This is a genomic window from Actinopolymorpha sp. B11F2 (assembly GCF_040195635.1).
GTDB lineage: Bacteria > Actinomycetota > Actinomycetes > Propionibacteriales > Actinopolymorphaceae > Thermasporomyces.
In genome coordinates this window covers 115,343-346,028 of the sequence record NZ_JBEFTX010000005.1, presented here as the reverse complement: position 1 = coordinate 346,028, position 230,686 = coordinate 115,343, and the positions used below count along the sequence as shown (strand labels likewise).

The window sequence follows — 230,686 nt, the reverse complement described above, 5'->3', positions numbered from 1 at the left end:
AGCGGTCGGATATGCGTGTCGACATACCCGCGGTAGGTCCGCAACGTCGTTCCCTCGACATCGATCAGGTCCAGGTGCTTGTCAAGGAGCTGATCCAGGGTTGCGTTCGTCTTCGGATTCCGCCGTTCGTCGACCTGGTTGAGCAATCGTGTCCTCGCCCGCTCGGCGAGGTCGGCCGCCCGCGGACCCGGATCGATGATTTCGGTGAGGCTGTTCCGGCGCCCAGTCAGCGGGTCGCGGCCAGCGAACACGCGCACCCGAAGGGCGCCGCTAGGGAGCACGTCGATGGACCCGCGCTGCCGCTTGCGGGGTCTGCTCGACCTAGCCATGACACCGAAAGATAGCAGGTTCGTGTCACGATCGGTGTCACGATCATCTGGCCAAATGAAGCGACCTGGACGTTTGCCCAGGTCAGAACGGGTGCGCCGCCAGGGACTCGAACCCCGAACCCGCGGATTAAGAGTCCGCTGCTCTGCCAGTTGAGCTAGCGGCGCGTGAACCTCGGAGAGGATAGCAGCCCGACCCTCAGCCGCTCACATCGAGGACGGCCCTGGCGGCGTTGTGTCCGCCGATGCCGCTCACACCCCCGGCCCGCCGGGCTCCGGCGCCGCAGATCAGCAGGCTGCGGACGTCAGTCTCCACCCCCCACCTACCGGACTCTTCGGGCGTCTCGACCCAAGGCCAGGCGAGGTCGCCGTGGAAGATGTGGCCGCCCGGCATACCGACATCGGCCTCGACGTCGAGCGGGCTCTTCACCTCCAGACAGGGCCGCCCGTCCGCATCGCGGGCAAGACAGTCCTCGATCGGCTCGGCGAGGTGGACGTTGAGCGCGGCGAGGCAGTTCCGCGCCGCCTGGTCGCGGGCGCTGGCGTTGTCGTGGCCGAAGAGCCGGGCCGGGGTGTGCAGCGCGAACGCCGTCACGGTGTGCCACCCTCGGGCGGCCAACTCGGGGGAGAGGATCGACGGATCGGTCAGCGTGTGGCAGTACAGTTCGCTCGGCTGGGCGGTGGGCAACTGTCCCGCCACCGCGTCCTCGTACGCCCGCTGCAGGTCGGCATAGCCCTCGCCCACGTGGAACGTTCCCGCGAACGCGTGTCGCGGGTCGGCGCCGGACCGCAGCCGTGGCAGCCGGGTCAGGAGCAGGTTGAGTTTGAGCTGGGCACCTTCAGGAGCCTCGGCCGGTGGCCGGCCCCGCAGCCGGTCGAGTGTGGCCGGCGCGACATTGGAGAGTACGAAGGACGCGGAGATCACGCGTTCCTCCCCGGCCACGACAGCAGCGACCTCGGCGCCGTCGTCGGAGGCGTCGACCCGGACCACCTCGACGCCAGTGCGAAGGTCGGCGCCGGCCGTGCGCGCCGCGGACTCCAGTGCGGCGGTCACCGCGCCCATCCCGCCGACCGGCACCTTCCATTCGCCGGTGCCGTTGCCGATGAGGTGGTACAGAAAGCATCGGTTCTGCAGCAGGGACGAGTCGTGGGCGTGGGTGAACGTGCCGATCAGCGCGTCGGTGAGGACCACGCCTCGGACGGTATCTTCGGCGAAGGACTCCTCGACCACTTCGCCGAGCGGCCGCCGGAGGAACCGCTCCCAGGCCTTCGTACCGACCAACTCTCGTACGTCTGCCGCCGGCCGCAGTGGCTCCAGCATCGTGGGCGCGAGGCGGCGGGCCACCTCCTCGAGGTCGGCGTAGAAGCTCTGCCAGGCGTCGAACTCCTTGTCATTACCGGTGAGACGCCGGAACGAGTCGGCGGTCGCGGGACCAGGCTCGCGCTCGACCAGCAGGCCGGTGGGCGTGCCGTTACGGACGACCGGGGTGTACGACGCGACCGCGCGTGAGGCGAGGCGTAGGTCGAGCCCGAGATCGCTGGCGATCTGGTCCGGCAGCAGGCTGACCAGGTACGAGTAGCGCGACAGCCTGGCGTCGACGCCGGTGAAAGCCCGTTCGCTCACGGCGGCGCCGCCCAGGTGGTCCAGGCGTTCGAGGACCAGGACCGACCGGCCCGCCCGGGCAAGGTAGGCGGCGGCCACCAGGCCGTTGTGGCCGCCGCCGACCACGACGACATCGAAGTGCTCCACGGCCAGCAGCCTAGGCGGTGCCTGAGCGACGCGGTGTCGAGGCACCGTTCCATGATCATGAAGGAAAAGCGGGCGATAAGCCCCGAAACCCTCATGATCACGGGACGGAAGCGGGGCATCCGGGGCTGTTGGCGGCTGACGGCCCAGGCCCCAGGTTCAGGTGCTGCCGCCCAGGCCGGTGAGGACGAACGCGATCGCCACGCTCGCGGCCAGCGCGACGGCGCCGACGATCGCGAAGATCACGAAGACCGGCTCCGGCCCGTCGCCGCGGAGCAGCATCTTGCCGGGATCGGCGGGGTCGTACCGGACGACCACCTGTTGGCCCTGCTGCGCCCGCCGGGAAACAGTGCCGCGGAAGGACGGGACGTCCACCCATTGGCCGTCCGGCAGTACGTAGCGGACGACAGGGTGGTGGACGGCGATGCCGTCGCGGGTGCGTCTCGTGGTCTCGCCCACGACGACGCCGGACGCCTCCACGCCGGAACGCTGGATCCGGACCACCCTGCGGACTCCGCCCCACCCGATCCCGCCGAAGACCAGCCCCACACCCAGCGGAGCAAGCACCGGCAGCAGTCCCGCCACCGCCGCCCGACCCGACGCCGGCAGCACCGCGAGCGCCGCGGCCACCACCAGCGCGGTCACCCCGACCGCGAGGAAGATCCGGTAGATGCCGCGTTCGAAGCCCGCGACCACCGCGCGCTCCGGCGCCGCCGGGTCGTAGTGGACGACCACCGGCCGCCCCGGGATGTAGCTCGTGTGGGTCGCCTGCGCCGGAGGTCTCACCTGGACAACCTGGCCGGCCCGGGTGGTGAATCGCACGACCGGAGCGTGTGCCAAGCCGCCGCCGCTTGACTCGGCCGACGAGGACAGGAAGCTCGCATCCTGCCCGACCACGACGCCCGTCGCCGTGACGCCCCGACGGCGCAACTGTTCCAGCGTGCGCAGTCGTACGAACGACACACCCGTGAAGAGCACGCCGAGCACGAGGAGGACGAGGCTCGCGGCATACCAGGGGTTCATAGGTCCTCCGGCTGTGAAGGTGCTTGTCCTGCGTACATCCTCCTCACGAGGTCTTCCTCGGCACGCGGCCACTGTCTGCCAGGCTGCCAGCTGCTTGACCTGAACCGCGGTGGAGGTCCTAGGTTGACGGACGTGATCGACATCGCGGCGCTCGCGGCCAATCGGACCATCGACCTCACGACCTGGGGACGCCGGTCGGGTCGACCTGTGCGCATCGAAATCTGGTGGTTCCATGTGGACGGGCGGCTCGTCATCACGGGTACACCGGGCCCTCGGCACTGGTACGCCAACGTGCTCGCCAACCCTGCGGTGATCGTGCACATCGGAGATCGGGATCTGCCTGGTACGGCGCGCCCGATCACTGATCGCCGACTGCGTCACCAGGTGTTCATCGACGTGCAGACCTCGTGGTATCTCAGCCAAGCCCCGCTCGAGGAGCTGATTCAGAACTCACCAATGATCGAAATCGAGCTTGGGTGAACGTCCTGCCTCTACTCCACGCGACAGGGCGGCCGATCCGGAGATCGGCCGCCCTGTCTGCTGGGGTGAGTGACGGGGATCGAACCCGCGACAACTGGGACAACAACTCGTCTGCGAAGTGGGTCCAATCACCCTGGGACCGCCCGGTTGGGCTCCCTACGGCGCACCTAGCGGGCTGCGCCGGGGCGCCGTCCTCGCGCGGGCACGGGCGAGCGACGTTCGACTTTTGCGCCCAGGTCAGCAGATCACGCAGAACTTGAGCCCGTTGGGGTCTTCTAGGACGACGATGCCGTCACGGTGAGGCCACTCGACGCGCCTGGCCCCGAGCCCGAGGAGTCGAGCTACGTCAGCGTCGCGCTCCTCGGTGTCGCCGTCCGATCCCAGCGTGTTGAGGTCGAAGTGCGTTTGATCATTGGCATTGAACGTCAGCCCTACGCCACCAGGACCTGATGGCTGGAATGCCACTGAGTTGGCGGTACGCCAAGCGAGCCGCAGATTGTCAGTGGGCTCAAGGGCCTTGCTCCAGAACTCGGCCGCCCGGTCGACGTCTGGCACGTTGAGTATGACTGTGCTGAGTCGGTACATCGTCACCACCACCTGATCAGTTGGAGGCGCGGCACTCTACGCCGACTCAGCACGGCCAGGCCACCACGAGCCGACCTTCCGGGGTCCCGTCCTCCTCGTTCGCCCGTCTTCGGGCTCCACTACGTGCGTAAGGACGTGTGGTCCGCGACCAACCAGTGCGGCGGCCCGCGCAGGATTGCCTCGCGGACCTCGCAAGGATCGGGTTCGACCTATCGACCCCACCAGGTCGCGCCGGCTGCGGCAAGCGCGGCTATGTCATTCAGATCGTCGGTGCCGCTCACCTTCATATCGAAGTGCTCGGCGCTGCCCTGCTCCTTGGCGACGAGCTCGCAGAGTTCGCGCACGTCATCGGGCGTGATCGCCCGTGGTCCTCTCCGATCGGTCCCTTGTACGGGCAGCATCCGCCCCAGCGAGCACTACGCCGACGTACCCCGGGAACCAGAAGGTCGCCGACGCCAACCGGCAAGGCTGGAGAAGCGCGGACCGCCCGGCCCTGAGTGGGTTCCCGCTCAAGATCACCCCCATGTCGCCCCCAAAACGGCCAACAGGTCCAGAAGACCGGAAAGCCCAGGTCATCATGGCCCTGACCTGGGCTTTCCCCTTGGGGTGAGTGACGGGGATCGAACCCGCGACAACTGGGACCACAACCCAGTGCTCTACCAACTGAGCTACACCCACCACGGCCGTATGCACACCGATCGAGCAGCGCCAAACCGGGGTCCGTACGGACGACTGCCGCGAAGCAGCGCTTCGCGACCCGCCAAGTGTAGCCGGGCGCCCGCCGGCTCCCGCACCGAGATCAGGTGCCCTCGGCGCGTGTCTGCGGACCTGGGGAGTCCGGCCGCGCCGGGGTCGCCCTGGACGGCTCGTCCGGCGCCTCGGCGGGCACGGGTTCGGTCGCGGCGGACACCGGCGGCGCGGGCTGGGTACCGCCGGTCGGCTTGCCGAGGATCTCCTCGGCGATCGTCTTGGCCGCGGCGGAGTCGGGGCCAGGCGCCGGGACGAAGACCGCCGCGCGGTAGTAGCGCAGCTCGTCGATCGACTCACGGATGTCGGCAAGCGCGCGGTGGTTTCCCGTCTTGTCGGGGCTGGCGAAGTAGACCCGCGGATACCAGCGGCGGACCAGTTCCTTGATCGAGGAGACGTCGACGATCCGGTAGTGCAGGTGGCTCTCCAGTGCCGGCATGTCCCGGGCGAGGAACGCCCGGTCGGTGGCGACCGTGTTGCCCGCGAGGGGAGCTTTGTTGGATTCCGGTGCGTACGTACGGACATAGGACAGGACGCGCTCTTCGGCCTCCGCGAGCGAGACCCCGCCCGCGAGCTCGTCGAGCAGGCCGGACGCTGTGTGCATCGTGCGTACGATGTCGCGCATCTGGTCGACCGCCTGCTGTGGCGGCTTGACCACCAGGTCGACACCCTCACCCAGTACGTTGAGGTTGCCGTCGGTGACCAGCGCGGCCACCTCGACGAGAGCGTCGGCCCGCAAGTCGAGCCCGGTCATCTCGCAGTCGATCCACACCAGACGGTCATACATAGCGCTCCACCCTATGCGGTGGCCCCGGCGTGTCGAGCCGGCAGTCAGGCCAGCGCGCAGTCAGGCCAGCGCGCAGTCAGGCCAGCGCGCAGTCAGGCCGACCGGCGGAAGCCGCGGCGGGCCCGGAGGTAGTCGGCCACCACGAAGTCGCCGAGCCGGTCGAGGTCGGGGGTGAAGACTCGGCCACCGTTGCGCCGGGCCACCGCGTCGACGAAGCGCGCCAGCCCCGGGTCCTCGCCGAGCATGAAGAAGTTCAGCGTCGCGCCATAGCGGGTGACCGCGTCGACCTCGTTGATCGTCGCCCGCAGCGTCTCGTGCGTGGTCGGCCAGGAGAAGTACGGTTCGCCGTCGGCCAGCAGGTGAGCGGTGGGTTCGCCGTCGGTGACGACCAGGATCACGGGCTCGGCGTCGGGGTGCCGGCGTACGTGGCGCCCGGCAAGCATCAGCGCATGCTGCAGGTTGGTGCCCTGGATCCAGTCGGGCTCGATCTCGGCGAGCTGGACGGGAGACAGCCGCCGGGCCACCCGGTCGAAGCCGATGATCTCCAGCGCGTCCTGCCGGAACCGCGTCGCGACGAGATGCGAGAGGGCGAGCGCGGTCTGCTTCATCGGACCCCAGCGGCCTTCCTGGACCATGGAGTACGACAGGTCGACGCAGAGCGCGACGGCCGCGGACGACCGGCGTTCGGTCTCGGCGATCGCGAAGTCCTCGACGCTCAGCTGCACCGGTGGTCCCGAGCCACTGCCGGCCGAACGCAGCACGGCGTTGTGGACCGTACGTGTCGCGTCGATGGGATGCTCGTCGCCGAACCGCCACTCGCGGCTGGTCCCGACCGGCTCGTCGGCGGCGCCGGTGCGGTGGTCGTCGTGGTCGCCGCGTCCGGTGGACTCGAGCTGCTGGAACACCCGGCGGAGAGCGGCCTCGCCGAGCCGGCGCAGCGCCTTCGGAGTGAGGCGCAGGCCGTCGGGTCCGCGGGCGATGTAGCCCTGGCGTTCCAGCTCCTGCTCAAGCTGGCGCAACGCCCGCATGTCGACCGTGGCTCCCGGCCCGAGCTGGCGTTCGAGCGCCTCGACGTCGACGTCGTCCAGGGTCGCACCGGGGTGTTCCTGGGCGAGCTGCTCGATCAGGGCCTCGACGTCGGCGAGGTCGGCGACGGCCTCGACCGCCTCGCCGTAGCCGAGCGGTTCCTCCCCGCGCATCCGGGCGCGTGCGTCCCACTCGAGTCCGGGACGCAGGGCGCGAAGGTTGTCGCGGAGCTGCCCCAGCTGCGAGGCCAGGTTGGGATCACCCAGCGCTTCCTGCATGAGCCGGGCCAGTTCGTCGCGTTGCTGCGGCGACAGCGACCGCATCATGCGTTCGGCAGCGGCCGCCCGGCGGGCGAGCAGGTCGATGAGTTCGTCGGTGTTGCGCGGGTTCTCCGGGAAGAACTCGCCGTGCTTGTCCATGAACTCGGCGAACTTGTCGGTCGTGTCCTCGCCCCGCGCGTGCGCCGCGAGCAGGTGGTTGAGGTCGGCCAGCATGTCGCGGACGGCCTCGCTGACGGCCGGGTCCTGTCCGGACAGCGCCTGCTTCATCCCGGCGAACTGGGCGTCGAGGACGTCCCGGCGCAGCATCTGCTGAATCTGTTCGTAGGTCTGCCGCGCCTCGTCGGACTGCCAGTCGTACGACGAGAGCTCCCGCACCGCCCGCGCCGTGTCGTCGGGGAGTGTGTCGAGCTCCATCTCGTGCATCCGGGCGTCGTCACCCGGGTCACGGGCGAGGGTGTCCTTCTCGGCGGCGAGGGCCTGGTCGAGCATCTGGCGTACGCGGTCGAGGGTGCCAGCGAGGTCACCGCGTCGGCGTACCTCCTCGCGGCGCTGGCGCGCACGGGCGAGCAGGTCGTCGAGACCGCGTCGACCCTCCGGGCCACGGCGGAGCAGTTCGCGCAGTGCCTCGCGCAGGCTGGCGCCGGAGAGCACCTCGCGGCCAAGCTCGTCGAGCGCCTCGCGGACGTCGTACGGCGAGGTCAGCGGATCCGGCCCGCCGTCCCACGGCCCGTAACGGAACTTCCGGTCAGGCATCGTCAAGCTCCGTACACGGTCACGCCGTCGACGGTCTCCTTCGCCAGCCGGCGGGTGAGGTGCAGGCCCTCGAGGACGAACTCCACCGCCGACGCGACCTCACCCGGTGATGCGGCGTCGCCGAGTCCGAGCCGGTCGAGGACCTTCGCCAGGCCGGGGACGGTACCCATCTGGTCGAGCAGTTCGTCGCCACGGGTCAGCTCGCCGGTCTCGACCGTCGTACCCTCCTCGAACCGCGCCGTGAAGCCCGCGAGATCGAGGCCACGCAGGCGGTCGCGGAACGTTTCGGCCGTGGCGACACGCAGCTGGTGGGCGAAGATCTCGTGCTCGCGTCCCTCCTCACCCATCTCGAACTCCACCTTGCCGTGCAGGGTGGGGAGTACGCCGGGCAGGTCGCAGATCCGGGCGATCGCCGTGGACTCACCGGTGAGAGCCGACCGCCGCAACGCCGAAGCGGCGACGGTCTCGGCCGCGGTGATGGCGAAGCGTGCGGAGACGCCCGACCGCTGGTCGATCGACGGAGACTCGCGCAGCCCGCGGGCGAGCCGCGCCACGACCTCGATCAGGTGCTCCGGAACCGGCGCGGCGAGGTGGGCCTCCTGGGCGATGAGGCCGATCTCCTCGTCCACCTCGAGCGGGTAGTGCGTACGGATCTCCGCGCCGAACCGGTCCTTCAACGGCGTGATGATCCTGCCCCGGTTGGTGTAGTCCTCGGGGTTGGCCGACGCGACCAGCAACAGGTCGAGCGGCAGTCGCAACGTGTAGCCGCGGACCTGGATGTCGCGCTCCTCCAGGACGTTGAAGAGCGCGACCTGGATGCGTTCGGCGAGGTCGGGCAGCTCGTTGAGGGCGAAGATGCCGCGGTTGGTGCGCGGGACGAGTCCGTAGTGGATCGTCTCCGGGTCGCCGAGTGTGCGACCCTCCGCCACGCGTACCGGGTCGACGTCACCCACCAGGTCGCCGACGCTGGTGTCGGGCGTCGCGAGCTTTTCGCCGTACCTGTCCTCGCGGTGCTTCCAGGCCACCGGCAGGTCGTCACCGGCTTCCGCGGTGAGCCGGCGGCACCGGACACAGCTGGGGGAGTACGGATGGTCGTTGATCTCGCAGCCGTCGATCACCGGTGTCCACTCGTCGAGCAGGCCGACGAGCGTGCGCATCAGCCGGGTCTTGCCCTGGCCGCGTTCGCCGAGGAGCACGAGGTCGTGTCCGGCGAGCAGGGCCCGCTCCAGCTGCGGCAACACCGTGTCGTCGAACCCGACGATGCCGGGGAAGGCATTGCTCCCGTCCGCGAGCGCGGCGGTGAGATTGGTGCGGATCTCTTCCTTGACAGTGCGCTGAACGTGGTCGGTGGCACGGAGTCCACCGAGCGTCGAGGGTCGAGTCACGCCATCGACCGTACGTCGGAGGAGGCGGTTTGGGGGAGCCTTGTCATGTAAACCATTTCCAGGCGCGGGAATTCGCGACCGTCGGAACGGGTCGGACAGGTGTGCGACCGCCGCTCTCGGCCACCGGTGACCAGCAGCGTCAGGAGGTTCGGCCGTCGTACTGCGCCTGGCGTGGTGGTGTCTGGCCCTGCTGGTGGTTCTGCCACTCCGGTGGGTGCGCGTTTCCCTGCTGGTGACGCTGGTGAGGCGTTGGCTGTGGGTCGGAGCCTGGCGGGCGCAGTGGTTGACCGTGGGGTGACCGTCCTGGCGGTGCGTCTCGCGACGGATCCCCTCCCGGGTGGTGCCCCGTGGGCGGCGGCGTCGGGTGGGCGCTGTGCGGCGGTGCGGGGTTAGCCCCCGGTGAGCCCCAGACGGGTCCGTTCGGTGGGACCTGCTGTGGCCCGGAGGACGAGGGCCCGGAGGACGAGGGCCCGGAGGACGAGGGCCCGGAGAACGAGGGCCCGGAGAACGAGGGCCCGGAGAACGAGCCCTGCGGCGCGCGGGGTCCCGGCGAAGCCTGTGGTGGCCCCGACGGCGGTCCGGTGGGAGGGCCCTGGGGTTGGCCGCCTGGTGGGCCCCAGCCTGAACCGCCCTGGGGTTGGCCGGGAGGTGGGCCGATGGGAGGGCTCGGCGACTGACCCAGTGGTTGGCCGGGAGGCGGGCCCCAGCCAAGCGTCCCCTTGGGCGTGGTGTGCCCGGCCGGTGAGGGACCTGGATGGGCGGGCGCTGGTGTGCTCCAAGCGTTGCTCTGGGGCGGTCCTTGCGGGAATCCCCAGCCGGGCGGACGAGCGGGCTGTCCGTAGTTCCAGGTCACCGCCGATGACCCGGACGCCTGCTTGCGCTTGCTGATGATCAGCACAATCCCACCGATGAGCGCCGCGACGACCAGGGCGACGATCACGGCGACGACGAATGCGAAGGCCAACTCTGCTCCTGGAGCCATGACATGCCGGTGGAAAGGTACGCGGGGTGCCTCAAGTCGGACGTAAAAGTCTTTCTGCGACAAAACGGCAGCCACGCGGGCGCCACCCTACTCACCCGCGCCCGGCCGACGCCATGGGTCGCGAGGACAAGATTCGAGGACTGTGCCTACGGCTCGTCAGGCAGCGGGTGAGCGCGGATCTCGACGCGGTTCTTCCCCTGGCGTTTGGCGCGCAGCAACGCTTCGTCGGCGGCCGCCAGCAGCTGGGTCCGGGTGGCGCCGTGCCACGACTGGGCGAGCCCCGCCGTGATCCTGATCCGTCGCCCGGCGGGCAGGCAGTTCCACACCCGTTGTTCGATCCGCTGGCGCAGGCCGTCGATCAGGTCGTACGCCTGCCTGGCGGTGCGGTTGGGCAGCACGACCACGAACTCCTCGCCACCGAAGCGGGCGATGGCGTCGTCGGAGGACAGCGTGGACCGCATCTCCTGAGAGAGCTCACGCAGCAGATCGTCGCCCACGAGATGGGAAAGCTCGTCGTTCACGCTCTTGAAGTCGTCGATGTCGACGAATGCCACCGCGAGCGGTCGACCGGTCGCCGCCGACTCCACCAGGAGTTCGGGAAGCCGGATCTCGATCAGCCGGCGGTTGCCGAGGCCGGTCAGCGGATCACTGAGGTACGCCGCGGCCCGGCGACGCAGCTCGTCGCGGATCCGTTCGGAGTCGAGGCGTTCGGAGAATGACTGCATCCGCGCCCGGCGCTCCTCCCAGCGGTCGTGCACGAGGCGCCAGGTCAGCTGGGCGAACGCGTCGACGGTAGGTGTCGTGCCGTCGCGGGAGCGGAGCAGGTGGGCGTACTCCCAGTAGGCACGGGCGGCCACCACCTGCAGCCGGGGGAGCGTGTCGCCGACCGCGCAGGCCATCTCCGCCTGCTCGAGTGCCTGCCGTGAGTCGCCTTCGTTGGCGTACGCCCGCGCCATCGCGAGATAGCCGATCAGCATCGCTTCCTGGCGCTGCGTGGCGGCGACCGCGCCGATGTTGGCGCGGAGCTCCGGGAGGACAGACTCGCCTTCGCCGAGCATCGCCCGCGCTGCGCAGGCCTGGACGATGACCTCACGAGGCCAGTACGAACGTTCGATGACGTCGACGCCCGCCGGTGCCGCTTCGAAAGCCGTCAAAGTCCGCCGGTAGTGCTCGCGCGCCTCGTCGAGCTGGCCGATGAGTTCGAGCTCGGCTGCCCAGTTGAGCTGGAGCCAGCCGGAGTTGTAGGCGTACAACGTCTGGAGTACGGCGTCGGAGAGCGCTGTCGCCACGTCGTGCAGTCGTTCGAGCCACTGGGTGGCCAGCTCGTAGAGGTCGAGGCGGACCAGGACGAGGACGACCGCGTTGATGGCGTGTCCGACCGCGTAGCTCGGCGTCGTCAGCTCTTCGAGGAGAACGACCGAGCGGGCGAGTTCGTCGTAGGCCGGCTCGAAGCTGCCGCGGAGTAGCAGCGCCATCGCCCGGAGTCCGTGGCCCAACGACTCCCAGATCCGGTCGTCGAACGGTTCGGCGAGCCGGATCATCTCGACCGCCACCTCGTCGGCGCGGTCGTAGCGGCGCAGCTCGTGGAACGCCGCGAACCGGACGAATCTCAGCCACTGGGCGCGGTCGTGGGCATGCTGGACCCGGGCCTGCCCGAGGAGGACCTCGAGGTCGTCCAGGACCTGGCTGGCTTCTCCGGACTGGGCCCGGATCAGCAGTTCGGATATGTCGGAAAGCGCGGCAGGGCGCGGCTTCATCGGCCCCGACACGTTCCGCTCCCTGTCCAGCGGCGTGCGTGTCGGATCAGGCGCCCCGTGGTTCCCCCGGCCGGAACCATGAGTTCGGGTTCTCCCTCCATTGCCACCATCTGCGTAAGACCCGAGGACAGGCTATAGAGCAACCCTGGGGCGGGCGACGCGGGCAGCGGTCCCGGCCCCTGCGTACCCGAACGGCGCGCCGTCGCCCCAGGTGTCGGGCACCTGTCTCGCCGCCCTCGCTGCCGTCTGACCGGTCGACGGATCGGCGTCTGACCCGCGCTCACAGCCAGCTTCGACCATCGTCCGGCGCTGCTGTCAAGGCTAGCTTGACAGCAGTGACCAACGGCGCGTTTCGCCCGTCCTGGTTGAAGGTTCGCGACCACCGACCCGCTCTTCCTGGTGTTGTCATCGTGGTGCGCGGGTAGGGGTACGGGCAGCGTGCGAGGGGAGGTCATGATGCACTCCCGTCGGTCGTCTCCCGCGGTGCCTGACCGATTTCCGCTCGCGCTGGCGGGCCAACTGTCGGGCAGCGTGGCAGGCAAGGTCGTCACCTCGTTTCTCCAGCCGCTGCTGGTCGACCTGATCGCTCTTGTGTTGTATGGCAAGCAGGCACAGTGGCACCTCCACGGCCGGCATGTGCGCGCGATCCGGGAACCTCTGGAGCGGCTCATTGCCGATATACGGGTACGAAGCGACGACGTGGCGCTGCGCATGGTCGTGTTCGGCGCCTGCGTGGACGTGCGCCCTGCGACGGTGGCGACGACGACAGGCCTTCCGGACTTCCCGCCCGGTTTCGTCGGCGAGGACAAGACCATGGGTGCACTCATCGACCAGATCGACTCCGCCATCGCACGAGCCCGAAACGCACTGGGGCCGCTCGCAGCGATCGACCCGGTGAGCCAGACCATCGTCCTCGGCGTACTCACGAGCTTGGAGAAGTCGCGCTGGGAGTTCGCCGCGCAGGTACCGGCCGAGCCGTCATCCTTACCGTCTGACGAACCCTCCGACCAGCCGCACTCGCCGGAATGATCAGGTCACCTTCATCCCAACGCCAGTGCGCGCGCAGGATCGGGCCGTCCGGCTCCGTCAGCGGACTTCTGCCTCCAGCGTGACGGGCGCGTCGAAAGCGGCGCGGCGAGCCGCACGACGAAGCGACACGAGCAGTGGCCGCGCGGCCACCAGCACCAGCAGGACGTTGAGGACCGCGCGAGCGGCGTCCCAGCCGAGCGACGTCGTCGCGTAGAACACGGCGTAGTGGCTGAGGTTGGTGAGGATCGGCCCGCCGGGTACGAACGACGCACCGGCCGGCAGGAAGCTCGCGACCGGCCAGAACCACAGGTTGAGCAGGGCGCCATAGCCGAACCCGCACACGCCGGCGTAGGCCATGAGCAGCCAGCGCTCGGCCCATCCCGACGCCCGCGGCAGGCAGCCGGCGCCCAACCCCACCCACGCGAGCCCGAACATCTGGAACGGCATCCACGGACCAACGCCACCGGTGGTGAGCGCGGTCGCCAGCATGACGACCACCCCCAGTGCGAACCCGAACCCAGGTCCGAACACCCGTCCGGCGAGGATCAGCAGGAAGAACGCCGGATCGAACCCACCTGCCCCGGGATTGAGGGACTGCAGGGCAGCGCCCACGGCAGCGAGAACCCCGAGCATCGCCACCGCCTTGACGTCCATCCCACCGTCGGCGAGTTCGGCGTAGACGATCGCGACGACCAGCAGGAGTACGCCGATGAACAGGTACGGCGCATCGTGGCTGTGCTCACCCATGGCACTGGAAGCGTCGACCACGAACGGCCAGCCGAAGCCGATGAGCCCGACCACGCTCGCCAGCGCGAGAGCCAGGACCGAGCGCGGACGCAGGGCGATGACAGCCGTGCTGTTTCGGATCGTCATCTAGCGGCCTCCTGCACTCAGAGCGATCGTGAGGAGGACGGCGACGGAGGCGAGTTCGACGATCGAGCCGAAGACGTCGCCGGTGACGCCGCCGATCCGGCGTACGACGCGGTGCCGCCACACCTCCGCGACGGCGAGCCCGACGGCGGACCCGGCCAGCAGGCGGAGGGACGTCGCGGGCGCCCCCCACACGAGCGGGACAGCGGCGAGCAGCGCGGTCGTCACGGCGACACCGAGGAGCGCCGTGCGGTCGGCTGATCCGGCAACGAGGGCGCCGAGGCCGGAGGGTCTGGCCGAGGGAACACCGGTGCGGGCGGCCAGGACGACAGCGACTCGTCCGGAGTGTTCGGCGGCGACCAGGGCGAGTACGCCGACACCCGCCCCGTACGCCGTCGAGACCGTGGCAAGTGCCGCCACCTTGATCAGGACGACCAGGACGATGGCCAGGACACCGAACGCGCCGATGTCCGGCTTCCGCATGATCGCCAGCGCCTGCGCCGGAGGAGTCGCACTGCCGAGTCCGTCCACGGTGTCGGCGAGACCGTCGAGGTGAAGGCCACGGGTGGCGAGCGCCAGGACAGCAACGGCGAGTGCGGACCCCAGGACCGCCCCGGTTGCGTACGGAGCGAGGACCATGCTCGCGAACAGGGGTACGCCGGCGACCAGGCCGAGCCCCGCGCCGACGACAGGCAGCCAGCGGAGCGCCTGTGCGGCCAGCTGCCGGTCGAGGTGCCGCGCCGCACGTCGGGGAACTGGAATGGCCGTGAACAGAGCGACCGCGGTCGGAAAGCCCCAGCCATCCCGCCGTTCAGCCTGGTCCGTGGGTGCGCCGGCCGTTGGTTGGTCAGTGGGTGTACCGCCCGCAGGCTGGTCGCTGGGTGCGGCGTCCGTTGGTTGGTCAGTGGGTGTACCGCCCGCTGGCTGGTCGACGGTCATCGCAGCCGCTGGGGAATGCCGGCCGTCACCAGCCACACCTCGTCGGACTCTGCCGCGATCCTGGAGTTGAGCAGGCCGAGCTGGTCGCGGAACAACCGGCCCGAACGGGTCGCCGGGACGATCCCCGACCCGACCTCGTTGCTGATCGCGACGGCCGTCCGGGATGTGCTGCGCCAGGCCTCGACCAGGGCATCGACCTCTGCCGTCACCTTGGCCGCGGCATCGTCGGCGGCCATGCCCGCCGCACCGTCGGCCGTGTCCGGGTCGGCGTCGGCCGCGGCCGTGTCCGGGTCGGCGTCAGCACTGTCATCTCGCCACATGTCGTGGTCATCCATCGTGGCGGCGAGCCAGGTGCCCAGGCAGTCGACGACGAGCGGTTCGTTCGTACCGGTGGCCAGCAGTCCCACCAGGTCACGGGTCTCGACCGTCGTCCAGCGGGCCGGTCGCCGGTCGCGGTGGAGCTGGACGCGTTCCCGCCATTCCGGGTCGTCCGCTGAGGGCGCCGGTCCGGTGGCGACGTAGGTGACCGCGGCAGCCGACTCCACCATGCGTTCGGCGGTCGCCGACTTGCCTGAGCGCGCGCCGCCCAGGACGAGGATCCGACGCCGGATGCCGGGCGCCACGGCGTCGGCGTCGCCCTGCAGGTCCGCCAGCGTGGCGACCTCGTGCAGTACCCGGGCAGAGGCCTGGACGACCGGCAGCGCGAGAACCGCACCGGATCCCTCACCCAGGCGCATCTCCAGATCGAGGATGGCGGCTAGTCCCAGTGTCGACAGGGCAAGGCGGGCGCCAGGCTCGGCCGAGACGTGGCCCGCGATCAATGCCCCCGTCACCTCAGGAGCGAACGCCGCAGCCGCCAAGGCCGCCGCTCCCGCGACGACCCCGTCGAGAACGACCGGAACGCGTCCCGTCGCGGCGCCCAGCAGGAACCCGACCGTCGCCGCGTGCTCGAACCCGCCCACGGCCGCCAGGATCCCCAGCGGGTCGGCGGGATCGGGGTGATGCAGGTCCAGTGCGCGGCGTACGACATCGACCTTGACTGCCCAGGTGGCATCGTCGATGCCGGTCCCGCGTCCGGTCACGTCCTCGGGCGCAGCTGCGGTGAAGGCCGCGATCAGCGCGGCGGCCGGCGTCGTGTTGGCGATGCCCATGTCGCCGGTGAGCAGGCAGCGGCACCCTTCGGCGACGAGATCGGTCGCGGTGTGGATGCCGACCTCGATCGCCTGGGAGGCTTCGTCCCGAGTCATCGCGGGCCCGGTGGTGAGGTCGTGCGTACCGGCGCGGATTCGGCGTTGCGCCAACCCGGGCGCCGGGGGAAGGTCAGTCGCGATACCGACGTCGACGACCTGGACGCGGACGCCGGCCTGTCGCGCGAGCGTGTTGACGACGGCGCGCCCGGACAGGAACGTCGACACCATCGCGGCGGTGATGTCCTGCGGCCATGGCGACACGCCTTGGGCGTGGACGCCGTGGTCGCCGGCGAAGAGTGCGAGCCCGGCCGGTTCGGGCACAGGCGGCGGACATTGGCCGGCGAGACCGGCGAGCTGACGGCCGAGCTGTTCGAGGTGGCCGAGCGCACCACGGGGTTTGACGAGCCCGTCCTGGCGGAGCTGTGCGGCGGCCATGGCGTCACCGTCGAGCGGGCGGATCGCCTCGACGGTGCGGTCGAGCAGCGTCAGTCGTCCGGGCATCGGTGTCTGGCGTCCTCTCCACAGGAACGCCCACCAGCATGGCACGAGTGACGTGATCATGAAGACCCCGCCGACCCCCGCGGGCCGCCGTGGTCCTGCTGGTCGGGGATGCGCGCCGGTCGACGCCGGTGCCGCTCGCCGATGGGCTGCGTTTGGAGTGCAGAACGACGGTCGAATGACAGTCCCTTGTGCGCACGTGAAATGGCAGCGTCCCGGGCCGCACAGTGCCCTCCCGCGAGTCAAGACCCCGGGCAGGGATGTGGGAGCGGCAGGGTGGAGATCAGGTCAAATAGATGGACCGAAGCTCGGCGCGTCGGCGGTAGACCTCTTCACAGGGTGCGCCGCGTCGGCGAGCGCGTGCGACGCAGAGTTCGAGGCTCTGGCCGAGGCGGTCGGCTGCCGAGCCTCGCAACGATGAGATGTCTGCCCAGCGGGAGATGTGTTGCAGGAATGCCGATCCGTCGTCCCGGTCGCGGATCACTTGTTTGACCGCCGCGATCCACATCTTGAAGATCTGGGGCCAGTGGTAGTGCTGCGCGATGTCCGCGCCGGGTTCATGGTCCGAGCTCTCACCACCGATGTCGACGTGCCAGAAGAGCGGGTAGTTCTCCAGGTAGAGGGTCCGGACGTAGGTGTCGGGAAGCCTGTCGAGTCCCCACCCTGCGATCAAGGGTCTTCCGAGCGGGATGAGTAGACCGGGAAGTTTCGTGGCGAAGGCACGGTCCGACAGACCGTCGACGACAGCGACGAGATCGATGTCGGAGTACCGGTCCGAATGGTCGCCGCCGGCTCCGAGACTTCCGTACGGACGCACCTCAACCACGTGTGGCGACTGGAGTAGCAGGTCGCGGACAGCCCTCGCCAGAGCTGCTCGTCGGTCGAGGTCGTCGACGTGCTCTGATCCCACGGCTCGAGGCTAGCCTTTCAACCACTGCCATTTCGCTCTCGCGACCTTGTGCGGGGAACGTGACCAGAGAGCGCTTCTGTTCCCTCTTCGGCGTCGCGTGCCCTATCGTGGCTGCGCGGCCGATCACGCTGGCCGGTCTCCGAGCCGCACCCCACCCACGCTGGGTTGCGGTGACGAGGACAAGGGTCACCGACTCGCGTGCTGCGCGCCGCATGGGATTTGTCTCCGTCATCTGAGCCGGTGGGCGTGGGTCATCGGCTGAACAGGATGACGTCATGACACAGGACAAGGCCCGCAAGAAGGCGATCCGCGCCCGCGTCGCCGCGACCGGCGAGTCCTACACCAGGGCCCGTAGGAGAATTGCCGGTTCCCCGGGAAAGACTTCCCAACCACGTCGCGTCGCGGTCTTTGGCGCGGGGTACGTCGGTCTGGTGGCAGGGGCCTGCTTCGCAGAGATGGGTCACCGGGTCGTCTTGTGTGACATCCAGCCGGACAGGATCCGGCTGTTGCAGGCCGGTGAAGTTCCGATCTTCGAGCCTGGCTTGGGCGACCTCCTGGCCGGTAACAAGGAGCGGCTGTCGTTCACGCTGGAAGCTCAGGAAGCGGTACGTGACGCCGAGGTCGTGTACGTCTGCGTCGACACGCCTCCGACGGCGTCCGGTGATGCGGACCTGTCCCACCTCTGGGCGGTCATCGACGCGCTCGAGGAGGTGCGCTCGGATTACCTGGCCGCGCTGGTCATGAAGAGCACGGTGCCGGTCGGCACGGGGGAGCGCGTCCGCGCCGTGCTGCACGATGCCGGGCTTGCCCATGTCGGTTACGCGGCGAACCCGGAGTTCACCGCTGAGGGCCGGGCCGTGAGCACGTTCCTGCATCCGGACCGGGTGGTGATCGGCGCGGCGGACGATAGGACAGCCCGACTCGTGACGGCTCTGCACGAGGGCGTGGACGGGCCGGTGGAAGTGATGGACATCCCGTCCGCCGAGATGGTCAAGCTGGCCTCGAACGCGCTCCTGGCGACGAAGATCACCTTCATCAATGAGATCGCGACCGTGTGTGAGGCGACCGGTGCCGATGTCGAGACTGTGGCCAAGGGAATCGGCATGGACCCCCGTCTCGGTCCGCACTTTTTGAAGGCGGGGCTCGGGTACGGAGGCTCGTGCTTTCCGAAGGACTCCCGCGCGCTGCGCGCGATGGCCAGCAACACCGGCCATCCATTCCAGCTGCTCAGCGCGGTCATCGAGGTCAACGAACTGCAGCCGCGGCGGGCCATCCAGCGGCTGAAGAACGAGCTGGGAACCCTCAAAGGCCGCCGGATCTGCCTGCTGGGCATGACGTTCAAGGCCGGCACCGACGACATGCGCGAGGCACCCTCCACCGTCGTCGCCTCGCGGCTGCTTGCGGAGGGTGCCGACGTCCACTGCTGGGACCCGCTGGCCCGGCCCGCCGAGACCGAACCGTGGACATCGACGACCCGGCACGCAAGCCCGGGCGAGGCGATCGCTGAAGCCGACGCGGCGATCGTGGTCACCGAGTGGCCGCAGCTCAAGGACGTCGACTGGGCGGCGGCGCGGAACAAGATGCGCAACCCGCTGATCTTCGACGGCCGGAACCTCCTCGACCCGAAGCGAATGCGGGACACCGGCTTCACGTACATGAGCGTCGGTCGGCCATAGGGACCGCGCAGCGGTCCGTCCGGACGCCGGCGCACGTGGGGGTTCACCGCCGTGATTGATCATCGACGGCCTGCCGGGTTTGGCCGGATGCGAGGCCGGTAGGCCAGGATGGCGGTGTGATCGAGGTGAGTCGAACGCGGCGGCCGGTGCTGGCCGCGACTGTCCACGATCCGGGAGTGCCACTTCCTCGCGGCCCTGCAGAGGCAGGCCGTCCCGCTGCGCGACGTCTTCGGAGGATTCGGCGTCCTGGCCACTACCCCGACGTCAAGCGCTGTCATCTCGTTCCTCGAGGACGAGCTCGGCGCCACTGTCAGCCAGGCACCGCCGGCTGCTGAGCACATCGGGATGCATCGCCGAGAAGCGGTTCGGCTGGCCTCGACCCTCGACCCGTCGGTCGTCCTGTACTCCGATCTCGACAACGCCTTGCGTTGGATCGAGGCTGATCGAATCGAAGTCGAACGCCACCTCGAGGAGCTGCCAGCCGACTTCGTCGTGATCGGCCGTACCGACCGCGCCATGAACGCGTGTCCGAGACGTCTGCGCGACACCGAAGCAATCGTCAACCACATCTACCAGCTCGCCACCGGTCGGACCTGGGACCTGATGTTCGCTGTCCGTGCGATGTCGCCCGAAGCCGCCTCGGTCGTGGTCGAGCATGGCAGCGAAGACACGATCGCCAATGACGTGGAATGGCCACTGATCGTCGAGCAGGGTGGTCTGGGCGTTGCCTATCGCGACGCGGACGGGCTTTCGTACCGCATCCGGCAGGACTTCGATGCCGATGCCGACGACCACGATGATGACCCGATCCAGTGGGTGGCTCGGGTCGAGATCGCGAACCTGCACGCTCAGACTCTCAAGAGAATCCTCGACGCATGGCAGCCGGGCCGTCACGGTTGACATCAGCTGTGAACCGGCCGCCTGCCAGGTACTACGGCATGCTGCGCCTGCCCGTGGCCGAGTCGACGGCAGGCACACCGTCGTCGACTCCGACGATCAGGCAGGAGTGGTCCCGCCGCCGGCGCAGGTGGTGGACTGCCTCTTCGACAACGAACCGATCAACGTCCCGTCTTTCCTGGGTGGCTGGGGAGGTAGCCACCCATGGTGCGGAAGTAGTCCGTCGCCGGGAGTTCGTCGCCGTCGTCCGTACGTACGCGCCGAAGAACCAACCCGTGGTGGTGACCGCGCCGGGCGTCCGCACCCGCGACGATCACGACGCCATCACCCTCGCGGATGAAGATCCTCCCCGGAGTACCGCCGTAGCGCCCCTCGGACACTGAAGCCTCCACTACCCGCAGCCGCTTGCCGCGGTGGAACGTGAACGCGTTCGGATAGGGATCGGACTGCGCGCGTACGAGCCGGTCGTCTCCGGCCGGATCGATACCTACGACGTCGCCTGCCTGCACACCGAGCTCACCGACCCCGAACCGCTCGCGGCGTGGCCACCGATCGTCAACGCGAGACTCCGCGGCAGCGCCGAACGGCGCAACACAGGCGGCCAGCAGAACCACACCACGTAGAGGAGAAGGCAGGACCCATGACAAACCCGTTCGATGATCCCGACGGCACCTTCCACGTCCTTGTCAATGACGAGGGTCAGCATTCCCTGTGGCCTTCGTTCGTGGACATTCCCGCGGGTTGGACGCCGGTGGTCCAGGACGAGTCCCGCGAAACCTGTCTCGACTACGTGGAGGAGCACTGGACCGACATGCGGCCGGTGCCGCGGCGGTGGTGTTCGCGGCCCTGGCGCTCAACGCGTTCGCCGACGAACTGAGGCTGTGGGTCGTCTATCTGTGTGCCGCGGCGATCGGTGTCATCGACGGCATCAGCGAGACGGCGCTGCTGGCGATCACGCCCAACCTCGTCACCCCGGACCAGCTGGCGGCCGCTGGCGCGCTCACCGCCATCACCACGCAGTGGGGCACGATGGTCGGCCCGTCGGTTGGCGGCATGATCATCGCGGGGCCCGGTGTCGCCTTCTGTTACAGCATCACCTGCGTCGCCACGGTGATCCAGGTGTCACCGTCCGGGTTCGCCGTCGGCCGCCGACGGCGGTCGAGCATCGGCACCCGATCCGGGCGATGCGGGAGGGACTTTCGTTCATACGCCGGAATCGCGTCATCGCCGGGTTGCTCCTGATGGACGTGGCGGGCGGACTGTTCGCGTTGCCGTACGCGGTCTTTCCCGAGATCGGCGAGCGGGTCCTGCACGGCGACCCGCGCACGATCGGCCTGCTCTACTCGGCTCCTGCGGTCGGTGCGTTCCTGGGTGCGGCGTTCAGCGGATGGGTGGGTCGGGTCCGCCTGCCTGGCCGGGCGTTGACCGGGACGATGGCACTGTGAGGACTGGGCATGGCGGCATTCGGATTCAGCCGGTATCTCCCACTGGCGTTGGTGTTCCTGGGTGTCGCGGGTCTGGGGATGATTTTGTCCGAGATCCTGCAGCGCTCGTTGTTGCAGCGTCATACGCCTGACCACCTGATGGGCCGGGTGAGCAGTTTCTGGCTCGCGCAGGCAACGGTGGGTCCGGCCGCGGGGAGCGTGGTGGCAGGGGGTGCCGCCAGTGTGGTGGGGCCGAGCGCCGCGGTGGTGGTGGTGGTGGTGGTGGGTGGCCTGCTCTGCGCGTGTGTCGTGGTGCTCATCGCGGTGGCATTGCCCGGATTCCGCAGGGTGACGTCTGCCGGCGTGGTGGTGGAGGAGAGCGGCGACGGGACAGCCGAGGATGTGCTTGTAAGGTAAGGCTAACCATGCTTAGATGGCTGGCGGAGCCGCCGCGCAGGGTCGCCGGAGGCACGGGTGACCGGGTCACCCGTGCTCCGGACGAGGAATGTGGCCGGGGTGCACCAGGTGTGCTCACCGCAGGTGCGAGGAGTACGGCCGGGCAGCGGCACGTCGCTCAACATGAGGGAATGGTGGGTTCACCGATGGCGTATGCCGAATCGAAGTCGTTCGGCCGGCGGGGACTGGTGCTCGCTGCGTTGGGAGGTGCGGCCGCGTTCGGGCTTTCGGCGTGCGGACCTGACGACGACTCCACAGGTCGTACGCCGCAACGGTCGCAGCAGCCGACCACCCGCGACTTCAAGACCGCCGGTGGGACCACGGTCGAGATTCCGGCGCGACCTCGACGCGTCGTGTGCACGAGCTACCAGATGGCCGCACCGCTTCTCGACGTCGGATACACGCCGGCCGCGGCGGCGGAGATCCCGAACCTGGAGACCTTCATCTCAGGCGACGTCCTGACGAAGTACCAGGCATTACCCTCGATCGGTTCCTGGGTCGAGATCAACATCGAGAAGGTTCTTGCGGCAAAGCCGGATCTCATCCTCGTCAACGGCGTGCCGGGTTACACCGACCCCTTGATGAAGGAATACCCGAAGATCGCGCCGGCCCTTGTCCTCATGGCCGAGAAGACGTCGGACTGGACGAAGGTCGCGATCCAGGCCGCCGATGCGGTGGGGCGCAAGGCTGAGGCGGAGAAGCTTCGTACGCAATACACCGAGCGCGCTGCCGGACTCAAACGCGACTACGCCGACGTCCTCGAGCGGACGAAGTGGAGCATGCTCTATGAGGTCTCCTACGGCGAAGGTCAATGGTCACTTCTCTACCCGGACGGTTGGATCGGCGTCATCCTGCAGGACATCGGGGTGCGCTTCGGCCACGCGACCATGGGCCAGACCGGCACCGGCAAGGCGTACTCCCTCGAACAACTCACGCTGATCGACGACTCCGACGTCATCGTCGCGCAGGCCGACAACACCGGTGCGCTGGTCAAGCCGATGCGTGCGCTCACGGGCAAGCCTGGCTGGGAGAACCTCCAGGCCGTCAAGGCGGAGGCGGTGTTCCCGATGCCGAACTTCTACACCGTGAGCTACAGCAGCGCGCTCGCCGTGCTGGACACGCTCGAAGGCATCCTCACAAAGCTGCGCTCCCGGCCCTCCTGATCGCGATCCTCCCGTCGCTGGGTGCAGGGTCTCATCATCCAATGGGTTCGCTTATGAGGGGCGCCCTATTCCAATGCGGTGGCGCGTGAGGGCGGCCCTCATCCGATCCGGTGGCGGGAGGCCGCGGGGATCACCAACGGGGTACCGGTCTCGGGGTCGTCGATCACCCGGCAGGCGAGGCCGAACACCTCCTCCACCAGGTGCGCGTCCACGATCTCCCGCGGATCTCCTTGTGCCACAAGAGATCCGCCCCGCATGGCGACGAGATGCGTGGCGTACCGGCAGGCCTGGTTGAGATCGTGGAGGACGGCGACGAGCGTCCGACCATCCCGGTGCAATCCGGCGCACAGGTCCAGAACCTCCACCTGGTGGGCGATGTCGAGGTAGGTCGTCGGTTCGTCAAGAAGCAGGATCGGCGTCTGCTGGGCCAGCACCATCGCGAGCCATACCCGCTGCCGCTGGCCACCGGAGAGCTCGTCGACGAGCCGGTCCGCGAGGTCGTCGACGCGGGTGTCAACCATGGCTTGCGCGACGACGCGTTCGTCGTCGGCGGACCACTGGCGCAGCAACCGCTGATGCGGATAGCGGCCACGCGCCACCAGGTCGGCCACCGTGATGCCGTCGGGCGCGTGAGATCCCTGCGGCAGCAGCCCGAGCCGCCGCGCAACCTCCTTCGAACGCAGGGACTGGATCGACCGCCCGTCCAGGTAGACAGTTCCGTGGCGCGGCGCCAGGAGCCGGGCCAAACCACGCAACAGGGTCGACTTTCCGCAGGCGTTCGGGCCGACGATGACCGTGAACGAACCATCCGGGATCGACACTGTCAGGTCATCGGTGACGAGCCGGTTGTCATAGCCGAGGCTGACGGCTTCGGCCCGCAGGCGATCTCTGGCCGGCTGGGGCGGTTCGGTCATCGCGGTCCCTTCAAGCCTGTCAGCCCTTCGTACGCATGCTTTCCCACGCCTTCTCACCACCGACCGGATCGCCACTGGGTCGCCAACAGAAGGCCGAGGTAGACGCCGCCCACGGCACCGGTCGCGATGCCGACGGGAAGCTGCGTGGGCGCGAACAGTCGCTGTGCCGCGAGGTCACTGATCGCCAGCAGCAGCGCGCCCGTCAGCGCGGACGTCACCACGATCGGCCCGGTCGCCCGGGTCAACCGCTTCGCGATCTGCGGCGCGGCCAGCGCCAGGAAGATCACCGGCCCCGCGGCGGCTGTCGCCACCGAAGCGAGCGCCGTGGCGAGGACGAGAAGGCCAGCGCGCACCCGCCCGGTACGTACGCCGAACGCGCGGGCGGCCTCGTCGCCCAGGTCGAGCAGGCGAAGCGCCCGGGCGAGGACCAGTACCAGCGGCAGCAGGACCGCGAGGGCGAGCGCCAACGGTCCGGCGTACTCCCACCCGCGCGCGTTGAGGCTGCCGATCAGCCACGCCTGGGCGACCTGGGCACGTTCCAGGTTGGCACGGGCGAGCAGGAAGTTGTTGACCGCGAGCAGCATGGCGGCGAGCCCGATCCCGACGAGCACGAGCCGGTAGCCGTGCAGGCCGCGACGCCAGGACACCACGAGGACGAACGCCGCCGTTGCGAGACCGCCCGCGACAGCTCCGAAGGCCAGCTGCGTGAAGCCGCCACCGATGACGAGGATGACCAGCAGGGCGCCGGTGGCGGCTCCCTGCGTACATCCGATGACGTCCGGACTGCCGAGCGGATTGCGGGTGAGGTGCTGGAAGACGGCGCCGCTGGCCGCGAGCGCCGCTCCCACCAGCACGGCGGTCACGAACCTCGGCAGGCGCAGGCCGCGGACGGCGTAGTCGTACGCGGGGACCAGGCTGGTTCCGTTGAGGCTGCGGACGACGTCGGCGAGGGGCACATGGAAGTCGCCGACGGCGAGGGCGACCGCTCCGGTGCCGGTCAGCGCAGCGACGAGCACCGCCACAACGGCGAGCGTGCGGACGTGCACGCGCACCGACACCTGGGGACGCTCGCTGCGCAGCACCAGCGTGCCTGACGACGTGCGTACGACGGTCACAGCGCGGCGATCCTTCGCCGGCTCACCAGTGCGATGAACACCGGACCGCCCACGAACGCGGTGACGATGCCGACCTGCACCTCGCTGGGACTCACCACGACCCGACCGATGACGTCGGAGACCAGCAGCAGGAGGGGTGCGAGAACCATGGCGTACGGAAGGATCCAGCGGTGGTCGGCACCGACCAGGCGCCGGGCGGCGTGTGGGACGGCGAGGCCGAGAAACGCGATCGGTCCGACCGCCGCCGTCGCCGCTCCGCAGAGCAGCACGACCGCCACCGCCGAGATCGCGCGGGTACGGATGACGTGGGCGCCGAGGGCCCGGCCGGCGTCCTCGCCGAGAGCGAGCGCGTTGAGCGCCCGCGCCAGGCCCAACGCCAGCATCGCGCCCAGTGCGAGAAAGGGCAGGAGCGGAACCAGCGTCCCGGCATCCCGGCCGGCGAGCGAGCCGACGATCCAGAACCGGAACTCGTTGAACGCCTCGGGATCCAGCGTGATCACCGCCTGCGTCACGGCGACGCAGGCGAAGGCCACGGCGGTGCCGGCCAGAGCGAGGCGGACCGGGTTGACGCCTCCCTGGCCGGCCGAGCCCAGGGCGTACACGACGACGGCCGCGAGGGCCGCTCCGGCGAACGCGAACCACACGTAGCCGGAGAACGCCGAGACGCCGAAGACCGAGATCACCGCGACGACGGCCGCAGCCGCGCCTGCGTTGATGCCGAGAATCCCTGGATCGGCGAGCGGGTTGCGGGTCAGCGCCTGCATCAGGGTGCCGGCGAGGCCGAGCGCGGCGCCCGCGGCGAGGCCGAGCAGGGTACGCGGAAGGCGCAGTTCCCGGACGATCTGGTGGTCGGTCGAGGGGTCCGCGTGGTGCAGCGCGTCGAAGACCACGGCGGGGGAGATCGGCTTCGCTCCCACCATCAGGCTGAGCTGGGCAGCGAGCAGCAGCAGGACGAGAAGGGCGAGAAGGCCGGCGACCCGGGCGGTACGCGAGTGCGCCGCACGCCGGACCCTGGTCACCAGGTAAGGCTAGCCTAAGCCGCGGGGCGGCATTGTTGACGCTTCACCTGGTCGGGTGTTCCACCTGCGCAGGAGTTCGCCGGGTCCTCGATGGTCAAAGGACCGCACCACGGGGCGTCACTTCGACGGAGGCCACCCCACGGCCGTACAACACGACGAGGCGGTCACCATGGCGGGTACGCAGCACACCGGTGTCCTGGGCGAGCCGGGAGATCACGTGCTCGACGACCTGCTCCGAGTCCGTGACCTCAGGTTCCTCATAGGTGAGATCCAGCTGCGCGCCGCTGAGCAGCCGTACCCGCAGAACAATCGATGCCATGTCTCAGCACTCTAGAGTGGCCGGCGAGGTATGTCGCCGGGCTCGCTGACCTTGCCGACCGGTCACGAGAGTGCCCGCTGGGGCGCGCGGATGCTGGCTCCGGTCTCGTGCAGGTAGGCGAGGATCTCGCGGTAGGAGCGGATCAGTCCGGTGTCGTGGTAGGCGATGCCGCGTTCGCGGCAGAACGCTTGGACCAGGGGTTTGGCGCGGCGCAGGTTCGGCATCGGCATGCTGGGAAACAGGTGATGCTCGATCTGGTAGTTCAGCCCGCCGAGGGCGTGGTCGACGAACCATCCGCCGCGCACGTTGCGGGAGGTGAGGACCTGCTTGCGCACGAAGTCGAGTCGTTCCTCCAGCAGCGGCATGCCCTTGTGGTTCGGCGCGAACGAACAGCCCATGTAGAACCCGAAGACGGCCTGGTTCACGGCGAAGAAGGCCAGCGCCTTGCCGGGCGAGAGCACCAGGAACAGTGCCGAGAGGCAGCCGGTCGCGTGCACCGCGAGCAGGAACATCTCGACTCCCGGGCGCTTGACCTCGCCGCGCCACAGAGCGCGGATACCGGAGCCGAACAGGGCGAGTCCTTCCAGCAACAGCAACGGGAAGAACAGGAACGCCTGCCAGCTGGCGAAGGTCCTGGAGGCGATGCCGCGTCGCTGGCTGGCCTGGTGTTTGGTCCAGGCAATCCCGCCGACGCCGATGTCAGGATCATCATCGACGTGATTGGGGTTGGCGTGGTGGCGGGTGTGCTTTCCGATCCACCAGCCGTAGCTCAACCCGATCCCGAGGTTGCCCAGGGCGAGCCCGACCAGCCGGGCGCGGCGCTTGGACGCGAACACCTGCTGGTGCCCGACATCGTGGGCCAGGAACGCGATCTGGGCGAACACCACCGCGAGTCCCGCCGCGACAAGCAGCTGCCACCACGAGTCGCCCACCCCGAAGAACGTTACGCCCGCCGCGGCGAACAGCCCCAGCATCACCGCGAACCTCACCGCATAGTGTCCAGGACGCCGATCAAGCAGCCCTTCCCCACGAATCCGGCGTGTCAACGCGGCGTAGTCACTACCGCCTCCCGTGGATCTGTCTGCCGGTTCGCCGCGTCGGGCTCGTGCGGTCGCCCCGCCCGGTCCGGCCGACGCCGCGCTCATGCCTCACCGCCGTCCGCCGGGTCTGCTGCATCCCGGGCGACGGCTGCCGCGGCTTCGGCGAGGATCTTCGGTGCGGGCGTGGTGTTCGCGGCCTGTGTGGCGAGGTTCATCGCTGCCTCGGCGACGGCGGGGCTCGTGGCCGAGGGAATCACCAGCAGGTCGACCCGGTACTTCTCGGCGCACATCACCGTCAGGAGCGCGTCCGGTTGGGTCGTGAACCAGCTGAGTCGGATGGTGCGGTCCGCGACCCGGATCTGGCGCGGTCGGCTGTCCCAGCCGTTGATGCCGAGCATCACACTCGTCACCGCGAGGAGACGATCGTCGACGGCGAGGATCAGCCCCGGCAGTTCGGCGTACGGATCGATGGATCGGGGCCACCAGCCACCGTGGACCAGCGACTGACGTGACAGGGTGGGTGACCACTGCACGCGTGGTGCCGGCGGGGCGGGCGAGGCAGCCGCGGGATGCTGGCCGCCACGCTTCTGGCCACCATGCTTGTAGCCACCATGGATGAACGTCACCGCGGTCCACCTTTCCGAGGCCGAGAGGCCTCTGGTGCAGGCGTCGCCCGCGGCCACAGGCTGAGTCTGTACGTACGGATATCACGAGACTACGCGGCAAGGCTTCCGAGAACCACCATTCTCGGAAGTAGAATCCGCGGCGTGAATGCTGTAAGGGGACCTCGGTACGCCGTGACCGGACGCCGCCGGCGCGGACCCGTGCCGCTCCCGGCCGCCCTGGAGTCTGCCCACGCGATCTACGTCGCCGAGCTCGCCCAGGCGCCGCTGTCACCGGAGTCCCGGCGGACTTATGCCTCCAAGGTCCGCCAGTACCTCGTGTGGCTGGACTCCTGGCTGCATGCTACGGATGCCGGCGGCGACCCGCTCTCCGACCCGGCCGTCAGGGACCGTGCTGTGCGGGAATGGCGTACCCACCTGGTGACCGTGGCCGGCCTCGCTCCGGCATCGATCAACAACGCGCTGAGTGCCGTCGACGATCTCTACATCCGGCGCGGTATGGGGCGGGCGGCCGCTCAGCGGGTCGACGTGACGGCACCCCCGCCCCGCGCACTCGACGAGCAGGCCCAGCTGTGCTGGCTACGCGCCGTCGAGGCTCATCCGTCTGCGCGGGACCGGGCCCTTGCAGCCGTACCCTTCTATGCCGGTGCCCGGATCGCCGAGACCGTCCGGCTCGACATCGGCGACGTCGAGATCAGGGGCACGGCGGGTCTTCTCCGGATCCGTAACCACGGCGGCTCCGTCGGCACAAGGATCCGCGAGGTCCCCGTTCACCCCAAGCTGCGCGACGACCTTCGGCGCTGGCTCACCGAACGCGCGGACTGGCCGGGTGGCCGCAGCACTCCGGCGCTGTTCCTCAACCACCGCGGAAGCCGGCTCACGGTCCGCGGAGCGCGCGACATCATCGCCCGCATCGCCGCGGCGGCGGGCCAGAGCGACGCGATCACCGCGCACGTCCTGCGGCACACGTTCGGCACCAACCTCGTCCGCGGAGGTACCGACCTCGTCCTGGTCGCGGAGTTGCTCGGCCATGCCCGGTTGGAGACGACCCGCAGCTACACCGAGCCGTCGGCGACCGACCGGACCGAGGCACTGAGGCTGCTCCCGGAGCCGGGCGGCACCAGTCGGCGCGGGGCACGGGATCGACGGTCGTGAACGCGGAACCTGCATCGAGGATCGCTCAGCGGTTCGCCATGGGCCGGCGTACGGCTGGTTGGACCTCGGCGGCGAACAGCCGCATCGACCGCAGCGCCTGCTCGTGGGTATGGCCGGGAAGCCTTGCCCAGAAGGCGAACTGGTCGAACGGAACCTGTCGGTGGAGCTCGACCAGCGCGGCGGCGACGGTGGCGGGGTCGCCGACCAGGTAGTCCGCGCGCCGCAGCCGGCTACCGGTGGGCGCGGGCACCGGTCGATCCGCGGGCGCCTCCAGCAGTGAGCGCCATGGGCAAATGCTGGCGGAAGTCGTGGCAGAGCCCGAAGGTAGGAGTCGGCCTGCCTGCGTCGTCCACGCCATGTCCTCCCCTGTGGCCAGTCTGGAAGATGTTACCTCAGAATGATTGACATTGTGAAAACCAACGATTTACTAACTGCCATGACTGACGAGCGCAGACGATCAATTCTGGCAGAGGTGGCTCGAGGCAATCTGACGACGGACGAGGCCGAACTTCACCTCGCCGCCCTCGACGACACCGAACCCACGGTCGCCGAACCCACGGTCGCCGAACCCACGGTCGCCGAACCCACGATCCCGCTACCCACGGTCGCCCAGCCCGCCGATGCCCAGCCCACCCACGCCTCATCCGCGCATGTCCCATCCGCGGAGGGCAGCCAAGATGAGTGGCCGGCGCTCACCGTCCGGGGTCAGCTGTCCGGTGGTGGCATGGTCGAAATCGCCGGCGACACCACGGCCACCGAGGCTCGCATGGAGGGTCCGAACAACTGCACCGTGCGCCACAACGGCAGTCTGACCGAGGTCTCCGGACAGGTGGGCGATGAGGGGATTCTCGTCGTGCCCGCGAACGCCGATCTCGACATCGAGGTCAACAGCGGCGAGGCGCGGCTCATTGGGCTTCGCGGCGTCCTGCGTACCCGTCTCAATGTCGGCGACGCCGTCGTCAAGTGCGCCCTCACCCGCGGCCACTCGACCATCGACGCCAACGCCGGTGACCTGCGGATCGTGCTTTTCCCCGAGTCCGACGTACGCGTGGTGGTGCGGTGTGCCGCGGACATCGGCGTCGACCAACGCCTGCACAAGGTCGGCCGTGGCGAGTGGACCCTCGGCGAGGGCACCGCGCGACTGGAGGTCACCGGCAACCTCGGCTCGGTCGCGATCGGTACGGAACGCTGATGGCGAAGGCACGCACCTACCCTCCGCCGCAGAGCTGCCCGACCTGCCAGGAACCGCTGTCGGTTGCCGGCCTCAGGTGTGAGCACTGCGAGACGGAGGTGCGCGGACACTTCCGTCACTGCGACTTCTGCTCGCTGGACGACGCGCAGCGCGACCTGCTCCGCGTCTTTCTCGCGGCGAAAGGCAACACCAAGGAGCTCGAACGCCACCTCGGTGTCAGCTACCCCACGGCCCGGGCGCGGCTGGAGGACCTCCTCGCCGCTCTCGGGATAACGCCCCGCCCACCGGACCGGCCGGCTGACCGGCGTCAGCTCCTCGACGCAGTTGCCCGTGGTGAGCTCGACGTGGACGTCGCCCTCGACGAGCTCAGCCCGCGCCGGAGTCGATAGACCCTACGCAGCTCCCCTTGTACGAAGCGGCCGGTGACACCTGCGTACGCGGAACTCGGCGTGGCGTCCGAGCACTGGCGTGGGTAATGTCGGAGACGTGCCGCACCGGTAGCGGCCTCCATTTCCCAGACAAGCGCCGTCGAGCGCTGATTTTCATGGAGGTCCGCTGATGTCTTCCATCCAGGTGCGTCCGTTCCGCCGTAGTGATCGCGAGCAGCTCACCACCCTGGTCAACCGGCACATTCAGGCCGTCATCCCCGGCATGTCGGTGTCGGTGAGCACGGTGTTGAATCAGCTCGAGCGGGAGCCCGGTGAGGCCATCGTCGATCCGTGGGTCAGAGAACGCACGACCCTGGTCGCCTACCAGCACGAGCGTCTGGTCGCGGCTGCCCATCTGCTCCGCTACGCCGATGATGACCGGGTGAACGTGGGCTACCGCGACTCCGGTGAGATCCGCTGGATGGTGTGCTGGCCGCCGGACTTCCCGTGGAACGACGCCACGGCCGCCGGTGACACGCTCGCGGCGGCCTGCCACGCGCAGTTCGACCGCTGGCAGGTGAGCGGCCGGTCTGCCGACGGGTCGCTCCCGGCGCCGTCCATCTACGGCGTACCCGCGCAGTGGCCGCACATCCGCGCGATCTACGAACGCGCCGGATTCGTGCATGCAGGAAAGACCGAGGTGGTCCTGCTCGCCCGCGTCGAGGATCTCCCTCGTGCCGGCGAGCCGCCCATCACCGGTCTGACAGCGCGGCGTTCGCTGGGGATCAACGGCACCCGGTTCTCCGCCTACCTTGGCGAGGAAAGGGTTGGCTACATCGAGGTCGAGAACCTTGCTGACGCCGGGCGGGTGGCTCGGCACGACGGCTGGGCCGACATCGGCAATCTCCACATCCTGGAGGCCTACCAACGGCAGGGGATCGCGACGTGGCTGTTCGGGCTCGTGGCCGAGTGGCTGGATCTCGCCCGGGTCGACCGGCTGCTGGAGTACGCCAAACCTGAGCAGGTGGCCGAGTTGGCACTCTTCCACCGGCTGGGCTTCGTCGAGCTGACGAGAACCGCTCGCGGGTTCGACGTGAAGGACAACTGAGCGGACGCCGGGTTTCTCGCGCTTGACCTTGACCTGATCCCGGAGCCGATCGGTGCGCGGGTTGCGCCGAGGCCGGGATGGCACAGCTGTATTGACACGGACCTGCACCGGCCATAATCTCGCCGGCAATCGATTACTCGGTTTGGAGCGGGTCAGCATCCTCACCGCACCGTTGTGGGCCGCGATGTCGGCAGCCACCGACCGGCTGGTCCGCGGCGACGCCGGGTCCCTGCAGGCGTTCGCCGTCGCTGTCCGCCGGTACGCAGGACCGGGGCTTCGCCTGGGACTCGCGGCTGGCACAGCGGCCACGGCGTTCCGCGGAACCGCCACGGTCCTGCCCGATCACCGGTGGCTGCTCGTTCCCCACGCCGCCGACGGTGCCGTCATGGTGGTGCTCCTGCTGGCCGGGCTCTCGGCGTTCTCCCTGACGTCCGGTGGGTTGCGCGGTTGGCCTCTCGTCCGGCCCGCGTCGGAAGCCGGGGCCACCAACCGGACGATGACGGCAACGGCGCAATGCGCGGATCGGTACGACACGGGGGGACAGACCGGCGATGGTTGAGAACGGGCGAGCGGGCAGTCGCCGCGTACGCATGAGGGATGTCGCGACCCGAGCGGGCGTCTCCGCGGCCACCGTGTCGCGGGCGCTCAACAACCGGCCGACGGTCGACCCACAACTGGCCGACCGGGTACGAAAGGTGGCGGCAGAACTCGGCTACCAGCCCAACCGGGTGGCCCGCAGCCTGCGTCGCCAGGCCGGCAGCGTGTGGGCGCTCATCATCTCCGACATCGAGAATCCCTTCTTCACCTCGGTGGCCCGCGGTGTCGAAGAGGTCGCGCTGCACGAGGGGTACTCGGTCGTCCTGTGCAACACCGACGAGAACATCGCGCGCGAACGCCGCTACCTGGATGTCGTGCTCGCCGAGCAGGCGGCCGGCGTCATCATCGCCCCCGCGTCGGACCGCACCGACATCAGCATGCTCCGCGACCACGACGTCCCGGTGGTGACGATCGACCGGCGGATCCGCGACGAGGACGTCGACACCGTCGTCGTCGACAACTACACCGGCGCCCGACTGGCGACGCGGCACCTGCTCGACGCGGGATACCGACGGGTCGCATGCATTTCCGGTCCGTCCAAGCTGACGACGGCCGCCGAACGGCGGAAGGGCTACGCAGCCGCGGTTCGCGCGGCCGGGCAGGAGGTCGACCGTCGTCTCGTCCGCCAGACCGACTTCCGGGTGGAGGGCGGCTATGTCGCGGCGGGCGAGCTGCTCGACCTCGCGGAGGCGCCGGATGCGTTCTTCGTCGCCAACAACCTGATGGCCGCTGGTGCGATGCGGGCGTTGCGCGAACGCGGTGTCGACGTCCCGGACGCGGTGGGAGTGGTCGGCTTCGACGACTCACCCTGGGCACCGCTGATGGCGCCTGCGCTGACGATCGTGGAGCAGCCGACGTACCTGCTCGGCACCGAGGCGGCTCGGCTCCTGCAGCGCCGGCTTGCAGACCGCACCGCACCGGTGGAGGCGGTCACCCTGCCCACCGAACTCCGAGTCCGCGACAGTTCCCGAGGACCATAACCGTGAGGAGCCTGCACCATGGCTGAATCATTCGACTGGCCCGTACTCACCCGCTACGACGCGAAACGGTCGCTCCAGCTGGCAATGCCACTGGGCGGCATCGGCACCGGCACGGTGAGCCTGGGTGGTCGCGGTGACCTGCGGGACTGGGAAGTCGTCAATCGTCCGGCGAAGGGCTTCGCACCGAAGTGGAGCTTCTTTGCTCTGCGCACAGCGCCGACGGCGGGTGGCGACGGCGGGCAGGTCGTCGCCCGCGCGCTGGAGGGGCCGATCGACCTCGTGCTCTACGGCGGTGGCCACGGCTCAGCGGTGGCAAACCACGGCCTGCCGCGCTTCGCCAGCTCGGAGTTCCTGGCGGCCTATCCGTTCGGGCAGGTTGTCCTTGACGACCCCGACGTTCCCGTTTCCGTACGCCTGCAGGCGTTCAATCCGCTCGTGCCGGCCGACACCGAGGCGAGCGGCATCCCGGTCGCGGTGCTGCGCTATGTCGTCGGCAACAACGCCGACCACGACCTCGACGTCTCCCTCGCCGGTACCCTGCAGAACTTCATCGGCTCCGATGGATCCGATGGCAAGCCGGACCGCAACCGCAACGTCGTACGCCAGGGGCCCTTCGGCCAGGGCGTTTTTCTCTCCTCGGAGGGAGTCGACCAATCGGCCGAGCAGTGGGGTTCGCTCGCTCTGGTCGCGTTGGGCGAGGACTCGGTGAGCACGCGGACGGGCTGGGCGGACCACACCTGGGGTGGCGAGCTGCTGGACTTCTGGGATGACTTCACCACCGACGGTCAGCTCGACGAACGGCCCAGCGACAACGATGCGCCGATGGCCTCCGTCGCCGTCAAGCGTACGTTGACACCGGGGGAGACGCACGAGTTCACGTTCCTCCTCGCGTGGCACTTCCCCAACCGACCGGACTGGGACCGCAAGGTAACGGTGGGCAACTACTACGCGACGAAGTACGCCGACGCGTGGCAGGTCGCGGCCGATACGGCGGCCGTGCTGCCGGACCTGGAGCGGCGCACACATGCGTTCGTCGACGCGTTGGTGGGGTCGGACCTGCCAGAGTCGGTCAAGGACGCCGCACTGTCCAACCTCTCGACGTTGCGTACGCAGACGTGCTTTCGTACCGCCGACGGTAGGTTCTTCGGCTGGGAAGGGTGCAGCGACGACGTAGGTTGCTGCATGGGCAGCTGCACACACGTGTGGAACTACGAGCAGGCGACACCATTCCTGTTCGGCGGTATGGCGAGATCCTTACGCGAGGTCGAGTTCCTCTACGGCACGGCCGACGACGGGCGAATGAGCTTCCGCATCCAGCTGCCACTGGAACGCGCCCTCGCCGAACCAGGCGCCGCCGCCGCCGACGGCCAGATGGGTTGCCTCGTCAAGCTCTACCGCGAGTGGAGGTTGTCCGGGGACGACGAACTGCTCCGCACTCTGTGGCCGAAGGCACGCAAGGCGCTGGAGTTCGCGTGGATCCAGGGCGGTTGGGACGCCGATCGGGACGGCGTGATGGAAGGCTCGCAGCACAACACCATGGACGTGGAGTACTTCGGGCCCAACCCGGAGATCGGTGCGTGGTACCTCGCGGCTCTGCGTGCGTGCGAGGAGATGGCCCGCTATCTGGGTGAGGAGGACTTCGCGGCGACCTGTCGCGATCTCTTCCAACGGGGGAGTGAGTGGATCGACCAGCATCTGTGGAACGGCGACTACTACCGGCACGAGATCCGCCCGCCGGGGTCGGAGGACGCTATCGCCCCAGGTCTGCGACTGGCCGGTATCGGGGCGAAGGATCTCGTCGAACCGGAACTGCAGATCGGTGACGGGTGTCTCGCCGACCAGCTTGTGGGGCAGAAGCTCGCGCACCTGTGTGGACTCGGGCACCTACTGGACCCGGCGCACATTCGTACCACCTTCGCCAGCATTCTGCGCCACAACAGGCGCGACACCATGGCAGGACATTTCAACCCGATGCGTAGCTATGCGTTGGGGGACGAGTCCGGCCTCGTGGTGGCGTCGTACCCGCGAGGTAACCGACCGGCGCGGCCGTTCCCGTACTTCGACGAGGTGTGGACCGGCCTGGAGTACACGGCTGCCGTCGGCATGATCTTCGAGGGGATGCGGAGCGAGGCGCTCGGCGTCGTGGAGACCGTTCGCAGTCGTTTCGACGGGCGGCGGCGGAATCCGTTCGACGAGGCGGAGTGCGGGCACCACTACGTCCGCGCGATGGCGAGTTGGGGACTGGTTCCCGCGTGGACCGGATTCGCCTACGACGGTGTCGATCGCACCCTGCGGTTCGCGGCAGCGGACGCCGAAGGCGGGTTGTCGCCGGTGCGGTGGTTCTGGTCGAACGGTGACGCCTGGGGGACCGTGGACCAGCGCCGCGGCGAGGCAGGCGTCGACGTCACCGTGCACGTGATCGAGGGCACGCTCCGCGTCCGCGAGCTTTCCCTGGCGGGAGTGGGCGCGGTGGATCTCGGCGACCGCGAGGTCGGGGCGGGCGAGCAGATCGAGGCGCTGGTTCGCGGTTGACGCGCAGTGATGTGGGTGGGTACGACGGCGGCGCGTTACCAGGGCGGAGCGATTTCGTCACGGTTACGTTTCGTGTGTGGTGTCGGCCACCGTTGATCAAGGTTGTTTGCCTACGATCCCGCAGGCGCCTCCTGCAGGATCCAGAGAGGAAGACAACCCGTGCCCATCCGCATCCTTGCCCAGCAGAACGGCCAACAGGCGAAGGTTCAGCTCGTTTTGCCCGACGATATTCACGACGGTCCGGTGTCGGCTGTCGGGACGTTCAACGACTGGACGCCGGGCCGGCATCGACTCGTCCGCCGTAGCAACGGCACGCGCAGCGTCACGGTAACGGTGCCGGCGGGCCAGGAGATCCGGTTCCGGTACCTCGGATCGGGCGGCCGGTGGTTCGACGATCCGGAGGGCGAACGGGACCACGACGGGTGCATCATCCGCCTGTGACGCACCGGCCACGCCGGAATCCTGCGCCCTCTGGGCGACCGCGTGTGCTAGCGCGGTCAAGCTCCGAGGTCGCTCAACGCTCGGGTCAACACCTTGCGCGCGTCCTGACCGTACACAGCGGTTCCGGCCAGGTTGTCGAACACCCTCCCGTAGGCCGCCACCTCGCTCGCCTGTGTGATGTGAAGAGTCGCGGTGAACAACTCGACGTAGACCGAATGATCGTCATATAAGTAGAAGCCGTGGAGTGGGCCGACCGGCATCACGACGCCGAATGGAACCACGCCGAGCCGAATGGTTTGCACCGTGGTCATCGAGATGAGTTGCCCTAACTGGCCCGCCATCACGTCGGCCGGGCACACCAGGTACCGAAGTACCGCCTCGGTCATGACGAAATGGAACTTCTTCCCTGGCCGGTGGAGTGCTTGCTGGCGGGCCACTCGGCCGGCGATGGCCTCTTCGAGTTCGTCCGCTGACGAAGGAACGCCGCGGTCAATGTCGCCTTCGTCGCCTTCGGCGAACCGGTAGCGAGCGTACTCAGCGGTCTGGAGCAGTCCAGGAACGAAACATGGTTCGAAATTGCGGGTGAGCTGTGTTCGCGACTCGACTTCTGCGATGGTGCGCTGTCTGGATGGCAGTCCGGTTCGAAACATCCGACGGAACTCGACATATTGCTCTTCCAGGGAACGCAACGAAGCTGTCAGCTCCCCAATCGCGTCGGCACGGTCGCACGAGCGCGCCCATGCCTCGAGGTCGGCACTGCTCGGCGTCTGGCGGCCCGCTTCGATCTTGGAGACCTTGGAGGGACCCCATCCCGCGGACGCTGCGAGCTGCCGGCCGGTGAGATGGGCATCCAGCCTCATCTCGCGAAGCCGAATACCAAGTGCTTCGCGCGCGCGTTGAAAGCTGGACACTCACTCGCCCTTGCTGGTCGGTCACACCTGCTTGTCCCGGCAACTTCCCCGCTCGCTCAGATAGTGTGCGCGGGGCAGGGCATAGTGCCGGGCAACCTCACGGTAGTAACAGTGCTCGACGACGACCGCTGGGTCGTCTATGACGTCGGCTCCGAGCAGGACACCCGTGCCGTCGTGTCGAAGGATGCACATGCGCCTCGCGTCGATGAGCCAGAAGTCGTAGTCAGGTAGCTCCAGTTCCTTCGCCTGGTCACGCGGAAGGTAGCGAATATCCTCGCCTGCGGCGACATTGAGACGGGATAGGTGCAGTCCGAATCTCGTGTAGTCCGACCACGGTTCCGACACCACTCGCACCCGCTCCATGCGTACGCCACTGAGAGAGCGCCGCATGATCATGCCGCACCAGTCGTCCATCCAGGAGTCATCCTCGGCCTCGCCGGACAGAAACCGGCGCACAGGCTCCTCCTCCTCAGGCGCTGCGTAGTTGTCGCGGACTTCAAGCCGGAATGCGGTGTACCGATAGCTCCGAACGAAGTCGACGAATCCCTTGCCACTGACGAAGTGACTGGCTACACCAGTCATTGAGTCGCCCCGGTGTGCTTGACCACGATGAGGTCGGCGAGTTCGCGGGTGATGATGACCGCATCCTCGTGATCGGGGCAATTGACAAGCTGTGCACGCACGCTGGGCTCAGTGAGCTTGTATCCCTGGACCACGTATCTGCCGTCGTCCGTTCGATAGAAGGACGGGCTCCCGTCCTTGCCGGTGTTCGGAGTGCCGAGATGAACAAGATTGCTCGGCTGCCGCATGTCTGTCTCCTCCCGTCGCGGACCTTGACCGCAATCGTCGAGGGCTCAGGCCATGCGGTCAAGAGACCGTGCGAGAAATTCTGAGCAACTTTCTTTCAATGTCTCTATCCAAGGCCATACCTTCTGGATCGCGGCGCGGTGGCTGGTTGACCTGCTTGCCCCTCACGTCCTGGCTGGCGCGTCGCACCCATAGCCGGGCGCGGCAGCCAGAGGATCGTCTCTGACGGAGGCGGTTGCCGCGCCCGTTCCCCCACAGCAGAAGGGATGACGGTGCGGTGGAAGATGGCGACGTTGGTCGTGTTCGCTCTGTTCGGACTGGCGTGGGCGGCGATGGTGAGCCGATAACGGACGGTGATCCGATCGACTCGGGCGTGGTCGACTGGGTTTTCGACGGGAGTCTGGCGGCGCGCGGATACACGACGCACGACCTGGGCACGCTCGCCCGCGTACTCTCCCGGCCATGCCCTCATTGCGCGGTGGCGCCTGGTGCGTGGTGCGTCAATCGAGGGACCGGCCGATCGATTGAAGACCTGGATGGCCAGCACCTGGCGCGCCGGCGATTGTCATAGCGCCGGCCGGCGTGGCCAACGGGTGTCACCCCGCATGCGTCGCGACGTACGGCTCGTCCCCGGCCGCGGTCTAGGGTTGGGCGGAACACGGTCGTAGGAAAGGACGGGTTGACATGCGGGTCGTCGTCATCGGAGCGAGCGGGCACATCGGCTCCTACCTCGTACCCCTCCTGGTCGACGCCGGCCACGAGGTCGTCACGGTCAGTCGCGGGCAGAGCGAGCCCTACCGCCGGCGGTCGGTGTGGGAGCGGACGGAGCAGATCGTCGCCGACCGGGTTGCCGAGGACGAGGCCGGGACCTTCGGCAAGCGCATCGCCGACCTCGGCGCCGACGCCGTCATCGACCTGATCTGCTTCGAGCCGGACTCGGCCCGTCAGCTGAGCGAGGCACTCCGCGGACGCGTCCAACAGGTGTTGCACTGCGGCACGATCTGGGTGCACGGCCCGGCGATCGAGACGCCGATGACCGAGGACGTACCCCGGCGTCCGTTCGGCGACTACGGCGTGAAGAAGGCGGCGATCGAGGCGTACCTCCTCACCGAGGCGCGCACCGGCAGACTGCCGGCCACGATCCTGCATCCGGGCCACATCGTCGGGCCAGGCTGGCGGCCGATCAACCCCGCGGGCCACCTGCAGCTCAGCGTGTTCGCGCAACTTGCGAAGGGTGAGCCACTGGCCCTTCCCAACTTCGGCCTGGAGACGCTCCATCATGTGCACGCCGATGACGTCGCCCGGTCGTTCATGGCGGCGCTCGAACGCCGGAACGCGTCGGTGGGTGAGAGTTTCCATGTGGTCTCGCCGGCGGCGCTGACGCTGCGTGGCTATGCGGAGTCGGTCGCGTGGTGGTACGGGCAGGACGCCCGGCTGGAGTTCCTTCCGTACGAACGATGGAAGGACACCGTGGAGCCCGCCGACGCCGAGGCAACGTGGAACCACATCGCCCACAGCCCGAACTCCTCGGTGGCGAAGGCGGCCGCCCTGCTGGACTGGCGGCCGCGGTACACCTCGCTCGAGGCCGTCTACGAAGCCGTCTCGTGGTACGCGGCCAAGGGCGAGCTCCCCACCCTCGACTGATCCACGTGGGCCGAGTGCGCCGGGGTTGGTCGGGCCGAGTGCGTCGCCCCATTAGATGGCCTGGTCACCCCGGTGGGTGGCCTGGTCAGCCAGTGAGTGGCCTGGCCCGGCGTCGGCGAGCATCCCGTGCAGGTGCGCGACCGGGCACGGCGGGGGCATGACCAGGCTCGGCGTCCCCTGACCAAAACCTGGCGCCGCTGACCGGCCCCGGCGAGCCACCGGCACCGCTAACCGGCCCGCATTGTCGACCGGCCAACCAACACACGCGAGGGCCGAAGTTGACCACGTATGCGTGATCAGTTTCGCCGTATGCCGGCAAGGGACCTAGCCTCGCATCTGTCAGTGGAGGAGGAGTTGCCATGCCTGATGCCCGCGAACACGCTGAGCTGCTTGCCGACCTGATCGGTGCCGACGCGACTCCGGACTTGCTGACCGCCCTGGTCGACACGATCGTGCCCGCCGACGAGTGGCCGTCGGCGGCCGCCTCGGGAGGCCTGGGATTCCTGCACCGGATACTCACCGCGGACCGTCGCGAGTGGCTGCCACGGATCCGCGATGCGGTCGCAGCTGTCGTCGCGGCCACCCGAGAGCTCGGGGTCGGCGACTTCGTCTCCGCCGGCGAGCCTGAGCGGCTGCGGGTGCTGGACTCCCTGGCCGAGGACCCGGACTACCCCTGGTTCGCCACGCTCGTCCAGCACGGCTACTACGCCGATCCTGGCAACGGCGGCAACCTCGAAGCGGTGTCGTGGCGGATGCTCGGCTGGTCACCTGACCCGCCGGCCGGGTGGCCGGCGAGCGTGCGCACGGACGAGGGCGTGAGTACGCCGGAGGTCCTCGACCGCTCGGCGGTGATCCGACGCGACCAGCTCCGGGACCGGTACGACGCGATCGTCGTCGGGTCCGGAGCCGGGGGAGGCGTCGCGGCCTGCGCCCTGGCCGAGTCCGGGCGTACGGTCCTCGTCGTCGAGCGCGGGGAACTGCCCAGCGCCGACCACCTCGCCACCGACCACCTCCGCAACGCCAGGACCGGCGTCGGCTTCGATGATCGCACCGCACCGCCCGCGGCCGACAACCCGCGGACGCTCGAGGTTGCCGGCACCGTCATCCCACTCGTCCCGACCGACGGCCGCTGGGGTGCCAACGCGATGACCGTCGGCGGTGGAACCCGCGTCTTCGGTGCCCAGGCGTGGCGGTTCGCGCCCGAGGACTTCGCGATGGCCAGTACGTACGGCATCCCGGACGGCAGCGCCCTCGCCGACTGGCCGGTCACCTACGCCGACATGGAGCCCTGGTACGACCGCGCCGAATGGGAGCTCGGCGTCAGTGGAAGCGCGGACGGTGACACGTCAGGTGCGTGGCGGGCCCGCGACTACCCGATGCCTCCGGTGCCGTCCACGAGGCCCGCGGAGGTACTCGCGCACGGGGCGAAAGGGCTCGGGATCAGCACCCTGGCCGTCCCGCTGTTGATCAACTCCCAGCCCTACAACGGCCGGAACGCCTGCGCGGGATGCGGTCAGTGCGTGGGTTTCGCCTGCCGGGTCGAGGCGAAGAACGGTGCGCACAACACCGTCCTCGCACGGGCGCTCGCCACCGGACGCGCCAGCCTGCTCACCGGGACCCGGGTCGAGCGCCTGGTCACCGACGCGAAGGGTCGCGTGACGGCCGTCGCCCTGGTGGGAGCCAGGAACGGTGCGATCTGGCGCCACGAGGTCGCCGCCGGCGAGTTCGTCGTCTCGGCCGGCGCCATCGAGTCCGCGCGGCTGCTGCTGAACAGCACGAGCACCCAGGAACCTGACGGTCTCGGCAACAACACCGACCAGGTGGGCCGGCACCTGCAGGGCCACCTCTACGCGGGCGCGACCGGGTTCTTCCCCGACCCGGTGAACGACGGGCTCGGGCCCGGTCCCGCCATCGCCACCAACGACTATCGGCACCACAACCCCGGCATCGTCGGCGGTGGCATGCTCGCCAACGAGTTCGTGCCGACGCCGGTGAGCACCCACGGGAACCTGCGCGGGGCCGGGGTCCTGCCGCTGCACGGCCGCGAGGCGAAGCGACTGATGCGTCACTACCTTCCGCGCGCACAGCGGTTGGCTGGCCCGATCCAGGAGGTCACGACGGCCGGTGCGCGGGTACGCCTCGACCCGGACGTCAAGGACCGCCTCGGTATTCCGGTGGCCCGCCTGTCCGGCTCCCTCCACCCGGAGGACCTGCGTGCACACGAGTTCCTGACCAGTCGTGCCGCCGAGTGGCTCGACGCCAGCGGCGCCACGGTGGCGCAGGGGATGGGTCGCCGGCGTACCGTCCACGGCGGGCCGAGCTCTGGACAGCATCAGGCCGGAACCGCGCGGATGGGGACCGACCCGGCCAGCTCGGTGACCGACCCGTGGGGACGCGTCTGGGGCCACGACAACGTGCGCGTTGTCGACGGCTCGCTGCACGTCACGAACGGTGGCGTGAACCCGGTCCTGACCATCTTCGCCAACGCGATGCGGGTCATGGACCACATGGTGAGGTGACCGGCCTGTCGGCCCGGAGTCCGAAAGTTTTCGGTCTGTTTCCTCCTCGTCCCGTCGCCGGGACCGCAGCGATGATCGTGTCCGCCAGGCGTGAACTCGCTGGCCGGTCGCGGAAGGAGAATCTTGACGCGCGAGCGTCACGCGAACTACCGTCCCCAGCACTCAATCGCAACTTTCGGCCGGGATTCGAAAGACGCCGCACCACAGGTCCCGAGTCAACCGTGCGTCGGCAGCTGATCCAGGGAGAGCGATGAAGACCCGGGAGCTGGGATCGACCGGCCTGGCTGTGACGCCACTCTGCGTCGGTACGAGTCCGCTCGCCAGCATGCCCAACCTCTACGGGTACGAAGTGGAGACCGACCGCGCGGTCGCGACGATGCGGCATGTCTTCGAGGGTCCGATGAACTTCGTCGACACCTCCAACGGCTACGGCAACGGTTCGAGCGAGAGTCGGATCGGCACGGCCCTCCGCGAGATCGGCGGCCTACCGGACGGGTTCGTCCTCGCCACCAAGGTCGATCCCGACCCCGCGACCGGAGACTTCTCCGGCAAGCGGGTACGCATCTCGGTCGAGGAGAGTCTCGAACGCCTGGGCGTCGACCACCTGCAACTCCTCCATCTGCACGATCCGGAGCGGATCTCCTTCAGCGAGGCTATGGCGCCCGGCGGGGCCGTCGAGGCACTGGTCGCGTTGCGGGACGAGGGTGTCGTCGACCACCTCGGTGTCGCCGGCGGACCGATCGACGAGATGCGCCGCTACGTCGGGACGGGTGTCTTCGAGGTCGTTCTCACCCACAACCGTTACACCCTGCTGGACCGGTCGGCCGGCCCGCTGCTCGACGACGCGGCCGCGCGCGGGGTCGCGGTCCTGAACGGCGCCCCCTACGCGGGCGGCATGCTGGTCAAGGGCCCGAAGGCGCAACCGAAGTACGGCTACCGCCCGGGCGGCGCGGACATCCTCTCTCGGGTCGCCGCGATGGAACGCGCCTGCTCCGCGCACGAGGTCCCGCTCGCCGCGGCCGCGCTGCAGTTCTCGATGCGGGAGAGCCGGATCGCGTCGACCGTCGTCGGCATCTCGGCGCCCGAACGCGTCGAGCAGACCCTCGAGCTCGCCCGGTGGCCGGTCCCCGACGTGTTGTGGGCCGAGTTGGAAGGGCTCGTCCCGGCGGCCGAGACCTGGTGGAGGTGACCTGGTGAGTCCCGCAACCGCGGCGCGCTACGGCATCGTCGGGAGTGGTTGGCGTTCGGCGTTCTTCCTACGCCTGGCGCGGCTGATGCCCGAGCGGTTCCAGGTGACCGGTGTGGTGACGCGGACCGCCGAACGTGGCGCCGAGGTCGAGGCCGAGTGGGGCGTACGCACCATTCGTACGATCGCGGACCTGGTGGCGGCCGACCGGCCGGACTTCGTGATCGTGTCGGTGCCGTGGGCCGTGACGCCGCAGGCGACCAGGGACCTGGTGGCGCTCGACATGCCGGTCCTGGCCGAGACCCCGCCAGCACCGGACCTGGACGGATTGCGGGACCTGTGGGCGGCGGTCGGCGCGACCGGTCTGGTCCAGGTGGCCGAGCAGTACATCTCCTATCCCGGCCACGCCGCCCGACTCGCCCTGGTACGCGACGGTGTGATCGGCCGGGCCACGTCGGCGCACGTCTCTTCGACCCACCTCTACCACGCGGTGTCGATGATCCGACACCTGCTCGGCGTTGGCTTCGCGCCGGTCACCGTCTCGGCGCAGGCGTTCTCAGCTCCCTTGGTCAACCCGCTGACGCCCGCGGGGTGGACCGGTGACAGCACCCCGCAGGACCTCGCCACCACGCTCGCGACGCTCGACTTCGCCGGGTCCGTCGGGCTCTACGACTTCACCGAGAACCAGTGGTGGAATCCCTTGCGCAGCAGGCGAATCGTGGTCCGCGGCTCACACGGCGAGATCGTCGACGACCGCGTCGTACGCATGGCCGACCCGACGACGCCCGTCGAGTCGTTCCTCGTCCGCCGGCAGTCCGGGATCGACCTCAACCTCGAGGGCTTCGACCTCGACCACGTCAGCTTCGAGGGGAGGGTCGTCTACCGCAACGCCTTCCAGGGCGCGCGGTTGGCCGACGACGAGATCGCCGTCGCGTCCCTGCTCGAACAGACGGCGCAGTGGTGCCGCGACGAGGCGCCGCCGCCCTATCCGCTCGCCGAGGCCTGCCAGGACCACCTGATCAGCCTGGCCATCGGCGAGTCCGTGCGGACGAAGGACTCCGTCACGACCAGCCAGGAGGCGTGGGCGCGATGAAGGCTGCGGTGTTCTACGAACCAGGCCGGCCGTTGGCCATCGAGGACGTCACGCTCGATGCCCCCCGGGAGCGCGAGGTGCTGGTCCGGGTCGAGGCGGCGGGAGTCTGTCACACAGACCTGCACTACATGACCGGGGACCTCGCCTGTCCCACACCCGCCGTACCCGGTCACGAAGGTGCCGGCATCGTCGAGGAGGTCGGCCCCGGCGTCACCACCGTCAGCCCAGGCGACGCGGTCGTCCTGATGTGGCGCCCCCGCTGCGGGAGGTGCAGGTTCTGCGCCGAGGGGCGTCCCGCGCTGTGCGAGTCCGCGAAGATCCAGAAGGCGACCGGTGGACTGCTCGACGGCACGACCCGGCTCCGGCTCGACTCCGGGCAGGAGGTGAAACACCTGCTCGGAGTGTCCTGCTTCGCCGAACGCTGCGTCGTCGCCGAGCAGTCGGTCATCCGCGTCCCCACCGACATCCCGTTCCGGATCGCCGCGCTGGTCGGCTGCGCGGTCATCACCGGCATGGGCGCCGTGCTCAACGTGGTGGGCAACGCCGCGGGAGCGAGCGTGCTGGTGCTGGGCGCGGGCGGTGTCGGGCTCTCCAGCGTGATCGGCGCGAAGCTCGCCGGCGCGCACCCGCTCATCGTCGCCGACGTCGTGCCGGACAAGCTGGCGCTCGCCACCCGCTTCGGGGCGACCCACACGATCGACGTGAGTACGAACGAGTTGGTCCCCGCCGTCCACGACATCTGCCCCAGCGGCGTCGACTGGGCGCTGGAGGCGATCGGCCGTACGCAGACGATCCAGGAGGCACTGTCCTGCCTGCGTACCGGCGGATCGGTCGTCGCGATCGGACTCGGCAAGGTCGGCGCGACGTTCCAGGTGCCGCTCAACGAGCTTGTCCAGCAGGAGAAACGGGTCATCGGCAGTCTCTACGGCTCGGCCAACACACTGACCGACATCCCCAAACTGCTCGCGCTCTACCAGGCGGGCCGGCTTCCGTTGGAGGACCTGCTCGGTCAGGCGTACCCCCTGACCGGTGTCAACGACGCCTATCGCGCGCTCGTCGAAGGAGCGGTCGGGCGCGCGGTGATCCTGCCGAAGGGCTGATCCTGCAGAAAGGGCGAGTCTGCTGAGAGGCCGGACCTGCAGAAAGGAAGTGGTGCCCGTGCCAGCTGAGTACGCCAGCTACCCCAGCCTGCGCGACCGTGCGGTCTTCGTCACCGGCGGCGCCACCGGCATCGGCGCCGAACTCGTCTCACAGTTCGCCGCACAGGGTGCGCGGGTGGCGTTCGTCGACATCGACGCCGACGCGGGCGCCGCGCTCGCGAAGCAGGTCGCGGTTCAGCGTTCGCCCACTCCCCGCTTCGAGGTCTGCGACATCCGCGACATCGACGCGCTGCAGGGGTGCATCGCCGACGCGGCCCAGGAGATCGGTCCGATCCGTGTGCTCGTCAACAACGCGGCCAACGACGATCGCCACGCGGTCGACGAGGTGACCCCTGAGTACTGGGACGACAAGATGGCCGTCAACCTTCGCCCGCACTTCTTCACCATGCAGGCGGTCGCGCCGATGATGCGTGCGGCCGGTGGGGGCTCGATCGTCAACTTCGGCTCCATCACCTGGCGCGGCGGGTTCGGCGGGCTTCCTGCGTACGCCACGGCGAAGGCCGCCATCGAGGGGCTCACGCGTGCGATGGCCCGCGACCTCGGCCCGGACGGCATCCGGGTCAACGCCGTGGTGCCGGGCTGGATCATGACCGAACGCCAGGTGAGGACCTGGATCACACCCGAGGCCGAGGAACGCATCGCGCGATCCCAGTGCCTGAAGGACAAGTTGGTACCGGCCGACGTCGCCCGCCTCGTCCTGTGGCTCGCGGCCGACGACAGCCGGATGTGTACGAATCAGATGTGGGTGATTGACGGTGGCTGGATCTAACGGTATGGACGAGCGGTCGAACGCCGTTCAGGCAATGGGCACCCCTGGGACGATGGGGCCGCCGGCCCCGAAGGCGATGGTCACGATCGCCAAGATCGCCCGCGAGGCGGGGGTTTCGGTGTCCACGGTGAGCAAGGTGCTCAACGGCCGCGAGGACGTCGCACCGTCCACGCGCGCCCGGATCCAGGGACTGCTCACGGAGTCCGGCTATCGCCGGCGTGGCGCGGGACCGCGTCAGCGGGTCGGCCTGGTCGACTTCGTCATCACCGAGCTTGCCTCGCCGTGGGCCTGTGAGGTCCTGCGTGGAGCAGAGCAGGAGGCGCACCGGGGCGGCGCCGGGCTGGTCATCACCGCGACGCACAACCGCAACGCTGACGCGCGTCCGTGGTTGCAGACCCTTGCCGCACGCCGCTCTGACGGCGTGGTGTTGGTGGTGTCCCGGCTTCCGGCCGCAGCAGCCGAACGACTGGCGGCGATGCACACACCGTTCGTCCTCGTGGATCCGGTCGGTGGTTTCGACCCGGCGATCCCGAGCGTCGGTGCGACCAACTGGGCCGGTGGGCTGGCCGCCACCGAGCACCTGGTCGAACTCGGCCACCGGCGGATCGGCATCGTCACCGGCCCTCCGGAGCTGCTGTGCAGTCAAGAACGCCTTGACGGCTATCGGGCCGCGTTGCGGCGTGCCGGCATCGGGATCGACGAGTCGCTGGTGCGGTTCGGGAACTTCTTCGCCGACGGTGGTCGTCGAGGCGTCGCTCAGCTGCTCGACCTGGACGACCCGCCCACCGCCATCTTCGCCGGCAACGACGTCCAGGCGAGCGGGGTCTACGCCGAGGCGTACCACCGCGGGCTGCGCATTCCCGACGATCTCAGCGTCGTGGGCTTCGACGACGTGGAACTCTGCGAGGTACTGTGGCCGCCGCTCACCACAGTCCGGCAGCCGCTGTCGGAGATGGCCCAGCTCGCCACCCGGACCGTCCTGGAGAAGGCCGAGCGCGACGCCGACCATCCGATCCGGATCGAGCTCGCCACCAGCCTCGTCGTCCGAGAAAGCACCGCGTCCCCGCGCTGACGTCGCCGGCCGTCACGGGTACCCAGGCAGGCTCCACGGGGCGCGCCGCCGGGTGAGGCGGCACGGGGGCCCGCACATGCGCCCCGCGGGGGCCCGCACATGCGCCCCGCGGGGGCCCGCACATGCGCCCCGCGGGGGCCCGCACATGCGCCCCGCGGGGGCCGCACATGACCACGCGCAAACTGCAAATGCCCCCCTGCGGGAGCCGCAAAATGACCACGCTGAGCATGCCTGTGGCACCGCAACAGGTGTCGACACCAGTCCCGGGATCCGTACGCATGCTCAGCGTGGTCATTCGCCGCTCCGCCCAGGCGGCGATCGCAACCCCAGATCAGCTGCGAGCGAGGAAGACGCCCCACACGAGGTGGCCCTCACGTCCGCCGGTCACCCAGTGCTGGAGCCCGACCTTCATGTTGTCGAGGTAGTCCTGGCTGATCTGGCTCGCCAGCTCCGGCTCCTGCCGCGTGGTCTCGTCGAGTACCCGCTGGTAGTGCGCGGCGAGCTGCGGGGTCAGGTCGTCGAACTCCACCGAGGCCAACCCGAGGCGAGCGAGCTCGCGGCGGTAGTAGGCCGGCGTGCCCATCGTGTCGAGCTTCAGCCGCTTCAGGATCGGGAGGAGCGCCTCCCGTGGGCACCCGTCCGACGCCATCGGGTCAGTGAAGATCAGTTGGCCGCCCGGGCGGAGGACCCGCGCCGCCTCCTCCAGGACACGGGAACGGTCGCCGCTGTGCAGCATCGCGTCCTGTGACCACACGACGTCGAACCGGTTGTCCTCGAACGGAAGGTCCTCGAACGACCCGTCGACGACCTCGATCTGCTGGTCGAGATGCTGGTCGACGTTCAGCTCGCGGTTGCGGGAGTTCTCCACCTCGCTGAGGTTGAGGCACGTGACGTGGCAGCCATGCTTCGCCGCCAGCTGCCGCGCGGCACCGCCGAAGCCCGATCCCAGGTCGAGCACCCGGGTACCCGGCGGGAGGTCGAGCTTGTCGGCAAGATAGTCGACCGTGCGCCTGCTGGCCGCCGCGATATCGGTGGTCGCGTCGTCATAGAGTCCGACGTGAATGTCCTCGCCGCCCCAGATCGCCGCGTAGAACGTGTCGGCGTCAGCGGAGTTGTAGTAGTCACGTGCGGTGTGGACCGCTGAGGAATAGGTCTCAGTCATCTCATCTCCCGCGCGATAGGACTTCTCCGCCACGTGGATGAAGAAATCCGGCTCACTTTCCGGGTGAGTGTCCTGGAAATCCGCATAGGTATCGACCCGCTGGAATCCCACGTCACGCATCAACCGACGCATGTAGTCCTTGCGCAGCGGATACATGTTGAGGTGGTACTGCGAGTCGTCGGGGAATGTGTAGCGGAACCGGGCGAGACCGTCGTCGACGTGTTCGGGCTCGGCCGAAACTTCCTCGCCGCAGTAGTAGTACGTGTGCCGATTCGAGTAGGCGCCGTCTAACAGTGCGTCATAGTTCCGCTGGTCGATGATGAGCACGCCGTCATGCTTGAGCATCGCGTAGAACTCGGCGAGAGCCTTGCGCCGGTCGCGCTCGGAGAACAGGTGCGTGAACGAGTTGCCGAGGCAGACGATCGCGTCGTACTCCCCGTGCACGTCGCGGTTGAGCCACCGCCAGTCGGCGTGAACGACGCGCAGGATGTGGCCGCCACGCTCCCGTGCGTTCTCGAACGCCTTCGCCAGCATGTGCGGGCTGCCGTCGGCGCTCACGGTCTCGAAGCCTTCTTCAAGCAGGCGTACCGAGTGGAAGCCGGTGCCAGTGGCGACGTCGAGGACGGTGCGCACGTTGCGGGCCTTCAACTGGTCGATGAAGAACCGACCTTCACTCAGCGCACGCTTCTTCCAGTCGATCAGCTCGTCCCACTTCTCGACGAAGCTGGTGACGTACTCCTGCGTGTAGTGGTCGGTGTCGCGCACCTCGATCGGATTGTCGCCGAATTCCTGCTGGCCTTCTTCGTCATGACTCGCAGACCCGTTCGCCTGGTCAGGCAAAGGCGTGTGTGTGTCGGTGGCTGATCGGGCAGGGTCCTGGACCTTTCGCGCCACAGCATGCACTCCCAGGTGCTCGAGATCGTCAGCTTTCGGCCGGATTCGGACCCATGTTCAATATGGGTCTCGCCTGGCTGTCGCGCTTCGGGAAATATCCCGCCATCGGCCCGGCGTCGTTGCCGGACCGCGGGCGCCACAGCGAATTCTGCCAACCGCGGCCTGCGGGCCCAAAGCTAAGCGACGTGGGCCCAACTTATCAACACATGTCCGGAGTGGTCTATTGACTGTCTGTTGCATCGTACAGAACCGTACAGACAAGCGGCGGAATCCCCTTGTGGGGTAGGGGATTCCGCGCGTTCGCTGGCTGGAAGGAATCTGTCCGGATACGGCATTGCACGATTTTCGAGATGTTCACCTTCCACCCGTTGAGGGTGCCTCTGTGGTGTCCACCGGAGTTCGGGTAAAGTGCTGAGGCCGTTTCGGCGGGCCGGATCCTGATCACCCCCGTGGCGGCACCAGTCCATGGGGGCGCACGTGAGCAGATCCGACGCACTGGAGCGAGGTCGTGCGGCCTACGACCGGCACGCGTGGTCCGAGGCGCACCTGGCTCTGACCGCGGCCGACGGCGAGGTGCCCCTCGGTCCGGACGACCTGGAACTCCTGGCGATCGCGGGCTACCTGATCGGTGGCGACGGTGACGGAGAGTCATGGGTGCGTGCGCACCGCGGATATGTCGACGACGCTCGCCCGGAGGACGCGGCGCGCTGCGGGTTCTGGCTCGGTTTCCTCCTCCTCCAGCGCGGTGACTTCGCCCGCGGCAGCGGATGGCTCGCCCGGTCCCAGCGCCTCGTCGACGAGGCCAACCGCGTGTGCGCTGTGCAGGGCTACCTCCTCGTGCCCGCGGCGCTGCGGAGCCTTGACGAGGGAGACGCGGCCCATGCGTACGACCTCTTCCGGCGGGCGGCCGAGATCGCCGAGCGATGCGGCGACGCGGATCTGCTGGCCATCGGACGGCTCGGCCGCGGGCAGGCGCTCATCGGACTCGGCGACCCGGTTGCGGGTGTCGCGCTGCTCGACGAGGTGATGGTCGCGGTCACGTCCGGCGAGGTGGGGCCGATGGTCGTCGGGGTCGTCTACTGCGCGGTGATCGAGGCCTGCCAGGAGATCTTCGACCTGCCGCGGGCGCGGGAGTGGACGGCCGCGCTGACCCGCTGGTGCGAGTCGCAGCCTGACCTGGTGCCCTACCGCGGGCAGTGCCTGGTGCACCGAGCCGAGATCATGCAGGTCAACGGTGCCTGGCCGGACGCCATCGACGAGGTACGCCAGGCCTGCGACCGGTTCCTGGTTCCCCACGGCCATCCTGCCGCCGGGGCGGCGTACTACCAGCGGGCGGAGCTGCACCGGCTGCGCGGCGAGTACGGCCTCGCCGAGGAGGCCTACCGGCAGGCGAACCACTGGGGTCGCCCGCCGCAGCCGGGGCTGGCGCAGCTACGGCTCGCCCAGGGCCGTGCCGGCGCGGCCGCCGCCGCGATCAGCCGCGCCATCGAGGCAGAGCGTGAACGCGTGCGCCGCCCGCGCCTCCTCGCGGCGTACGTCGAGATCATGCTGGCGATCGACGACATCGACGCGGCCCGGGAGGGGGCGGCCGAGCTGACCACGCTGGCAGGCGACGTCGCCGCACCATTCCTGCGCGCCACGGCCGCGCAGGCCGAGGGTGCCACCGCCCTCGCCGGAGGCGACGCCGAGGCAGCCCTGGCCGCGCTCCGGCCAGCGCTGCGGACCTGGCACCAGCTCGACGCGCCGTACGACGTCGCCCGCGCCCGGGTGCTCGTCGGCCTCGCCTGCCGCCAACTCGGCGACGAGGACACCGCGGAGCTGGAGCTCGACGCCGCCCGCGCGGTCTTCGAGGACCTCGGCGCCGCTCCGGACCTCGAGCGGGTCCGGGCGCTGAGCGAGCCTCCTCAGGGTGCCGAAGGGGAGACGCCGCCGGTCGGCCGCCCGGAGGCCGCGGGCGGGCTGACGGCTCGCGAGCTGGAGGTCCTGAGGCTGGTGGCGTCCGGCCGAACCAACCGTGCCATCGCGCAGGAGCTCGTCCTCAGCGAGAAGACGGTGGCCCGCCACATCAGCAACATCTTCGGCAAGCTGCGCCTGTCGTCGCGCTCGGCGGCCACGGCTTACGCCTACGAGCACGACCTGGTGTAACCCCTCAGCGCTTCCGCCTTCCACCGAGGCGTACGCAGGAATACCCACGTCCGGCGCCATCTCGTCCCCGCCAAGCCGCTGACCTGCGAGGTTCTGCCGATGCGGCACCACACTCCCGTCTCCTAGCGTGCAGATGAGGCGCACCGTGGGCGTGCGTACGGATCAAGGAGCTACGTGATGACCAGCGGGAACGACACCACCGGCCGGACCGCCACCAGTGGCGGCGACCCGCCGGCCGAGGCTCGGAAGCGGCTTCTCGCGGGGACCGGCGTCGTCGAGCGACGACTGGACCTGGGCGACATCTCCACCGCCGTCCTGGAAGGCGGCGAAGGTCCACCGATCGTCCTGCTGCACGGCCCTGGCGGGAATGCCACGCACTGGCACCGGGTGCTCCCCGACCTCGTGGCGAACCGTCGCGTCATCGCGCCGGACCTGCCCGGCCAGGGTGCCACCGAGGTAACCGGTGCGCCGTTGGACGCCGACCGGGTGCTCGACTGGCTCCTCGACCTGATCGGCCGGACCTGCGCGTCGCCGCCCACGCTCGTGGGGTTCGCCCTGGGCGGTGCGATCGCCGCACGGTTCGCCGCCGACCACCGCAGTCGAAACCGCACAGACAGCAGCGCAGGAAGCGCAAGAAGCGGAGGAAGCGCAGACACCGGCGCCAGCGGCTCTGATCCCCGGCTCGACCGTCTCGTCCTCGTCGACGCGCTGGGCCTCGTACCGTTCGATCCGGCGCCCGACTTCGGCGTCGCTCTGAACGACTTCCTCAGCCAACCCACACCTGGCTCCCACGACCGGCTGTGGCAGCACTGTGCGCTCGACCTCGACACGCTCCAGAGCCGGCTGGGCGGGCACTGGGACGACTTCCGGGCGTACAACGTCGACCGCGCGCAGACGCCGAGCGTGCAGTCGAGCCTGCGCGCGCTCATGGCGGCGTTCGGTGGACCGGCGATCCCGGCCGAGGACCTGGCGCGGATCAGTGTCCCGACGACCCTCGTCTGGGGTCGCGAGGACCTCGCGACGCCGCTCCACGTCGCCCAGGCGGTGAGCGAACGGTACGGCTGGCCGCTGCACGTCATCGATGACTGCGGCGACGACCCGGCGGTCGAGGCGCCCGAGAAGTTCCTCGGGGCGCTCCGTTCCGCACTCGCAGCCCCGAGCGTCGTCAGGAGCGCGTGATGAACCAGCCGTCCGTTCGTACGCAGGAAACCGTCGACACGTTGGTGATCGGGGCCGGACAGGCAGGACTCGCCACGAGCTACTGGCTCACCCAGGCCAGTGTCCCGCACCTGCTCGTCGAGCGTCGGGACACACTGGGCGGTGCCTGGCACGATCGCTGGGACAGTTTCTGTCTCGTCGCGCCCAACTTCACGCTGGTCCTGCCCGGCATGCCGTACGACGGCCCCGATCCTGACGCCTTCATGCCGCGCGCGGGGGTGGTGGACTACCTCCGGCAGTACGCGGCGTCGTTCCACGCGCCCGTCCGCTTCCACACCTCCGTACGCCGACTCGCCGCCGTCGACGGCGGGCTCGTGGCGGAGACCGACGACACGACGTTCCTCGCGCACAACGTCGTTCTCGCCACCGGCGCCTACCCGGTGCCGAAGGTCCCACCGGTCGCCGGGCAGCTCGCACCGCATCTCCTGCAGATCCACTCCCAGGACTACCGCCGGCCGGCGCAGCTCGCCGACGGTGGAGTGCTCGTGGTCGGCACCGGACAGTCGGGTACGCAGATCGCGGAGGAGCTGTACGACGCCGGTCGCGAGGTGCACCTTGCCGTCTCGACCTGTCCCAGCGCTCCGCGGCGCTACCGGGGACGTGACGTCGTCTGGTGGCTGATGCAGACGTTCCTGCACGGCGCGGAGGTGGGTGTGCCGTTCCCGACCGTCGCCGACCTGCCCTCGCCGGCGGCGAGATTCGGCTGCGACCCGCACCTGTCCGGGAAGGACGGCGGGCACGACATCAGCCTGCGGCAGTTCGCCCGGCGGGGGATCCGGTTGTACGGACGGCTGGAGCGGGCGTCCGGATCGGCGGTCGGGTTCTCGGCCGACCTTGCCGAGCGGCTCGTCCTCGCCGAGACCGGTTTCGACAAGGAGTTCCGGCCACTGTTCGACGCCTACATCGACGCCGCCGGCATCGACGCACCGCCGGACGACCGTCCGCCGTACGACGACCTCACGCCGGAGACCGTGACCGAGCTCGACCTCGACGCCGCTGGCGTCACTACCGTGGTGTGGGCCACGGGTTACCAGCTCGACTTCAGCTGGGTCGACCTCCCGATCCTCGACGAATGGAGCTATCCGCGGCACGAGCGAGGTGTCACGATCCATCCGGGGCTCTACGCGGTCGGGCTGCCCTGGCTGCATTCCGAGCCGTCGTCGGTGTTGGCCGGCGTAGGTGACGACGCCGCCCACATCGTCGACCACCTCGTGGCGCGGAACGCCGGTCGGTGAGCTGACGCTCCACACCGGCGGGGCTCCGTAGTGGCGATCATGCGTACCGTCGCCGCCGCCATCGGGAGAGCCGGCGCCGGGACGTGTGTACTCTCATCGCTCCGGCCTCTCGATCGGTGTGGCCGCGACCGTGACCAGGCGGCGACCGGCGGTGTCGATCACCTGGAGCTCGGCCAGCTCGTCTGCGCGGAACTCGCTCATGCCCTCGACGTCGAGCCCGTCGTCGTACGTCACCCGCCACGACGCCACGGTCTCGGTCCGGCCGTCGTGGGACTTTGCGACCAGGCGGCACGAGGTGAGTGGTGGGAGGCCCAGCAGGGTCATGTCGATCCGGGTGCCCCAGGGCTCGTCGCGCACGCTGGTGGTGGCGGTGACGCCGTACGCCGAGCGGCCGGCCACCAGTTGTGTCTGGTCCGGTGTCAGCAGCTCGCCACGCGCCACCGCCACCCCGACGCCGGAACCGCCGAGCGCGACCGCCGCGGCGATGCCCAGGGCAACGCGGCGCCGCCAGTGGACGCCCCTCGCCTTGGCGGCCTGGTCGGTGCGTTCGGTCGCGATCGCGGCGAGGATGCGGTCGAGCAGGTCGTCGACCGCTTCGCTCTCCGGGTTCATGTCGATGACGGCGGCGTCGCTGGCCCCGGCTTCGCCGACCCCGGCTTCGCCGACCCCGGCTTCGCCGACCCCGGCGTCGACGATGCCGGCGGACCGCGCGGTCACGAGCATCGCGGCGACCTCGGCGAGGTCGGACAGCTCGGCGCGGCAATGCGCGCAGGACGCGAGGTGGCCTTCGATCGCACGACGCTCCGGATCGTCGACGCCGAGGGCGTAGGCCCCCAGCCGGGGCGCGTGGGTGCAGCTCACGGTGCGGTCACCCCCCGTTCCTCCAGGGCCAGACGTAACGCCCGGAGGGCGTAGTAGGAGCGGGATCGTACTGTTCCGGCCGGTATGCGCAGGGCAGCCGCCGCGTCGGCCACTGACCTGTCCCGGAAGTAGAGCTCGACGATGACCTCACGGTGCGCTGGTGTGAGCGCTCTCAGCGCATCCGCGACCTGCCAGGCGAGCAGTGCCCGGTCGATGTCATCGGGACCCTCACGCTGGGCGAGGCCCTCGAACGGCGGCTCGCCCGGCAGCTCGGCCGGAACCTCACGGGGACGCCGCGTGGCGGCTCGGTGGCCGTCGACGACGAGGTTGCGCGCGACCCGGAACAGCCACGGCCGGGCGGTATCGGTCGTGAGCTTCGCCGAGTGCCGCCAGGCGCGCAGCAGCGTCTCCTGCACGATGTCCTCGGCCTTGCGAAGATCGCCGCCGACCAGGGCGCGGACGTAGCCGAGCAGGTGCTCGCCGTGTTCGGCGTAGAGGGCCCGGACCAGAGCCTCCTCCCGCGCCGCGAACTTCGTCATGCTGCTCACTACGTCGCCCGGTGATGCAGCGTTCAACTGATCGCCCTGTACGGACCGCTATGGCGATCCGACCGCCCCGAGGGGGCGTCAGAGATGGTGCTCAGAACCGCAGGTGGTCGGAGGAGATCGTCGCCGTCAGCCGTGGTCCGCGACGCTGGACGTGGGTTCGCCACTGGCCGCGGCGCCGGCTTCAGCCTCCCGCTGGTCCGCCATGGCGCGCACCTGAGGTGCGAGCGGTCGTGGGCGCAGCCGGTGATCGAGTTGGTGAACGACACTCGCCAGCTGGGTGGCCGCGTTCTCGACCGCCCAGTGCGCCCGGTCGCGTTCCGCGATGGTCACTGCGAGGGCGAGTGCGGTCAGCGAGGACGACGCGTCCAGGGCCTGGATGGTGAGGAGATTGGTGAACTCGTCGCCACCGGCGAACGGCCCGAAACCACCGACGGCGCCGTGGGACACGACGATCGTGGTGATCAAGGCGGCCGCGCTGGCACCCGCGAGCTGGAAGCGGACGGCCGCCCAGATGAGGACGGGAAACACCAGGAACAACAGTTCGGTGGAACTATGCACGGCGGCAAGTGTCACCAGCGCGGCCACTGCCAGCATCGCGAAAGCCTCCGCGGCCCGGCGAAGCCGGAGCTGTCGCGGCCACCTCAGTCGACTCACGACCAGGATGAAGGGTGTGATGACGAGGACGCTTACCGCGGCGCTCGTCCAGTCCAGGAACCATTCGGTGAGAAAAGTCTCCGGTGGCAGCGCACCGGTGCGATAGAGAGTCCCGGCCGAGATCGCCGAACTCACCAACGTTCCCAGGATCGCGCCCAGGAATACCAGGGCGAGCAGATCTCGTAGCCGGTCCAATCCGTTCTGGAAATGTGCCATGCGGAGCAGGAGGACCGCAAGGACGATCCCGAGGGTCGCCGCGAGACAGATCACGGCGGACACCAACGGTGGATGGTCGAGAACGATGAGGTTGACGAGGAATGAACCGAGCGCGACGCTCGGCCACATCCGAAGACCCAACAACAGCAGCGCGGCAAGGGCGACACCGGTCGGTGGCCACATGGTGCGCAGGGTTCCCGAGCCGAACTCCTGCAGAACGCCGAGCAGCGCGGTTCCGAAATAGACCCCGGCGAGCGCCACCATCACGAGAACCGTGACCAGATGTGTGCGGAACGCTCGTTGGCTTACCACGACGATTAACTGTACGCCAGCTTCTTGTGGCCTCTGCTTTCTCCAAAGCCACCACAAAGGGACATGTGAACCATCTGCGCATTTACCCAGATGCCAGCTTTCGGTGTCTCGGGACATTCGTACCGAGACAATGGCAGCCGGTGCGGACGGAGAACTGGAAATGCGCCGCGTAGACATGCTGCGGACGGCATGGTGGCGGTATGGACTGGTGGAACGCTCTCGACCCGGGCGTCCAGCGTGGCATCGGAATCGCCGCCCTCGCGCTCGCTGTCGTGATCATCATGCTGATCGTGCAACTGATCGCCTCGTGGCGGAGCAACAAGAGTGCCCTGAAACTTTTCGAACGGCAGGCAGTCGAGCAACGCAACAACTGGCAGGCGTGGTCGGAGGAGCAGCAGCGGCGCAGATTGCTGGCTGAACGGCAGGAGGCATATGCCCGGTTCATGAGCCTCGCGAGCGAGTACGAACGGATGGTCACCGATCTGCGTGCCCCGCGGCCGGATGCCAGGAACGTCGCCGCCCCGGGCGACTCACGCCATGCACGTAATGACCACGCACAGGCGGATCTGGATGCCACCGACCCGATGGCGGTCACGACCGCACTGGCGACCAGCGCGGCGAATGAGGTGACCGCCCGGCAGGCACAGCTCCGCGAAGACCTTTCCCAGGCGCGCGAGGTCGTACGCCTGCTCGCGCCGTCCGACGTCAGGTTCGCGGCGGACCGGTGGTTCATCGATCTCGTCCGTGACGACCCGGCCGGCGTGCAACGCGCCAAGAACGACTTTCTCACCCATGCTCGCGCCGACATCGGCTCGGACAGGCCCGCGCCGCCGCCGGGACGCGACAACGCCAAGCGGCGTTGAGATCAGTCCGAGGCGGCTCCTCGGCGCGTCGGGTCCCTGCTCGTCATAGCGCGCGGCTCCCGCGAACAACGCCTCGTCCGTCCCGGCGGCGCGCATCCGCGCGAGGCTTACGACTACTCTCCTGCCGGACGGGAGGTGGTTGTCATGACAAGCCGATCCACGTACCTCCAGCTGGCCGACCAGCTGGCTCGGGAGCTGCGCGACGTACCACCCGGTACCAGGGTGGCCTCGGAGCATGAACTCGTCGCCAGCCAGGGTGTCAGTCGCCTCACCGCCCGCGCCGCCCTGCAGGAACTGGAGCATCGGTACCTGGTCCAGCGGATCCGCGGGTCGGGCACCTTCGTGCGGCGGCGCATCGACTACGTGATCAGCAAGGACCTGCCACCGAGCTTCGCCGCGACCGTCGTCGCGGCCGGTGCGACGCCTGGAACCAAGCTGCTCGGGGTGTGCAGGCGGGCACCCCGGCCCGAGCATCCGTACGAGCCCGAGGTCGCCGCCGGTGGGGAGCTCGTGGAGGTCCGCCGGCTCAACCTGGTCGACGGGGTCGTGGCCGGAGTGTGGACGACCGTGCTGCCCGGCAACCGGCTGGCCGGCATCGAGGAGCGGCTGGCCGACGACGTGTCGCTCTACACCTTGCTGTCCCAGGCGTACGGAATGACGCTGCGAAGGTACCGGCACCACGTGTCACTCGACGTGCCCGACCTCGAGGTCGCCGCGCTGTTGGGCGATGACGCGCCGCGCCCGTGCTGGTACGCGGAGAGCCTCAACCGGATCGGGGGTACTCGGCAGCTGGGGGAGTACGCCGCCACGTGGTCCAATCCGCGGGTGCTCCGGGTGGTCTTCGAGATCGAGGGGGACGCCGCGATCGCCGAGGACACCGGCCTGTGACGGCAGGGTCCGGGCTACGTCCCGGCAATGTCCAGCCTCGGGCGGGACGGCCAGGTCGTACGGCTGGCGCGGTGCCCGACCTGGTGGTGATCCCGGTCAGTCTTTGCGGCCGGTCATGGCCGTGGACAGTCCGAGCCCGATCATGGAGAGTCCGCCGACACCGCCGACCAGTTCGACGCGCCGGGGCGACCGCGCGAACCACGAGCGGACCGCGCTCGCGGTGACCGCCCAGCCGCTGTCGGAGACCAGCGCGATGAGGAACGGGACGACGCTCAGCACGAGCATCTGGCTCGGGATGTGGCCGGACGGCCGGTCGACGAACTGGGGGAGAACAGCCGCGAACATGATGTAGGACTTGGGGTTGGAAACGCCCACGACGAAGCCTTCGGAGGCCGAGCGCACCAGGCTGCGCGGAACACTGCCGAGGCCACCGAGCTGGGCGCTGAGTTTGCGGCGGTGCCTGAGTGCCTGGATTCCGAGCAAGACGAGGTAGGCGGCGCCGGCGTACTTCACGATCGTGAAGACCAGGGCCGAACGTTCGACGAGGAGCCCGAGCCCGAGCGCGATGCACACCGCGACGACATAGAGTCCGGCAGCGTTGCCGGCGACCGAGGCCAGTGCGGTGCGGCGACCGTGTGCCAGCGCGCGACCGATGACGAACAACACGCTCGGACCGGGAATGACGATGATGATGAACGCCGCCACCGCGAAGGCGGCCAACTGCTCCGAAGACACCATGCCGGGAGAGTACAGCGGGCATGCCGAAGACGCCTTTGCACAAGCCCTGCCCGCGGGCGGACCTGTCCTCGCCGTCGATCGTCGAGGGATCGGGTCACTCCGGGGGCAGGCCGTGGCCGCGGCGGCGGTAGAGCTCGAGGACCTGTTCGCGTGGGATGACACCACACCGGCCTGCCCAGGCTTCGTAGTCGCTCACCAGTGCGGCCACCAGGTCGGGATGCTGGTCGGCGAGGTCGTGCAGTTCGGTGCGGTCGTCGAGGAGATCGTAGAGCTCCCACGGCGTTCCGTGCTTGCGGACAATCTTCCACCGGCCCTTGCGTACCGCACAGTTTCCCTCGTGCTCGAAGTACAACGCACGATCCGCGACGTCCTCTCCGCGCAGGGCGGGCATCATGCTCACGCCCTCGGCCGGCGGCACCGCGTGCCCTGAGCGCTCCTCCGGGTAGGTCGCGCCGGCGGCGTCGAGGAGAGTCGGAAGGACGTCGACGAGCTGGTACGGATGATGGTTGGTCGCGCCGCTCTCCTCGAGCCCGGCCGGCCAGTGCACGATGAGGGGCGTCGCGATGCCGCCCTCATGGACCCAGTGCTTGTACTCCCGGAACGGCGTGTTGGACAGGTTCGCCCACTCCCGGCCGTAGCTCTGATAGGTCGCCTCGGACCCGGGCATCAGGCCGGGAACGTTTCCCGGCACGACCGGATCGCCCTCGCGGGTGTGTTCGTTCATGGGTACGAAGCTCGTGACGAACTCCTTCACCTCTTCCGGCGGCATCTCCTCCGCGCAGCCGCCGTTGTCGGACAGGAAGACGATGAGGGTGTTGTCGAGTTGGCCGAGGCGGTCGAGGGTGGCGACCACCTTGCCGACGCCCTGGTCCATGCGGTCGACCTGGGCGGCGTAGACCTCCATCCGCCGGGCCTGCCACTCCTTGTCCGGCACGTCGTCCCACGCCGCTACCCGCGCATCGCGTGAGGACAACGTCCAGGACGGATCGAGGATCCCCTCGGCGATCAGCCTGTCAAGACGCTCTTGACGGAGTGTGTCCCATCCGGCGTCGAACCGGCCACGGTACTTCGCGATGTCCTCGTCATGTGCGTGCAGCGGCCAGTGCGGTGCGGTATAGGCGAGATAGAGAAAGAACGGACAGTCGGACGAGTCGGCCTCATGGTCCTCGACGAACCGTACGGCGTTGTCGCTGATCGCATCCGTGTAGAAGAACAAGGGATCAAGGCCCTCGTCCTCGACGTTCCGCTCGTCGCGCACCAGGGTGCGTGGCTGGTAGAAGCTGCCCGCACCTTCGAGGGTGCCGTAGAAGCGGTCGAACCCCCGTCGGGTCGGCCAGGCTTCGTTCGGAGTCTCCATGTCGCTCGCCAGGTGCCACTTGCCGGACATGTACGTCGCATATCCCTTACTGGACAACGCCTCCGCGACCGTGACGCAGTGCTCCGAGAGATTGCCCGGGTAGCCGTCCGGACTGTCGTCGAAGTTGAGGATGCCGATCCCGACCTGGTGGGGGTGAAGCCCGGTCACGAGCGATGCCCGCGAGGGTGTGCAACGCGCGGTGTTGTAGAACTGCGTGAATCTCGTGCCCTGGCGCGCCAACCGGTCAAGATGCGGTGTCTCGATCTCGCCGCCATAACAGCCGATGTCGGAAAAACCCATGTCGTCGGCCAGGATCAGAACGATGTTGGGGGAGTTTCGAGTCACGGGAAACCTTTCGACGACACCGGTTACCGGTCTTCAGCCACGACGGGTGAGGGGACGGGATCGGGATCCTGCGGCCCGGCGTCGTCGACGGGTCGGCGGTAGGTCTCGGGGAGGAAGACGAGGGACACGACGGTGATGAGTGCGATGAGAAGGACGTAGAGCGCCACCGGCCAGGACGTTCCGTCGAACCTCGCGACCAGCGCCGTGCCGATCAGCGGTGCGACTGCACCGGACGGCAGCACCCCGATCTGGTAGACGACCGACATCCCGCTGTAGCGGACGCGGGTCGGGTAGATCTCGGCGAACATCGCGCCCTCGGGCCCGTACATCGTGCACGCGGCGATTCCCCAGCCGACGACGACCGCGACCATGATCAGCCACCGTGACCCGGTGTCGACGAGCTCGAAGATGGGGAACGCACTGACCGCGGCCAGCAGCGCCCCCGCCATGAAGACCTTCCGCCGCCCCACCCGGTCCGAGACCCGACCGGCGAGGGGGATGACGAAGAAACCGACCACCGAGGCGACGATCAGGGCGTCGAACATGTAGCTCTTCGGCAGGCCGAGCACGGCGACCGTGTAGGTCACGAGAAACGCGTTGTAGACGTTGAAGGTCACGCTCTCGCTCATCCGGGCGCCCATGCCGAGCAGGGTGATCTTCGGGTGCTGGCGTACGACGTCGAGGAGGGGAACCCGGGCCCGCTGCCTCGTCCGGACGATCCGCTGGAAGGCCGGTGGCTCGCTGATCCGGAGCCGGATGAACATGCCGACCGCGACCAGCACGATGCTCGCCAGGAACGGCACCCGCCACGCCCAGTCGACGAGGGCCGCGTCACCGAGCCGCCCGACCCCGCTGATCGCCAGCGTCGACAACAGCAACCCCACCGGCACGCCGAGCTGCGGCCAGCTGCTGAACCAGCCCCGCCTGCCGTCCGGCGCGTGCTCGACACAGAGCAGGATCGCGCCGCCCCACTCGCCGCCGAGCCCGATGCCCTGGAGCATCCGCAGGATGAGAAGCAGGACAGGAGCCGCGGCGCCGATCTGTGCGTACGTCGGCAGCAGACCCATCGCGAACGTCGCCAGCCCCATGATCATCATCGTGACCACGAGCATCGGCTTGCGGCCGAGCCGGTCGCCGAGGTGGCCGAACAGCACGCCCCCGATCGGTCGGGTGACGAATCCTGCAGCGAACGTGCCGAACGCGACCAGCGTCCCGATCAGCGGGTCGAAGGTGGGGAAGAACTCCTGGTTGAAGACGAGTCCCGCCATCGTGGCGTAGAGGAAGAAGTCGTACCACTCCACCACGGTGCCGGCGAGGCTCGCCGCCGCGACCTGGCGGATGGACGCCTCCCGCCCGTCGTTGACGCCCTCGCTGCTCCCGTCGCCAACTCGGCCGTTGGTTCCGGCGCCAGGTTCATCGCCGGTTCCGTCGTTCGGGCCGTCGTTCGGGCCTTCACTCGTGAATGGGTTCCGAGGCATGTCGACCTCCCGGGTGCGACCGGAGTTTGCCGCTGGCCTGCTGCGTTCCGCTGGCGTCCCGCCTTGTTGTTCCGCGAACACTGCTGTCCCGGCAACGCACTGGACCCACAGAACCCTTGTGTCCCGTGGAAAAGGACAACAAGCTTCAGATCGGGACAGACGTCACTACTGTGTCGTTCGTCGCCGCGGACGGTCAACCCTCGCTGGGACAGCGGACCGAGACCGCCCGGGAGACCATGCAGGGTGAGAGAAGGGCTGAGACCGTGAACGGACTGCTCGGGCGAGCGGTGCAGGTCCTCGACGCACTCGGCAAGGCCGAGGCCGACCTGACGATCCGCCAGATCGCCAGTCGCGTCGACCTGCCGAAGAGTTCAGTGCAACGACTGCTGCGCGGGTTGGTCGAGACCGAGTTGGCGATCCAGGATCCGGCGAACCGCCGCTACCGGCTCGGGCCGCGAACGCTCGCGCTGGGAATGGCCTACCAACGCCGGATCAACGTGCGGGCCGTCGCGCTGCCGCACATGGTCCGACTGCGTGACCGGACCGGGGAGACGGTCGGCCTGTCGATCCCGGTCGGCGAGGAAGTGATGCACATCGACCAGGTCGAGAGCAACGCCGAGTTACGTCGTACCTTCGAGATCGGTCGGCCATATCCGTTGTGGAGTGGGGCACCGAGCCGCCTGGTGCTCGCCGGGATGGCCGACAACGACGTGGAACGCATCGCGCGCGAGCGGACTCCAGGCGACGTCTCGCCAGTACGACCGCCGTTGCCGGTGGAACTCGTGCAGGCCGTACGCACCGCGCGGATACGGGGCTACGCCGCGGCGTTCGAGGAGACGATCGTCGGCGTGAACACACTCGCGGCGCCCGTGCGCGGGCACGCCGACCAGGTGGTTGCCACCATCTCGGTGACTGGACCGAGTGTGCGGCTCAACCGGACGGCGATGGACTCGATCCTCGCCGACCTCGTAACAACCGCGCAGGCGGTCAGCGTCGAGATCGGCGGCCGACAGGCATTCCACCCCCAGGTCCGCGCCCGGGCGCTGCAACGGTAGAGAACCCCTCGCCGCCGCCTGGAGCGGCCTGGGGACGACACGGGGCCGGCATGGGGCCAGACCGGTGAGTGAGGGTGTCCTCGTCGGCGCCTTTGGGGCCGGGCCGTAACCTACGCCCATGAGGTTGCGTACCAGGTGGGCGTCGTGGTGCGGGCACCACTGACGGTCGGCGTCGTCGGACCCTCCGACCTCGTCCCCAGAGTCGCGTCCGTGGTCGACGACACTGCCGATCTTCGGGCGATCCGGTTGCCGTACCGCTGGGAGCAGGAGACCCTTCGCATCATCCGGGCGCGGGGGCACGAGGTCGACGGCTGGCTCTTCACCGGTGTGGTGCCGCACGCCATCGCGACCGCCGAACGCGCCGACGTCCTGCCCTCCGGGCACGTCTCCTACAGCGGAGTCACCCTCCTGGCGGCGTTGCTGCGCCTTTCGCGCGACGGCGGTGACCTCAGCCTGGTCAGCATCGACACCCTGCAGCCGGTGGAGGTCGCGGAGACGCTCGCCGAGGCGGGGTTGGCCGAGACGTCCGTACGCACGATGGAATACGTTGCCTCCGTACGCTCTCGTGACGTCGTGGCGTTCCACCGCGAAGCCGCTCAGCGGCACGGCGCCACTGTCGCGATCACCTGCCTGCGGTCGGCGTACGACGTGCTGCGCAAGGAGATGCCGGTGGTCCGGCTGGCCCCCGCGCCGCGGGACATCCGGGAGGCGGTCGACGCCCTGGCCCTGCGGATCCGCAGCGCACACGACTCCGATGCCCAGGTGGCGTTGGGCTTCGTCGAACTCGACACGGCCGACGGGGCGCTCGAACGCGACCTGGGTGAGCTCGGCGGGGCGGTCGTTCGGATCGACGAGGACCGCTACCTCCTGGTGACGACGCGAGGACCGCTGGAGCGCGCGACCGCCGACTTCACGGCCGCGCCGTTCCTCGAACGTCTCGCCGCTCGCCACACATCGGTCCACGTCGGGTTGGGGCTCGCCCGATCAGCCGGGGAAGCGGCCGCCCGCGCGTCCCGGGCGCTGGCCCGCGCCAGGGCCGACGGCGAGGTCGCGGCCGTGTTCGCCGGGCCGCACGACGCGGACATCGTCCTCGCCCGGAGCCCAGGAACCGACCAGCCTGGCCCTACGGACATCGGTCGGCTCGCCCGGCGGCTCGGCATGAGCCGCGGAACGCTCCAGGCGCTGCGCGGTCTCGTCGAAGGGGCCGACGCCCAGGTGACCGCCGCCGAGGTGGCCGAGGCGTTCTCCATCCAGGAACGCAGTGCCCGCCGGCTGCTCAAGCGCCTCGAACGTGCCGGTGCCGCCGTCCCGGTCGGCACCCTCGCCGAAGGCCAGATGGGTCGTCCGCCGGTGATCTACCGCCTCGAGCTCTGAACGCGATCCAACCAAAGCCGCGTTACCGCGTCAGGGCGTTGCCGGCGACGAGCTGCGGCGGCGCAGGCGGGCGTCCACGATCGCCGGCGGTTGGTAGCCCGCGTCAGCTTCGTTGAGGGTCGTTCCGGGCGACACGATCTCGTCGATCCGGTCGAGGATGTCGTGGGAGAGCGACACCTTGTCCCCGCCGAGAGTCGACTCCAGGTGCTCCATCGTGCGCGGGCCGATGATGACCGAGCTCACTGCCGGATGTTCGAGGACGAACGCCAGAGCGAGCTGGATCAGCGACAGGCCGGCGTCGTCCGCCAGCTCGGTCAAGGCATAGACCGCCTCCAGCTTGCGCGCGTTCTCCGGCAGCGACCGGTCATGGCGAGCCGGTTGCCGTGCGGCCCGGCTGGACACCGCGGTGGGCTCCTCGCCACGCCGGTAGCGGCCAGAGAGCCAGCCGCCGGCGAGCGGGCTCCAGGGGAGTACGCCCAGCCCGTACTCCTCGGCCAGCGGCAGCACTTCGCGCTCGACCGCGCGGGCGAGCAGAGAGTACGGCGGCTGCTCGGTCACCGGTCGCTCCCGGTTCCGGCGTTCGGCCGTCCACTGCGCCTGGACGAGCTGCGACGGCAGGAAGGTCGACGTACCGAAGTAACGGATCTTGCCCTGGTGGACCAGGTCGCTGAGCGCCCCGAGCGTCTCGTCGATGTCGGTGTCCGGCTCCGGCCGGTGCACCTGGTAGAGGTCGATCCAGTCGGTCTGGAGCCGGCGCAGGCTGTTGTCCACCTCGCGGACGATCCACCGGCGGGAGTTGCCGGCGTGGTTCGGGTCGTCGCCGAGCCGTCCATGGAACTTCGTCGCGAGGACGACGTCGTCGCGCCGGCCGCCGGCAAGTGCCTTGCCCACGATCTCCTCGGACTCGCCCTGGGAGTAGACGTCGGCCGTGTCGAGGACGTTGATGCCGGCGTCGAGGGCGCGGTGGATGATGCGGATGCCGTCCTCGTGGTCGGGGTTGCCATAGGCGCCGAACATCATCGTGCCGAGGGTCAGCGGGCTCACCTTCACGCCGGTACGCCCGAGGGTGCGGTAGGTCATGTACGCCGTCCTTCGTCCTTGTCGCGGGTCGCGGCCGTCCAGGGATCACTGTCATCGTGCCATTCGGCGTTGTCCGCGCGTAGGCCCGAGGGGTTGCCGGATCACGAATCGGTAACTACAGTCCAGCCCCAAGCGTCGGTCCGAGTGGGGAGGCCGCCTCGGTCGGTACGACGCATCTGGATGCTTGATTCGCACGGGTGCCGAGTCAGGTGATTCCCCGTGGAGCCAGGCGTCTTTTCCCGTTGGGCAGGCCGGCGGGAAGAGGAAGGGCGTATCACCCGTGCCGAAGCATCGCCCTGCACCGAAGCATCGTCGCCGTCGCGATCCACAAGGGCGGGCGCTGGTCGCGCTCGGCACCGCCACCGTTGCCGCGGTGGTCGGCGTGCCCGGGCCGACCTCGGCAGAGCCGACGCGCAACATCAACGAGGTGAGGAGACAGGTCGACCACCTCTACCACGAGGCCGAGCTGATCACCGAGCGGGCCAACGAGCTCGAAGACGACATGGTCGCCATGAACCGCAGGGTCCGCACCCTGACCGGCGGCGTCGCCCGCCAGGAGAAGCGCGTCCAGGCCATGCGTCGCCAGATCGGCGAGTTCGCGGCGGCCGAATACCGCACGGGCGGTCGCCTCGACCCCACCGTCCAGGTGTTCATCGCCGACAGCCCCGCCGACTATCTGGCGCAGATGACCACCGTGAAGGCGCTGTCCCGCCAGCAGGCGGACCTGCTGAGTCGGTTCCAGGACGAGCAGTCCGACCTGACCGAACGGCGTGCGGTCCTGGGGTACGAACTCGACGAGCTGCGGATGGCCCGGGACGAGACCGTCGAACGCCGGAAGGCCGCCCTCCGCAACGCCGCCAGGGCCCAGGCGATTCTCGACCGGCTCACCGCCGAGGAGCGTCGGCGCCTGGAGGAGGCGGAGCGTCGGCGCCAGGCGAGGCTTCGGGCGTCCCGCGCCGAGGAACGCAGCACACCGAGCCCGACACCGACGCCCACTCCCACACCGTCGCCTTCGCCGACACCCACGAAGTCGCCGTCTCCGACGCCCACGAAGTCGCCGTCGCCCACTCCCACACCGTCGCCGACACCCGACCGCACCAGAGGTGAGATCGCGCTCGCCTTCGCCCGGGACCAACTTGGAGAGCCCTACGTCTACGGCGCCGACGGACCGGACAGCTGGGACTGCTCGGGCCTCACGATGAAGGCGTGGGAGGCGGCAGGTGTCTCCCTGCCCCATTCGTCGAGCAGGCAGTACGACAGCTCGCCGAAGGTTGCCCGCTCGAACCTGCGGCCGGGTGATCTCGTGTTCTATTACAGCGACCTCCACCACGTCGGCATCTACGCCGGAGACGGCAAGGTTCTGCACGCACCCAAACCGGGCGACAACGTCGAGTACATCAACATCGACTACATGCCCTACGCCGGCGCCACCCGGCCAGGCTAGGTGGCGTTTCGTCTCCAGCCGCCGCTGCTTCAAGGTTGGCCGACCGGGCTATGGTGTGCGGCTGTCCCGTATCGACGAGAACGCAGCCAGGCGGGATGCGGGACGCCGCGAGCCGATCGTGATCTATCAGACACCCCCTAGGGATAGCGGGTGTCCGGATCCGCGGCGTGGACAACGAGATGGCGGCTGATCACATGGGCGAAAGTGGGGCCGTGAGGCGGCTGTGGGACGTGCGTGTGGGTTCGGTCGCGAGCGGCACCCATGCCTATCGTCGCGACCTGGTGACGGCCGCGGTCGTCGAAGCCGTTCTGCTCACCCTCCTGTGGGCGTATCTGGGACTGGGACTGGCGGGATGGGTGGCGGGGATCGCCTTCACGGTCTTCGGCGGGCTGGTCCTCGGCGCGGCCTTCCGGCGCTCTGGCACGTGGTCACTCAGCCCGGCGGACCGCGTCACCTTGACCCGCCTGACGCTCATTGGTGGCATCACGGCGATCGCCGCGGACCGGATCGGGGGGAGCGCGCCGGCGGTGATGGTCGCCCTCGCGGCGGTGGCCCTGATCCTCGACGGGGTCGACGGCAGGGTCGCCCGCCGTACCGGGACGGCGTCGGAGTTCGGTGCGCGGTTCGACATCGAGGCCGACTCCTTCCTCGTCCTCGTCCTCAGCATCTTCGTCGCGCCGTCCCTGGGTGCCTGGGTGTTGGCGATCGGATGCATGCGGTACGCCTATGTGGCGGCAAGCTGGCGACAGCCGTGGTTGCGTACGCCGCTGCGGCCGCTCTATGCGCGTAAGGTCGTGGCAGTGATCCAGGGGGTCGTGCTCGTCGTGGTCAGTGCGGACCTGCTGCCGAGGTCGGTCGAGTTCGCGGTCGTGGCACTGGCGCTGTTTCTGCTCATCTGCTCGTTCGGGGAGTCCGTGTGGTGGCAATGGCGGCACGGGCGGAATCTTGCCGCCTGACGTGACAGACAATGCGGCCCCGGGCCGCGAGGACACCGAGATCGCGGACGACCGCTGGCGGGACCGATACCCGCGGGCCGCGTGGGCCGCACGGTGGACGACCACTGCCCTTGCCGCGGTGCTCGTGCACGTCGCCCTCCTCCTGCCCAACCAGCTCACCCACCTCGCCCCTGGCGCGTTCGCGCGCATTCCGCTGGAAGGGATCTTCGGCGCGGCCGTCCTGCTGGCCCTGGCGCCGAGGCCGAGGCGGGTCGTGGCTGCGGTCGCCGGGGCGACGCTTGGCGTGCTGACCCTCCTGAAGCTCCTCGACATGGGCTTCTACTCGATTCTCGACCGGCCGTTCGACCTGGTGCTCGACTGGCTCCTGGTCGCCAACGCCGTGGAGTTCCTCGGCGAGTCGGTCGGTCAGGTCGGCGCGCTCGCCGCCGCGGTCGGGGCCGTGCTCGTCGCCCTTGTCCTGCCCGTCCTCATGGCCCTGGCGGTCGTCCGGCTCAGCCACCTCATGGTCGATCATCGGCCGGTGGCGACCCGGACCGCGCTGATCCTCGGGACCGCCTGGATGATCTGCGTGACGCTCGGTGTGCAGATCGCCGACGTGTCGGTCGCCACCAAGAACACCAGCGCGATCGTCCGGAACCGCGTGCACGACGTGGATGCGGCCCTGAAGGACCGGCAGGCGTTCGCCAGGCAGAGCACCGTCGACGCGTTCGCCGACACGCCCGCTGACCGGCTGTTGACCGGACTGCGCGGCAAGGACGTCATCGTCGCCTTCGTGGAGAGCTACGGCCGCAGCGCGGTCAAGGACCCACAGCTGGCGTCGCGGGTTCGCGCCACACTCACGGACGGGACCAGCCGACTGCGCGCGGCCGGGTTCTCCTCCCGGAGCGCCTTCCTCACCTCCCCGGCGACGGGTGCCGGCAGTTGGCTCGCCCACTCCACGTTCATGTCCGGCCTGTGGATCAAGAGCGAGCAGCGCTACCGCACTGTCACCACGCGCGAGCGCCTCACCCTCACCGGTGCCTTTCGTCGCACCGACGCCTGGCGGACGGTCGGGATCCTCCCGGGCACCACCCGAACCTGGCCGGAGGGGAAGTTCTACGAGTTCGACAGGATCTACGACGCCCGCCACCTCGGGTACGAAGGGGCGCCCTACGGCTGGTCAGGCATCCCCGACCAGTACACCCTGTCGGCCTTCGAACGCCTGGAGCGCAGCGCACCCGGCCGCAAGCCGTTGATGGCGGAGATCGTCCTGACCTCCAGCCACAACCCGTGGGTTCCCCTGCCCGAGATGGTCAGCTGGGACGAGGCCGCCGACGGCTCGGTCTACGACGCCATGCGCAAGGCGGACAAGGACGCCGAGGACACGCGGAACGACGCGGACCGGGTACGCACCGCCTACGCGCGGTCCATCGCGTACTCGGTGGAGAGCCTCGTCTCCTACGTCGAGACCTACGGCGACGACAACACCGTGCTCGTGTTCCTCGGGGACCATCAGCCCGTCCCGACCGTCACCCGGCACGACCCCAGCCGGGACGTACCGATCTCGATCGTCGCCCGCGACAAGAAGGTCCTGGACCGGATCTCCGGCTGGGGGTGGCAGGACGGCCTGGAGCCCCACCCAGATGCCCCGGTCTGGCGGATGGACACGTTCCGCGACAAGTTCCTGACCGCGTACGGCCCGCGGCCCGGGTCGACCGCGCCAGGACCCTAGGGTGTCTGATGGATCACGATCGGCTCACGGCGTCCCGCCTGGCTGCGTTCTCGTCGATCGGCGCACAAGACCGGTGCGCCTTCCTCCTCGGTCTTGCCAGCCGGGCGCGGATGCGCCGCTCACTGATCGATCGTGATCCATCAGACACCCGCTAGCGGTAGCGATCCGGCCCTCGCGATCCGGGCTGAACCTCAGCGGAGCCAGTCGTCGAGGTGTTCGCGTACGAACGCGTCGTCGGTCAGGTGGGGGTAGGCGACACACACCCGGTCGATCTCGGCGACCTGGCCCGGCGAGAGTGTCTCGTCCGGATCGAGGCACCAGGTGCCGGCCAGGAGGCCCTGGCGGCGCAGGATCTCGTGGACGCCGGCGATGCAACCGGCGAAGTCGCCCGCGGCGTCGAAGATCGCCGCGTTCGCGTCGGTCAGCTGGGCGCCTTGCTCCATCAGCGCGACAAGGTCGCCTGCAGCTGGCACGTCCCCGGACTCGGCGGGGGAGCCGGATGCAGCGGACGCAGCCGGTCCCGAAGGTCCGGCCGGACCGGGTACGTGCGTACGTATGACGTGATGGATCTGGTCCAGCATCCGGACCGCGCTGTGCGTCCACACCGCCCACTGGCCGAGGAGGCCGCCGACGATCTGCCGTCGGACGAACCGCTGGCCGACGTTCAGATGCAGCGGCGTCAGGAGGTCGGCCACGATGGCGTCGTCGTTGCCGGTGTAGAGCGCGACGTCGGATCCACGGTCGGACTCGCTGATGCCCCGGATGGCCTCGAGCGTGCGGTAGCGGTCGAAGGGGGCGATCTTGGCGGCCACGACGCTCGGCAGTTCGGCAAGCTCCCGCCAGAACCGCCGGGACAGCCTCTGCCCGCCGACCGCCTCCTGGAGGTAGAAGCCGACGATCGGCAGTACCTCGCCGACGGCCTTCGCGCGGAGCAGGAGGTCGGCCTCGTCGGATTCCGGCCCGCCGGCCGGACCGAGCAGCACCGCGTGGTAGCCGAGACTCGCGGCGAGCTCGGCCTCGGCGATCGCCTGCCGGAGCTCGCCGCAGGCGCCGGCGATGCGGAGGAACGGCCGACGCTGAACGCCCGCCGCAGAAGTCGCGGCGAGCGTCTCGTCGATCGTGTCGCGGGCCAACTCGAGGACGGGGCGGAGCAGCCCGGCCCCGCGGATCGCGAACTGCGTCGTATGGACGCCGACCGCGACCCCGCCGGCGCCTGCCGCGAGGTAGTAGCGGGTGAGCGCCCGTTGGCGGCGTTCGTCAAGGCGGCGTTGCGGGGTGAGAGCGAGCGGATGCGCCGGAATCACGCAGCCCTCGGCGAGCGACCGCGCTTCGGCGGCAGGGAGCAACCCCGTCGACGCCGGCAGCCCGGTCGGTCCTGGCAGCCCGGTCGACCCCATCAGAACGCTCCGTCGCGGCGTTCGAACTTCGTCGGCTTGTCCCACACCGTCCCACCCTTGGCGAGCCAGTCGGCGGTCGCCTCCACCAACGCCTGCAAGGACAGGTCGGGGTAGCCGAACATCCGGTGGCACCGCCCGGCGTCGGAGAGAAGTGCCGTGTCGGCCTCGTCGTCGCACCAGCTCGGTTCGACGCCGAGCAGTTCACCGAACCGGGTGGCGATCCGTCGTACCGACGCGGTTTCGGGCCCCGTGAGGTTGAGAACGAATGCCGGCGTGGAGGCATGCCGCAGGCTGCGCAACGCGACCTCGTTGGCGTAGCGCTGCCAGACCACGTTGACGTGGCTCGTCGAGAGCGTGACCGGTCGCTCGTTTCGGACGGCGGTGCCGATGTCGACGAGGACGCCGTAACGCATCTCGACCGCGTAGTTGAGTCGGATCAGGGTGACCGGAGTGCCGCGCTCGATGCTCGCGTACTCGAAGGCCCGCTCGCGACCCAGGCACGACATGGCGTACTCGCCGACGGGCCCTGGCGGATCCGACTCGGTGCAGCCGCCACCGGACACCGGGGCGAGTGGGTAGACGTTGCCGGTGGAGAACGCGGCGATCGGGACGTCGGCGTACCGCCGGGCCACGGCGTCCGGAAGGAGGGCGTTGACGGCCCAGGTGTGGGCCGGCCGCCCGCTCGAGCCGAACTTCGCGCCCACCATGTAGACCACGGCGCCCGCGTCCGGCAGTCCGGCAAGGTCGGCGTCTGGAGTGAGGTCGAACGTCCGCGTCTGCACACCGGCCGCCCGGAGGCCCTGCTCCACGGCCGGGTTGGACCACCGGGACACCGCGACGACAGCTATGTCGTCGCGTCCGGCCGCGTCGAGAGCGCGCCGGGCCAGCTGGCACAGGCTCGGGCCCATCTTGCCGCCTGCCCCGAGTACCACCAGATCCCCTCGCAGGCCGGCGAAGTCGGCGAGTTCGGCGACAAGGGCCGGTGAGGGCTCGCCGAGCCGGTCCTCGAGATCTGCCTCGTTGTCGAACACCTTGCGCTCCAGTTTCGGTTCGTACGACACGACCACGGTAGGCCGCCGAGTTTCAGGTACGACCGCGGGCGGCCCAGTTGAGATAGCCGATCGCCGCCAGGCCGGAACCGTAGCCCGGTTGGACATCGTGGTCGACATACACCGCGCGGCAGTGGGGGAAGATCCGGTCGTCCCACCGGACCACGGGCAGCCAGCGCGGTGCCTGGAGGTACTGACCCGACGTGGCGAGAGCGCCGCTTCCGTCGACCCGGACGAACGTCGTGGCGACGCCATCGGCTTCGGTCGCGAGGTTGTCGGCATAGGTGCGCGCGAACCTCGCCATGTCCGAGCCGTCGAAGGCGAGCTTCTCGCGGAACGCCAACGCGGCGAACTCCACGCTGATCGCACCGTGGCTGAGATCCTCGATCTGCTGGGCGCCGACGCCACCCGACCCGTACGCCGGTGTGTAGGCCGAGACGTCGGTGTCCGGCGACCCGGTCTTGGCGAAGCCTTCGTACATGACGCCGAACTTCGGCCAGTACGTCCAGACGTACGCCTGGTCGCTGTCAACCGTGAGTTGCGTGGCGACCATCCGGGCCATCGCCCGGGTCCGGGATCGGTATCGCGCGCTCCCGGTCGCCGCGGCGAGCTCGGCGTAGGTCTGGCCGAGAGCGGTGCTCTGGTTGACCGGCTGCTCGGTGCCGTCGTACGGCACCGGCATTCCCTTCGGCCACTGGAGGTAGCCCAGTCCGTCGCTCTCCCGCCACTCGTCGTCGTGGACGGTGACGGCGGCGGTGACGGCGGCGAGGTACTCGTCGGCCTTTCCCTTGTAGTGCGGGTCCTTGCGCAGCTTCGGGTCGTCGTAGACGGTCCGCACGTACGCCGCGACCGGATAGGTGATCATCCCCGTGTGTACGGCGAAGATCACCGGCTGGGAGGCGAAGCTGAACGTCCCGTGCGCTGGTAGCCCACCCTCGTCGCCCGCGCCCCGCAGGTCACGCGCGGTCGTCATCGTCAGCGTGGGATAGGCGTCGTAGACCCGCCTGACCGCGTAGTCGGGACTCGCCGGATCCATTACCAGGTTCGCGAACGTGTCCACGTAGCCGTACCGCGCGTTGCGTACCTCGAGTGTGAACGAGTCCGCGCTGCTGCCGGCCCTGACCGTCCCGGTGGTCGTGTCGGCATAGGCCCGCGCGCTACGGACCTCCAGGACCGGGTGTCCGGCGGAGTCGGTGAGCTCGACGGTGCCGACCGTGTAAGGGTTCGTTGCCCGCCAGGCAGGCAGCGACCGGCCGCGGTAGTCGGTGGCGCCACGCACACTGTCGCGCTGGTCCAGCATGAGGTCGACGTTGGTGATGAGCCGGTCGAGGTAGTAGGTGTCTCGGTAGGCCTCGTACATCCGGAGGAACCCGAGGAGCACGTACGACTGACCCCACGCCAGCCCACCCGCCTCGTTGGGCTCGTCCGGCTGACCGCTGACCCCACCTTCGTGGAAGATCCGGTCGAAGGTGTCGAACGTCTCCCGCGACGTGTAGTCGTACGCCGCCGCCGACTCGTACGCCGATGCCGGCGCCGCGCGGGCGGGTGGTGCCGGAATCCCGAGACCGGTGGCGGCGGCGACGCCGAGCAGGCCACCTCCGGCAAGCAGGCTCCGCCGGCTGGTGAGCGGGGAACGCCCGAGGCTGGGGTGAGAGTGCTGACCCGTGGAGTGCGGGCTCGCGGGGTGGGACTCGAAGGATGTGCCGGGCATCGCGGATTCCTTTCCACCACAGCGAAGGGGCTGGGCGCACAGCGGGCACGCGGTCCGGTGACCTCCATGGGTTTAGGGCCTGACCGTAACTCGTGCACCCAGACCTGGTCAAGATCCTGTGCCCGCCCCGAGCGCCGGGGTGAACTGTCCAGACCGGCAACGGCCATCACGTGATATCCGGTCTTGACCCATTATCGGGTTGGCGGCGATCCTGCAGGTTCCGAGCAGTACGCAGCAGCCCGAGGCCGAGGTGACCGCAGATGTCAGCACTGCTTGCCCAGAACGGCGGCAGCCCAGTCCGCACAACGCCCTTCCCTCGGTGGCCCAGCTCGGACGACGAGGAGGCCCGGGCGATCGCCGAAGTCCTCGCCTCCGGCGAGTGGGGCAGCACCCACGGCGAGGTGGTCGCGACCTTCGAGCGGGAGTTCGCTTCCTACCAGCAGGCGGCACATTGTGTCTGTGTCTGCAACGGCACGCTGGCACTCGCCGCGGCGTTGCGTGCGGTCGGTGTCGGGATCGGTGACGAGGTTGTCGTCCCGTCCTACACCTTCATCGCCAGCGCGGCGGCGGCGACATTCGTCGGGGCGGTTCCGGTCTTCGCGGACCTCGATCCGGCGATGTACCTCCTCGACCCGGCGGCAGCAGCGGCGGCCCTCACCCCGCGTACCAAGGCCGTGATGCCTGTGCACATCGCCGGGCGTCCGTGTGACATGACCGCGTTCACTGACCTCGGTCGCGAGCACGGCGTGGCAATCGTCGAGGACGCCGCGCAGGCCCACGGCGCCGAGTGGCAGGGGAGGCGGGTCGGGGCAATCGGCACCGTCGGTACGTTCAGCTTCCAGACCAGCAAGAACATGAGTGCCGGCGAGGGCGGTGCCGTGGTCACCGACAACGACGAACTCGCCGACCACCTCTACTCGCTGGCCAACGTCGGCAGGGTCGGCGGGGGCGGTTGGTACCAGCACGAGCGGCTCGGCTACAACCTGCGGCTGACGGAGTTCCAGGCGGCGATCCTGCGCGTCCAGCTGCGGCGCCATCCTGCGCAGCAGGCCGTCAGGTCCGCCAACGCCGCGCTCCTCACCGAGCTGCTGGGGAAGGTGGAGGGGGTCTGGGTTCCGGATGCCGTCACGTCGGTCACCGCGCACGGCTGGCACCTGTTCGTGTTCCGGCTGCCCGGCATCGGTGGTGCCGAGAGCCGCGACGCCTTCGTACGAGCGTTGGCGGCGGAGGGGATCCCCTGCTCGGGCGGGTACCAGGGCCTGCATCGCAACGGTGCGCTCCGCGCGGAGATCGCGTCGATCACGGGCCGGCTGGGCCAGCCGTACCCGGAGCCGGAGCTGCCGGCGACAGAGCTGCTGGCCTCTGACACTGTGTGGCTGCCGCAACCCGTCCTTCTCGGCACCGAGGAGGACATCCACGACGTCGCCACGGCCATCGAGAAGGTCCTGCGCCACCTCGACTGACGGCCACCTCGACTGAGGGGCCACCTCGACTGAGGGGCTCCGCTGAGGGCGGCAGGGACCAACTGACGCGCAATGACCACGCCAGGTAGGCCTGTGCACCTCATGATGGCGTCCATGCCTGTTCCAGGTACCACAGGCACGCTCAGCGTGGTCATTTGCGGGTCAGCCTCTGGGCGAGCACTCTCGGCTGCCGGGGCGAAATCCGGTTGCAGGGACCGGGGTGGCTCACCAAGGATGCCGCGGTGGGCCGAACCAGGATGCATACCGACGAGATCATCACCGACGCCGAGCTGGTCCGTCGCCTGATCGCGGGGCAGTTCCCCCAGTGGGCGGATCTGCCGATCAACCTGGTCGTGTCGTACGGAACCGATCATGACATCTACCGACTCGGTGATCACCTGTCCGCCAGGCTCCCGCGCATCGGCTGGGCGACCGAACAGGCGGCGAAGGAGGCGGAGTGGCTGCCGAAGCTGGCACCGCACCTGCCTCTCTCACTTCCCGTGCAGGTGGCGACGGGGCGGCCGGCCGAGGGCTATCCGTTCGACTGGTCGGTGTACGAATGGTTGCCCGGTGACAACGCCAACGGCACGCTCGAGGATCTAAGCCAGGCGGCCGTCGATCTCGCCGCGTTCGTGACGGCACTGCGCCAGATCGACACGACCGGTGCGTTCCCGCGTCCCCGCGGAGGTCGCGGCGGACCACTCGCCGAACACGACGAGCAGGTCCGGCGGTCGATCGCACGGCTGGGCGACCGGATCGACGGTGCCGCCACGACACGCTCCTGGGAGGAGTCGCTGGATGCTCCCGCCTGGCACGGCGACGAGGTCTGGCTGCACGGCGACCTGCTCCCGGGGAACCTGCTCGTCGTCGACGGCCGGCTGTCAGCGGTCATCGACTTCGGTGGCCTCAATGTGGGTGATCCCGCGTGTGACCTACAGCCGGCATGGAACGTCTTCGCAGGCGACAGCCGCCGAAGGTACCGGTCCGAGCTCGACGTCGACGACGCGTCGTGGCTGCGTGGCCGGGGCTGGGCGCTCTACCAGGCGGTCTCCGGGCTGGCGTACTACTGGGACACCAATCCCGGGATGATCCGCCAGACCTCGCACGCGCTGGTCGAGGTCCTCGCCGAGAGCTCACCCTGAGCCCTCCCTGAGCCGTCCGCCGTCAGCCGACGCCGCGCACCTGCCGGAGGAGGAACGACGTGCTGCCGGTGGGCAGGTCCGTCGCCAGCTCCACGAACGGCCGGCCGTACCGGACCACGACCGTCGCGGTCCCGGCACCTGCCTCGACCGTGAACGCCGCATCGCCGGCCAGCCCCGGCACCGCGAGCAGGACGGCGGCGCCGTCCAACGCGTCGTCGGTCTCAACGGCGACCCGCAGGGCGCCATCCGCTTCACCCGTGACGGCGAGCCGCACGCCACGCCGGCGGCGCTCCCAGGAGTTGAGCTGCTCCGACGTCCACCACACCATGCCGCGCGACCTGGCCTCGGCGGCGAGGCGGACGCACGCGGCGCGCGTCGGCGGGCGGAGGTGCAGGTGCGGCGAATGGAAGAGGAAGTGCGCGACGCCGTGCTCGGCCAGCACCTGATCGAGGATCACGTCACGGTTCGCCTCGTGCCCGGCCCAGGCGAGATCCTGGGTGTGCAGAGGAAGTTCGAGGACGTCGATCCGCCGGTTCGCCTCGGCCGCGTCGGCGATCGGGAACCACAGATGGCAACTCCCGAACGGAAACCCGACGTCGCCCTGCTTGCTCGGCCCGCGGGACTGGTCGATCTCGATGCCGATCCGCTCGCACCAGACGAAGAACTCGTGCCAGCCTTCCCAGCGGGTGTAGTGGTTCTTGTTGGAGACGATGCGTTCCCGGCCGGTGAGGGCCTGCGCCCACGCGTACTGTGCGCGCAGCTGTGGCCATCCCCATGACGCGATGTCGGCGTCCTCCATCGCGTTGTAGTGCAGGGCCTGCTCGTGCCCCCGGTCGGCGATCGCCTGCACGATCGCCGGGTCGTAACCGCCGGGATAGACGTGGCACCACGTCACGCGGACGTCGACCTCGTCGAAGACCTCCAGCGCGGTCGCCGCGTACTCCGACACGTTGCCGTCCGAGTCGTGCGACATGTGCGCGACGGCCGGGACCCCTGCTGGCCAGTAGAAGAGCCAGGGGAGTACGACGTCACACCGTTCGGCGGCGTCAAGGACCAGTGTGAGGAACACCCGGCGCCAGATGTCGGCCTGCGGGCGGTGGAAGATCGGCGCCGCCGCTGGTGGCGGATACTCGTGCGGGAACAGTCCTTCGGCCACTCCGGACTCGCCGGGTGGCAGCGCCCGGTCCCGCTCGTAGGACAGCGGCAGCCCGTCGTCGCACTTGAGGATGCCGTCGTCGACCGGGCACGAACCGTCCGCGGCCGGCGCGCCGTCCTGCTCGACCCGGAACCCCTGCTGGATGCGGACGATCGACTGCCAGAGATCGACGCCGCAGACGACTACGACACCTCGACCGACGCTGCGCGCCACGATCGCCGCCGCGCCAGAGGTCCACCTCGCCAGGACGTCGCCGCCATCGCCAGGTGCGAGTTCGACACCACCGTACGCATGGAGCGGCACGTCCGGCGGCTGTGTCAAGGCGCCCTTGACGATCTCCACATGCCCGTCCCCGACCGGCGATCCGGCCGTCACGCCGGTGAGCTCGACCAGCGTTCCCGGTCCGCCGCACAGCACAAGCGCCGCGCCGCGCTCCACCCATCCCGTGACAGCCGTCACGGCAGCGGCATCCAAGGACGGCGGGTGTGGAAAGACCAGAACACCGGGTGCGTCGGCCGTGGCGGCGCCAAGCCCTGTCAGCGCGTCGGGCGCGAGGACGTCGTACGGCAGCCGCACGTGGTCGAGGACCTCGGTGGTGTAGAGCCACCACGCGTCTCGCCCTTCGTGGTGGGCGGCCTGGGCGGCACCGTCGTCGAGGACGAGACCGATCGGGGCGGGTGAAAGAGTACGGGTGGCGGATCCCACGGAACTCCTCAGGTCGGCATGGCGACTGCGTTGCTCAGACCCCGCCGCGTACCGGCAGGACGGCGCTCAGCAGCGTGCGGGTATAGGGATGCTGGGGCGAGTGGAAGAGTGCCGCGGTCGAACCCTCTTCCACCACGACCCCCTGGTTCATCACGGCGACCCGCGTGGCAAGGCGTTCGACGACCGCCAGGTTGTGCGAGATGAACAGGCACGTGAGTCCCAGCTCGGTCCGCAGGTCGAGCAGCAACGCCAGGATCTGCGCCTGGATCGACACGTCGAGGGAGGACGTCGGCTCGTCGCACACCAGGAGGTCGGGTTGCAGCGCCAGCGCCCGGGCGATCGCGATCCGCTGCTGCTGTCCGCCGGAGAACTGCCGTGGATACAGGTCGGCGAACCGCGGGCTCACGCCCACGAGGTCGAGTAGCCGCCGCGCTTCGGCTCGCCGGGACTCCTTGTTCCCTTTGTCGTGCAGGCGCATCGGCTCCATCACGTTGCCGGCGGCGCTGTAGTGGGGGAGGAGTGAGCCGTACGGATTCTGGAACACCATCTGCATCCGCCGGCGCGTCGTCCGCAGCGCCCGTCCGCGCAGGGTCGCGAGGTCGTGCCCGTCGAAGAGCACCCGCCCCGACGTGGGCGGTTGCAGCCCCATCAGGAGCCGGGCGACGGTCGACTTGCCGCTGCCGCTCTCGCCCACCAGGCCGAGCGTCTCACCGCGGTGGACCTCGAGCGTGACGCCGTCGACCGCGCGGACCTCGCCGGCCCGGCTGGAGAAGACCTTGGTCACGTTGGCCGCGCGGACCAACACGTCGTTCGTGTCAGGCATGCGCCACCGCTTTCCAGCAGGCCGCCGTGCGGTTGTCGCCGAGGTGCACCAGCTGCTGCTCGCTCTGACAGCGTGGCAGTTCCGCCTTCGTACACCGCGGGTGGAACGGACAACCCTCCGGCCGCCGGGCGAGGTCGGGCGGGCTTCCGGGGATCGGTGCGAGCGCTCGGGCGCTCGCACCCAGCTCGACGCTGGAGTCCAGCAGCCCGACGGAGTACGGATGACGCGGTGCGTCGAGCAGGTCCCGGGTGGGTGCGCTTTCGACCACGCGGCCGGCGTACATCACCACGACGTCCTCGCAGAAGTACCGGGCAACCCCGAGGTCGTGGGTGATCATGATGACGCCGGTTCCACGGTTCTTCAGGCCCGCGAGCAGGTCGAGGATCTGCCGCTGCACGGTGACGTCGACGGCCGTCGTGGGTTCGTCGGCGATCAGCAACGCCGGCTCGGTGACCATCGCCATCGCGATCATCGCGCGCTGGCGCATGCCGCCGGAGAGCTGGAAGGGGTACGTACGGATACGGCGTTCCGGCTCGGGGATGCCGACGTCACCGAGGGCGCGGACCGCACGCTCCCGCGCCTCCGCCTTGCCGCAGATGCCGTGCCAGAGCAGGTGTTCGGTGAGCTGACGCTCGAGCGTGAGGGTGGGGTTCATGGCCTCCATGGCGTTCTGGAAGACCATGCCGATGTCACGACCGCGGATCAGGCGCAGCGCGCGCGAACCGAGGGCCAGCAGATCGCGAGCGTCCCCGCCACGGGGACGGAAGTACGCCCGACCGCTGGTGATGCGGGCCGTGCGTGGCAACAGGTGCAGCAGGCTCCGCACCGTGACGCTCTTGCCACTGCCGCTCTCTCCGACGATCGCGAGGGCCTTTCCGGGTTCGACGTCGAAGCTCACTCCGTCGACGGCGCGAAGGGGTTCGCCGGTGCGGGCGAACTGTGTCCGCAGGTCGCGCACGGACAGCAGTGCCTCGGGTGCCGTCTGCTGCTCGCCGCTCATCGCTGGTCCCCACTCGCGTCGAACGCGTCCCGCAGCCCGTCGCCCACCCAGGTGAACGCCAGCAGGGTCAGGGCGAACAGCACGGCCGGGAAGACCAGCAGGTGCGGCGCGGCGAGCAGGTATCGGGTGCCTTCGGCGATCATCAGACCCCAGGACGGCGTCGGTGGCTGGACGCCCAGCCCGAGCAGGGCGAGGCCGGCCTCGGCGGCGATCGCGGCGGGGATCGCGAAGCTCGTCGTGACGAGGATCGGGCCGATCGCGTTCGGCAGGATGTAGCGGACCGCGATGGTCGGACCGCGGGCACCCATCGCACGTCCCGCCTCGACGTACTCCCGCTGCTTGATCGTGAGCACCTGCGCGCGCACCAGCCGGGCCTGCGTGACCCACGACGCGATCCCGATCGCGAGGACCAGGGCGAAGATGCTGCGGCCGAGGACCGTCACCATGACCACGGCGAAGAGGTAGCTGGGGAAGGCGTACATCACGTCGGTCAGGGCCATCAGCAGCTGCTCGACCCGCCCGCCCAGATACCCCGCGACGAGACCGATGAGCAACGCCAGCGCGAGCGCGGTGAGCTCGGCGCCGAACGCGACGATCAGGGCGGTACGAAGGCCGTAGACGAGCCGGCTCGCGATGTCGCGGCCCAACAGGTCCGCGCCCAACGGGTGGCCGGCCGTGCCCGGCGACGCGAGCTTGTTCGCGAAGTCGGTCTCGGCGTAGTGGTGGGGCGCGAGCAGCGGCGCCGCGAGCGCGACGACGACGAGCAGACCGCAGAAGACCAGGCTGACCAGGGCGAGCCGGTTACGCCGGAAGCGTTCCCACGCGCGGGCCATCGGCCCACGGGCGCGCTCGGCCGTGGCAGCTGCTATGTGGCCTGCGTCGTCGCGGCCTGTGTCGCTTCGACCTGCGTCGAGTCCTTCCGCGGTTGCGATCGTCCCCACCCCCCTTCACTCCTGATCCTCGGGTCGAGGACGCCGTAGACGAGGTCGACCACGAGGTTGGTGACCATGAGGATGAGGGCGAAGAACAACGCCGTGCCCATCAGGAGCGGCATGTCCCGACTGGCGGCCGCTGCGGCGAAGTAGAGCCCGAGCCCCGGGATGCGGAACAGTGCCTCGACGAACACCGTCCCCGTCATCAACGCGGCGAGCAACGGACCCACCACCGTGACGAGCGGGATCAGGGAGTTGCGCAGGGCGTGCCGGATGATGACGACGTGCTGGGGTCCGCCCTTGGCGAGTGCTGCGGTGACGTACTCCTCGCGCAGGGTCTCCAGCATCGACGAGCGTACGTATCTCGCGAGGACGGCGGCGGGCCCGAGGGCCAGAGCGAGCACCGGCATCACCATGTTCTGCGGGCCGTCCCATCCACTCGACGGCAGGACGTGCAGAGTCGCGGTGAACAGCAGCACCAGGAACGCCGCGGTCAGGTAGCTCGGCAGCGCGTGCCCGAGCGTCACCACGAACATCGTTCCCGCGTCGCCGAGGGAGTTCTGGCGCAGGGCGGCGAACACCCCGACGGGCACCGCGATGAGCAGGGCGAGGACGACCGCGATGACCGCGAGGGTCGCCGACACCGGGAACGCCTGGGCGATGATCTCCTGCACGTCGAGGGTCGCGTACTTGTACGAGGGACCGAAGTCCCAGGTGACCGCGCCCTTCATGAAGATGAGGTACTGCTTCCAGACCGGCACCTGCTCGCCGTAACGCGCCTGCAGCTCGCCGACCATCTGCTCCGTACCGGCGCCGCCGATGTTCGTCGCGCCACTCGCCACTCGCGCGATGTCGGCGAAGTTGCCCGGGGCCAGCTGCAGCAGCGTGAAGGTGATGATCGAGACCGCGACGAGTGAGGCGATCAGGCGGACGACCCGTTTCGCCACGTACACAACGAATCCCACCCGTTCACCTCCTCACCGTACGCCACCGAGCGTCGCTGTGCTGTCCTGCTGGGCGGCCCTGCTGGGCGGCCCCTGTTGTGCGGTCCGCAAGGGCGGTCCCGCTGTCCGACCCGCTCAGGCGCCCGTGAGGCCGAGCGGCTTGAGGTAGAAGAAGTCCGGGTAGGGCCGCAGCTGCACGCCCGTGACCGTGGGACGGACGGCGAAGAAGATGTCGGCCCAGACGACCGGGACGAAGAGGTACTGCTCCTCCCGCAGCTTCGCCGCCTGCTTGAACAGCTCGAGCTGGCGGGCCTCGTCGGCTGCCTTGGCCTGGGTGACGAGATCGGCGAGGCGGCGGGAGTCGGCCGTGGACTCCTCGGCGAGGATCGCGTTCAGCTGTGCGGTCTTCTGCGCCGGTTTGAGCTTGGTGTCCGCCAGGACCTTCTGGTACCGCTGCCAGACGTCGGCCGGCAGGCTCATCATCTGGACGTCCTTGGGCGACCACAGTGTGCCGACCATCGTCGGCCAGGTCGGCAGACCCGCGAACGAGCCGTAGTAGAAGCCGATGTAGTCGCCCTTCTGCACCTGCCACCGGCGTTCGACGTAGACGCCAGCCTCGACCACGTCCGCCCGTGCCCTGATGCCGAGGTTGCGCTTCCAGGTGTCGACGATGGCCTCGACCATCGGCGTCTGGACACCGGCCAGGACCTTGATCTCCGGCAAGCCCTCGCCGCCCGGGTATCCCGCCTCGGCGAGCAGTCGCTTCGCCTCGTCGATGTCCTCCTGGACCGCGATGCTGTCGTCCCAGCCGGCGGTGCGTTCGGTGACGAGGGACAGACCGGGACGCAGGCCAGGGCTCACCTCGGCGAGGGACTCCCGGCCGAGGCCGAGGGAGAGTGCCTTGCGGACCCGTACGTCGTCGAGGGCGGGGTTCTCGCTGCGCAGCTTCGCGAGATAGATGATGCTGTACGTACTCACCGACTTCAGGTGCTTGGACAGCTCCGGGTCCTTCTGGAACCGCAGGATGTCGGCGTCGCTGATCCCGAGGATGTCCACCTCGTCGTTCTCGTATGGCACGGTGGCCGTCCCGGTGGCGCTGGGCTCGACCAGCTTGACGTCGATCTGGTCGAGGTGGACGTTCGCCCGGTCCCAGTAGTGGGTGTTGGGCACGAGCAGGATGCTGGAGTTCTTGGTCCACTTCTGTACCGCGTACGCACCGTTGGAGACGAAGTTCGGCGGGTTCTGCCAGTCGTCGGGCTTGGCCTCCACCGAGTCCATGTGCAGCGGCAACAGCGCCGGGTGGGTGAGGGCCAGCAGGAAGTCGGGGTTGGGGTTGGCGAGGGTCAGCACCAGCTCGCGGTCGCTGGTCGCCTTGACGCCGACCTTCGACCAGTCCTCGAGCACGCCGGCGAGGAACTCCTCCGCGCCCTTGATCCCGGTGGACGCCTGGTAGGAGTTGGCACCCAGCGTGGTCCCACCGGCGCTGGTCCCGGCGGGGGTGAAGAGCCGCTGGTAGGTGCGTTCGAAGTCGTGCGCCGTGACCGGGTCGCCGTTGGACCACTTCGCGTCGGCGCGGAGCTGGAACGTGTAGGTGAGGTTGTCCGGTGACACCGACCACTCGGTGGCGGCCGCGGGCACAACGTCGTCACCGGACTCGTTCTGGGAGACGAGCCCTTCGAGGATGCCGCGGGTCAGGATCCACATGCCGTTGGTGATGACCTGCGGGTCGAGGACCTCGACGGGAACGAAGCTGATCCGCAGGACCGAGGTGTCTTTGCCGCCCTTACCGGGACCGTCCGTTCCCTCGACGTCACCACCGTCGAACAGCCCACATCCGGTGAGCGACCACGCGCCGGTGGCCAGCCCGATCAGGCCGGAGATCCGGAGAACCTCCCGTCGCGACATTCCCACGGGTGGTACCCACATTGCGGCGCGCTTGTCCATCGATGAACCTCTCTTCGCCCCACAGGCATCTTGCGCAGTGGGTTTCCGGGCCCAAGTGAATCGAGTGTGTCCGACCCCCGACAGACATCCGGTCACGACCGTAGGGCTCGCCCAAGTCCGTGTCAATGCGCGAGATCAGGACGCAATCAGCAGTTCACACGGGTACACGGACGACCGTTTCCAACACCGGACAGCGCCGCGGCTCGCCGGCCCGTGAGCTGAGCGGTCGAGATAAGGTCCAGACCGCAACCGAAAGACTTCTGGAGGTGCTTCGTGACGGGGCGAACGAACGGCACACTGGCGCGCGACGGCGGCGAACCCGTCCGCACCGCCCCCTTCCCGACCGTCAACCAGGCCGGCGGAAGGACGCTCGGTGCCGAGGAGCTGGAGGCGCTGGGCCGCGTCATCGCGTCCGGCCAGCTCGGCTGCACGGTCGGCGGCGAGACCCGCGCGCTCGAGCGGGAGTTCGCCGGCTACTACGGCATCGGCCACGCGGTCGCGTCCAGCTCCGGGACGGCCGCCCTGCATCTCGCCGTCGCGGCGGTCGACCCGGAACCAGGCGACGAGATCATCACCACGCCGATCACCGACGCCGGCACCGTGCTGCCCATGCTGCTGCAGAACGCGGTACCCGTCTTCGCCGACCTCGATCCCGCGACAGGCAACCTCGACGTCGAGTCCGTACGCCAGCGGATCACGTCCCGGACCAGGGCGATCTGCGTCGTCCACCTGTTCGGCTCCGCCGCGCCCGCCGCCGAGCTTCGGACAGTCGCCGACGAACACGGCATCGTCCTCATCGAGGACTGTGCCCAGGCGTACCTCACCCGGGTCGACGACGGCCGGCTCGCGGGCACCATCGGACACATCGGCTGCTTCAGCCTCCAGCAGTCCAAGCACATCACGGCCGGCGACGGAGGGCTGTCGATCAGCGACGATCCTGCGCTGGCCCGGCGGATGCGCCTGTTCGCCGACAAAGGATGGCCGCGCGACACCGACGAACGCACCCACCTGTTCCTCTCGACCAACTACCGGATGACCGAGCTGCAGGCGGCGGTCGCCAGGGCACAGCTGCCGAAGCTCGCCGGCGTCGTCGCCGCGCGACGGGCCACCGCACAGCGGCTCACGGACGCGATCAGCGGACTGTCCGGACTCCGGGCGCCACGCGACACCGGCGGCATGTCGTACTGGCAGTACCCGTTGCTGGTGGACGACGCGGAGGCGGCGGGCGGCACCAACCATGAGTACGGCAGGGCCCTGGCCGCCGAGGGGATCCCGGCGTCGGGTGGATACCTGACCCGACCGGTCTACCGCACCCCGGTGCTCGCGGAACGGCGTACGTACGGCGGCTCCGGTTACCCCCTCACCGCACCGCCGGCCAGCCAGGAGCCCTGCTACGACAGGGGAATCTGCCCGGTCGCCGAGTCACTGATCGACGAGCGGCTGGTGGTCGTCTCCTGGAACGAGGCGTACGACGAGAGCGACGTGGACGACATCGCCGCGGCGATCCACAAGGTGCACCACGCCTTCACCCGCCGGTGACGAGTGGCGGCGTGTGCGGACCGGCGTCTGACCCGCGCTACGGCCTTTGATGGACGGCCTGGCCGGACGGTGCCACCATGATGGGCATGCTCATGGGGATCCTGATCGGCATCATCGTCCTGGCTGTCGTGCTGGTCTACCTCGGCCAGCGCGGGGCGAGTCTGCCCTGGGTGCCCGGCAGGGAGAGGCGCCAGCGGCAGCTCGACGCCGACGTCAACCGGGGGATCGAGAAGCGCGACACCTCGCTCGATCACGTCCGGGACGTCGATGGCGGCGGGTTCCCCGGCGCCTTCTAGAGGTTGTCTCGCAGACGTCCAGATGGCCCTTTCCGTCGTGGTCTGTACGCGCAACCGGATTGCCCCGTCGACGCCCCCGTCCAGCGAGCCGGCGGGCAGCGGCTTCGTACGCCTCGAGGCTGACGACCGTCATCCTGCCGGCCGATGCCGCCCGGGCGGGGGTGAAGCCTAGGATCGGCCGGATGGAGCGACCGTCGGTGAGCCTGCCGACCGTGGAGAACTGGGTGATCCGGCACACCTGGGCCGGCGACGCCGTCCTCGCCACGGCCCTCCTCCTGGTGATCGGTCCGACGTCCCTGACCCTGTTGTGGGGTGCCGAATGGCCCCTCGCCGCGAGGGTCGGAGTGTCCGGCCTCGTGTTGATCGGGCACCTCACCATCGTCATCCGGCGGACCTGGCCGGTGGCGGCGTACCTCTCCTGCAGCCTCGTGATGCTCGCCCTCGTGCTCGCGCCCGACTTCACCGGGCCCGGCGCGAGAGAGCTGGGCGTCGACTCGGTGCCATCGATCCTGCTTCCCAGTGCCCTGGTCTATCCGGTCGCGTTGTACGCCGTCGCCGCGTACTCCCGGCGTCCCTGGCCGACGATCGCCTTGGGGATCGGTCTCGTCGGTGCGGTCCTCACCACTGTCCGGCTGTGGTTCCCGGGGGACTGGATGGCCGGCCAGGCTGGGACGGACAGCGCTGTCTGGCGGCTCTTCGTCCTGCTTGCACTGGTCGCCGCCGTCCTGGCGCCCTGGGGCCTGGGGCGCTTCCGCGGTATCCGGGCGGCCTACGTCGTCGCGTTGGAGGAGCGGGCGCGGCGTGCCGAGCAGGACCGGGCCGAGCGGGCGGAGCAGGCGGCGGCAGCGGAACGGTCGCGGATCGCGCGGGAGATGCACGACGTCGTGGCCCACTCGTTGGCGGTGATGGTGCGACAGGCGGAGGGCGGCCGGTTCGCCGCAGCGAAGGATCCCGCCCGGGCCGTCGAGGCGTTGGCGATGGTCGCTGGCACCGGGCGGGAGGCATTGGCCGACATGCGTACCGTCCTGGGGGTTCTGCGTCGCGACGAGGTGGCTGAGACGACACCCCAGCCGACGCTGGACGACGTTCCGGCCCTCGTGGAACGGGTTCGCGCAACCGGGCTGCCGGTCGAGCTCACGACCACGGGGACCCCTCTCGCGTTGGATCGCGCCGCCTCGCTGGCGGCCTTCCGGGTGGTCCAGGAAGCGCTCACGAACGTCGTCAAGCATGCCGGCCGCGACGCCTCGGCGTCGGTACGGCTCACCTGGATCGACGGCGGGCTCGATATCGCGGTGACCGACGACGGCGGCACGCGGGAGGGTGGAGCCGCATCGCCTGGTGGGGCTGTTCGGGATAGTGGAGCCGTTCGGGATGGTGGAGCTGCGCCGGGCGGACACGACGGTCAGGGGCTGGTCGGCATGCGCGAGCGGGTGACGCTGGCGGGTGGGCGGATGAGCGTCGTGCCGCCCGCCGAGCCGCGCGGGTCCGGGGGCCGGGGATTTGCCGTCTCTGCGTACCTGCCGGCGCGCGCGAGGGAGGCGTCGACGTGATCCGGGTCGTGCTCGTCGACGACCAGGAGCTGGTACGCACCGGCCTCGCCATGGTCGTCGACTCCCAGGACGACATGCGGGTCGTCGGCCAGGCAGGCGACGGCGCGCAGGCGCTCGACCTCATGGCGACCGTCGCCGCCGACGTCGTGCTGATGGACGTACGGATGCCGCGGATGGACGGCGTGGAGGCGACCCGCCGGCTGCTGGAACGTGACCGGGACGGAGCGCGGGTCGTCGTCCTCACGACGTTCGACCTGGACGAGCACGCGTTCGCCGCCCTGAAGGTCGGAGCCAGCGGCTTCCTGCTGAAGGACGCACCGGCCGAGGAGGTCCTGTCCGCCATCCGTGCCGTCCACGCCGGCGACTCGGTCCTCGCGCCGTCCACGACGAGGCGGCTGCTGGCCCATGTGGCCCGAGACCTCCCGGGGCCCCGTACCGGTCCCGACCCGCTGGAGCGGCTCACGGACCGGGAGCGGGAGGTCCTCGTCGAGGTGGCGACCGGTGCCAGCAACGCCGAGATCGCCAGGCGGATGTATCTGTCCGAGGCGACGGTCAAGACCCATGTCGGCCGCCTGCTCGCGAAGCTCGGGCTACGCGACCGGGTGCAGGCCGTCGTTCTTGCGTACGAGTCCGGTCTCGTTCGGCCCGGCTCGTAGGTCGTGTCGCCCTAGCCACTCCGGCTTCCTGACGTCATCCCCGCGGCGTACGTGGTCGCGACCGCAGGTCGACGTCATGCGCGCCAACCGCAGCGAGGCTCTTCCTCGACGGCGCCGGCCCAGGCGCCCGCAGAAGGGAGATCCTCATGTCCGTCCATGTCGACGCCCGGTCAGGAGGACCGGTCGTTCCGCGGTCCCGACCTACCCGGCGATGGACCGCGCTCGCGCTACCGGTCGCCGCCACCTGGTCGCTCGCCTACCTCGGGTTGGGCATCGCCTGGCTGCTCGGAGCGGGCGGCAACCCCGCCGATCCCGCGGTGGACGTGGTGCGCGAACTGTCGTTGTGGGGGCTCTGGAGTCCGCGGGTCGGGGCCGGCATCCTCACCGGGCTCGCTGGCTTCGGAGTCGTGCTGGCCTGGGTGATGGCGTTCGTTCGTCCGGGCTCGCGGGGACCGGACGACAGATCGCCCGGCCGATCCCGCTCACTGGCGACCACGCTGGCGGCCCGGGTACCGAGCGGCCTGGCGATCGGGCTCGGCCTGACGCTGGCAGTCGTCCTGCCGGACTACCGGTTACTTGCCACCATCGCCTACACGCCGATCATGCTGGTTCTGACCATGGCCGGAGCCGCCCCGGAAGGGGTCGTCCTCTGGTACTGGCCGGTGGTCAACATGGCCGTCCTCAGCGTTGCCGGCCTGGCGTGGTTCGTCGCGGCGATCGCTCACCACCGCAGGATCACCGGTGGGTGCGCCACGTGTGGGCGGAGTCGGACCGGCCGGGACGGTGGGTGGACGTCCCCGGCGGCCGCGGCCCGTTGGGGACGCTGGGCGGTCGGCGTCGCCGTGGCGATACCAGTGGGCTACGCGGCCACGCGGTACGCCTGGGCGCTGGGGATCCCATGGGGCGTCACCCAGGAGCTGCTCGACGAACTGGGTGCGGCGGTCTACCTGGGAGCTGGGCTCGCGACGCTGGCGGTGGCCGGTGCCATCCTCACACTCGGCCTGGTCCAGCGGTGGGGTGAGGTGTTCCCGCGGTGGATGGTTGGCCTCCGCGGTCGGCGGGTGCCGGTGATGCTGGCGGTGGTGCCGGCCGGGATCGTGTCGGTCGTCGTCGCCTCCGCGGGTGTGATGTTCGTCCGCTTCGCCGTCACCGGCCGCTTCGCCGCCATGTTCCCGGGCGGTGACAGTGATGTCGCGGGTTGGTTGCCGGAGATGTTCTGGCCACTGTGGGGCGCCGCACTGGCCGCGGCGGCGTTCGCGTACTGGCTCCGCCGGCGTGGCGACTGCGCCATGTGCGGATCAGCCTGACCGCGAGCTTCCGGGTCACGAATGCGCTGGGTATCAGGCCGGGTGGCGGAGGCGGCGCTGGAACTGCGGCAGAGCCTGGGTTTCGTACGGATAGGGCAGCGGCCGGTCGCTCGCCTGCGTGAGCCGGTCCATCTGCTCGTCGCTCAACGTCCATCCGGTCGCGCCGAGGTTGTCGGTCAGCTGTTCCGGCGTCCGGGCGCCGAAGATGGGTGCGGTGACGCCCGGTCGCTGCAGCAGCCAGCGCAACGCCACCTGACCGGGTGCCTTTCCTGCCTCGTCGGCGACCGCGAGCAGGGCGTCGACGACCCGCCAGGTCTCGTCGGTGTCGCGCCTCTGCCAGCTTCCGTCCACTTCACCACGCGTGCCTGCCGGCGCGGCGCCGAGGTCGCGGCGGTACTTGCCGGAGAGCCAACCGCCGGCGAGGGGGCTGTAGGCGATCAGGCCGGCACCTTCGTTCCGGCAGATCGGGAGCAGCTCCCACTCGGCGTCACGGCCGAGCAGGTTGTAGTACGGCTGCAGGCAGACGAACGGCTCCCAGCCATGCTGGCGGGACAGGTCGATCGACTTCTGCAACTGCCAGCCGGTGTAGTTCGAGGCCCCGATGAACCGGACCTTTCCGCTCTTCACCAGACCGTCCAACGTCGAAAGCGTTTCCTCCAACGGTGTGACGTCATCGAAGACGTGGACCTGGTAGAGGTCGATGTAGTCGGTGCGCAGCCGCCGCAGGCTCGCCTCGACCGCCGTCAAGATGTGCTTGCGTCCGGCGCCCTGGACGAGTTGCCCTGGCCCGGCTTCGGCATAGACCTTGGTGGCGACCACGAGGTCGTCGCGGGACTGCCCTTCGAGCCAGGTCCCGATGATCTCCTCGGACCGGTTGTAGCCGTAGACGTCGGCGGTGTCGATGAAGGTTCCGCCGGCCGCCACGAACTCGTCGAGGATGCGGTGGCTGGTCTGCTCATCGGACTCGTCGCCGAACCGCCAGGTGCCGAGGCACAGCTCGCTGACCTCGAGGCCGGTGCTGCCCACAAAGCGATAGTCCACAGGGATTCCTTCCAGTGAACGACTTCCGACCATCCGCGGACGTCGCGGTGGAACGGTAGGCAGCCGAGGACCGGTGCGTCCAATGCAGAATCCGGTCGTAGGTCATGCGTATGCGGTATGGGTGCGGAGACTCGTCCGGATCCCTTGACCTGGAGCGCGCTCCAGGTCCTAGGCTCCGGAGGTTCAGGTCCCGTCGGTCGCTCGGTAGTGCGCGATCTTCTCGTCCAGCACGCGAAGGGCCGTCTGCAGCTGCGCCAGCTGGCCACCGAGTTCGGCGCGGTGGTTCTCGAGGAGTTCGACCACGCTTCCGGAGCTGGTCGAACCGTTACGGAGCCGGCCCATGAACATCTGGAGGTCGGCGATGCCCAGGCCGGCCCGGCGTAGGCAGACCAGCAGCTGCACCCAGGCGAGATCGCCGTCGGTGTAGATCCGCCGACCACCGGCCGTGCGACTCACCGGGCCGAAAAGTCCGAGCCGTTCGTAGTAGCGCAAGGTGTCCAGGCTGAGGCCCGTGCGCTCGGACGCCTCCGCCGGTTCGTACGACGTCATGCCCTCATGATCGGGGGTGATGTACGCCTGGGGTCAAGCTCCTCGGCGCCCGGTCCCGCTGCGTGGCTTCTCTGAGGCATCCTGTGGTGCGTGGAGGTCTACCAACTCAGGGCGTTCGTGGAAGTGGCGGCCGACATGCATGTCGGCCGGGCCGCCGCGCGGCTGCACATGGCGCAACCCACCCTGAGCCGTCAGATCGCCGCGCTGGAAAGGGATCTCGGCGTACCACTGTTCAGCCGCGCCCGCCGGCGGATCGCCCTGACGCCGGCCGGCGAGATCTTCCTCGGCAAGGCCCGCGAGATCCTCGGGCAACTCGACGTGGCCGCGGAGGACGCCCGGCGCGCGGCCCGTGGTGAGATCGGGACGTTGCGGTTGGGCTTCGTCCAGTCCGCGACCTATGCGGCCGTTCCCCGACTCGTCGGCCGATTTCGGGCGGTCTGTCCGGAAGTCAGGTTGGAGGCCGGATTCATGACGACCATGCGACAGATTCCGGCACTCCAGGCCGGTCTCCTCGATGTCGGACTCCTCCGCCCCCAGCAACCGGCGAACGCCTACAGCGGACTGCACACCCGGGTGATCTCGCGGGACGCCATGGTGGCTGTCCTCCCCGCGAGACACCCACTGGCGGTCAAACGTCGCATCTCGCTGGCTGAGTTGGCCGGCGAAGCCTTCGTCGTCTACCACCGGGAGGAAGGGTCGACCGGCTACGAGGCGATCATCGACCACTGCCGCGGGGCCGGCTTCACTCCGCGCATCGTGCAGGAGGCCGGGGATGCCCAGACCATCGTGGCGCTGGTCGGTGCCAACCTTGGGGTGTCGCTGATGTTGGGCCCGACGCCGAACGTCGACCCTGGCCTTGTCACCTATCGCCCGCTCAGTGACCGGATACCGACCTGGGACATGGCACTCGCCTGGTCGGTGGACAACAGGTCGGCCACGTTGGAGCGCTTCCTCGCGATCGCCACCGAGCTGACCGCAGGTGGAGCGCAGGTCGGATCTTCGTGAATGTCTCTGGGCTACGCGGACGGGTCGATGAACTCGTCCGCGGAGACCCTGGAGAGCTCCTGCAGGACGCGAAGGAACGCGCGCCGGTCGGCGGCAGGCACTCGAGCCAGCAACCGTTCCTCCTGACGCTGGATGGCGTCTTGCGCGGACGTACGAACCCGACGGCCTTTCGCGGTCACTGAGACCAGACGCACCCGACGGTCGTCGGGGTCGGGCTCACGGCGGATCAGGCCGCGGTCCTGCAGGTCGTCGAGGATGGGGATGATCCTGGTCTTGTCCGCGCCGATGGCCTGAGCCAGCGCGGCCTGCGTACGCACCGGTTCGTCCTCCAGCCGGACAAGAACGGTGTAGCCCCACATCGACAGGTCGTGGGCACGCAGGACCGGGAGTTCGGCCGCCATCAGGGTGCGGCCCAACGGCGCGACCAGTGCCGCGAGGTCGGGGCGAGTGGGGCGGCTTCCCGACGTGGACTTCCTCCGCATGGAACGACGATATGCCTTGACAAATCATGTGCTCTAGCAGATCGTAAGCGCACGCATATTAATGGAGGCCCTATGAGCATCCCTGACCTTCGCGCGGAGCACCGGCGCGCGGCCGAAGCCACCATCGAGGTCGTGTCGCGCCTCACCCATGACGACCTGTCGCGGCCGACTCCGTGCGCCGCCTGGAATCTGGGCGACCTGCTCGCGCACATGATCGTCCAGAACCACGGCTTCGCGGCGGCTGCGGAGGGAGGTGGCGCCGACCCGGCGATCTGGAAAGTCGGTCCGCTCGGCGCCGACCCGGTGGCCGACCACACGGCCGCCACCGAGCACGTCATGACGGCGTTCGCGGCGGACGGCGTGTTGGACCGTCCGTTCCTCCTCGCGGAGCTGACCGACCAGCCCCTCCCCGCGACCCAGGCGATCAGCTTCCACTTCGTCGACTGTGTGGTGCACGGCTGGGACGTCGCACGCTCGGTGGGGCAACCATGGAAGCTCGACGCCGACCTTCTCCACGCCGCCCTGCCGGTCGCCGAAGCAGTGCCGGACAGCGACTTTCGCACGCTGCCTGGAGCGTCGTTCCGTCCCCGGCTGCCGTCGACTCCCGCGGATGACCCGCTCGATCGGATCCTGCGGCTGCTCGGACGCTCGCCCGCGTGGCCCAGCGAGGCCCCTACGCCCGGCCTCTGAGCCGCGCGGCCTGGGGGTCAGATAGCGGTGTTCGGAGATGTTCGTCGTCCGACCGGCAGCGTCGCGATGGGTGTTTCCGTTGCCAATTGTTCGTACGCGGTGTCGGCGGCTGTGGGGACGTGCTGGCCGACGAGCCTGACCAGCAGGTCGGGAACCTTGGCCGCTCCCACCACGTGCTCGACCGCAGCCGCCTCGATCGCCGCTCGGGGCATCGAGGCGTGCAGGGTCTCCTCGGGGTCCTGCGCGATCGCCACGCCACCTCGCTGTCGCAGTGCGACGGTGCCGGCCGATTCTCACCGGTGGCGGGCCGGTGCATGACCGCCAGGACGGAGGCGGCGAAGGTGACCGGCAGGCCCGACAGCATGGCCTGCACCGCCACTACGCCGCCGGCGGAAGCGCCGACGACGACAACATCGCGTCTGGGCATGTCCTTCTCCGCTCATGACGACTCTGGGCCCGGCCCAGCACACCCGCGGTCCGAGGCCAGGTGGGCTCCCACCGCTCAACCGCTCAGCGGCGGGTACGGCCCGCGACAGCGCGCCAGACGAGCAGGACGAGAACGGAGCCGATGATCGCCGTCAGCCAGGACGAGAGGTCCCAGAACTCATCGACGGGGCTGGTGTTGAACAGCACCCCGGCAAGGAATCCACCGAGCAGGGCGCCGGCGACGCCGATGAGGAGGGTGACGATCAAACCGCCGGGGTCGTTGCCTGGCAGGAGGAACTTGGCTATCGCTCCACAGATCAGTCCGAGGATGAGGAAGGCGATGATGCCCATGATGTGTGGCGCCCTTCGTTTCTCGTGGCCGACGATCGGCCATCGCGGTCCGGGCTGTACTACCCGCTCGCACCACTCGAAACCGCAGCGATTCCCAGGCACAGGTGACAGTGGGGCGTCAGGGATTCACCCAGGCGTGCGGATCCTCGGCGTCCGGGTCGGCGAGAAGGTAGGCGGCCGCGGCGGGTTGCGCGGGCCCGGAATCCTCCGCAACCTCGCGGAAGACAAGAACCCGGACGCGTGCGCCTTCATCCGGTGGGTAGTCGGACGGATCATCGAAGACGGTGACCCGTCCTCCGCCGGCAAGGTCGCTGGGATGGTCGATGATCCAGTCCTCGAGGATCGCGCGCGCGATGTCGGCGCTGGCGCGGTCCCCGACGGTCCGGTCCTGCGCGGTGGAGCTGGTCCGCCATTCGTCCTTGTCGAAGAGGTCGATCTGGTACGTGTAAGGCTCTGCCATAGATGAGAAACGTATCCGGCGGACGGCGGTCGATAAAGCCCGCGTCGTTACGGATACCGGACGCGAAGCCGGGTAGCCAGCGGGACACGGTCAGGCAGGTCCCTCGTGGTGGATGCGTCCCGCCATCTCGCCGAGCCGCCCGCCGGTGCCACCCCACCTGGCCGCGATGATCTCAGCGCCGATGCTCACCGCGGTCTCTTCCGGCGTACGCGCCCCGAGGTCGAGTCCGATCGGTGACGCGAGCTTCGCAAGCTCCTCAGTCGTCAGGCCGGCCTCCTTCAACCGTGCGATCCGGTCGTCATGCGTACGCCGGGAACCCATCGCACCGACATAGGCCAGCGGCATCCGCAACGCCACCTCGAGCACCGGGACGTCGAACTTCGGATCGTGGGTGAGTACGCAGACGACGCTGCGTTCGTCGATCCGGCCGGCCGCCCGTTCGCCGGTGAGATACCGGTGCGGCCACTCGACCACGACCTCGTCGGCCTCGGGGAACCGGCGGCTCGTGGCGAATACCGGACGGGCGTCGCACACGGTCACCCGATAGCCCAGGAAGGCGCCGACCCGGGCGACGGCGGCGGCGAAGTCGATCGCCCCGAACACGATCATGCGCGGAGGCGGAGAGTACGAAGCGACGAAGAGCGTGAGGTCGTCGCCCCGGCGTTCGCCGTCGTGGCCGTAGTGCAGCGCGGCGCTCCGCCCGGACGCGAGAAGGCCTCGGACATCATCGGTCGCGGCGGCGTCGAGGCGCGGTGAACCCAGGGTTCCCGCCACCCGGTCGGTCCACACCACGAGGTGCCGCCCGACGCGATCGCCCGGAGGGGCACTGGCGCGCGCACCGGTGCCGGTGGCTGCGGTGGCGCCAGTAGCCGCGCTGGGACCTGCACCAGCGCAGGCGTCGCCGACAGTGGTGACCGTCGCGACCGGCTCGCCCGAACGGATCGACGCTGACACGTCGCCCAGCTCCGGGAAGTTCGCCCGGTCGACCCGCTCGATGTAGACGTCGAGGATCCCACCGCAGGTCAGCCCGACCGCGAACGCGTCGTCGTCACTCACGCCGTACCGCTCGAGGCTGGGTCGGCCGGTGTCGACCGCGCGCCGGGCCGCCTCGTAGACCGCGCCCTCGACGCACCCGCCGGAGACGCTGCCGACGACGGAGCCGTCCGGGCCGACCAGCATCGCCGCCCCCACAGGACGGGGTGCCGAGCGCCAGGTCGCGACCACGGTGCCCATGCCGGCGGCTTCGTCCGCCTCCCACCAGCGAACGAGATCGTCGAGCACCTCACGCATGCGTGATCACTCCCACCTGCGCCTCCGTCGCGCGACACTCGTGCGCAGCAGCACATTGATCGAGCTGCGACCCACGCGAGGTGCGGTGCTGCTGGTCGCCTTGATGGTACGCAGCGGGGCAGGTCCACCAGACTGTGCCCATGCGTGCTGACCGGCTGCTCCGCATCGTCTTCCGGCTGCAGGGCCGGGGCCTCGTGTCGGCGTCGACGCTGGCTCAGGAGCTGGAGGTCTCGACGCGCACCATCCGCCGCGACATGGAGGCACTGTCGGCCGCCGGCATACCGGTCTACTCGACCCGTGGCGGTGCCGGCGGGTGGGCTCTGGTGGACGACTACCGGACCAGCCTGACCGGCCTGTCCACGACCGAGGCGCTGGCCATGATCGTCGGTCAGCCGCGCGGAATCCTCGCCGATCTCGGCCTCGACGATCCCGGCGACGGTCTGATTCTCAAGCTGCTGGCGGCGGTCGCGCCGGCCGCCCGTGAGCATGCCGAGCACGCCCGGCAGCGCATCCACGTCGAGCTGGGCGGGTACTGGGGTCCCGTCCCTGGCGACCCGCCGCCCGTGCTGCCTCGACTGTTGCAGGCGATCTGGGACGACCGCGTCATCAAGATCCGGTACGGCACAGCCGTCGGCACCGTGCAGGTCGCGCCGTACGGCCTGGTCCGCAAGGGCGCGCACTGGTACCTCGTCGGGCAGCGGGACGACAAGCTCCGGACCTACCGCGTCTCCCGGATGCGCGACCTGACGGTGACAGACGTCCCGTTCACCCGACCGGCCGAGTTCGACCTCGTGACGTTCTGGCGGCAGTCGCAGGACGCCTACGCCAAGTTGCTTCCGTCCTACCCGGTCCGGCTCCGGCTCCGTGACCACGCGCGGATCCGGGCAGGTTGGGCGTTCGCTCGCACCCGGTCGCTGTCGCCGCCTGATGCCGACGGGTGGGTGGAAGCCGAGTTCGACACCGAAGACTGGGAAGGTGCGGTGGGGTTGGTGCGGTCGTTGGGTGGCGACGTGGTGGTGGTCGAACCGGAACGGCTACGTCGTCAGGTGATCGCCGACGCCCACCGGTTGATCGAGCTCAACTGAGTGCTGAAGGTAGCCGTGGAGGGCACTGGTGGCGTGCATCGTCTGCTGGCTGGCGCGTTGGACGGAGCGGCGGCGTTGCTCGAGGGCGGCCAGGGCTTGCGCCGGCCGGCTGGTGGCGAGGTCGTCGAGAACGGACCGGATGCCATCGAAGCGATAGCCGGCGGCACGCAGGAGCGCGACGATCTGGACGCGTTGCATCTGTTCGTGGTCGTAGTAGCGGCTGCGCGTCGTGCCGTCACGGGTCGGCTGTAGAAGTCCTTGCTCTTCCCAGAAGCGCAACGCGGAAGGGCGTACGCCGGCAAGTTGGGCTGCGGCACCGATGCGTACCACCCGGCCGGCCGTGACGCGGGGAACGCGGGTCTGGGTGCGCGAGATGCGTTCGATGGTGCGCAGGGTCTCGTCGATCTGGGCACGTTGACGGTGGAGTTCGGCGTGGCATGCGTCGGCGACGGCGAGCGCGGCGGCACTGTCGCCGGCATGGACAGCGCGCATGACCTGAAGCGCCCGCTGCCAGCCGTACCCCGCGATCAGGCACCGTGCCACCCGCAGTGCTTCCACGTGAACGTCGGTGTAGCGGCGGTAGCCGGTGGGACTGCGATCCGCCGCGGGGAGGAAGCCCACCTGTTCGTACGTGCGCACCAGCGACGGGCTGATCCCGACTGTGCGGCCCAGGTCGACTGGCCGCAGCGCCTTCACGTGGGTCTTTAACCGCGGTTGCAAGGTTCTGGCCCTTTCAGGCGTGATCCAGAGCTGAGAAGACCGGTCAACCTTTCAACGGGCTGGAGCCACATACGGTAACTCCCATGATGGCTGGAAAGACAGAGTGTGGGACATCCGATCCGGTCGTGGCGGTGGATGGGCTGGGGATGACCTACCGGGTCCCGGTACGGCCGGCCGGGCTCGCGGCTGCGTTCCGTGCGCTGTGGCGGCGGGAGTACCGGCAGATCGAAGCGGTGGCCGATGTGACGTTCCACCTTGCAGCCGGCGAGGTCGTCGGGTTCATCGGGCCCAATGGCGCCGGCAAGACCACGACCATGAAGATCCTCTCCGGCATCCTGCACCCGACCGCGGGGGAGGCGAAGGTGCTGGGATTCGCGCCGATGCGACGCCAGCACGAGTTCCTCACCCAGATCGCGCTGGTACGAGGAAGCCAGCCGATCGCTGGACCCACGGAACTGACCGTCCTGGACAACTTCAGCTACCGGCGTCTGTTGTACGACATCGCCCCCGCCCAGTTCCGCTCCCACGTCGAGGAACTGACGGACATGCTCGACCTGGAGCCACTCCTGCCGCGACAGGTGCGGGCCCTGAGCCTCGGGGAGCGGATGCGCGCCGGGCTGGCAGTGGCACTTCTGCACCGACCCCGTGTGCTCTTCCTGGACGAGCCCACCATCGGCCTGGACGCCTCCGCGGCAGTGGCGTTCCGCCGCTACATCGCCGATTACGCCTCCCAGACCGGCGCCACCGTGCTCCTCACCAGTCACTACATGGCCGAGGTCGAGGCCCTGTGTCCACGGGTGGTGTTGATCGACCAGGGACGGCTGCGTTATGACGGCAGGCTGGCCGCATTGGCCGCGCGGCTGTCGCCGTACAAGCTGCTGCGAGTGACCACCGGCGACGACTCGGCGTCGGTGTCCTGGGATGACTATGGAGAGCGCGACGACTCCGACCCGAGCCAGGTGACGCTTCGCGTTCCTCGGGAAGACGCGCCCCGGATCACCAGTCGGCTCCTCGCCGAGGTTCCTGTCATCGATCTCACCGTGGCGGACCCGCCGCTGGAAACCATGATGGACCGGTTCTACCGGGCCGGTGTGGCATGAGCAGGATGGTGCGGCTGGTGGGCCTCGCGATCTGGCGTAGCACTCTGACCCAGTGGAGTTGGCGGTCGTCGGTGATCACCTGGGTGATCGGCCAGGCGGTCACGCCCGTGCTCGGTCTGTTCATCTGGTCGGCTGCCCTGCCAGGCGACTCGGCAGTCTCCACCTACTACGTCCTGCTGCTCGCGGTCCAACTGATGACGGTCTCCTACGAACACCACACCCTGTCCAACGGCATCTACGACGGTGGTCTCGGCGACAACCTCGTCCAGCCGCAGCCCGTCGTCATCGACTACCTCGGCACCAACATCGGTCTGCGGTTCTGGCACCTGATCTTCGGCGTCCCCCTCATCGTGGTCGCGGGAGCCGTCGCCGGTGTCCGGCTCGACCCGGTGGGGATCGCGGTGGCGCTGCCCGCACTCCTGGTCGCCGCCGCGCTGCGGTTCCTTTTCACGTACACACTCGCGCTGTCGGCGCTGTGGACCGAACGCGCACATGGCGTGGTCGGGCTCGGCGAGACCCTGATCTTCCTGCTCGGCGGCACGGCCGCGCCCCTGGGGTTCCTGCCCGAGCCGTTCCGGGTGGTCGGGCAGGCTCTTCCGTTCTGGTCGATGCTCGGCATGCCCGCCGAGATCGCGGCGGGGACCCTGCGCGGGACCGAGCTCGTGCAGGCGTACGGCGTTCAGCTGGGCTGGCTGATCGCCCTCGCCGGGTTGACCGTGGCCGTCTGGCGGTCCGGCCTGCGCCGCTTCACCGCGGTAGGCGCGTAGGAGGAGGAGACGACCATGCTCAAACTGATCCGGCTCTTCGGGACCTTGTTCTCGCTGTCGTTGCGTCGCCAGATCGCCTTTCGCGCCGACCTCGTCTTCGAGGTCGTCCTCACCGTGGTTGCGCTCGCTTCCGCACTCGCTGCCCTCGCCATGATCTACACCCGTACGAACACACTCGGCGGCTGGCATCCCGGTGAGGCGATCGCCCTCCTCGGCACGTTCCAGATCGTCAGCGGGCTCCGCGCGGCATTCGTCGAGCCCAACCTGCAGTGGTTCGGCAACCACGTCAAGGACGGCCGATTCGATGCGCTTCTGACCCAACCCGCGCCCGCGATCTTCCTCGCAGGTCTCAGCAGCTGTGCGCCGCTGGCACTTGCCCAGGTGGGGCTCGGCGGTGTCGTCGTCGCGTACGGCGTCCACCACGCAGGTATCACCGTCACGCCGGTCGGGGTGGCCACCTGGCTGGTCCTGCTTCTCGCCGCGACCGCGGTCATGTGGGCGACCCGTACCATTCTCGCCGCCACCGTGTTCTGGGCGCTGGGCCTGAGCCTCGACGCCGTCTACGACGCTGTCTGGCAGTTCGCCCGCTATCCCGTCGACGTCTACCGCCGACCGTTGCGGCTGCTGCTCACCTATGTGCTACCCGTCGCGTTCCTCGCGACCGTCCCGTCGGGAGCTCTCCTGAACGGCGGAGAACTCCTCGTCGTCCTCATGGCCGTCGGCGTCGCCGTCGCCAGCTGTCTTCTCGCCCATCTCGTCTGGCGAGCCGGACTACGCTGCTACACGAGCGCCACCAGCTGAGCAGCGGAAGGGGATCCCGCGTGGACACGTGCGTCTTCTGCAAGGTGGTCGACCGCGAGGCACCAGCAAGCGTCATCTATGACGATGAGGCGACCCTGGCCTTCATGGACCTCCGCCAGCCGACCTGGCCTGAGGGAGTCCACGCGCTGGTCGTGCCGAAGCAGCATGTCGAGCAGGTCGACGAGTTGGAGCCAGAGCTTGCCGGCCTCCTCATGGCGACCGTTGTCAAGGTCGCGCGATCGGTGCGACGTTGCTTCGCGCCGGACGGCATGAGCATCTGGTCATCGAACGGGCCCGCCGCGTTTCAGGAAGTTCCTCATGTGCACATGCACGTCCTGACCCGCACGCACGAGGACGGCCTTCTACGTGTCTACGCCGAACGACCGCCTCACCCGCCGACGGTGGACCTGGACGAGGTGGCCGCGACCATTCGCACTGACCTCGCATGACGCATGAGGCAACGACGGCTCGGGATTCTTGTTCCCCTGCCGGACACCGAGCCGAGGTCGTCGGCAGGCGACGCCATCGCGGTGAGGAGTGTGCGCCGGATGCCCTGCCACGACTCGGGCGATCAGGAGGTGGCGAGGTCGATGGCGCGGGCGATTGCCTTCCGAGCTGCGGCTTTGTCGGCCCGTGGACCTAGCCCACACGCCGAGGCGACGTCCACCTGGTGGCCGAAAGCCGATTCCACCAGTGCGAGCACCCGCCGCTGCTCGTCGAGCGGTTGATACTCGTGCGCGATTCCCGCGATCAGACGTGTCTTGGGCGGGAGCGTGAGGCGGCGCAGATGCTCGTAGTAGGCCTTGTGGAGAGGGGGACTCGGGCCATCGGCCATCGGGATGTGGACGAATTCCAGTTCCCGCCCTGCCGGCCAGCGTTCGACGATGCCGTTGGCCAGGTCGACCATGGACGTGGTGGAGCGAGGTCTGGCCCCCGGTTTGCTGTGCAGGCTGCCAAAGCACAGGTGAACGCCGAGCCGCGATCCGGATGGAGTCATGACGGCGAGGTCGGTGACTGCTGTGGCAGCGATGGCGACGACAATCCGCCGAAGGCCCGGTGGCATTTTGGCCGCCAGGAGAGTCTCGGCAGGTATCTCCAGCTGGAAGACCACGTCGCCGGCCAGCTCGTGGATCCGGGAGATCTCGCGGCCGGTGGCCTCGACGACCGGCCGATAGTAGGGCCAGATTCTCCCGGCTGAGTCGCCGGTGCGCTGGTAAAACTGCAGGGCGCGGTGATTGAAGGCGATGAAGGAAAAACTCAGCGGACTGGGCACGCTCACCTGGAACCGCAGGTCCGACCTGTCGTATTCGGCGCTGATCTCTTTGAAGGCCAGTAACCCCTCCTGAGTTTCCTTGAAATATCCCAGATAATCATCGAGCGGCGCGTCCCGCAGCGATCGGCCTCGGCGGAGCCGATACGTGGGACGCGCCGTCAGGGTCGACCAGTCGCCTCTGGTCACGTACTCCAGTGCGGGATGCGTCGCCAGTCCGTCGACCATCGGCGCCACGTACAGGCCGCGGCGGCGGGTCTCGCCACTCGGCAGCAAGCCGCGCAGGTGCGGCCCGGCGTTGTCGAGGAAGAAGCGCATGCCTTCGTCGACCGTCGCTGTGTCCGGGGGCAGGCTGCCCACCAGATGGACCGCACGGGTCAGCTCCATGAGGAAAGTCCTTCACTCGTCCGTGACGCGTGGACCGGAGCGGTGATGGTCGGCGCGTTGCTGGCTGAGGGTTGTCTTCGTCCACGCAGGCGTCAGGTGTCAGCAGCGGGACAGACCCGGGCAGTCGATGCCGTCCTGCGGGAGGTAGGCAGCGGATGGTAGCCAGGTGCTCAGGACCTGGTCGCGGGGTCGGCCGTCGACCCGCGGGGCCACCAGTCGGTCGGTCGCACCCGAGTCACCCGCGAGGTAGCGGTCGAACCACGCCCGCGTGTAGTACGCGAACACCTCGAGCTCGGCCTCGCTGCCGGTCGCGGGAAGTCCGAGGTCAATCTGGCCGGGACCGGCCTGCTGCGCGAAGTCCATGTGCTCGGCGTCGCGAATGGGGACCAACATCGAGGCAACGCCGGCGGCACGCCACGGTTCGAAGCCCGCCCACCGCTGATACTCGGGGTCCCCGGTGAGGCAGAACGGGCGACCACCGTCGGAGTTCAGACTCATCGCCGGCGCCCGAGGCGAGACGTCCCGGGCAGCAAGGTTGAGCAACGCCTTGCAGGGATCCAGGGTCAGCGCCGGGTACCGCCGCGCGAAGAGCATGTCCCAGGCGACAATGGCGCGGATGCGACGGTCCACCTCTTGTGCGGAGCTGACCGCGGAGCCGCCGAGGGAATGCCCTGCCGCGCCCATCCGGCGGGAATCGACCCGACTGGCGAACGGATTGTCCGGTGAGGTGAGGTAGTCCAGTCCGCTCCGGACCGCGTCGACGCGGGCGGTCTGGCTGCCGAGCACGGATTCGGGAAACAGGTTGTCGAGGTCACCGCAGTTGAGAAGGCCGTCACGACAGGCCGGGTGCGCGAGCAGGTCTGACCGCCCGACACCCTGCGGGTCGATGGTGATCGCGACGTACCCATGGCCGGCGAGGTCGCGAGCTGCCCACTGGAACTCGTTCTGCGTCGACAGTCCGGCTGGGACAATCACCACCGCCGGCAGGCGTTCACTCCCTGGCTCAGCTGGAGCGAAGACGGTCGCGAACAGGCACGACCCGGTGCCGCGCGAGGGAATGTAGACCTCTCTGCTCTGCCACGCACCCTGCCAGTCGTACGCGGCCCGCGGCGTGTCCACCCCGGGCAGTGGCGGAATGCTGAGCCCCGCGCAGGTGGAACCGCTGTCTGCGGCACCTACATCTTTGGGTGCGGCGCTGGCCGGCATCGCCATGACCGCCGTCGATGCCAGGATCGTCGCCGCAAGCAGCGCGACCGGGCGTATGCAACGTCGCACGATCTCTTCCTCCACGGTGGTGTCACGCCTGAGGGTCGTACGTTGAGGCACACCCGTTCCGTCACCACGAACGCCCGGACGGATCGGGCTGAGCGGCTGATCGGCTTGTGAACGGCCGCGGTCCGGCGTTCATGATCACGGCATCCTAACGGTGGACTATGATGACGGCCAGTTCTCGGACCGAAGGCAAGGACACTCGGTGTGCCGCGATTGCCGCGATGGCAATGGCCGTCGAGGCGACCGAGCTGAACGGCTCCACCTGGACCGGTGTCGACTGATGCTTCCCCCGACGGAGATCTCGATGAGCGACACAGAAGGATCCCTGACGCCGACGCCTGCCGGCGTCTACGACGCCGCTCTCGGCGGTACGGCGAACACCGCGGCCGACCGGGCGGTTGTCGAGCGTGCCAAGGAGGCAATGCCCGACGTGATCCTGGCGGCCTGGGCCAACCGTGGATTCCTGCAGCGGGCGGTCAGGCGGATGGCGCACGAGTTGGGGATCCGGCAGTTCCTCGATCTCGGGTCCGGCATGCCGACTCAGCGCAACACCCACGAGGTGGTCGCCGAGGCCAGGCCGGACGGCCGGGTGGTCTACGTCGACGTGAATCAGGCCGTGGTCGCCCGTTCACGCGAGATCCTCGCCGGGGCGAGTGACACGACCGCGATCCAGGGTGACATTCGGCAACCCGAGGCGATCCTGGCGCACGAGGAGACCAGGCGTTTGATCGACTTCACCCAGCCCGTCGGCGTCCTGGCCGTTGCCGTGACGCACTTCCTGCCCGACGAAGACGATCCGTGGGGGCTGATCGCCCACTTCATGGACGCTGTTCCGGCCGGATCCTACCTCGCCCTGTCCGCCGTCACCTCCGACTACCAGGAGGAGACCTGGCGCAAGACGCTGCAGCAGGCTGGTCCGAGTTACGACGCCTACCCGCGGACCCGCGCAGAAGTGGAGCGGTTCTTCAAGGGGTTGGAGATCCAGCCACCGTACGAAGGCGCCGATCCGGCCGTAGTCCACATCGGCCTGTGGGGGGCCGAGGACCCTGAGGTGGCCGACGACGACAGCTCTCGGCTGGCCTACGCCGCGCTGGCCCGCAAGCGGTAGCGGGCCGTCGCCTCCGCAGGAGGGGGACAGGTCACGGTCACGACGGGGACGTCCTCGGTTCCGGAGAGTGTTCCGGACGACAGCTGAACCCCTGACCGTCGTTCGCGCTTCCGCGCAGAGGAATCGACGCTGCACCGTGCTCCGCGAGCCCCTACGCGACCCCCTCGCGTGACCGCAAGCGGCTGTTGACATGCCCAACCGCGACATTAGCGTGACAGGCGCTCGTCCATCGGCTGGGAGCACGCCTGGCATTTCCGTTCCGGTGGAACCTTGTCTTCGGTGATTCGCACGTGTCGGGAGGGTGACGTGCCCAGTGTCAACCGGCGTCATGTGTTGGGCTTCGGACTGGCCGGGGTCGGGGCGGTGGCGTTGGGTGGTGCACCGGCTTCGGCGGCGGTGTCGACCGCTCCTGACAGCGCGCGCGAACCGTTGCTGGTCTATGACCTTGCCGGGCTGCACGACCTCGACCTCGCTGATCCGACGCAGGCCAGACAGGCATACGACGAACTCCATTTCGTCGCCACCCTGCAGGGAATCGTCAACCGTTCCCACCCACGGCTCTGGGTCCACTTCCTCAACCACAACGAGTTCGGCGACATCGACATCGACGCGTACTGGCTCGACGTGTTGCAGGAGCGAGGTGGGTTGCTGGACGGACGAGAGATCCGGCAGGTAGCGAGCCTGGACGAACTCGTGTCCACGTTCCGGCCGTTGCTGCGCGGTGCGGTGGTGTGGGATCCGGCGGTGCCGGCCACGTCGAACGTCGCCTCGACCGTGGCGGGTGCGCGTGATGTCGTGGCGATCCGCTACGACCGCACGGAGGGATCGCTCTTCCAGCGGTATGTCGACGGGTCCGGAAAGCTCCGGCTGCCGGTCCAGGAGTGGCTCATCCGACCGGATGGTTCGCCCCTCTTCACCGGTCAGGGAACGATTCCAGACACCGACCGCGCCACCACCCGTAGCCCGAAGTGTGACGCGTACCTGTGGGCGGTCGAGCAGTACCTGCGCTCAGGCGAATCCGTACCGGAGTTCGCGTACTACCTCGATGCGTACTGGCTGAACGATCCCAAGGGCCAGCTGCCCCAGGCATTGTTGACCAACCACGACTACCTGGTTTCCCGGCGCGGATTCTTCTTTGACCTGCTGCCGTGGGACGACGAGACGCCGGTGGACGACCGAGCCCAGGAGGTGGGCACCGACCAGCGCACGTTGGAGGAGATCCTCCGCGTGGGTCATCAGCGGTCCGGCGGCACGTTCGTCCCCGTGCACGGATTCGTTCCTTGGCAGTACAAGTACACGAGCGTCGGGAACGCTGGCGGACATGACCCGGTCCCGACGGAGTGGCGATTCGTCCAGGTCATCTCGGCGTTCAATGCCTATGCCGACGCTGACGCGGAGACCCTCGACGGCATGGCCAATGCGTCGGTGTTTCGGCATGCGCGGCTTCGGTCGCACTATCCGCAAGGCCCCAGGCCGACGGCTGATGAGCTTCGGGCCCGAGGATTTCTCGATGCCGATGGTGGGGTGGTCCCGCGCCGCTACGTGATGCTCTACGTCGGCGACTACGACTCGGCGGCCTGGATCTATCAGACCACGCCCTACCTGTGGGACGATCCGGCGCGGGGGAGCGTGCCGTTGAACTGGGCGTTCAACCCCAATCTCGCCGCCCGCATGCCGGTGGCCATGGACCGTGTTCGCCGTACCGCGACCGAAAAGGACATGTTCATCGCCGGAGACTCCGGCGCGGGGTACATCAATCCAGGCATGCTGACCGAGCCGAGAGAGTTCTCCGGTCTCCGGTCCGGTGTCGCGGCGTGGCGTGAGCACTGCCGCGCGCACTATCAGCGGTGGGATCTCTCCGTGACCGGGTTCATCATCGACGGTTTCGCGCCGCCGATGGACGAGGCCACGCTGCAGGCGTACGCCGACTTCTCGCCGGACGGCTTCGCCGCCCAGAAGGTGCCGCCGCTCGGACTCGTGGGCGAGACGCCGTACGTCCGGATGAGGGGTGACCTGCCCCGTGGAACCGTGGCCGAGGGGGCGGCGGCATTCCGGGGTTACCTCGACGGTGACGTCGCCGCGCCGCCGTACGTTCCTGAGTTCCACAGCATGCGCACCATCCTCATGTCGCCGAGCTGGCATCGGGACGTGGTGGCCGCGGTCCGGGCCGAGATCCCTGAGGCAGGTGTGGAGGTGGTCGACGCACACACCTTCTACGCGCTCGTGCGCCACTATCTGCTCGACCAGGTGCTTGTGACCCCGCTGCTCACCGTCGCCGCCCGCGAGGGTGGTGCGTCGACATTCCTCTTCGAGGCGACGAGTTACGTACGCACGCCGGTCACGGCGACGCTCTCCCTCGAGCTCCCCGCAGCATGGAGTGTCGAGCCGGACGAGCGCGAGTTCTCCGTCGGGCCGGGCGAGACGGTACGCGTCTCCGTCGAGGTCACGGTGCCGCCCGACACGCCTCTGGGCACGCACACCGTGACGGCAGTGCTCCGGTACGAAGGGCAGACGAGGCGGAGGACGTTTGTCACGACGGTCGTCGAGCGGTCTTACGCCGACGCAGCGGAGGTCGACGTCGTGCTCGGACAGCAGAACCAGCCACGAGGGCTGGACCTGGTGGAGCAGGCCGACGGGCAGACGACCCCTGACACCGTGGCGGAACGCGAGTGCCGACGGCCGCTCTTCACCCAGTGGGAATCGTCGTACTTCTATCTGCGGGTCGACGACACGTTTCTGTTCGACGCCCGGGACACCTCCGCGTTCGTCACGGTGGAGTACTTCGACGCACCCGACCTGTCGTTCAGCCTCCACTACGACTCGAACGATCCCACGGGCGCGGTCGAAGGCGCCTACACCGACGGCGGCGCCAGGCAGACGGCTGGTACCAACGCGTGGGTGAGCACGACGTTCGAGCTGCCCGACGTACGGTTCGCCAACCGGCAGAACGGTGGAACAGACCTGCGACTCGCGACCACGGACGATCTGTGCGTGGCGCGCGTCGCCGTCTCGCGGACCCGCCCGGACCAGCCGTGAAGGCGGAGGCACACGTGCGCCGACGACGTGGCCCGGTGGTCCTGCTGGTCGCTGTCCTGCTCGCGGTCGCGGCACCGGCAAGCGGGGAGTCGCGCCGCTGAATTCGCTTGCCGGCCAGGGACCCGTCTGCGAGTGTGGCGCCGGTGTCCCTCGTGCAGGAAGCCGCGACCCAGACCGCCCAGCGCCCCCTCGTGCGGGCGGCTGGGCTGGTCAAGGAGTTCCGCCGAGCCAAGCGGATCGCCGGCCGACTGGGCGGGCTCCGCACCTTCCTCAGCCGCGAGCATGACGTGATTCGGGCCGTCGACGACGTCTCGTTCGACATCGGCAACGGCGAACTGGTCGGCTATCTGGGGCCCAACGGTGCCGGGAAGTCGACGACGATCAAGATGCTCACCGGGATTCTCACGCCCACCGGCGGCACGGTCTCGGTCGCGGGCAAGGACCCGTCGCGCGAACGCAAGGCGAACGCGCTCAACATCGGCGTCGTGTTCGGTCAGCGCAGCCAGCTGTGGTGGGACCTGCCGCTGCGGGAGTCGTTCCGCGCGGTGCGGGACCTCTATGGCGTACCCCTGCGGGAGGGCGACCAGAGGCAGCGCGAGCTCGTGGAACTGCTCGACATGGAGGACTTCCTCGACGCGCCGGTTCGTCAACTCTCGCTGGGACAGCGGATGCGCGGTGATCTGGCCGCGGCCATGCTTTACCAACCGCGACTGCTCTTCCTCGACGAGCCGACGGTTGGGCTGGACCTCGTCGCGAAGCAGCGTATCCGCGAGTTCGTCGCGCACGAGAACGCCGAGCGTGGCACCACGGTCGTCCTCACGACCCACGATCTGGAGGACGTGGAGCAGCTGTGCCGGCGGATCGTCCTCATCGACCATGGCCGGGTGCTCTACGACGGCGCACTCAGCGAGCTCATGGCGCAGTACGCGCCGCACCGCGATCTCGTCGTCACGCTGGCCGAGCCGGCGGACGTCACGGTGGCCGGCGCGGAGCAGGTCGGGCGGGAAGGGCCGGTCGTGACGTTGCGCTTCCGCTCCGACCAGGTGAGGGCGCCGGAAGTCATCGCGACGGTCACGGCGGCGCACGCGGTCGTCGACCTGTCCGTGGTCGAGCCGCGACTCGAGGCGGTCATCGGCCGCATCTACACCCAGCGCGGTCTGCCGGTGGGCCCGGGATGAACGCACTGCGGCCGCTGCTGAGCCAGGCACGGATCGGCATGCTCACGCCATGGGCCTATCGGGCGTCGATGCTCCTGTCGTTTCTCGTCCTCGCCCTCCAGATCGCCCTCTACAGCGTGGTGTGGCGCGCGATCTACTCAGGCCATGACGGCCCGGTCGCCGGGGCGGACGTGCAGACGGCGGTCGGGTACGCAGTGCTGGGGCTCACCGTCGCCGGCGTGCTCGACACGTCGCCGTACTGGTCGATCGAGTCCCGCGTGCGAAGCGGCCTGATCGGGGTCGACCTCACCCGCCCGATCGGCCTGCTGACGCAGAACCTCGCGGTCCAGACGGGGCAGGTCGTCGGCGCGTTGCCGACCGTCGCGATCGGGCTCGGCACGGGCCTGATCGTGGGCGGGCTCGCGCCCCCTGCGAGCGCCGGTGCCGGGGCGGGGTTCGCGGTGAGTCTGCTGCTCGCGTTCGGCGTCTCGCAGTTGATCACGCTGCTGCTGTCCCTGACGTCGTTCTGGACGCTGGAGGTGGGCGGCGTGGGCATGGCGTTCTTCGTCGTACGGACGTTCATGTCGGGTGCGGTGCTGCCGCTGTGGTTCATGCCCGGCTGGCTCCAGGTGCTCGCCGGCGTTCTACCGTTCCAGGCGGCGACGTACACGCCACTCTCGGTCTACTTCGGCCGGCCGCCTGGCGGTCTCGCTGTGGCGCTCGGCGTACAGGCGCTGTGGATCGTCGTGCTGGGCGCGCTCTGCGCGTGGCTGTGGTCGCGGGCGCGGCATCGGGTGGTCGTTCAGGGTGGCTGACCTCGCTGACTTCGCCAAGCCCCCGTCGGCGTTGCGGCAGTACGCCGTGCTGGTGCGCATCGGTCTGGCATCGGCGGTGCAGTACCGCGCGGACTTCGCGATGACCGCGGTCGGGGCGATCTGCTACGAGGCGGTGTCCCTGGCGTTCGTCGGTGTGATCGTCTACGCGTTCGGCAGCATCGGCGGGTGGAGCTTCGTCGAAGTCGCCTTCGTGTACGGGATCCGATCGATGGGGCACGCACTGCACGGGGTGCTCTCCGGGCAGCTGTGGGCGACGGACCATGTGGTGCGGGAGGGGGAGTTCGACCGCTACCTGCTGCGGCCGGTCAATCCGCTGATTCAGCTGCTGACGCGGCGATTCCAGGTCACGGCGGTGGGCGACCTCGTGTTCGGCCTCGTCGTCCTTTCGGTCACGGCAGTGGCCGCGCCGGTGGTGTGGTCGGTCGGGTCGGTCGCGTTCTTCGTCGCCGCCGTGGTCGGCAGTGCCTTCGTCGAGTCCGCTGTCATGCTGGCGATCGCGTCGTTGACGTTCCGGCTCCTCGTCAGCTCGCCCATCCTGCAGATGGCGGACACGGTGTTCGTCACGTTCGGGCCGTACCCGCTGAGCGTGCTGCCGCGGAGCGTCGCGTACCTGCTGACGTTCGTGTTGCCACTGGCGTACGCGGCGTTCTTCCCGGCTGCGGTGCTGCTGCACCGGACGAGTGAGTTGTTCGTGCCGACCTGGGTTGCCGTCGCGTCACCCGCGATCGGTCTGTTGCTGTACGTCGCCGCTGTGGGGCTCTTCCATCGGCAGATGCGCCACTACTCCAGCCCGGGGCACTAGGTGCACCTGGCCCGGGACGCTATCGGCAGGTTGCGTCAGTCAGGTCGCGCATCACCTGGTATTGGATCGAGGGGTCGGACTTACACAACCACTCCACGGCTACGCTCGCTTCCATGACGATCGTGACTGCGGCCATCGCCAAGGACCTGGCCCCGACGGGCCCCCTGCGGGCCGCGATCAACCTGGGTAACCCGGTGCTGGCCCAGGGCACGCCCGCAGCGCCGACTGGTGTGACGGTCGACATCGCGCGCGAGGTCGGTGCGCGCCTCGCCCTCCAGGTGGAGCTCATCTGCTTCGACGCGGCGCGGAAGTCCTACGGCGCGATGGCCGCAGGGCATGCCGACCTCTGCTTCCTGGCCGTCGAGCCCGCACGCGAAGCCGAGGTTGCGTTCACCGCGCCGTACGTCGTGATCGACGGCGTGTTCGCCGTCCGCCTGGACTCGGACATCACCGCGGTCGCTGACGTCGACCGTCCGGGCGTGCGGATCGGCGTGAAGCGTGGGTCTGCGTACGACCTGTTCCTCTCCCGGACCCTTCAGCACGCGAGCGTTGTGCGCGGACTGGAGGGAGTCGACGAGTTCCGCGCCCAGGGCCTGGAGGTGGCGGCCGGAATCCGGCAGCCGGTGGCCGACTTCGTGGCGAGCCACGACGACGTCCGACTCATCGAGGATCCGTTCATGCAGATCCAGCAGGCGGTGGGTACGACCACGACGCGTCGGCCCGAGACCGTCCGGTTCCTCCGGGACCTGGTCGAGGAACTGAAAGCCGACGGGTTCGTCGCCGAAGCTCTCCGGCGCGCGGATCAAGCCGACGCCACGGTCGCCCCGCTCGCGCCGGAATGGCGGACGTAGCCCCTCAGCGGGACGACGACTCCACGCCGCCGGCTACAACCGGCGATCGAGACCCTGGAAGCGGTACTGCATCACGTGATAGATGCTGTTGTCGCCGGTGTTCCACTGGCTGACCGTGAGGTGCAGGTCGTCGAGTGTCGACCCGGGTATGACGTAGCTGCCGTACAGCTGCGCGACGTGATTGGTGTCCTGGTTGCCCCAACCCGACCCGTGGAGGAGGGTGACCCGCTCGGTCTGCCGCAGGTCCTGGGTGGGATGGTCGAGCACCATGGCGTCGATCCGGTAGTGAGGGCCGTCGAACCAGGTGAACACCCAGCGCTTGCCGAGCTTGCGCAGCGACATCTCGCCGATGATGTCGTCGACTACCGTGTCCGGCCCGGCGCCCCATCGCCAGGTGTCGCCGTCGCGGCCCCACGGCTCCCACGCGTCGGGGTTGGTGAGGTCCTGAGGACGTACGCGATGCAGGATCATCGGGCTCTCGCGCAGGAACTCGGCGGTGTAGACGTACACCCAGCCGTCGTCGCCGAGTTCCCAGGTGCACAGGTTCCACATCTTGTCGTACGCATCGCCGGGGAACCGGGCGCCCGAGTCCTGCCAGGTCGCCCCGTTGTCGGTCGAGGTCCAGATGCCGCTCCAGATCACGTTGCCGAAGCCCTGGTTGACCACGGCGTGGAGGTAGATCGTGTCGCCTATCGTGATCACGTCCGAGGGGATGATCGTGGAGATCTCCTCGCCGTGCTCATACGGGATGAGCTGCGCGGCGGGGACTCCACCGACCGCGCCGGAGAAGGTCACCCCTCGCTCGAGTACGCGGGTCTTTGACCACAGGGCGGTCGGGGAGCGCCAGTTGTCTCCCCAGTTCTTGCCGCTGAAGCTGTCACCGAAGACGTACAGCGACCGGCCGTCGGGGCAGCGGGTCACGCAGCCGAGGTCGACCCAGTCCAGTCCGAACTTCCCGGTGATGTCGGGGCCGGTGAGGTTCTTGACCTTGGTGATCTTGATCCCGTCCGCATAGACCGGCGGATACTCCATTGGGTCGGCCGCGGCCGGGGACCAGGCACCACCGGCAATGCCGGTGCCGATCGCACCGGCGGTGCCCCCGAGTAGAAGTCGACGCGAAATGCTCGAGAGTGGACGGTCAGACGATGGCATCGGGTGGGACATGTGTTCGCTCACTTCCTTGCGGTAGAAAACGATTTCCCAGATCCTCCGACCGGAACTTTAGCGGATTTTGTCGACCACGTCGGCTACGGCGACGCTGTTCGTTCGGGAGGGCGCCCGACCGGTGCATGCGAACCTCTCCACGCCATCGCGAACGTCTGCAGCCGGTAGGAAGGTGTGGGGTGTCGCATGCCTTCATGCGGCCGACACCCCACGACCGCGGTGCCTACCTGGTCTTGGAGATGAACCCGAGGCTGCCGTCGACGTGCCAGCCTTGTTGCCTGAGTTGCCTCGCCAGCGTCCTGTTCGTGACGCGCCACGAGCCGTTGCGGGAAACCCGGAAGATCTGGAACCTCGATGATCCGGCCGTCTTCGACACATGGCCGACCACGCCCTCGTAGACGAACTTGCCCGAGCTGGCCAACCGGTGGCGCTCGGTCGGCGAGGCCGTGATGATGTAGGAGCTCTTCGCCTTGTAACGCAGCCGGTAGAGCTTCAGCACGCCGGCAGCGGACTTCACCCGGACGTAGCCGAGGTTGCGGTCTGTCTTGCGGAATCCGTTCGAAACCGCCCGGCGAACCTCGGTGGGGTTCGCCGAGTAGAAGAATCCCTTGCGGCCGGGTGTCACGAGCTCGTGGAGCTTGCTCCGCGTTGCGGCGCTCGCGGTCACGCCAGCCGCCTCCGAGCCGGACCGAGGCTCCTCCGCCGCATTGGCGATGCTGGGAGTGATCAGTCCTACCGCGAGGAGCGCGAGCGCGCCGCCGAGCAGCCGGATCCGTTTACTCATATGTGGTCTCCCTTGGCTTTGCTGTCTTCGCCCTCTCACCGGGCATGGTGAACACGACGCTGGTCGCCGGACCCAGGTCCTGCACCAGGCAGAGGCAGCGAACCAGCAAGGGCTGTCACTTCCATGCCATCGGGATGTCGCCAGAGATGCGGAGCCCTTGAGAGATGCGGAGCCCCTGAGGGCGGGAGGCCGCGCGGTGGGATCGGCCGTGCGGGAGTTCGGCGCGGGTAAGGGGAGGGGCACAGGGCAGATGCCCCACGGATTCTTCCCGGACGTGCTGTCGATTTCGGCCGGCCCCGTTCGCCGCCATTGGTGAGGGCGTCACCACCGGCGCCGAACGTACGAGCGAAGGAAGCGACATGCGGAAACTGATGGTGACCACGTTCATGTCCCTGGACGGTGTCGTGCAGGCGCCTGGCGGCAGCGACGAGGACCGCGACGGCGGGTTCGAGCACGGCGGCTGGGCGGTCCCCCACATCGACCAGCGGTTCCTCGAGCAGGTGCCCTCGGTGACCGGCAGGGCCGGCGCGCTCCTGCTCGGGCGCAGGACCTACGACATCTTCGCCGCCACCTGGCCCCTGGCCGGGACGGAGGACCCGATCGGCGCGAGGATGAACAGCCTGCCCAAGTACGTGGCGTCACGGACTCTCGACACCGTGTCGTGGCAGAACTCGACCCTGCTCACCGGGGATGTCCCGGAGGCGGTCGGCAAGCTCAAGCAAGGCGAGGGCGGCGAGATCCAGGTCCACGGCAGCGGCGGGCTGATCCAGACCCTGCTCCGGCACGACCTCATCGACGAGTTCCACCTGCTGGTCCTCCCGGTCCTCCTCGGCTCCGGCAAGCGGCTCTTCGCGGAGGGGACCGTCCCGGCCGGCCTCAAGCTGGTCGAGAACGCGACATTGAGCACCGGTGTCGTCGTCAGCACGTACGTGCGCGAGGGCACGGTCGAGTACGGTGCGTTAGGCCCGGAGACCGGTAACTGGTGAGCATCCGAGGCGATTGGACAGAACAGGACGAAGCCATGCCGCAGTACGCGATTCTGATCTACGAGCAGGAAACTCCCGGAGGCGTCGCCGACATCCCGCCCGAAGTGATGGAAGCCAACATGGCCGCCGGGGAGAAGATCGCCGCGATGGGCGCGCGCATCGTCTACGAACCGGCGCTGCAGCCCAACTCCACCACCCGGACGATCCACAAGGACGGCCTGGTCACGGACGGTCCGTTCCTGGAGAGCAAGGAGGTGCTCGCCGGGTGGTTCGTCGTGGAGGCAGCCGACCTCGAGCAGGCGATCGCCATCGGGAAGCTGCTCCCGATCATGGCGGGCGCCGTCGAGGTGCGGCCGCTGCTCGGGGAGTGACAAGTGCTCGCGGTGGGTCAGGTGCTCGCGGTGTGACAGGTGCTCGCGGTGTGACAGGTGCTCGCGGTGGGTCAGGTGCTCGCGGTGGGTCAGGTGCTCGCGGTGGGTCAGGTGCTCGCAGCGAGACAGCAAACCAGCAGGCGGTCCGTCAGGCGGTCGCCGACGCGCACCGTCGCGAGTGGGCCACCGTGCTCGCCGCGACGGTCCGCGTCGCCCGCGACCTCGACCTGGCGCAGGACTGCGTCCAGGACGCGTACGCCGCCGCGCTCGACGCGTGGGCGCGTGACGGCGTACCCGCGAGGCCGGGCGCCTGGTTGACCACGGCGGCGAGGCACAACGCGCTCGACATCCTCCGCCGCGCGAGCACGCTGCGATCGAAGCTGCACCTGCTGGTGGAGCCGACGCCGACCGACGCCGACCCTCCGGCCGACCCCGCGGCCGACCGGGCGCTGCCCGACGACCGCCTACGGCTGGTGTTCCTGTGCTGCCACCCGGCTCTGGCTACCGAGGCGCAGGTGGCGCTCACGCTGCGGCTGGTGTGCGGCGTGACGACCCCTGACATCGCGGCGGCGTTCCTGGTCTCCGAGGCCACCATGGCGGCCAGAATCACCCGGGCGAAGAAGAAGATCACCTCGGCGGGGATCCCGTTCCGGATTCCCGCTCCCGACGCGCTGCCGGAACGGTTGGACGCAGCCCTCACGACGATCCACCTGCTCTTCACCACCGGGCACACCGCGCCGACGGGGCCCGCGCTGACCAGGAACGACTTCGCCGACCGCGCGCTGGACCTGGCCCGCCTGCTGCGCGACCTGATGCCGGCCGAGCGCGAGGTCCAGGGACTCCTCGCGCTGCTGTTGGCCAACCACGCCCGCCGCGCCACCCGCACCAACCCCGAAGGGCGCCTGCTCCTGCTGGAGGAACAGGACCGGTCGGCCTGGGACTCCGACGCGATCGCCGAGGCGCACGACCTGGTTCACGGCGCGCTTCGCGGTGGCAGTCCCGGCCGGTTCGCCCTGCAGGCCGCGATCGCGGCGCTGCACGCGACCGCCCCGACCTACAGCGACACGGACTGGGCCCAGATCCTGGTGCTCTACGACGAGTTGTCGCACATCTGGCCGTCGCCGGTGGTCGCGCTCAACCGGGCCGTGGCGGTCGCGATGGTGAGGGGCCCGGAGGCGGCACTGGCCGAGATCGAGGCTCTGCAGCACGAGCCGCGACTTGCGGCCTACCACTACCTGCCGGCCGTCAAGGCCGACCTGCTGCGTCGCCTGGGTCGGAACGCCGACGCCGCGGCGGCGTACGAACGCGCGATCACCTTGGCCGACAACGACGCCGAACGCGCGTTCCTCGCAAGCCGGCTCGCCGAGACGGATCCCGGCCAGACCGGCCGGGCCATCCGTCCTGACTAGCTGCTGGCACTGGAGTAGGACCGGAGCCCGTACCGCCACTGCGCGCGGACGAGTGCCACCGCGACCACGGTGAGTCCGAGACCCCCCGCGACCGGCAGCCACCCGAGGTCGCCTTGGAGGGCCTGCGCCGGGAACGTCGACGCGAACGCGACCGGGAACGCGAAGGTAAGGAACGCGCGCACCCCGATCGGGAAGAACACCAGCGGATACCGACCCGAATCGACCAGGTTGAGATAGATGAACGCGATGGCGTTCACCGACTGCAGCCAGAATGCGAGGAACGACAGTGCGCTCCACACGCAGGCGAGCAGCACCAGGCCGCAGGTAGCGAGCACAATCGCCTGGAGGATCTCGAGGGCGTTCGGAGTCGCTCCCGAGAGGACGAGGCCGAGCACGAGCACCAGACAACCGTTGAGGACGTTGCCGAGTTCGGCGACATTGATCCACCGCACCGTCAGGTAGAACTGGCTCGACACCGGGCGGAGGAGCACGCCGTCGAGCTCGCCGTCGGTGATGTAGGTCGTCATCCGGTTGAGGTTGGGTGCCACGAACGTCGCTATCAGGCTGGTGACGATCTGGAACATGCCGACGAGCGTGATCACCTCGGCTTGTGACCAACCGCGCACGTCGTCGGTGTAGCCGTACAGCAGGAGGATCGGAACGATCCCGAGCCCGAGCTGTACGACTCCGACGGCCAAGGTGGTCACGAAGTGCGCCCGGTAGTGGGTTTCGCGGACGACGGCCCGCGCGAAGAATCCCCGCCAGATCCGCAGGTGGCGCCATTGCCGGTGCAGCCAGTTCCGGTCGAGCGGTCGTCGCTCGTCGGCATACGTTCGGTTGGCGCTCATGCGCCCACCGCCGAGTACGCACGGATGCCGCTCGACCAGACGAGGCGGGCGACCACTCCGAACGCGAGCACGTAGGCGAGCTGAATGCCCAGGCCCGCAAGGAGGTCGGTACCAGAGAGATTGCCAGCCACGACCTCGACCGGGAACGACACCGTGTAGCGGAACGGCTGGTTGTCGATGAATCCGCGCGACCAGTCGGGCATCAGGGCGAGTGGCACGATCGAGCCGGACAGCACGTTGGCGATGAGCATCCGCGCCTGCGCGATCGCCAGCACGTCGTCCATCCAGAACGCGAGGGAGCCGATCATGATGTCGATCGTGAACACCAGGACGGCCCCGAGCACAAGACTGACCGCGAACAGCGCCCACCGACCAGGACCGGCAGGGATGTTCATCGAATCCCGGAAGACCCACCACAGCACCCCGATCATCGGCGCGAGGGCGAAGAGCTTCATGATCTTCTCGGAGACGTTGTTGGCGACGAAGCCGAGGAGCAACGAGGCCGGCCGAACCATCCAGGTGGAGAGTCTGCCGAGCCGGATGTCGCTCGCCAGGAACCCGGTGAGCCACGAGGAGGTCGCCATCGTGACGAAGCTCAGCAGCACGAAGTAGGTCGTGACGTACCGCTCGTCAACCGGGAGTTGCGCGCCGTTCGCGATTGCTGTTCGCCAGATGAGCAACGAGATGATCGGCACGCTGATGTTGGCGGCCATGAAGATGAGCCACGCGCCGCGGTACACAGAGGCTTGCACGATGTTGGCGGCGGTCATCCTTCGCAGGACGCGGAGATTGCGCAGCAGCGTTGTCATGAGGGACCCCGCCACGTGCTGCGACGGAGGAACAGGTCGCGCATGATCTCCTCGATGTCGGCGTCCGTGACATCGAGATCGACCAGTGGACCGATCCGGGTCAGCTGCTCCAGGACTTCGCCGGCACGCTCACGTTCGACCTCCAGCTTGACCACCTGGTCGGTGCCGTCGACCGCGGTGACGCCGGCGAGATCGGCCAGTCGGCTGCCGTCGACGGCGTGCGCGTACGTCGCCTGGACCAGCTTGCGCGGCCGCGCGGCTCGGACGAGTTCGTCGAGGCCACCGTCGTACTGAAGCCGCCCGTGGTCGATGATCATCACTCGCGAGCAGAGCGCCTCGATGTCGTCCATGTCGTGGCTGGTCACGAGGATCGTCGTGCCGCGCAGCTTGTTGACCTCGGTGAGGAACGTGCGTACGCGGGCCTTCGCCACGACGTCGAGACCGATCGTCGGCTCGTCGAGGAACAGGATCTCCGGCCCGTGCACGAGTGCCGCCATCAGCTCGAGCTTCATCCGTTCGCCGAGGGAGGTCTTGCGGACTTGGACGTTCAGTAGGTCCTGGACCTCGAGCAACTCGGCGAGCTCGGTCACGTTGCGGTCGAACTCGGCCGTGGACAGGCCGTACATGTCCTTGTGCAGAAGCAGGCTCTCCATGGCGGGGACGTCCCACCAGAGCATGGTCTTCTGGCCCATGACGAGTGCGATCCGGCGCAGGTAGTCGTGCTTGCGGTCCGACGGCGTGTAGCCGAGCACGTCCAGGTCACCGGACGTCGTGTAGAGGAGCCCGGAGAGCATCTTCAGCGTGGTGGTCTTGCCGGCGCCGTTCGGGCCCAGCAGCCCGACAACCTCGCCGCGGTTGATGGTGAAGGTGATCTTGTCGACGGCGAGGCGCGTCTCGTAGGTGCGGCGGAGCAGGCTCTTCGCCGCACGCGCCAGTCCGGCGCCCTGCTGATGGAACTTGTAGGTCTTGGTGAGCTCAGCTACCGCGATGACAGGAGGCTGATCGAAGCAAGCTTGAACGGATGTCACGTGTGAGCACCGCTCTCGAGGACAGGTGATGGTTCGGACCGGGCAGCGTCCATGCGCAGAGCGCAGAGCTGATCCACCGATACCTCGCCGCGGCGGTGTCATCCCCTGAGGTACTTCCGGCGTGCGGCTGCCACCTGCACACTAGGGCATTCCGAAAACCCGTGTCCATCGCCTTTTCGCGCGAACGTCCGCGTGGCAGGCGAGGATCGAGCTACAACGACGTCCCCTTCGGCCGGCACACGGTCTCGCGAACCACCTTCTAACGCTCCGACGTGGAGCCCGGTGACACAGCGGCCCACCTCGTATGGGCGTCGGCGGGGGGTAGTTCATTGTTGGTGAGGAAAGTCTCGAGCGCGCGCCAGCTGCCGAACTTCGTGGCGTTCTTCAGACCGAACGCCATACGCGCAAAGGGAGCCCATCTTCCGAAGACCCGGTTGAGAGCCACCGCCCGGGCGTGACTGTCCGCTGGGCTGCCCCACTGGGTGCCGGAGCTCACCCGCGGATGCGTACCGAAGATCAGTGGTACGGCATCACCGGAAAGCCCAGCCCGCAACAGATCCACGATGAAGATGTACTCGTCGCCGAGATGGAGGTCCGTACCCGCGCCGAAGCGCACGTCGAAACGTACGCCTTTGGCCCGGACCTGCGACAGATCGATCAGCATCTCGTACGTCGCCGCCTTCGCCGAGTTGAAGGGAGTCAGGGGCGTCACGTGCCGTGGATACCTCTTCCGCAACGATCCGGACGGGTCCAGCCCTTGCCCGAGAGCCAGCGCATGGCCGGTTCGCTGCAAGTGGCGGATTCCCTGAGCAACTCCGGGGAAGTTCACCGCCACATCGTCATCGCCGAACAGCAGATAGCGCCCACGCGCACACTCGATTGACGCATTTCGGCTCTTCGCGACCCCAGTACCGGGAACAGGAATGACGCGCGCTCGTGCCCACTCGCCGTCGCACCTCAGCGATCCCCCTTGAACGCACACCAGCACCTCGATGTCCGGAGCGGTACCCGTCAACGAGATGTTGTGTGCCCTCGCCGCCATGGTCGAGTACGCGATCGTCAGGACAGTCGCATTTGGCATGGTGATCAGTCGTCCCCTCGTCGAGCCGATGCACGAGCAAACCGCATGATGCTGGCCGAGAGCGTCCCGAGTTGCCCGGAGAGTAGACGTAAGCCAAGGAACAGCACGATGGCGTTCGCGCTGGAGATGTCGCCGAGCAGAGTGCGGAGCAGCATGTACACCAGCACGAGGACCATGCCGACGCTGGCCAGCATCGCGCCGAACTCCGCATCTCGCACTCGCCCGCCCACTCGCTGGGGAATGGCAACGGTTCCCGGGCGGCTGCCCATCTTGATGTAGTCCTTCTGCAGGGCGAACTGCCGACGGTAGATCGCCGAGACCAGGGCCAGCACCACGGCGACCACCAGGATGTTGACCATTCCCGTGGGCCAGTCGATGAAGAGGAACAGCGTGCTGAACATCACGGCCTGGACCAGGCTGACGAGGACGCCGGACAACTCGAATGCCAGTGCCCATTCCCAGCTCTCCTGGCTCGGGCTTCGCGTTCGTCCCGCGATCTCGAAGCCGTCTCGGAAGACACGTACGCGTACCAGCCGGACCAGGTGATGGACACCTCGGGTGAGACCGAAGGCAAGGAGGAAGATCCCGATCTGCAGAATCGCACCGTTGGTGTCCTGCGTGAAGGCCTCCGGACCCTCGATGATGAGTGACGAGAACATCTCGAGCACCAGCATCTCCGCGACCGGAAGCGTCGCGGTGACCACGATGAGAAGGCCGACCACCGTCCGACTCTTGCGAGTCGTGAACAGCCTCCTGAACGCGGCGAGCAGGTGCGCGAGCATGCCGAACCTAGGCGCTCATCGAGAGGTACGTGGAAATCCCGGCGGCGATGGCCTGTTCGATTTCATTCAACTTACTCTCCGTGATCTTCTCTTTCGAGATCATGGAGTCGAAGTCGACGCGACGCAGATCCGTGGAGATCGGGATGGGTGCGTACACCGCTCCCAGCCCGACGCCGAGAGAGTAGTCCCTGTACTTGATTCCGCTGCCGTGGACAGCTGACTCGAAACCTTCGAAGGTGACCAAACAGCATGGGATGCCGTAGCTGTGGCAGATGATCATCACGTGCATCGCGCTGGTGATCACGGCGTCGTACCCATTCAGCTCGGCCACGAACGAGCGGATCTCGTTGGGGTGTGACCGGAGGACGGTGAGTTCGTCCATGCTCTCTGGAAGGGCGGTTGGAAGGTTGGCGTGCTTGTGGTGCCGCACCAGGGCGATCCTGCCGTTCGTCAGCCCGCGTTCCACCGGGATGATGCGGGCGATGAGTGCCCCGGGGTCGCCGAAGCTCTCGATGTTCGGCCCGCCGCACTGCTGGACGAGCTCGGCTGTGAGGGGACCACGGACGGAGATGTAGCGCGCCTTCCGGTCGATCTGGATGTCGGCGCTGCTGATGCCCGTGCCGACGACGATCGAGCTGGGTTTGATGAACCGTCCGATGGAGCCGGTCGAGAAGATGTGCGGCTCATGCGTGGGTGCGGTAGGGCTTTGATAGAGAATAGACCGGTCTGTTCTGGCGTCGAGGATCAGCGGGCTCAACCAGTCGCCGAAGTTCCCGGGGAACGGGTGTGGCCACCAGGCCAGTCTGATCGGGTCCGCATCTGGGTTCTTGCTCGCGTACACCGAAAACGCGTCGGCTGCCCGTTTCGCGGCGATCTCCGAATCGGAGGGTATTCGGCTCGAGGCCAACCGGCTGAATGCCTGGTCGACCCTGGATACGTCACCTCGTTGACCAGCCATGATCATTTCGCTGACGATTCGACTGCGGTGCGGGGATCCGGCACCGTTCAGGGCCAACCGGTCGCCAACCAGGCCACCACCAGTCAAGACATTTGTGATACCGCAGGTGTCGGCGACCTTGCGCAGCCACCGGGCGGCCCTGTCGGGAAGTTTCCTTTCCATCAGCTTGGCTCCACGAAGTGCCTGATGCCGCAGTCCTCGCAGCGCCCGCACCGAGTCGGAGCCGCCCATACGACCGTGCTGCTTCACCCTGTGCTTGAAGTTCGAGACGTTGCCGCTGGCGCCGAACGAGAAGAACGTGGAAACGCCGCCGGGGGTTATCTGTGCATTGGAGATCACGGCAGCCGACGGGATGACCTGGAACGACAGGCGCGGAGCGTTGGAGCGCCAGGACTCTTCGAAGAAGTAGTCATCCGTGGCCTTGATCTCGGCACTCTGCTCCAGCAGGTCGGCGTCATGGATGAACTTCCGCGCACTCGGCGTGGCGTTGATACCGAAGAAGCAGGGCTCCCAGAACCTGGTGCGATTGGCGTAGCCGATGCGCATGGGGGAGCCGAACCCGCGTTGGAACCCGATGATGTCGGCGGTGAACCCGGCGACATATGTAGGCAACTCCAACAGGGCGCAGTCGACGTCGATCCAGAAGACCTTCTTGTCCGGGTGTTCGTCGCAAACGCGGGCCAGGAACCCGATCTTCTTGCGGCAGATGTCGGCCCAGTCCTCGTCGACCGCCCTCTCGATCTCCTCGAGTCTGTAGGCGACGCCGATACGCTCGAGGTGCCTCCGGAGCGAAGTAGCACACCCGCGGTAATATTCGTCCGCGGTATGGAATGAGCAGACGACGATGTCCGAAAGATTCATAGATATCCCTAGACGTTTTGGCCGTTGAACTGCATGACGGTTGGGCTGTTCAGGATGCAGATCGGGTATCCAACGAACATCGACGGATTCCAGGGCCGGAATTCCTGCGGTGATCCGAGCCGTGAGTAGTCCACACGAGAATCGTGTGACCGAAGACGCTCACGGTTGCTATGACCCCCTTCGCCGGCGTCGTGGCGTTGACAAAAGACGAGGATGACCAAGGTGGCAATTGTCTTCTGTCTGACCACCAGCGGCCGTGCACGCCACGCATCTAGTCCCATCTCCAGGTGCAGTCCCCAATAAGCGCGACTCCCGGCACTGACGACGCGGTGACTCCCGCTTGGGCTGCTGAGAACCTTGTGCGCTCAGCCATAGGCCCCGCAAGGGCATTTGCCTCCGAAATGGCTGCATAGTAGACGCCCCATGTCGGTGGGCACGCGAGCGTACTCTCCACATTCGGCGATCACCTGAATGTCGCCAATCTCGCGAGGTCTCTCAAGGCATGCCGCTGCGTGGGAATTTCCTTGTCGGGCGCGGCGTGCTCAGTGGGAGTCAGGTCAGGCAGAGAAGCGGTGGGGAGGGGCGCATGTGGTCACCTAGCCTCCCGTCCATCCCGACCATGGTGTCGGCGACGGTGGCAGTCGGTGGGGCGCTGCTGTTGTTGACAGCAGCTGTCGAGCACATGCTGTACTTCACCAGGCTGCGTGCGGTACTGATCGCGCAGCGGGTGGTGCCTTACCGTCTGCACCGAACCCTCGCCGTCGGGCTGGTTGGTGTGGAGTTCGGTGTGGGTTCCGGTGCCTGCGTGACAGTTCTGGCCCTCCCGTTCGTGCGGCAGACGGTCTTTTTCGCCGAAGCTGGCGTCTATGGGTTGTTCCTTGGCTACCTGACCTTCTTACGGTTCGGGCGGGGTCCAGTGCCGTGCGGCTGCTTTGGCGACGGACCGGTGCGCGCACAGGTCCTCGTTCGCGCCGGGGTGTTCGCGGTCGCTGCCGCTGCTACGGCCGTTTTGGCGACTGAACCTTTGGTAACGCTGTCTTCGATACCCCTCATGGGCGCGGCTCTGGTTGTCGCCGTCGCGGCGCGCGTCTTGCCCGGCATGTCGTCTCGGAGGATCTGATGGAGGCTCTCGTCGGTGCGGTCGTCTTGGCGTGGCTCGCGCTCATCGTTCTCGCATTTGCGATGGCAGGGCTGTTGCGTCAGCTCCGTGACATCCAGGCCGGTCTTGCCCGGCCGGTCGCACAGGGGTCGGGTCCGGCTCCGGTGCTGCGGGAAGTCCCTGCATCCGTACGGCCGCGTGGTGGGACGGCGTATTCGGTCGTACTCCTTGTCGACGAACACTGCCCGATCTGCGCCGAGGTCGCCCCGGTCTTCGCCGAGCTCGCGGCAACTGGATCAACCACCCTGACATTCGTCGTTCTCGGACGATCGAGAAGTGAGTCCTACGAGCGAGACGAGCGGGTCGAGTACGTCGCCGATGCCGGCGGTTACAGCCGACTTGACCCTGGTTGGCGGCCGGCGATCGTCGCAATTGATCGACAAGGAAGCATCGTCATGGCCGAACCGACTGGATCGGAAGAGGCGGTGCGGGCCGTGGTCTCTCAGATTGCCAGCAGGATGGCGAAGGTCACCCCACTCGAGCCCGGCCCTTCCGAACCCACGCTGTCCGACTCGTCGGGTAGCTGAGGGCCATGGCGACGGCGAGACAGCGCAGCGTACGGTCCGGACGGCTACGTTCGTTTGCTCATCCGCTCGCGCCGGGACTCGGCATCGCCCTCGTTGCGATCGGTGTGGCGAGCTTGCAGGCAGTAGCGGATGCACCGGGTGCCCTGTCGTGGGTGGTGGTGGCGCTGGCCGCCGGATACTCGATCTCGGGATCGGTTTGAAGCTACAACTCAGCAATGCTGATCTCGTCGGTCTGGCGAGGGGGTTCTCGATGGTGGTTTTCTGCCGGCCTGCTGGTAGGTGGGTTCACATCCAGCCTGGTTGCCGTCGCGCTCGGTACGTCATTGCTGCGTCCCTTGCTTCCCGTCCGGGTGGCCGTAGGTGTGGTCCTCACCGTGTTCGTGGTGATCGCTCTACAGGAGTTCGGGATATTCCGGCTCCGCCTTCCTCAGAATGCGCGCCAGGTGCCCGAGTCGATTTCAGCCGACGGCGCCCGCTACGGCGCCCTGCACTTTGGCTTCGAGATGGGATCTGGTGTTCGTACGTACATGACCAGCGGGCTGCCCCACGTGTTGGCCGCAGGCGTGCTGCTGGTGGCCGGATGGCCGGCGGCGCTGCTCGCCGGTGTTGGTTTCGGGGCTGGTCGCGCACTCATGGTGCTCTCCCGTCACGCCTACGGCGACGATGGCCGGTGGGACCAATCGCTCGCGAGATACGACACCTCGATTCGAGCCCTGATGACGCTCGCGACTGCTTTCGCCTATGGCTCGATCCTCTACACGACAGTAGCCGGTGCCGCCTGAGAGACAGCCCCGCTCACCCACGCATGCGTACCAGGAGGAGAGATCGGTGAGAGATCATCCGGAACCGATCAGTTCAGCGACGGGGGCCCGTTTCCGGGCACCGGACGGCGGATGGGTGACCATCGACGCGGCAGGCTACAACCTCGAGGAGCCTTGGTCCGCCTCGGTACAGGTCACCACGAAGCGTCCGTACGCAGGTACGCCGGACGGATTGCAGCTGCGGGACCTTCACATCACCGTCGTCGGGAACTATGACATGGTGCTGGAACGCGTCATCGGCGGTCGCTGGGCGAACATTGTCGAGGCACAGGGCGGACACCTCCTGATCAGCCACTGCGAGACCGCCGAGCAGGGTCTGGCGGTGTGGCGAGGGCCGTGGCACGAGGTGGCGACCTGGCTGCCCGATCCCACGATGTCAGGCTCGGACGCCCTGCGGTACTTCGCCCGCCTGTACTTCGAGGACAGTCCGGAAGGTCTCTGCGTCAGGCCGACCGCCCCCGCCGTCGACCGCGTGGAGGTTCTCGACGTCAGCAAGAAGATCCCTGGCGTGGGATTCCTCGATATCCGCAAGCCCGAAACGGCCCATCAGCTCGTTCCGGACTGGTCGGGCGCGCCGGTTCCGACTGGCGAGGTCTGGATGGAGGACGTCGCCTCGACCCCGCAGGAGCCTTCAAAGATCGTGCTGCTCCACGCAACGCCGAGCACGGTGACGACGCTCAGCGGCGAGGCGGAGCTCAACGTCGACTGGAAGGACGGGCTGGAATTCCTCTTCAACGTCAACGAGCTCAGCTGGACTGACTAATGAGGCACCAGACACAAGGAGAGGCAACCATGAGCGTTGAGCCCATTCCCAGTGCGAGTACGCCGCCAGCCAACGCGACACCGAGCGCGGTCAGGAAACTCATCATGGATCGTGTCCTCACCCGTCGAAGCGTGCTGAGAGGGGTACTCACCACCGGGATGGTTCTCGGCATCAGCGCCCTTGACCTGCTCCCTGGTCGCAACCGGGCCGAGGCATGGCTTTACGGGAGTCATCCCTGGCAGATCTGGACACACTGTGCGGACTACAGCACGTCCACAAGGAGAACCAACTGGCGCTGGTGCAACCCCGCCTCCGCGCGCGTCAGCTCGAGATTCTGCCAGCGGGCGTACAACCGCCATCGGACGGACGGTGAGCGCCGCACCGACTGTGAGTACGAGGACTTCCGTCGCGACTATCGATGTTGGAACCTGTCCGACTCCCGCGTGATCAATGCGTGGGTCTGGCGAAGGGGCCAGACCGGTGGCGACATCGACAGCGTCATATGTTCCGATGGCAGGACGTACGTCTACAACAGCTGTGGCAGCGACTACGAGTACAAGTCAGTCTGCCGGCGCTACCTCAGCTGAACCCCGACACCTACCGGAGCCGGTGGTCTCAGACTGTTCGGGAAGTCTTCGGCCGCTGTTGGGGTGCTGCCGTCGTGTGCCGGGCTAGCGTCACGTGACCGTTTCGTTTTGCGCTGGGAGTATCACGTGACAGACACCAGTTCAGGCAGCACCAACCCCGGACCGCTGAGCTCAGGCGCCGGCTCCGGCCGGCGGCAGTTCCTGCGGGGCGGAGTCGCGACCGCCGCGTCGCTGTTCGCACTCGGACCGTTGGAGGCGCTGGGTGCGAGGACCGCGGGTGCGGCGCCGATGAGCAAGCGTGCGTCGAGCCCTGACTACGGCCCGCTCTATCCGGTCAAGGACGACACGACAGGCCTCGAGCTGCTCCGGCTGCCCAAGGGGTTCGAGTACATCAGTTACGGCTGGACCGGCGACCCGATGTCCGACGACATGCCGACGCCGAGCGCGCACGACGGCATGGCGGCGTTCCGCCGTCCCGACGGAAAGGTCGCGATCGTCCGAAACCACGAGCGGGGCGCGTACGACGGAGCGTTCGTCGACCGGGCGTACAACCCGACGGCCGGCGGCGGCACGACAAACCTGGTGTTCGACCCTGACAAGGGGAAGTTCCTCGAGTCGTACGCCAGCCTGTCCGGCACGATCCGCAACTGCGCGGGCGGGCCGACGCCGTGGGGTACCTGGCTCACCTGTGAGGAGACGACCGAGATCGCGCCGAACGGAACCCGGCACGGCTACGTGTTCGAGGTGCCGTACGGCGGGAAGGGTGACCCACGTCCACTCACGGGGATGGGTCGCTACAGTCACGAGGCCGTCGCACTCGACCCGGGCACCGGGATCGTGTACCTCACCGAGGACGCGACGCCCTCAGGGCTGTATCGGTACCTGCCGGTGAAGAGGGGTGAGCTGGTTGCGGGCGGTGAGCTGCAGATGCTCGTGGTGGAGACCGCTGACGGCTCGTCCTACACGACCTACGCTGACGACACCGGCACGGAGTACAGCACCTCGTGGGTGACGATCGACAACCCCGACTACGCACCGGGCGAAGTTCGTCCGGCGCTGCAGGGTCAAGCCAAGGGCGCGGCGGTGTTCCGGCGCCTTGAGGGTGCGTGGTGGGGCAACGATCGGGTCTACATCGTCTCGACGAGCGGTGGCCCCTCAGGACAGGGCCAGGTCTTCGAGTACGACCCGGCCAGCGAGAGCATGCGGGTGCTGTTCGCCTCACCGGACGCGGCGGTGCTCAACAACCCGGACAACATCTGCGTCAGCCCGCGCGGCGGCATCGTGCTGTGCGAGGACGGAAGCGAGGGCGAGTACCTCCACGGGCTCACCACCGACGGGGAGATCTTCCCGTTCGCGCTGAACCAGGTCGTCATCCCGGCCGGCGGCGTTCCCGGCAAGAAGGTCGCGCCGGGCAACTACTCCGGCTCGGAGTGGTGCGGGTCGACGTTCGAGCCCAAGAACGGCAACTGGCTCTTCGCCAACGCGCAGAGCCCGGGAATCACCTTCGCCATCACCGGCCCGTTCCCTAACGGCTCACTCTGAGCCACATCATCAGGGGATCTTGGTGGGATGTTCACGCACGCCGTCGTGGAGATTCCCTGGATCGAACGGGCAGCGGTGAGGCCGGCCGCGACGGCGCTCCCTTCGAGCAGGGCGCCGTCGCGGCCGGCGGATTTCGCCACCCTCTTCACCTTCGGTTCACCTTTTGCCAGTAACGTTCGCCCGTGAATCTGCTGGAGATCTCCCGGACCGAACGAGTAACCGCTCCGGTCTTCATCGTCGGCGAGGCACGCAGTGGCACGACGATCCTCTACCGCAGCCTGCAGAAGCATCCGGCCTTTCGCCCGCGGTCGGAGAACCTGTGGGAGAGCAAGATCATGGTGCACGTCGACAATGCGGCGTCGTTCGGGCCGCGCGAACCCGGAACGATGTATGGCCACATGGCCCACGACGACGACCGGTACCAGGCGTTTCTCACCTCGATCGCTCCGTTGCGGCCGCTGCTGGCAGCAGGTGAGGCCGCGCTCCGCCGCGTACCGGCCCGCCACCGGAGTCGCATCTGGACGGCCAGCGGACATCCGCTCGTCGTACGTTCGTACTTCCACCATGTGCGCACTGCTCGTGGCGTGAAGCGCGTGCTGGAGAAGACACCCAGCCACGTCAACTACGTCCACAGGTTGCTTCGGTGCTACCCGAAGGCCCGGCTGATCTACATCCACCGGCATCCGGTCGATGTCTACACCTCGTACGTACGCCGTGCACGGGTCGACCCCGTGGCGGCGCGCTGGGCGGCGCTGAAGCCGACGGCGTTCGCGCAGCGGTGGGCGAGGAACACCACGCTGGCACTGGCTGCCGCGGCTGAGGTGCCGGCCTCGTTTCTGATGGTTCGCTATGAGCAGTTCACCGCAGCACCGGACGAGACCATGCGAGGCATCTGCGACTTCATCGGAGAGCCATTCGATCTCGAGATCGTCCGCGAGCCCAATCCCGACCTCGCCAGGCGCCGTGCCGCACCGCACCTGTTCGGCGAGATCACCACGAAGACGAAGGAGTGGCGCGACTACGTCACGCCACTGGACGCGGCGGCACTCCAGCAACGGCTGGCACCCGTCATGGACAGGCTTTCCTACCAGCCGTACCCGAGCTGAGCGGCGGGGTCAGAGAGAAGTTGGCCGGGAAGGCGAGCGCGTCCCTCGTGACGCTGAACCCAAGCGCGACCGAGGTTCCGACGCCGACCACAGCGTGTGCGACTTCGGCTTCGGGCAGGGTCTGTGTCAGATCCTCACGGACTGGCTGTTGGCGAGGGTGAAGCCGGGCGTTCGAAGACGAGTTCCAGGCCGTCTTCTTCGTCCCACTGGTCGCCGATCTTGGTGAAGCCGAACTTGGCGATGGTCGCCAGCGATGCCTCGTTGTCCGGGCTGATCGACGCCCGCACGACCTGTACCGCCGGTTCGGCGGCGGCTCGTTCGAGCAGCGCGGCAAGGATCGCTGTCGCATAGCCTTGCCGCCGGTGCCCCGGGTCGACCGTGTACCCGACTTCTACCATGCCCCGGTCGTCCGGCGGTCCGTGATATCCCGCGTACCCGATCACCACGCCGTCAGGCTCGGCGACCACCGCTCGGGCGATCCACGCGGCGGCTTCCGGCTCGGTCTCGAGTTGCTTGAGCCGGTAGTCCCAGAGCCACTTCGCGCGATCGTCGACGAACAACCGGCCGAGTTCGACGCCGGACTCCGCCCGTGCCGTGGCGAGGTCGTCAGCGAGCAACGCCGACATGGCTCTACGGGACAACTCCGCGAAGCGGATCTGGTGAGAGGACATGCCGCCGATCATGCGGGGCCGCGGCCCGGGCAGTCCACGGGATTTGCGCGCCGCACCACGCACGGTGGCGGGTGCGACGCCGAGACCCTCGTCACCGCCGCACGCCGAGCGGCCGCCTTGACCATGCCGATCCTCGCGATGCGCATGTCCGGCCAGTCCACGAGTACGTGCTTGACCGTGCGATGACCTACCGCTCCAGCCTCACCTTGCAGCCCGCAGCCTGCGTGACCACGCCCTGAGCAACTTCGCATCACGAAGCCGAGTTCGCGATTGGCTCGAGGATTGCCTCGACCTGGGTGTGGTTGCCGCCGTGACCGACGCCGGAGCGGTGTCTGCACCAGGCCAGCGGTGTGGCGTTCCTGATGGGGTCGACGCCTTCGACCCTGCGGTGAGGATCGGCACCGCGGGTAAGGAGGTGTGCCACGCTGGCGTCCTTGCCTTCCCACGCCGCGCAATGCAGGGCGGTGCCGCCGCCAGGCTCAGTGAGCGTCCGGAACTCAGAGTTGACATCCAGGCCGGTATCGAGGATCTGGTCGATAACCGTCAACCGCTCGCACACGGCTGCGGCGCGCAAAGCACCGACCAGGATCTCGTGCGTGACGTCAGCCAGATCGTAGTGGTCGATGTCGCCTGCACCTGCCGCCTCGACCAGATCGTGTACGACCGCACCGGCGCCGACGAGTATGTCAACGGCGGGAACAATGCCGTAGTGCACGGCATGCGCGAGTGCGGTGCCACTGCCGGGCGCGGCTGGTCCTGTCGCCTCCAGATCCGCGCCGGCGTCGATGAGGACACGTACCATCTCGGGTTCGCCATGGCTCGCTGCGGTGATCAGAGGTGATTCTCCGTCTCCGTTCGTGGAGACACCCTGGGCGAGCAGGACCCGGGTCAGGTCGCCTGCGCGATGGTGGTTCCACCAGCCGTGGAGTAGCCCGATACCGATGTACTGCAACGCCGGGAGAGTCGTGTCGCTGTCGGGGAAGCGGATGCCGTCCGTCGCGAGAGCCGGATCTGCGGCCACCAAGGAGGCGAACCCGTCGACGTCCCCGTCCGCGATGAGTCGGAGCCGTTTGACCTCGCTGTGAAGTCGTGGCCAGCTGGCGAATCCGTACTCCCGGGCCAACGCGAGTTGTGCCGTGTGGAGTGAGATCTCGGGTGAAACAACGCTGATCCGCGCCCGCGCGTCCGGTTCATCGGCCGCCGCGGCTCGGTGAAGATCCTTCGCCTGCCGACGAAGCTGGTCGAGATCAGGACGCACGGGAAGCGTACGAGAAGACATGCCGTCTCCCTCCGAATGCCTGCGGTCCGCGCTCAGGCCGAGGAAGAGGCCAACAAGAATCAGTCGAAAGCCGGAGGTGGACTCAGTCCTGCCCGCGGACCCGGCAGCGCCCTCCAGCGCAAGAACGACTATACGGCCACAGTTGCCGGCCTGTCACGGTCAACGCCGGCGACCGCCCACGCAGTCCGTACGCCGGACCAACGGATGTCGGTCGTGGTAGACGCCGGCTACTCGCCTGATCTTCTTGACGCTTACCTCTGGGGGAGGGCTCCGGGAGTGGATTGGCCGGGTCCCTCCCATCGGCGGACGCCGATCGATGTCTGCGGCTCAGAGACCGAGGTTGGACAGGGCCGATCGCAGGAACGCGTCACGGCGCGCGGTTGCTGTCGCGTCGTACAGCTCGGTGGGGGTGTTGAGTGCGGCAACGGCGTCCCAGTAGGCGACATCACGCGCTCTCGTGCCGGCTGCACGCTCCCAGCCGTCGAGCACGTGGGCGGGTGCTTCTGGGTCAAACGTGATCGCGACTTGCTTGCGGAGCTCGCACAGGTCGACCCCTGGTGCGCCGGCACCGGCGGTCTTCCAGTCAATGAGCGCCGCTATGTCGTCGCCGGTCCAGATGAGGTTGCCGGGCCAGACGTCGCCGTGGACATAGACAGGCTCGCCGGGCGGCAGGCCATGCGCCGTGATCAGCTCATCGGCTTTCCGCAGCAGTGGTGTCGTCGGCATCCGGTCCGCACGGCGGTCGGCGGCGAAGTCGTCCACGGCGATCGGTCGTGGCCGGAACGGCAGGTGTTCACGCGGAGCCATCGCGACAGCATGCACGCATGCCAGGGCGGCGCCGGCGGTACGGACCGTGCGCATGGCGTACGAGGTGTGCACGTTCCGGGAGCTGCGCGACCGGCTGCGCTGGGTAGTCGGCGCCGACTGCTGGCGCAACCCCGAGGAGGATCTGCCCGCCGACTTCGACGCCCACCGTGACGAGCATCACCGCGAGCTTCGCAAGCTGCTGGACGCTACAGCTTTCATCGACCAGCTACGGGAAGAGATGTACGACGAGCTGACCGCACTGCCGTCAGCGGACTGTCTGCCTGTCGCTGACCGGCCGGCTGGCGCGATCAAGCTCACGCCGACCGAGGCCGCACCAGAGCCGCGCAAAAGGCTCCATCAGCGTCGTCCACAAGACACTCGCAGACGGCCAGTCCGGCGCCAGCGCCAAGTCCGCCACCCAGCGTGCCGTCGCGGCCGCCGAGGACATCGCCCGCTGACCAGCGCTCGGACGCCCGACGCAACGTCTGATCGGCCTGTAACCCGGCTGGAGGATCTGGGCCCGCTGCCCGGACGGTGGTTCAGAATCCGATGGTTTCGCGGAGCAGCAGGACGGTGCCGCGTCCAGGCTGGTATTCCGCGTTGAGGATGAGAAGGCGGTTGATGGCGCTGGGCCACCCATAGGCCTCCTGGGCGCGGGCGTTCTCCAGCGGCAGGCAGTGGTCTTCGACGCGACGCAGCGCGACGCTCAGATCGGGCACCACCTTCTGCGCCCCGACGATCCAGATCGCGCGGGCGGCGCCGCCGGAGTAGCTGGGCAGCTGGCTTCCGCTCCCCGAGGCGACCACGAGGGAACCGGTCTCGGTGACCGCGTGGACGCTGCCTACGACGACGTCAGGGCTGGCGCGCAGCCGCCGGATCTCGTCCGCCTGGGTGGTGCGGTCCATGGCCAGGGTTCGCGGCTTGACGGCCTCGTATCGCCCACCGGTGTTGATGTCCTCATCGATGCCGGACAGGCGGAGGGTCTCGCTGGCCCCGGTGAACACGCTGGCGCCCTCCGGGACCAGCTCCTTGACACGGCTACGTGCGGCTGCGGCGTCATCGAGGATCTCGACGGTGAAACCGTTCGCGGTCAGCGCGGCGGCCGCCCGCTCCAGACGACGCCCGGGCGCGGCGTCGGCGAAGGGTGTTTCCGGAACTGACGTGGTCATGATGCTCTGAGCTCCCTGTTCGCTGGATGATGTGTCGGTTTCACCAGTTCGACAACACAGCCCTCAGGAATGTGAGGCCGGTGTGTCGCCTCACATTCCGGTGCGCCGTCTTGTCGTACTGGTGAGGACCGATGCGACAGAGGGGACCGACGGCATCATGACCACCCGATCCGAGCCAGAACAGAGCCGGCCTGACTTCGGCCTGGACGCGATCATGAGCGAGCGGCATCACCTGATCAATCTCGCGTACCGGTTGCTGGGCTCGCTGGCCGAGGCCGAGGACGCAGTGCAGGAGACCTACACCCGCTGGTACGCCATGTCCCGGCAGCAGCAGCACGCCATCGAGTCTCCCGGCGCCTGGCTGACGACGGTCGCCAGCCGCATCTGCCTCAACCTGCTCGGCTCGGCACGGGTCCGGCGAGAGACGTACGTGGGCGAATGGATCCCCGAGCCGCTCCCCGACGGCACCGTCAGCGACCCTGCCGACCGGGTCACCCTGGACGAGTCGGTCAACCTGGCCTTCCTGGTCGTGCTGGAGTCGATGACCCCGGCCGAACGCGTCGCGTTCATCCTGCACGACGTGTTCTGCCACTCCTTCGCCGAAGTGGCCGAGATCGTCGGCCGTACCCCGGCGGCGTGCCGCCAGCTGGCCTCCTCGGCCCGCCGCCGCATCCGGTCCTCGCAGCCTTCCGCGACGACTTCGGCTGCCCAGCCCACCGGCGTCGTCAGGGACTTCAAGCGGGCTTGGGAGGCCAAGGACATCGACGCCCTCATCGGTCTGCTCGACCCCGACGCCACGGCGACCGCCGACGGCGGCGGCCTCGCCACGACCTTCCTGCACCCCATCGAAGGCGGCGAGCAGATCGCGCACGCCTGGGCCGAACTCGCCCGTCGCAGGCTCGACAACATGACACTCCTGGAACGTACGGTCAACGGTCAGCCCGGTCTGGTGGCTCAGCAAGACGGCGTCACCGTGACGGTGTTCGCGTTCGACGTCGTAGGCGACCGCATCAAGCACATCTGGGTAGTACGCAACCCCGATAAACTCCGCCGTTGGACGACGGGCTGAGGTGCGTCTCCCTGGGCTCTGTAAGACCCCCGCCGCCCGTCCCGCACCCGAACGGCCAGTGGCGACAACCCGAGCCTCAACGGCTCGCTAACGCCACTGGCCGTTCGGTTGCTGCTCAAGCCCAGGTTCCACGACTCGATTACGTCCAAAACATCGTTGATCTCCCGTTGAAGCACTCTCGAGCGTAGGTAGCGGCCCACCGTCTTGTGCGCGCGTCCAAACTCGATCATGGCCTGGTAGGGGTGTTGCCGGAGTTCCAGTTCTCCACGACCTGGAGGCCGCCATGGACTTCGCGGCGGACTTCTGCGTCGGTGAGGTAGCCGCCGGTTCGGTGGCAACTCCTATGCGTACACGGAATCGGGTGCGGCGAAGTCGGTGTCTCTTCGACCGGAAAGCTTTGCCTCGAATCCGAAGGCCAGCGAGCAAGGCGCCGCTCCGGCCTTGCCGCTTGGGCGCCCATTCCTGAATAGAGCACCGGGCAACGCGCCCGGCAGCTGAAAGGCGACGGCCATATGGTCAAGCCGCCGCAGGTACCTCTCGTCCGGACCGAACGCCAACTGACGCGGGTGACACCCATGCCGGCCGTTGGCGTCTGCGGCTCTTATGAGGGAACGAGCCCGAGCTGGCGCATCTGTGAGGCGACGTCGACGACTCCCCAGGTTTCGGCGACGCGGCCATCGACGACGCGGTGCCGGTGGCATCGACCCTCAGCGGGGTGCGGATGAGCACGTCGGGTTGGAATGCCTCGTCGATAGTCGTCGAGATCACCTGCGGGTCGCCGCTGTTGAGAGCTGCGTTGAGGCGGCGGAGCGCCTCCTTGTTCGTTGATTCCTGGGTTGATGTCATCTGAACCTTCTTCTTGTGCGAGTGAAGGGTCCCGCTACTTTCGGCTGCAACAGGCGCTACAGCGGAGCAGTCAGTCGATGTGAACGATGACACTGCCGATCATCAGCACGTCAGTCCGACAGAGTGTGATGTTCACGTGATGCCCTTCTGCCAGGCGGTCAGGTTCTTTGCTCTTCGCCGGTTATGACGCTGCGCGGTCCCGGTTTGTCAGGCTGCGGGTGGTGAGCGGCTGGAGATGGTCGCAGGTGGTCAGATCACTTCGAAGTTCGCCATCATCGCCATGTCCTCGTGCTCGGCGTTGTGGCAGTGGAAGACGTAGCGGCCTCGGTAGCCGTGGAATCGAGTGATCACCTCGACTGCTTCGGCCGGCCTCAGGTCGACCGTGTCCTTGTGTCCGGCATCGTACGGTCCCGGTGGGCGACCATGGCGGGTCAGGACCTGGAATCCCACGAGATGCAGATGGACCGGGTGATGCACGTCGGCGGCGAACCGCCAGATCTCGACATCTCCGAGCCGAGGCGTCGCCGCCATGTGATCCGGCGAGAAGGGCTTGCCGCCGATCAGCCAGCCTGCGTGTCCGTGGACCGGGCCGCTGTGGAAGCTGAACTCGCGAACCGTTGTGGCCTGCTCGCGGGTCAGTCGCGGAAGGTCGCTGAGTTTCCGCGGGATGCGGCTCGGATCGTATTCGCGGCGGGTGACGACGAACTGCATCACTAGGGCGGTCGGCCCGGCGCCGAGGCGGTTGCGGACGGTGACCCGGGTGCCGACCGGGTAGCGGCTGAAGTCGACTATCAGGTCGTAGCGTTCGGCCGGTGCGATGGGCAGGTGGTCGTGACGACGTGGTGCGTCAAGGAGTCCTTGGTCGCTGCCGATCTGGACGAAGCCGGCGCCGCCGGGTGGCGGCGGGTCCAGGGTCAGGTCGTAGCGGCGGGCGTTTGAGGCGTTGAGGACGCGCAGTCGGTATCTGGCTGCTGCCACTTCGTGGACCGGCCAGGGTGCGCCATTGACCAGAATGACGTCGCCGAACACGCCCTCCACATAGGCGTCCTGAACGCCCGGGGTGGTGCGCAGGGTCGGGTCGAGGGACGGGTAGGCGAAGGCGCCGTGCTCGTCGAAGGCACGATCGGCGATCATCAGCGGCAGCTCACGTTCGCCCGATGGCAGGTCCAGCGCATCTTCCTCGTCGTCGCGGATCAGGTGGAAGCCGACCAGCCCCCGGTACACCGCCGGGCCGGTGAAGTCCATCCGGTGATCGTGGTACCACAACGTGGCGGCGCGCTGCTGGGGCGGATAGCGGTAGTCACGTTCGCCGTGCGCGATCCGCGCCCGGTCGTCGTGCATGCCGCCCGCATGGTCGCCGTGGCCGGCATGGTCGGCGTCCCAGCCGGCGGCTGGTGTGAGGAGATCGGTTGGGTAGCCGTCGGAGTCGGCAGGGGTGTGCCCGCCGTGCAGGTGGACCACGGTCGGGACGGGAAGTTCGTTGCGGTGGTGAACGACGGTGGTTCGGTCCTTGCGGGACTCGATCGTCGGGCCGGGAAAGGTCCCCTCGTAGCCCCAGATCGGTGTTCGGACGCCGGGAATGATCTCGGCAGCCGACTCCCGCTGAACGATCCGGTAGTAGTCGGTGTCGCCCGTAGTCCGGATGGGTTGGAGCACCCGTGGGGTCGTCAGCGGTTGCTGGAACGGCTCCGGCAACGGAGTCCTGCTGCGCAACAGCTCACCGGTCCCGCGCCCACCGTGGTGCAGTATCCGCGGTCCGGTCAGTCCGGCGGCGAGCGCGATTCCCGCCCCGGCGGACAAGCCCAGGAGCGTCCGTCGAGGCATGCTCTGTCGGGTCATCCTTCCACCCGCCATCGTTGCGGCCGCCACACGGCGACGGTTGTCAGCACAATCGCGGTGACGAGAGCGACGCCGAGCGGGACGTGCAGATCGAGGGCGCCCGCGAGCCCGGCGAAGTACTGGCCGGTTTCGCCTGCCGCGATCAGCAGGCTGGCAATGAGCAGCCAGACCGGTCCGCGGAGCAGCCACAGCACCAAGGCCGTCACCAGCTGGACGAAGCCGAGGGAGAAGACGACGTCGGCGCCCCAGCGGTGCGGCCACAGCATGTCGTAGTCGCCGCTCAGATAGCCGCCGGCGAACACCGGCTGGCCGAAGATCGCCAGCGCGTGAACGCTCACGATCATCCGATTCACCAGCAACGCCAGCCGTCGCGGCTTGGACCGTCCCGTGACCCCGGTCGTAGTCGTGATCGCCATCGTGACTCCCGAGGAGGTGGTTGATCGGTAGTGACTCGAACCGTTCGACGAGATGGCGGCCCGAAGTGTCAGTAGGAACGTGCGCTTTCCTGACAAGTCGCGGGTCTGGGTCGTCGGTACGAGTAAGACACCGAACTCACCGGTCCAGGTGCCATCACCCCTTGAGCGAGTCGGGAAGGAGATGAGCCGATCAATGAACAGCTCCTGCGGAGGTGGACGCGATGGGTAGCGATCGACCGGAAACCGACCAGCCCGACGTGCTCGTCGTCGGCGCCGGACCGACAGGAATGGTCGCCGCACTGGTTCTCGCCGCGAACGGGGTGTCCTGCCGGGTCGTGGAACGTCGCACCGAGCCGAACGAGAGTTCGCGCGCGCTGGGTCTCCAAGCCCGCTCGATGGAGCTGCTCGCCGGCCTCGGTCTCGCCGACCGCATCGCCCGGGTCGCCTACACGTTGACCGGAGCATCGATCATGCGCGGCGACGACGAGCTGGTCCGGATGCCGTGGATGCCCCCGGAGAGCCCCTATCCGTACACCTACGTGCTGCCACAGCAGGGGTTGGAGGCGATTCTGCGTCAACGACTCGACCAGCTCCAGATCCCGGTTGACGCGGGCTGCGAGCTGGACGAGCTGACCCAGGATGACCGATCGGTCACCGCTCGGCTGACCGATGGCCGGCGGCTGAGGGCGCGGTGGCTGATCGGTGCGGACGGATCCCAAAGCAGGGTTCGGGAACAACTCGGAATTCCGTTCACCGGGGTAGCCACCGGCGAGACGTACTACCTCGGCGATACGGTCCTTGATCCGGCGCCACCGATCCAGGACAGCGCAATGTGGCTCGGCCCCGAGGGCCCTCTGATGCTCATGCGTCTGCCCGGCCCGGACCATCTGTGGCGCATCTTCGTCGACGTCACCGACCGGGCGCGCCACGGCAGCGTGCCCGAACCGACTCCCGACATCCTGGAACGGATTCTGCAATCAAGGGGACCGACGCAGATCAGCATCTCCCGGGCCGACTGGACGTCGATATTTCGCACGCGGGTCTGCCTTGCCGACGAGTACCGGAAGGGTCGGGTCTTCCTTGCCGGCGACGCGGCTCACGTGTTCCCACCGTTCGGCGGCCAGGGGATGAACCTCGGCATCCAGGACGCGTTCAACCTCGCCTGGCGGTTGGCCCGCGTCGACCGCGGAGCCCCTTCCGACCTGCTGGACGACTATCAGACCGAACGACGGCCTGCGGCTGAGGCGACAATTCGCGACGTCGAAATCCGGCGCCGCATCTTCGCGCTGCGCAACCCGCTCGCCCGGGCCGGGCGGGACCTCCTGCTCAGTGCGACCAGCAGGAGCCAGGGTGGCGCCCGGCGCAGCAGTCGGCAGAACTCCCAGCTCGACGTGAGTTACTCCCGTCGCCGGCTGCCACGACCGGCCACCGCTGCGCCGGTTACCGGTGACCGCGCCCCCGATACGCCGGTGGGCGCAGGAACGATCCACGACCATATCGGACCCGATCACCTGACTCTGATCATCTTCGACCCCGCCGGCGCCCATTCCGGCTCGAACCTCCAATCGCACACCAACATGCCCGGCACCGACCCTGTCATCGTCCGCGTCGACGATGGCTCCGATCCCGACGGCACGGCTCGCGCTGCCTACGGGATGCGTCGTGGCGGATTCGTCCTCGTCCGACCGGACGGGCACATCGCTGATCTCGGTCCGAAGCCGGTGGCGGCCCGGGACGCCCTCACCCGATTCGCTGCCGACCCGAAGGGTTGAGGGGAAATCCCACCAGGAAGCTCCGGCATCAGCCCTCGGTCCAGCCTTCAGTCCAGGAACGGAGCTTCTCCGGATTGCGAACGGCCCAGATGTGTCTGATCTTTCCGGCGACGATATCGAAGGCGAACACGGTGACCGTGCGGCCGTCTTGCTGTGCGACCAGTCCAGGCTGGCCGTTGACCGTACGCTCCAGGATTGTTGCGTCGGTTGCCAGTCGGACGAACTCCGCATAGGCACGCGCGATCTGTCCGCTACCAGTGAGCGGTTCGAGGGCCGCACGGGCGATACCACCGCCGTCGCCGACCGCAACGGCGTCCGGATCCAACAAGCCGACCAGAGCCTGGATGTCCATGGCTTCCCACGCCTGCTTGAAATCTCGCACGATTCTCGCCTGCTCGACGGTGGGGGTCGCAGAAGGCTGCGCAGCGTCGACGCGCCGACGGGCGCTGAAGGCCAGCTGCCGGCACGCCCCCGGCGTCCGTCCGGTGATCTCGGCGATGTCGGCGAACGGGAAGTGAAACACGTCGTGGAGGATGAACGCGACGCGCTCCGCCGGAGTCATCGCTTCCAGCACGATGAGAAAAGCCATGCTGATCGACTCGTCCAAGGTGACCCGATCCGCGGGATCCACCGTGCCATCGCTTGGCCGGCCCTGGCGACTCCACTCCGTCGGTTCGGGCACCGGCTCGGGAATCCACGCACCGACGTAGCGCTCCCGACGGGCGCGAGCCGAGCCGAGCATGTCCAGGCAGATGCGGCTGGTCACCTTGGACAACCACGCACCCGGCGTTTCGATGGATGCCTGCTGCTCCTCGGACATGGTGTACCAGCGGGTGTACGCCTCCTGGACCGCATCCTCGGCATCCGACAGCGAGCCAAGAAGCCGGTACGCAAGGTTGATCAGCTTCCGACGCTCGCTCATGATCGCGGGATCGGGCGGGCCGCTCCCCTCGCTTCGGTTCTCCATGGGTGCCGCAGCCACCTTCCCTCGTCGTCTCAGCTCTTACCTCATCGACAAGATGACGGGCCGAAATGTCAGCCGCGCCCGGAACGCCTGACAATCCGCGGCGGTGGGTCGTCGTAGCTGGCAAGGCCACTCCACCACAGGAGGAACTAGATGAGCGACTACCAGGCACTCGCCGACCGCTTCGAGATCTTCGCCCTGCAAGCCGAGTTCACCGATGCCGCGATGATGCGCGACAACGACCGAGTCGCGTCGCTGTTCACCCACGATGCCGTGTACCGCATCCCGGTTGCGAATATCGAGATGTCCGGAGCGGAGCAGATCCGCGCTGGAACCCACCGGCTCGACGGTGTATGGGAATTTTTTATCCAAACCGCCCATCCCGGCACGATCCAGGTCGACGGCGATACAGCGTCCGCTCGGGCCTACGTCAGTGAACTCGGGCGCCTCAACGAAGGCCGTTCAATGTTCAACCACGGCCTGTTCCACGACCGCTACCGCCGCACGCCGGACGGATGGAAGTTCACCGAACGCGTCTTCGAAGTCCGCTACTTCGACACGACTCCGCTCACCGGCTCACCCCGTGTCGATGTCGACCTGACGAAGCCGGCCGAGGCGAACGAGACGTCGACACAAGCAGCCTCCTAACCGCCGCACCCTCGGCCTCCTGCCCGCCATGTGGCGGGCAGGAGGATCTCTGCCCGCCCGTCCATGATCACAAATCCGCGCTGGATACCCACACCACGACTACCGCGACGCCAGCTCAGGTTCGACGAAGTCCGGGACAACCTCCGCCCGCACTCGCCACAAGCTCTTCTCGGCGGCTACTCCGCGTAAGGCTGGTTCTTTCCCTGGGCGCTGTATCCGATGTCCCAAATGTAGCCGTCCGGGTCCGCAAACGAACCGCCGTACCCGCCCCACTGCTTGGTGGAGGCAGGCTTGAGGATCGTGGCGCCGGCCTTCTCGGCCTCGGCGATGATCTCGTCGACCCGCGCCTCGCTGCGGACTACGTAGGTGAGAACCAGCCCGCTGAATCCGCTGCCCTCGGGGTTCGCGCCCACCTCTGCGGCCAGGCCCTCGCGGCCGTAGAAGCCGACGAGCGTCCGGCCGTCCGACCCGAAGAACACCGAGACGCCGTAGTCCTGCTCAATCGCCCAGCCGAGACCCTCCGTGTAGAACCGCTTGGACCGGTCCATGTCCTGGACGCCGAGAAGGATCGAGCTCACATGCGCTTTCATGCGTTGTCCCCTTTGGTGATATCCGGTGATGCACATGACAGCCACGCTAGGCACGGCTCGGTGACCGGCGCTTCTTCATTCCTGATCGGTTTGGTCACCTGCTTCGCCACGCACCACGGGATTGGCTATGAAGGTGTAATCGGACACGGGATGTTGGTGGTATCCGATAGCGGTGCGCGGGTCGCTGATCGAGTGTTGGTCGGGATCGACACCACCGGGACCTCAAGGCTGCCGGTTAGGTCCGGAAGCTCTCCTCAGCTGCGTGGGGCGCGATCGATGGGGGCGCGTGACTCAGCTCGCCAGAACTGACTGTCGATCGCGGGCGAAGCACTCGGGAGGTCGCCGCGGCGGTGTACGAGGAGGCCCTGTCATGAACCGATCCTCGTGTGGCCGGGCAAGCCGGTTCGGAGTGCCTCGGGTCCGGTCTTCCTCGAGTCGGACGATTTGCGCAAGGAGTTTGAAGTGCTTCGGTCCCGCGGCGTCGAGTTCGTGGAGGCAGAGCCCGAGGACTACGCGTACGGCGTCCGGGTCACGGCGCTAGACCCTGACGGGAACCGGATCGAGCTTCGTCAGCTGAAACTAAGCCGAGGCAGAGACAGCTGACCGCACGAAGGTACGACCTCCGGCCATCGCGAACCTCGGCGGCCGGACGTCATTGCGGTTGGCGACCTTGGTCAGCCAGGCGCCGACCGAGCTGATGGCTTCCCGCTGCTGCGCCGACATGGCGTACCAGCGGGCGTAGGTCTCCGGTACGACGTCTTCGGCGTAGGCCAACGAGCGAGGAGTCGGTAGGCGAGATTGGTCAGCTGACGCCGCTCGCTCATGATCGCGCTCAGGCCCGGATCGAGCGGGTCATGTCCTGGCCCGGACTGGGTGCTCATCGTGGCGACAACTCCCTTGTTCGCAACAGCCTCACCAATTCGACGAAACAGCGCACTCGATTGTGAGGTGAGCGTGTCGCCTCACATTCCGGTGGGTTGTTTCGTCGAACTACCGAGACTCCAGGTCGTACGCCTCGAGATGGAGAAGGGATGACCACCATGTCCATGCCCACGACGGTCAGGCGGGGCAACTTTGTGTTCTTGCGTGTCGCGATCACCCTGCAAACCTTGGCCGTCTTCGTCGCATCGATCACAGCCGGCCTGCTGTTGTCCTCGCCTGGCGGAGGGTACTGCACACTGTTTCGGCGTATGGAGTCTTGACCATGGCGTTGTTGCACCTGGTCGCCGCCGTCTTGGCGTGGCGGCTAGCCGGCGTCCCGCCCAGACCCACGGTGCTGTATGCGCGGGTCGGGTTCTTTGGCGCCACGCTGGCGCAGATAGCGCTGGGCTTAGCGCACGTGACGACCCTACACGTCCCATTGGGCGTCCTGATGTTCGGCGGACGCGTCTTTCAGCTCGGCCGGGCCTTGGCTGGCCGAGCTTATGTGGCCGCCGCGGCATGACGCAGGAAGCAGGCTGGAGGTGAGGTGCGGCAACCGTGTTTCACCTCGACTACTGCCAAACATCTGTTGCTTAGGGAAGGGAACTGCATGGTAAAGGTGATTGGGGCCGGGCTACCGCGTACCGGCACCACGTCGACGAAGGCCGCGCTCGAGAAGCTCGGGTTCGATCCCTGTTACCACATGTACGAGGTGTTCACGCACCCCGGTCATGTGGACCGGTGGTTACCGGCAGTCGAGGGGAAGACCCTCGACTGGGATCGGGTCCTGGCTGGATATCGGGCCACGCTGGACTGGCCGGCGAGCTACTTCTGGCGTGAGCAAGTCGAGGCCTATCCCGAGGCGAAGGTGCTCCTCACTGTGCGCGATCCCGAGCGTTGGTTCATCAGCTTCCGCATGCTGACCACCCGCAACGGTGACCTGGAAGAGCTGGACCTCACCAAGCTGCCCGAGCAGGCCGCCGCAATCGTCGGCTCCATGCGGGGGATGCTTCCCGTGCTCGACATGATGGGTCGCTCGCTATTCGGCAGCGACTGGCGTTTCGGCGTCGACGAGGTTGACGAACAAACCGCCATCGAGGCGTTCAACCGGCACGTGTCGACGGTGAAGGAATCCGTTCCAGCCGAACGTCTGCTGGTTTTCGACGTTCGTGACGGCTGGGGCCCGCTGTGTGAGTTCCTCGATGTCGAGCCGCCAGCGGGCGAACCCTTCCCGCGACTGAACGATACCCAGGCCATGCAGGAAAACTTCGAACGTCTGATGTCCGGCGGCGAGATGGTGTCGCCGTTCTTCGGCAGGTAAGCCGGCTTCGCTGACATCGGGTCCGGGGACGCGAAAGTGTTCCCGTTCGTCTCGACAGAGAGAATCCCGATCCGTGACCTCGCCATCCGCGCTGGCGTGCGCAATCAAAACATGGCGCAGTCAGTCCGTCGACTCGAGCAGGCCCGCTATCTGGAACGCCGCGCGAACCGCAGCGATGGCCGATCCCAACTGATCGTGATCATCGAACGGGGCAAGGCGGTACTGCCGGTAGCGGCCGACGCGGGAGACGCGATCGAGAAGCGGTGGGCTGACCTGACCAGCCCTGAAGAGCTCGAGACCCTCCGCCACCTCCTGCACCACCTACTCGACCGGATCGGCGAAGCGGATCGCGAAGCGGCCAGTCGCATGACGTCGATCGGCGAGAGTCCGCTCGACTGACCCGACCGGCTGTACGGGTACGGGCCAGTCGACGGCGGCTCAGTGCTGGGTGATGAGTATCCGTGTCTCAGTTTCGGTGGGCGTTGCAATGCCGATGCCGTAGCTGCTGACGGTCACGGCAACTCGGTCGGAGTCGGGCTCCGAGTCGAGGATGGTAGAGGTACCGTTCGTGGTGCCGCCGCTGTGGCCGAAGGTCCACTGGTTGTTCACGATGGTGGCGCTCGGTGTGCCAGCGCCCGTGTGATACCCCACGTGATTTAGCAGCGATGACTGTCAGTTGCCGGTCGGCGAGGGTGTGGTGGCTGTGCTCAGGTGCGGCCGGGCTGCCATGTCGAGTCGGACCTCGCCAGGTCACTCCGCCGATGGGCGAAGATTGTCAGCGTGGCGCCCGGGAGGATTCGAGCCTCCGACCAACGGATGTGAAGGACCGGGCGAGCAACGTTCGCGGTGCCGGATCTCGCTTTCGTGCTGCCCAGATGGCGTGCTCAACGTAGGTAGAAGGTTGGGACAGTTGGGGTCACACTGGGGTCAGGCGAGCCGTACACATGGGACGCCCCGGTGGGCCGGCTGGAGCCTCAGGGAATGTGCGTCGAGCACAAGCATCTCTCTCCTCGGCGCAACCCCGGAGTCCGGTCCGGTTACTCCACGGGGCTCCCGCGCGGCCTGGTGGATCTTGCAGCGGGCATCCAGTCGGACCAGTCGTGGTTCGTCGCAGGTGCCGACGCCCATCAGGGACGCCGATGTCCGGTCTGCTAGCTCGTGGGGCAGCCAAGTGGTACGCCGGGGTGCCCTCTACCGATGGTGTAGGGAATGCGGTGTTCAAGCCGTCGAACCCTGTCTGGGTCGACGTGCGGTTCGATCCCGACTTGGATGTGCGTCCGATCGGGTGCCCAGCGTATCTCCGCGAGTATGAACCCGAGGCTCTTTGCCTGCCTGATCAAGCTCCTGGCTTCCTCAACATAGTCCTTGTCAGAGTATGTGCGCTCCAGCTTCGCTCCCGGCCTCACCTCCAACGCTTGGCCTGTGCTGTCGGAGCCGCAACTCTCGTCCCTGTTCATAGGAAGTACCCCCGGAGTATCTACCTTGCCCATTCGGTGAAATGGAGCCTTGCGGTTTGGCTGGCCCTCGTGCTGTTGTTGGCGCCACGGACCGGCCTCCCCACCCAGTAGTCGTAGGGACCGATGTAGGTCACGCCCGAGTACGTTTTCCCTCGGATTGCCACCGCGTTGACTTCGTCGTCGCCGCTGCCGGTGGTTCCAACGACCGCCCCCGCCAGGGTCTCACGAGGGCCGCCATGGCCTCGTGGCCATGTCGGTCCGACGGGGCGACGGTCGGTGCTGCGTGCGGCCTGAACGCGTTACGCGCCCGAGGCTGCCTTGATAGAGGTCCAGGAGATGGCGTCGGGTCAGCTGCGGGGGTCAGCTAGGCAGCTGGCCCCTTCGGCGCCGGGGCGTTTCGCATGGTCAGAGCTGGCGCGCCCGGGAGGATTCGAACCTCCGACCATCGGATTGGAAGGGTCGTGTACGAGGTGGACCGTGCGATCTACCTGCGACTTTGCATGTCCTCGGACGTGCCGGAGCGGACTCAGGGTGCATCGGGTGACCGCAGTTCGCACCACGATTGATTCCATGAAGCGCGCGGCATCTGAGTACGTCGCCGGGCGGGGGAGTGGCGGCAGCTGGGCGATGGGCTGCTCGCCCTTCGAGGGCCAACGGAAGTGCGGCAGGACCCGGCGGCCCGGCGCTGTGACTGGTGATAGCGCCTCAAGCGCCTCGAGCGCCTTGCGATGAGCGACCAGCGTCAGCGCCTGCATCGGCCTGACCTTGCAGACCGATGAGAGTGGGACGGTTATGACTGGTGGAATTGTCGCGGGAATAGACTGGTGGCACCTCCGAACTGGACTGAGCCTATGACTGACTCCAGGTCGCGGCCCGTGACCGACGTCCGTGGACTGAGCCGCGCCGCCCGCGCCCATCGCCGCACTTGGACGCGCTTGTCGCCGGCGGTGAGCCCGAGGAAATGGCGGCCGTGAGCCTTCTCGCCGCGTGTTGGTGATGATGATGCTCGCCCAGGCAGCATCGATGTCGGCGGTGGGGCGCACCGTTGGGCCGGACCCCACGCACCGGCGGTGAATATCCGTGCCTGAGGTCAGCTCTACTCGGACCTGGTGGAGGGACTGGCTCGGCGCCGTCCCGGACCCGTTGGGAACATTCGACGTCGGTGCCGCCGTGCGGAGCGGTTCGGGTATGCGGCGCTGCGCGGTGCGTCTGACGTCGTACGGAACCGTGTTGGAGGCGGCACTCGTCGCGCCTGACGGCGCCGGCCCGTTTCCAGCTGTCGTGGTGCCGTTCTACGAGGTGGCGACAGTGTTGGGCGAACGTACCCGCCGAACCGCCGAGTGGTCGGAAGACAGGTTGCGTGCCAGTGCCTACGCTCGGCACCTCGTGGCCCGTGGGTTCGCGGTGGTCGCGGTGCCGTGGTGGTTCGAGCAGGTCGCGGTTGCCGCTACGCCGACTGCCTCCCTCTCTGAGCGTTACGGTCCTCTGTCCCGTCGCCATCACGCCGCCCTCCCGATGACCGGTCTGGGGCGAAGTGTCGCCGACATGGAGCTGGCGGTCGACGCGTTGGTGACGGTGCCTTGGATTGATCCGGCGCGAGTGGGAGCGTTCGGGCATTCGCTTGGGGCGAAGATGGTCTTGCACCTGGCCGCTCTCGACGTGCGGATACACGTGGCGGTGGCGCACGAGGCAGGTGTCGGCTTCGCCCATTCGAACTGGTCGGATCAGTGGTACCTCGGATCGCACATACCGCTGGGTCGAGACCAGGACGACCTCCTTCGGTTGGTGGCGCCGCGTTCCTTCCTGGTGGCCGGGGGCGGGGACGCGGACGGTCGGCACAACGAGGAACTCGTCCGACGGGCAAGGCCTGCCTGGGGCGACGTTGCCGGTCTGCAGACGCTCTACCACGACAACGGCCACGCTCCGCCAGAGCACGTACTGGCTGCCTGCTACACATGGCTGGCCGCCCGGCTGAATGGCCCTGATCTGCCAACGCTCGAGAGAAGTCCCCACATCGGACCGCCCTGAAGGTGTGCGTCGACGCTTCGTCCGAACGACTTGGACGTGCTGCTACCTCTGAGCAGTACTTCATCCAGGTGTAGGCACCGGCGAGGTCGCTGCCTCGTCGGCGCAGCGCGGAAGCGTCCCCGCACCCCTCAGGAGTGTTGGTCGGGGTTGTCCCAGAACGCCGTCTCGGGATCGTAGACGGCGGGCGTCGGGTGGATCCAGGGAGCCACAAAACCGCCCTGGGCGAGGTTCTCCTTCCGCGGGACGTTCCTGAGTTCCTCGTGGGCCAGCATGACCATAGGCGCGTTGGAGACCGTGCCCTGGACGAACGGTCCTTCTTCGATGTGGATCTTGGTGATCTCCCACACCAGCCGGTGCCGCGCCATCTCATCGGCCTCGACCTTGCTCTGGTCGTACAGCTCCCACAGCCGTTCGATCGGGCCACCCGGCTCCGGCTCCATCCGGGGCGGCGTGCGCTTGAACGGGTCGACGTTCTTCTCGGCTCCTTCTTCCGGCGTACCGCGGACGTTGTAGTACTGCCCTTCCAGCGGCGCCCAACGGCTCTCCTCCATAGGCACGAGCCACTGTGGATACACCAGACAGTTGGGGCCGTCCCCGATACCCCATCCAGCATTCGACATCAGCTTGCCCGCGCTCCACTGCTCGGAGTACGCCTCCGGGGAGATCGGGTACTGCCGAGCATCAAGGCCGATAGCCTTCCAGTCACGTTCAAGCAGGTTGTTCTTCTGCTGAACGTCGTCTGCAGGGTCGGCCCCGAACTCGAGTCGGATGACGAGTTTGCTGCCGTCCGGTGCCTCGCGGAGACCGTCGCCATCTTTGTCCACAACATCGATCTCGTCGAGGATCGCCTTGGCCTTCTCCGGGTCATACGCGACATAGCTGTCGCGCCACTGCTGGTAGATCTGGCGGCCTTCTTCGTTGATGTGGTACTCGATGGCCTTCACGCTCATCGTCCCGGTGGTCTGCTGACCGGTGTTGAAGTAGATCGCCCTCTGCGCCTCTGGCCGGTTGAACGCATGGGAGAGCGCCTGCCGGAACTTCGGGTTCCGGATGAGCTCCCGCAGATTCTCCTCCACGTAGTCGTAGTTGAAGAAGAATGCGGAGCCCGTGCCGTCGCCGCTGTCCCACAGGATTGGTTCAACCCGGCTGCGGGACTGGGCCGACTTGAGACCAGAGATGTCGCCAAGACCGACACCCATGAATGGACCCAGCAGGTAGTCGATCTTGCCTTGCTGGATCTGAAGCTTGGCGACCTCCTGATCCTGCACGGCGGTCACCGTCAGGGTGTCGACGTAGGGAAGCTGGTTGCCGTCGCGGTCGACGCACCAGTAGTACGGATTGCGCTCCCACGTGACCTGGCGGCCTTCCTGGTAGGTCTTCAGACGCCATCCGGTCATGGTGGGGCACTCGGTGTTGATCTGCCAGTTCCGCTTCTGGTCGAACTCACCGTCTGCTGTCGCCCAGTTCTTGGGCGCGGATGGGTTGTACTTCGGGTGGAACTGCTGCAGGTAGTGCTTCGGCTCCATCCAGCCGGGGCCGATGCCCCGGTTGACCCACATCGCCAAGCGGTCCGCGGTGAGGGGGGCCGGAGCATCGAACGTCATGACGATCGTGACGTCGTCCACTGTCTTCATCGTCATGAGCGTGCCCTTGCCCGACCGGGCTTCGTCCGGCGGCACCTCTGAGTGCTGCTCGTTGAGGACCATGTCCTCCCACCAGAACATCACGTCCTCGGTCGTCCACGGCTCACCGTCAGACCACTTCAGACCCTGACGGAAATGGAGTGTCCACTCAGACGCGTCGTCGTTGGACTCCCAGCTCTCCACCAACCCGGGCCCGATGTCGAGGCCGTCGTTGAGCCATCTGAGCGGGGAGTGACCATACATGTACTCCTTCATCTGCCCGTCGTCGGTGGCGGGAAGCATCATCCGCATGTTGCCGCCGTACTTCCCGACGTCCAGCCAGTTGTGCGGAACGACATACGGGTTGTCCGGCAACCGTTCCTCGACTGGTGGCAGGCCGCCCTGTGTCACCTGTTCGGCGAGCATGGGCGCCTCCTTGAACGACGTGGGGCGCGGCAACGGGTCGGTTGCCGAGCCTTTGCGTTCGGAGGTGTCCGGGCGGTTGTTGGATCGCTCCTGCGACGAGTTGCCGTTGGAGTCGCCGCGGCAGCCGGCGAGCGGGAGCGCCATCGCAGCAGCCGCCGAGCCGTAGAGCAGGGTGCGGCGGCTCAGTGTCACATTCGGGTTCATTGCTTCATGTCTTTCCTACGTTTGGCCAGCGGATGGATGCCGTCAGATCCGGTCCCAGCGCAGCGGCTCGAACTCCGTGAGCCCGACGTACTGGCCGAAGTTCTCCGGATTGACGTTGACGCCGAAGAACCTGATCTTCGTCGTCGTCACAGGCTCGAAGACCACCGTGTTGTACCCAGCCCCCGGCTCCGCCGGATCCCGGGTGATCTCCGTGACGTCGGCCCACCGGCCGTCCTTCCAGTACTGGATGCGGTACTCCTCCGGCGGGATGACGCCGCCGTTGTCGTTGTAGACGTGGAGGTTCACCCGCCCGATCACCGTCGGACCGTCGAAGGTCAACGCGTACCAGTCGCTGTCGTTGTGGGAGTTCCACGACGTCCAACGTGGTGAGGCGCCGTAGGTGCCGTCAATCGGCCCTTGCAGGGTGTCGTAGGGCGAGGTGTACGACGCTTCGGGAGTGATGGACCGCCCACGACCGAGTGCGTTGAGGACGAGGTTGGCGTTCGTCGCCTCGAACTCCTGAACCTTGGCCGCTCCGTCGACGAGCACACGCAGGCGGCGGGTGCTCACGTTGTCGAAGCTCAGGATGTTCGTACCACGAAGGACCTCTCCTGGTGTCGTACGAAGGTGCGTCACGTCGGCCCAGCCGCCACTACCCCAGTACTGCAGCTGGATCCCGGCCGGCGCCTCGTTGAGGTGGAGGTTCACCTTGTTGACGGTACGGCGGATGCCGAAATTGACGCTGATCCACTGTGCGCGGTCGCCATGCGCGGGCACCCATGAGGTGTCCAGGCTGCCGTCGATCGCCTTTAGCGCTGCGCCGGACTCCGACGACGCGGCGGCCGACGGAGTTCTCGGCACGGGGGTGCCAGCCTGGCGGTTGCCGGCGACGTTGCCGGTGTGGCGGACCTCCAGCTCGGTGAGGGTCACCTCTCTGTCCTGCGGAGGCGTCACGTGCACCCGCACGGCGTCGGCGAGCACGGTGTCGAAGGTCACCACGGTCGCGCCGGCAGCCGCAGGAGCGGTGTCGGCCTTCTCGACATCGCGCCAGGTATCGCCGCGGCGATACTCGACGGAGACCGACGCGGGATCTCCGTCCGCACTGCTCCGCAGCACCACCTGGTTGAACTCCCGCAGAGCATCGAAGTTGACACCCACCCAGGCGTTCGCGTCTCCGCTGGACCACGCAACTTCCTCGCTCGCCCCGTCCACGAGACTCCACGGCGTGTCACCGGAGCTCGTGATCGGCATCGGTTCCCGTACACCCGTGGGGTTGTACGCGATCGAGGGTGCGACGTCCGGAACGTTGTACGTCACCATGCCGTCGAGCCAGAAGGTATACGCACCTCCGCCTGAGGTCACCGAGACCTCGAGTCCTGTCACGTCGTCGAGCGAGGCGTCGCCAACGACCGTGCGGGCCCACGAGCCTCCCCCGGCCAGCGGGATCTCGACGCGCTGCCAGCCGTACCTCGCCTCCTGATACGGAACTGCCCAGGGGTCCAGCCAGTTGCCCGACGGGGTGTACTCGATGTAGTCGCCGTCGCCCGCCAGCAGCCTGATGACCGGTTGGCCCGTCCCGAACGCGCGCTCCTCGTGCTCGGCGCTGATCCAGAACGCCAGGGTCGATACGTCCGCCAAATCGAGTGCACCGGTGTAGCGCAGAGTTGCGGCGGTCGCGTCACCGTCGAGCCGAATCGACCGCTCGCCCTTGACGACCTTGGCATCGTCGCCGGAAACGGCCACCTCGCCGCCGCTGCCTTGCGCGTTCCATTCCGCCGCCGCATCGGTCGCTGCTTCCGGATCGGGGTCGGTGACGTAGAAGTCGAATCCCTTGATGTCGGCAAGCTTGCCGTTGTTGACGGTGACGCCGACACGGTAGAAACCCGCCTCGTCAAAGGTGTGCGTCGTCTGAGCGGTGTCAGCGATGGTGCCATCGCCGAGGTCCCAGCGGTACGCAAGCTGCGCGCCCGACGGGTCGGTGCTCTCCGAGGCGTCGAAGGTCACCGGCTCACCCGCCACAGCTCCGCGCATGGGCGAGATGCTGGCCCGCGCGGTGGGGGCCTCGTCGTCCATCGAGGCCGAGCGCTCGAAGACGTCGGTGAGGGCGCCATCGCGCTTGATCGCACCGCCTGGGTTGCCGCTGATCTCGTTGCCAGCGATGTCGAGCCACTTGGCGTTACGCAGGTAGATGCCGTACGTCGCATTGTCGGTGATGCGGTTCTGCTGGATCACCCAGTGGTACGCGGGGTACTCCGCCTGGTAGCGAATCGCCACGCCGGGGCTCTTGTTGTCGTGCACGTGGTTGCCGACGAACACGAAGTGGCTGCTCGATCCGTTGACGACCGAGACGCCGGCGTTGCCGAAGTCCTCGGGCGCATTGGCCTTGGTGACACCGTTGTACGCCGCCTCGTTGCCGATCATCACGGTGTGGTCGGAGCCACCAAGCCAGAAGCCGTACGACGAGTGGTTTCCCTTGTTGCGTACGTAGGTGTTGCCGGGTGACCAGCTCTCCCAGGCGTTGTTGTTGGCGTACGACCCATCGTTCTCCTCGAAGTAGTTGCCGGTGGAGACGACGCCGTTGAGCGGACGGATGAACACTCCGTCGCCGCCATGGGTGAAGTCGTTGCGGTAGAACTCGTTGTCGTTCGAGCCCGTTTCGATCAGCGCGCTCGTGGAGTCGCAGGCATGCGTCTGGCACTGGTCGTTCTGCTGCCGGATGCCGTAGCTGAAATTGTTGTCGCTGATCATGTTGCGCGAGGCGCGCCACATCTTCAGGCAGACGTTGCTGCAGTGCGAGATGTCGTTGTCCGCGATCGTGTTGTCGTTGCTGTGGCGCAGCGTGAGGCCGTTCCAGTTGTTGTGAGCGGTGTTGTTCTCGACCCGGCTCTCACTGACGTTCTCCAGCAGGATCGCTCCCGCGAGCGGCCCGTCGGTCCAGGCCACCGACGGGTTGTCGTAGTTTCCGGAGAAGTCGTTGGTGGTGATGGTCCACCCCGACCCGTCGCTGACCTTGAGGCCCAGGTCGAACCCTCGCGCCGTGAGGCCGGTGAGCGTCACCCCGCTGTGCCCGTCGGCCGTCACGGCGGTGCCCGCGTAGGTGTCAGGGTCGCCGGCGACACCTGGTCCCACCAAAGTCGCCCCGTTGCCGTCGACCGTGATCCCGTCCGCGGCGATCACGATGCCGTCGCCATCGGGGAATTCATACGTACCAGGCGCGAAACTCGTGTCCTGGGTGATGACCATGCCGGGCGTCGGCACGACACCCTCGGCAGCGGTCGCAGGACCGGGGATGAGGGCGAGGCCGAGTAACGGGATCGAGATGAGCGACGTCAGTGAGGTGGGGCGCATCGGGGACTCCTGGCGAGGGGTCGGTCTGAGCTCGGCGATACAGGGGCTCGTGGGTGACGCAGGAGGGTAGCGGTATACGATTTCCCTTATTTAGTCCCGGCTTGCCACAGCGTCAACGGGAAACTCTTGGGAAAATTTCCCGAGCGTCGGGCTTGACCGCGTTCCACTCCGGCCAGAAAATGCCTCCTGGCGGTAATCGTTTACCAAATCCAAATCTGGCCATTGGAGTTCACGGGGCATGGCGCGTGTGACGATGCAGGACGTCGCCCGGGAGGCGGGGTTCTCAGTAGCGACGGTGTCACGCGTGCTCACGGGGAGCCGGCGCGTGCGGCCCGACGTCGTCCGCGCCGTGCGGGCCGCCCAGGAGAGGCTCGGCTACCGCACCAATCAGCTGGCGAGTGCGTTGCGTCGCCAGGCCACGGGCACGGTAGGCATGGTCGTCCCGCAGATCAGCAATCCCTTCTTCACCGCCCTCGTCCAGGCAGTCGAACGCAGCCTGCACCGGTCAGGTCACGGACTACTCCTGTGCGATGGTGAGGAATCGCCAGACGTCGAGGCGGAACGCGTCCGGACCCTGCTCGCACGCCAGGTCGACGGGTTGCTCATCGTGCCGTACGACGCCGAACAAAGTGCCGCGTGCGTACGCGAGGCGGCCAACGAAGTCCCCGTCGTCCAACTCGACCGCGTCGTGTCCGGAGCGAAGTCGGACTCCGTCGCGGTCGACAACGAGCTCGGCATGGCCGAGATGGTCCGCCATCTGGCGATCCAGGGCTACCAGCAGCTGGCGTTCGTCGGTTCCCAACCAACCAACTCCACCGCAGCCGAACGGCTCCGCGCCTACCTCGCGCACGCGGGCGCCCGGGACGAGAACAACCGACACCGCGTCCTGCTCGGCGACTTCTCCACCGCGTGGGGCCAGAAGGCCGGAGGCGACATCGTGGCCGGCGAGATGCCTGCGGCCATCGTCTGCGCAAATGACCTGATCGCGCTCGGCGTGCTCGACGCCCTGCTGGGACACGGTTTGCACGTCCCCGATGACATCGCACTCGCCGGCTTCGACGACATCGCCTTCGCCACGCTCATCCGTCCCACCCTCACGTCGGTACGCCAACCAGTCGACGAGCTCGGTGCCGAGGCGGTACGCACCCTACTGTCCCGCCTCAGCCGCAAGGATGGTATGCCCCGCAAGATCCGGATTCAGCCCGAGATCGTGCCTCGGCAATCGACAGGCGCCACAACATCGGCTAGCGCTGAGGGCTGTTCCGGAACCTCCGGTGGGTGAGTGATTGCCTGGCGCGGCCTGCCCTAGATGGTCGATTCCTTGAAGATCGAGGTTGGGCGTGTTGGTCGGAGAAGTAGGCGGGGGGCGTTCAAGATCAATGTGTGACGAAAGAAATGAACGCCCTCCTGACGGCACTGTACGTGCTGATCGACGATCATGTCGTGCCGCGGCGCCGGGTCGGGCGCGGCCGGCAACCGTTGCTTTCCGACAGCGAGCTGATCACGCTGGCGGTGGCCCAGGTCCTGTTGGGTTGTCACTGCGAACGCCGCTGGATCCGGCATCTGCATGCCAGCTCGGTGTGGCGTGGCATGTTCGGATATCTGCCGCAGCAGTCCGGCTACCACAGGCGGCTGAAGGCTGCCGAACCGCTGCTGTGCAGAGCGATTGTTGTGCTCGCGCAGCACTGCCCGTCGTGGTTCGACGACATGTGGATGACCGACGCCACCCCGGTACCCTGCGGCACCTCGCGCGAGACGGCCAAGCGTTCGGACCTGGCCGGTCACGCCGGCTACGGCTACTGTGCCTCCCATTCCCGCTTCTACTGGGGACTCAAGCTCTACCTGGTCTGTTCCGGCGACGGGATGCCGATCATGTCGTGTCTGGCCCACCCAAGGCTCGGCAGTGCGTGTCAAGCTTTCTGAGGCGCGTCGGTTACGGATTCATTGAATCAACTGGGCTGTTTTTGTCCTGCTGCTGTGTGTCGGTGGGTTTGTTGATCCATGCCGCATCGGGTAGGGCGGTTGGCTCGGGGTGCTTGCGGACGAAGCGCTCGGGGTTACGGGTGTAGGCGGCAGTTAGCATGAAGCGCCTCAAGTTCTCTGCCGCTCTCGTACGGGTTGCGGCTCTCGGCTGAGGTCCACGTAGTGGGCCCGCTCGAACTCTATTGGGGTCATCATGGCAAGGGAGCTGTGTAGGCGTCGGTTGTTGTACCAGTCGACCCAGCCAGCGGTGGCGTACTCGACGTCGGCGATGGTCTTGTAGGGGCCGTCGTGGAAGACGGTGGTGCGGATGCACTCGGCCTTGTAGAGCCCGTTGACGGTCTCCATCAATGCGTTGTCGTAGGCGTGGCCGACGGACCCGATCGAGGGCTGGATGCCCTCGAGTTCGAGGTGCTCGGTGAACCGAATGCTCGTGTACTGCGACCCCGCGTCGGAGTGACGACAGATCAGCTCGCCGGGCACCCTCGGCTGGCCCTCGCGGTCGCGCTGCCACAGCGCCATCCGCAACGGCATCATCACCAGGTCGGTCTCTTTGGAGGTGGCGGCGTGCCATTCAGCGCTGGAGATGGCTAGGGGTGTCCCAACCTGGCATCGCCGTCATCGCCCTGCGACCGCGCTCGGTCCTGGCTCTCGCGCTGGCGAGCGTGGTCGGGCTCGCCGGCTTCGGCTGGCCGTTCGTGGTCGACGCCTCGAGCGCCATGGGTGAGCACAGCCACGATGCGCCGTACCTGTTCATCGGCGTACTCCTGCTGGTCGTCGCGATCGTCTACGCCGAACTCGCCGACGGCGGAATGGACGTCAAAGCGGTGGCGATGCTCGGGGTTCTCGCCGCCGTGGGCGCTGCCCTGCAGACCCTCAATCCCGGGGCAGGTGGGTTCGATCCGGCGTTCTTCCTGCTGATCCTCGCCGGACGGGTGTTCGGACCTGGGTTCGGGTTCGCACTGGGGGTGGTCGTCATGCTGGCGACCGCGCTCACCACCGGTGGCGTTGGTCCGTGGATGCCGTTCCAGATGTTCGGGCTCGCGTGGGTGGGGTTGGGCGCCGGCTGCCTGCCGCGGGCGTCGGGATGGGCCGAGCGCTGGCTGCTCATGATGTACGCCGGCGTGTGCGGGTTCGGCTATGGCGCCCTGCTCAACCTGTGGTTCTGGCCGGTCGCGAGCTACCTGCCCGCCGGTGCTTCCTTCGTTCCCGGCGGGCCGATCCTCACCAACCTCAGCCACTACGCCGTGTTCTACGCGACGACGTCGCTCGGCTGGGACGCCGCTCGCGCGATCCTCAACGTCCTGCTGGTACTCCTTGCCGCACGCCCTCTGCTCGTGTCACTTCGCCGCGCGGCCCGACGCGCCGCCTTCGACACGCCCCGCCGGTGGAGGCGGAGGTCCGCTGACGGAGTCGGGGTCGGGAACGCGCGCACGTCCACCCCTTCGCCCGCACGAGGGCAGGCGTGCCTAACCGTCGCCTGCGCGGCTAGCCCGTCTCGACCCCGTGATAGGGCGCCACGACGTCCTCCCACAACGACCGGAGGTACACGAAACCGTAGCTGGGGTTGTCGATCCGCATGATGCCGCGATACTCACCACGCGAGTACTCGCGGTAGCCGTGTGCCAGCTTGTACCACAGATCCTCGATCCCGACGAGCATCCGGTCGAGGACCTCGTCGACCTCGGGCGTCGGCTGCCACAGTCCGCCCGCGATCATGACCGCCTGGGTGATCTGGTTGGGCTTGTAGCCGCCATAGGCATAGCCGGCGGAGCTGCGCGGCCCGTTGGCGTCAACCGAGTCGAACTCCAGCAGCATGCCCGGTTGGCCGAGGTGGGGCAGGTTCTCGCACCCGTTGTCGATGACCCCGGCGTAGATCCCGTCGCGTGTCAGGATGCCCGTGCCGTCATCGAGTCCGCATTCCACGGTCGCGCCGTACGTGTGGAGCGCGAGGTCGGCCTCGAGGCGCATCGGCTCGTCGAGCTCGACGCCCCACAACGACCAGTCGTGCACGGCCGACTCGATCTGCTCGCCGGTCGGCGCCGCGGAGTCGGGATGCGCGGCCTTCCAGGTGAAGGTGCGATGGGCGTTGTCGAGTCCCAGCTGGTCGAGCCGCCAGACGAACGCCTCGTGCTGGTAGGTGCGCAACAGCCGTTGTGCCGCCGGTACGCCGAAGTACGAGGCGGCGACAAGTATGGAACCACCCATGCCCTCGCGGTAGTTGGGGTTCCAGCCGCGCCCGAGGTTTCCGTCGCCGTCGAGCGTCTGCTCGGGCTCGCCGGCGAGGATGAACGGGTTGTTGTCGCTCGTCGTGAACGCCGAGCCGACCAGCGAGGCCTGCATGAGCGCGTCGACCCGTTGGCGTTCCACGGCCGAGAGCGCCTGCCAGATCCGCGGAATGCGCTTGGCGACGGCGAACATGCCCGTGACGAGGAGTTCGTGCTGCGCCGGGTACCCGCCATTGGCGGCGATGTCGTTGCCGCCGGTGAGCGTGTAGCGCATCTGCTCGAGCAACCGGTCGTCCGCGCTGCGGTCACCCGAGTACGCCGCAAAGGCCAGGATGATCGACGCGCCGCCGCTATTGCCTGCATTGGTGTACGCACCACCAGGCAAGTCGCGGTGGTACCGCACCAGCGGTGCCTCCCGCGCCGCCGCGACCACGTCGGGCGCCGGCGCGCCCAGTCCCGAACCGAAGTCGCTCGCAGCGGAGGTGCGCGGCGGCGCCATCATCGCCGAAGCCGCTGCGCCATGGGTCGTCATCGACGTGCAGACGAGTCCGACCGCGATCGTCACGATGAGCCGCGTGCTGAGGCGAAGGCGCATGGGCATGGCGTTCCTCCCTGCGGACTGGACCGGCGGGCGACGCGCCTTCAAGGTAGGCGATCACGTCGCACGCGTCCGTTCGCTGTCGGGTTCCGGACTCCTCTGGACAGCTGCGGACTCCACACCGATCACGCGAGAGCGATTCAGGGCAACCGCTCACAGTGAAAAGCAGTGGCCCGGCCGCGTGCCCTGTGCGAGAGTGCGTGCCGAGCAAGACGCGACGAGGTCGTATGACACCAGCAGGAGAAACCGACAGCTGTCACCTGCTGGCCTGAGCCGCGGCAGGGCCTGCCCTTCGGGCGGTCCGGTGCCGCCTGCGGAGGCCAGCATGGGCGACAGGAACCGGGCCTGGGAGTTCGCGGACTTCATCGACCGGACCTTCCCGCACGCGGGAAGGATCGCCGACGTGGCCGGCGGACACGGCGAGCTGTCGTACTGGTTGCAGGAACTCGGCCACAGTCCGGTCGTCATCGAGCCGCGAGACGTACGCCTGCCTCGCTGGATCCACCGGGACCTTCGCAAGCGCGCGGTCCGGGAGGGACACCTCGCCAGGATCGAGCGGATCGTCGCGCCGGTCGAGGCCGTCGACCTGCGCGGCTTCTCCCTGGTCGTCGGGCTCCATCCTGACCAGGCCACCGAGCCGGCGGTGCGCGCGGCTGTTGCGTACGACCTTGACTTCGCGGTTGTTCCTTGCTGTGTCTTCCCGATGGACGGCAGAACGTACACCGCGCAAGGCTGGCTAGAGCATCTCGCGACGCTCGCACCGGGCTCGCGGATCGCGCGACTCCCGATCAGCGGCGCCAATGCGGTGGTGTGGCGGCGACGCTCGACGCCGTGGACGGGCGGGCGGCTGGTCAGTTGGTGAGGGTCAGGCGTGGGCGGCGGGCGGGGTCGGACGCGTGACGGGAGGCGAACACCGCCCGCCGGCCGTTGTCCGCGACATCCTCGGCGCGCCGCTGTTCGCGGATGAGCAGGAAGGCGATCGTGTCACCGGAGACCTGCCGTAGGGCGTCGGTGACGTCAAGGCGGGCGGGCGTGACCACGCCGAGTGTCGACACCTGACCGGCGGGGTACACGGTCCGGCCGACGTCGGTGGGGTGGACCGCTTCGCCGTCCAGATAGGGCGCGGAATCCCAGTCGAAGTCCTGGCCCGCCCATGACGTGTCGGTCACTGCGTACACCATGAACGTGAACGGTTGGCCGTCTTCGCTCGCGCCGCACAGCTCCAGGTGGGCGCGACGTGCGTGCCGCGCTTCGGGCCCCACCTCGAACAACAGGTAGCTGACCTCGGTGGGTCCCGCGCCGGTGGTGTCCAGCGCCACGGCAAGGGCTTCCTCGCCGTCGCCGGAGTCCCCACTCCGTCGAACCGTTGCATCCGCCGCCGCATCATGCGTACGAACCCGCCCTGGACCCGCGATCGTCAGCAACCACACCGAGTCGGCGGGCTGGTGCAGGGTGATCTGCTTCGTCTCCGGCAGCGGCACGTCCGCCACGATCCCGCCACTGTGTGCCGGGCTGACCTCCTCGACGATCACCCGTGTGCCGTGTCGTGGAATCGGCAATGCACGCAGGTCGAGATCCACTTCACCGCCCGGCGTACCACTCGGATGGGGCAGCCACAGGTAATGGCACGACGCGGCGCGGTCCTGCGAGACCACCACCGTGCGACCATCGTCGGCGCTCGCCTTCATGAGCGACCGGTCCCCCTTGAACCCTTTCGCGAAGAGGCGTTGCATCTCACCGGCCTTGCTCACCCCGTGGATGTCGTGGAGCCCTTCGTGCTCGAGGTAGTAGAAGCCGGTGCCGTAAGGGATTCCGTTGGCACGCATGGTGTTCTGGAACTTGAACGCGATCATCCCCTCGACCTGTCCAGCGAGCGCCGTGCTCCAGATCTGCGCCAGGTCGCAGTAGATCAAGGGTGTGTCGAGGTCGTCCCCACTGGTCTCGAACGCTGAGGTATTGCGGCGGTTGAACTCCGAGTACACGATCGGCAGCGCCACACCGGTCGGCGTGTACGCCCGCATCTTCTCCCGCATCATCGAGATCTCGTACGCATAGGTGTCGGCGGTCTTGTTGTACTGGTGGGTGTCGAAGACGTGGAACACGTCCTCGACGATCGTGTCGCCGTGATAGTCCGTACGCAGGTTCATGAGCGAGATCTGGCCCCAGCCGTACTCATCGTCGCGAGGGTCGGCGTCCGGATCGGCGTCCATGTGGTCATCGCCGCGCGAGCTCGAGACGTGGGTGATGACCGGGGCCTGCACGCATGCGCGCAGCCGCTTTCCGTATCTCTGGTTGACATCGGCGACCGCCGAACGGATGGCGTCGGAGGCGATCTGCAACCCGCGGACATAGATGTCCTGGTCGACGATGTCGTGTGCCGCGCTCGGGTGGTCCGGCTCGTTGACGAAGTTGTAGCGCTCCACGTCGTAGTGCCGGGCCAGGTGGTAGGTGAACGCGTAGTGCTTCTGCCACTGCAGCCACAGCCCGGACAAGGGTGAGTTCCAACCCAGCTCGGCCGCTTCCATGATGGTGACGATGCCGAGGCGCTTCAGCTCACCCACCTGGTAGTTGAGACGGTAGAAGTTCGTCGTCGGGTAAACCTGGTTCTCGAAGACGTCTTCGAGGATGTCCCAACGCAGGAAGGGATTTCTCTCGGGGTCGCGGCGCAGTTCGGCCTTGCGTAGATCGAAGTCGTCGATGTCGTCGATACCTTCGCCCGGGTCGAACGCCTCGTCCGGTGTCCAGTGCACGAGCGAGGCGAAGAAGCGCACAGCATTGACCCGGGAGTACGCCAACCAGGCCGAGGTGTTGCTCCCGGGCAGGTAGTGACCGGTGTTGTAGCCCACGAGGGGCATCCCGCGACCAGCCGGCGCGTTCTCGACGACGATCCGGAGTTCCGCACCGCCCGCTGCGGGCCCCGGGTTCGACGTCGCGGCCGCAGCTGATGGCATCGGCGATCCTGCGAGAGTCCCAGCGGCCGCACCTGTGGCGGCGAGACCGCCGAGGAGCGTACGCCGGGAGAGGCCGCGTGCCGGTTCGGGCGGAGGCGGGATCGGGGACATCGGGCCACTCCCTCGTACACCCTGGCAAGACACGGGACGACCAGCATCGGTCAGCCGCTCGACGGGTGCGTACTCAACGTTGAACAGCGTGGAGCGCCAGAGTAGTTTTCCGTCCACGCCCGCCGGTAAGCGTTTACCGGTTCTGGTCTCGACCTGGAAGGTTAGCTGCCATGGCAGCACACCGCGGGTTCCGGCCTGCGGCGTGCCCTACGAAGGCGAGGAACCCATGAAGGTGTTCGTCCGGATCGCCACAACGCTCGGCCTCACGGTCGCCGGGCTCTGCGGCGTCGCGACCAGTGCTCCGGCGGTCGAAGGAGAGCCTTGCGCCGTACGCCAGGGTGAGGGTGCGTACCCGAATCCGCTGCACGAATGCCCCGCGGCCGATCCGGGCATGGTGATCCGCGGCGACACGTGGTACGCCTTCACAACCGGGCTGCGCCTCGCCAAGTCCACCGACGCCGGCCACAGCTGGACCAACCTCGGAAAGTTCGTCGAGACCCCGCCGGGATACGTCGACATGTGGGCGCCCGAGGTCTACCGGATCGGCAGGACCTGGGTGTGCTACTTCTCGATGCGCCCCGGTCCTGGGCAGTTCGCGAAGCTGTTCGTCGCGACGTCGGACAACCTGCAGACCGAGTGGACGCTCCGCGAGGAGCCGCTCGGCGAGGATCCCACCGTGAGCATGATCGACGCGAGCATTTTCCAGGCACCGGACGGGCAGCGATACCTGCTCTACAAGGAGATCGGCAACCGGCGCATCATGATCGACCGGCTCTCCGCCGACGGCATGCGCCTTGCCCACCAGCCCACTCCGATCCTCACCGTCACCCAGGAGTGGGAGGGCAACTCGGTGGAGGCGCCGAGCATGGTCTACCGCCCGCAGGACAAGCGCTACTACCTCTTCTACAGCGGCAACCTCTTCACCGCGACCGGACACTACGCGGTCGGCGTCGCCCGTGCTGACGCGCCGACCGCATCATTCGACGCAGGCAAACTCGGTCCGCCGGTCCTCGCCGAGGACGAGCACTTCGCCTCGCCCGGCCACCAGTTCCTCACGAAGGTACGCATCGACGGCAAGCTCACCGAAATGCTCTTCTACCACGCGTACCCACGATGGGATCCGGACGGCAACCCGCTCCCCACCCCCGCACCGCGCGCGCTGATGATGGACCGGCTCACCTGGGACGCTGACGGCTGGCCACGCGTCCACGACGGCACGCCGAGTCGCTGACCTCGAAGGCCGCCGCGGCCGCCCTCGCCAGCCGCGACTGGTTCGTTCGAGCCACGTTCGGTGGCGGTCGGCGCCGATGCGGTTGACCGCAACGTCGAAGCCCTTCCATCCGTTGGTTCCGTCGCCATCGACATTGACGAGCAAGGTCATCCAGTTCCGGTTCGCGTCCGTACCGGTGATCGCTTCAGCGGTGCGCGCGTAGAAGTAGACGTATCGGTCGTCGCGGGCAACCTTGAGCTCCGCGAAGTCGTTACGGCCGGTGTCGTTGGTATATGTCGCGCCGCCGAATCCAGGGTGATTACGCTCCACGGTATCTCCGGTGAAGTCGCGGTAGGCGGGCTGCACGTCGTTCCACTGCGAGAACGGACCATCGATGTCGATCGAACGCTCATTGCCTGGTGACGCCTGGGTGCCGAGGCCCTTGTACTGCCGGATGAAGTCGACCAGTTGCAGGTAATAGTTGTCGTTGTAGCCGCCCTTCATCGGTTCGGCGTCGCGGCTGAACTCGACGGTTGCCTGGTCGACGAAGAAGATCGGTCGTTCCGGCGGTCCGTCGAAGCGTTGTGCCACCGATGGCGGCTGAGGGTCCGGGGTCGGCAGACGGGGCGGTTCGGCACTCTCTGCTGGTTGAGCGCAATCCAACCCCACCGCACGGCACGTTGAAAGGCCGAGCTGAGGATCCAGTGGATACCGCGAATGCTCGAGTCCGAGAGCGGACGGCAGTGATGTGGTTTGCAGCTACGTTGGCAGTGGTAGCAATCGACGTCGGGTGGCGAGCATGCGTCACCATCGTGCTCGTCGCAGGCGTGGTCCCACGTTGTCCGATGCTGAATGTAACGACGGCCGCGACAATGGTCGCGACACCTGCGGAGGTCGGCGTACAGCGACTCAAGTACCTCGGCGTCGATGCGACCGACTTGGGTGGTGCCGAGCAGGGGTCGGATGTGTTTGTTGATCTTCGTCAGGTAGCCGCGTCGCGTGCTCGTCTCCACATCGAGAACGTCGAGCCACCTGTCAAGCAGTTGGTTGAGAGTCGCGGACGTTTTCGGATGGCGTCGCTCGTCGACCTGAGCGAGGAGGCGGGTGAGCGATTTCTCGGCTGAGTCGCCCGCCTTCCTCCCAGGTGCGATCGTCTCGGTGAGATAGCGCCGGGTCTTGGTAACAGGGTCGATGCCTGCGTAGACCTTCACCCGAAGTGCACAGATGGCAGCTCCTCGATGCTCCCGCGTCGACGTTTCCGCCGAGTACCCGATCGCGCCATGGCGCGGAGTCTATACGGGTTCGCACCACGTTTGATTCCATGCACAACGCTCGCGGCTTGAGGCTGAGTGTCTTTGCGCTGGTCAGAGCTGGCGCGCCCGGGAGGATTCGAACCTCCGACCAACGGATTAGAAGTCCGGTGCTCTATCCACTGAGCTACGGGCGCAGGCGCGGCTAGAAACTCTACCGAGGAGCGGAACGGATCTTTCCCTGGACCGGCCAGTGAGTCGCTGCGACTCGCCGGACGACCTGTCGATGATCAGTCGGAGCCACGCGACAGAGAGTCTGCGGGCGTGGAGTCGGCCGTCCCGCGAGGGTCCGCAGGTGACGCGCGAAGCGTAATTTCGTTGTCCCTGTCGGTGGCGGCCGTTACGGTCGTCGCTTGTGTTCGCCTTGATCTGGTACGCCTACCGGGTCGCTCGTGGCAGCACAGTTCTTGCGCTCACCCTCGCCGTTGCCGCAGCCAGCACCGGAGTCCTCCTCACCTACCTCGTCGGGCAGGTCGTCGGCGCTGTACCGGGCATCGTTACTGGCGGTTCCAGGGCCATGTCGATGGTGGCGTTCGGCTGGTTGCTCGCCACCCTGCTGACCGTGTTCGTCGTGGAGACAACCCTGCCGGCGATCCGCCAGGCCGCCGAGTGGAGCATGTCCAATCGGGTCAGCCGGGACATCGGTGTACGCGTGACTGATCCGCTGCTGGCTCCCTGGCGGATCAGGCATCTGGAGGACCCCGAGGTTCAGGACGCCCAGCAGCGGGCCAAGGGCAAGGATGGCTACCAGGTCAGCTTCGGACTCCGCATCCTGCCGGGTTTCCTCAGCAGCCGGCTCACGCTGCTGGGTTCGGCGGTCCTGGTGGGCCGGATGTTCTCCTGGCCGGTAGCTGCCGGCCTCACGGCCGTGACTCTGTTCATGGAATGGCACCGTCGGCGGGTGCTCGAGGGCGAGGTCGACTCCTGGTGGGGGCTGACCGAGGGCGCGCGGCGGGCCGGGTACCTCTTCGACCTGGGGATGCGGGACGCGCCCAAGGAGCTTCGGGTGTTCGGTCTTGGGCCGTGGCTGGTGGAGCGGTACGTCGCGCAGTGGCTCGACGCGATGCGGCCGATCTGGCAGGCCCGGCGCCGAGGCACCCTCGTGGCGGCTGCCGTGGGTGTGCTGCACCTCGGTGCCCATGCGTTCGCGATCGTGCTCGTCGGCCGGGCCGCGCTCGCCGGCCAGCTGCCACTCACCCAGGTGGCGACGGCCGTGCCGGCGATCCTCGCCGTGGGCGCGTCGTACAACGGATTCGCGGCCGTTCAGGTCAGGCGTGCGCTGACGGCCTACCGCGCGATGTGTGACCTGCCGGGAGTGATCGCCGAACGCCATCCCGAGACCGGTGAGGGGGGCCGGCATCCGGCGGCCGCGATGCCGCGGGAGGAGATCCGCTTCGAAGGCGTGACCTTCCGCTATCCGGGGTCGGAGGTCGACGTCCTGGCCGGACTTGACCTCACCATCCGTGCCGGCGAGGCGCTCGCCCTGGTCGGGGTCAACGGCGCCGGCAAGTCGACACTGGTCAAGCTTCTCGCCGGCGTCTACGCGCCGACCACCGGACGCATCACCGTCGACGGGGTCGACCTGCGTGAGCTCGACCTCGTTGCCTGGCAGCGCCGGATCGCCGCCATCGTGCAGGACTTCCTCCGCTTCCCGCTCTCGGCAACCGACAACGTCGTCTTCGGCGCGGACGAACACGCCGGCGACGGCGCCGCGGTGACGAAGGTGGCGACGGAAGCGGGGATCGCCGAGACCATCGCCGCGTTACCGGCGGGGTGGGACACCGTGCTGGACAAGACCTACGACGGCGGTGTCGACCTGTCGGGCGGCGAGTGGCAGCGGGTCGCGCTCGCGCGGGCGCTCTTCGCCGTCGACGCCGGAGCGGGGGTGCTGGTGCTCGACGAGCCGGCCGCCGCGCTCGACGTACGCGCCGAGGCCGAACTCGTCGATCGCTACCTCGACCTCACGTCAGGCGTCACGTCGCTGATCATCTCCCACCGGTTCTCCGTGGTCCGTGACGCGCACCGGATCTGCGTCCTTGACGGCGGTGCGATCGTCGAGGCCGGTACGCACAAGGAGTTGCTGGCCGAAGGGGGCCGCTACGCCCAGATGTTCGGCCTCCAGGCCGAGCGCTATCTGACCGAGGACGGTGTGTCCCGTGCCTGAGGTGGGCCGGACGACCTCTGCGCGCGCCCCCGAGTCCCTCCGGATGCCGGAGACCCTCCGCGCGCTGCGGTTGTGGGTCGCGACGGCGTTCCGGGCGGCGCCGCTGCTGGTCGTCGCCCAGTGTCTGCTGGCCGCCGTGCAGGCGGTCACGGCTCCCGCCCAGACCTACGGCGTGAAACTCCTGGTCGACGGACTCACCGGCCATGATTCCGCCACCATCGTGTGGGGCATGGCCGTGATCCTGGCCGGCTTCGGCGTGATGTTCGTGGGCATGGTGATCAGCGGACCCGTACAGGACACGACCGCCGAACGTGTCTCCGGGCAGATCTACCGTGACGTCCTCGACGTCACCGTCTCCGTGCCGGGCATCGTCCATCACGAACGCCCCGACGTCGCCGACAAGATCGAGCTGATCAGGGACCAGGCATGGCGGCTGGGCGTCAGCTTCGAACTCCTCCTGTTCGTGGTCGGCACGGCGGCCAACACGGTCGCCGTGCTCGGTCTGCTCGGATCGGTCCATCCGGTGCTCCTGCTGCTGCCGATTCTTGGCCTGAGCCGAGTCTGGTCGGCATTCCGCGGCTTCCAGCGCTCGCAGGACGCGATGGAGCGGACGACGCCGCACGACCGGGTGATGAACCGGCTGATCGAGATCTCCAAGGACCCTCGCAGCGGTCTCGAGGTGCGGGTCTTCGGCCTGCGGCCGGTCCTGACCAGGCGGCTCACCGAACTGATGGACGAACGCCTCGACATCCAGGAGACCGCCCTACGCAAGGGGGCGGTGCTCGACGGGACCGTCCGGATCTGCTTCGGACTCGTCTACTGCGCGGCGATCCTCTGGACGCTGTGGATGGCGCAGGCCGGCCGGCTCTCGGCAGGTGACGTCGTCCTGATCATCCTGGTTGCTCCCCAGGTGGACCAGCTGGCCGGTGGTATCGCCGGCAACGTCTACTGGATGGGCGAGATCGTCCGCAGCTTCGCCCGGTACGACTGGTTGCGTCGCTACGCCGCCGACAACTCCTGGTCGGGCAGCAGCGATCCTGGACCGACGAAGCTGCGCGAGGGCATCGCCTTGCGCGACGTCGGGTTCAGCTATCCCGGTTCGGACCAGCCCGTCCTCCGAGATGTCAACCTCACCTTGCCAGCGGGATCGACCGTGGCACTGGTCGGCGAGAACGGCGCCGGCAAGACGACCCTCGTCAAGCTGCTGGCCCGGCTCTACGACCCCACCACCGGCGCGGTACTCGTCGACGGCACGGACCTGCGCGACATCGACCCCGACGCATGGCGGAAGCGGATGTCCGCCGGGTTCCAGGACTTCGTCAAGTTCGAGCTGCCGGCACGTGAGGTCGTGGGCCTCGGCGACACCGGCCGGATGACCGACGACGCCGCCATCAAGGCGGCCCTGCTCCGGGGCGACGCCGAACCCGTCATCGAAGGGCTTCCGAGCGGACTCGACACCCAGCTGGGCCGGAAGTTCACAGGCGGCGTCGATCTGTCCGGCGGGCAGTGGCAGCGGCTGGCGCTGGCGCGGGCGTTCATGCGCGACCGGTGCCTGCTCCTGCTGCTCGACGAGCCGACGGCGGCGCTGGACCCCGAGGCCGAGCACACGTTGTTCGAACGCTTCGCGGAGGCGTCGCGGATCGCCGCGCGTGAGACGGGCGGGATCACGGTGCTGGTGTCGCACCGGTTCTCCACCGTACGGATGGCCGACCTGATCGTGGTGCTGGTCGACGGGCAGGTGGCGGAGGCGGGCAGTCACGCGGAGCTCCTCGCTGGAGGCGGCCGCTACGCCGAGCTCTTCGAGATGCAGGCCCGCGCCTATCGCTGAGGGTGGCGTACCGTCGGGGTCGACGACCTTCGGGCGAGAAGGGGAGCGAGATGGCGGGAGCGGGTGCCTCGATCACGGTGCGGCTGGCCTATGGCGAGCGCGGCTTGGACGTCCGTCTGCCTGCCGACCGCACTGCGCTGGTCCAGCCGCGTTACCGGCCGGGGGTCGCGGATCCGGCCGCCACCCTCGCCGACGCGCTCCGCAACCCGGTGGCCGGGCCGCCGCTTCGCGAGGTCGTACGCAGGGGACAGACGGTCGCCATCTCCGCCTGTGACAGCACGCGGCCCCAACCCCGGCACCTCATGATCCCGGCGGTGCTTGCCGAGCTGGCCGACGTCGTACGACCGGAGGACGTCACCATCCTGGTCGCCACCGGCACCCACCGGTCGAACACCGACGCGGAGCTGCGGGCGATGTTCGGCGACGCGGTGGTCAACCGTGTCCGGATCGTCAACCATGACGCGCGCAACGACGCGGACCTCGTCTGGTGCGGACGTCACGGCAACGACGTGCCGGTGTGGCTCAACCGGGCGTGGGTCGACGCCGACGTACGCCTCACCACCGGTTTCGTGGAGCCGCACTTCTTCGCGGGCTTCTCGGGCGGGCCCAAGCTCGTGGCGCCCGGGCTCGCCGGCCTGCAGACGGTGCTGACGCTGCACGACGCCGCCCGGATCGGAGACCCGCGTGCGACGTGGGGGATCACCGAGGGCAACCCGGTCCACGATGACGTACGCGCGATCGCCGCCGCCACGGGTGTCGACTTCGCGTTCGACGTGATCCTCAACCGAGACCAGGAGATCGTCGGTGCGTACACAGGCGAGCTGTTCGCCATGCACAGGGCCGCCTGTGCGGCGGCGAAGGACAACGCCATGGCGCCGGTCGACGCGGCGTTCGACGTGGTGCTGACCACGAATTCCGGCTTCCCGCTGGACCAGAACCTCTACCAGGCGGTCAAGGGCATGTCGGCCGCGGCGAAGGTCGTGAAGCCGGGAGGTGTGATCGTGTGCGCGGCCGAGTGCCGGGACGGATTCCCGGACCACGGTTCCTACCGCGAGGTGCTCACGTCGGCACCGTCGCCCGAGGCCCTGCTCGAACGCATTGCCGCACGCGACCACACCGTCCCTGACCAGTGGCAAGTGCAGGTCCAGGCAGCGGTCCAGGCGAAGGCCAGGGTCGTCGTGCACACGTCGTACCTCTCGGCTGACGATCTGCGCGCCGCTCACCTGGACCACACGGCCGACGTCGAGAAGACGGTCGAGGAGGCGTTGGACGCCGCGGGTGGAGCGGCGCGGGTCTGTGTCCTTCCGGAGGGACCGCAGACCATCCCGTACCTCGTTGACTGACTGTTTGGCTGACAGGTTTCCTGGCTCGCTGGCTGGCTGGTGCGTTCCGTCGCTGCCAGGTTTTGTCCACAGGACCCAGATCGGCGGTCTTTTCCACACCCGAACGCCGCCGAGGCCCGCAGGTGATCGTGCTCCGCCATCGTGGTGAGCACAGTTCACGAGAAGGGTCAGACATGAACGAGACCATGATCAGCATTGCCGGCAACGTCGCGACCGAGATCCGGTTCCTGCGGTCCGATCGAGGCACTCCGCTCGCGTCGTTCCGGCTCGCTTCGACTTCGCGGCGATTCGACCGGAGTCAGGGGGGCTGGGTCGACGGTCGCACGACATACGTGACAGTCGTGTGCTGGCGCGCTCTCGCCGAAAACGTGGCGGCGAGCCTGCGCAAGGGAGAACCGGTCGTGGCCACCGGCCGCCTGCGGGTGGAGCCGTGGGAGCGCGACGACGGTCGCAGCGGAACGTCTGTCGAGATCGAGGCCCAGGTCGTCGGTCACGACCTGTCCCGGGGAACCTCGGCGTTCCGGCGCACCCGGCGCGAGCACGTGGACACGCCGTCGGACGCCAAGGTCGCCGAACAGCTCGCGCGGAGCCTTGACACGGTGCCGCTGAACGACGAAACCGACACGTCGAGCACGGCACCCGGTTCAGGTTCGACCGCGGCACCGCGCTCGGCAACTGGGCAGGAGACGCCTCAGTCCGGCCCGGGTTCGGAAGCAACCACAAACCATGACGTCGGCGCCCCCAGCGCCGAGGCGGCTGCGCTGCCCACGCAACCGCGCAGCGGCGGTCGAGCCTCTCGGGCCGTCGCCGCGTCCTCGGCAGGCGCCGACCAGCGGGCCGCCTGAGTGGCGGCCCGTCCGAGATAGGCGGTTTGTGACCGTCTCATCTCGACAGCTGCCGGGCGGCAGCCCGCCCGCCTGACGGTGTGCCCTGCCAGCCCCCCGCCGGTGGCGGGCACGGGACGCCGCCCGGCAGCGCCGGTCTCGACGCGATGTTGCAGGATAGGTATCTGTCTGGTTCTCCCCCCGATCTCTCTCAAGGTGAATGCCACGTGCCCGAGTTCATCTACACGATGCGCGGCGTCCGCAAGTCGCTCGGTGACAAGGTCGTCCTCGACAACGTCACCCTCTCGTTCCTCCCCGGAGCGAAGATCGGCGTCGTCGGCCCGAACGGCACGGGCAAGTCGACCCTGCTCAAGATCATGGCCGGCATGGAGCAGCCCTCCAACGGTGACGTGATGCTTGCGGCCGACGCGACCGTCGGAATGCTCCAGCAGGAGCCGCCGCTGACCGAGGACAAGAACGTCCTGGAGAACGTCCAGGAAGGCGTGGCCGACACGAAGGCGATGCTCGACCGGTTCAACGAGATCTCTGCCGAACTCGCCGATCCGGACGCCGACTACGACGCGCTCCTCGCCGAAATGGGGGAGTTGCAGACCCAGCTCGACCACCGGGACGCCTGGGACCTCGACTCGCGCCTCGAGATGGCGATGGATGCCCTCCGATGCCCGCCGGGGGACGCTGACGTCACCCCGCTCTCCGGTGGTGAGCGGCGGCGGGTCGCGCTCTGCAAGCTGCTGCTGTCCCAACCCGACCTGTTGCTGCTCGACGAGCCGACCAACCACCTCGACGCCGAGAGCGTCCAGTGGCTCGAGCAGCACCTTGCCGCCTATCCCGGCACGGTCCTCGCCGTCACGCACGACCGGTACTTCCTCGACAACGTGGCGGGTTGGATCCTCGAGCTCGACCGCGGCAAGACGTTCCCGTACGAAGGCAACTACTCGACCTACCTCCAGACCAAGCAGGAGCGGCTCACGGTCGAGGGCCGCAAGGACGCCAAGCGCAAGCGGATCCTCGAGCAGGAGCTCGAATGGGTCCGGTCCAACCCCAAGGCGCGCCAGGCCAAGAACAAGGCCCGGTTGCAGCGTTACGAAGAGCTCGCGACGGAGGCGGAGCGAGCCAAGAAGATCGACTTCGAGGAGATCCAGATCCCTCCAGGCCCCCGTTTGGGCAACCTGGTGCTCGACGCGACCGGCCTGACGAAGGGCTTCGGCGAACGGGTCCTCATCGACGACCTGTCGTTCTCGCTGCCGAGGGCCGGCATCATCGGCGTGATCGGACCCAACGGGGTGGGCAAGACCACCCTGTTCAAGATGATCGTGGGCGAGGAGAAGCCTGACGCCGGAGAGTTGCGGGTGGGGGACACGGTCAGCCTGTCCTACGTCGACCAGAGCCGAGGACGTATCCCCGCCGAGAAGACCGTCTGGGAGGCCGTCTCAGACGGTCTGGACTGGATCAGGGTCGCCAGCTTCGAGATGCCGAGTCGGGCGTACGTCGCGTCGTTCGGGTTCAAGGGTCCCGACCAGCAGAAGCGCGCGGGAATCCTCTCCGGCGGCGAGCGCAATCGGCTCAACCTCGCGCTGACGTTGAAGCAGGGCGGCAACCTGTTGCTCCTCGACGAGCCCACCAACGACCTCGATGTCGAGACCCTCCAGTCGCTCGAAAATGCTCTGCTGGAGTTTCCTGGCTGTGCCGTCGTCACGTCACACGACCGGTGGTTCCTCGACCGGGTGGCGACCCACATCCTGGCCTGGGAGGGCACCGACGAGAACCCGGCGAAGTGGTTCTGGTTCGAAGGAAACTTCGCCGACTACGAAGCCAACAAGATCGAGCGACTCGGACCCGAGGCGGCGCGGCCGCACCGGGTGACCTACCGCCGCCTCACCCGCGACTGAGTTGGCCTAGGTCCCGCGCGACTCGGCACCGCGCGACTCGGCACCGCGCGACTCGGCACCGCGCGTCGGGGTGTTGTGCAATGAGGTGGACTGACCGCCGCGGCTGATGACCGACTCGAAGGCGCGACCGATCGCCTCGAAGTCGGCGTCGCTCACGAGATCGACGAACCCGTCACGCACGCCGGCCACATGGATCGGCGCGGCCTCGACGAGCCTGTCGTAACCTGTGTCGGTCAGTTTGGCGAGGACGCCGCGCCGATCCGACGGGCACGAGTGGCGCTCGACGAGACCGGCAGTCTCCATCCGGGAGACGGTGTGGGTGAGCCGGCTACGGGAGTGGTGGACCGACTCGGCCAGTTCCGCCATCCGCAGCGTCCGGTCCGGCGCCTCTGACAGGCGGACCAGGATCTCGTACTCGGGCAGCGACAGGCCGAGCCCAGCCAGGTCCCGGTCAAGTCGCTCCATGAGGTGGGCCGCCCCCAACAGGTAGGTACGCCAGATCCGCTGCTGTGAGGCCGTGAGCCACCGAGGCGTCGTCATGCCCACCAGCGTAGCGCCATGGTTGACGATTCAACGAACGTCAGCTAGGGTCGGACCAATGTAGTTGAAGATTCAATAGGGATCGCCTGAAGGAGACCTCGCAACCATGACAATTGCCACGACGTCCGCGCTCGTCGCCGGGACCTGGGCCATCGATCCGGCACACTCCGAGGTCGGCTTCACGGTCCGTCACCTGATGACGAAGGTGCGTGGATCCTTCCGTGAGTTCGACGGCACGATCGAGGTCGCCGAGGACCCCGCCGCGTCCAAGGCGACGGTGTCGATCCAGCTCGCATCGATCGACACCGGCACCAAGCAACGTGATGATCATGTGCGGTCCGGAGACTTTCTCGACATCGACAACCACCCCGTGATGACCTTTGTCTCGACGGGGATCCGGTCCGACGGCGACGGCTTTGTCCTGACTGGCGACCTCACCATCAAGGGGGTCACCAGGTCGGTGGATCTCGCCGCCGAGTTCCTCGGCGTCGAGGAGGACGCCTACGGCAACACGCGTGCCGGATTCGATGCGACCACCACCATTGACCGCAAGGCGTTCGGCGTCGACACGAACGTGCCTCTCGGCGGCGAGAAGTTCCTCATCGGCGACCAGGTGTCGGTCCAGCTGTCCGTCCAGGCCGTCCTGCAGAAGTAGGACCACGGGCGCCGTCCTGCAGACGTAGGACATCGGGCAGGAAGCGACGTCAGGGAGCTGTCGCGCGTCCGCACCGAGACCCTGCGGTCCCCCCACGAGCGGTCATCGCCAGGCCTGAGAGGATCGCGGGGTGGCGCCCTTCGTGTTCCAGTGCCCGCTGCGCTGGTCAGACATGGATTCGTACGGTCATGTCAACAACGTCGAATTCTTGCGCCTGCTGGAGGAAGCACGAGTCGCGTTGTTCTTCGACGGCGCCCGGCAGGCGGGCGTGAAGAGCTTCGAGGGCGAACTCGTCGTCGTACGCCATGAGATCGACTACAAGCGTCCCCTGGTCTACCGACCGGAGCCGATCATCGTCGAAACCTGGGTCACCACGATCCGCTCCTCGTCGTTCACGATCGACTATGAGGTGAGCGACGAGGCGACGCGCTACGCCTCGGCGCGAAGTGTGCTGGCGGCCTTCGACGCCGAGCTCGACCGGCCACGCCGGCTGAGCCCGGAGGAGCTTTCGTGGCTGGAGCGGTACCGCGGCGACGAGTGACGGCCAGGCGTGTTACCCGAGCTCGCGCCACAGTGCGCGGACGAACTGCACGCGCATGCCGACTCGTTCCATCGCGCGATGACTCGTCGAGAGGTAGTCGGCGCCACTGCAGACGAACTCGACACCGGCCGCGTTCGCGTCCGCGTTCCGGCGTCGGAGCAGCGCGGTCTGCAACCCGCGGCGCCGGAAAGCCGGATCGGTCGCCGCGTCGGCACAGTAACCCACTTTGTCGTGCAGGAAGAGGATGCCTGCCGCCGCCGGCCGGCCATCGACCCGCGCAAGATAGAGCTGCCACCCGGGAAGGCCCAGCCAAGGCTGTACGTTCGCCTTGAACCCGGCTCTCTCCGGGATCTGCCAGCCAGCCGTGTAGGCGTCGAGGAACGCATCGAACTGCTCGGCCGTCGTGACCCGCTCGACGGCGGCAGCAGCGCCCGTCGCTTCCGTGTCGCCGCCCAGCGGTTCAGGCTCGCGGATGAGCGAGGTGTGGAAACCTGCTTGGAAGTATCCGAGGCGGCTGAGCTCCCGGCCGAGCTCCTTGTCGTAGGTGCCCGGGACCAGCTCGAACTGCGTCTGGATGCCCGCGGCGAGATACCACTCGGCCAGCGGCGCGACGTGCCGTTCGAGTCCAGAGCGCAGTCCGGTCACGGCATTGAACCCAGGGATGTGCCGCGCCATCATCGCCACCACCCCGTCGTCGACGTGGCGGTAGGCGACACCGATCGGATTGCCAGGCAGGCGTTCCAAGATCCGCAGCCTGGCAAGGGTGTAGGCGGTCTCGACGGCGATCGTCTGCCGGATCAGGTCGAGTGAGGGCAGGAGCACGCCGCGCCCTGCGGTCATCGGGCGGGGCGGGCCTTGCGCTTGATGTTGACGCCACCCCAGAACGCCAGTCCGGTGACGCGGACAACCGGCCGGCTGGTTCGCGGCGCAACGGTTCCGCCGGTGGCGTGGCCCCTGTCCGCGTTCGCCGCGCCGTCCTGACCAGGCTCCGCGTGGCTGTGGCTGCTGTGGCTGGCGGCGCCCACGTGGCTGCCGTGGCCGGTGTGGGGGAGTGCGGGGCGCTGAGCGTCCTCCGAGCCCCCGGAGTCGGGTTCGACCACGTCGCTGCTGTCGTCGAAGCCGCCCATGATCCCGACACCGTCGACGATGACGTCGACGTCCTCCGGCACGATCACTTCGATGCCACCCATGATCGCGAACGCTCGGATGGTCACCTCGGGCTGGGTGAAGCGGGCGTTCCGCAGGTCGAGGTTGACCCCGCCCCAGAAGGCGACGGCGGTGTGTGCGTGGGGGACCACCCAGGATCCACGGCGGTTGACCCCGGACATGAAGGCGATCGACACCGCCTGCCCCGGCAGGGTGCCGTGGTAGGCCGGCGCCGCCGCTGGATCCGGGCGTGCGGCCCACCCGGTCGCCGGGTCGACGGCAGGAAGATCATGGGTGAACCGGTCCAGCTCGGCGTAGGTCCGAGCGGCGTAGACCCCCTCGAGACGTTGGTCCAGCTCATCAAGGGTGAGCCGGCCGTCGCCCGCCGCGTCACGCAGTCGCTCGGCCACCTGGTGCCGGTCGGCGTCCGAGGCGCGCACATCACGCGGGCCGTTCGGCCCCGTCGGCTCGACGTGCCCCGCCGAGGCAGTCGGCTCGACCTGTCCCTTCGGGTCGGTTGGCTCAGGCAGCTGTGTCACGGCGACAGCTTAGAGCGCCGGGTCGGGTCGGCATCGCTTACCGCCCGACCGGGCTCCATGATCGACGGTGGCGCCTCGGGACGTGCTGCTGGCGAGTGGGCCGGTCCTGGTCGGCTCCGGCGCTCCACCTTGCGAGGGGACTTGATTGGGTCTAGTTTGCCGAGAAAGCGCTTACCAGGCGGAGCGTCGCGGGACGGCGTGAGAGTCGCACACCCACGCGATGACCGGCACGACGGCGACCCGAGCGGTTGCCGGAAGGAGTTCGGATGACCACGCAGGATTCCTCGAAGGCACCGACGGCTGCGACGGGTCAGGCCGGTGGGAGCGAGCGGGCGAGGTACGCCGTGGTCGGCTTGGGTTCCAGGTCCCGGATGTTCACGACCGCGCTGCTCACCGAGTATCACGAGAGCGGTCAGCTGGTTGCGCTGTGCGATCCCAACCAGACCCGGATGGGCTATTACAACAAGAAGTTCGCCGACTCCTACGGCATCGCACCGATTCCGACGTACGCACCGGACGAGTTCGTCCGCATGCTCGACGAGGAGCGGGTCGACACCGTGATCGTCACGTCGGTCGACCGTACGCACGATCACTACATCGTCACGGCGATGGAAAATGGCCGTGATGTCATCTCCGAGAAGCCGCTGACGACCGACGCGGACAAGTGTCAACGCATCCTTGACACCCAGCACCGGACCGGCCAGAAACTCACCGTCTCGTTCAACTACCGTTACGCGCCGCGCAACTCCGCGGTCAAGGACCTCATCCAGTCCGGGGCGATCGGTGACGTTCAGTCGGTGCACTTCGAGTGGCTGCTCGACACCCGGCACGGCGCCGACTACTTCCGCAGGTGGCACCGCGACAAGCGCAACTCCGGCGGCCTGATGATCCACAAGGCAAGCCACCACTTCGACCTGGTGAACTGGTGGCTCGGCACGGTGCCGGAAACGGTGTTCGGGTTCGGCGACCTCCGCTTCTACGGCCGCGACAACGCCGAACGCCGCGGCGAGGTCGTCCGGAGCTATCGCAGCCACGGGAGCCCCGACGGCGAGAAGAATCCCTGGGCGATCAGTCTCGCGGACGACCCGACCCTGCGCGCGCTCTACCTCGACGCCGAGCACGAGGACGGCTACCTGCGCGACCGCAACGTGTTCGCCGACGGCATCAGCATCGAGGACGACATGTCGGTGCTCGTCCGCTACGCGACGGGCGCGACGATGACCTACCACCTCACGGCGTACTCCCCGTGGGAGGGCTATCGCGTCATGTTCAACGGTACGAAAGGACGCCTCGAGCTCAACGTCGAGGAACGTTCGTACGTCAGTGGAACGGCGCAGGATCCGAACAAGCCAGGCGCGGGTGCGGCGAAGAAGGCGCCGCCCATCGACCGTGCGCAGCTGATGATCCGTCCGTTGTGGGATGTGCCCCGGCCGGTCGAGGTCGAAGAGGGCGCCGGCGGCCACGGTGGTGGTGACCGGCGCCTGCTCAACGATCTGTTCGGTGAGGTCAAGGAGGCCGACCCGCTCGGCCGTGCCGCGACCCACGTCGACGGTGCGTACGCGATGCTGGTCGGCGCGGCGGCGAACCGTTCCTTCGCGAGCGGCCTGCCGGTGCGGATCCGCGATCTCGTCGACTTCCCCGGCAGGCGCTGACCGCAAGGCGGGCGCCAGGCGGTTGTGAGTGGCAGGAGCGGCGACGGGAGTGGAGTCAGCCGGTGGCCACGACCTCGTACCGCTCGCCTGTCCGGGCTTGCATCGTCACCAGCGTGCCGCTGCGGTGATGGTCGACGAGATCACCGGTCGCGCACTGGATGAGAACGTAGCGACCGTTGGCAAAAAGCGTGCTCACCAGCCGCAGCTTGACGTCCCGGCCGGGGGAGGAGAAGTGGATGCGGGTCGGTAGTCCGCCCGCCCACGCGATGTCCACGATGACGGCTCCGCGGCCACGCAGTCCGGTGACGGTGCCCTGGCGCCAACTGGTGGGCAGTGCGGGGAGGATGTGGAGCGTCGCTCGGTTCTCGCCGTCCCACCGGCTCTGGAGCAGCATCTCCGCCATCCCGGCTGTCGCGCCGAAGTTCCCGTCGATCTGGAACGGTGGGTGCGTGTCCCAGAGGTTGGAGAGCGTGGAGTGCCGCAGAAGCTCCCGCAGCATCCGGTGCGCGTGGTCACCGTCATGGAGTCGCGCCCAGAAGTTGATCTTCCACGCTTTGCTCCACCCGGTGCCGCCGTCGCCGCGCGCCCGCAAGGTCGCCATAGCAGCTTGGGCCAGCTCCGGAGTCTTGCCGGGCGAGATCCGTCCGCCAGGGTGGAGTGCGTAGAGGTGCGAGACGTGCCGATGGTCGTCAGTGGCGTCGTCGACGTCTGCTTTCCACTCCTGTAGTTGCCCCCAGCCACCGATCCGGAGTCCTGGGTCGAGTCGCCGCAGTGCGGTGGCGAGCCGCCGGCGAAACGCCGGGTCCTCACCGAGGACCTCGCTCGCCGCAATCGTGTGTGCGAAGAGGTCTGCCACCACCTGCTGCGCCATGGAGGCCCCCGCCGTCACCGGTCCGTGTTCGGGTGAGTAGCTCGGCGAGACGACCAGCAGGTCGTCATTGACGTCGGGTACGAGGAAGTCGAGCCAGAACAGCGCCGCCTCGGCCATGATCGGAAATGCCTTCGTACGAAGGAAATCCACCTCTCCGCCGAACTCGTAGTGTTCCCACAGGTGCCGGCACAGCCACGCTGCCGCCTCGGGAAACCAGAACGACGTCGGGTGGTCGCGTACGCCGGCGAACCCCCAGACATTGGTCTGGTTGCCGACGATCCAGCCGCTGGCACCGTCGAGTTGCTTCGCGGCGTCGCGACCGGCTGGTCTCAGCGCATCGATGAAGTCGACGAGCGGTGTGACGGACTCGGCCAGGTTGGTGGTCTCGGCGGGCCAGTAGTTCATCTGCAGGTTGATGTTGACGTGATAGTCACTCGACCAGGGCGGTGTCGGCGACGCGTTCCACACGCCTTGCAGGTTGGCGGGCAGCGAGCCGGGTCGCGACGAGGCAAGGAGCAGGTAGCGCCCGTACTGGAAGTACAACGATTCCAGCGCACGAGCGTCCGGGCCAGTCCCGTCGTAGCCAGCGAGCAGTTCGTCGGTGGGAAGCGTCGTGTGTGGGGGCGCCCCGATGTCCAGACGCACCCGCCCGAACTGCCCGGCGTAGTCGGTGACATGGCCCGTACGCAGAGCCGAATACGGCTGCGCCGCGGCGGCGTTGATCCGGCGCGAGACTTTGCGATGGGGCTTCTTCCCACGGTAGCTGGGATAGCGTTCGGCATAGTCGGTTCCCAGGCAGAGCAGCAGCGTCGCGGCCCGGGCCTCCCTGACTGTCACCGAGTCTTCGCCGTCGAGCAGGGAACCGTCCTCGGCCACGACGAGAAGCTGACCTTCGTAGCGCAGTCCGTTGTCGGGAAGGGATCCCCGGATCGTGATCCGGCCGTCGTTGACGTGCACCCGTGCGTGGCGGTTCGGGGACTCGAAACGCACGGTCAGCGACAGTTTTCCGGCCTGGCTCGCTTCCAGCCGGGATGCGATGACGCCATCCGGGTAGCTCGCGAGGTGCTCACGTGAGTAGTGGATGCCGTCGATGTCGTAGTCCACCCGGGCGATCGCGGTGGTGAGGTCGAGACTGCGTCGGTAGTTGTCGGCGCTGACGCCCGCGTCGTGCACGTCGATGTACACGTCGCCGAACGGTTGGTACGCACCGAACGCCCAGTCCCGCTGGCCAAGCTTCTCCGCCAGCCAGGCGGGTTCGGCGCTGCCGTGGGCGGCCAGGTGGTCGCGCACCTCCTGCAGCGCGCCCGCTCGCTGCCGTTCCCAGAGGCCGTACGCATAGGGGTGGCCGTCCTCCACCGCGCCAGGACCGCCTGTCCACAAGGTCTTCTCGTTCAGCTGGAGATGTTCGGTGGCGACTCCACCGAACGCCATGGCACCCAGCCGCCCGTTGCCGATCGGAAGTGCCTCGCTTTCCCAGTCGGTCGCGGGTTGGAGGTACCAGAGGGTGAGGGCATGGGGAAGCGAGGTGGCAGTGTCTTCAGCCATCGATCGGATGGACGTGATGACGAGCCTCCTGACGGTGGTCGGGATGTGGCTCGGACTGGCCTTCGATCGTACATCTGATGTTTTCGGCTCGTCAGAGATTTGATCTTTCCGCCAGCTCTGCCGCTGTTCGCCGGCACACATGCGTCCGGTCGCTCCCGGGCCGAACGTGTCGGGCCGGAAAGCGACCGGATGTGTGTGCGTTCAGGTGTCGTTCACGGTTTGGTTGCGTTGACCCGAGCCGAGGATCAGCCGAAGCAGTTCTCTACCGGGTCTCCGCTGTCCGCGCAGTTGGATGGCCGGTTCTTGGTGATCTCCGACTTGTCGTCGATCTCGGCCGTCCCGCCCTCCTTCAGGCACCCGCCAGGAGGCTCCGTCGAGAGGTTCTTGTTGACGGTGGTGTCGGTCAACCTGACGTCGGAGTCGATGCTGTGGATGCCGCCGCCCGAGCCGTCTGGACTGGCGATGGAGTTCGCGTTGATCTTGCTGTCGTTGGCCGCCACTTCGCTGGCGAAGCTGAACAGTCCACCGCCAGAACCGCTCGACCGATTCTGGACCACGCTGGTGTGCGTCAGGTACGTCGTGGAGAGGAAGGTGTCAAGGCCGGCACCTGCACAAGCGTGGATTCGAGGTGCGCGTCGTGTGGTGGGGAGGGTCGACGCGGTGGGTTTCGATGATGTGGAATCGACGTTCGGGGTCGAGAAATTCCTGAACTACAACGACCCCGGGTCCCGTGTTCGGGAGCCGGCGGCCGTCACTGGAATTCCGCGGTAAACCGGAAAGGACGGGCAGGAGTACGGCGAATGGATTTCTGCCGGATGAATACTCTGGCGACTTCCGGCGCTCAGGAAAGTGTCAGCCAGATCGTCGTGTCCGACGGGAGTTCGTCACCGGAGAGCGGGCCGCTTGACAGCAGGACCTTCTCGTGCGGCGGCAGGGTAACCGAACCCGTACCGAAGTTGACCACGCAGCAGAAACGGCCGGGCCGTTCGAACGCCAACAGGTCTTCGGCGAGATCGTTCCGCCACCGCAGGGTCCCGTCTGCCAACCCTGGCAGCGATCTGCGCAGCGTCAGCGCCGTCCGGTAGAGCTCCAGAACCGACTCCGGGTCGCCGGTCTGTGCATCGACGCTGAGCGCCTTCCACTCAGCCGGCTGGGGGAGCCACGGCGCGCCCGAGCCGAACCCGAGCGCCGGGGCGTCACCCGTCCACGGCAACGGGACCCGGCAGCCGTCGCGGCCGCGTACGGTGCCACCGCTGCGGGTCCAGATCGGGTCCTGCAGGGCTCCGACCGGAAGGTCCTCCACCTCGGGCAGGCCAAGCTCGTCGCCCTGGTAGACGTACGCGCTGCCAGGCAGGGCAAGCATCAACAGTGCGGCGGCGCGGCCGCGGCGGGTTCCCAGCGCGATGTCGGCCGGACCGTCGGCGGCGGTCGGCCGCCGCAGGAGGCCGCCCGCCCGGCCGTACCTCGTCACGTGCCGTGGCACGTCGTGGTTGGACATGACCCAGGTGGAAGGTGCGTCCACGGCAACGAGGGTCTGGAGGTTGTGGTCGATGGAGCGACGGAGGTCCGCGGCGTTCCACGCGCACTTGAGGAAGTCGAAGTTGAACGCCGTGTGCAACTCGTCCGGTCGCAGGTAGCGGGCCAGCCGGTCGCTCTCGGTGCGTACCCACGCTTCGGCGACGAAGACCCGGGAGCCTTCCGGGGTGTCGGCGTACGAGTCGGCGATTCGGCGCCACTCACGGTAGATCTCATGAACGCCGTCGCGGTCCCAGTGCGGGTGGTCTGCGATGTCGGGTTCAGCGAGGAGCTCTTCCTCGTCGAGGCCGATGTCAGGCAGGCCGGTGTGCTTGTCGAGCCCGTGGGCGACGTCGATCCGGAACCCGTCGACGCCACGGTCGAACCAGAAGCGCAGGATGTCGGCGAACTCGTCGCGTACCTCTGGATTGGTCCAGTTGAGGTCCGGCTGCTCGGGGGCGAACAGATGGAGGTACCAGTCGCCGGCCGCACCGGTGCGTCGCGCCTCGTCGTGCTCACTGGTCGGTACGCCGTCGTCGACCCGGGTCCAGGCGGGGCCGCCGAAGACCGAGCGCCAGTCGTTGGGTGGCAGTGCGCCGTCGGGTCCCTTGCCGGGTCGGAACCAGTACCGCTCCCGGGCCGCCGAACCCGGTCCGGCTTCGACCGCGGCCACGAACCACGGGTGCTGGTCGGAGGTGTGGTTGGGCACGATGTCGAGGATCACCCGCAGGCCGTGCGTGTGCGCCTCGGCGATCATCGCCTCGGCCTCGGCCAAGGTTCCGAACTCGGGTGCGATGTCCCGGAAGTCGGCCACGTCGTAGCCCCCGTCCGCCATCGGCGAGGCGTACCACGGGGTGATCCAGACCGCGTCGACCCCGAGGTTCGCGAGGTAGGGGAGTCGGGACCGGATCCCCGCGATGTCGCCGATGCCGTCGCCGTTGCCGTCGGCGAAGCTGCGGATGTAGATCTGGTAGATCACGGCGGTTCGCCACCATGCGGCGGGCGGTGTCGTGGTCATGGCGGCCTCTCGGTGCGGTCGGGCTGCGGTCAGTCAGCTCGGCTGGGCTGGCTCGTCGGCCGAGCGTCTCACGGTTGGTCTGGACGTGGCAGGCGGATGGGGCCGGTCTGGATGTGGCCTCGATGTGGCTGGTCTGGATGTGGCTGGTCTGGGATGTGGCTGGTCTGGATGTGGCTGGGAACCAGATCAGCGCAGCAGGTTGGGGCGCTGGCCCGGCGCCGCAGGTCCGGGGTCGGCCGGACCGGTGTCCGTCGGTCCAGTGTCGGTCGGTCCGGTGTTGACCAGGGAGTTGGCGGCCATGACGAGGTAGGCCCAGAGCTCCTTCTCGTACGCCGGATCGAGGGCGAGTTCGTCGACCGCCGCGCGCATGTGTGCGAGCCACCGGTCGCGGGCATCGTCGGTCACCGCGAAGGGGACGTGCCGCATGCGCAGCCTCGGATGGCCCCGCTGCTCGGAGTAGGTGCGCGGACCCCCCCAGTACTGCTCGAGGAACATCCTCAGACGCTCCTCGGCCCCGGCGAGATCGGGCTCGGGGTAGAGCGGACGCAGGACAGGATCGTCCGCGACGCCTTCGTAGAAGCGCCGGACCAGGCGTACGAACGTCTCGTGGCCACCGATGGCGGCGTAGAAGGTGCCGGCGTACGCATCGGGTTCCGAGGCGTCCGCGCCGCCCGTGATCGGGATGCCGACGTCCGGATCCTGCCCGGCCTGGAGGTTCTGCGGTTGCTCGCTCATCGCCGTCCATTGTGACAACCGGGACCAAGTCAGTGAACACCGCTCCGGATACCTGGACGATGCACGGCAATTCGCCATGTTGCACGCCGAATGCGCCGCCCATCTCCGGGGATGATCACGCACACGTGGTCACGTCCGCCCCAGCACGCGGGCGGCATGGAGGTGACAGGCGACGTCGGCGGCACCGGGCTCGGCGGCACCGGGCTCGGCGGCACCGGGCTCGGCGGCACCCTCGGCGGCACCAGGCTTGCGGGCACCGGGCTCGGGAGGCGTCGCGGCGACGCTCGCGGTGGTGCCGGCTTCGATGATCTCCACGGGGGTACGCCGGCAGGACTCGGCCACGCCGGCGGCCTCCGCCGCGCCGGACGCGAGCTCCTGACACCGGGGATGGAACCTGCACCCGGGCGGGATCTGCGTCGCATCGGGTGGTTCGCCGGCGAGGACGATCGGCGAGGCGATCGGCGAGTCCGGGAGTACCGACACCAGCGCACGCGTGTACGGATGCCGTGGCTCGGTGAGGATCCGCTCGACCGGACCGGTCTCGACGATCCGCCCGAGGTACATCACGGCCAGCCGGTCGGCGATGCTCCACGCGAGCCCGAGGTCGTGGGTCACCACGAGCGCCGCCAGACCGAACTCCTCCCGCAGCCGCAGTAGCAGCGCCAGGATCTCGCCCCGGACGGACGCGTCGAGCGACGCCACCGGCTCGTCGGCGATGATCACCTTCGGCTCGAGGACCAGCGCACCCGCGATCACCACGCGCTGGCGCTGCCCACCGGACAGCTCATGGGGGTACGCCAGGAAGAACCGCTCCGGCGGGCGCAGTCCGCAGACTGCCAGCGCGTCGGCCACCCGGTCGCGTTCGTTGCCGGTGATCCCATGGATGCGCAGCCCCTCGGCGACGGCCTCGTAGACGGTGTGTCGGGGGTTGAGCGCGCCCGTCGGGTCCTGCAGGACGAGTTGGACTGAACGCCGGTACGCCTTGAGAGCGCCAGTGCTGTAGGTCAGCGGTTGGCCGGCGTTCGCGACCGTGCCGGCGGACGGGCGGACGAGGCCGAGCAGGGTCCGCGCCAGGGTCGTCTTGCCGCAGCCCGACTCGCCGGCGAGTGCCAGTACCTCACCGGGCGCGAGGTCGAGGTGGACGCCGTCGACGGCGCGGGCGGTCCGCCCACCACGGACGCGGAAGTCGACTCGCAGGTCACGCGCCGACAGGATCGGTTCGCTCACTCGGCGTTCCTTCCCCTTCCGCCTCGCTGGTTCGTGGGTGTTCGACCGGGGGCCGGCCACGGCCAGTCGTCGTCATCCGGTGCCAGCCGAGAATGACCACGCTGAGCAGTCCTGTGGACGCAGACCAGGCGTCCATGCCTGCGTCGGGTCCCAGGGGCATGCTCAGCGTGGTCATTCTCGGCACGGTCATGCTCAGCGTGGTCATTGTCCGGTTCCGCAGCGCGAGCCCGACGACAACGGCGGCGCCCCGGCTGCGCGTACGCAGGCGGCGTGACGGTCACCGCCGTCGACCGGCCACAGACCTACGTCGGCCGTCGAGCACTCCGGCAGCACCACCGGGCAGCGCGGATGGAACGGACACCCCGACGGGATCGCGGCCGGGTCGGGTGGATCGCCGCCCAGCCCGCGGGGGCGCCCACGCGAGTTCGGGTCACCAATGGTCGGAAACGCCGCCGCCAGCGCTCCCGCGTACGGATGCGCCGGGGAGGTGAAGACCGACCGGGCGGGACCGACCTCCACGACTCGGCCGGCGTACATCACCGCGAGCCGCGCACAGGTGGACGACAGGACCGAGAGGTCGTGGCTGATCATGAGCAGGCCGATCCCGCGCTCGGCGACGAGTCCGGCGATGAGGTCGAGCACCTGGGCCTGGATCATCACGTCCAGCGCCGTGGTCGCCTCGTCGGCGATGATCAGCCGCGGCGAGCAGGCGAGAGCCATCGCGATCATGACCCGCTGCCGCTGGCCCCCGGAGAGTTCGTGCGGGTAGCTGGCCGCCCGCCACGTCGGCAGGCCCACCTGGGTGAGCAGGTCGGCCGCCCGCTGATGGGCCTGCGCCTCGGTGACCTCCTCGTGCAGCAGGATGGGCTCGGCGATCTGTCGACCGATCCGGTGGACGGGATTGAGCGCGTGCATCGCACCCTGGAAGACGATCGAGCTGCCGGCCCACCGCACGGCCCTGAGCTGTCCCCACGACATGGCGAGTACGTCGTCGCCATCGAGCAGCACCTGTCCGGTCACGGTCGTACCGGCGGGAAGGAGCCGGAGCAGCGCCAACGCGAGCGTCGACTTGCCACAGCCGGACTCGCCGGCGATGCCGAGGGTCTCACCGACGTCGAGGGTGAGGTCGACGCCACGCACGGCCGGTACGTCGCCACGGGTGCCGTGGTAGGTGACCGCGAGGTCGCAGACGTCGAGGAGCGCCACCATCGCCAGCCCTCACCGCCCCCGAAGCCGCGGGTTGAAGACGGCCTCCAGCGCGCGCCCACACAGCGTGAAGCACAGGACGACCACCAGGATCGCGAGGCCGGGTGTCAGGAGATACCACCAGGCGCCGTAGGTGATCGCTCCGGAGGAGTTGGCCCGGCTCAACATGCCGCCCCACGAGATCCGCGACGGATCACCCAGCCCGAGGAACGCCAGTGTCGCCTCGGCAAGGACCGCGCTCGCCACCTCGAGGGTGGTGCTGGCGAGAACGAGAGGCATCACGTTGGGAAGCACGTGCCGGGTCATCTGGTGCCAGTGACCCGCACCGAGGGCCTTGGCGCGTTCGAGGTACGGACGGGCTTCCACGGCGAGTGTCTGCGCCCGGATCAGCCGTGCCGTGCCGGCCCACGACGTGACGCCGATCGCGACGATGATCGTGGTGAGGCTCGGTCCGAGAACCGCGGCGAGGGCGATCGCGAGTACCAGCCGCGGCAGAACGATGAACCAGTCCGTGATCCGCATCAGCAACCCCGCGAACCACCCGCCGAAGTGTCCCGCCGCGATACCGACGAGGGTGCCGATGCCCATCGCCAGCAGGGTCGCCGTTACGCCGACCAGCAAGGAGATCCGGGCCCCCCACAGGATGAGGAGCAGAACTGACCGACCGGACTCGTCCGTACCGAGGAGGAAGCGTGCACTCGGCGCCTCCAGGCGTTCGCCGGTGGCCTGGGTGACGTCGAGGCCGCTCTCGTCGGTGAGGAGCGGTGCCGCAAGCGCGAGCACGACGATGAGGACCATGCCGGTGAGCCCGGCGACGCCCACTCGCTGCCGCCGGTAGTCGCGCCAGAACCGCGTCAAGGCCGCCTTGCGTCGCTGCCAGGCGACCGCGCGACCGGACGCCAGCCCGGCCGTGTCGGGTGCCCCGGTGGCGCTCACGCGTGCCGCACTCTCGGGTCGAGGAACCGGTAAACGAGGTCGGCTGCGGTGTTGGCGAGGATCACCGCGGTGGAGAAGAACAGGAACGTCCCCTGCAGGAGTGGCAGGTCGGGGATCTTCAACGCCTGGTAGGCCAGCAGTCCGAGACCCGGCCAGCTGAACACCGTCTCGGTGAGGATCGCGCCGCCGACCACGCTCCCGAGTTGGAGGAACACCAGCGTCACCGTGGGCAGCAGTGCGTTGGGTACCGCGTGCCGGCTGCGTACCCGGGCGTCCCGCAGGCCCTTGGCGCGCGCCGTCGTGAGGTAGTCGTTGCCCATCTCGTCGAGGATCGACGACCGCATGACGAGGACGTACTGCGCGTAGATCACCGCCGTCATCGTGACGGCTGGCAGGACGAGATGGTGCAGGGTGTCGAGCGTCTGCGGCCAGAACTCGTCAGGGGTACGCGGCGCGACCATGCCGTTGATCGGAAAGAGCCCGAGATAGCGCGCGAACACCATGATGACGAGCATCCCGAACCAGAACGTCGGCGCCGACCAGAGAGTGAGCGAGACCCCGACCTGCGTCTTGTCGAACCTGCTGCCCTGGCGCCAACCCGCCCGCGTCCCGATCCACAACCCGAGGGAGGCGGCCAGCACGAGCGCGGTGCCGGTGAGCAGGACGGTGGCGCCGAGGCGTTCGAGGATGAGGGTCGTGACCGGCTGCTGGTACTGGTAGGACTCGCCGAGGTCGCCGGTCACCACCCCCTGCAGGTAGGTGAGGAACTGCAGGCCGAGCGGATCGTCCAGGCCGAGCTTCTCCCGTAGCGCAACGCGTTCGGCCGGCGTGGTGGGCACGTCGCGGGTCAGCGCGTCGACCGGGTCGCCGCCCAGGATCCGGAAGAGGAAGAACGCCGAGAAGACCACCATGAGCAACGAGAGCGCGGCACCACCGAGTTTGCTCAGGAGGTAGCGGGCGAAGCCGCCTGCACCCGGGCGCGCCCCGGCACCCTCGTGGCCTGGGTCCCCGCCGGCCGCATTCGGTCCGCCGGTGGCCGCGTCCGCCGACCCCGTCGAGTCGGCGGACCGCGCTACCAGCGATGGATCCATCGCCATGAGTGGCCGGCTACTCCCGCTCGTCCGCGGTCTTGCGCCGGCGTACGACGACGAACCCGGCGGCCGCGGCGATCAGCACGACGGCGGCACCGCCACCGACGAAGAGCGCGACGCGCGAGCCGCCAGCATCCTCGGCCTGCACCGGCCTGGCCGACATGTACGCCCAGTTGCCCTGCTGGCCCGAGATCATGCCCCGCGTGGACGGCTGCTTGATGAACCCGGTCCAGCGGTCGCTGCGGTAGGCCTCGAGGGTGTCGGCATAGCGGAGCGTGATGACCGGCGCGTCGGTGTAGAGGATCCGCTGCATCTCCTTGACGATCGCCGCCCGCTTGGCGATGTCGCTCTCGGCCTTCTGCTTCTCGTGCAGCCTGTCGTAGGCCGGGTTGCAGTAGAACGTGTCGGTGTCGCGCTGCGTCCCGCTCGCGTCGTCGGGAAGGACGCCGCACGTGTGCAGGCTGAGGATCGACGTCGGGTCGGGGCCGACCCCCCAGCCGGAGAAGATGATGTCGTACCGGCCGAGGTAGAGGTTGTCGTTGAGCTTGGTGAAGTCGGCGGCCTCGATCGTCACCTCGATCCCGATCTGCTTCCACCAACCCTTGAGAAACTCGGAGTCGGTCGCCTCTGACGGTGTGTCGGAATGGTTGAGCAGGCGGAACTTCAGCGGCTCGTCCGAGTCCGGCATGCGTCTGATCCCGTCGGACCCGCGCTCGTATCCCGCCTCGTCGAGGATCTGGTTGGCTTTGTCGATGTCGAACGTCACCTTGTCCGCGTCGCTCGGCTCGTAGTGGTAGGTGTCGAAGATCGGCGGGATGTAGCTGATGCCGGGCAGAGCCATGCCGTCGTTGACCTTGGCGATCAGCTCCTCCTTGTTGGTGGCGTAGTGGATCGCCTGTCGGACCGCCTTGTCCTTCAGTGCGGGATGGCCGTCACCGAACTCCTTGCCGTCCTTCGTACGCGCCCCCATGTTGAACGTGATGGCGCCGAACCGGCGGTTTGCCGCCCGGTTGAGGGTGATGCCGGCCTTGCCTTCGAGCGCTTTGTACGCGGCGGGCGTCAGGCCACTCACCACGTCGACCTCGCCGGCGATGAGCGCCTGCACGCTCGCGTCCGGCGTCTTGTAGTAGCGGAAGACCAGCTCGTCATAGGCCGGCGCGCCTGCCCAGTAATCCTTGTTGGCCTTCAGCCGGATGAACTGGTCGGTCTTGAACTCCACGACCTGGAAGGGTCCCGAGCCGACCAGCGGGAAGTCGAAGTTCTTGAAGTCGCCGACCTTGCCCTCGTGCTTCTCCCAGATGTGCCGGGGGACGATGGCGTTGTCGAGCGCCAGCATCTGGTTGGTCGGGCGCTTGAGCCTGATGACCAGAGTGGTGTCGTTGGGGGCGTCGACGCTGGAGAAGTTCTCCACCAGGTCCGACGACGACGCGCGGGCGTCCTCGTCGGTCATCATCAGGTTGTAGGTGAACTCCGCGTCGCGCGCCGTCAGCGGAGTGCCGTCGGAGAACTTCACGCCCTTGCGGATCGTGTACGTCCACGTCAGGTGGTCCGCCGACTCCTCCCACTTGGTCGCGAGGCCCGGGACCGGCTTGAAGTCCGTGGCACTCCAGTCGATCAGCGAGTCGTAGCTCAACCCCGCGACCGTGTAGCCGATCGCGAAGAACGACATGAACGGGTTGAACGTGTCGACCGACTGCGACGCCGCGACGACCAGCTGCGTGGGCTGCTCCTCCTCGGCGCGTGCGCTGGAAGGGAGGACGAGTGCCGTGACGCACGCGAACGCCGCCAACAGGGCGGTCGCGTGACGCCATCGAGCCGTCGCGATGCGCATCAGACACTCCTCGGAACGGCGCTCGGGCCGAGCGCTCGGGTCAGGCGCTCCCGGGCGGGGCGCTCACGGGGGGAGAAACTTTCTACCGCTGATCACGCCTGGGCGGTAAGTGATCGCGATGCTGCCGTGGTCACGGCGTCGCGGTCAAGTGATTGCGGGTCACGACCCGGTTGAGCTTGCGTTTCCGCGCCGTGGCGCTGAGGTGGGGGATCTCTCGGCGCCAGGTGGGCTTTGCGTGAGGGTGCCCCCTGCGCCACCCTCTCACCGACGGAGAGGTGCGCTGCTCCGTCGTACGACCAAGGTGGTGGCCAACTCCATCCGGCTCGGCTCCGATGCCCCGACCGCGATCTGGCGGACGAGCATCCGCATCGCTGCCGCAGCCATCGCGGCGAGCGGTTGCCGGACGGTGGTCAGCGGCGGGTCCAGCCACTGGGAGATCGGGATGTCATCGAAGCCGACGACGCTGACCTCGTCGGGAATCCGGAGCCCACGGGCATGGGCGGCCTGGTACGCCCCGATCGCCTGCTCGTCGTTGCCGGTGACGATGGCGGTGGGTGGGTGGGGGTGGTCGAGCACCCTGCCGGCGGCGGCCTGTCCCTCCTCGCGGGTGAAGAGTGCCGGTGTCACCAGGGCAGGGTCGACGGCGTGTCCGGCCGCCTCGATCGCGTACCGGAACCCGGCCAGTCGAGCGCGTGCCGACTCCAGGACCGGCGGCCCGGAGATCGCGGCGATCCGGGAGTGACCAAGGTCGAGCAGGTGCTGCGTGGCGTCGAATCCGCCCTGCCAGTTCGTGACACCGACCGAGAGCGTCTCGGGTCCGCAGTCGCCCATGGGATCCACTGCGACGTGCGGGATGGCGGCGGCGCGCAGCCGCCGAAGGTCCGAGCGCCCGAGCTGCTTGACGACCGCGGCGACGCCGTCGCTGCCACGGCGCAGGATCCGGTCGATCCACGGCGTCCAGGGTTGTGCGTACGGAAGGATCGACACGGCGACACTGAAGTCCGCGGACTCAGCGGTCTCGACCGCCCCTCGCAGGATCTCCTCCGCCCACGGGGTCGCGAGATTGTCGATGGCGAGGTCGATGAGGCCGGTCGCCTGGCGGCTGCGGCTGCGGAGATAGCCGTGGTGACTGAGCAACTCCTCCACCCGTGCCCTCGTGAGGGCGGCCACGTCATGCCTGCCGTTCAGCACCTTGGACACGGTCGGCACGGAAACTCCCGCCTCGGCGGCGATGGCCGCGAGCGTGACTGTGCGAGGACCCGCGGATCCGGGCATCTGGCCTCCCGTCGAGTGGTGGGTCGACGCGGGCGGAGCGAAGGTTCGGACCAGCCTTCCGGGCTTGGCGGGACGGCCTGCCCTGGTCCTGGTCAACGGCGCCGACCGAAAGTCGGAACCGAAACAGCGAGCGGATTTCCGGCAAGGATAGCCAGCAGGGGGAACCGGTGGAAATCGCCACCAGGGTGCCACGGCAAGATGGCCTACGTACGACCGAACAACCATGCAGGAACCGACAGGAGGATCCATGGCCACCACGCGGACCGCGAACGCCCACTGGGAAGGTTCCCTGATCGAGGGAGCCGGTCGGGTCTCGCTCGACTCGTCCGGTCTCGGGACCTACGACGTCACCTGGCCAGCGCGTTCCGAGGCCCCGAATGGCAAGACCAGCCCCGAGGAACTGATCGCGGCCGCCCACTCGACGTGCTACTCGATGGCGCTCTCGCACGGTCTCGCCCAGGCTGGGACGCCGCCGCGCGTGGTCGACACGAAGGCCGACGTGACGTTCCAACCGGGGGAGGGCATCACCGGCATCCACCTGACAGTCCGGGCGGACATTCCTGGTCTTGACGCCGACGCCTTCGCCAAGGCCGCTCAGACGGCGAAGGAGAACTGCCCGGTCTCCAAAGCGCTCGCGGGTACGACGATCACCCTGGACGCCGCCCTGGTCTGAGCTGGACAGGCTCGGTCACCATGCGGAGTTGTCGGAGGCTCACCTGCTTCTGCGCGGCAGACCTCCGACAACTCGACGGGTCGGCCCGCCTCGATGGGGCCGCCTGCTACGGAGCCGCCGTTCCGGTCGTTCCGGTCTGATGGTCGGGCCATATCGGGGCGGGTACCCGGATGTCCTCGGCGTCGAAGATGGCCTTGAGCCGCAGCCTGAGTTCGCGCAGGACCCCGAAGTGTTGGTTGGCCGCACACCGGCCGATGACGCGGAGTGTGATCGAGTTACCCGTCACGGCTTCGATGCCGACCACCTTCGGTACCTCGAGGATGTTGTCGCGGAACGCGTCGTCCTCGGCGATCGCCTGCGCCACGCCGTTGATCAGTTCCTCCACCTGGGGGATGTCCTCGTCGGGGGCCACCTCGACGTCGAGGAGCAGGCTCGACCAGCCCTGGCTGCGGTTGCCGATCCGGATGACCTCGCCGTTGCGGACGTGCCAGAGGACCCCGTCGAATCCGCGCAGCCGGGTCACCCGGAGACCGACGCCCTCGACGGTGCCGACCGCCTCGCCCATGTCGATGATGTCCCCGACGCCATACTGGTCCTCGAGCAGCATGAACACGCCCGAGATGACGTCCTTGACGAGGTTCTGGGCCCCGAAGCCGAGGGCCACGCCGACCACGCCGGCACTCGCGAGGACCGGGCCCAGGGGATAGCCGAGGATCTCCAGGATCATCAGCACGATGACGCTTGCGGTCACCACAGTCGTCACGCTCTTGAAGAGCGAGCCCAGCGCCTGGGCCCGCTGCGCACGGCGTTCGTGATAGAGCGTGGCGTTGGTGCTGAGGATCTTGGCCGCCCGCTCGCTCCCGAAGAAGTGCTTGGGCGGGGCGAGGCCAGCGGTCTTGGAGACCAACCGGTCGATCAGCCGATTGACGATCAGGCGGATGAGGACGCCGAGGATCAGCAGGAAGACGATCCGTGCCGGCACCTCGGCCTTGTCGGCGAACTGGCTCCAGGTCAGCGCATACACCACCCGGCTCATTGTGCAGGGGCCACGAGACCGTGCCGATCCGGGGCCCCGCGGGCAGGACATGCCGCATGTGACGCGGAGCCACGAGGCGGGTTGCACGTGGGCCCGGGGCGAGCGCCCGCTGGTCGGTCCGGGTCGGTACGGTGGCACCCGTGATGAACAGTCAGAAGAGGGTCGGGCGGCTCCTTTCCTCGGCCGTCGTGGTAAGCGGTGCCGGCACGTTCCTGCTCACGGGAGCGGCGCCCGCCTTCGGGGCGACGCCCCAGGGGACCGCCGTGGCGATGACACCTCTCGAGGTGATCGGCATCTTCGTCGGCATTCCCGTCGGGCTCTTCGTCATCATCACGCTGCTCGTCATGGCGCCCGGCCTGATCCGCGGCGCGCGCCAGCAGCCTGGTCTCTCCTGGTCCGGCCGGCCGGAATGGTTCGGCGCCAACCCTGACGCCGGCGAACTCGCCGCGGGCACAGGTTCGACGTCCAGCGACCGTCCCGCGGTCGCGTCCGCGAGTGCATCGGAGGAGGAGTCCGGGCCGGCGCTCGAGGGATCACCCTCCACCGAGCGAGGTGGCGCCGGTGGCCAGTGGTGAGACGTTCAGCCCACGTGAGCGCGCCGAGATCGAGCGTGCGGTACGCATCGCGGGCGAGCTCTCAGGGCTGACCTTCTCCACCTACGTCGGCCATGTCGACGGCGATCTGCGATCCTTCGCCGCCCAGGCGCACGCCGCGCTCCCGGACCCGGCGCGCTCTGTCATGATCCTGGTCGACCCCACCGCCCGGCGGATGGAGATCCTGACGGGGCGGGATGCCGGTCGGGTGTTGTCCGACGACGCGTGCCGGCTCGTCGTCCTGGCCATGCAGTCGGCGTTCGCTGTCGGCGATCTCGTGGGCGGGATCGTCACCGGGCTGCAGCAGCTTGGTGAGCACGCCCGGCGTCCCAGGACCGCCCATCTCGACGAGTCCTAGGGTCCGCCGACAGATCGCCACAATGGAGTGAGCGCGCGAGCGAGGGTGGGTGGTCCCGTCCACGCGGGCGCCAGGTGATTGTCCACGCGACCGAGCGACCGAACAGGTGAGCGCCGTGCAGACAGAACCGCTACCAGCAGCTCTCGAACCGCTCCCCGTTGGCTACCGCGCACTCTTCAGTCGCCTCCTCGCCGTCGTACGGGAGGACGAGCGATTCCGTGCGTTCTGGCTCTCGGGTTCGTTGGCGCGCGGCGTGGCCGACGCGGGGTCGGACCTCGACGTGATCCTCGCGATCCGCGACGACGACTTCGACGGGCACGCCGAGTCGTGGCGCGACTGGCTCGCCACCATCACACCGGTTCTGCTCGCTCGACAGATCCCGGACATGCCGGGAAGCTTCTACTCGCTGACCACCGACTGCCTGCGACTCGACGTGGTGGTCGAGCCGGTCAGTCGACTCGCGACGACGCCGTTTCGCCGGCGGATCGTGGTCGTCGACCACGATGGCCTCGACGCCCAGGTGCCGCCGCCGGTCGACCGGGCGGGACCTGATCTGGAGCGGATGGCCTTCCTGGTCGAGGAGTTCTACCGGACGATGGCGAACTTTCCGCCGGCCGTCGTTGCCCGCGAGGACTGGCTGCTCGGGATCATGGGTGTCCAGAGCCACCGGCAGATGCTCTACGAACTGTTCGTCCAGGCCAACCAGCCGCTGCCTCCCATGGGGGTCAAGCAGTGGAGTTCGAAGTTGACGCCGGAGCAGCGGTCGGTGCTCGAGGAGCTTCCGCCGCTCGACGTCGTTCCGGGTGTCCTGATCGAGGCGATGCGGGCCACTGCCGACGCGTGGCAGACAGCGGGGAGGGCGACCCTCGAAGCGGCGGGCGTTGCCTGGCCGGCAGAGCTGGCCGCCGCGACCCGGGCCTACTTCGACGCCGAGATCTCCCGCTGGGTCTGAACGGGGGCGCGGGCCTGGCCTCGTTCGACGCGGAGGTTGCCCGGCCAGGCACTTGCCCGAGGTCAGCCTTCGGCGTCGCGGGCCTGCGCACGCAGCGCGCGCTGCAGATCGGCGATCCCTTCGCCGACCAGTCGGCGTACGGCCGGCACCGGTTGGATGTTGTCAACCCAGGCTTGCACCTTGTCCACCGTCTCCTGGGTGGCCAGCAGGCGGGGGAACAGACCGACGAGCACCGCTTGGGCCATCTCGTTGGCCTTGCGTTCCCAGACCGCACCTGCCGCGTCGAGGTAGGTGTCGACGTACCCCGCGAGCAGGTCCTCCTGTCCCGGCTGCCAGAACCCCCGGATCGTGTCGAACTGGGTCTGGTTGGGGATGTCGTCGCGCTCGACCGCGTCGCGCCAGGCGTCCGCCTTGGCAGTGGCGTCGGGCCGCGCCGCCCGGGCGTGGGCGGCCGCCTCCTGACCCTTGCTCGTACGGTCCCGCTCCAGTTCCTCGGTGATCTCGGCCTCTCCGAAGACGCCAAGTCGGGCGAGGCTCTGCACAAGACGCCAACGCAGCTCGGCGTCGACTGCCAGGCCGTCGAGGACCACCGAGCCGTCGAGCAGCCCAGCCAGGAAGTCGGCGTGCTCGGCAAGGGCGGCGCCGGCGAAGGTCCGGACCAACGCCAGCTGGTGGTCGCTACCAGGCTCGGCGGCCTTGACGAGCGGGAGCAGGCCGTCGGCCCAGGTCCTCCGCGCCTCGTTCCGCCGCACGGGCGCGGTGTAGACGTTGACCGCGGTGCCGGCAGTACGCAGCAGCAGCTGGACGACGTTGATGTCCGGTTCTGCCGCCACGCCGCCCAGCACCAGAGCGATGTAGTCCCGGGCCGGGATCTCGGCGTCACGGCACATGTCCCACGCGGCGGTCCAGGCGAGCGAGCGGGGCAGCGAGTCGGTGAACTCCCCGATGTGCCCGATCAGGGTGGCGAACGACCGGTCGTCGAGGCGGATCTTGGCGTACGTCAGGTCGTCGTCGTTCAGCAGGATCAGGTCAGGACGGGAGAGCCCCACCAGCTCGGGGACGTCGGTGTGCTCGCCGGTGACGTCCAGCTCGACCCGCGTACGCCGGACCAGGCCGGCATCGGTGCGGTCGTACAGGCCGATCGCGAGCCGGTGGGACCGACGCGTCGGGTGCTCGGTCGCGGCCGACTGGACCACGCCGAACGACGTGAACCGCCCCTTGTCGTCGACGTCGAACGACGCCCGGAAGGTGTTGACCCCGGCGGTCTCGAGCCATTCCTTGCTCCATGCGACGAGGTCGCGACCGCTCGTCTCCTCCAGGCACACGCGCAGGTCGGCGAGGGTGGCGTTGCGCCATTCGTAGGCCTTGAAGTAGTGGCGCAGCCCCGCGAAGAACTCGTCCCGCCCCACCCAGGCGACAAGCTGCTTCAGCACGCTGGCGCCCTTGGCGTAGGTGATCCCGTCGAAGTTGACCTGGACGTCCTCGAGGTCGCCGATGACGGCCTGGATCGGGTGGGTCGACGGCAGCTGGTCCTGTCGGTAGGCCCAGGTCTTCTCGGTGTTGGCGAACGTCGTCCATGCGTGAGCCCAGCGGGTCGTCTCCGCCTGGCAGAGAGTGCTCGCGTAGGTGGCGAACGACTCGTTGAGCCACAGGTCGTCCCACCAGGCCATCGTGACGAGATCGCCGAACCACATGTGGGCCAGCTCGTGCAGGATCGTCGTGGCGCGCCCCTCGTAGGCGGCGTCGGTCATCCGACTGCGGAAGACGTACTCGTCGCGGATCGTCACGCAACCGGCATTCTCCATCGCACCCATGTTGTATTCGGGGACGAAGAGCTGGTCGTACTTCTCGAACGGGTAGGCGTAGTCGAACTGCTCCTCGAAGAACGCGAACCCGCGCTTGGTGACGTCGAAGATCTCGTCCGCGTCGAGGTACTCCGCCAGGGACTGCCGGCAGAAGACCGCGAGCGGGATCTCGTTTGCCAGACCGGCGTAGGAGTCCCGGACCACGTGGTAGGGCCCGGCGACGAGTGCGGTGATGTAGGTCGAGATCCGGGGGGTCGGCGCGAACTCCCAGACCGCGGTGGCGCTCTCCCGCGCCGGCAGCCGCCGGGGCTCCGGGCTGGGGGAGTTGGAGACGACCTGCCAGTCGGCCGGTGCGGTCACCGTGAGCGCGAAGGTGCCCTTGAGGTCGGGCTGTTCGAACGTCGCGTAGACCCGCCGCGCGTCGGGCACCTCGAACTGGGTGTAGAGGTAGGGAAGCTTGTCCACCGGATCGAAGAACCTGTGCAGGCCCTCACCGGTGTTCATGTAGCTCGTGTCGGCCACGACCCGCAGCTCGTTGTCGGTGGCGAGGTCATCGAGGGTGATCCGTGAGTCGGCGTAGGCCGTCGCGGGGTCGAGATCGCGCCCGTTGAGGACGATCTCACGGACTCGGGGAGCGATGAGGTCGACGAACGTGCTCGCGCCGGGTTCGGTGCAGCTGAACCGGATCACGGTCGTGGAGGAGTACGTCGTGGCCCCCGGGTCGGGCGCCGATGACAGGTCCAGCTCGACGTCGTAGCTGTGGACCGACAGGAGACGGGCGCGGGTGGCGGCCTCGTCGCGGGTGAGGTTCGTGCCAGGCATAGCCCTCATCCTTCCACGCGCGGTGTCGCCGTCGCGAAAGAGTTGCGCAGGCCGGTCAATTGGGGAATGTCGCACGTCGGCGGTGAAGTTGCCCATGATGGGTCGTCGGTTCCGGCCGCTGTGTGCGTCCGGTGTCTGCCGGCGGATGCAATGCCCGAAATGTGCGGAGAAGGTGTGGGCGAGGTACGGAGAGTACGCCGAGAAGGTGCCGAGGACGTGCCGAGGATTTCCTGAGGAGATGGAGTGAGCATGGGCGATGAACGAGAGACCGCCGACTTCTGGTTCGACCCGGCCTGCCCGTGGGCGTGGATCACCTCCCGATGGATGGTGGAGGTGGAGAAGGTACGTCCGGTGAAGACGCAGTGGCACGTCATGAGTCTCGCGGTCCTCAACTCCGGCCGAGACCTGTCCGAGGACTACAAGAAGGGCCTGGAGACCTCGTGGGGCGCGGTCCGGATCGCGATCGCGGCCGCGCAGCAGGCGGAGAAGGACGGCGAGGACCAAAGTGAGGTCCTCGGCAGGTACTACACCGAGATCGGCACCCGCTTCCACCACGAGAAGAAGCCCCGCGAGCGCGCCACGTTCGAGGAGGCGCTCGAGGCAGCCGGCCTGTCGACCGACCTCGTTGACGCGGCCAACACGAACGACTACGACGACGCCCTCCGCGAGAGCCACAAGGAGGGCATGGATCTCGTGGGATACGACGTGGGTACGCCGGTGATCCGGGTGGCAGGATCGGCGTTCTTCGGCCCGGTCGTGTCACCGATCCCGCGCGGTGAGGACGCCGGCAGGCTCTGGGACGGCGTACTCCTCGTCGCCGGTACGGACGGTTTCTTCGAGCTCAAGCGCAGCCGGACGCGAGGCCCGGTCTTCGACTGACCCGTCGCCTCTCCGGCGACTGCCCAGGGCGACCATCTGCGTGACCGTCGCCGGTGATCATGACGGTGATCATGTTCGTGATCATGAAGGAAACGGGCCACATGGCCCGAAAGCCTTCATGATCACGAACATGATCACGGAACCGCGCTGCCGATCACGGATCAACCCCGTAGACCATGAGCTCGGCGACGGATGTGGTGGCCGCCTTCGACGAGGTGAGGCAGTCCGACATCGACAGCAGGTCAGACTCCTGTTCCCCGTGATACTCGGGATTGCCGGTGCACTGGGTCTCGAGGACGACGAGGCGCACGTGGGTTGCCTGGTTGTCCGGTAGGTCGAAGTCGCGGAAGGTCAGGTCCGGGGTCACCGGGCGCGGCCTTGTGCCGGGGAAGGCCGCATCCGGAGACGTGTAGATGCGCCGCCACCGGTCGTGCTGGTCGACGGCGCAGGGAGCGAGCAGCTGCTGGGTGCAGACCTCGATGGCGAACGAACGCAGCGCGGTGAACCGGTCACGGGTCATCGCGCTGACGCGGACCGCGCGCACCCATGCCGGGTCGCGCCCGGCCAGGTCGACGGCGACCGCGACCCGGCCGTCGCCGCTCCCGTTCCCTGCGCTCCCGTTTCCGGTGCTTCCGTCCCCCTCGCTCTCGGCCCCCTCGCTCTCGGCCCCCTCGGCCCCGTCCCCGGCTGCTGCAGCGCTGTCGTCGCCGGCCCCGTCGAGGCGCCGGACGGATCGAAAGTCGCGGTCGATGCGGTGATCGCTGGTGATCGTCCAGGCGGTACCTTCGCGCTCGTCGATGACCGACTCCGCCCCGATATCGGCCGGTGTACTCGTCACCTCCGCGCCGTTGCGGGCCGAGGCGAGGTTGGGGTGTAGGCGCAGCGACAGGTACCGCGTCCGGCCCGGGTACACCGTCACACTCGCCCGTCCCATACCGAACCCTGGTGCTGACCAGGTGAGCGCGTAGCGTCCCGGCACCAACCGCACTTCACGATCGAGCCCGGTCGTGGGATCGGAGTCCGCGACGGGGACCGCTTGGTCGGCCGCCGGCCCCACAAACACGCGCACCGGGACCGGCGTCCCGTACGGATGGCTGAAGGCGCCGACGACGAGCGTCGCGGCCCGGAGCTCGCCGCCGGCCAGCGAGTCCGGGACCGTGAAGTCGGGTACCGCCGCGTGTCCGACGGACGATGGCTGAGCCTCGGCCCCCAGACCGCGACGGGCGAACGCCTGCCACAGTTCGGTGGCGTTCGCGCCGTCGAAGCGCATCCGGTCGGCGGCGAGCAGTGCGTCGCGCGCGTCCAGCATCGACGCGTCGCTCTGCAGCAGCGGGAGCGAGTCGAACAGCAGCTGCACCCACCTCCGGTTCCCGGGGCACGCGGTCACCGGCGCCGCACCATCTGCGCAGTGCCGCCCCAGATTCGCGCCCTCGGCCGTGGCTGCGTCGGCGTACTTTCGGATCAGGGCCGAACGGATGTCCCAGTTGACGGCGGCCCAGACGCCGGCGCGGTTCCTGACCAGCTCGGCCCCGCTCGGGTCGCCAGTGCTGCTCGAGTCGCCAGTGCTGCTCGAGTCGCCAGTGCTGCTCGAGTCGCCAGTGCCGGCGGTGTCGGCGTAGGTGAGAGGGCTCCTCCCAAGCCGGTAGTCGCGAACACCCCGGACCCTGTTGCCGGCGACGTAGGCACCAATCGCGGTCGGCGAGCTCCCATCAGGGCCGGTACGCGCGTACTCCCACAGGTACTCCGCCGCGAGCAGGTCCGACCACGCCTCCCCGATCGCCCGGCCCTCCGGGGTCGTGAGCCCGGCGTCCGGTCCACCGACCATCCGGTTCGTCACGGCGTGCGCGTACTCGTGGGCGACGATCGTCGGATCGAGCGCACCGTCGACGCATGGCCCGTACCACCGGGCCGCCACCGGTTGGAAGAGGTAGAGGTTGGTGATGGCCGGTATGCCGTCCTGCAGGGTGACCTGGTTGGCGTCGTTGCGCCCGAGATAGGTGGGGTAGCCGCCGGTCAGAGCGCCGGCCTGGACGAAGCCGGTCTGGCGGTCGCGACCAAGCCCGCCGTGCCCCTTGTTGTCCTGCTGCAGGTTGCCGACGTCCTCGGTGAAACCGAGCTGGTACGTCCAGTCGTGCAGTTCGTTGTGGAGGTGGAAGACGTTGGCGACCGCTGCTCCGACGTCGTTGCCACCGGGGCGGAGGCCGGAGATGTCACATCCTGAGCGGCGCCAGGCGTCAGTCCATCTCGTTGCCATCGTCGCCGGGTTGTCGGCGGCCTGTCCGGGGACCCTTCGGGCCAGCGGGCTGGTCCAGGCGGGCGACGTCAGCGCGTTGTTGCTTTCGGCGTTTCCGCCGGTGAACCCCTTGGTGGCCGGACTGAGATCGACGGTCGTGATCCCCGACATCGAGGGTTGGAGGATGGCCTCCCACACCGGGTTCACCGGGGTACGCACAAGGCGTACACCACAACCCGGCTGGCAGTCCGGTCCATAGGCGGACGGGACCGGTGCTCGCAGGTCGTCCCCCTCGAGCGCTTGGGAAACGCGGTTGTGCCGGAGCAGCAGGCCGCCGGACACCGCATCGACGAACGACGTAGAGGCCAGCGCGGTGCCGTCCTGGACGTCGACGACGTTGACCTCGTACGCCGGCCGGACGCCTTGCGCGGGAAGGCCGACCGCGACGAGCCGGGCCTGCTGGACCTGCGTGAATCCGGCGACCGTGAAGCTCGTCCAGTCCCGGTGGTCGTCGGCCGGGGCGACCGGGCCCACGGCGTTGGCAGCTACCGGTCGCCCGAGCGCGTCGGCCGCCAACAGCCACGCCTCGGTCGGGGTGAGAGAGGCGGCAACCGGCGGGGGCGCGCTGCCGAAGGCGGAGGAAGACACGTAGGTGATGTCCCGACCCACGACGCCGAGAGCGATCAGGCCACCGGCGCCGGCGGGCAGGGCGCCGAAGCTTTCGCGGAGCAGGACCACCTGCGGTCCGCTGGCGGGAACGCCGGACTGCGCGCCGGCAACGGCACCCGTCACGGCACCTGTGTCGGCGTCCGTCGCCGGATCTGTCCCCACACGGGCGCCGGGGGACGAACGGAGGTTGGCGAGCGGCCCGGCGCGCACCAGTTCCAGTCGGCGCACCGCACCCGCGGACATCCGGAAGAGCAAGCGGTTGTCCCGGAGAAACCCGCGCGCGACCGCCACCGGCCCGCCCGCGCGGCTCGACGGGAACGCCGAACCGCGCGGCACCAGCGAGGCCGGCGTGCCGAACCGGGTCCACCGTACGTCGGCTCCGAGCGCCTCCACTCGGTCGAGCTGCCGCTCGGACGGTGCGACCCGACCCACGCGGTTGTCGAGGTCGGGGGCCGGGTCCGAGCGATCGAGCCCACCCACCTCGTCGGATCCTGACGGCCCACCCTCGGCCATCGCCGGTGGCGACACTCCGGCAAGGCCGATCGCGGCGGCGAGCAACACTTCGCCCGCGACCGCGGCCGGTTTCTGAACGACCCGCGCAACACTGCCGGGCAGTCGCATGACAGTCCTCCGTTGACCGAAGCCCACCCCGGTCGCGCCGTTTGAGAATGCCCCATTAACCGGGTGCTTACGCAGAGAACCGAAAATTGCGAAGAAATTAACTGAGAGTAGCCATATCAGGCTGGTCGGGACTGCTGCCGTGGGTGCGCCGGGCGCGTGGGTCCGTAGCGTGCGTACGCAGGCCGAATCCCAGGCCGGCAGCGACCATCGCCAGAACGGCCACTGTGCTCAGTGCGCCGGGAAGTCCGATCTGGTCGGCGAGAAACCCGATCACCGGCGGTCCTCCGAGCATGCCGACGTTGCCGATGGTCGACGCCAGTCCCACGCCGCGCGATCCGCCGATCGCACCGGCACGGGCCATCGCGATCGGGTACACGTTGGCGAGCCCAAGGCCGACCATGACCAGCCCGCCGAACGCAACGGCCAACCCGCCAGCCCATGCGGTGGCGAGGATCCCGGCGGCGGCGAGGACCGCGCCGCCGATCAGTACTTGTGCCTCGCCGAACCACGCGATGAGCCACCCGCCGGTCAGCCGGCCGACGGCGATCGCGACCGAGTAGGCGCCGAAGCCGTACGCGGCGATTCCGGCCGGTGTGGCGAGGGTGTCGCGGAGGTGCAGAGCCGCCCAGTCGCCCACCGCGCCCTCGCCGTACGCCGTACACAGGGCGACGATCCCGAACAGGATCACGACGGTACGCAGGCCGGCCCGCTGCGCGGCAGGGCGTCCCGTTCCCGTGCTGACCGGCGCGGGTTCTGCCGCGCCGAGGGCTGGCACCGCACCGGCGGCGTGCGCCGTCGTGGCCTCGCGGTTCGGATCGGCCGCAGCGGACCGGAGCATGCGCCGTCCGGTCACCGCGACGACGAGAAGTCCACCGGCCGCCACCACTCCGAGATGGCCGAGCGTGTCGAGGCGGTTGGCGAGGAGCCCACCTGCGATTGCTCCCACCAGTCCGCCGAGGCTCCACAGACCGTGCAACGCAGACATGATCGCCCGGCCGGTCGCACGTTCGACCTCCACCGCCGCGCTGTTGAGCGCGACCACCAGGACGCCGTAGATGGCGCCGAACGCAAGGAGGACGGCGCCGAGGTGGACCGGCGACCGCGCGAGCGCGGGAAGGATCAGCCCGCCGCAGGCCAGGGGAAAGGTCGCGACGATGAGGGCACGGGTGCCGAGGTGTACGCAGAGGCGGCCGCCGACGTACATCGACACCGCCGTACTGAACGTCATGCAGAGCAGCGCGAGTCCGAGTGCGGTGGCCGACGCACCCACCTGCTCCTTGATCTCGGGGACGCGGACGACCCAGCTGGCGAAGAGGACGCCGTCGGCGGCGAAGAGGACCGTGAGCGGGTAGAGCCGGGTCACGGGCAGGCGGCTCGTCGCGGATGTTCCGGGCACGGGCGGGTCTCCTGACAGGGCAATGGTGGTCAGGCGGATGACGTCGCTGGCTGGCGTCGGGTGGTCAGGCGGGTGACTTCGCTGCCTGGGGTCGGGTGGTCGGGACGATGGCGAAGCGGAGGGCGAGGGCGAGGGAGCACCCGACGGCCGTGAGCACCACCACACTCGACAGGGCTGCCGGCAGTCCCGCGCGATCGGCGAGGAAGCCGATGACGGGCGCCTGGCTGAGCACGCCGAGGCCGGCGATCATCGAGACCCGGCTCACGCCACGGGGACCGCCGAGCAGCCCGCCACGCGAGATGGCGAGGGGATAGACGTTGGCCAGTCCGGCGCCGACCACGACATAGGCGCCGAACGCCAGCGGGAGCCCGCCGGGCAGCTGTCCCGCCCAGGCGGCGACCAGCATGCCAACGCCCGCGACGGCGAAGCCTCCCGCCAAAACGGTGGTGTCGCCGAGCCGGCGGATCAGGAACGCGCCCGCGAAACGCCCCGCCGCGATCGCGCCCGCATACGCGGCGTATCCGTATCCCGCGACGGCAGCTGACGCGCCCAGATCCTCGCGGAGGTGAAGGGCCGCCCAGTTGTTGTTGGCGTACTCGCTGAACGCCGTGCAGGCAGCAACCACGCCGAAGAGCAGCACGACCCAGCGGACGGCGCGCCACTCCTTCCGACCGGCGACAGGCTCGGTGCCAGTGTCGGTGCCAGTGTCGGTGCCAGTGTCGGTCGGGGCGGAGTCGCCAGCGTCGGTACCCGCGTCGGCGCTCGTCGTCGTGCCCGGGACCGCACGATCCGGTTTTCCGGCGTACGAACGAACTGATCGGAGCAGGATCGTGCCGCACCAGATGGTGGCGAGCAGCCCGAGTGCCGCCGTGAGACCGAGGTGGACGGCGGGGGAGAGGTGCGCCGCCGCGTAGCCGCCGGTCGCGGCGCCGGCCAGCCCGCCGACGCTGAAGATGCCGTGCAGCCCTGGCATCAGCGGGTTGCCGCTGTCCATGGCGACCTCGACCGCGGTGCTGTTGAGCGCGATGTTGAACGTCGCCTGGGAGACGCCGAAGCCGACGAGGGCGGCGCCGAGCGTGGGCGGCGAGATCGCGAGGGCAGGAAGGACGAGCACCGTGCTGAGCAGGGTGGCGGCCACGACGAGGACCCGGCGGGTCCCGAAGCGCACGCACAACCGCCCCGCGGCGAACGTCGCGGCGAGCCCACCGATCGATCCGCAGAGCAGTGCCAGACCGAGTTCGCCCGCGGTCGCCGCCACCTGGTCCTTGACGTCAGGGACGCGGACGAGCCAGTTGGCCGGAAGGAAGCCGACGATGGCGAAGAAGCCGGCGAGGGCGTACGACGGAGCACGAGCGGACCGGGCTTGGCGTCGAGCACCGACGTCCTGCGGCTGCGGCACGGGAGTCCTTCGAACTGGGGTAGTTGCCATGCGCGGGTCACGCGGGTAACTTGCGCCGAAATTAACAGGCAGGGTTCCTAATGAAAAGTGGTGTGACCAGGTCGCGGACAGCCGCTGCCCTCTCCTCGCAGGCATCGCCCTCGCAGGAGTCGGCTTCGCAGGAGTCGACCCTGCCGGCAGCTGCACCTGCGACACCCCGGACCGCGAGGCTCATCAACGACCGACTCGCCTTCGACCTCCTGCTCGATCGTGGCCCGCTGACCCGTGCGCAGCTGCGGAACCTGACCGGGTTGTCGGGGCCGACGGTCGCTGATCTGGTCCACCGGCTCGAGGCCGCGGGACTCGTCGCGCCTGTCGGCGAAGCGGGGACGGAACGGCGCGGCCCGAACGCCACGCTCTACGGTGTCGTCGCCGACCGTGCGTATGTCGCCGGAGTGGAGGTCCGGGCCGATAGCGTCGTCGCGATCCTCACCGACGCCACCGGCCGCCTGGTGGGAGAGGCCGCCGTCTGTCAGGACCCGGCCATCGCGCCCGACCGGATCGTCGGGGCGGCGCTCGACGGAGCGCTCGTTGACGCCGGCCTGCTCGACGACCAGCTTCGGATGGTGGTGGTCGGAACGCCCGGGCTGGTGGATCCAGCGACGGGCGACCTCAGCTTCGTGGCGACGTTGCCGACCTGGCACGCCAACGTCCTACCTGGGCTGCGCAGGCGCTACGGGGACCGGGTCCTGGTCGAGAACGAGGTCAATCTCGCCGCGTTGGCCGAGCACCGGCTCGGCGCGGCACGTGGACGGGACACCTTCGCCCTGCTGTGGTTGGACGTCGGCATCGGGGCGGCGATCGTCCTGAACGGAGAGCTCCTGCGAGGTGCCTCCGGAGGCGCGGGCGAGCTGGCCTACCTGCCGGGCGCCGGCGGGTCGTTCCAGTACACCGCCGGTGGCGCGGCAGTGAGCGACTTGGCAGCGACGTACCTACCCGACGGCCCAGGCGAGCCCCATGGGCAAGGCGAGCGCGATGGGACGGCGTCGCCGGGTGCGTTGGTGGCGGCCGCGGTCGGGCCCGACGCGATGCCCGGGTCCGCGGCATTCCTCGACGCCGTGGCCGATCGGGTGGTGGCAGGCGCGGCGGCGATCTGCGCGGTGCTCGATCCGGGGTTCCTCGTCCTGGCGGGCGAGGTGGGCCGGGTCGGCGGCGACGAGCTCGCCAACCGGGTGGCCGAGCGCCTGGCCGACACCGTGCCGCTTCCGACCCAGGTCGTCGCGGCCACCGTAGGAGGGCCGGCAGTGCCCGACCCGGCGGCTTCCCCTGATGCGGGCGCGCGTGTCGCGGACAGTCCGGTGCTCCGAGGTGCCGTGCTCGTCGCGCTCGATCGCGTCCATCGCGACACCTTCACCCGGTAGGGAGGTGGCGTTCGGCAGGTCAGCGGCTGTCAGACTCTGCCTCATGCGTGTGCACCTGGGATCGGACCATGCGGGATTCGAGCTGAAGCAGCAGCTGGGTCGGTGGCTCGCCGACAACGGCTACGAGGTCGTGGACCACGGACCGGTGACGTACGACCCGGACGACGACTACCCGCCGTACTGCCTCCGCGCCGGCGAGGCGGTCGTCGGCGAGCCCGGGAGTCTCGGCATCGTCCTCGGCGGCTCCGGCAATGGCGAACAGATCGCGGCCAACAAGGTTCCTGGCGTGCGCGCCGCCCTGGCCTGGAGCGAGGAGACCGCTCGGCTGGCCCGGCAGCACAACGACGCCAACGTGCTCGCGATCGGCGCCCGCATGCACTCGCCCGACGAAGCGACGCACTTTGTCAAGGCGTACTTGACGACCGGCTTCTCCGCCGAGGAGCGCCACGCCCGACGGATCGCGATGCTTGCCGCGTACGAGAAGACCGGCGTCGTCCCCGCGCTGCCCGGGTAGCAGGACAGGGCCTGGGTCAGAACGGGGTGTCGAGCCAGGGGAGCGGGTCGTGGCGGAACGCCCTGTCGAGGGCGGCGAGACTGCCGGACGTGTGTTCGTCGACGAGACCAGCGGCTCCGAGGGAGTGGAGAACCGGCCGGCCGAAGAACGCCGCCGCGAGGTCGACGACGTCGATCACGAGGTCCGGCTCGCGGGTGACCCTTCCGCAGGAGGCCCCGGCCGCGTCACCCGCAAGGTGCCAGCGGCCGGAGTTCCATGGGCAGAAGTCGTCGCGGACCTCGATCACCGAGTCGACCGGCGCGGTGTAGGTCCGAGATGCCAGGGCGCGACCGACGTCGACCAGCCTGGCCCACAGGCCGTCACGGATCTTCAGCTGCGCCTGCCGGAGGTCGACGAGGAGGGAGAGCAGCGGGTCGTCGACGGCGAGGCGGCGATGGGTCGTCGTGGACGCGAGGTCCTGGTCGAGCAGGAATCCCCACAGCGCTGCGGAGGACGCGGGGTCGGTGGCGTGCACCCGTTCGACCACGGTCGTACCGTCCGGGCCGCGCTGGGTCCACGACGCCTTCGTACGAAAGTAGGCATAGCCGGTCGTTCGCCCCTCGCGCTCGGCGAGGACGCACCGCAACGGGCTCGCACCGTGACGAATGCTTGCCGGGTCTGCGACCTCGCCGCGGCGCCACGGCTGGGTGTGCCTGAACATTCCCGGCCGGGTCGCGGCGATCTGTTCGCGCAGGTCGGCGCAGAGGTCGAGCGCCTTGTCCTTGTCCGCATACCGCAGGGCCACCTCGCGAGATCCGGGGACGGCTCGGAGCGACCGGTGGGCCCGTGGGATCTCGACAGAAGCGACCTCGGACGCCAGTCCGTAACCGAACCGGCCGTAGATCGCGGGTTCGGACGCGGTGAGCGCGGCCACCGCCTCGGCCCCGGTCTCGTGCAGTGACGTCAGCTGCCGTCGCATCAGCGCGGTCAGCACACCGCGCCGCCGGTGCGTGGGGAGGACTCCCACCATGCTGACGCCCGCGACCGGGAGGGGCCCACCAGGCGCCGTCATCGTGAAGGAGTAGGCGCAGGTGTGGCCGACCACCTCGTCGCCGTCCATGGCGCCGAGGCTCCGGTCGGGTTCGAACCGGGCCCGATCGACATCCTGCTCGTCTGCCGGCCAGTCGGAGCCGAACGACATCTCGATGATCCGGACCACCTGAGTCCACGCGTCGGCACCGAGCGGCTGCATCTGGACGGTCATCGCGTCCTGCTTGTCATCACGCGCCAATGCCTACCAGATGCGAGCGACACCCGCCCAGCAGGTTTTCCGCAGCTGATCTCGGACCTGGCGCGGCGCTCGAAAGAATTTGTGCGATAACCGTCTCGCCATTTTCTGGCGGAACCGCCGAAGGTCTTGTTACCTTAGGAATTTCGTTCGCGAATTCAAAGGACGAGCTTTTCGATCAGCATTCGGCAGGAGAAATGAACGAGACAAATAATACCGCGAATTCCAGTTCTCCGTCAACTCAACTGTCGACGGAGGTCGCGTCCGAACAACAGTACGTCTCGATGTTGTACGACCGTCTCGATGCCCTTCGGGAAAGAGCGAGTATGCGCCTGGGTCAGGCTCATCGCGGACCTCATGCCGAACACGACCAGGCATTCTCCGAGCGCCAGTCTTTCCACGAGTTGTATTCCGGCCGGCTTGCCCAACTCTCTGCGGTCGAGCGGGGACTTTGTTTCGGCCGTCTCGACATGGACGACCGGACGCGAACGTATATCGGCAGGATGGGATTGTTCGACGACGACTACGAAGCGCTGTTGGTCGACTGGCGGACCCCAGTCGCCCAGTCGTTCTACCGGGCCACGCCTGCCGAGCCCGCCGGTGTCGTACGGCGGCGATATCTGCGCACCCGGGGCCGGCAGGTGATCGACATCGAGGACGACCTGCTCGACCTCGCCGCGCTGGACGACGAACAGCGCAGCCACCTGTCCGGCGAAGGGGCCCTGCTGGCCTCCCTCGCCTCAGGCCGGACAGGACGGATGGCCGACATCGTGGCGACCATCCAGGCCGAACAGGACAAGGTGATCCGGTCCGACCTCGACGGCGTTCTGGTGGTCGAGGGCGGTCCAGGTACCGGCAAGACGGTCGTGGCCCTGCACCGGGCGGCGTACCTGCTCTACACCCATCGCACCCGACTGGCCAAGCGTGGAGTGCTCATCCTCGGCCCGAACCTCACGTTCATGCGCTACATCGACCAGGTGTTGCCGTCACTCGGCGAGACCGAGGCGGTGCTGGCGACCGTGGGGGAGCTGTATCCCGGCGTCGTCGCGACCGGGCACGAGGCCGCCGACACGGAACGGGTGAAGGGCGACCAGCGGATGGCTGACGTCCTCGCGACCGCGGTACGCCAACGCCAGTGGGTGCCTGACACCGACCTCGAGATCGTCGTGGAGAGGGAGGCGTACACCCTGACGCCGGAGGTCTGTCGCCGCGCGCGGGACCGTGTGCGAACGCGGTCGGTGGAAACCGGCGAGGACCAGCACAACCGGATGCGGCGCCACTTCGTCAGGGAGATCCTCGACGACCTCACGGCGCAGGGCGTCGCGAGGCTGGGCCCCGAGCTGCTCGGCCCCGCTGACGTCGAGGACATCCGCCGGGAGTTCCGCTCGTCGCCCGCTGTCCACGACGTGCTCGACGACCTCTGGCCGGAGCTGACACCGGAGCGGTTCCTCACCGATCTCTTCCGTTCCCCCGAACGCCTGGACGCCGCGGCGCCGGACTTCACCGCCGCCGAGCGGGCCGCCCTGGTCCGTGCGCCCGGGCTCCCGTGGACGCCGGCCGACGTGCCGCTGCTCGACGAGGCCGCGGAGCGACTCGGCGACCTCGACGCGACGATCGCCGGAGCGACCAGCACCGCCGTCCGGCAGCGCGCGACAGCGGCGGAAGAGTTCGCCTACGTCCGCGCGACCGTGGAGATGCAGGCGGAGTACGGACAGCTCGCCGCCACCCCGGACGACATGGATCCGGTCGCCGAGATGGTGTCCGGTCGCTACCGCGAGAACCGGCGTCCTGGACCGGCGGCGGACTCGGCGCTCGCCGACCGGGACTGGACCTACGGCCACGTCATCGTCGACGAGGCGCAGGAACTCTCGGCGATGGCGTGGCGGATGGTCATGCGGCGGTGCCCCGCCCGGTCGATGACGGTCGTCGGCGACCTCGCGCAGGCCGGCGCGCCTGGGGGAGCGCCGTCGTGGGCGGACGCACTCGATCCGTACGCCGGCGGCCGGTGGCGGACCGAACGCCTCACGGTCAACTACCGCACGCCGAAGCAGATCATGGCCCTCGCCGGTGACGTACTCGCGGCGATCGATGCCGGGCTGCAGCCCCCGCGTTCGGTGCGTGACGGTCTGCCGCCGTGGAGCCGGCAGGTCGACCCGGGCGAACTGGCCGGTGTCCTCCCGGACGTGGTGGCGGCGGAACTGCGCGCGGTCACCGACCCGGCCGCGCATGACGACGGTGAGGACCTGGCCGGAGCCGGACGGGTCGCCGTCGTCGTGCCATCCGCGCGACTTGCCGACGTGACGGCCGCGCTCGGGCTTCTCGCACCGGGGACGGCCGCGGGCGGCACCGCGTCGGTGCTCGACTCCCGGGTGGCGGTCCTGACGGTGGCGCAGTCGAAGGGGCTGGAGTTCGACGCCGTGATCGTCGTCGATCCGGCCGGCGTTGTGGCGGAGTCGGCGCGTGGGGCGGGCGACCTCTACGTCGCGGTGACCCGGGCGACCCGGCGGCTCGGCGTGGTGTCGGTCGGCCCGCTCCCCGGCGTACTCGCCCGCCTGCTCCGGCTCGCCGAAGCCGCCGCCGCCGCCGAGGAATGATCCCGCTGCGGAAAAGATCACGCCGGCGGCATTCCGGGCTGTGGACGGGGCTTCCCACGAGGGCGCCGGGACGTTAGGCATATGGTCGTACGAAAATTCTCGGGCGAAGGGAACCGCTCCGGTGAAGGTTTCACACGTTGGTGTCGTCGGGCTGGGCGGCATCGGAGGCATCCACATCGCCGGCTGGCGCCGGCTGGGTGTCGAGGTGCACGGCTACGACGGCGTCGCGGAGGCGAGGGACCGCGCCCGCGACGAGCTCGGCGTCGTCGTCCACGCCGACCTGGACGACCTCTACTCCGCCGTCGACGTGGTCGATGTCTGTACGCCGACCGACAGCCACGCCACCCTCGCGCTCGCCGCCGTCAGGGCCGGCCGCGCGGTGGTGTGTGAGAAGCCGCTGACCCGCACGGTCGCGGAGGCGGACGAGCTGGTCGCGGCCGCACGGGAGGCGGGCGTGCAGCTGCACGTGGCCCAGGTGGTGCGGTTCTTCGCCGAGTACGCCGCCGCGCAGGCAGCGGTCGCCGCCGGCCGGATCGGGCAGCCGGCGGTGCTGCGGCTCAGCCGGGAGGGTGGCATGCCTGGTGCCGACCGCTGGTACCACGACATGGTCCGGTCCGGCGGGATCATCTGCGACGTGATGATCCACGACATCGACTACGCCCGGTGGATCGCCGGCGATGTCGTCCGGGTCTACGCCCGCACCCTCCGACCGTCGGGACCACAGAACGGCGCGACCCATGCGTACGCGATCCTCACCCACGCGAGCGGCGCGATCACGCACCTCACCGCCTCGTGGGCCCGCACCGGCGTGCCGTTCCGGACCAGCTTCGAGCTGGCCGGCAGCGAGGGGTTGCTGGAGTACGCCACAGACCAGCGGGCCGCTCTCCGTACGGCGCCGCCGGAGCTGGCCCGCTCGGCCGGCATGATGCTCGACGAGGATCCCTGGGCCGCCGAGCTCCGCGAGTTCCTCGCGGCGATGCGCGGCGGGCCGGCACCACGGGTGAGTGCCGAGGACGGCCGCGCTGCCCTCGCGATCGCCCTTGCGGCCGTGGAGTCCGCCGAGACCGGGCGGGCTATCGAGCTGCCGGTCGGACCCGATCCGTATCAGGGCAGCGCTCCCTCGTCCGCGCAGTCCTTGTCCGAGCAGGTGGAGGTGGCGACGTCATGACGACCGCACCGGAACAGCGGCCGCTGAAGCTGGGAATCCTGTCCTTCGCCCACCTGCACGGCGCCGGCTACGCCGGGTTGCTCGCCGGCCGGCCCGACATCGAGCTGCGGGTCGCCGACGAGGACGCCCAGCGCGGCAAGCGGATCGCCGACACGAACAGGATTCCGTTCGTGTCGTCGTACGCAGAACTCCTCGACTGGGGCCCCGACGGCGTCGTCATCTGCTCGGAGAACGCCGGCCACCGGGTCCTCACCGAGCAGGCCGCCGCGGCGGGCGCGCATGTGCTCTGCGAGAAGCCGCTCGCCACGTCACTCGCCGACGGCAAGGCCATGATCGCGGCCTGCGAGGCAGCGGGGGTACGCCTGATGACGGCGTTCCCGGTCCGGTTCTCCCTGCCCATCGCGCGGTTGGAACGCCTGGCGCGCGAGGGCCAGCTCGGCCGGATCCACGGCATCGCGGGCACCAACCCGGGCACCATGCCGGGTGGCTGGTTCGTCGATCCCGACCTGGCCGGCGGCGGGGCCGTCATGGACCACACCGTCCACGTGGCCGACCTGATGCGCTGGATTCTCGGCTGCGAGGCGGTCGAGGTCTACGCCCAGACCAACCGGATCCTCTACCCCGACCTGCCGGTCGAGACGGCGGGCAACATCGCCGTGACGTTCGCCGACGGGACGGTCGCGACGATCGACTGCAGCTGGAGCCGGCCGAAGTCCTTCACCACCTGGGGCGGCGTGACGCTCGAGTTGGTCGGCGACGACGGCGTGGCGACGGCCGACGCGTTCGCCCAGACGCTGACGTCCTACCACGACGGGCCGGGACGCAGCGGTGGTCAGGATGTGGCGCAGGTGCCATGGGGGTCCAATGCCGACGCCGGCATGGTGGCCGAGTTCATCGCCGCGATCCGCGAGGACCGGGCGCCGAGCCCGGACGGCTGGGACGGCTACCGCGCCACCGAGATCGCGTTCGCCGCGTACCAGTCGGTCGAGACCGGTCAGCCGGTCCGCCTCCCCCTCGAGGCCTAGCTGGGGACTGGGCGGGTCGGCCTGAGCGTCGTTCGGCCCGCAGGGGAGACTTGCGGGCGTGCGGGAAGACGAGTCGCCGAAGGACCGGTTCGTGACGGTGTACGGGTTCCGGCCGGTTCTCGCGGCCCTCACCGACGACGGACTCACGATCGACAAGGTGATGGTGGCCGAGGGCGCGCGTGGGCCCTCCGTTCGCGAGATCGTGGCGGCGGCGGAGGGGCGGCGGATTCCGGTCGTCCGAGTCCCGCCAGCGCGGATCTCGCTCCTGTCCGGCAGCCCGCGTCACGACAACGGCGTTCTGGCCGACGTGGTCGCCCCACAGATGCGGTCCCTCGCCGGGGCGCTCGACCGACGGCACCATGAACGCCCCCGGACCCTCCTGGTGCTGGACGGGATCACCACGCCGGCGAACGTCGGCATGATCCTGCGGACAGCCACGGCCGCCGGCCTGGACGGCATCGTCGTACCGCATCGTGGGGTCGCCGGCATCGATCCACTCGTGGTCAAGGCGTCTGCCGGCGTGGCGTTCCGGGCGCCCATCCTGCGCAGCGAGACGGCTGCGGACGCGGCCGAACGGCTGGTCGAGGCGGGCTACGCGCTGGTCGGCCTGTCCGCCGACGCCCCGGCCACGCTGTTCGACCTGCCGCTTCCCTCGCACGTGGCGTTCGTCCTCGGCAGCGAGACCACGGGTGTCACCGCGGAGGTCCGGCGCCATGTCGCCGAATGGGTACGCATCCCGATGCCTGGCGCGGTCGAGTCCCTGAACGTCGCCAGCGCCGCGGCCGTCGTCTCGTTCGAGGTCGTACGCCGGGCCACGGCCGCCCGGTCCTGACGGCCGACGCCGCTCGGATACGTTGACGGGCGTGGAGACCATCGGGAACGAACGTGGCGGCAGCGCCGAGGCACCCCACCGGGCGACGGCCTTCGGCACCAAGGCCCAGGCATACGCCGAGAACCGGCCGAGCTACCCGGTCGAGGCCGTGCGCTGGGCGCTGGACCCGGTGACGGACAGTGGTTCCCCCGACCTGCGTGGGCTGGCCGTCCTCGACCTCGCGGCGGGAACGGGCAAGCTCACCGAGGTTCTCGTGGGACAAGGGGCGGAGGTCGTCGCCGTCGAGCCCGATCCGGCGATGCTCGCCGAACTGAGCCGCCGACTGCCGCGGGTCCAGACGTTGAGCGGGCGCGCGGAGCGGATACCGGTGCCTGACCAGAGCGTCGACGCGGTGGTGGCGGGTCAGGCGTTCCACTGGTTCGACCTGGACCAGGCGATGGCTGAGATCGCCCGGGTGCTGAAACCCGGTGGTGTGGTCGGCGCACTGTGGAACCTCGAGGACGTACGCGTGCCCTGGGTCGCCGGGCTCGCCGAGGTGTCGGAGCTCCCCAGGGATCTGGAGACCTGGCAGGAGGACCAGAGCACGTTGGCGGGGCATGAGGCGTTCGGCTCGGTCGAGCGCGCCGAGTTCGCGTCGCCGCAGCAGCTGACGACCGAGGCGCTCGTGGCGCGAACGGCGACCCGATCGTCGCTGATCGTCATGGCCGAGGACGAACGCGCACAGGTCCTTGCCCGGATCCGTGGCTACCTTCGGGCGTGCCCGGAGACGGCGACCGGTGCGTTCGTCCTTCCCACGGTGACGGGAGTCGACCGGGCTGTTCGTGGTCAGGGCGACTGAGGGCCCGGTGGGTCGGCGGTAGCGAGCCGCCACGCCCGTTCGGCGGCAGCGGCGGCCACCAGGCGGAGCGCCTCCGGGTCGATGCCGGACCCCGGCGGGGGATCGACCGCGACGGTGACCGGCTGGCTCGGCCGGTCCGGTGGCAGCGGCGGCACCGGGACGGCCGGTCGGGGATCGCCCGCCCGCGCGTAGGCGTCCCGGGCGACGACGCCAGCGACCTCGGTGATGTCGCCGGCACGGCCCGACCTCACCGCCGCCGCAGCGTCGTCGTCGGACGTACGTCCGCTCCCGGGTGTGGCAGACGCGCGACGGGCCCGCAGTGCCGACAACACCTCGCCACGAGGCCGTCCGCGCAGGAGCAGGACCGCGAACGGGTCCTCGTCCATCGCATCCGCGATCAGGTAGCACACCGCCGCGGCATGCTTGCAGGGATCCCCGACGTCTGGACAGGAGCAACGCGGCTGGATCTCGCCCGGACCTGGCAGCAGTCCGAGACCGGTGCCGCCGACGTCATCGACCACCTCCGGTGGGAGTTCGCCGTCGAGCAGCGCCGCCACGCGGCCGATCTGGGCGGCGATCGCGTCGAGTACCCGCGTCCACTCGTCCTTGTCGAACGTCGTCACCCGGACCGTGACCGTGTAGGGGAGGGCGCGGCTTCCCTGGACCGAGGCCATGACGAGTCCTGGCGCGAGCGTGAGCCGGTCGACAGCGCCACGCCGGGCGTAGGAACGGCCACGGGAGAGCCGGCCGGGATCGAGTGCGGCGCGGTCCTCGAGGGCACTCACCCACTGCCCGCCCCACCAGGACTGCCCGAACGTCCGCCGGCTCCCACGCCCACGCGCGGCCGGCGGCCGGTGGTCCTCTTCGTCACGGTCGGCCCACCACGGCTCCTGGGTGGAAGTCACGGTCGGTCTCCCAACGCGACCAGGTCCGCCAGCTCGGCGTCGCTGAGTTCGGCGATCCAGGCCTCACCGCTGCCCACCACCGAGTCGGCCAGCTCGCGTTTGGTGTTGATCACCGTGGCGATCCGGTCCTCGAGCGTGCCCTCGGTAACCAACCGGTGCACCTGGACCGCGTGGTTCTGGCCGATCCGGTACGCGCGGTCGGTGGCCTGGTCCTCGACGGCGGGATTCCACCACCGGTCGTAGTGGACGACATGGGTGGCCCTGGTGAGCGTCAGGCCAACGCCGCCGGCCTTCAGCGACAGCAGGAACACCGGGGCCTCGCCAGCCTGGAACGCCGCCACCATCTGCTCCCGCTTCCGGGCGCCGAGCCCGCCGTGGAGGAACAGTAGTGGAATGCCGCGGGCTTCGAGGTGCGCCTGCAGGAGCCGGCACATCTCGACGTACTGGCTGAAGATCAGCACCGACTCGCCTTCGGCGAGGATGACGTCGAGCAGCTCGTCGAGGGCGGCCAGCTTGCCCGACCGGGCGGGGAGCGGTCCGGCCTCGTGGAGGTACTGCGCCGGATGGTTGCAGACCTGCTTCAGTGCGGTGAGCAGCGCCAACACGAGCCCTCGGCGCGCGATGCCCTCGGCCTGCTCCACCTCGGCCATCACCTCGTCGACGACCGCCTTGTAGAGGGTGGCCTGCTCGGTCGTCAGCGAGACGACCACATCGCTCTCGGTCTTGGGCGGCAGCTCCGGCGCGATGCCGGGATCGGACTTGCGGCGTCGCAGCAGGAACGGTCGGGTGAGCCGGCTCAACCGTTCCGTGGCCGCCGGATCGTGGTAGCGCTCGATCGGGACCGCGAGCCGGTGCCGGAAACGTTCGAGGGGCCCGAGGATCCCCGGGGTCGTCCAGTCGAGGATCGACCAGAGTTCGGACAGTCGGTTCTCGACCGGCGTGCCGGTGAGTGCGACGCGGGCGGCGGCTGGAATGGACCGCAGCGCGCGGGCGGTGCGGGCGAGCGGGTTCTTGGCGTGCTGCGCCTCGTCGGCGACGACGAGCCCCCATGGCGTTTCGGCCAGCCGGGGATGGTCGCGCCGGGTCACGCCGTACGTCGTGAGCACCACTTCGTCATCCGCGAGGTCATCGAGGCGGCGACTGCCACCGTGGTAGCGGCGTACCGGTGTGTCAGGTGCGAACCGGGCCAGCTCGCGCTGCCAGGTGCCGAGCAGTGACGTGGGGCAGACGACCAGCGTGGGCCCGAGCCCGAGGCGGCGCCGGTGCAGGTGGAGCGCGATGAGCTGCACGGTCTTGCCCAGGCCCATGTCGTCGGCGAGGCAGCCACCGAGACCGAGCCCGGTGAGATGGGCGAGCCAGGCCAGACCGCGTTGCTGGTAAGGGCGCAGCGTCGCCTGCAGGTCAGGTGGCGGGTCGAGGTCCCGGTCGCCGGCGGCGCGGGACAGGACCTCGGCCAGGTCGGCCACCGGGCCGTCGGCGGTGAACTCCACCTGCTCCCCGGCCACCTCGAGCTCGCCGGTGAGCGCGGCCGCGAGTGCCTGTGCGCCACCGATCCGATCGTGCGTACGACGGCGAAGCCGGTCGAGCAGGTGGCTGTCGACCTTCACCCATCGTCCGCGCAGCCACAGGAACGAACGCTTGGCGGCGGCGAGCGCCGTGATCTCGTCCTCGGTCAGCCCCTCGCCGTCGAGCGTGGGCTGCCAGCGGAACTCCAGCAGGTCCGCCAGGGTGAACTGTGTTTTTCCTGCGCCCGCCGGTGTCGGGGTGGCGGTGGCGCGGGCCTTGAGTTGCAGACCGGCGCCGAAGACGTCCTTCGGCCACAACACCTCGACTCCGACGCTGTCGAGTGCGCTGGCACCGGTCGAGAGCAGGTCGTCCAGGTCGGCGTCGGTGAGGTCGATCCCGGTCGGCCGGGAGTCCTCGAGCGCGGTCTTGAGCGGCGACCAGATCTTGCCGGCCCTGCGGAGGGAGAGCAGCAGATCCGACTCGGCTCGCGACCCCAGCCGGTCGAGGACGACCGCGGGCGCGTCCCAGAGGTCGGCGACGTCGACCAACAGGCTGGGGTCGGAGACGCTGCGCAGCTGGAGGACACCCCGGAAGGACACGTCCTCGGTGCCGGCGGGCGCCGCCGTGGTGGCGTCACTCGGGCGCGCGACCGCACCGGTGGTCGCCGATCCTTCGCCTGTGCAGGCCAGCTCTGCGTCAAGGCACTCGGGCGGTTCGATCCTCAGGACCAGCCGAGCACCCGCGTGGTCGAGTTGGCCGATCTCGTCGAGCCAGCCGGTGTCACCCGTCAACGCAATGGGTTCGCTCGCCGCGAACGCCGCCACACCGGTCGACGCCTGTCCGTCGCCCCGCTCGTCGCCGTCCTCACCGCCGTCGCGCCCGCCGCGAGCCAAGGTGTCGGCGATGGCGTCCCAGAACGCCAGCACCGCCCCCTCCGGGTCAGGCAACCGCACCGGCTGGGTACCGGGCAGCGGTATCGCATGGGCAGTCGGTGGCATCGCGGCCGCCAGCTCCCGGACCCAGGCGCGGTCGGACGGTTCGAGTGGTCCGACCTGCCAGGCCCCGAACCCGCCGGGGCTCCTGGACGGCACAAGCTTGCCGCGCGCCACCAGGCCGAGTCCCGCCAACGCGGCGGCGGACCAGGCGCGGAGGGAGACGCTCGCCTCCTGGGTGGGTACGGCGGCCAACAGGTCGAGTGCGTCGGTGATCGGGACCAGCCGAGCGGGCACCTGGGACCGGCGTACGCGCGAACCGGCCGGAACAACCACCTCGATGGTCGTGTCGTCGCCGTGGCCGGCGGCTGGACCGGTCGGGTGCCACAGGGCGAGCCTGCCGGCGCGGGGCGGATCAGCGGGTACGAAGACCGCCTCGAGGTGGCTCGGCACCCCTCGCACGATAGCGGTCGGGACCGACAGCGGGGTCAGGAGATCAACGCGGCGGGGGTGAAGCTGACGGTGTAGGGAGCGTCGGTGGGGAAGGCCTCGTCGGCCTTGACATGGGCGGTCTCGACGTAGCGACCGTCGCGGAGCCGCAGCTCGAGCAGGGAGGGGATGTCCGGATCGACGATCCAGCACGACCGGCAACCGCTGCTCTCGTACCGGTTCCGTTTGGAGACCAGATCCACTCCCCGGTTGCCGGGCGAAAGCACCTCGACGGCGAGGAGCGGTGCCTGCAGCAGCCCCCGGTCGGTGAGGTCGGCACGCCGGGCGACGATGACATCCGGCTCGACGACCGTGTCCTCGGCGAGGCGTACGTCGACCGGCCCCGGCAGTGCCTCGAGCTCGGGTGGGCAGCCTTCCCTCAGAAGTGTGGTCACTTCTGCGACGACCCGCTGATGCAGCGGGCGCGGTGTGGGGCTCACGATGAGCACCCCGTCGATGAGCTCGTAACGGTGCCCGTCATCGGGCATCGCCTCGAGATCGGCCCAGGTGAACGCCCGACCGTAGGGCAACTGCGTCACCGCAGTCATCTTTCCTCCCGTGGGTCATGCCGTCCAATGCTGCCGCAGATGATCAAGGTCGCGTGCCGCGTCATCCACAGCATCCGGCCATCCACAGGTCCCGTGATGCCTCAGTCGCCGGCCTTGTGCGCGAACGTCTTCTCCCACGACTCCGGCAGGGCGTCGAGAGCGGCCCGGTAGGCGTCCGGATCCGCCGGTGCCCCGGCCGCGACGGTCTGTTGGATCTGCGTGGTCAGGACATACATGAGCGCATGCAGGACGTCGTGCCGGTCGTAGCCGGCGTCGAGCAGGCGCTGCGCGGTGGTCCACACCTCGGGCGGATCGTCGAACCACAGCTGCCGCGCGACAGCGGCATGGGTCGCCGCCTGCAGGCGGACGTTGACGCCATCGACGACCGGGTCGGCGGCCGGATCGGAAAGGACGGCGGCGTGCTCGGGATGTTCCCGTTCTGTCACCGTGAGGAAGGAACTCTCGTCATCGGCGTCGAAGTCCGGCCCGGGAATCTCCGGTAGCGCGAACATCCGGCGGGCGAAGACCTCGTCGGCGTCGTCGCGTTCCGGGTCGATGTCGGCGAGCATCGACTCGACCGCGACTCGGGCGGGCCCCCACCGGTCCGGATCGTCGTACGCCTCGACGAACTGGGGTGCGAAGGTCTCCGCCGCCGTCAACGTCTCCGCAAGTGCTTCGGCGGACAGGGAGGTACGCCTGGCCGCGAACCGCACCCAGGCGGGAAGCACCGCAGGCATGTGGCTCGCGAAACCTCTGTCCAGCAGCCCGGTCATGGGCAGCCAGCCGAGCAGGAACACCTCGAGCTTCGTCGCGCTGACCCGGAGCGGGCGCCCGCGGTCGTGCTCACATCCGTACGCCACCAACTCGAGGGCGATGGCCTCCAGCGCTTCGCTTCGCACGTCGGCCTCCTCCGCCAGGGCGGCGGCCTCGGGCGAGGAGACGAACTCGGCGACGAGGTCGTGCTGGTCCTGCTCCGACCACGGCGGAACGTCGGGTCGCGTGCCGCCGTCGGGCAACGCGCGGACCCGGGCCAGCAACAGCGCACGCAACTGCGGGAAGTTGTCGCTCACCGGCGGCTCGACCGCCTGGTCGGTCGCGGCCATCGCGTCGGCGAGCAGCGGCCGGAGCGCGGCCGGATCGGCGTCGGCCAGCAGCAGCCCGGGATCCTCAACCACCGTCGCCCGGACCCTCTCCACGAGGGGAGCCGCGTCGGTGACCCAGATGTCCTTGGCGATGCCGCCGAGGTTGTGGTCGACAAGGACGACGACTGCGTGCGCGGGTTCGTCGGCGTAGGAGTAAGTCAGGATGACCTGGCTGGCATCTCCCAGTTCGTCGTCGACGGTGAAGCACTCCCGCACCTGCGCACGCCCGACCGTCGTCGCCCATGCCGGCGCGGGAAGGTCGTGTTTCGCGACGTCGTCGAGGGCGGCTCGGGCCGCCGCGTCGAGGCCGGGTTCGGCGACGGCGGCGAGACCGTGCAGGAGCGCCGCCGCCTCCGGCGTGGCCGCCTGCTGGGCGCGGGCGACGAGTGTGGGGCCGTACGCCGCGTGCCCGCTCTGCTGCCACCACGCCCCGGCCACACTGGAGGCGAACGCCTCCGCCTCGAGTGGCGACGTCAGGGTGGTGAGTTGCGCGGCCGCCTGGAGGACCTGGGAGACGAACGCCGCGGTCTGGTCGCCTCGCTCGCTCGACGTGGCGGCACGACGCTGAGCACGGCGGCGATCGGTGGGACGGCGCTGATCACGTCGGCGTCCTCGACTCTTCGGGCTCATGCGTGACCTCGCTTCGCTGCGCGCACCCATGAGGCACGTCGCGCGCTGTGCTGACCGATCCGCTCGCTCATGCGGCGAAGCCTTTCATGCCCGCCGCGAGACCTGCATCGGCCTCTGTGGACGGGGCGCGAAGTCCCCACCGCCCGCACCGCGGGATGGCCGGTCAGGCCGAAATGCGCCAACTTCGTTCGAATCTCCATCAACTGGGCAATGTGTGCTGGACTACCGCGAAGGTCATGCTCCCACGCTTTCTTACGCAGACACCTCGGTTTCGCACACCGTCCGGCAGCCGTGGAGGTGGTTACCGCATGAACTCGTCGCCGTCGACGACAGACCCGACACCGCTGGGCCAGGAGATGGTCTCCGCGGCGGAGGAACGATTCGAACGGGGCCGCAAGACGCTCGGACTGTTCCTCGCGCCGGCTCTGCTCGTGGTCTTCCTTCTCCTCCCGCTCGGGCTCGACGACGCCCAACAGCGGCTGGCCGCGGTGCTGGTGTTCGTCATCACCCTGTGGATCACGGAGGCAGTCCCGCTGCCGGTGGGCGGCCTGATCGGGGTCGTCGTCGTCACCCTGTTGGGTGTCGCGCCGGCGGATGAGGTGTTGGCGCCGTTCGGCTCGTCGACCATCTTCACCTTCATCGGCGCGTTCATCCTCGCCCAGGCGATGTTGCGGCACGGGTTGGCGAGGCGTTTCGCGTTTCGGATCCTCGCCGTCCGCGGTGTCGGCGCCTCGACGACGCGGACGGTCGTGGCGTTCGGGCTGATCACGTGTGCGTTGTCGGCGTTCGTCTCCAACACCGCGACCGTCGCCATGCTGCTGCCGACCGCGGTGGCGATCCTCGGCACCGTGGCGGGTGCGACGGGGCGCTCGCGGCAGACCGGCGACACGGCCGACCAGAGCGGCGCGGCCAACCAGAGCGGCGCGAACGCCGACGCTGCGGCCCCGGCAACAGTGCGCGAGGAGCTGCTGGCCCGGCGTACCAATCCACGCGTCGCTGTCGCCCTGCTGCTCATGCTGGCCTACGGCGCGAGCGTCGGCGGTCTCCTCACCCCGGTGGGATCCCCTCCCAACCTGATCGGCCGCGGCCTGATCGAGGAGGCCACCGGTGAGCGGATCAGCTTCTTCAGCTGGATGGCGGCCGCGCTGCCCATCTCAGCGGTGATGTTCGTCGTGCTCGCCGTCGTCCTCCTCGTGCTCAACAAGCCGGAGGTGAAGCGCCTGGAGGGCCTCGAGGAGTACGTCGCGCAGGAGCGGCGCAAGCTCGGCCCGCTGTCGGCGTACGAACGCAACACGCTGATCGCGTTCGGCACCGCGGTGACACTGTGGCTCCTGCCCGGCGTCGTCGGGCTGATCGCGGGTGACGACTCGCAGGTGTACACCAGCGTGGGCGACGTCCTCGACGAGGGCATGGTCGCGGTGCTCGCCGCCTCGCTGCTGTTCCTGCTGCCGGTGAGCTGGCGCGAGCGCAGGTTCACGATGACGTGGAGCGAGGCGAGCCGCATCGACTGGGGGACGATCCTGCTCTTCGGCGCGGGCATCGTGCTCGGCACCCTGCTGAGCAGTACCGGTCTCGCGAAGACGATCGGCACGTCGTCGGCGGAGGTGTTCGGGATCGACTCGGTGGTGCCGATCACGATCTTCGCGATCCTGTTGGCGATCGTCATCTCCGAGACGACGAGCAACACGGCGTCGGCCACCGTGGTCGTGCCGATCGTCATCTCGGTGGCGTTCGGCGCCGGCGTCGATCCGTTCGTCCCGGCCCTGGCGGCGACCTTCGCCGCGTCGTTCGGCTTCATGCTGCCGGTCTCGACACCACAGAACGCGATCGTCTACGGATCGGGCATGGTGCCGATCACCACAATGGCGCGGTCGGGTGTGTCCTTCGACATTGCCGGCGCCATCCTCATCGCCCTGCTTCTGCCGCTGATGGTCGTGGTCACCGGGATCGGCGGCTGACCTGGCCGTCAGCTCTGCTCGCCACCTCTGGTCGTCGGTGCTGGAGTCAGTCGTTGCCGTCCGGTGAACCAGGTTCGTCGACGCTCTCGATGGACGCGAGGAGGCGCGCGGTGCGTGTCTCGCCGAGATGATGGCCGGTGGCATGGTGCAGCGTCAGGGCAGCTTCGGCCGCCCGCCGGGCAGGTGCGAGCTGTCCACTGGAGAGGAACGCCTCGGCGAGCACCGTCCTCGCGCGGGCCTCGTGCAGGCGGTAGCCCGACGCCTCGGCATCGCAGGCGGCGGCCTCGGCGGTGCGGATGGCCTCGGCTGAGCGACCGAGCCTGCCCTGCGTGGCGGCGATCCCGATCAGCACCATGACGCGTTCGTAGTGGTAGCCGCTCTCGCGGGTGAGCTCGGCCGCGCTTTCGTACTCGCGGAGAGCGTCGGTGTGGCGCCCCGCGTGCAGGTGGGCGTCGCCGAGCAGGAGGTGCAGGTCCAGGGCCATCTGCGTGTCACCGGTGGCACGCCACGTGCGTGCGCAGACCGCGATATGGCGGGCGGCGTCTGCGGGCCGGTCGAGGTCGAGGTCGAGTTCGGCCAGGCTGAACGAAGTGGAGAAGACCCCGAACCGCGATCCGTTGCGCTGATGGATGTCGAGCGCACGTTGGAGATGCTCGCGGGCGAGGTCGACGTTGCCCCGCAGCCGATGAACCTCGCCGAGGTCGGTGTAGGTGGTCCCGGCGTCCGGACCGTCATCCGCCCCGGATCCAACCAGCAGGGCGAGCACCTGGCCGTGTCTGTCGATCGCCTGGTCGAGCTGACCGGTACGGGTGTAGGCGATCGCGAGGTTGCCGAGATAGGTCAGCCCGTCGCGTCCGAGCGAGCGAGCCATGGCGAGGGCTCGTTCCCACCGGTCGACAGCAGGTGGGACCTGACCGATCTGCAGGTGGCCCACTCCGAGCAGGTTGAGCGCGAAGATCTCCGCCTCGGTCCAACCCGCCCGCTGGCTGAGCTCGAGTGCACGCTCGCTTTCTGCCTGGGCGACCGGATGGTTCCCCATGTGGTAGGTGACCTGGGCGAGGCTGAGCTGCGCAGCGACCTGGCAGTGGAGGTCACCGTTGGCGGCCGCCGCCAGCGAGCCGAGTCGGGCGACGGCGAGCCAGTCCGCATGCTGGCTCCCCAGGTGGAAATAGCAGCGCAGCGCGTCGGAGAGCAACCATGCGTGGCGGTCGTCGGCGCGTTCGGAGGAGAGCTGGGCGGCGGCGACGACGTTGGCGCGTTCGGCGTCGAGCCAGGCGAGGGCGCCGGACCGATCGCGCGGACCGATGATCGGGTGGGTGGGGGTGCGGGATGCTGAGCAGTTCGCCGGGTGGACGGCGGTTCGTTCGGTCGCGGGCAGCCGGAGGAAGAGGGGACTGAGGAGCTCGACGCACGCGTACGCCTGGCCCACGTACCAGTCGAGCAGCCGGGCCACGGCGTCGTCGCGTTCGGGCTCGCTGGTCTCCTGCTCGACTCGTTCGGTCGCGTAGTGGCGCATCAGGTCGTGGAGGGCGAAGCGGTCGGCGCTCCTGCGTTCGATCAGGTGGACGTCGACAAGGTGGTCGAGGAGGCGGGCGGCCTCCTGACGCGTGGTACCCAGCAGTGCTGCCACGGCGTCGGCAGTGAAGTCGCCGCCGGGCACCACGCCCAGTAGCCGGAAGCACGCCTGCTCCGGCGCGCCGAGCTTGACGTAGGAGAAGTCGAAGAGGGTGCGTACGGCGCTCTGCAGGTCGCCGTCGATCTGCAGGTGGTCGAGCCGGTTGTCCTTGCGGAGCTCGCTCACGAGGTCGGCGATCTCGCGGTGCGGGTTGGCGGCAAGGTTGGCGGCGGCCACCCGCAGGGCGAGGGGCAGTCCGGCGCACAGCTCGGCGAGGTCGGCGGTGGCGTCGGGTTCGCGGCTGGTCCGTTCGGACCCGAGGACATGGCCGAGGAGTTCGACGGCATCCGCGGTCGGCAGCCGGCCGATGTCGAGGGAGTGGGCGCCGTCGACCGCGACCAGGCCGGCGAGGGTGCTCCTGCTGGTCACGACGACGGCGCAGTGGGGGCTCGCCGGCAGCAGGGCGCGTACCTGCTCGGGGCTGGTGGCGTTGTCGAGGACCACCAGGACCCGCTTGTCGGCGAGGAGCGAACGGTAGAGGCCCGCCGCCTCCTCGACGTCGACCGGAATCGCCTCGGCGTCGACGCCGAGCGACCGGAGGAACCGCGGCAGCACGTCGGCTGGTTCGAGCGGCGTGCCATGGGCGTACCCGCGAAGGTTGACGTAGAGCTGTCCGTCGGGAAAGCGGACGGCGACCCGATGGGCCCAGTGGATCGCGAGTGTCGTCTTGCCGACACCCCCACTGCCGGCGATGGCGCAGATGACCACCGCGCTCCGCTTCCGTGACGGACGTCCGGGCGGGCTCGTCCCGGCGAGGAGAGCGTCGAGGTCGGCTAGTGCGTGGGCACGTCCCGTGAAGTCGGCGATGTCGGCCGGCAGTTGGCGGGGGAGCGGGAGTGACCGACCGGGCGTGGGTGGTGGTTCGCCGGCAGAACGTTCCGGCTCGCTCGGGGGCACCGGGACGACGGGGTCGAGGTCGGGATCGGATGTGAGGATCCGCAGCTGGAGGTCGCGTAGCGGCTTACCCGGCTCGATGCCGAGCTCGGCGTGGAGGGTGCGATAAAGCTGTTGGTACGCATGGAGGGCGTCGGCCTGGCGCCCGGCGCGGTAGAGGGCCAGCATCAGCTGTCCCCAGAGACGCTCGCGCAGGGGGTGCTCGTCGAGGAGTGACCGGAGCTCGGGCACCAGCTCGTCATGGCGGCCGCGGAGCAGGTCCGCCTCGACCCGGGACTCGAGGACCCCGAGCCGCTCCTCCTCCAACCGGTCGACCTCGGACTGGAGCCAGGTCGTCGCGCTGACGTCGGCGAACGCCGGTCCTCGCCACAGCTCCAGCGCCTCCGCCAGCAGCGTGGCCGCGCGGTCGGAGTCGCCCTCGGCGAGAGCCATCGCCCCCTGCTGGGCCAGGTCGTGGAACCTGTCCAGATCGATGTCACCAGGCTGCGCGGCGAGCTCGTAGCCCGGTGACCGGGTGCGCAGCAGTTGGCTGTCGGCGTCGCCGAGGGCTCGGCGGAGCCGCATCACGTAGCCGTGGATCTGGTTGACCGCACCACGGGGTGGCTGGTCGACCCACAGCTCGTCGATGAGTCGTTCGATCGAGACGGGGTGGCCGGTGTTGACGGTCAGGGTCGCGAGCAGGGACCGCCACTTGGCGGCTCCGAGGCGCCGCCACTCGGCGCCGTCATGGACCTCGAGTGGTCCGAGGATTCGGATGCGCATCTCTCACCCACGCCCCCGCCCACGATCGCCTCTGTTGCCCGATTGTTACGTACGCCGGATGGCTCGAACAACTCGATACACCCATGGGCCCCTCGTCTTCGTGCGGCTCTACCGCGCCGCCCCTGCCCGCCCGGTGGCACCGGCCTCGGCCTGGCCATCGCCAAGTACCTCGTCGAGGCACACGGCGGCCGGATCGACGTCACCAGCACTCCTGGGCGGGGGTCGACCTTCACGATCCGGCTCCCTCCCACCCCGTCGGATGCTCAACCGGGTCGGATCCCAGCGACGTCGACTGGGCCGTCCTTGATCAACCGGGTTCGGGTTGACACCGAGCACGCTGCAGGACGGGCGAGCCGACGGGTGCGCTACCCTGACCGCGTGCGACTGGCTCTGCTCCTTATCGAGCCGCGCTGACCTCAAGCGGGTGCCCGCAGCGGCGAACTCGAGCGCGCACCGCGTCGGCGCGGCAACCCCTCCTGCGCGAGGGGTTTCTTCATTCTGGGCACCCGGTTCACCGGCGCCCAGGCGTGGCGGCGCGGCGGCCCGGTAGGGCTCGGCTTCTCGCCACGGCAGTCCAGCGCAGCCCACCAGCCTCAGCCTTTCGACGGAGCAGGAAACGATGAGCGAGACCAGCTCAGCCAGCCCGACCGGCCAGCCCCACGAGAACGGCCAGCCCGGCGGCGGCCCGGAGGTGTACGACTTCGGGACGATCCAGGCCAAATGGCTTCCCGTGTGGCAGCGGATGGACCCCTTCCGGGCCGACCGGCTCGCCGGTGACGACCCGGTGGCAGAGCCTGACCCGAGGGAGCGGCGCTACCTGCTCGACATGTTCCCGTACCCCTCCGGCGATCTGCACATGGGCCACGGCGAGGCCTATGCGTTCGGCGACCTGGTGGCGCGGTACTGGTTCCAGAAGGGCTACAACGTCCTGCACCCGATCGGGTGGGACGCCTTCGGGTTGCCGGCCGAGAACGCCGCGATCCGGCGCAACGCCCACCCGGCCGAGTGGACCTACGCCAACATCGACACCCAGGCCGAGTCGTTCAAACGCTACGGAGTGTCCTTCGACTGGTCGCGGCGGCTGCAGACCTGCGACCCGGCGTACTACCGGTGGACGCAGTGGTTGTTCCTGCGGTTCTACGAGCGCGGCCTGGCCTACCGCAAGGCGTCCCTCGTCAACTGGTGCCCCAAGGACCAGACCGTGCTGGCCAACGAGCAGGTGATCGCGGGCAACTGTGAACGCTGCGGCTCGGCGGTCACCAAGCGCGAGCTGACCCAGTGGTACTTCAAGATCACCGACTACGCCCAGCGGCTCCTCGACGACATGACGCTGCTGGAAGGCTCCTGGCCGGAGCGCGTCCTGACCATGCAGCGCAACTGGATCGGCCGGTCCGAGGGTGCGTACGTCGACTTCCGGATCGAAGGCCGCGACCAGCCCGTCACCGTCTTCACCACCCGGCCGGACACGCTGTTCGGGGCGACGTTCTTCGTCGTGGCGGCCGACGCCAAGCTGGCGGCCGAGATCTGCACGCCGGAGCAGCGGGAGGCGTTCGACACCTATCTGGAACAGGTCAAGCGCGAGACCGAGATCGAACGCCTGGCAGCCGACCGGCCCAAGACCGGGGTGTTCCTGGGCGTCCACGCGATCAACCCGGTCAACGGTGAACGCATCCCCGTCTACGCGGCCGACTATGTCCTCGCCGACTACGGCACCGGCGCGATCATGGCGGTCCCGGCACAGGACCAGCGCGACTGGGACTTCGCCAAGGCGTACGACCTGCCGATCGTGCGGACCGTGCAGCCGCCCGCGGACTTCGACGGCGAGGCGTACGTCGGGGAGGGCCCGGGGATCAACTCCGCCAACGCCGAGGTGAGCCTCAACGGCCTCGACGTCGCCGAAGCCAAGTCGCGGATCATCGCCTGGCTGGACAAGAAGGGCCTCGGCAAGGGCGCCATCACCTTCCGGCTGCGCGACTGGCTGATCTCGCGGCAGCGGTTCTGGGGGTGCCCGATCCCGATCGTGCACTGTGCGGCGTGCGGCGAGGTGCCGGTGGCAGACGAGCAGCTGCCGGTGGAGCTGCCCGACCTGCGGGGTTCCGACCTTGCGCCTCAGGGGACGTCGCCGTTGGCCGCGGCCGGCGAATGGGTCAACGTCGAATGCCCCAAGTGCGGTGGGCCCGCACGGCGTGACTCGGACACGATGGACACGTTCGTCGACTCCTCCTGGTACTACCTGCGCTACTGCTCGCCGCACTACACCGAAGGCCCGTTCGACCCCGAGGCAGTCCGCCGGTGGATGCCGGTGCGCCAGTACGTCGGTGGCGTGGAGCACGCGATTTTGCACCTGCTCTACAGCAGGTTCTTCGTCAAGGTGCTGCACGACATGGGCGCCGTCGACTTCACCGAGCCCTTCTCGGCGCTGCTCAACCAGGGTCAGGTCATCAACGAGGGCGCGGCGATGAGCAAGACGCTGGGCAACGGCGTGGACCTGGGCGAGCAGCTCGCGACCTACGGCGTCGACGCGATCCGGCTGACGATGGTGTTCGCCGGTCCGCCCGAGGACGACATCGACTGGGCCGACCTGTCGCCGGCTGGTTCCCTGCGTTTCGTCCAACGGGCCTGGCGGCTGGCTGGCGATGTGACCAGTGAGCCGGGGGTCGACGTCGCCGCCGGCGATGTGGCGTTGCGCAAGGTCACGCACCGGACCATCAAGACGTTCACCGAGCATGTCGAGGCGTTCAAGTTCAACGTCGGAATCGCCCGGCTGATGGAGCTGACCAGCGCCATCCGCAAGGCGATCGACAGCGGGTGCGGTCCCGCCGATCCCGCTGTGCGCGAGGCAGTGGAGGCGCTGGCGGTGATGCTGAGCGTCGTGACGCCCTACACCGCCGAGGACATGTGGGAACGCCTAGGTCACGAGCCCACGGTCGCCTTGGCGGGCTGGCCGGCGTACGACGAAGGCCTGGCGGCGGCCGAGTCGGTGACCGCCGTGGTGCAGATCGCCGGGAAGCTGCGGGACAAGTTCGACGTGTCGCCGGACGTCTCGGAGGACGAGCTGCGGGACCTCGCCCTCGCGTCGCAGAAGGTCCAGGCGGCGTTGGGTGGCCGCGAGATCCGCAAGCTCATCGTGCGAGCGCCCAAGCTCGTCAACATCGTCCCGGGGTGAGACCGCCAACGGTTCGGGGTGACCGGCGTAGGGCAGCCACCGGTTTGCCGTGGCCGCGACCGGGCCTGCACGCTAGATTGGACGTTATGCGACTCGTCCTTCTCCTTAGACAGCCGCGCTGACCTGCAGCGGGTGCTTCTCGCACCGCGTCGGCGCGGCTCGTGGTCGTTCCGATCCGGAAAGCCCAGTCGAGGAGAAGCGAGCCCGATCATGACTGTCGAGGAGACGACTCCGTCCACTTCCTCCCCTTCGTTCCGATACAACGGCGAGTTGGCCGGTGAGATCGAGAGCCGTTGGCAGGCGTACTGGAAAGCGCACCGCACTTTCCAGGTGGCCAACCCGGCGGGCTCGCTCGCCGCGCAAGGCGAGGTTGACACCGTGGCAGGCGGCGCCGACGACAGGCTGCCGACCGACGGCGACGCCACGGTCCCCAGCCGGGTGGACACGAGAAAGTTCTATGTCCTCGACATGTTCATCGGGCCCTCCGGTGCGATGCATGTCGGACATCCGCTGGGCTACGTCGGGACCGACGTCTACGGACGCTACCTGCGGATGTGCGGGTTCCGGGTGCTGCATGCGTTCGGCTTCGACGCTTTCGGACTGCCCGCCGAGCAGTACGCCATCCAGACCGGTCAGCACCCCCACATCACCACCGAGCAGAGCATCGCCACGATCAGGGCGCAGCTGAACCGCCTCGGCATGGCCCACGACGACCGGCGCAGTGTGTCCACCACCGACGTGGAGTTCTACCGCTGGACGCAGTGGATCTTCCTGCAGATCTTCAACTCCTGGTACGACGAGCGGGCCGACAGGGCGCGCCCGATCGCCGAGCTGGTGAAGGAGTTCCAGTCCGGTGTGCGCCCCACGCCCGACGACCGGCCGTGGTCGGAGATGACCGAACCCCAACGCAGGAAGGTGATCGACGCGCACCGACTGGCCTACCTGGATGAGGTGGAGGTGAACTGGTGCCCCGGCCTCGGCACAGTCCTGGCCAACGAGGAAGTCACCGTCGACGGCCGGAGCGAGCGCGGCAACTTCCCCGTCCACCCCAGGAGGATGCGGCAGTGGATGCTGCGGATCACCGCGTACGCCGACCGCCTGCTGGCGGACCTGGACCACCTCGACTGGCCGGAGTCGATGAAGTCCCAGCAGCGCCACTGGATCGGGCGTTCGGTCGAGGAGGAGGCCGGCGAGACGGCGCCGAGATATCGGCTGCGGGACTGGGTGTTCAGCCGGCAACGCTACTGGGGCGAGCCGTTCCCCATCGTCTACGACGAACACGGTCCGGTCGCGCTGCCGGAGACCATGCTGCCGGTGGAGCTGCCGCCGACTGCCGACTTCGCGCCCAGGGTCTATGACCCGGACGACAGGGACGCCGAGCCCGAACCACCCCTGTCCCGCCTGCCGGAGTGGGTGTCGGTACGCCTTGACCTGGGTGACGGCCCGAAGGACTACCGACGCGAGACGCACACCATGCCGCAGTGGGCAGGGTCGTGCTGGTACGAGCTGCGTTACCTGGACCCCGACAACGATGCGGCATTCTGCGATCCCGCCAACGAAAGTTACTGGATGGGCCCGCAAGCCGCCGTTGACACCGGGGATGCCGACGCCGGCCGGACCGATCCTGGCGGCGTCGACCTGTACGTCGGCGGGGTCGAGCACGCCGTCCTGCACCTGCTCTACGCCCGCTTCTGGCACAAGGTGTTGTACGACCTGGGGCATGTCTCCAGTCGCGAGCCGTTCCGCCGGCTGATCAACAACGGCTACATCCAGGCGTACTCCTACACCGATGCGCGCGGAGTCCACGTGCCTGCCGACGAGGTGGTCGAGCGGGACGGCGCCTTCTGGTACCACGGCCAACGCGTCGAACGCAGCCTCGGCAAGATGGGCAAGAGCCTGCGCAACATGGTGACACCTGACGAGATGTGTGCGCGCTACGGCGCCGACACGTTCCGGATGTATGTCATGTCCACCGGGCCGCTGCCGGCGTCGCGGCCGTGGGACCCACACGGGATCGTCGGCATGCACCGGTTCCTCCAGCGGGTGTGGCGGATGCTGGTCGACGAGGATTCCGGCGCCTGCACGGTCTCCGCGCTGCCGGCGTCGGTGGCCACGAGACGCGTGGTGCACAAGGCGATCGACGCCGTAGGAAGGGACATGGACGAACTGGCGTTCAACACCGCCATCGCCCGGCTGACCGAGCTGTCGCGTCATCTGGCCGGCCTGGTCACGGTGCCGCGCGAGGCGGCGGAGCCGCTGGTGCTGATGCTGGCGCCGTTCGCACCTCATCTGGCCGAGGAGTTGTGGTCGCGGATGCACGGCAGCGACGGGGAGGGGGGATCCGTCGCGTACATCCCTTATCCGGAAGCGGATCCGGCCCTACTGGTCCCTGATCGGGTGACCTGCGTGGTCCAGGTGGCCGGCCGGTTGCGTGACCGCTTCGAGGTGGCGCCAGACGTCTCCGGCGACGAGCTGCGGCGGCGCGCCCTCGCATCCACGAAGGTCCGTACCGCATTGGCCGGCCGCCAGGTCCGGACCGTGATCGTCCGCGCGCCGAAGCTGGTGAACGTCGTGCCGGCATGAGGGCAGCTTCGTGCCCCGGGACGGGCGACCACGAGTCAGGTTCGACCCTCAGCCGCCGTGCGGGCCGATGGGCGCATGGGAGTGGATCAGGCGTCGCCGCTCGCCACGTCGGCCAGGAGCTTGGCGGGTTGGAAGGCGTACGCCACCATCCAGTGCGGAGCGACCCGGAGGTAAGCGATGTCGTCACCCCAGCTGGTCGGTGAGCTGCCGTAGTGCGCGGTCAGATGGTCCTCGATCGCCTGCCAGTCGGGATGGTCCTGCGACACGAACTCCGCCGTGCCGTGCACGAACACCCCGAGGTCGTCGCCCCGGAGGTGCGCGACGCTGACCGCCGGACGCGCTCGCAGGTGGCGGACCTTCACCGCCGTGCCGGCCGTCGAGAACACCCACCGCCCATGCAGGAAGTGTCCGTCGAGCCCGGAGATCCGGGGCTCACCCCTGGCGGTCACCGTAGCGACCGAGAGGGTGCACATCCCGGTGAGGACGGACGTGAGCTGCGAGGCCGTCAACGTGCGTTCGCCCGGCGTCACGATCGACCGCAGGTGTTCGCTGGAGCGGGGGAGCGAGGTGTCCAGGAGGGTCTGCAGGTCGTGGAGCTCGTCAGCTGTTTCGTACATCCTCCCGAGGATGGCAGAACCCGCCGACACCGACAGGTCGACCACAAAGTTCGACAGCTGGGGCCACCGCCTTCGAGTCCGGCGACGGAGCCGGCGCGGGGAGAGCGCCCCGAGTGGCCGTGGTCACCGATTCCACCGTGACCCTCCCGTGGGCCGAGGAGACTGGGATCGGGTCACGACCAGCGCCCGACAAGGACTGACAGGTGCGGCGGTCAGGCTCGACCGCCGCACGTGACATACCCTGGGCCCCCGTGGACCTGCGTGGAGATTCTCGACGCGACGCGCTGGTGGCGATCGCCGATCGGTACCACATCGCGATCGAGGACATCGTGCCCGCTCCCGCCCCGGGCGCGGCCAACTACGTCTACTTCCTCGGCGATCACCTCGTGGTCCGGATCCCCCGCGGCGGAGGTGCTCGCCTGGCGGAGTTGGCGAAGGAGGCCACCGTGATCCCGGCCGCGCGGCGGGCGGGGGTGCGGACTCCGGCCGTCGTGACCTACGACGACAGCTGTTCGGTCGTCGGCGTGCCCTACCTCGTCGTCGAACGCGTCCGCGGTCGGGACCTCGGAGCTCTCGGGGTGTCGCCGACGGAGGCGGCAGGTGCGTACCGTCAGGTCGGGCTGAGCCTCGCCCGGCTGCACCGGCTCGTGCGAGGCAGGGTCGGGCCACTGCCGGGGCTGGGTGTCGACGACGAATCGGATCCGCGGCCCACAGTGGAGGCGTTGGCGGAGGTGGGGTACGTCGACGTCGATGCGGCACGCTGGCTCATCGGCTGGTTCGACCGGCTGGCTCGTTGGCGCCCGGCGGACGTGGAACCCGTCGTCGTCCATGGAGACGCGGCACCGACCAACATCGTCGTCGCCTCCGACCTGGAGCTGCTGGGTCCAGGCGCTGACCGCGGCGTGGATGGTGT

At 68.6% G+C, this 230,686-nt stretch carries 201 protein-coding genes, 3 tRNA genes and 3 pseudogenes (2 of these 207 cut by a window edge); 103 read left to right on the top strand and 104 right to left on the bottom strand.

What is annotated here, in order from left to right:
• The 4 genes from ABN034_RS12395 to ABN034_RS12380 all read right to left on the bottom strand — a co-directional run.
• Positions 1-329 carry the beginning of a tyrosine-type recombinase/integrase gene (locus ABN034_RS12395; RefSeq protein ID WP_349691151.1) on the bottom strand. 1,180 nt of this gene lie to the left of the window's left edge, so the window shows 329 of its 1,509 coding nt (coding positions 1-329); the start codon lies at positions 327-329; the stop codon falls past the left edge of the window.
• 92 nt (positions 330-421) lie between these two features.
• A tRNA-Lys gene (locus ABN034_RS12390) sits at positions 422-494 on the bottom strand.
• Between the two features lie 31 nt (positions 495-525).
• The gene (locus ABN034_RS12385) at positions 526-2,076 is read right to left on the bottom strand and encodes a phytoene desaturase family protein (RefSeq protein WP_349691150.1); all 1,551 of its coding nucleotides are present in this window, start codon (positions 2,074-2,076) and stop codon (positions 526-528) included.
• 156 nt (positions 2,077-2,232) lie between these two features.
• Positions 2,233-3,096 carry a DUF3592 domain-containing protein gene (locus ABN034_RS12380; protein ID WP_349691149.1) on the bottom strand — a complete coding sequence of 288 codons (864 nt, stop codon included), beginning with the start codon at positions 3,094-3,096 and terminating at the stop codon, positions 2,233-2,235.
• Between the two features lie 132 nt (positions 3,097-3,228).
• Between ABN034_RS12380 and ABN034_RS12375 the strand changes: the two genes are divergently transcribed.
• Entirely contained in the window at positions 3,229-3,576 is a 348-nt protein-coding gene (locus ABN034_RS12375; RefSeq protein ID WP_349691148.1) for a nitroreductase family deazaflavin-dependent oxidoreductase, read from the top strand.
• 237 nt (positions 3,577-3,813) lie between these two features.
• Here the strand turns inward: ABN034_RS12375 and ABN034_RS12370 are convergent, their stop codons facing one another.
• The 7 genes from ABN034_RS12370 to ABN034_RS12340 all read right to left on the bottom strand — a co-directional run bounded on the left by ABN034_RS12370 (position 3,814) and on the right by ABN034_RS12340 (position 11,891).
• Positions 3,814-4,173, bottom strand: a complete 360-nt coding sequence (locus ABN034_RS12370; protein ID WP_349691147.1) for a VOC family protein — start codon at positions 4,171-4,173, stop codon at positions 3,814-3,816.
• 197 nt (positions 4,174-4,370) lie between these two features.
• Positions 4,371-4,505 (bottom strand): hypothetical protein, encoded by a 135-nt coding sequence (locus ABN034_RS12365; RefSeq protein ID WP_349691146.1) that lies wholly within the window; start codon positions 4,503-4,505, stop codon positions 4,371-4,373.
• Between the two features lie 258 nt (positions 4,506-4,763).
• Positions 4,764-4,839: transfer RNA gene (locus ABN034_RS12360), tRNA-His, on the bottom strand.
• A 121-nt stretch (positions 4,840-4,960) separates the two neighbouring features.
• Entirely contained in the window at positions 4,961-5,695 is a 735-nt protein-coding gene (orn, locus tag ABN034_RS12355; protein WP_349691145.1) for an oligoribonuclease, read from the bottom strand.
• Positions 5,696-5,787: 92 nt separating this feature from the next.
• Complete coding sequence (locus tag ABN034_RS12350; RefSeq protein ID WP_349691144.1) at positions 5,788-7,755, bottom strand: vWA domain-containing protein; 1,968 nt, start codon at positions 7,753-7,755, stop codon at positions 5,788-5,790.
• A 2-nt stretch (positions 7,756-7,757) separates the two neighbouring features.
• A complete protein-coding gene (locus ABN034_RS12345; protein ID WP_349691143.1) occupies positions 7,758-9,140 on the bottom strand; it encodes a sigma 54-interacting transcriptional regulator in 1,383 nt (460 codons plus the stop codon).
• A gap of 1,128 nt (positions 9,141-10,268) precedes the next feature.
• Entirely contained in the window at positions 10,269-11,891 is a 1,623-nt protein-coding gene (locus ABN034_RS12340; protein ID WP_349691142.1) for a GGDEF domain-containing protein, read from the bottom strand.
• Between the two features lie 471 nt (positions 11,892-12,362).
• On the opposite strand from ABN034_RS12340, the gene ABN034_RS12335 reads away from it, so the two are divergent.
• Positions 12,363-12,908 carry a ferritin family protein gene (locus tag ABN034_RS12335; RefSeq protein ID WP_349691141.1) on the top strand — a complete coding sequence of 182 codons (546 nt, stop codon included), beginning with the start codon at positions 12,363-12,365 and terminating at the stop codon, positions 12,906-12,908.
• A gap of 57 nt (positions 12,909-12,965) precedes the next feature.
• Here ABN034_RS12335 and ABN034_RS12330 read toward each other — a convergent pair whose 3' ends face one another.
• The 4 genes from ABN034_RS12330 to ABN034_RS12315 all read right to left on the bottom strand — a co-directional run bounded on the left by ABN034_RS12330 (position 12,966) and on the right by ABN034_RS12315 (position 17,315).
• The gene (locus tag ABN034_RS12330; RefSeq protein WP_349691140.1) at positions 12,966-13,781 is read right to left on the bottom strand and encodes an ECF transporter S component; all 816 of its coding nucleotides are present in this window, start codon (positions 13,779-13,781) and stop codon (positions 12,966-12,968) included.
• Positions 13,782-14,717 (bottom strand): adenosylcobinamide-GDP ribazoletransferase, encoded by a 936-nt coding sequence (locus ABN034_RS12325; protein ID WP_349691139.1) that lies wholly within the window; start codon positions 14,715-14,717, stop codon positions 13,782-13,784.
• Positions 14,714-16,408, bottom strand: coding sequence for a nicotinate-nucleotide--dimethylbenzimidazole phosphoribosyltransferase (cobT, locus tag ABN034_RS12320; RefSeq protein WP_349691138.1), 1,695 nt, complete (start codon positions 16,406-16,408; stop codon positions 14,714-14,716). The genes ABN034_RS12325 and cobT overlap by 4 nt, the downstream gene beginning before the upstream one ends.
• A gap of 280 nt (positions 16,409-16,688) precedes the next feature.
• Positions 16,689-17,315 carry a hypothetical protein gene (locus ABN034_RS12315; protein ID WP_349691137.1) on the bottom strand — a complete coding sequence of 209 codons (627 nt, stop codon included), beginning with the start codon at positions 17,313-17,315 and terminating at the stop codon, positions 16,689-16,691.
• A gap of 275 nt (positions 17,316-17,590) precedes the next feature.
• Between ABN034_RS12315 and ABN034_RS12310 the strand changes: the two genes are divergently transcribed.
• Both ABN034_RS12310 and ABN034_RS12305 read left to right on the top strand, forming a co-directional pair.
• Complete coding sequence (locus ABN034_RS12310) at positions 17,591-18,991, top strand: UDP-glucose dehydrogenase family protein (RefSeq protein ID WP_349691136.1); 1,401 nt, start codon at positions 17,591-17,593, stop codon at positions 18,989-18,991.
• 345 nt (positions 18,992-19,336) lie between these two features.
• Entirely contained in the window at positions 19,337-19,891 is a 555-nt protein-coding gene (locus ABN034_RS12305) for a hypothetical protein (protein WP_349691135.1), read from the top strand.
• A gap of 158 nt (positions 19,892-20,049) precedes the next feature.
• Here the strand turns inward: ABN034_RS12305 and ABN034_RS12300 are convergent, their stop codons facing one another.
• The gene (locus ABN034_RS12300; protein WP_349691134.1) at positions 20,050-20,502 is read right to left on the bottom strand and encodes a hypothetical protein; all 453 of its coding nucleotides are present in this window, start codon (positions 20,500-20,502) and stop codon (positions 20,050-20,052) included.
• A 26-nt stretch (positions 20,503-20,528) separates the two neighbouring features.
• Between ABN034_RS12300 and ABN034_RS12295 the strand changes: the two genes are divergently transcribed.
• The 5 genes from ABN034_RS12295 to ABN034_RS12275 are packed head-to-tail and all read left to right on the top strand — an operon-like array spanning position 20,529 to position 22,931.
• Positions 20,529-20,765 (top strand): MbtH family protein, encoded by a 237-nt coding sequence (locus ABN034_RS12295; protein ID WP_349691133.1) that lies wholly within the window; start codon positions 20,529-20,531, stop codon positions 20,763-20,765.
• Complete coding sequence (locus tag ABN034_RS12290) at positions 20,720-21,130, top strand: hypothetical protein (RefSeq protein ID WP_349691132.1); 411 nt, start codon at positions 20,720-20,722, stop codon at positions 21,128-21,130. The genes ABN034_RS12295 and ABN034_RS12290 overlap by 46 nt, the downstream gene beginning before the upstream one ends.
• Complete coding sequence (locus ABN034_RS12285; RefSeq protein WP_349691131.1) at positions 21,130-21,333, top strand: hypothetical protein; 204 nt, start codon at positions 21,130-21,132, stop codon at positions 21,331-21,333. The genes ABN034_RS12290 and ABN034_RS12285 overlap by 1 nt, the downstream gene beginning before the upstream one ends.
• Before the next feature lie 9 nt (positions 21,334-21,342).
• The gene (locus ABN034_RS12280; protein ID WP_349691130.1) at positions 21,343-21,729 is read left to right on the top strand and encodes an MFS transporter; all 387 of its coding nucleotides are present in this window, start codon (positions 21,343-21,345) and stop codon (positions 21,727-21,729) included.
• Positions 21,730-21,737: 8 nt separating this feature from the next.
• Entirely contained in the window at positions 21,738-22,931 is a 1,194-nt protein-coding gene (locus ABN034_RS12275; protein WP_349691129.1) for an ABC transporter substrate-binding protein, read from the top strand.
• A gap of 98 nt (positions 22,932-23,029) precedes the next feature.
• Here ABN034_RS12275 and ABN034_RS12270 read toward each other — a convergent pair whose 3' ends face one another.
• From ABN034_RS12270 to ABN034_RS12245, 6 genes are all read right to left on the bottom strand, one after another.
• Complete coding sequence (locus ABN034_RS12270) at positions 23,030-23,845, bottom strand: ABC transporter ATP-binding protein (protein ID WP_349691128.1); 816 nt, start codon at positions 23,843-23,845, stop codon at positions 23,030-23,032.
• Positions 23,846-23,898: 53 nt separating this feature from the next.
• The gene (locus ABN034_RS12265) at positions 23,899-24,960 is read right to left on the bottom strand and encodes a FecCD family ABC transporter permease (protein ID WP_349691127.1); all 1,062 of its coding nucleotides are present in this window, start codon (positions 24,958-24,960) and stop codon (positions 23,899-23,901) included.
• Complete coding sequence (locus tag ABN034_RS12260; RefSeq protein ID WP_349691126.1) at positions 24,957-25,979, bottom strand: FecCD family ABC transporter permease; 1,023 nt, start codon at positions 25,977-25,979, stop codon at positions 24,957-24,959. Before ABN034_RS12260 ends, ABN034_RS12265 begins: the two co-directional genes overlap by 4 nt.
• Before the next feature lie 94 nt (positions 25,980-26,073).
• Positions 26,074-26,298, bottom strand: coding sequence for a hypothetical protein (locus ABN034_RS12255; RefSeq protein ID WP_349691125.1), 225 nt, complete (start codon positions 26,296-26,298; stop codon positions 26,074-26,076).
• 62 nt (positions 26,299-26,360) lie between these two features.
• Positions 26,361-27,272, bottom strand: a complete 912-nt coding sequence (locus tag ABN034_RS12250; protein ID WP_349691124.1) for a fatty acid desaturase family protein — start codon at positions 27,270-27,272, stop codon at positions 26,361-26,363.
• 167 nt (positions 27,273-27,439) lie between these two features.
• Positions 27,440-27,964, bottom strand: coding sequence for a DUF5994 family protein (locus ABN034_RS12245; RefSeq protein ID WP_349691123.1), 525 nt, complete (start codon positions 27,962-27,964; stop codon positions 27,440-27,442).
• A 141-nt stretch (positions 27,965-28,105) separates the two neighbouring features.
• Between ABN034_RS12245 and ABN034_RS12240 the strand changes: the two genes are divergently transcribed.
• A complete protein-coding gene (locus ABN034_RS12240) occupies positions 28,106-29,116 on the top strand; it encodes a tyrosine-type recombinase/integrase (protein ID WP_349691122.1) in 1,011 nt (336 codons plus the stop codon).
• Between the two features lie 25 nt (positions 29,117-29,141).
• Here ABN034_RS12240 and ABN034_RS12235 read toward each other — a convergent pair whose 3' ends face one another.
• Entirely contained in the window at positions 29,142-29,366 is a 225-nt protein-coding gene (locus tag ABN034_RS12235) for a hypothetical protein (RefSeq protein ID WP_349691121.1), read from the bottom strand.
• A gap of 186 nt (positions 29,367-29,552) precedes the next feature.
• On the opposite strand from ABN034_RS12235, the gene ABN034_RS12230 reads away from it, so the two are divergent.
• The 7 genes from ABN034_RS12230 (at position 29,553) to ABN034_RS12200 (ending at position 36,334) form a co-directional block, all read left to right on the top strand.
• Positions 29,553-30,308, top strand: a complete 756-nt coding sequence (locus tag ABN034_RS12230) for a hypothetical protein (RefSeq protein WP_349691120.1) — start codon at positions 29,553-29,555, stop codon at positions 30,306-30,308.
• Positions 30,308-30,697 carry a DUF2089 domain-containing protein gene (locus tag ABN034_RS12225; protein ID WP_349691119.1) on the top strand — a complete coding sequence of 130 codons (390 nt, stop codon included), beginning with the start codon at positions 30,308-30,310 and terminating at the stop codon, positions 30,695-30,697. Before ABN034_RS12230 ends, ABN034_RS12225 begins: the two co-directional genes overlap by 1 nt.
• A gap of 169 nt (positions 30,698-30,866) precedes the next feature.
• Positions 30,867-31,784 (top strand): GNAT family N-acetyltransferase, encoded by a 918-nt coding sequence (locus tag ABN034_RS12220; protein WP_349691118.1) that lies wholly within the window; start codon positions 30,867-30,869, stop codon positions 31,782-31,784.
• Positions 31,785-31,926: 142 nt separating this feature from the next.
• Positions 31,927-32,343, top strand: a complete 417-nt coding sequence (locus tag ABN034_RS12215) for a hypothetical protein (RefSeq protein ID WP_349691117.1) — start codon at positions 31,927-31,929, stop codon at positions 32,341-32,343.
• On the top strand, positions 32,336-33,361 hold the full coding sequence (locus tag ABN034_RS12210; RefSeq protein WP_349691116.1) for a LacI family DNA-binding transcriptional regulator: 1,026 nt from the start codon (positions 32,336-32,338) through the stop codon (positions 33,359-33,361). Before ABN034_RS12215 ends, ABN034_RS12210 begins: the two co-directional genes overlap by 8 nt.
• Positions 33,362-33,379: 18 nt before the next feature.
• Entirely contained in the window at positions 33,380-35,893 is a 2,514-nt protein-coding gene (locus ABN034_RS12205; RefSeq protein ID WP_349691115.1) for a GH116 family glycosyl-hydrolase, read from the top strand.
• A gap of 159 nt (positions 35,894-36,052) precedes the next feature.
• Positions 36,053-36,334, top strand: coding sequence for an isoamylase early set domain-containing protein (locus ABN034_RS12200; protein WP_349327404.1), 282 nt, complete (start codon positions 36,053-36,055; stop codon positions 36,332-36,334).
• Positions 36,335-36,390: 56 nt separating this feature from the next.
• Here ABN034_RS12200 and ABN034_RS12195 read toward each other — a convergent pair whose 3' ends face one another.
• The 3 genes from ABN034_RS12195 to ABN034_RS12185 are packed head-to-tail and all read right to left on the bottom strand — an operon-like array spanning position 36,391 to position 38,054.
• A complete protein-coding gene (locus ABN034_RS12195; RefSeq protein WP_349691114.1) occupies positions 36,391-37,245 on the bottom strand; it encodes a helix-turn-helix domain-containing protein in 855 nt (284 codons plus the stop codon).
• Between the two features lie 21 nt (positions 37,246-37,266).
• Positions 37,267-37,827 carry a DUF6879 family protein gene (locus ABN034_RS12190; RefSeq protein WP_349691113.1) on the bottom strand — a complete coding sequence of 187 codons (561 nt, stop codon included), beginning with the start codon at positions 37,825-37,827 and terminating at the stop codon, positions 37,267-37,269.
• A complete protein-coding gene (locus ABN034_RS12185) occupies positions 37,824-38,054 on the bottom strand; it encodes a hypothetical protein (RefSeq protein ID WP_349691112.1) in 231 nt (76 codons plus the stop codon). The genes ABN034_RS12190 and ABN034_RS12185 overlap by 4 nt, the downstream gene beginning before the upstream one ends.
• A gap of 275 nt (positions 38,055-38,329) precedes the next feature.
• On the opposite strand from ABN034_RS12185, the gene ABN034_RS34355 reads away from it, so the two are divergent.
• The 8 genes from ABN034_RS34355 to ABN034_RS12150 all read left to right on the top strand — a co-directional run bounded on the left by ABN034_RS34355 (position 38,330) and on the right by ABN034_RS12150 (position 47,495).
• Complete coding sequence (locus ABN034_RS34355; protein ID WP_502879016.1) at positions 38,330-38,623, top strand: zinc finger domain-containing protein; 294 nt, start codon at positions 38,330-38,332, stop codon at positions 38,621-38,623.
• A gap of 113 nt (positions 38,624-38,736) precedes the next feature.
• Positions 38,737-39,696: an NAD-dependent epimerase/dehydratase family protein gene (locus ABN034_RS12180; RefSeq protein ID WP_349691111.1), complete on the top strand. Its 960-nt coding sequence runs from the start codon at positions 38,737-38,739 to the stop codon at positions 39,694-39,696.
• Positions 39,697-40,055: 359 nt separating this feature from the next.
• Positions 40,056-42,215 carry a GMC oxidoreductase gene (locus tag ABN034_RS12175; protein WP_349691110.1) on the top strand — a complete coding sequence of 720 codons (2,160 nt, stop codon included), beginning with the start codon at positions 40,056-40,058 and terminating at the stop codon, positions 42,213-42,215.
• Positions 42,216-42,465: 250 nt separating this feature from the next.
• A complete protein-coding gene (locus ABN034_RS12170) occupies positions 42,466-43,404 on the top strand; it encodes an aldo/keto reductase (RefSeq protein ID WP_349691109.1) in 939 nt (312 codons plus the stop codon).
• Positions 43,405-43,408: 4 nt separating this feature from the next.
• Complete coding sequence (locus ABN034_RS12165) at positions 43,409-44,494, top strand: Gfo/Idh/MocA family protein (RefSeq protein WP_349691108.1); 1,086 nt, start codon at positions 43,409-43,411, stop codon at positions 44,492-44,494.
• Positions 44,491-45,594: a zinc-binding dehydrogenase gene (locus ABN034_RS12160; protein ID WP_349691107.1), complete on the top strand. Its 1,104-nt coding sequence runs from the start codon at positions 44,491-44,493 to the stop codon at positions 45,592-45,594. The genes ABN034_RS12165 and ABN034_RS12160 overlap by 4 nt, the downstream gene beginning before the upstream one ends.
• Positions 45,595-45,652: 58 nt before the next feature.
• On the top strand, positions 45,653-46,423 hold the full coding sequence (locus ABN034_RS12155) for an SDR family NAD(P)-dependent oxidoreductase (protein ID WP_349691106.1): 771 nt from the start codon (positions 45,653-45,655) through the stop codon (positions 46,421-46,423).
• Positions 46,424-46,427: 4 nt separating this feature from the next.
• A complete protein-coding gene (locus tag ABN034_RS12150; RefSeq protein ID WP_349691105.1) occupies positions 46,428-47,495 on the top strand; it encodes a LacI family DNA-binding transcriptional regulator in 1,068 nt (355 codons plus the stop codon).
• 331 nt (positions 47,496-47,826) lie between these two features.
• On the opposite strand, the gene ABN034_RS12145 is transcribed toward ABN034_RS12150, so the two are convergent.
• Positions 47,827-49,497: a glycine/sarcosine N-methyltransferase gene (locus ABN034_RS12145; protein ID WP_349327413.1), complete on the bottom strand. Its 1,671-nt coding sequence runs from the start codon at positions 49,495-49,497 to the stop codon at positions 47,827-47,829.
• Positions 49,498-50,028: 531 nt separating this feature from the next.
• Here ABN034_RS12145 and ABN034_RS12140 point away from each other — a divergent pair.
• From ABN034_RS12140 to ABN034_RS12130, 3 genes are all read left to right on the top strand, one after another.
• Positions 50,029-51,696 (top strand): LuxR C-terminal-related transcriptional regulator, encoded by a 1,668-nt coding sequence (locus tag ABN034_RS12140; protein ID WP_349691104.1) that lies wholly within the window; start codon positions 50,029-50,031, stop codon positions 51,694-51,696.
• A gap of 177 nt (positions 51,697-51,873) precedes the next feature.
• Positions 51,874-52,875, top strand: coding sequence for an alpha/beta fold hydrolase (locus tag ABN034_RS12135; protein WP_349691103.1), 1,002 nt, complete (start codon positions 51,874-51,876; stop codon positions 52,873-52,875).
• A complete protein-coding gene (locus tag ABN034_RS12130; RefSeq protein ID WP_349691102.1) occupies positions 52,875-54,149 on the top strand; it encodes a flavin-containing monooxygenase in 1,275 nt (424 codons plus the stop codon). The genes ABN034_RS12135 and ABN034_RS12130 overlap by 1 nt, the downstream gene beginning before the upstream one ends.
• Positions 54,150-54,242: 93 nt before the next feature.
• Here ABN034_RS12130 and ABN034_RS12125 read toward each other — a convergent pair whose 3' ends face one another.
• The 3 genes from ABN034_RS12125 to ABN034_RS12115 all read right to left on the bottom strand — a co-directional run bounded on the left by ABN034_RS12125 (position 54,243) and on the right by ABN034_RS12115 (position 56,740).
• Positions 54,243-55,010, bottom strand: coding sequence for a zf-HC2 domain-containing protein (locus ABN034_RS12125; RefSeq protein WP_349691101.1), 768 nt, complete (start codon positions 55,008-55,010; stop codon positions 54,243-54,245).
• Positions 55,007-55,549, bottom strand: coding sequence for a sigma-70 family RNA polymerase sigma factor (locus tag ABN034_RS12120; protein WP_349691100.1), 543 nt, complete (start codon positions 55,547-55,549; stop codon positions 55,007-55,009). The genes ABN034_RS12125 and ABN034_RS12120 overlap by 4 nt, the downstream gene beginning before the upstream one ends.
• A 135-nt stretch (positions 55,550-55,684) precedes the next feature.
• Positions 55,685-56,740, bottom strand: a complete 1,056-nt coding sequence (locus ABN034_RS12115; protein ID WP_349691099.1) for an MASE1 domain-containing protein — start codon at positions 56,738-56,740, stop codon at positions 55,685-55,687.
• 200 nt (positions 56,741-56,940) lie between these two features.
• Between ABN034_RS12115 and ABN034_RS12110 the strand changes: the two genes are divergently transcribed.
• Both ABN034_RS12110 and ABN034_RS12105 read left to right on the top strand, forming a co-directional pair.
• Positions 56,941-57,603 (top strand): hypothetical protein, encoded by a 663-nt coding sequence (locus tag ABN034_RS12110; protein ID WP_349691098.1) that lies wholly within the window; start codon positions 56,941-56,943, stop codon positions 57,601-57,603.
• Between the two features lie 144 nt (positions 57,604-57,747).
• Positions 57,748-58,491 (top strand): GntR family transcriptional regulator, encoded by a 744-nt coding sequence (locus ABN034_RS12105; protein WP_349691097.1) that lies wholly within the window; start codon positions 57,748-57,750, stop codon positions 58,489-58,491.
• 96 nt (positions 58,492-58,587) lie between these two features.
• On the opposite strand, the gene ABN034_RS12100 is transcribed toward ABN034_RS12105, so the two are convergent.
• From ABN034_RS12100 to ABN034_RS12090, 3 genes are all read right to left on the bottom strand, one after another.
• Positions 58,588-59,229 (bottom strand): LysE family translocator, encoded by a 642-nt coding sequence (locus ABN034_RS12100; RefSeq protein WP_349691096.1) that lies wholly within the window; start codon positions 59,227-59,229, stop codon positions 58,588-58,590.
• A 94-nt stretch (positions 59,230-59,323) separates the two neighbouring features.
• Positions 59,324-60,931: an arylsulfatase gene (locus tag ABN034_RS12095; protein ID WP_349691095.1), complete on the bottom strand. Its 1,608-nt coding sequence runs from the start codon at positions 60,929-60,931 to the stop codon at positions 59,324-59,326.
• Between the two features lie 23 nt (positions 60,932-60,954).
• Positions 60,955-62,409, bottom strand: a complete 1,455-nt coding sequence (locus tag ABN034_RS12090) for an MFS transporter (protein WP_349691094.1) — start codon at positions 62,407-62,409, stop codon at positions 60,955-60,957.
• 125 nt (positions 62,410-62,534) lie between these two features.
• Between ABN034_RS12090 and ABN034_RS12085 the strand changes: the two genes are divergently transcribed.
• Positions 62,535-63,464: an IclR family transcriptional regulator gene (locus ABN034_RS12085; RefSeq protein WP_349691093.1), complete on the top strand. Its 930-nt coding sequence runs from the start codon at positions 62,535-62,537 to the stop codon at positions 63,462-63,464.
• A gap of 135 nt (positions 63,465-63,599) precedes the next feature.
• Positions 63,600-64,838, top strand: coding sequence for a hypothetical protein (locus ABN034_RS12080; RefSeq protein WP_349691092.1), 1,239 nt, complete (start codon positions 63,600-63,602; stop codon positions 64,836-64,838).
• 30 nt (positions 64,839-64,868) lie between these two features.
• Here the strand turns inward: ABN034_RS12080 and ABN034_RS12075 are convergent, their stop codons facing one another.
• Positions 64,869-65,918, bottom strand: coding sequence for an aldo/keto reductase (locus ABN034_RS12075; protein ID WP_349691091.1), 1,050 nt, complete (start codon positions 65,916-65,918; stop codon positions 64,869-64,871).
• Positions 65,919-66,198: 280 nt separating this feature from the next.
• Here ABN034_RS12075 and ABN034_RS12070 point away from each other — a divergent pair, with 280 nt between their 5' ends.
• The 3 genes from ABN034_RS12070 (at position 66,199) to ABN034_RS12060 (ending at position 70,029) form a co-directional block, all read left to right on the top strand.
• Positions 66,199-67,362 carry a C40 family peptidase gene (locus ABN034_RS12070; protein WP_349691090.1) on the top strand — a complete coding sequence of 388 codons (1,164 nt, stop codon included), beginning with the start codon at positions 66,199-66,201 and terminating at the stop codon, positions 67,360-67,362.
• 167 nt (positions 67,363-67,529) lie between these two features.
• Positions 67,530-68,318: a CDP-alcohol phosphatidyltransferase family protein gene (locus tag ABN034_RS12065; RefSeq protein ID WP_349691089.1), complete on the top strand. Its 789-nt coding sequence runs from the start codon at positions 67,530-67,532 to the stop codon at positions 68,316-68,318.
• Position 68,319: 1 nt separating this feature from the next.
• Complete coding sequence (locus tag ABN034_RS12060; protein WP_349691088.1) at positions 68,320-70,029, top strand: alkaline phosphatase family protein; 1,710 nt, start codon at positions 68,320-68,322, stop codon at positions 70,027-70,029.
• Positions 70,030-70,220: 191 nt separating this feature from the next.
• Here the strand turns inward: ABN034_RS12060 and ABN034_RS12055 are convergent, their stop codons facing one another.
• The 3 genes from ABN034_RS12055 to ABN034_RS12045 are packed head-to-tail and all read right to left on the bottom strand — an operon-like array spanning position 70,221 to position 74,186.
• A complete protein-coding gene (locus ABN034_RS12055; RefSeq protein WP_349691087.1) occupies positions 70,221-71,426 on the bottom strand; it encodes a dihydrodipicolinate synthase family protein in 1,206 nt (401 codons plus the stop codon).
• Positions 71,426-72,487, bottom strand: coding sequence for an NAD-dependent epimerase/dehydratase family protein (locus ABN034_RS12050; RefSeq protein WP_349691086.1), 1,062 nt, complete (start codon positions 72,485-72,487; stop codon positions 71,426-71,428). The genes ABN034_RS12055 and ABN034_RS12050 overlap by 1 nt, the downstream gene beginning before the upstream one ends.
• Before the next feature lie 22 nt (positions 72,488-72,509).
• Positions 72,510-74,186: a hypothetical protein gene (locus ABN034_RS12045; RefSeq protein WP_349691085.1), complete on the bottom strand. Its 1,677-nt coding sequence runs from the start codon at positions 74,184-74,186 to the stop codon at positions 72,510-72,512.
• Between the two features lie 260 nt (positions 74,187-74,446).
• Here ABN034_RS12045 and ABN034_RS12040 point away from each other — a divergent pair, with 260 nt between their 5' ends.
• A complete protein-coding gene (locus ABN034_RS12040; protein WP_349691084.1) occupies positions 74,447-75,649 on the top strand; it encodes a DegT/DnrJ/EryC1/StrS family aminotransferase in 1,203 nt (400 codons plus the stop codon).
• Between the two features lie 242 nt (positions 75,650-75,891).
• Positions 75,892-76,791, top strand: coding sequence for an aminoglycoside phosphotransferase family protein (locus ABN034_RS12035; protein WP_349691083.1), 900 nt, complete (start codon positions 75,892-75,894; stop codon positions 76,789-76,791).
• A 22-nt stretch (positions 76,792-76,813) separates the two neighbouring features.
• On the opposite strand, the gene ABN034_RS12030 is transcribed toward ABN034_RS12035, so the two are convergent.
• The 6 genes from ABN034_RS12030 to ABN034_RS12005 form a co-directional block, all read right to left on the bottom strand.
• Positions 76,814-78,652 carry a polysaccharide deacetylase family protein gene (locus ABN034_RS12030; protein WP_349691082.1) on the bottom strand — a complete coding sequence of 613 codons (1,839 nt, stop codon included), beginning with the start codon at positions 78,650-78,652 and terminating at the stop codon, positions 76,814-76,816.
• Positions 78,653-78,686: 34 nt separating this feature from the next.
• Positions 78,687-79,475 (bottom strand): ATP-binding cassette domain-containing protein, encoded by a 789-nt coding sequence (locus ABN034_RS12025; protein WP_349691081.1) that lies wholly within the window; start codon positions 79,473-79,475, stop codon positions 78,687-78,689.
• Complete coding sequence (locus ABN034_RS12020) at positions 79,468-80,475, bottom strand: ABC transporter ATP-binding protein (protein WP_349691080.1); 1,008 nt, start codon at positions 80,473-80,475, stop codon at positions 79,468-79,470. The genes ABN034_RS12025 and ABN034_RS12020 overlap by 8 nt, the downstream gene beginning before the upstream one ends.
• Entirely contained in the window at positions 80,472-81,308 is an 837-nt protein-coding gene (locus ABN034_RS12015; RefSeq protein ID WP_349691079.1) for an ABC transporter permease, read from the bottom strand. The genes ABN034_RS12020 and ABN034_RS12015 overlap by 4 nt, the downstream gene beginning before the upstream one ends.
• Positions 81,309-81,340: 32 nt before the next feature.
• A complete protein-coding gene (locus ABN034_RS12010; protein ID WP_349691078.1) occupies positions 81,341-82,372 on the bottom strand; it encodes an ABC transporter permease in 1,032 nt (343 codons plus the stop codon).
• Positions 82,373-82,486: 114 nt separating this feature from the next.
• A complete protein-coding gene (locus tag ABN034_RS12005; RefSeq protein WP_349691077.1) occupies positions 82,487-84,295 on the bottom strand; it encodes a peptide ABC transporter substrate-binding protein in 1,809 nt (602 codons plus the stop codon).
• Between the two features lie 273 nt (positions 84,296-84,568).
• Between ABN034_RS12005 and ABN034_RS12000 the strand changes: the two genes are divergently transcribed.
• From ABN034_RS12000 to ABN034_RS11980, 5 genes are all read left to right on the top strand, one after another.
• On the top strand, positions 84,569-85,834 hold the full coding sequence (locus ABN034_RS12000; protein ID WP_349691076.1) for a DegT/DnrJ/EryC1/StrS family aminotransferase: 1,266 nt from the start codon (positions 84,569-84,571) through the stop codon (positions 85,832-85,834).
• Positions 85,835-85,920: 86 nt separating this feature from the next.
• Entirely contained in the window at positions 85,921-86,130 is a 210-nt protein-coding gene (locus tag ABN034_RS11995; RefSeq protein ID WP_349691075.1) for a hypothetical protein, read from the top strand.
• A gap of 182 nt (positions 86,131-86,312) precedes the next feature.
• Entirely contained in the window at positions 86,313-87,680 is a 1,368-nt protein-coding gene (locus ABN034_RS11990) for a sensor histidine kinase (protein ID WP_349691074.1), read from the top strand.
• Positions 87,677-88,336, top strand: coding sequence for a response regulator (locus ABN034_RS11985; RefSeq protein WP_349691073.1), 660 nt, complete (start codon positions 87,677-87,679; stop codon positions 88,334-88,336). The genes ABN034_RS11990 and ABN034_RS11985 overlap by 4 nt, the downstream gene beginning before the upstream one ends.
• 146 nt (positions 88,337-88,482) lie before the next feature.
• Entirely contained in the window at positions 88,483-89,643 is a 1,161-nt protein-coding gene (locus ABN034_RS11980; protein WP_349691072.1) for an NYN domain-containing protein, read from the top strand.
• 33 nt (positions 89,644-89,676) lie between these two features.
• Here the strand turns inward: ABN034_RS11980 and ABN034_RS11975 are convergent, their stop codons facing one another.
• Both ABN034_RS11975 and ABN034_RS11970 read right to left on the bottom strand, forming a co-directional pair.
• A complete protein-coding gene (locus tag ABN034_RS11975; RefSeq protein ID WP_349691071.1) occupies positions 89,677-90,684 on the bottom strand; it encodes an aldo/keto reductase in 1,008 nt (335 codons plus the stop codon).
• Between the two features lie 183 nt (positions 90,685-90,867).
• The gene (locus tag ABN034_RS11970; protein WP_349327456.1) at positions 90,868-91,233 is read right to left on the bottom strand and encodes a MerR family transcriptional regulator; all 366 of its coding nucleotides are present in this window, start codon (positions 91,231-91,233) and stop codon (positions 90,868-90,870) included.
• A gap of 90 nt (positions 91,234-91,323) precedes the next feature.
• Here ABN034_RS11970 and ABN034_RS11965 point away from each other — a divergent pair, with 90 nt between their 5' ends.
• Positions 91,324-92,238 carry a LysR family transcriptional regulator gene (locus ABN034_RS11965; protein ID WP_349691070.1) on the top strand — a complete coding sequence of 305 codons (915 nt, stop codon included), beginning with the start codon at positions 91,324-91,326 and terminating at the stop codon, positions 92,236-92,238.
• Between the two features lie 11 nt (positions 92,239-92,249).
• On the opposite strand, the gene ABN034_RS11960 is transcribed toward ABN034_RS11965, so the two are convergent.
• Positions 92,250-92,720 carry a MarR family winged helix-turn-helix transcriptional regulator gene (locus ABN034_RS11960; RefSeq protein WP_349327458.1) on the bottom strand — a complete coding sequence of 157 codons (471 nt, stop codon included), beginning with the start codon at positions 92,718-92,720 and terminating at the stop codon, positions 92,250-92,252.
• 72 nt (positions 92,721-92,792) lie between these two features.
• Here ABN034_RS11960 and ABN034_RS11955 point away from each other — a divergent pair, with 72 nt between their 5' ends.
• The gene (locus tag ABN034_RS11955; RefSeq protein WP_349691069.1) at positions 92,793-93,410 is read left to right on the top strand and encodes a TIGR03086 family metal-binding protein; all 618 of its coding nucleotides are present in this window, start codon (positions 92,793-92,795) and stop codon (positions 93,408-93,410) included.
• A gap of 17 nt (positions 93,411-93,427) precedes the next feature.
• On the opposite strand, the pseudogene ABN034_RS11950 reads toward ABN034_RS11955, so the two are convergent.
• The 5 genes and pseudogenes from ABN034_RS11950 to ABN034_RS11935 all read right to left on the bottom strand — a co-directional run.
• Positions 93,428-93,685 (bottom strand): annotated as a pseudogene (locus ABN034_RS11950) (chemotaxis protein CheB); the annotation flags it as partial.
• 32 nt (positions 93,686-93,717) lie between these two features.
• Positions 93,718-93,837 (bottom strand): annotated as a pseudogene (locus ABN034_RS34350) (chemotaxis protein CheB); the annotation flags it as partial.
• Between the two features lie 83 nt (positions 93,838-93,920).
• Entirely contained in the window at positions 93,921-94,187 is a 267-nt protein-coding gene (locus ABN034_RS11945; RefSeq protein ID WP_349691068.1) for a GlsB/YeaQ/YmgE family stress response membrane protein, read from the bottom strand.
• A gap of 118 nt (positions 94,188-94,305) precedes the next feature.
• Entirely contained in the window at positions 94,306-94,647 is a 342-nt protein-coding gene (locus tag ABN034_RS11940; protein ID WP_349691067.1) for a hypothetical protein, read from the bottom strand.
• 90 nt (positions 94,648-94,737) lie between these two features.
• Complete coding sequence (locus ABN034_RS11935; RefSeq protein ID WP_349691066.1) at positions 94,738-95,937, bottom strand: XdhC family protein; 1,200 nt, start codon at positions 95,935-95,937, stop codon at positions 94,738-94,740.
• Between the two features lie 140 nt (positions 95,938-96,077).
• Here ABN034_RS11935 and ABN034_RS11930 point away from each other — a divergent pair, with 140 nt between their 5' ends.
• Positions 96,078-97,022 (top strand): helix-turn-helix transcriptional regulator, encoded by a 945-nt coding sequence (locus tag ABN034_RS11930; protein WP_349691065.1) that lies wholly within the window; start codon positions 96,078-96,080, stop codon positions 97,020-97,022.
• Here ABN034_RS11930 and ABN034_RS11925 read toward each other — a convergent pair.
• A complete protein-coding gene (locus ABN034_RS11925; RefSeq protein WP_349691064.1) occupies positions 96,972-97,718 on the bottom strand; it encodes a MerR family transcriptional regulator in 747 nt (248 codons plus the stop codon). The genes ABN034_RS11930 and ABN034_RS11925 overlap by 51 nt on opposite strands.
• A gap of 107 nt (positions 97,719-97,825) precedes the next feature.
• Between ABN034_RS11925 and ABN034_RS11920 the strand changes: the two genes are divergently transcribed.
• The 4 genes from ABN034_RS11920 to ABN034_RS11905 are packed head-to-tail and all read left to right on the top strand — an operon-like array spanning position 97,826 to position 100,859.
• A complete protein-coding gene (locus ABN034_RS11920; protein WP_349691063.1) occupies positions 97,826-98,842 on the top strand; it encodes an ABC transporter ATP-binding protein in 1,017 nt (338 codons plus the stop codon).
• The gene (locus ABN034_RS11915; protein ID WP_349691062.1) at positions 98,839-99,609 is read left to right on the top strand and encodes an ABC-2 family transporter protein; all 771 of its coding nucleotides are present in this window, start codon (positions 98,839-98,841) and stop codon (positions 99,607-99,609) included. The genes ABN034_RS11920 and ABN034_RS11915 overlap by 4 nt, the downstream gene beginning before the upstream one ends.
• Positions 99,610-99,624: 15 nt before the next feature.
• The gene (locus ABN034_RS11910) at positions 99,625-100,410 is read left to right on the top strand and encodes an ABC transporter permease (RefSeq protein WP_349691061.1); all 786 of its coding nucleotides are present in this window, start codon (positions 99,625-99,627) and stop codon (positions 100,408-100,410) included.
• A gap of 20 nt (positions 100,411-100,430) precedes the next feature.
• Positions 100,431-100,859 (top strand): HIT family protein, encoded by a 429-nt coding sequence (locus ABN034_RS11905; protein WP_349691060.1) that lies wholly within the window; start codon positions 100,431-100,433, stop codon positions 100,857-100,859.
• Positions 100,860-100,981: 122 nt separating this feature from the next.
• Here the strand turns inward: ABN034_RS11905 and ABN034_RS11900 are convergent, their stop codons facing one another.
• Positions 100,982-101,998, bottom strand: a complete 1,017-nt coding sequence (locus tag ABN034_RS11900; protein WP_349691059.1) for a hypothetical protein — start codon at positions 101,996-101,998, stop codon at positions 100,982-100,984.
• Positions 101,999-102,166: 168 nt separating this feature from the next.
• A complete protein-coding gene (locus ABN034_RS11895) occupies positions 102,167-103,342 on the bottom strand; it encodes an alpha/beta hydrolase (protein WP_349691058.1) in 1,176 nt (391 codons plus the stop codon).
• A 301-nt stretch (positions 103,343-103,643) separates the two neighbouring features.
• Here ABN034_RS11895 and ABN034_RS11890 point away from each other — a divergent pair, with 301 nt between their 5' ends.
• From ABN034_RS11890 to ABN034_RS11865, 6 genes are all read left to right on the top strand, one after another.
• The gene (locus ABN034_RS11890; RefSeq protein WP_349691057.1) at positions 103,644-104,447 is read left to right on the top strand and encodes an SAM-dependent methyltransferase; all 804 of its coding nucleotides are present in this window, start codon (positions 103,644-103,646) and stop codon (positions 104,445-104,447) included.
• A 306-nt stretch (positions 104,448-104,753) separates the two neighbouring features.
• Positions 104,754-107,483 (top strand): NEW3 domain-containing protein, encoded by a 2,730-nt coding sequence (locus ABN034_RS11885; protein WP_349691056.1) that lies wholly within the window; start codon positions 104,754-104,756, stop codon positions 107,481-107,483.
• A gap of 143 nt (positions 107,484-107,626) precedes the next feature.
• Entirely contained in the window at positions 107,627-108,661 is a 1,035-nt protein-coding gene (locus ABN034_RS11880; protein ID WP_349691055.1) for an ABC transporter ATP-binding protein, read from the top strand.
• Entirely contained in the window at positions 108,658-109,455 is a 798-nt protein-coding gene (locus ABN034_RS11875) for an ABC transporter permease (RefSeq protein WP_349691054.1), read from the top strand. Before ABN034_RS11880 ends, ABN034_RS11875 begins: the two co-directional genes overlap by 4 nt.
• Positions 109,448-110,278, top strand: coding sequence for an ABC transporter permease (locus ABN034_RS11870; protein WP_349691053.1), 831 nt, complete (start codon positions 109,448-109,450; stop codon positions 110,276-110,278). The genes ABN034_RS11875 and ABN034_RS11870 overlap by 8 nt, the downstream gene beginning before the upstream one ends.
• Positions 110,279-110,391: 113 nt before the next feature.
• Positions 110,392-111,129, top strand: coding sequence for a transporter substrate-binding domain-containing protein (locus ABN034_RS11865; protein ID WP_349691052.1), 738 nt, complete (start codon positions 110,392-110,394; stop codon positions 111,127-111,129).
• A 33-nt stretch (positions 111,130-111,162) separates the two neighbouring features.
• Here ABN034_RS11865 and ABN034_RS11860 read toward each other — a convergent pair whose 3' ends face one another.
• Positions 111,163-112,161 carry a glycoside hydrolase family 183 protein gene (locus ABN034_RS11860; RefSeq protein ID WP_349691051.1) on the bottom strand — a complete coding sequence of 333 codons (999 nt, stop codon included), beginning with the start codon at positions 112,159-112,161 and terminating at the stop codon, positions 111,163-111,165.
• A gap of 355 nt (positions 112,162-112,516) precedes the next feature.
• Complete coding sequence (locus tag ABN034_RS11855; protein WP_349327481.1) at positions 112,517-113,077, bottom strand: hypothetical protein; 561 nt, start codon at positions 113,075-113,077, stop codon at positions 112,517-112,519.
• 359 nt (positions 113,078-113,436) lie between these two features.
• Between ABN034_RS11855 and ABN034_RS11850 the strand changes: the two genes are divergently transcribed.
• The 3 genes from ABN034_RS11850 to ABN034_RS11840 are packed head-to-tail and all read left to right on the top strand — an operon-like array spanning position 113,437 to position 115,843.
• A complete protein-coding gene (locus tag ABN034_RS11850) occupies positions 113,437-114,063 on the top strand; it encodes a dihydrofolate reductase family protein (protein ID WP_349691050.1) in 627 nt (208 codons plus the stop codon).
• Between the two features lie 35 nt (positions 114,064-114,098).
• Positions 114,099-114,434 (top strand): YciI family protein, encoded by a 336-nt coding sequence (locus ABN034_RS11845; protein ID WP_349691049.1) that lies wholly within the window; start codon positions 114,099-114,101, stop codon positions 114,432-114,434.
• Positions 114,435-114,484: 50 nt separating this feature from the next.
• The gene (locus ABN034_RS11840) at positions 114,485-115,843 is read left to right on the top strand and encodes an RNA polymerase sigma factor (RefSeq protein WP_349691048.1); all 1,359 of its coding nucleotides are present in this window, start codon (positions 114,485-114,487) and stop codon (positions 115,841-115,843) included.
• Here ABN034_RS11840 and ABN034_RS11835 read toward each other — a convergent pair.
• The 6 genes from ABN034_RS11835 to ABN034_RS11810 form a co-directional block, all read right to left on the bottom strand.
• Positions 115,840-116,691 (bottom strand): ABC transporter permease, encoded by an 852-nt coding sequence (locus ABN034_RS11835; RefSeq protein ID WP_349691047.1) that lies wholly within the window; start codon positions 116,689-116,691, stop codon positions 115,840-115,842. The two genes, ABN034_RS11840 and ABN034_RS11835, sit on opposite strands and share 4 nt — an antisense overlap.
• On the bottom strand, positions 116,688-117,500 hold the full coding sequence (locus ABN034_RS11830) for an ABC transporter permease (protein ID WP_349691046.1): 813 nt from the start codon (positions 117,498-117,500) through the stop codon (positions 116,688-116,690). The genes ABN034_RS11835 and ABN034_RS11830 overlap by 4 nt, the downstream gene beginning before the upstream one ends.
• Positions 117,497-118,528 carry an ABC transporter ATP-binding protein gene (locus ABN034_RS11825; RefSeq protein WP_349691045.1) on the bottom strand — a complete coding sequence of 344 codons (1,032 nt, stop codon included), beginning with the start codon at positions 118,526-118,528 and terminating at the stop codon, positions 117,497-117,499. Before ABN034_RS11825 ends, ABN034_RS11830 begins: the two co-directional genes overlap by 4 nt.
• 259 nt (positions 118,529-118,787) lie before the next feature.
• Positions 118,788-119,609: a glycosyltransferase gene (locus ABN034_RS11820; protein WP_349691044.1), complete on the bottom strand. Its 822-nt coding sequence runs from the start codon at positions 119,607-119,609 to the stop codon at positions 118,788-118,790.
• Between the two features lie 5 nt (positions 119,610-119,614).
• Positions 119,615-120,391, bottom strand: coding sequence for a hypothetical protein (locus ABN034_RS11815; RefSeq protein ID WP_349691043.1), 777 nt, complete (start codon positions 120,389-120,391; stop codon positions 119,615-119,617).
• 7 nt (positions 120,392-120,398) lie between these two features.
• Positions 120,399-122,210, bottom strand: a complete 1,812-nt coding sequence (locus ABN034_RS11810) for a polysaccharide pyruvyl transferase family protein (protein ID WP_349691042.1) — start codon at positions 122,208-122,210, stop codon at positions 120,399-120,401.
• Positions 122,211-122,829: 619 nt separating this feature from the next.
• Between ABN034_RS11810 and ABN034_RS11805 the strand changes: the two genes are divergently transcribed.
• The 7 genes from ABN034_RS11805 to ABN034_RS11775 all read left to right on the top strand — a co-directional run bounded on the left by ABN034_RS11805 (position 122,830) and on the right by ABN034_RS11775 (position 128,715).
• On the top strand, positions 122,830-123,330 hold the full coding sequence (locus tag ABN034_RS11805) for a MauE/DoxX family redox-associated membrane protein (protein ID WP_349691041.1): 501 nt from the start codon (positions 122,830-122,832) through the stop codon (positions 123,328-123,330).
• On the top strand, positions 123,330-123,896 hold the full coding sequence (locus tag ABN034_RS11800) for a hypothetical protein (protein WP_349691040.1): 567 nt from the start codon (positions 123,330-123,332) through the stop codon (positions 123,894-123,896). The genes ABN034_RS11805 and ABN034_RS11800 overlap by 1 nt, the downstream gene beginning before the upstream one ends.
• Positions 123,897-124,111: 215 nt before the next feature.
• Complete coding sequence (locus ABN034_RS11795; protein WP_349691039.1) at positions 124,112-124,678, top strand: hypothetical protein; 567 nt, start codon at positions 124,112-124,114, stop codon at positions 124,676-124,678.
• 46 nt (positions 124,679-124,724) lie between these two features.
• The gene (locus ABN034_RS11790; RefSeq protein WP_349691038.1) at positions 124,725-125,480 is read left to right on the top strand and encodes a hypothetical protein; all 756 of its coding nucleotides are present in this window, start codon (positions 124,725-124,727) and stop codon (positions 125,478-125,480) included.
• A gap of 29 nt (positions 125,481-125,509) precedes the next feature.
• Complete coding sequence (locus tag ABN034_RS11785; RefSeq protein ID WP_349691037.1) at positions 125,510-126,067, top strand: hypothetical protein; 558 nt, start codon at positions 125,510-125,512, stop codon at positions 126,065-126,067.
• A 126-nt stretch (positions 126,068-126,193) separates the two neighbouring features.
• Entirely contained in the window at positions 126,194-127,609 is a 1,416-nt protein-coding gene (locus ABN034_RS11780) for a PhoX family protein (RefSeq protein ID WP_349691036.1), read from the top strand.
• Between the two features lie 182 nt (positions 127,610-127,791).
• The gene (locus ABN034_RS11775; protein WP_349691035.1) at positions 127,792-128,715 is read left to right on the top strand and encodes a sulfotransferase family protein; all 924 of its coding nucleotides are present in this window, start codon (positions 127,792-127,794) and stop codon (positions 128,713-128,715) included.
• Positions 128,716-128,849: 134 nt separating this feature from the next.
• Here the strand turns inward: ABN034_RS11775 and ABN034_RS11770 are convergent, their stop codons facing one another.
• The 4 genes from ABN034_RS11770 to ABN034_RS11755 form a co-directional block, all read right to left on the bottom strand.
• The gene (locus ABN034_RS11770; protein ID WP_349691034.1) at positions 128,850-129,386 is read right to left on the bottom strand and encodes a GNAT family N-acetyltransferase; all 537 of its coding nucleotides are present in this window, start codon (positions 129,384-129,386) and stop codon (positions 128,850-128,852) included.
• A 250-nt stretch (positions 129,387-129,636) separates the two neighbouring features.
• Positions 129,637-130,665 carry an ankyrin repeat domain-containing protein gene (locus tag ABN034_RS11765; protein ID WP_349691033.1) on the bottom strand — a complete coding sequence of 343 codons (1,029 nt, stop codon included), beginning with the start codon at positions 130,663-130,665 and terminating at the stop codon, positions 129,637-129,639.
• A gap of 327 nt (positions 130,666-130,992) precedes the next feature.
• Positions 130,993-131,526 (bottom strand): phosphotransferase family protein, encoded by a 534-nt coding sequence (locus ABN034_RS11760; protein WP_349691032.1) that lies wholly within the window; start codon positions 131,524-131,526, stop codon positions 130,993-130,995.
• 485 nt (positions 131,527-132,011) lie between these two features.
• Positions 132,012-132,641, bottom strand: coding sequence for an LUD domain-containing protein (locus ABN034_RS11755; RefSeq protein WP_349691031.1), 630 nt, complete (start codon positions 132,639-132,641; stop codon positions 132,012-132,014).
• Positions 132,642-132,798: 157 nt separating this feature from the next.
• Here ABN034_RS11755 and sigJ (ABN034_RS11750) point away from each other — a divergent pair, with 157 nt between their 5' ends.
• Positions 132,799-133,710, top strand: a complete 912-nt coding sequence (gene sigJ / locus ABN034_RS11750; protein WP_349691030.1) for an RNA polymerase sigma factor SigJ — start codon at positions 132,799-132,801, stop codon at positions 133,708-133,710.
• A 1,095-nt stretch (positions 133,711-134,805) separates the two neighbouring features.
• Here sigJ (ABN034_RS11750) and ABN034_RS11745 read toward each other — a convergent pair.
• Entirely contained in the window at positions 134,806-136,380 is a 1,575-nt protein-coding gene (locus ABN034_RS11745) for a multicopper oxidase family protein (protein WP_349691029.1), read from the bottom strand.
• 11 nt (positions 136,381-136,391) lie between these two features.
• Entirely contained in the window at positions 136,392-136,811 is a 420-nt protein-coding gene (locus ABN034_RS11740; protein ID WP_349691028.1) for a hypothetical protein, read from the bottom strand.
• Between the two features lie 221 nt (positions 136,812-137,032).
• Between ABN034_RS11740 and ABN034_RS11735 the strand changes: the two genes are divergently transcribed.
• A complete protein-coding gene (locus ABN034_RS11735; RefSeq protein WP_349691027.1) occupies positions 137,033-138,583 on the top strand; it encodes an FAD-dependent monooxygenase in 1,551 nt (516 codons plus the stop codon).
• A gap of 28 nt (positions 138,584-138,611) precedes the next feature.
• Here the strand turns inward: ABN034_RS11735 and sigJ (ABN034_RS11730) are convergent, their stop codons facing one another.
• Positions 138,612-139,550: an RNA polymerase sigma factor SigJ gene (gene sigJ, locus ABN034_RS11730; RefSeq protein WP_349691026.1), complete on the bottom strand. Its 939-nt coding sequence runs from the start codon at positions 139,548-139,550 to the stop codon at positions 138,612-138,614.
• Positions 139,551-139,700: 150 nt separating this feature from the next.
• On the opposite strand from sigJ (ABN034_RS11730), the gene ABN034_RS11725 reads away from it, so the two are divergent.
• Positions 139,701-140,195: a nuclear transport factor 2 family protein gene (locus ABN034_RS11725; protein WP_349691025.1), complete on the top strand. Its 495-nt coding sequence runs from the start codon at positions 139,701-139,703 to the stop codon at positions 140,193-140,195.
• Positions 140,196-140,371: 176 nt separating this feature from the next.
• Here ABN034_RS11725 and ABN034_RS11720 read toward each other — a convergent pair whose 3' ends face one another.
• Positions 140,372-140,785, bottom strand: a complete 414-nt coding sequence (locus tag ABN034_RS11720) for a VOC family protein (protein WP_349691024.1) — start codon at positions 140,783-140,785, stop codon at positions 140,372-140,374.
• Between the two features lie 384 nt (positions 140,786-141,169).
• On the opposite strand from ABN034_RS11720, the gene ABN034_RS11715 reads away from it, so the two are divergent.
• Complete coding sequence (locus tag ABN034_RS11715; RefSeq protein ID WP_349691023.1) at positions 141,170-141,388, top strand: VOC family protein; 219 nt, start codon at positions 141,170-141,172, stop codon at positions 141,386-141,388.
• On the opposite strand, the gene ABN034_RS11710 is transcribed toward ABN034_RS11715, so the two are convergent.
• Entirely contained in the window at positions 141,365-141,559 is a 195-nt protein-coding gene (locus tag ABN034_RS11710; protein ID WP_349691022.1) for a hypothetical protein, read from the bottom strand. The two genes, ABN034_RS11715 and ABN034_RS11710, sit on opposite strands and share 24 nt — an antisense overlap.
• Before the next feature lie 757 nt (positions 141,560-142,316).
• On the opposite strand from ABN034_RS11710, the gene ABN034_RS11705 reads away from it, so the two are divergent.
• Complete coding sequence (locus ABN034_RS11705) at positions 142,317-143,027, top strand: sulfotransferase family protein (RefSeq protein WP_349691021.1); 711 nt, start codon at positions 142,317-142,319, stop codon at positions 143,025-143,027.
• Between the two features lie 36 nt (positions 143,028-143,063).
• Positions 143,064-143,426, top strand: a complete 363-nt coding sequence (locus ABN034_RS11700) for a MarR family transcriptional regulator (RefSeq protein WP_502879012.1) — start codon at positions 143,064-143,066, stop codon at positions 143,424-143,426.
• Positions 143,427-143,465: 39 nt separating this feature from the next.
• On the opposite strand, the gene ABN034_RS11695 is transcribed toward ABN034_RS11700, so the two are convergent.
• Complete coding sequence (locus tag ABN034_RS11695) at positions 143,466-143,636, bottom strand: hypothetical protein (RefSeq protein WP_349691019.1); 171 nt, start codon at positions 143,634-143,636, stop codon at positions 143,466-143,468.
• Between the two features lie 1,928 nt (positions 143,637-145,564).
• On the opposite strand from ABN034_RS11695, the gene ABN034_RS11690 reads away from it, so the two are divergent.
• On the top strand, positions 145,565-146,512 hold the full coding sequence (locus ABN034_RS11690; RefSeq protein WP_349691018.1) for a dienelactone hydrolase family protein: 948 nt from the start codon (positions 145,565-145,567) through the stop codon (positions 146,510-146,512).
• Positions 146,513-146,640: 128 nt separating this feature from the next.
• Here ABN034_RS11690 and ABN034_RS11685 read toward each other — a convergent pair whose 3' ends face one another.
• Complete coding sequence (locus ABN034_RS11685) at positions 146,641-148,764, bottom strand: ABC transporter substrate-binding protein (RefSeq protein WP_349691017.1); 2,124 nt, start codon at positions 148,762-148,764, stop codon at positions 146,641-146,643.
• Between the two features lie 42 nt (positions 148,765-148,806).
• Positions 148,807-152,112: a discoidin domain-containing protein gene (locus ABN034_RS11680; protein WP_349691016.1), complete on the bottom strand. Its 3,306-nt coding sequence runs from the start codon at positions 152,110-152,112 to the stop codon at positions 148,807-148,809.
• 238 nt (positions 152,113-152,350) lie between these two features.
• On the opposite strand from ABN034_RS11680, the gene ABN034_RS11675 reads away from it, so the two are divergent.
• Together ABN034_RS11675 and ABN034_RS11670 are read left to right on the top strand one after the other, a co-directional pair.
• Complete coding sequence (locus ABN034_RS11675) at positions 152,351-153,394, top strand: LacI family DNA-binding transcriptional regulator (protein ID WP_349691015.1); 1,044 nt, start codon at positions 152,351-152,353, stop codon at positions 153,392-153,394.
• A gap of 101 nt (positions 153,395-153,495) precedes the next feature.
• Entirely contained in the window at positions 153,496-154,035 is a 540-nt protein-coding gene (locus tag ABN034_RS11670; protein WP_349691014.1) for a hypothetical protein, read from the top strand.
• Positions 154,036-154,203: 168 nt separating this feature from the next.
• On the opposite strand, the pseudogene ABN034_RS11665 reads toward ABN034_RS11670, so the two are convergent.
• Positions 154,204-154,665, bottom strand: a pseudogene (locus tag ABN034_RS11665) (transposase); the annotation flags it as partial.
• Between the two features lie 23 nt (positions 154,666-154,688).
• Here ABN034_RS11665 and ABN034_RS11660 point away from each other — a divergent pair.
• Complete coding sequence (locus ABN034_RS11660) at positions 154,689-155,675, top strand: ECF transporter S component (protein WP_349691013.1); 987 nt, start codon at positions 154,689-154,691, stop codon at positions 155,673-155,675.
• Here the strand turns inward: ABN034_RS11660 and ABN034_RS11655 are convergent.
• Positions 155,581-156,921 (bottom strand): hypothetical protein, encoded by a 1,341-nt coding sequence (locus ABN034_RS11655; RefSeq protein ID WP_349691012.1) that lies wholly within the window; start codon positions 156,919-156,921, stop codon positions 155,581-155,583. The genes ABN034_RS11660 and ABN034_RS11655 overlap by 95 nt on opposite strands.
• A gap of 322 nt (positions 156,922-157,243) precedes the next feature.
• Here ABN034_RS11655 and ABN034_RS11650 point away from each other — a divergent pair, with 322 nt between their 5' ends.
• Positions 157,244-157,780 (top strand): class I SAM-dependent methyltransferase, encoded by a 537-nt coding sequence (locus ABN034_RS11650; RefSeq protein ID WP_349691011.1) that lies wholly within the window; start codon positions 157,244-157,246, stop codon positions 157,778-157,780.
• Here the strand turns inward: ABN034_RS11650 and ABN034_RS11645 are convergent.
• Positions 157,770-159,980, bottom strand: coding sequence for a CBM96 family carbohydrate-binding protein (locus ABN034_RS11645; RefSeq protein ID WP_349691010.1), 2,211 nt, complete (start codon positions 159,978-159,980; stop codon positions 157,770-157,772). The genes ABN034_RS11650 and ABN034_RS11645 overlap by 11 nt on opposite strands.
• A 226-nt stretch (positions 159,981-160,206) precedes the next feature.
• Between ABN034_RS11645 and ABN034_RS11640 the strand changes: the two genes are divergently transcribed.
• Both ABN034_RS11640 and ABN034_RS11635 read left to right on the top strand, forming a co-directional pair.
• Positions 160,207-161,211 (top strand): family 43 glycosylhydrolase, encoded by a 1,005-nt coding sequence (locus ABN034_RS11640; RefSeq protein ID WP_349691009.1) that lies wholly within the window; start codon positions 160,207-160,209, stop codon positions 161,209-161,211.
• A 60-nt stretch (positions 161,212-161,271) separates the two neighbouring features.
• Positions 161,272-161,613 (top strand): hypothetical protein, encoded by a 342-nt coding sequence (locus ABN034_RS11635; protein WP_349691008.1) that lies wholly within the window; start codon positions 161,272-161,274, stop codon positions 161,611-161,613.
• Between the two features lie 77 nt (positions 161,614-161,690).
• Here ABN034_RS11635 and ABN034_RS34345 read toward each other — a convergent pair whose 3' ends face one another.
• Entirely contained in the window at positions 161,691-162,203 is a 513-nt protein-coding gene (locus ABN034_RS34345) for a hypothetical protein (protein ID WP_502879031.1), read from the bottom strand.
• Between the two features lie 358 nt (positions 162,204-162,561).
• Positions 162,562-162,637 (bottom strand) — tRNA-Arg (locus ABN034_RS11625).
• A gap of 218 nt (positions 162,638-162,855) precedes the next feature.
• Between ABN034_RS11625 and ABN034_RS11620 the strand changes: the two genes are divergently transcribed.
• From ABN034_RS11620 to ettA, 5 genes are all read left to right on the top strand, one after another.
• Positions 162,856-164,664 (top strand): ABC transporter ATP-binding protein, encoded by a 1,809-nt coding sequence (locus ABN034_RS11620; RefSeq protein WP_349691006.1) that lies wholly within the window; start codon positions 162,856-162,858, stop codon positions 164,662-164,664.
• Positions 164,657-166,492, top strand: a complete 1,836-nt coding sequence (locus tag ABN034_RS11615) for an ABC transporter ATP-binding protein (RefSeq protein ID WP_349691005.1) — start codon at positions 164,657-164,659, stop codon at positions 166,490-166,492. The genes ABN034_RS11620 and ABN034_RS11615 overlap by 8 nt, the downstream gene beginning before the upstream one ends.
• A 50-nt stretch (positions 166,493-166,542) precedes the next feature.
• Positions 166,543-167,835 carry a nickel-dependent lactate racemase gene (larA, locus tag ABN034_RS11610; protein ID WP_349691004.1) on the top strand — a complete coding sequence of 431 codons (1,293 nt, stop codon included), beginning with the start codon at positions 166,543-166,545 and terminating at the stop codon, positions 167,833-167,835.
• Positions 167,836-168,008: 173 nt separating this feature from the next.
• Positions 168,009-168,680: a single-stranded DNA-binding protein gene (locus ABN034_RS11605; protein WP_349691003.1), complete on the top strand. Its 672-nt coding sequence runs from the start codon at positions 168,009-168,011 to the stop codon at positions 168,678-168,680.
• 206 nt (positions 168,681-168,886) lie between these two features.
• On the top strand, positions 168,887-170,569 hold the full coding sequence (gene ettA / locus ABN034_RS11600) for an energy-dependent translational throttle protein EttA (protein ID WP_349691002.1): 1,683 nt from the start codon (positions 168,887-168,889) through the stop codon (positions 170,567-170,569).
• Positions 170,570-170,575: 6 nt separating this feature from the next.
• Here ettA and ABN034_RS11595 read toward each other — a convergent pair whose 3' ends face one another.
• Positions 170,576-171,109 (bottom strand): MarR family winged helix-turn-helix transcriptional regulator, encoded by a 534-nt coding sequence (locus ABN034_RS11595; RefSeq protein WP_349691001.1) that lies wholly within the window; start codon positions 171,107-171,109, stop codon positions 170,576-170,578.
• A 106-nt stretch (positions 171,110-171,215) separates the two neighbouring features.
• Here ABN034_RS11595 and ABN034_RS11590 point away from each other — a divergent pair, with 106 nt between their 5' ends.
• Together ABN034_RS11590 and ABN034_RS11585 are read left to right on the top strand one after the other, a co-directional pair.
• Entirely contained in the window at positions 171,216-171,764 is a 549-nt protein-coding gene (locus tag ABN034_RS11590; RefSeq protein ID WP_349691000.1) for a YceI family protein, read from the top strand.
• 130 nt (positions 171,765-171,894) lie between these two features.
• The gene (locus ABN034_RS11585) at positions 171,895-172,305 is read left to right on the top strand and encodes an acyl-CoA thioesterase (protein WP_349690999.1); all 411 of its coding nucleotides are present in this window, start codon (positions 171,895-171,897) and stop codon (positions 172,303-172,305) included.
• A gap of 12 nt (positions 172,306-172,317) precedes the next feature.
• On the opposite strand, the gene ABN034_RS11580 is transcribed toward ABN034_RS11585, so the two are convergent.
• Positions 172,318-173,145: a GNAT family N-acetyltransferase gene (locus ABN034_RS11580; RefSeq protein WP_349690998.1), complete on the bottom strand. Its 828-nt coding sequence runs from the start codon at positions 173,143-173,145 to the stop codon at positions 172,318-172,320.
• Complete coding sequence (locus ABN034_RS11575; protein ID WP_349690997.1) at positions 173,142-173,990, bottom strand: DUF1707 SHOCT-like domain-containing protein; 849 nt, start codon at positions 173,988-173,990, stop codon at positions 173,142-173,144. Before ABN034_RS11575 ends, ABN034_RS11580 begins: the two co-directional genes overlap by 4 nt.
• 266 nt (positions 173,991-174,256) lie before the next feature.
• Between ABN034_RS11575 and ABN034_RS11570 the strand changes: the two genes are divergently transcribed.
• Positions 174,257-175,642, top strand: a complete 1,386-nt coding sequence (locus ABN034_RS11570; protein WP_349690996.1) for a Gfo/Idh/MocA family protein — start codon at positions 174,257-174,259, stop codon at positions 175,640-175,642.
• Positions 175,643-175,697: 55 nt separating this feature from the next.
• On the opposite strand, the gene ABN034_RS11565 is transcribed toward ABN034_RS11570, so the two are convergent.
• From ABN034_RS11565 to ABN034_RS11520, 10 genes are all read right to left on the bottom strand, one after another.
• The gene (locus tag ABN034_RS11565) at positions 175,698-178,058 is read right to left on the bottom strand and encodes a glycoside hydrolase family 95 protein (RefSeq protein ID WP_349690995.1); all 2,361 of its coding nucleotides are present in this window, start codon (positions 178,056-178,058) and stop codon (positions 175,698-175,700) included.
• Positions 178,059-178,303: 245 nt separating this feature from the next.
• The gene (locus tag ABN034_RS11560; protein WP_349690994.1) at positions 178,304-178,615 is read right to left on the bottom strand and encodes a hypothetical protein; all 312 of its coding nucleotides are present in this window, start codon (positions 178,613-178,615) and stop codon (positions 178,304-178,306) included.
• Between the two features lie 284 nt (positions 178,616-178,899).
• Positions 178,900-180,591: a glycoside hydrolase family 13 protein gene (locus ABN034_RS11555; RefSeq protein WP_349690993.1), complete on the bottom strand. Its 1,692-nt coding sequence runs from the start codon at positions 180,589-180,591 to the stop codon at positions 178,900-178,902.
• A gap of 186 nt (positions 180,592-180,777) precedes the next feature.
• Complete coding sequence (locus tag ABN034_RS11550) at positions 180,778-181,326, bottom strand: globin (RefSeq protein ID WP_349690992.1); 549 nt, start codon at positions 181,324-181,326, stop codon at positions 180,778-180,780.
• 129 nt (positions 181,327-181,455) lie between these two features.
• Entirely contained in the window at positions 181,456-182,553 is a 1,098-nt protein-coding gene (locus ABN034_RS11545) for an ABC transporter ATP-binding protein (RefSeq protein ID WP_349690991.1), read from the bottom strand.
• A gap of 201 nt (positions 182,554-182,754) precedes the next feature.
• Positions 182,755-183,762, bottom strand: coding sequence for an ABC transporter ATP-binding protein (locus ABN034_RS11540; RefSeq protein ID WP_349690990.1), 1,008 nt, complete (start codon positions 183,760-183,762; stop codon positions 182,755-182,757).
• A gap of 9 nt (positions 183,763-183,771) precedes the next feature.
• Complete coding sequence (locus ABN034_RS11535; RefSeq protein ID WP_349690989.1) at positions 183,772-184,695, bottom strand: ABC transporter permease; 924 nt, start codon at positions 184,693-184,695, stop codon at positions 183,772-183,774.
• A complete protein-coding gene (locus tag ABN034_RS11530) occupies positions 184,692-185,792 on the bottom strand; it encodes an ABC transporter permease (RefSeq protein WP_349690988.1) in 1,101 nt (366 codons plus the stop codon). Before ABN034_RS11530 ends, ABN034_RS11535 begins: the two co-directional genes overlap by 4 nt.
• A gap of 10 nt (positions 185,793-185,802) precedes the next feature.
• The gene (locus ABN034_RS11525; RefSeq protein WP_349690987.1) at positions 185,803-187,617 is read right to left on the bottom strand and encodes an ABC transporter substrate-binding protein; all 1,815 of its coding nucleotides are present in this window, start codon (positions 187,615-187,617) and stop codon (positions 185,803-185,805) included.
• Positions 187,618-187,878: 261 nt separating this feature from the next.
• Positions 187,879-188,892 (bottom strand): LacI family DNA-binding transcriptional regulator, encoded by a 1,014-nt coding sequence (locus ABN034_RS11520; RefSeq protein ID WP_349690986.1) that lies wholly within the window; start codon positions 188,890-188,892, stop codon positions 187,879-187,881.
• 247 nt (positions 188,893-189,139) lie between these two features.
• Here ABN034_RS11520 and ABN034_RS11515 point away from each other — a divergent pair, with 247 nt between their 5' ends.
• On the top strand, positions 189,140-189,565 hold the full coding sequence (locus ABN034_RS11515; protein WP_349327558.1) for an OsmC family protein: 426 nt from the start codon (positions 189,140-189,142) through the stop codon (positions 189,563-189,565).
• Positions 189,566-189,671: 106 nt separating this feature from the next.
• On the opposite strand, the gene ABN034_RS11510 is transcribed toward ABN034_RS11515, so the two are convergent.
• A complete protein-coding gene (locus ABN034_RS11510; protein ID WP_349690985.1) occupies positions 189,672-190,601 on the bottom strand; it encodes a mechanosensitive ion channel family protein in 930 nt (309 codons plus the stop codon).
• Positions 190,602-190,744: 143 nt separating this feature from the next.
• Here ABN034_RS11510 and ABN034_RS11505 point away from each other — a divergent pair, with 143 nt between their 5' ends.
• The 3 genes from ABN034_RS11505 (at position 190,745) to ABN034_RS11495 (ending at position 192,504) form a co-directional block, all read left to right on the top strand.
• Positions 190,745-191,176, top strand: coding sequence for a hypothetical protein (locus tag ABN034_RS11505; RefSeq protein WP_349690984.1), 432 nt, complete (start codon positions 190,745-190,747; stop codon positions 191,174-191,176).
• Positions 191,163-191,552, top strand: a complete 390-nt coding sequence (locus ABN034_RS11500; RefSeq protein WP_349327564.1) for a DUF5130 family protein — start codon at positions 191,163-191,165, stop codon at positions 191,550-191,552. The genes ABN034_RS11505 and ABN034_RS11500 overlap by 14 nt, the downstream gene beginning before the upstream one ends.
• Positions 191,553-191,667: 115 nt before the next feature.
• Positions 191,668-192,504, top strand: a complete 837-nt coding sequence (locus ABN034_RS11495) for a hypothetical protein (protein WP_349690983.1) — start codon at positions 191,668-191,670, stop codon at positions 192,502-192,504.
• A 62-nt stretch (positions 192,505-192,566) separates the two neighbouring features.
• Here ABN034_RS11495 and pepN read toward each other — a convergent pair whose 3' ends face one another.
• Complete coding sequence (gene pepN / locus ABN034_RS11490) at positions 192,567-195,131, bottom strand: aminopeptidase N (RefSeq protein ID WP_349690982.1); 2,565 nt, start codon at positions 195,129-195,131, stop codon at positions 192,567-192,569.
• A 249-nt stretch (positions 195,132-195,380) separates the two neighbouring features.
• Here pepN and ABN034_RS11485 point away from each other — a divergent pair, with 249 nt between their 5' ends.
• Positions 195,381-196,010 carry a mycothiol-dependent nitroreductase Rv2466c family protein gene (locus ABN034_RS11485; RefSeq protein WP_349690981.1) on the top strand — a complete coding sequence of 210 codons (630 nt, stop codon included), beginning with the start codon at positions 195,381-195,383 and terminating at the stop codon, positions 196,008-196,010.
• A 154-nt stretch (positions 196,011-196,164) separates the two neighbouring features.
• Here the strand turns inward: ABN034_RS11485 and ABN034_RS11480 are convergent, their stop codons facing one another.
• The 3 genes from ABN034_RS11480 to ABN034_RS11470 form a co-directional block, all read right to left on the bottom strand.
• Positions 196,165-199,533, bottom strand: coding sequence for a M36 family metallopeptidase (locus tag ABN034_RS11480; RefSeq protein ID WP_349690980.1), 3,369 nt, complete (start codon positions 199,531-199,533; stop codon positions 196,165-196,167).
• 97 nt (positions 199,534-199,630) lie between these two features.
• Positions 199,631-200,929, bottom strand: coding sequence for an MFS transporter (locus ABN034_RS11475; RefSeq protein WP_349690979.1), 1,299 nt, complete (start codon positions 200,927-200,929; stop codon positions 199,631-199,633).
• Between the two features lie 64 nt (positions 200,930-200,993).
• Positions 200,994-202,328 carry an MFS transporter gene (locus tag ABN034_RS11470; RefSeq protein WP_349690978.1) on the bottom strand — a complete coding sequence of 445 codons (1,335 nt, stop codon included), beginning with the start codon at positions 202,326-202,328 and terminating at the stop codon, positions 200,994-200,996.
• Positions 202,329-202,420: 92 nt separating this feature from the next.
• Here ABN034_RS11470 and ABN034_RS11465 point away from each other — a divergent pair, with 92 nt between their 5' ends.
• A complete protein-coding gene (locus tag ABN034_RS11465) occupies positions 202,421-203,728 on the top strand; it encodes an ROK family transcriptional regulator (RefSeq protein WP_349690977.1) in 1,308 nt (435 codons plus the stop codon).
• A gap of 43 nt (positions 203,729-203,771) precedes the next feature.
• Positions 203,772-204,242 (top strand): ribose-5-phosphate isomerase, encoded by a 471-nt coding sequence (locus tag ABN034_RS11460; protein ID WP_349690976.1) that lies wholly within the window; start codon positions 203,772-203,774, stop codon positions 204,240-204,242.
• Between the two features lie 16 nt (positions 204,243-204,258).
• Here ABN034_RS11460 and ABN034_RS11455 read toward each other — a convergent pair whose 3' ends face one another.
• Positions 204,259-205,485, bottom strand: a complete 1,227-nt coding sequence (locus ABN034_RS11455; protein WP_349690975.1) for a GNAT family N-acetyltransferase — start codon at positions 205,483-205,485, stop codon at positions 204,259-204,261.
• 221 nt (positions 205,486-205,706) lie between these two features.
• Between ABN034_RS11455 and ABN034_RS11450 the strand changes: the two genes are divergently transcribed.
• From ABN034_RS11450 to ABN034_RS11430, 5 genes are read left to right on the top strand one after another with little or no spacing between them, the layout of a single operon-like run.
• A complete protein-coding gene (locus tag ABN034_RS11450) occupies positions 205,707-208,103 on the top strand; it encodes a HelD family protein (RefSeq protein ID WP_502879011.1) in 2,397 nt (798 codons plus the stop codon).
• 40 nt (positions 208,104-208,143) lie between these two features.
• The gene (locus ABN034_RS11445) at positions 208,144-209,271 is read left to right on the top strand and encodes a Gfo/Idh/MocA family protein (RefSeq protein ID WP_349690973.1); all 1,128 of its coding nucleotides are present in this window, start codon (positions 208,144-208,146) and stop codon (positions 209,269-209,271) included.
• The gene (locus ABN034_RS11440) at positions 209,268-210,296 is read left to right on the top strand and encodes a Gfo/Idh/MocA family protein (protein ID WP_349690972.1); all 1,029 of its coding nucleotides are present in this window, start codon (positions 209,268-209,270) and stop codon (positions 210,294-210,296) included. The genes ABN034_RS11445 and ABN034_RS11440 overlap by 4 nt, the downstream gene beginning before the upstream one ends.
• Before the next feature lie 58 nt (positions 210,297-210,354).
• Positions 210,355-211,128 (top strand): TrmH family RNA methyltransferase, encoded by a 774-nt coding sequence (locus ABN034_RS11435; protein WP_349690971.1) that lies wholly within the window; start codon positions 210,355-210,357, stop codon positions 211,126-211,128.
• Between the two features lie 31 nt (positions 211,129-211,159).
• Complete coding sequence (locus ABN034_RS11430) at positions 211,160-211,966, top strand: class I SAM-dependent methyltransferase (protein ID WP_349690970.1); 807 nt, start codon at positions 211,160-211,162, stop codon at positions 211,964-211,966.
• On the opposite strand, the gene ABN034_RS11425 is transcribed toward ABN034_RS11430, so the two are convergent.
• The 4 genes from ABN034_RS11425 to ABN034_RS11410 form a co-directional block, all read right to left on the bottom strand.
• The gene (locus ABN034_RS11425; RefSeq protein WP_349690969.1) at positions 211,954-212,871 is read right to left on the bottom strand and encodes an SWIM zinc finger family protein; all 918 of its coding nucleotides are present in this window, start codon (positions 212,869-212,871) and stop codon (positions 211,954-211,956) included. The genes ABN034_RS11430 and ABN034_RS11425 overlap by 13 nt on opposite strands.
• Positions 212,868-215,762, bottom strand: coding sequence for an SCO1167/SCO6262 family helicase (locus ABN034_RS11420; RefSeq protein ID WP_349690968.1), 2,895 nt, complete (start codon positions 215,760-215,762; stop codon positions 212,868-212,870). The genes ABN034_RS11425 and ABN034_RS11420 overlap by 4 nt, the downstream gene beginning before the upstream one ends.
• Before the next feature lie 35 nt (positions 215,763-215,797).
• Positions 215,798-216,346, bottom strand: a complete 549-nt coding sequence (locus tag ABN034_RS11415) for a Uma2 family endonuclease (protein WP_349690967.1) — start codon at positions 216,344-216,346, stop codon at positions 215,798-215,800.
• Between the two features lie 101 nt (positions 216,347-216,447).
• On the bottom strand, positions 216,448-218,118 hold the full coding sequence (locus ABN034_RS11410) for a hypothetical protein (protein WP_349690966.1): 1,671 nt from the start codon (positions 218,116-218,118) through the stop codon (positions 216,448-216,450).
• A 308-nt stretch (positions 218,119-218,426) separates the two neighbouring features.
• On the opposite strand from ABN034_RS11410, the gene ABN034_RS11405 reads away from it, so the two are divergent.
• A complete protein-coding gene (locus ABN034_RS11405) occupies positions 218,427-220,076 on the top strand; it encodes an SLC13 family permease (RefSeq protein ID WP_349690965.1) in 1,650 nt (549 codons plus the stop codon).
• Positions 220,077-220,122: 46 nt separating this feature from the next.
• On the opposite strand, the gene ABN034_RS11400 is transcribed toward ABN034_RS11405, so the two are convergent.
• Positions 220,123-223,407 carry an AfsR/SARP family transcriptional regulator gene (locus tag ABN034_RS11400; protein ID WP_349690964.1) on the bottom strand — a complete coding sequence of 1,095 codons (3,285 nt, stop codon included), beginning with the start codon at positions 223,405-223,407 and terminating at the stop codon, positions 220,123-220,125.
• Between ABN034_RS11400 and ABN034_RS34340 the strand changes: the two genes are divergently transcribed.
• The 3 genes from ABN034_RS34340 to ABN034_RS11385 all read left to right on the top strand — a co-directional run bounded on the left by ABN034_RS34340 (position 223,372) and on the right by ABN034_RS11385 (position 229,156).
• Complete coding sequence (locus ABN034_RS34340) at positions 223,372-223,821, top strand: ATP-binding protein (protein WP_502879010.1); 450 nt, start codon at positions 223,372-223,374, stop codon at positions 223,819-223,821. The genes ABN034_RS11400 and ABN034_RS34340 overlap by 36 nt on opposite strands.
• Before the next feature lie 205 nt (positions 223,822-224,026).
• Positions 224,027-226,573: a leucine--tRNA ligase gene (gene leuS / locus ABN034_RS11390; RefSeq protein WP_349690963.1), complete on the top strand. Its 2,547-nt coding sequence runs from the start codon at positions 224,027-224,029 to the stop codon at positions 226,571-226,573.
• A 210-nt stretch (positions 226,574-226,783) separates the two neighbouring features.
• A complete protein-coding gene (locus tag ABN034_RS11385) occupies positions 226,784-229,156 on the top strand; it encodes a class I tRNA ligase family protein (RefSeq protein ID WP_349690962.1) in 2,373 nt (790 codons plus the stop codon).
• 86 nt (positions 229,157-229,242) lie between these two features.
• On the opposite strand, the gene ABN034_RS11380 is transcribed toward ABN034_RS11385, so the two are convergent.
• A complete protein-coding gene (locus tag ABN034_RS11380; RefSeq protein WP_349690961.1) occupies positions 229,243-229,773 on the bottom strand; it encodes a pyridoxamine 5'-phosphate oxidase family protein in 531 nt (176 codons plus the stop codon).
• Positions 229,774-230,024: 251 nt separating this feature from the next.
• Between ABN034_RS11380 and ABN034_RS11375 the strand changes: the two genes are divergently transcribed.
• A protein-coding gene (locus ABN034_RS11375; RefSeq protein WP_349690960.1) for a phosphotransferase family protein crosses the window boundary here: on the top strand, positions 230,025-230,686 show its 5' portion. Its footprint extends 253 nt past the window's final position; the window shows 662 of its 915 coding nt (coding positions 1-662); the start codon lies at positions 230,025-230,027; its stop codon lies off the right edge, out of view.

What these genes read in the sequence shown, in the direction of transcription:
- ABN034_RS12380 (WP_349691149.1), bottom strand. Translation starts at nt 3,096, where the DNA reads ATGAACCCCTGGTATGCCGCGAGCCTCGTCCTCCTCGTGCTCGGCGTG.
- orn (WP_349691145.1), bottom strand. Translation starts at nt 5,695, where the DNA reads ATGTATGACCGTCTGGTGTGGATCGACTGCGAGATGACCGGGCTCGAC.
- ABN034_RS12350 (WP_349691144.1), bottom strand. Translation starts at nt 7,755, where the DNA reads ATGCCTGACCGGAAGTTCCGTTACGGGCCGTGGGACGGCGGGCCGGAT.
- ABN034_RS12330 (WP_349691140.1), bottom strand. Translation starts at nt 13,781, where the DNA reads ATGACGATCCGAAACAGCACGGCTGTCATCGCCCTGCGTCCGCGCTCG.
- ABN034_RS12325 (WP_349691139.1), bottom strand. Translation starts at nt 14,717, where the DNA reads ATGACCGTCGACCAGCCAGCGGGCGGTACACCCACTGACCAACCAACG.
- cobT (WP_349691138.1), bottom strand. Translation starts at nt 16,408, where the DNA reads ATGCCCGGACGACTGACGCTGCTCGACCGCACCGTCGAGGCGATCCGC.
- ABN034_RS12310 (WP_349691136.1), top strand. Translation starts at nt 17,591, where the DNA reads ATGACACAGGACAAGGCCCGCAAGAAGGCGATCCGCGCCCGCGTCGCC.
- ABN034_RS12305 (WP_349691135.1), top strand. Translation starts at nt 19,337, where the DNA reads ATGCATCGCCGAGAAGCGGTTCGGCTGGCCTCGACCCTCGACCCGTCG.
- ABN034_RS12295 (WP_349691133.1), top strand. Translation starts at nt 20,529, where the DNA reads ATGACAAACCCGTTCGATGATCCCGACGGCACCTTCCACGTCCTTGTC.
- ABN034_RS12285 (WP_349691131.1), top strand. Translation starts at nt 21,130, where the DNA reads ATGGACGTGGCGGGCGGACTGTTCGCGTTGCCGTACGCGGTCTTTCCC.
- ABN034_RS12280 (WP_349691130.1), top strand. Translation starts at nt 21,343, where the DNA reads ATGGCGGCATTCGGATTCAGCCGGTATCTCCCACTGGCGTTGGTGTTC.
- ABN034_RS12275 (WP_349691129.1), top strand. Translation starts at nt 21,738, where the DNA reads ATGCTTAGATGGCTGGCGGAGCCGCCGCGCAGGGTCGCCGGAGGCACG.
- ABN034_RS12270 (WP_349691128.1), bottom strand. Translation starts at nt 23,845, where the DNA reads ATGACCGAACCGCCCCAGCCGGCCAGAGATCGCCTGCGGGCCGAAGCC.
- ABN034_RS12255 (WP_349691125.1), bottom strand. Translation starts at nt 26,298, where the DNA reads ATGGCATCGATTGTTCTGCGGGTACGGCTGCTCAGCGGCGCGCAGCTG.
- ABN034_RS12250 (WP_349691124.1), bottom strand. Translation starts at nt 27,272, where the DNA reads ATGCTGGGGCTGTTCGCCGCGGCGGGCGTAACGTTCTTCGGGGTGGGC.
- ABN034_RS12230 (WP_349691120.1), top strand. Translation starts at nt 29,553, where the DNA reads ATGACTGACGAGCGCAGACGATCAATTCTGGCAGAGGTGGCTCGAGGC.
- ABN034_RS12225 (WP_349691119.1), top strand. Translation starts at nt 30,308, where the DNA reads ATGGCGAAGGCACGCACCTACCCTCCGCCGCAGAGCTGCCCGACCTGC.
- ABN034_RS12220 (WP_349691118.1), top strand. Translation starts at nt 30,867, where the DNA reads ATGTCTTCCATCCAGGTGCGTCCGTTCCGCCGTAGTGATCGCGAGCAG.
- ABN034_RS12210 (WP_349691116.1), top strand. Translation starts at nt 32,336, where the DNA reads ATGGTTGAGAACGGGCGAGCGGGCAGTCGCCGCGTACGCATGAGGGAT.
- ABN034_RS12205 (WP_349691115.1), top strand. Translation starts at nt 33,380, where the DNA reads ATGGCTGAATCATTCGACTGGCCCGTACTCACCCGCTACGACGCGAAA.
- ABN034_RS12190 (WP_349691113.1), bottom strand. Translation starts at nt 37,827, where the DNA reads ATGACTGGTGTAGCCAGTCACTTCGTCAGTGGCAAGGGATTCGTCGAC.
- ABN034_RS12185 (WP_349691112.1), bottom strand. Translation starts at nt 38,054, where the DNA reads ATGCGGCAGCCGAGCAATCTTGTTCATCTCGGCACTCCGAACACCGGC.
- ABN034_RS12180 (WP_349691111.1), top strand. Translation starts at nt 38,737, where the DNA reads ATGCGGGTCGTCGTCATCGGAGCGAGCGGGCACATCGGCTCCTACCTC.
- ABN034_RS12175 (WP_349691110.1), top strand. Translation starts at nt 40,056, where the DNA reads ATGCCTGATGCCCGCGAACACGCTGAGCTGCTTGCCGACCTGATCGGT.
- ABN034_RS12170 (WP_349691109.1), top strand. Translation starts at nt 42,466, where the DNA reads ATGAAGACCCGGGAGCTGGGATCGACCGGCCTGGCTGTGACGCCACTC.
- ABN034_RS12160 (WP_349691107.1), top strand. Translation starts at nt 44,491, where the DNA reads ATGAAGGCTGCGGTGTTCTACGAACCAGGCCGGCCGTTGGCCATCGAG.
- ABN034_RS12150 (WP_349691105.1), top strand. Translation starts at nt 46,428, where the DNA reads ATGGACGAGCGGTCGAACGCCGTTCAGGCAATGGGCACCCCTGGGACG.
- ABN034_RS12135 (WP_349691103.1), top strand. Translation starts at nt 51,874, where the DNA reads ATGACCAGCGGGAACGACACCACCGGCCGGACCGCCACCAGTGGCGGC.
- ABN034_RS12130 (WP_349691102.1), top strand. Translation starts at nt 52,875, where the DNA reads ATGAACCAGCCGTCCGTTCGTACGCAGGAAACCGTCGACACGTTGGTG.
- ABN034_RS12120 (WP_349691100.1), bottom strand. Translation starts at nt 55,549, where the DNA reads ATGACGAAGTTCGCGGCGCGGGAGGAGGCTCTGGTCCGGGCCCTCTAC.
- ABN034_RS12110 (WP_349691098.1), top strand. Translation starts at nt 56,941, where the DNA reads ATGGACTGGTGGAACGCTCTCGACCCGGGCGTCCAGCGTGGCATCGGA.
- ABN034_RS12105 (WP_349691097.1), top strand. Translation starts at nt 57,748, where the DNA reads ATGACAAGCCGATCCACGTACCTCCAGCTGGCCGACCAGCTGGCTCGG.
- ABN034_RS12100 (WP_349691096.1), bottom strand. Translation starts at nt 59,229, where the DNA reads ATGGTGTCTTCGGAGCAGTTGGCCGCCTTCGCGGTGGCGGCGTTCATC.
- ABN034_RS12090 (WP_349691094.1), bottom strand. Translation starts at nt 62,409, where the DNA reads ATGCCTCGGAACCCATTCACGAGTGAAGGCCCGAACGACGGCCCGAAC.
- ABN034_RS12075 (WP_349691091.1), bottom strand. Translation starts at nt 65,918, where the DNA reads ATGACCTACCGCACCCTCGGGCGTACCGGCGTGAAGGTGAGCCCGCTG.
- ABN034_RS12055 (WP_349691087.1), bottom strand. Translation starts at nt 71,426, where the DNA reads ATGGGGTCGACCGGGCTGCCAGGACCGACCGGGCTGCCGGCGTCGACG.
- ABN034_RS12045 (WP_349691085.1), bottom strand. Translation starts at nt 74,186, where the DNA reads ATGCCCGGCACATCCTTCGAGTCCCACCCCGCGAGCCCGCACTCCACG.
- ABN034_RS12040 (WP_349691084.1), top strand. Translation starts at nt 74,447, where the DNA reads ATGTCAGCACTGCTTGCCCAGAACGGCGGCAGCCCAGTCCGCACAACG.
- ABN034_RS12025 (WP_349691081.1), bottom strand. Translation starts at nt 79,475, where the DNA reads ATGCCTGACACGAACGACGTGTTGGTCCGCGCGGCCAACGTGACCAAG.
- ABN034_RS12020 (WP_349691080.1), bottom strand. Translation starts at nt 80,475, where the DNA reads ATGAGCGGCGAGCAGCAGACGGCACCCGAGGCACTGCTGTCCGTGCGC.
- ABN034_RS12015 (WP_349691079.1), bottom strand. Translation starts at nt 81,308, where the DNA reads ATGGCCCGCGCGTGGGAACGCTTCCGGCGTAACCGGCTCGCCCTGGTC.
- ABN034_RS12005 (WP_349691077.1), bottom strand. Translation starts at nt 84,295, where the DNA reads ATGGACAAGCGCGCCGCAATGTGGGTACCACCCGTGGGAATGTCGCGA.
- ABN034_RS11995 (WP_349691075.1), top strand. Translation starts at nt 85,921, where the DNA reads ATGCTCATGGGGATCCTGATCGGCATCATCGTCCTGGCTGTCGTGCTG.
- ABN034_RS11990 (WP_349691074.1), top strand. Translation starts at nt 86,313, where the DNA reads ATGGAGCGACCGTCGGTGAGCCTGCCGACCGTGGAGAACTGGGTGATC.
- ABN034_RS11980 (WP_349691072.1), top strand. Translation starts at nt 88,483, where the DNA reads ATGTCCGTCCATGTCGACGCCCGGTCAGGAGGACCGGTCGTTCCGCGG.
- ABN034_RS11970 (WP_349327456.1), bottom strand. Translation starts at nt 91,233, where the DNA reads ATGACGTCGTACGAACCGGCGGAGGCGTCCGAGCGCACGGGCCTCAGC.
- ABN034_RS11960 (WP_349327458.1), bottom strand. Translation starts at nt 92,720, where the DNA reads ATGCGGAGGAAGTCCACGTCGGGAAGCCGCCCCACTCGCCCCGACCTC.
- ABN034_RS11955 (WP_349691069.1), top strand. Translation starts at nt 92,793, where the DNA reads ATGAGCATCCCTGACCTTCGCGCGGAGCACCGGCGCGCGGCCGAAGCC.
- ABN034_RS11945 (WP_349691068.1), bottom strand. Translation starts at nt 94,187, where the DNA reads ATGGGCATCATCGCCTTCCTCATCCTCGGACTGATCTGTGGAGCGATA.
- ABN034_RS11940 (WP_349691067.1), bottom strand. Translation starts at nt 94,647, where the DNA reads ATGGCAGAGCCTTACACGTACCAGATCGACCTCTTCGACAAGGACGAA.
- ABN034_RS11935 (WP_349691066.1), bottom strand. Translation starts at nt 95,937, where the DNA reads ATGCGTGAGGTGCTCGACGATCTCGTTCGCTGGTGGGAGGCGGACGAA.
- ABN034_RS11930 (WP_349691065.1), top strand. Translation starts at nt 96,078, where the DNA reads ATGCGTGCTGACCGGCTGCTCCGCATCGTCTTCCGGCTGCAGGGCCGG.
- ABN034_RS11920 (WP_349691063.1), top strand. Translation starts at nt 97,826, where the DNA reads ATGATGGCTGGAAAGACAGAGTGTGGGACATCCGATCCGGTCGTGGCG.
- ABN034_RS11915 (WP_349691062.1), top strand. Translation starts at nt 98,839, where the DNA reads ATGAGCAGGATGGTGCGGCTGGTGGGCCTCGCGATCTGGCGTAGCACT.
- ABN034_RS11910 (WP_349691061.1), top strand. Translation starts at nt 99,625, where the DNA reads ATGCTCAAACTGATCCGGCTCTTCGGGACCTTGTTCTCGCTGTCGTTG.
- ABN034_RS11900 (WP_349691059.1), bottom strand. Translation starts at nt 101,998, where the DNA reads ATGCGCTTCTTCCTCGACAACGCCGGGCCGCACCTGCGCGGCTTGCTG.
- ABN034_RS11890 (WP_349691057.1), top strand. Translation starts at nt 103,644, where the DNA reads ATGAGCGACACAGAAGGATCCCTGACGCCGACGCCTGCCGGCGTCTAC.
- ABN034_RS11875 (WP_349691054.1), top strand. Translation starts at nt 108,658, where the DNA reads ATGAACGCACTGCGGCCGCTGCTGAGCCAGGCACGGATCGGCATGCTC.
- ABN034_RS11865 (WP_349691052.1), top strand. Translation starts at nt 110,392, where the DNA reads ATGACGATCGTGACTGCGGCCATCGCCAAGGACCTGGCCCCGACGGGC.
- ABN034_RS11860 (WP_349691051.1), bottom strand. Translation starts at nt 112,161, where the DNA reads ATGGAGTATCCGCCGGTCTATGCGGACGGGATCAAGATCACCAAGGTC.
- ABN034_RS11855 (WP_349327481.1), bottom strand. Translation starts at nt 113,077, where the DNA reads ATGAGTAAACGGATCCGGCTGCTCGGCGGCGCGCTCGCGCTCCTCGCG.
- ABN034_RS11850 (WP_349691050.1), top strand. Translation starts at nt 113,437, where the DNA reads ATGCGGAAACTGATGGTGACCACGTTCATGTCCCTGGACGGTGTCGTG.
- ABN034_RS11845 (WP_349691049.1), top strand. Translation starts at nt 114,099, where the DNA reads ATGCCGCAGTACGCGATTCTGATCTACGAGCAGGAAACTCCCGGAGGC.
- ABN034_RS11835 (WP_349691047.1), bottom strand. Translation starts at nt 116,691, where the DNA reads ATGAGCGCCAACCGAACGTATGCCGACGAGCGACGACCGCTCGACCGG.
- ABN034_RS11830 (WP_349691046.1), bottom strand. Translation starts at nt 117,500, where the DNA reads ATGACAACGCTGCTGCGCAATCTCCGCGTCCTGCGAAGGATGACCGCC.
- ABN034_RS11820 (WP_349691044.1), bottom strand. Translation starts at nt 119,609, where the DNA reads ATGCCAAATGCGACTGTCCTGACGATCGCGTACTCGACCATGGCGGCG.
- ABN034_RS11815 (WP_349691043.1), bottom strand. Translation starts at nt 120,391, where the DNA reads ATGCTCGCGCACCTGCTCGCCGCGTTCAGGAGGCTGTTCACGACTCGC.
- ABN034_RS11810 (WP_349691042.1), bottom strand. Translation starts at nt 122,210, where the DNA reads ATGAATCTTTCGGACATCGTCGTCTGCTCATTCCATACCGCGGACGAA.
- ABN034_RS11805 (WP_349691041.1), top strand. Translation starts at nt 122,830, where the DNA reads ATGGTGTCGGCGACGGTGGCAGTCGGTGGGGCGCTGCTGTTGTTGACA.
- ABN034_RS11800 (WP_349691040.1), top strand. Translation starts at nt 123,330, where the DNA reads ATGGAGGCTCTCGTCGGTGCGGTCGTCTTGGCGTGGCTCGCGCTCATC.
- ABN034_RS11795 (WP_349691039.1), top strand. Translation starts at nt 124,112, where the DNA reads ATGCTGATCTCGTCGGTCTGGCGAGGGGGTTCTCGATGGTGGTTTTCT.
- ABN034_RS11785 (WP_349691037.1), top strand. Translation starts at nt 125,510, where the DNA reads ATGAGCGTTGAGCCCATTCCCAGTGCGAGTACGCCGCCAGCCAACGCG.
- ABN034_RS11770 (WP_349691034.1), bottom strand. Translation starts at nt 129,386, where the DNA reads ATGTCCTCTCACCAGATCCGCTTCGCGGAGTTGTCCCGTAGAGCCATG.
- ABN034_RS11765 (WP_349691033.1), bottom strand. Translation starts at nt 130,665, where the DNA reads ATGTCTTCTCGTACGCTTCCCGTGCGTCCTGATCTCGACCAGCTTCGT.
- ABN034_RS11760 (WP_349691032.1), bottom strand. Translation starts at nt 131,526, where the DNA reads ATGCGCACGGTCCGTACCGCCGGCGCCGCCCTGGCATGCGTGCATGCT.
- ABN034_RS11755 (WP_349691031.1), bottom strand. Translation starts at nt 132,641, where the DNA reads ATGACCACGTCAGTTCCGGAAACACCCTTCGCCGACGCCGCGCCCGGG.
- sigJ (WP_349691030.1), top strand. Translation starts at nt 132,799, where the DNA reads ATGACCACCCGATCCGAGCCAGAACAGAGCCGGCCTGACTTCGGCCTG.
- ABN034_RS11745 (WP_349691029.1), bottom strand. Translation starts at nt 136,380, where the DNA reads ATGCCTCGACGGACGCTCCTGGGCTTGTCCGCCGGGGCGGGAATCGCG.
- ABN034_RS11740 (WP_349691028.1), bottom strand. Translation starts at nt 136,811, where the DNA reads ATGGCGATCACGACTACGACCGGGGTCACGGGACGGTCCAAGCCGCGA.
- ABN034_RS11735 (WP_349691027.1), top strand. Translation starts at nt 137,033, where the DNA reads ATGGGTAGCGATCGACCGGAAACCGACCAGCCCGACGTGCTCGTCGTC.
- sigJ (WP_349691026.1), bottom strand. Translation starts at nt 139,550, where the DNA reads ATGGAGAACCGAAGCGAGGGGAGCGGCCCGCCCGATCCCGCGATCATG.
- ABN034_RS11725 (WP_349691025.1), top strand. Translation starts at nt 139,701, where the DNA reads ATGAGCGACTACCAGGCACTCGCCGACCGCTTCGAGATCTTCGCCCTG.
- ABN034_RS11720 (WP_349691024.1), bottom strand. Translation starts at nt 140,785, where the DNA reads ATGAAAGCGCATGTGAGCTCGATCCTTCTCGGCGTCCAGGACATGGAC.
- ABN034_RS11705 (WP_349691021.1), top strand. Translation starts at nt 142,317, where the DNA reads ATGGTAAAGGTGATTGGGGCCGGGCTACCGCGTACCGGCACCACGTCG.
- ABN034_RS11685 (WP_349691017.1), bottom strand. Translation starts at nt 148,764, where the DNA reads ATGAACCCGAATGTGACACTGAGCCGCCGCACCCTGCTCTACGGCTCG.
- ABN034_RS11680 (WP_349691016.1), bottom strand. Translation starts at nt 152,112, where the DNA reads ATGCGCCCCACCTCACTGACGTCGCTCATCTCGATCCCGTTACTCGGC.
- ABN034_RS11675 (WP_349691015.1), top strand. Translation starts at nt 152,351, where the DNA reads ATGGCGCGTGTGACGATGCAGGACGTCGCCCGGGAGGCGGGGTTCTCA.
- ABN034_RS11655 (WP_349691012.1), bottom strand. Translation starts at nt 156,921, where the DNA reads ATGCCCATGCGCCTTCGCCTCAGCACGCGGCTCATCGTGACGATCGCG.
- ABN034_RS11650 (WP_349691011.1), top strand. Translation starts at nt 157,244, where the DNA reads ATGGGCGACAGGAACCGGGCCTGGGAGTTCGCGGACTTCATCGACCGG.
- ABN034_RS11645 (WP_349691010.1), bottom strand. Translation starts at nt 159,980, where the DNA reads ATGTCCCCGATCCCGCCTCCGCCCGAACCGGCACGCGGCCTCTCCCGG.
- ABN034_RS11640 (WP_349691009.1), top strand. Translation starts at nt 160,207, where the DNA reads ATGAAGGTGTTCGTCCGGATCGCCACAACGCTCGGCCTCACGGTCGCC.
- larA (WP_349691004.1), top strand. Translation starts at nt 166,543, where the DNA reads ATGGCGGGAGCGGGTGCCTCGATCACGGTGCGGCTGGCCTATGGCGAG.
- ABN034_RS11605 (WP_349691003.1), top strand. Translation starts at nt 168,009, where the DNA reads ATGAACGAGACCATGATCAGCATTGCCGGCAACGTCGCGACCGAGATC.
- ABN034_RS11595 (WP_349691001.1), bottom strand. Translation starts at nt 171,109, where the DNA reads ATGACGACGCCTCGGTGGCTCACGGCCTCACAGCAGCGGATCTGGCGT.
- ABN034_RS11590 (WP_349691000.1), top strand. Translation starts at nt 171,216, where the DNA reads ATGACAATTGCCACGACGTCCGCGCTCGTCGCCGGGACCTGGGCCATC.
- ABN034_RS11580 (WP_349690998.1), bottom strand. Translation starts at nt 173,145, where the DNA reads ATGACCGCAGGGCGCGGCGTGCTCCTGCCCTCACTCGACCTGATCCGG.
- ABN034_RS11570 (WP_349690996.1), top strand. Translation starts at nt 174,257, where the DNA reads ATGACCACGCAGGATTCCTCGAAGGCACCGACGGCTGCGACGGGTCAG.
- ABN034_RS11565 (WP_349690995.1), bottom strand. Translation starts at nt 178,058, where the DNA reads ATGGCTGAAGACACTGCCACCTCGCTTCCCCATGCCCTCACCCTCTGG.
- ABN034_RS11555 (WP_349690993.1), bottom strand. Translation starts at nt 180,591, where the DNA reads ATGACCACGACACCGCCCGCCGCATGGTGGCGAACCGCCGTGATCTAC.
- ABN034_RS11550 (WP_349690992.1), bottom strand. Translation starts at nt 181,326, where the DNA reads ATGAGCGAGCAACCGCAGAACCTCCAGGCCGGGCAGGATCCGGACGTC.
- ABN034_RS11540 (WP_349690990.1), bottom strand. Translation starts at nt 183,762, where the DNA reads ATGGTGGCGCTCCTCGACGTCTGCGACCTCGCGGTCACCTACCACGGC.
- ABN034_RS11530 (WP_349690988.1), bottom strand. Translation starts at nt 185,792, where the DNA reads ATGGCGATGGATCCATCGCTGGTAGCGCGGTCCGCCGACTCGACGGGG.
- ABN034_RS11525 (WP_349690987.1), bottom strand. Translation starts at nt 187,617, where the DNA reads ATGCGCATCGCGACGGCTCGATGGCGTCACGCGACCGCCCTGTTGGCG.
- ABN034_RS11520 (WP_349690986.1), bottom strand. Translation starts at nt 188,892, where the DNA reads ATGCCCGGATCCGCGGGTCCTCGCACAGTCACGCTCGCGGCCATCGCC.
- ABN034_RS11515 (WP_349327558.1), top strand. Translation starts at nt 189,140, where the DNA reads ATGGCCACCACGCGGACCGCGAACGCCCACTGGGAAGGTTCCCTGATC.
- ABN034_RS11510 (WP_349690985.1), bottom strand. Translation starts at nt 190,601, where the DNA reads ATGAGCCGGGTGGTGTATGCGCTGACCTGGAGCCAGTTCGCCGACAAG.
- ABN034_RS11505 (WP_349690984.1), top strand. Translation starts at nt 190,745, where the DNA reads ATGAACAGTCAGAAGAGGGTCGGGCGGCTCCTTTCCTCGGCCGTCGTG.
- pepN (WP_349690982.1), bottom strand. Translation starts at nt 195,131, where the DNA reads ATGCCTGGCACGAACCTCACCCGCGACGAGGCCGCCACCCGCGCCCGT.
- ABN034_RS11485 (WP_349690981.1), top strand. Translation starts at nt 195,381, where the DNA reads ATGGGCGATGAACGAGAGACCGCCGACTTCTGGTTCGACCCGGCCTGC.
- ABN034_RS11480 (WP_349690980.1), bottom strand. Translation starts at nt 199,533, where the DNA reads ATGCGACTGCCCGGCAGTGTTGCGCGGGTCGTTCAGAAACCGGCCGCG.
- ABN034_RS11460 (WP_349690976.1), top strand. Translation starts at nt 203,772, where the DNA reads ATGCGTGTGCACCTGGGATCGGACCATGCGGGATTCGAGCTGAAGCAG.
- ABN034_RS11455 (WP_349690975.1), bottom strand. Translation starts at nt 205,485, where the DNA reads ATGACCGTCCAGATGCAGCCGCTCGGTGCCGACGCGTGGACTCAGGTG.
- ABN034_RS11450 (WP_502879011.1), top strand. Translation starts at nt 205,707, where the DNA reads ATGAACGAGACAAATAATACCGCGAATTCCAGTTCTCCGTCAACTCAA.
- ABN034_RS11440 (WP_349690972.1), top strand. Translation starts at nt 209,268, where the DNA reads ATGACGACCGCACCGGAACAGCGGCCGCTGAAGCTGGGAATCCTGTCC.
- ABN034_RS11415 (WP_349690967.1), bottom strand. Translation starts at nt 216,346, where the DNA reads ATGACTGCGGTGACGCAGTTGCCCTACGGTCGGGCGTTCACCTGGGCC.
- ABN034_RS11410 (WP_349690966.1), bottom strand. Translation starts at nt 218,118, where the DNA reads ATGAGCCCGAAGAGTCGAGGACGCCGACGTGATCAGCGCCGTCCCACC.
- ABN034_RS11405 (WP_349690965.1), top strand. Translation starts at nt 218,427, where the DNA reads ATGAACTCGTCGCCGTCGACGACAGACCCGACACCGCTGGGCCAGGAG.
- ABN034_RS34340 (WP_502879010.1), top strand. Translation starts at nt 223,372, where the DNA reads ATGGACCTCGAGTGGTCCGAGGATTCGGATGCGCATCTCTCACCCACG.
- ABN034_RS11400 (WP_349690964.1), bottom strand. Translation starts at nt 223,407, where the DNA reads ATGCGCATCCGAATCCTCGGACCACTCGAGGTCCATGACGGCGCCGAG.
- leuS (WP_349690963.1), top strand. Translation starts at nt 224,027, where the DNA reads ATGAGCGAGACCAGCTCAGCCAGCCCGACCGGCCAGCCCCACGAGAAC.
- ABN034_RS11385 (WP_349690962.1), top strand. Translation starts at nt 226,784, where the DNA reads ATGACTGTCGAGGAGACGACTCCGTCCACTTCCTCCCCTTCGTTCCGA.
- ABN034_RS11380 (WP_349690961.1), bottom strand. Translation starts at nt 229,773, where the DNA reads ATGTACGAAACAGCTGACGAGCTCCACGACCTGCAGACCCTCCTGGAC.